General features: G+C 64.2%; 205 protein-coding genes, 3 tRNA genes, 1 other RNA gene, 4 pseudogenes and 1 riboswitch (2 of these 214 running past the window's edge). Of the genes and pseudogenes, 123 read left to right on the forward strand and 90 right to left on the reverse strand.

Annotated elements, in window-relative coordinates:
- From AC3ANQ_RS19705 to AC3ANQ_RS19715, 3 genes are all read right to left on the reverse strand, one after another.
- A protein-coding gene (locus AC3ANQ_RS19705) for a PEP/pyruvate-binding domain-containing protein (protein ID WP_488302591.1) crosses the window boundary here: on the reverse strand, positions 1-516 show its start. The gene continues 2,046 nt to the left of window position 1, outside the view; the window shows 516 of its 2,562 coding nt (coding positions 1-516); it begins with the start codon at positions 514-516; its stop codon lies off the left edge, out of view.
- Entirely contained in the window at positions 509-2,071 is a 1,563-nt protein-coding gene (locus AC3ANQ_RS19710) for an MFS transporter (protein WP_488302592.1), read from the reverse strand. Before AC3ANQ_RS19710 ends, AC3ANQ_RS19705 begins: the two co-directional genes overlap by 8 nt.
- 150 nt (positions 2,072-2,221) lie before the next feature.
- Positions 2,222-4,057 (reverse strand): phosphoenolpyruvate carboxykinase (GTP), encoded by a 1,836-nt coding sequence (locus AC3ANQ_RS19715; protein WP_488302593.1) that lies wholly within the window; start codon positions 4,055-4,057, stop codon positions 2,222-2,224.
- 283 nt (positions 4,058-4,340) lie between these two features.
- Between AC3ANQ_RS19715 and AC3ANQ_RS19720 the strand changes: the two genes are divergently transcribed.
- Positions 4,341-4,414, forward strand: a tRNA-Arg gene (locus tag AC3ANQ_RS19720).
- 289 nt (positions 4,415-4,703) lie between these two features.
- Here the strand turns inward: AC3ANQ_RS19720 and AC3ANQ_RS19725 are convergent.
- Positions 4,704-5,432 carry a FadR/GntR family transcriptional regulator gene (locus tag AC3ANQ_RS19725; protein ID WP_488302594.1) on the reverse strand — a complete coding sequence of 243 codons (729 nt, stop codon included), beginning with the start codon at positions 5,430-5,432 and terminating at the stop codon, positions 4,704-4,706.
- A 380-nt stretch (positions 5,433-5,812) separates the two neighbouring features.
- Here AC3ANQ_RS19725 and AC3ANQ_RS19730 point away from each other — a divergent pair, with 380 nt between their 5' ends.
- The 5 genes from AC3ANQ_RS19730 (at position 5,813) to AC3ANQ_RS19750 (ending at position 11,400) form a co-directional block, all read left to right on the forward strand.
- Positions 5,813-7,273 carry a dihydrolipoyl dehydrogenase family protein gene (locus AC3ANQ_RS19730; protein WP_488302595.1) on the forward strand — a complete coding sequence of 487 codons (1,461 nt, stop codon included), beginning with the start codon at positions 5,813-5,815 and terminating at the stop codon, positions 7,271-7,273.
- A 75-nt stretch (positions 7,274-7,348) separates the two neighbouring features.
- Positions 7,349-8,065, forward strand: coding sequence for an ABC transporter ATP-binding protein (locus AC3ANQ_RS19735; protein WP_488302596.1), 717 nt, complete (start codon positions 7,349-7,351; stop codon positions 8,063-8,065).
- Positions 8,062-10,098 carry a YhgE/Pip family protein gene (locus tag AC3ANQ_RS19740; RefSeq protein ID WP_488302597.1) on the forward strand — a complete coding sequence of 679 codons (2,037 nt, stop codon included), beginning with the start codon at positions 8,062-8,064 and terminating at the stop codon, positions 10,096-10,098. Before AC3ANQ_RS19735 ends, AC3ANQ_RS19740 begins: the two co-directional genes overlap by 4 nt.
- A complete protein-coding gene (locus AC3ANQ_RS19745) occupies positions 10,095-10,727 on the forward strand; it encodes a TetR/AcrR family transcriptional regulator (RefSeq protein WP_488302598.1) in 633 nt (210 codons plus the stop codon). Before AC3ANQ_RS19740 ends, AC3ANQ_RS19745 begins: the two co-directional genes overlap by 4 nt.
- A gap of 73 nt (positions 10,728-10,800) precedes the next feature.
- On the forward strand, positions 10,801-11,400 hold the full coding sequence (locus AC3ANQ_RS19750; RefSeq protein ID WP_488302599.1) for a hypothetical protein: 600 nt from the start codon (positions 10,801-10,803) through the stop codon (positions 11,398-11,400).
- On the opposite strand, the gene AC3ANQ_RS19755 is transcribed toward AC3ANQ_RS19750, so the two are convergent.
- Entirely contained in the window at positions 11,373-12,311 is a 939-nt protein-coding gene (locus AC3ANQ_RS19755) for an EamA family transporter (RefSeq protein WP_488302600.1), read from the reverse strand. The two genes, AC3ANQ_RS19750 and AC3ANQ_RS19755, sit on opposite strands and share 28 nt — an antisense overlap.
- A gap of 72 nt (positions 12,312-12,383) precedes the next feature.
- On the opposite strand from AC3ANQ_RS19755, the gene AC3ANQ_RS19760 reads away from it, so the two are divergent.
- Positions 12,384-13,352 carry a LysR family transcriptional regulator gene (locus AC3ANQ_RS19760; protein WP_488302601.1) on the forward strand — a complete coding sequence of 323 codons (969 nt, stop codon included), beginning with the start codon at positions 12,384-12,386 and terminating at the stop codon, positions 13,350-13,352.
- Positions 13,353-13,358: 6 nt separating this feature from the next.
- On the opposite strand, the gene AC3ANQ_RS19765 is transcribed toward AC3ANQ_RS19760, so the two are convergent.
- The 3 genes from AC3ANQ_RS19765 to AC3ANQ_RS19775 all read right to left on the reverse strand — a co-directional run bounded on the left by AC3ANQ_RS19765 (position 13,359) and on the right by AC3ANQ_RS19775 (position 16,440).
- Positions 13,359-13,889, reverse strand: coding sequence for a SixA phosphatase family protein (locus tag AC3ANQ_RS19765; RefSeq protein WP_488302602.1), 531 nt, complete (start codon positions 13,887-13,889; stop codon positions 13,359-13,361).
- A 146-nt stretch (positions 13,890-14,035) separates the two neighbouring features.
- On the reverse strand, positions 14,036-14,905 hold the full coding sequence (locus tag AC3ANQ_RS19770) for a winged helix-turn-helix domain-containing protein (RefSeq protein WP_488302603.1): 870 nt from the start codon (positions 14,903-14,905) through the stop codon (positions 14,036-14,038).
- 707 nt (positions 14,906-15,612) lie between these two features.
- Positions 15,613-16,440 (reverse strand): hypothetical protein, encoded by an 828-nt coding sequence (locus AC3ANQ_RS19775; RefSeq protein ID WP_488302604.1) that lies wholly within the window; start codon positions 16,438-16,440, stop codon positions 15,613-15,615.
- A 260-nt stretch (positions 16,441-16,700) separates the two neighbouring features.
- Between AC3ANQ_RS19775 and AC3ANQ_RS19780 the strand changes: the two genes are divergently transcribed.
- The 6 genes from AC3ANQ_RS19780 to AC3ANQ_RS19805 all read left to right on the forward strand — a co-directional run bounded on the left by AC3ANQ_RS19780 (position 16,701) and on the right by AC3ANQ_RS19805 (position 25,860).
- Complete coding sequence (locus tag AC3ANQ_RS19780) at positions 16,701-17,441, forward strand: response regulator transcription factor (RefSeq protein ID WP_184740899.1); 741 nt, start codon at positions 16,701-16,703, stop codon at positions 17,439-17,441.
- Between the two features lie 13 nt (positions 17,442-17,454).
- Positions 17,455-18,930 (forward strand): sensor histidine kinase, encoded by a 1,476-nt coding sequence (locus AC3ANQ_RS19785; protein ID WP_488302605.1) that lies wholly within the window; start codon positions 17,455-17,457, stop codon positions 18,928-18,930.
- Between the two features lie 163 nt (positions 18,931-19,093).
- Positions 19,094-19,266: riboswitch (cyclic di-AMP (ydaO/yuaA leader) on the forward strand.
- 2 nt (positions 19,267-19,268) lie between these two features.
- Complete coding sequence (locus AC3ANQ_RS19790) at positions 19,269-19,997, forward strand: aggregation-promoting factor C-terminal-like domain-containing protein (protein WP_488302606.1); 729 nt, start codon at positions 19,269-19,271, stop codon at positions 19,995-19,997.
- A gap of 134 nt (positions 19,998-20,131) precedes the next feature.
- Positions 20,132-21,571, forward strand: a complete 1,440-nt coding sequence (locus AC3ANQ_RS19795; protein ID WP_488302607.1) for a bifunctional glycosyltransferase family 2/GtrA family protein — start codon at positions 20,132-20,134, stop codon at positions 21,569-21,571.
- Positions 21,568-23,736: a glycosyltransferase family 39 protein gene (locus AC3ANQ_RS19800; RefSeq protein WP_488302608.1), complete on the forward strand. Its 2,169-nt coding sequence runs from the start codon at positions 21,568-21,570 to the stop codon at positions 23,734-23,736. The genes AC3ANQ_RS19795 and AC3ANQ_RS19800 overlap by 4 nt, the downstream gene beginning before the upstream one ends.
- A gap of 6 nt (positions 23,737-23,742) precedes the next feature.
- Positions 23,743-25,860 (forward strand): ArnT family glycosyltransferase, encoded by a 2,118-nt coding sequence (locus AC3ANQ_RS19805; protein ID WP_488302609.1) that lies wholly within the window; start codon positions 23,743-23,745, stop codon positions 25,858-25,860.
- Between the two features lie 19 nt (positions 25,861-25,879).
- Here the strand turns inward: AC3ANQ_RS19805 and AC3ANQ_RS19810 are convergent, their stop codons facing one another.
- Entirely contained in the window at positions 25,880-26,557 is a 678-nt protein-coding gene (locus AC3ANQ_RS19810; RefSeq protein WP_488302610.1) for an HAD-IA family hydrolase, read from the reverse strand.
- Positions 26,558-26,611: 54 nt separating this feature from the next.
- A complete protein-coding gene (locus tag AC3ANQ_RS19815; RefSeq protein WP_488302611.1) occupies positions 26,612-26,989 on the reverse strand; it encodes a VOC family protein in 378 nt (125 codons plus the stop codon).
- A gap of 74 nt (positions 26,990-27,063) precedes the next feature.
- Between AC3ANQ_RS19815 and AC3ANQ_RS19820 the strand changes: the two genes are divergently transcribed.
- Complete coding sequence (locus tag AC3ANQ_RS19820) at positions 27,064-27,342, forward strand: hypothetical protein (RefSeq protein ID WP_488302612.1); 279 nt, start codon at positions 27,064-27,066, stop codon at positions 27,340-27,342.
- Positions 27,343-27,497: 155 nt separating this feature from the next.
- Here the strand turns inward: AC3ANQ_RS19820 and upp are convergent, their stop codons facing one another.
- Complete coding sequence (gene upp / locus AC3ANQ_RS19825; RefSeq protein WP_488302613.1) at positions 27,498-28,133, reverse strand: uracil phosphoribosyltransferase; 636 nt, start codon at positions 28,131-28,133, stop codon at positions 27,498-27,500.
- A gap of 23 nt (positions 28,134-28,156) precedes the next feature.
- Here upp and tadA point away from each other — a divergent pair, with 23 nt between their 5' ends.
- The 3 genes from tadA to AC3ANQ_RS19840 all read left to right on the forward strand — a co-directional run bounded on the left by tadA (position 28,157) and on the right by AC3ANQ_RS19840 (position 29,415).
- Complete coding sequence (gene tadA, locus AC3ANQ_RS19830; protein ID WP_268025327.1) at positions 28,157-28,666, forward strand: tRNA adenosine(34) deaminase TadA; 510 nt, start codon at positions 28,157-28,159, stop codon at positions 28,664-28,666.
- A 90-nt stretch (positions 28,667-28,756) separates the two neighbouring features.
- On the forward strand, positions 28,757-29,143 hold the full coding sequence (locus AC3ANQ_RS19835; RefSeq protein WP_488302614.1) for a VOC family protein: 387 nt from the start codon (positions 28,757-28,759) through the stop codon (positions 29,141-29,143).
- A complete protein-coding gene (locus AC3ANQ_RS19840) occupies positions 29,140-29,415 on the forward strand; it encodes an acylphosphatase (protein WP_488302615.1) in 276 nt (91 codons plus the stop codon). The genes AC3ANQ_RS19835 and AC3ANQ_RS19840 overlap by 4 nt, the downstream gene beginning before the upstream one ends.
- A gap of 41 nt (positions 29,416-29,456) precedes the next feature.
- Here the strand turns inward: AC3ANQ_RS19840 and AC3ANQ_RS19845 are convergent, their stop codons facing one another.
- The 3 genes from AC3ANQ_RS19845 to AC3ANQ_RS19855 are packed head-to-tail and all read right to left on the reverse strand — an operon-like array spanning position 29,457 to position 32,158.
- Entirely contained in the window at positions 29,457-30,677 is a 1,221-nt protein-coding gene (locus tag AC3ANQ_RS19845; protein ID WP_488302616.1) for a DNA glycosylase AlkZ-like family protein, read from the reverse strand.
- A 48-nt stretch (positions 30,678-30,725) separates the two neighbouring features.
- Positions 30,726-31,121, reverse strand: a complete 396-nt coding sequence (locus AC3ANQ_RS19850) for a 6-pyruvoyl trahydropterin synthase family protein (protein WP_488302617.1) — start codon at positions 31,119-31,121, stop codon at positions 30,726-30,728.
- A gap of 2 nt (positions 31,122-31,123) precedes the next feature.
- The gene (locus AC3ANQ_RS19855; protein ID WP_488302618.1) at positions 31,124-32,158 is read right to left on the reverse strand and encodes a zinc-dependent alcohol dehydrogenase; all 1,035 of its coding nucleotides are present in this window, start codon (positions 32,156-32,158) and stop codon (positions 31,124-31,126) included.
- 153 nt (positions 32,159-32,311) lie between these two features.
- Between AC3ANQ_RS19855 and AC3ANQ_RS19860 the strand changes: the two genes are divergently transcribed.
- Positions 32,312-32,398: transfer RNA gene (locus tag AC3ANQ_RS19860), tRNA-Ser, on the forward strand.
- A 64-nt stretch (positions 32,399-32,462) separates the two neighbouring features.
- On the opposite strand, the gene AC3ANQ_RS19865 is transcribed toward AC3ANQ_RS19860, so the two are convergent.
- From AC3ANQ_RS19865 to AC3ANQ_RS19875, 3 genes and pseudogenes are all read right to left on the reverse strand, one after another.
- Entirely contained in the window at positions 32,463-33,125 is a 663-nt protein-coding gene (locus AC3ANQ_RS19865; protein WP_488305378.1) for a tyrosine-type recombinase/integrase, read from the reverse strand.
- Positions 33,126-33,254: 129 nt separating this feature from the next.
- Positions 33,255-33,596 (reverse strand): annotated as a pseudogene (locus AC3ANQ_RS19870) (Arm DNA-binding domain-containing protein); the annotation flags it as partial.
- Positions 33,574-34,113, reverse strand: coding sequence for a helix-turn-helix domain-containing protein (locus AC3ANQ_RS19875; RefSeq protein ID WP_488302619.1), 540 nt, complete (start codon positions 34,111-34,113; stop codon positions 33,574-33,576). The gene AC3ANQ_RS19875 and the pseudogene AC3ANQ_RS19870, both read right to left, overlap by 23 nt.
- 92 nt (positions 34,114-34,205) lie before the next feature.
- Here AC3ANQ_RS19875 and AC3ANQ_RS19880 point away from each other — a divergent pair, with 92 nt between their 5' ends.
- Together AC3ANQ_RS19880 and AC3ANQ_RS19885 are read left to right on the forward strand one after the other, a co-directional pair.
- A complete protein-coding gene (locus AC3ANQ_RS19880) occupies positions 34,206-34,409 on the forward strand; it encodes a helix-turn-helix transcriptional regulator (RefSeq protein ID WP_488302620.1) in 204 nt (67 codons plus the stop codon).
- A 366-nt stretch (positions 34,410-34,775) separates the two neighbouring features.
- Positions 34,776-35,189: a recombinase family protein gene (locus AC3ANQ_RS19885; RefSeq protein ID WP_488302621.1), complete on the forward strand. Its 414-nt coding sequence runs from the start codon at positions 34,776-34,778 to the stop codon at positions 35,187-35,189.
- 460 nt (positions 35,190-35,649) lie between these two features.
- Here AC3ANQ_RS19885 and tcuA read toward each other — a convergent pair whose 3' ends face one another.
- Together tcuA and AC3ANQ_RS19895 are read right to left on the reverse strand one after the other, a co-directional pair.
- Positions 35,650-37,143: an FAD-dependent tricarballylate dehydrogenase TcuA gene (gene tcuA, locus AC3ANQ_RS19890; protein WP_488302622.1), complete on the reverse strand. Its 1,494-nt coding sequence runs from the start codon at positions 37,141-37,143 to the stop codon at positions 35,650-35,652.
- A 409-nt stretch (positions 37,144-37,552) separates the two neighbouring features.
- On the reverse strand, positions 37,553-38,194 hold the full coding sequence (locus AC3ANQ_RS19895; RefSeq protein ID WP_488305379.1) for a GntR family transcriptional regulator: 642 nt from the start codon (positions 38,192-38,194) through the stop codon (positions 37,553-37,555).
- Between the two features lie 720 nt (positions 38,195-38,914).
- On the opposite strand from AC3ANQ_RS19895, the gene AC3ANQ_RS19900 reads away from it, so the two are divergent.
- A complete protein-coding gene (locus tag AC3ANQ_RS19900) occupies positions 38,915-39,664 on the forward strand; it encodes a hypothetical protein (protein ID WP_488302623.1) in 750 nt (249 codons plus the stop codon).
- 487 nt (positions 39,665-40,151) lie between these two features.
- On the opposite strand, the gene AC3ANQ_RS19905 is transcribed toward AC3ANQ_RS19900, so the two are convergent.
- Entirely contained in the window at positions 40,152-40,826 is a 675-nt protein-coding gene (locus AC3ANQ_RS19905; protein ID WP_488302624.1) for an SDR family oxidoreductase, read from the reverse strand.
- On the opposite strand from AC3ANQ_RS19905, the pseudogene AC3ANQ_RS19910 reads away from it, so the two are divergent.
- Positions 40,815-40,868: pseudogene (locus AC3ANQ_RS19910) on the forward strand (hypothetical protein); the annotation flags it as partial. The gene AC3ANQ_RS19905 and the pseudogene AC3ANQ_RS19910 overlap by 12 nt on opposite strands.
- Positions 40,869-40,973: 105 nt before the next feature.
- Here AC3ANQ_RS19910 and AC3ANQ_RS19915 read toward each other — a convergent pair.
- The 4 genes from AC3ANQ_RS19915 to AC3ANQ_RS19930 all read right to left on the reverse strand — a co-directional run bounded on the left by AC3ANQ_RS19915 (position 40,974) and on the right by AC3ANQ_RS19930 (position 44,532).
- A complete protein-coding gene (locus AC3ANQ_RS19915; protein WP_488302625.1) occupies positions 40,974-41,717 on the reverse strand; it encodes an SDR family oxidoreductase in 744 nt (247 codons plus the stop codon).
- Complete coding sequence (locus AC3ANQ_RS19920; protein WP_488302626.1) at positions 41,714-42,529, reverse strand: SDR family NAD(P)-dependent oxidoreductase; 816 nt, start codon at positions 42,527-42,529, stop codon at positions 41,714-41,716. The genes AC3ANQ_RS19915 and AC3ANQ_RS19920 overlap by 4 nt, the downstream gene beginning before the upstream one ends.
- A 171-nt stretch (positions 42,530-42,700) precedes the next feature.
- A complete protein-coding gene (locus tag AC3ANQ_RS19925; RefSeq protein WP_488302627.1) occupies positions 42,701-43,678 on the reverse strand; it encodes an alpha/beta hydrolase in 978 nt (325 codons plus the stop codon).
- Positions 43,675-44,532: an SDR family NAD(P)-dependent oxidoreductase gene (locus tag AC3ANQ_RS19930; RefSeq protein ID WP_488302628.1), complete on the reverse strand. Its 858-nt coding sequence runs from the start codon at positions 44,530-44,532 to the stop codon at positions 43,675-43,677. The genes AC3ANQ_RS19925 and AC3ANQ_RS19930 overlap by 4 nt, the downstream gene beginning before the upstream one ends.
- Before the next feature lie 209 nt (positions 44,533-44,741).
- Here AC3ANQ_RS19930 and AC3ANQ_RS19935 point away from each other — a divergent pair, with 209 nt between their 5' ends.
- The gene (locus AC3ANQ_RS19935; RefSeq protein ID WP_488302629.1) at positions 44,742-45,590 is read left to right on the forward strand and encodes a helix-turn-helix transcriptional regulator; all 849 of its coding nucleotides are present in this window, start codon (positions 44,742-44,744) and stop codon (positions 45,588-45,590) included.
- A gap of 68 nt (positions 45,591-45,658) precedes the next feature.
- On the opposite strand, the gene AC3ANQ_RS19940 is transcribed toward AC3ANQ_RS19935, so the two are convergent.
- The gene (locus tag AC3ANQ_RS19940) at positions 45,659-45,904 is read right to left on the reverse strand and encodes a recombinase family protein (RefSeq protein ID WP_488302630.1); all 246 of its coding nucleotides are present in this window, start codon (positions 45,902-45,904) and stop codon (positions 45,659-45,661) included.
- 258 nt (positions 45,905-46,162) lie between these two features.
- Between AC3ANQ_RS19940 and AC3ANQ_RS19945 the strand changes: the two genes are divergently transcribed.
- Positions 46,163-46,540: a hypothetical protein gene (locus AC3ANQ_RS19945; RefSeq protein ID WP_488302631.1), complete on the forward strand. Its 378-nt coding sequence runs from the start codon at positions 46,163-46,165 to the stop codon at positions 46,538-46,540.
- Between the two features lie 249 nt (positions 46,541-46,789).
- On the opposite strand, the gene AC3ANQ_RS19950 is transcribed toward AC3ANQ_RS19945, so the two are convergent.
- Positions 46,790-47,383, reverse strand: coding sequence for an NADPH-dependent FMN reductase (locus AC3ANQ_RS19950; RefSeq protein ID WP_488302632.1), 594 nt, complete (start codon positions 47,381-47,383; stop codon positions 46,790-46,792).
- 1,204 nt (positions 47,384-48,587) lie between these two features.
- Here AC3ANQ_RS19950 and AC3ANQ_RS19955 point away from each other — a divergent pair.
- Positions 48,588-49,025 carry a DUF1801 domain-containing protein gene (locus tag AC3ANQ_RS19955; protein WP_488302633.1) on the forward strand — a complete coding sequence of 146 codons (438 nt, stop codon included), beginning with the start codon at positions 48,588-48,590 and terminating at the stop codon, positions 49,023-49,025.
- A 326-nt stretch (positions 49,026-49,351) separates the two neighbouring features.
- Positions 49,352-50,674: an alpha/beta hydrolase family protein gene (locus tag AC3ANQ_RS19960; protein WP_488302634.1), complete on the forward strand. Its 1,323-nt coding sequence runs from the start codon at positions 49,352-49,354 to the stop codon at positions 50,672-50,674.
- Positions 50,675-50,771: 97 nt separating this feature from the next.
- On the opposite strand, the gene AC3ANQ_RS19965 is transcribed toward AC3ANQ_RS19960, so the two are convergent.
- A complete protein-coding gene (locus tag AC3ANQ_RS19965; protein ID WP_488302635.1) occupies positions 50,772-51,398 on the reverse strand; it encodes a hypothetical protein in 627 nt (208 codons plus the stop codon).
- Between the two features lie 204 nt (positions 51,399-51,602).
- Here AC3ANQ_RS19965 and AC3ANQ_RS19970 point away from each other — a divergent pair, with 204 nt between their 5' ends.
- From AC3ANQ_RS19970 to AC3ANQ_RS19980, 3 genes are all read left to right on the forward strand, one after another.
- On the forward strand, positions 51,603-51,989 hold the full coding sequence (locus AC3ANQ_RS19970; protein WP_488302636.1) for a VOC family protein: 387 nt from the start codon (positions 51,603-51,605) through the stop codon (positions 51,987-51,989).
- 226 nt (positions 51,990-52,215) lie between these two features.
- On the forward strand, positions 52,216-52,551 hold the full coding sequence (locus tag AC3ANQ_RS19975; protein WP_488302637.1) for a DUF309 domain-containing protein: 336 nt from the start codon (positions 52,216-52,218) through the stop codon (positions 52,549-52,551).
- A 155-nt stretch (positions 52,552-52,706) separates the two neighbouring features.
- Complete coding sequence (locus AC3ANQ_RS19980) at positions 52,707-52,904, forward strand: hypothetical protein (protein WP_488302638.1); 198 nt, start codon at positions 52,707-52,709, stop codon at positions 52,902-52,904.
- Positions 52,905-53,002: 98 nt separating this feature from the next.
- Here the strand turns inward: AC3ANQ_RS19980 and AC3ANQ_RS19985 are convergent, their stop codons facing one another.
- On the reverse strand, positions 53,003-53,473 hold the full coding sequence (locus AC3ANQ_RS19985) for a hypothetical protein (RefSeq protein WP_488302639.1): 471 nt from the start codon (positions 53,471-53,473) through the stop codon (positions 53,003-53,005).
- 235 nt (positions 53,474-53,708) lie between these two features.
- Between AC3ANQ_RS19985 and AC3ANQ_RS19990 the strand changes: the two genes are divergently transcribed.
- On the forward strand, positions 53,709-54,902 hold the full coding sequence (locus tag AC3ANQ_RS19990; RefSeq protein WP_488302640.1) for an IS30 family transposase: 1,194 nt from the start codon (positions 53,709-53,711) through the stop codon (positions 54,900-54,902).
- A 350-nt stretch (positions 54,903-55,252) separates the two neighbouring features.
- Here AC3ANQ_RS19990 and AC3ANQ_RS19995 read toward each other — a convergent pair whose 3' ends face one another.
- Entirely contained in the window at positions 55,253-56,461 is a 1,209-nt protein-coding gene (locus AC3ANQ_RS19995) for an MFS transporter (RefSeq protein WP_488302641.1), read from the reverse strand.
- A 156-nt stretch (positions 56,462-56,617) separates the two neighbouring features.
- Here AC3ANQ_RS19995 and AC3ANQ_RS20000 point away from each other — a divergent pair, with 156 nt between their 5' ends.
- Both AC3ANQ_RS20000 and AC3ANQ_RS20005 read left to right on the forward strand, forming a co-directional pair.
- Entirely contained in the window at positions 56,618-57,583 is a 966-nt protein-coding gene (locus AC3ANQ_RS20000) for a LysR family transcriptional regulator (RefSeq protein WP_488302642.1), read from the forward strand.
- Between the two features lie 102 nt (positions 57,584-57,685).
- Entirely contained in the window at positions 57,686-58,426 is a 741-nt protein-coding gene (locus AC3ANQ_RS20005) for an SDR family NAD(P)-dependent oxidoreductase (RefSeq protein ID WP_488305380.1), read from the forward strand.
- Positions 58,427-58,484: 58 nt separating this feature from the next.
- On the opposite strand, the gene AC3ANQ_RS20010 is transcribed toward AC3ANQ_RS20005, so the two are convergent.
- From AC3ANQ_RS20010 to AC3ANQ_RS20030, 5 genes are read right to left on the reverse strand one after another with little or no spacing between them, the layout of a single operon-like run.
- Positions 58,485-59,282, reverse strand: a complete 798-nt coding sequence (locus tag AC3ANQ_RS20010) for an SDR family NAD(P)-dependent oxidoreductase (protein WP_488302643.1) — start codon at positions 59,280-59,282, stop codon at positions 58,485-58,487.
- Positions 59,275-60,267 carry a fumarylacetoacetate hydrolase family protein gene (locus AC3ANQ_RS20015; RefSeq protein ID WP_488302644.1) on the reverse strand — a complete coding sequence of 331 codons (993 nt, stop codon included), beginning with the start codon at positions 60,265-60,267 and terminating at the stop codon, positions 59,275-59,277. The genes AC3ANQ_RS20010 and AC3ANQ_RS20015 overlap by 8 nt, the downstream gene beginning before the upstream one ends.
- On the reverse strand, positions 60,264-61,388 hold the full coding sequence (locus AC3ANQ_RS20020; RefSeq protein ID WP_488302645.1) for an FAD-dependent monooxygenase: 1,125 nt from the start codon (positions 61,386-61,388) through the stop codon (positions 60,264-60,266). Before AC3ANQ_RS20020 ends, AC3ANQ_RS20015 begins: the two co-directional genes overlap by 4 nt.
- Before the next feature lie 41 nt (positions 61,389-61,429).
- Entirely contained in the window at positions 61,430-62,449 is a 1,020-nt protein-coding gene (locus tag AC3ANQ_RS20025) for a cyclase family protein (RefSeq protein WP_488302646.1), read from the reverse strand.
- A 3-nt stretch (positions 62,450-62,452) separates the two neighbouring features.
- Entirely contained in the window at positions 62,453-63,472 is a 1,020-nt protein-coding gene (locus AC3ANQ_RS20030) for a VOC family protein (RefSeq protein ID WP_488302647.1), read from the reverse strand.
- Between the two features lie 226 nt (positions 63,473-63,698).
- Here AC3ANQ_RS20030 and AC3ANQ_RS20035 point away from each other — a divergent pair, with 226 nt between their 5' ends.
- Positions 63,699-64,844, forward strand: coding sequence for an alpha/beta hydrolase family protein (locus AC3ANQ_RS20035; RefSeq protein WP_488302648.1), 1,146 nt, complete (start codon positions 63,699-63,701; stop codon positions 64,842-64,844).
- Positions 64,845-65,179: 335 nt separating this feature from the next.
- On the opposite strand, the pseudogene AC3ANQ_RS20040 reads toward AC3ANQ_RS20035, so the two are convergent.
- Positions 65,180-65,494 (reverse strand): annotated as a pseudogene (locus AC3ANQ_RS20040) (IS110 family transposase); the annotation flags it as partial.
- Positions 65,495-65,848: 354 nt separating this feature from the next.
- On the opposite strand from AC3ANQ_RS20040, the gene AC3ANQ_RS20045 reads away from it, so the two are divergent.
- The 12 genes from AC3ANQ_RS20045 (at position 65,849) to AC3ANQ_RS20100 (ending at position 78,433) form a co-directional block, all read left to right on the forward strand.
- Entirely contained in the window at positions 65,849-66,835 is a 987-nt protein-coding gene (locus AC3ANQ_RS20045) for a peptidoglycan-binding protein (protein WP_488302649.1), read from the forward strand.
- Between the two features lie 96 nt (positions 66,836-66,931).
- A complete protein-coding gene (locus AC3ANQ_RS20050) occupies positions 66,932-67,972 on the forward strand; it encodes an amidase domain-containing protein (RefSeq protein WP_488302650.1) in 1,041 nt (346 codons plus the stop codon).
- 249 nt (positions 67,973-68,221) lie between these two features.
- Entirely contained in the window at positions 68,222-68,629 is a 408-nt protein-coding gene (locus AC3ANQ_RS20055) for a hypothetical protein (protein ID WP_488302651.1), read from the forward strand.
- Positions 68,630-68,946: 317 nt separating this feature from the next.
- A complete protein-coding gene (locus AC3ANQ_RS20060; RefSeq protein WP_488302652.1) occupies positions 68,947-69,501 on the forward strand; it encodes a DUF2087 domain-containing protein in 555 nt (184 codons plus the stop codon).
- Between the two features lie 109 nt (positions 69,502-69,610).
- Positions 69,611-70,672 (forward strand): GTP 3',8-cyclase MoaA, encoded by a 1,062-nt coding sequence (moaA, locus tag AC3ANQ_RS20065; RefSeq protein ID WP_488302653.1) that lies wholly within the window; start codon positions 69,611-69,613, stop codon positions 70,670-70,672.
- Positions 70,673-70,715: 43 nt separating this feature from the next.
- The gene (locus tag AC3ANQ_RS20070; RefSeq protein ID WP_488302654.1) at positions 70,716-71,600 is read left to right on the forward strand and encodes an AAA family ATPase; all 885 of its coding nucleotides are present in this window, start codon (positions 70,716-70,718) and stop codon (positions 71,598-71,600) included.
- A gap of 4 nt (positions 71,601-71,604) precedes the next feature.
- Positions 71,605-72,720: a vWA domain-containing protein gene (locus AC3ANQ_RS20075; RefSeq protein ID WP_488302655.1), complete on the forward strand. Its 1,116-nt coding sequence runs from the start codon at positions 71,605-71,607 to the stop codon at positions 72,718-72,720.
- A complete protein-coding gene (locus AC3ANQ_RS20080; protein WP_488302656.1) occupies positions 72,713-73,879 on the forward strand; it encodes an XdhC family protein in 1,167 nt (388 codons plus the stop codon). The genes AC3ANQ_RS20075 and AC3ANQ_RS20080 overlap by 8 nt, the downstream gene beginning before the upstream one ends.
- Positions 73,880-73,970: 91 nt before the next feature.
- Positions 73,971-74,501 (forward strand): (2Fe-2S)-binding protein, encoded by a 531-nt coding sequence (locus tag AC3ANQ_RS20085; protein ID WP_488302657.1) that lies wholly within the window; start codon positions 73,971-73,973, stop codon positions 74,499-74,501.
- Entirely contained in the window at positions 74,498-76,867 is a 2,370-nt protein-coding gene (locus AC3ANQ_RS20090) for a xanthine dehydrogenase family protein molybdopterin-binding subunit (RefSeq protein WP_488302658.1), read from the forward strand. Before AC3ANQ_RS20085 ends, AC3ANQ_RS20090 begins: the two co-directional genes overlap by 4 nt.
- Entirely contained in the window at positions 76,864-77,718 is an 855-nt protein-coding gene (locus AC3ANQ_RS20095; RefSeq protein WP_488302659.1) for an FAD binding domain-containing protein, read from the forward strand. The genes AC3ANQ_RS20090 and AC3ANQ_RS20095 overlap by 4 nt, the downstream gene beginning before the upstream one ends.
- 22 nt (positions 77,719-77,740) lie before the next feature.
- On the forward strand, positions 77,741-78,433 hold the full coding sequence (locus AC3ANQ_RS20100) for an SRPBCC family protein (protein ID WP_488302660.1): 693 nt from the start codon (positions 77,741-77,743) through the stop codon (positions 78,431-78,433).
- Here the strand turns inward: AC3ANQ_RS20100 and AC3ANQ_RS20105 are convergent.
- From AC3ANQ_RS20105 to AC3ANQ_RS20125, 5 genes are all read right to left on the reverse strand, one after another.
- Positions 78,430-79,446 (reverse strand): LacI family DNA-binding transcriptional regulator, encoded by a 1,017-nt coding sequence (locus AC3ANQ_RS20105; protein ID WP_488302661.1) that lies wholly within the window; start codon positions 79,444-79,446, stop codon positions 78,430-78,432. The two genes, AC3ANQ_RS20100 and AC3ANQ_RS20105, sit on opposite strands and share 4 nt — an antisense overlap.
- Positions 79,447-79,494: 48 nt before the next feature.
- Positions 79,495-80,952 carry a rhamnulokinase gene (locus AC3ANQ_RS20110; RefSeq protein WP_488302662.1) on the reverse strand — a complete coding sequence of 486 codons (1,458 nt, stop codon included), beginning with the start codon at positions 80,950-80,952 and terminating at the stop codon, positions 79,495-79,497.
- Positions 80,949-83,000, reverse strand: coding sequence for a bifunctional aldolase/short-chain dehydrogenase (locus AC3ANQ_RS20115; RefSeq protein WP_488302663.1), 2,052 nt, complete (start codon positions 82,998-83,000; stop codon positions 80,949-80,951). Before AC3ANQ_RS20115 ends, AC3ANQ_RS20110 begins: the two co-directional genes overlap by 4 nt.
- A 1-nt stretch (position 83,001) precedes the next feature.
- On the reverse strand, positions 83,002-84,168 hold the full coding sequence (gene rhaI / locus AC3ANQ_RS20120; RefSeq protein WP_488302664.1) for an L-rhamnose isomerase: 1,167 nt from the start codon (positions 84,166-84,168) through the stop codon (positions 83,002-83,004).
- Positions 84,169-84,409: 241 nt separating this feature from the next.
- The gene (locus AC3ANQ_RS20125) at positions 84,410-84,883 is read right to left on the reverse strand and encodes a MarR family winged helix-turn-helix transcriptional regulator (protein ID WP_488302665.1); all 474 of its coding nucleotides are present in this window, start codon (positions 84,881-84,883) and stop codon (positions 84,410-84,412) included.
- Between the two features lie 179 nt (positions 84,884-85,062).
- On the opposite strand from AC3ANQ_RS20125, the gene AC3ANQ_RS20130 reads away from it, so the two are divergent.
- Positions 85,063-86,061 (forward strand): methyltransferase, encoded by a 999-nt coding sequence (locus AC3ANQ_RS20130; protein WP_488305381.1) that lies wholly within the window; start codon positions 85,063-85,065, stop codon positions 86,059-86,061.
- Positions 86,062-86,250: 189 nt separating this feature from the next.
- On the forward strand, positions 86,251-87,084 hold the full coding sequence (locus AC3ANQ_RS20135; RefSeq protein WP_488302666.1) for a hypothetical protein: 834 nt from the start codon (positions 86,251-86,253) through the stop codon (positions 87,082-87,084).
- Between the two features lie 290 nt (positions 87,085-87,374).
- Here the strand turns inward: AC3ANQ_RS20135 and AC3ANQ_RS20140 are convergent, their stop codons facing one another.
- Both AC3ANQ_RS20140 and AC3ANQ_RS20145 read right to left on the reverse strand, forming a co-directional pair.
- Positions 87,375-88,817, reverse strand: coding sequence for an aldehyde dehydrogenase family protein (locus AC3ANQ_RS20140; protein WP_488302667.1), 1,443 nt, complete (start codon positions 88,815-88,817; stop codon positions 87,375-87,377).
- 156 nt (positions 88,818-88,973) lie between these two features.
- The gene (locus AC3ANQ_RS20145; RefSeq protein ID WP_488302668.1) at positions 88,974-89,933 is read right to left on the reverse strand and encodes an AraC-like ligand-binding domain-containing protein; all 960 of its coding nucleotides are present in this window, start codon (positions 89,931-89,933) and stop codon (positions 88,974-88,976) included.
- A 218-nt stretch (positions 89,934-90,151) separates the two neighbouring features.
- Here AC3ANQ_RS20145 and AC3ANQ_RS20150 point away from each other — a divergent pair, with 218 nt between their 5' ends.
- Positions 90,152-91,669, forward strand: a complete 1,518-nt coding sequence (locus AC3ANQ_RS20150) for a GMC family oxidoreductase (RefSeq protein ID WP_488302669.1) — start codon at positions 90,152-90,154, stop codon at positions 91,667-91,669.
- Positions 91,670-91,747: 78 nt separating this feature from the next.
- Here AC3ANQ_RS20150 and AC3ANQ_RS20155 read toward each other — a convergent pair whose 3' ends face one another.
- Positions 91,748-92,569: a molybdenum cofactor biosynthesis F family protein gene (locus tag AC3ANQ_RS20155; RefSeq protein WP_488302670.1), complete on the reverse strand. Its 822-nt coding sequence runs from the start codon at positions 92,567-92,569 to the stop codon at positions 91,748-91,750.
- A 299-nt stretch (positions 92,570-92,868) separates the two neighbouring features.
- Here AC3ANQ_RS20155 and AC3ANQ_RS20160 point away from each other — a divergent pair, with 299 nt between their 5' ends.
- The 16 genes from AC3ANQ_RS20160 (at position 92,869) to AC3ANQ_RS20235 (ending at position 112,757) form a co-directional block, all read left to right on the forward strand.
- Positions 92,869-94,062, forward strand: coding sequence for an ABC transporter substrate-binding protein (locus tag AC3ANQ_RS20160; RefSeq protein ID WP_488302671.1), 1,194 nt, complete (start codon positions 92,869-92,871; stop codon positions 94,060-94,062).
- Positions 94,063-94,144: 82 nt separating this feature from the next.
- Positions 94,145-95,002 carry a branched-chain amino acid ABC transporter permease gene (locus AC3ANQ_RS20165; protein ID WP_488302672.1) on the forward strand — a complete coding sequence of 286 codons (858 nt, stop codon included), beginning with the start codon at positions 94,145-94,147 and terminating at the stop codon, positions 95,000-95,002.
- Positions 94,989-96,791 (forward strand): branched-chain amino acid ABC transporter ATP-binding protein/permease, encoded by a 1,803-nt coding sequence (locus tag AC3ANQ_RS20170; RefSeq protein ID WP_488302673.1) that lies wholly within the window; start codon positions 94,989-94,991, stop codon positions 96,789-96,791. The genes AC3ANQ_RS20165 and AC3ANQ_RS20170 overlap by 14 nt, the downstream gene beginning before the upstream one ends.
- Complete coding sequence (locus AC3ANQ_RS20175; protein WP_488302674.1) at positions 96,788-97,489, forward strand: ABC transporter ATP-binding protein; 702 nt, start codon at positions 96,788-96,790, stop codon at positions 97,487-97,489. Before AC3ANQ_RS20170 ends, AC3ANQ_RS20175 begins: the two co-directional genes overlap by 4 nt.
- 82 nt (positions 97,490-97,571) lie before the next feature.
- Positions 97,572-99,212 carry an amidohydrolase gene (locus tag AC3ANQ_RS20180; RefSeq protein ID WP_488302675.1) on the forward strand — a complete coding sequence of 547 codons (1,641 nt, stop codon included), beginning with the start codon at positions 97,572-97,574 and terminating at the stop codon, positions 99,210-99,212.
- 21 nt (positions 99,213-99,233) lie between these two features.
- Entirely contained in the window at positions 99,234-100,010 is a 777-nt protein-coding gene (locus AC3ANQ_RS20185; protein ID WP_488302676.1) for an SDR family NAD(P)-dependent oxidoreductase, read from the forward strand.
- A 49-nt stretch (positions 100,011-100,059) separates the two neighbouring features.
- Complete coding sequence (locus AC3ANQ_RS20190; RefSeq protein ID WP_488305382.1) at positions 100,060-100,863, forward strand: SDR family NAD(P)-dependent oxidoreductase; 804 nt, start codon at positions 100,060-100,062, stop codon at positions 100,861-100,863.
- Between the two features lie 68 nt (positions 100,864-100,931).
- Entirely contained in the window at positions 100,932-102,083 is a 1,152-nt protein-coding gene (locus AC3ANQ_RS20195) for a sulfite oxidase (protein ID WP_488302677.1), read from the forward strand.
- Between the two features lie 92 nt (positions 102,084-102,175).
- On the forward strand, positions 102,176-102,748 hold the full coding sequence (locus AC3ANQ_RS20200; protein WP_488302678.1) for an SRPBCC family protein: 573 nt from the start codon (positions 102,176-102,178) through the stop codon (positions 102,746-102,748).
- Positions 102,741-103,136, forward strand: a complete 396-nt coding sequence (locus AC3ANQ_RS20205; protein ID WP_488302679.1) for a hypothetical protein — start codon at positions 102,741-102,743, stop codon at positions 103,134-103,136. The genes AC3ANQ_RS20200 and AC3ANQ_RS20205 overlap by 8 nt, the downstream gene beginning before the upstream one ends.
- 41 nt (positions 103,137-103,177) lie before the next feature.
- Entirely contained in the window at positions 103,178-104,398 is a 1,221-nt protein-coding gene (locus AC3ANQ_RS20210; protein WP_488302680.1) for a cation:proton antiporter, read from the forward strand.
- Between the two features lie 68 nt (positions 104,399-104,466).
- Positions 104,467-105,090, forward strand: coding sequence for a hypothetical protein (locus AC3ANQ_RS20215; protein WP_488302681.1), 624 nt, complete (start codon positions 104,467-104,469; stop codon positions 105,088-105,090).
- A gap of 82 nt (positions 105,091-105,172) precedes the next feature.
- On the forward strand, positions 105,173-105,901 hold the full coding sequence (locus AC3ANQ_RS20220; RefSeq protein WP_488302682.1) for a YcnI family copper-binding membrane protein: 729 nt from the start codon (positions 105,173-105,175) through the stop codon (positions 105,899-105,901).
- A 104-nt stretch (positions 105,902-106,005) separates the two neighbouring features.
- The gene (locus tag AC3ANQ_RS20225) at positions 106,006-106,635 is read left to right on the forward strand and encodes a DUF4232 domain-containing protein (RefSeq protein WP_488302683.1); all 630 of its coding nucleotides are present in this window, start codon (positions 106,006-106,008) and stop codon (positions 106,633-106,635) included.
- 90 nt (positions 106,636-106,725) lie between these two features.
- Entirely contained in the window at positions 106,726-111,822 is a 5,097-nt protein-coding gene (locus AC3ANQ_RS20230; protein ID WP_488302684.1) for a DNA glycosylase AlkZ-like family protein, read from the forward strand.
- Positions 111,823-111,833: 11 nt separating this feature from the next.
- Positions 111,834-112,757 carry an Fpg/Nei family DNA glycosylase gene (locus AC3ANQ_RS20235; protein WP_488302685.1) on the forward strand — a complete coding sequence of 308 codons (924 nt, stop codon included), beginning with the start codon at positions 111,834-111,836 and terminating at the stop codon, positions 112,755-112,757.
- 95 nt (positions 112,758-112,852) lie between these two features.
- Here AC3ANQ_RS20235 and yczE read toward each other — a convergent pair whose 3' ends face one another.
- Positions 112,853-113,473 (reverse strand): membrane protein YczE, encoded by a 621-nt coding sequence (yczE, locus tag AC3ANQ_RS20240; RefSeq protein ID WP_488302686.1) that lies wholly within the window; start codon positions 113,471-113,473, stop codon positions 112,853-112,855.
- A gap of 59 nt (positions 113,474-113,532) precedes the next feature.
- Here yczE and yczR point away from each other — a divergent pair, with 59 nt between their 5' ends.
- Positions 113,533-115,008: a MocR-like transcription factor YczR gene (yczR, locus tag AC3ANQ_RS20245; protein WP_488302687.1), complete on the forward strand. Its 1,476-nt coding sequence runs from the start codon at positions 113,533-113,535 to the stop codon at positions 115,006-115,008.
- Positions 115,009-115,089: 81 nt separating this feature from the next.
- Here yczR and AC3ANQ_RS20250 read toward each other — a convergent pair whose 3' ends face one another.
- Positions 115,090-115,578, reverse strand: coding sequence for a DUF4188 domain-containing protein (locus tag AC3ANQ_RS20250; protein ID WP_488302688.1), 489 nt, complete (start codon positions 115,576-115,578; stop codon positions 115,090-115,092).
- Positions 115,579-115,671: 93 nt separating this feature from the next.
- Here AC3ANQ_RS20250 and AC3ANQ_RS20255 point away from each other — a divergent pair, with 93 nt between their 5' ends.
- On the forward strand, positions 115,672-116,247 hold the full coding sequence (locus tag AC3ANQ_RS20255; protein ID WP_488302689.1) for a TetR-like C-terminal domain-containing protein: 576 nt from the start codon (positions 115,672-115,674) through the stop codon (positions 116,245-116,247).
- 120 nt (positions 116,248-116,367) lie between these two features.
- Here the strand turns inward: AC3ANQ_RS20255 and AC3ANQ_RS20260 are convergent, their stop codons facing one another.
- Both AC3ANQ_RS20260 and AC3ANQ_RS20265 read right to left on the reverse strand, forming a co-directional pair.
- Positions 116,368-117,060 carry an SRPBCC family protein gene (locus AC3ANQ_RS20260; protein ID WP_488302690.1) on the reverse strand — a complete coding sequence of 231 codons (693 nt, stop codon included), beginning with the start codon at positions 117,058-117,060 and terminating at the stop codon, positions 116,368-116,370.
- On the reverse strand, positions 117,053-117,685 hold the full coding sequence (locus tag AC3ANQ_RS20265; protein WP_488302691.1) for an ArsR/SmtB family transcription factor: 633 nt from the start codon (positions 117,683-117,685) through the stop codon (positions 117,053-117,055). Before AC3ANQ_RS20265 ends, AC3ANQ_RS20260 begins: the two co-directional genes overlap by 8 nt.
- Before the next feature lie 100 nt (positions 117,686-117,785).
- On the opposite strand from AC3ANQ_RS20265, the gene AC3ANQ_RS20270 reads away from it, so the two are divergent.
- Positions 117,786-118,733, forward strand: coding sequence for an RluA family pseudouridine synthase (locus tag AC3ANQ_RS20270; RefSeq protein WP_488305383.1), 948 nt, complete (start codon positions 117,786-117,788; stop codon positions 118,731-118,733).
- Positions 118,734-119,095: 362 nt separating this feature from the next.
- Entirely contained in the window at positions 119,096-119,536 is a 441-nt protein-coding gene (locus AC3ANQ_RS20275) for an SRPBCC family protein (protein ID WP_488302692.1), read from the forward strand.
- Between the two features lie 47 nt (positions 119,537-119,583).
- On the opposite strand, the gene AC3ANQ_RS20280 is transcribed toward AC3ANQ_RS20275, so the two are convergent.
- Both AC3ANQ_RS20280 and AC3ANQ_RS20285 read right to left on the reverse strand, forming a co-directional pair.
- Positions 119,584-120,015, reverse strand: a complete 432-nt coding sequence (locus AC3ANQ_RS20280) for an ester cyclase (RefSeq protein WP_488302693.1) — start codon at positions 120,013-120,015, stop codon at positions 119,584-119,586.
- Between the two features lie 116 nt (positions 120,016-120,131).
- Entirely contained in the window at positions 120,132-120,650 is a 519-nt protein-coding gene (locus AC3ANQ_RS20285) for an O-acetyl-ADP-ribose deacetylase (RefSeq protein ID WP_488302694.1), read from the reverse strand.
- Positions 120,651-120,707: 57 nt separating this feature from the next.
- Here AC3ANQ_RS20285 and AC3ANQ_RS20290 point away from each other — a divergent pair, with 57 nt between their 5' ends.
- Positions 120,708-121,331 carry a DedA family protein gene (locus AC3ANQ_RS20290; RefSeq protein ID WP_488302695.1) on the forward strand — a complete coding sequence of 208 codons (624 nt, stop codon included), beginning with the start codon at positions 120,708-120,710 and terminating at the stop codon, positions 121,329-121,331.
- 18 nt (positions 121,332-121,349) lie between these two features.
- On the opposite strand, the gene AC3ANQ_RS20295 is transcribed toward AC3ANQ_RS20290, so the two are convergent.
- The 7 genes from AC3ANQ_RS20295 to AC3ANQ_RS20325 form a co-directional block, all read right to left on the reverse strand.
- A complete protein-coding gene (locus AC3ANQ_RS20295) occupies positions 121,350-121,655 on the reverse strand; it encodes a hypothetical protein (RefSeq protein WP_268025417.1) in 306 nt (101 codons plus the stop codon).
- A gap of 192 nt (positions 121,656-121,847) precedes the next feature.
- The gene (ppc, locus tag AC3ANQ_RS20300) at positions 121,848-124,646 is read right to left on the reverse strand and encodes a phosphoenolpyruvate carboxylase (protein WP_488302696.1); all 2,799 of its coding nucleotides are present in this window, start codon (positions 124,644-124,646) and stop codon (positions 121,848-121,850) included.
- A 165-nt stretch (positions 124,647-124,811) separates the two neighbouring features.
- Positions 124,812-125,981 (reverse strand): hypothetical protein, encoded by a 1,170-nt coding sequence (locus tag AC3ANQ_RS20305; protein ID WP_488302697.1) that lies wholly within the window; start codon positions 125,979-125,981, stop codon positions 124,812-124,814.
- Positions 125,978-127,255: a glycosyltransferase family 2 protein gene (locus tag AC3ANQ_RS20310; RefSeq protein WP_488302698.1), complete on the reverse strand. Its 1,278-nt coding sequence runs from the start codon at positions 127,253-127,255 to the stop codon at positions 125,978-125,980. The genes AC3ANQ_RS20305 and AC3ANQ_RS20310 overlap by 4 nt, the downstream gene beginning before the upstream one ends.
- Positions 127,256-128,161, reverse strand: coding sequence for an ATP-grasp domain-containing protein (locus AC3ANQ_RS20315; RefSeq protein ID WP_488302699.1), 906 nt, complete (start codon positions 128,159-128,161; stop codon positions 127,256-127,258).
- The gene (locus tag AC3ANQ_RS20320) at positions 128,161-129,075 is read right to left on the reverse strand and encodes a PIG-L deacetylase family protein (protein WP_488302700.1); all 915 of its coding nucleotides are present in this window, start codon (positions 129,073-129,075) and stop codon (positions 128,161-128,163) included. Before AC3ANQ_RS20320 ends, AC3ANQ_RS20315 begins: the two co-directional genes overlap by 1 nt.
- Before the next feature lie 121 nt (positions 129,076-129,196).
- Entirely contained in the window at positions 129,197-130,816 is a 1,620-nt protein-coding gene (locus AC3ANQ_RS20325; RefSeq protein ID WP_488302701.1) for a zf-HC2 domain-containing protein, read from the reverse strand.
- A 223-nt stretch (positions 130,817-131,039) separates the two neighbouring features.
- Between AC3ANQ_RS20325 and AC3ANQ_RS20330 the strand changes: the two genes are divergently transcribed.
- From AC3ANQ_RS20330 to AC3ANQ_RS20340, 3 genes are all read left to right on the forward strand, one after another.
- Positions 131,040-132,362 (forward strand): Ig-like domain-containing protein, encoded by a 1,323-nt coding sequence (locus tag AC3ANQ_RS20330; RefSeq protein WP_488302702.1) that lies wholly within the window; start codon positions 131,040-131,042, stop codon positions 132,360-132,362.
- Positions 132,363-132,640: 278 nt separating this feature from the next.
- Complete coding sequence (locus tag AC3ANQ_RS20335; RefSeq protein WP_488302703.1) at positions 132,641-133,477, forward strand: DUF1684 domain-containing protein; 837 nt, start codon at positions 132,641-132,643, stop codon at positions 133,475-133,477.
- A gap of 163 nt (positions 133,478-133,640) precedes the next feature.
- Entirely contained in the window at positions 133,641-135,740 is a 2,100-nt protein-coding gene (locus AC3ANQ_RS20340; RefSeq protein ID WP_488302704.1) for a DUF6807 family protein, read from the forward strand.
- A 52-nt stretch (positions 135,741-135,792) separates the two neighbouring features.
- On the opposite strand, the gene AC3ANQ_RS20345 is transcribed toward AC3ANQ_RS20340, so the two are convergent.
- From AC3ANQ_RS20345 to AC3ANQ_RS20355, 3 genes are read right to left on the reverse strand one after another with little or no spacing between them, the layout of a single operon-like run.
- Positions 135,793-136,632, reverse strand: a complete 840-nt coding sequence (locus AC3ANQ_RS20345; RefSeq protein ID WP_488302705.1) for a sugar phosphate isomerase/epimerase family protein — start codon at positions 136,630-136,632, stop codon at positions 135,793-135,795.
- Entirely contained in the window at positions 136,629-137,843 is a 1,215-nt protein-coding gene (locus AC3ANQ_RS20350; RefSeq protein WP_488302706.1) for a dihydrodipicolinate synthase family protein, read from the reverse strand. The genes AC3ANQ_RS20345 and AC3ANQ_RS20350 overlap by 4 nt, the downstream gene beginning before the upstream one ends.
- A complete protein-coding gene (locus tag AC3ANQ_RS20355; protein WP_488302707.1) occupies positions 137,843-139,012 on the reverse strand; it encodes a Gfo/Idh/MocA family protein in 1,170 nt (389 codons plus the stop codon). Before AC3ANQ_RS20355 ends, AC3ANQ_RS20350 begins: the two co-directional genes overlap by 1 nt.
- 170 nt (positions 139,013-139,182) lie before the next feature.
- Here AC3ANQ_RS20355 and AC3ANQ_RS20360 point away from each other — a divergent pair, with 170 nt between their 5' ends.
- The 3 genes from AC3ANQ_RS20360 (at position 139,183) to AC3ANQ_RS20370 (ending at position 142,279) form a co-directional block, all read left to right on the forward strand.
- Positions 139,183-140,268 (forward strand): LacI family DNA-binding transcriptional regulator, encoded by a 1,086-nt coding sequence (locus AC3ANQ_RS20360; protein ID WP_488302708.1) that lies wholly within the window; start codon positions 139,183-139,185, stop codon positions 140,266-140,268.
- Between the two features lie 216 nt (positions 140,269-140,484).
- Positions 140,485-141,879, forward strand: coding sequence for an MFS transporter (locus tag AC3ANQ_RS20365; protein ID WP_488302709.1), 1,395 nt, complete (start codon positions 140,485-140,487; stop codon positions 141,877-141,879).
- A 67-nt stretch (positions 141,880-141,946) separates the two neighbouring features.
- Positions 141,947-142,279 carry an L-rhamnose mutarotase gene (locus AC3ANQ_RS20370; RefSeq protein ID WP_488302710.1) on the forward strand — a complete coding sequence of 111 codons (333 nt, stop codon included), beginning with the start codon at positions 141,947-141,949 and terminating at the stop codon, positions 142,277-142,279.
- A gap of 133 nt (positions 142,280-142,412) precedes the next feature.
- Here AC3ANQ_RS20370 and AC3ANQ_RS20375 read toward each other — a convergent pair whose 3' ends face one another.
- The gene (locus AC3ANQ_RS20375) at positions 142,413-143,675 is read right to left on the reverse strand and encodes an acyl-CoA dehydrogenase family protein (protein WP_488302711.1); all 1,263 of its coding nucleotides are present in this window, start codon (positions 143,673-143,675) and stop codon (positions 142,413-142,415) included.
- Positions 143,672-144,463, reverse strand: coding sequence for an SDR family NAD(P)-dependent oxidoreductase (locus AC3ANQ_RS20380; RefSeq protein WP_488302712.1), 792 nt, complete (start codon positions 144,461-144,463; stop codon positions 143,672-143,674). The genes AC3ANQ_RS20375 and AC3ANQ_RS20380 overlap by 4 nt, the downstream gene beginning before the upstream one ends.
- A gap of 111 nt (positions 144,464-144,574) precedes the next feature.
- Between AC3ANQ_RS20380 and AC3ANQ_RS20385 the strand changes: the two genes are divergently transcribed.
- Entirely contained in the window at positions 144,575-145,744 is a 1,170-nt protein-coding gene (locus tag AC3ANQ_RS20385) for a glycoside hydrolase family 76 protein (RefSeq protein ID WP_488302713.1), read from the forward strand.
- 37 nt (positions 145,745-145,781) lie between these two features.
- Entirely contained in the window at positions 145,782-146,291 is a 510-nt protein-coding gene (locus AC3ANQ_RS20390; protein WP_488302714.1) for a hypothetical protein, read from the forward strand.
- A gap of 8 nt (positions 146,292-146,299) precedes the next feature.
- Here the strand turns inward: AC3ANQ_RS20390 and AC3ANQ_RS20395 are convergent, their stop codons facing one another.
- Complete coding sequence (locus AC3ANQ_RS20395; RefSeq protein ID WP_488302715.1) at positions 146,300-146,902, reverse strand: YdeI/OmpD-associated family protein; 603 nt, start codon at positions 146,900-146,902, stop codon at positions 146,300-146,302.
- A gap of 86 nt (positions 146,903-146,988) precedes the next feature.
- Between AC3ANQ_RS20395 and AC3ANQ_RS20400 the strand changes: the two genes are divergently transcribed.
- The 6 genes from AC3ANQ_RS20400 to AC3ANQ_RS20425 all read left to right on the forward strand — a co-directional run bounded on the left by AC3ANQ_RS20400 (position 146,989) and on the right by AC3ANQ_RS20425 (position 152,878).
- Positions 146,989-147,648: a VOC family protein gene (locus AC3ANQ_RS20400; protein WP_488302716.1), complete on the forward strand. Its 660-nt coding sequence runs from the start codon at positions 146,989-146,991 to the stop codon at positions 147,646-147,648.
- Positions 147,649-147,998: 350 nt separating this feature from the next.
- The gene (locus AC3ANQ_RS20405; protein WP_059388553.1) at positions 147,999-148,538 is read left to right on the forward strand and encodes an NUDIX hydrolase family protein; all 540 of its coding nucleotides are present in this window, start codon (positions 147,999-148,001) and stop codon (positions 148,536-148,538) included.
- 90 nt (positions 148,539-148,628) lie between these two features.
- Positions 148,629-149,654: a DUF6707 family protein gene (locus AC3ANQ_RS20410; RefSeq protein ID WP_488302717.1), complete on the forward strand. Its 1,026-nt coding sequence runs from the start codon at positions 148,629-148,631 to the stop codon at positions 149,652-149,654.
- 61 nt (positions 149,655-149,715) lie between these two features.
- Positions 149,716-150,441, forward strand: coding sequence for an SRPBCC family protein (locus AC3ANQ_RS20415; protein ID WP_488302718.1), 726 nt, complete (start codon positions 149,716-149,718; stop codon positions 150,439-150,441).
- A 129-nt stretch (positions 150,442-150,570) separates the two neighbouring features.
- Positions 150,571-151,800, forward strand: coding sequence for a tRNA guanosine(34) transglycosylase Tgt (gene tgt / locus AC3ANQ_RS20420; RefSeq protein WP_488305384.1), 1,230 nt, complete (start codon positions 150,571-150,573; stop codon positions 151,798-151,800).
- Positions 151,801-151,948: 148 nt separating this feature from the next.
- On the forward strand, positions 151,949-152,878 hold the full coding sequence (locus AC3ANQ_RS20425; protein WP_488302719.1) for a type IV toxin-antitoxin system AbiEi family antitoxin domain-containing protein: 930 nt from the start codon (positions 151,949-151,951) through the stop codon (positions 152,876-152,878).
- Positions 152,879-153,011: 133 nt separating this feature from the next.
- Here the strand turns inward: AC3ANQ_RS20425 and AC3ANQ_RS20430 are convergent, their stop codons facing one another.
- Positions 153,012-153,386, reverse strand: a complete 375-nt coding sequence (locus AC3ANQ_RS20430; protein ID WP_488302720.1) for an ABC transporter ATP-binding protein — start codon at positions 153,384-153,386, stop codon at positions 153,012-153,014.
- Between the two features lie 296 nt (positions 153,387-153,682).
- Here AC3ANQ_RS20430 and AC3ANQ_RS20435 point away from each other — a divergent pair, with 296 nt between their 5' ends.
- A complete protein-coding gene (locus tag AC3ANQ_RS20435) occupies positions 153,683-154,384 on the forward strand; it encodes a queuosine precursor transporter (protein ID WP_488302721.1) in 702 nt (233 codons plus the stop codon).
- A gap of 190 nt (positions 154,385-154,574) precedes the next feature.
- Here the strand turns inward: AC3ANQ_RS20435 and AC3ANQ_RS20440 are convergent.
- Positions 154,575-155,970: pseudogene (locus tag AC3ANQ_RS20440) on the reverse strand (MFS transporter).
- A 255-nt stretch (positions 155,971-156,225) separates the two neighbouring features.
- On the opposite strand from AC3ANQ_RS20440, the gene AC3ANQ_RS20445 reads away from it, so the two are divergent.
- On the forward strand, positions 156,226-156,585 hold the full coding sequence (locus tag AC3ANQ_RS20445) for an iron chaperone (protein WP_488302722.1): 360 nt from the start codon (positions 156,226-156,228) through the stop codon (positions 156,583-156,585).
- 59 nt (positions 156,586-156,644) lie between these two features.
- Positions 156,645-157,178, forward strand: coding sequence for a DUF6036 family nucleotidyltransferase (locus tag AC3ANQ_RS20450; RefSeq protein WP_488302723.1), 534 nt, complete (start codon positions 156,645-156,647; stop codon positions 157,176-157,178).
- 171 nt (positions 157,179-157,349) lie between these two features.
- Here the strand turns inward: AC3ANQ_RS20450 and AC3ANQ_RS20455 are convergent, their stop codons facing one another.
- The gene (locus AC3ANQ_RS20455; protein ID WP_488302724.1) at positions 157,350-158,861 is read right to left on the reverse strand and encodes a helix-turn-helix domain-containing protein; all 1,512 of its coding nucleotides are present in this window, start codon (positions 158,859-158,861) and stop codon (positions 157,350-157,352) included.
- Positions 158,862-159,017: 156 nt separating this feature from the next.
- Here AC3ANQ_RS20455 and aceA point away from each other — a divergent pair, with 156 nt between their 5' ends.
- Together aceA and aceB are read left to right on the forward strand one after the other, a co-directional pair.
- Positions 159,018-160,337, forward strand: a complete 1,320-nt coding sequence (gene aceA / locus AC3ANQ_RS20460) for an isocitrate lyase (protein WP_488302725.1) — start codon at positions 159,018-159,020, stop codon at positions 160,335-160,337.
- A gap of 414 nt (positions 160,338-160,751) precedes the next feature.
- Positions 160,752-162,404, forward strand: coding sequence for a malate synthase A (gene aceB, locus AC3ANQ_RS20465; protein WP_488302726.1), 1,653 nt, complete (start codon positions 160,752-160,754; stop codon positions 162,402-162,404).
- 345 nt (positions 162,405-162,749) lie between these two features.
- Here aceB and AC3ANQ_RS20470 read toward each other — a convergent pair whose 3' ends face one another.
- Positions 162,750-163,946: an MFS transporter gene (locus AC3ANQ_RS20470; protein WP_488302727.1), complete on the reverse strand. Its 1,197-nt coding sequence runs from the start codon at positions 163,944-163,946 to the stop codon at positions 162,750-162,752.
- Positions 163,947-164,028: 82 nt separating this feature from the next.
- Positions 164,029-165,249: an ROK family transcriptional regulator gene (locus AC3ANQ_RS20475; RefSeq protein ID WP_488302728.1), complete on the reverse strand. Its 1,221-nt coding sequence runs from the start codon at positions 165,247-165,249 to the stop codon at positions 164,029-164,031.
- 176 nt (positions 165,250-165,425) lie between these two features.
- Between AC3ANQ_RS20475 and AC3ANQ_RS20480 the strand changes: the two genes are divergently transcribed.
- The 16 genes from AC3ANQ_RS20480 to AC3ANQ_RS20555 all read left to right on the forward strand — a co-directional run bounded on the left by AC3ANQ_RS20480 (position 165,426) and on the right by AC3ANQ_RS20555 (position 180,821).
- Positions 165,426-166,526 carry a Gfo/Idh/MocA family protein gene (locus AC3ANQ_RS20480; RefSeq protein ID WP_488302729.1) on the forward strand — a complete coding sequence of 367 codons (1,101 nt, stop codon included), beginning with the start codon at positions 165,426-165,428 and terminating at the stop codon, positions 166,524-166,526.
- On the forward strand, positions 166,523-167,332 hold the full coding sequence (locus AC3ANQ_RS20485) for a hypothetical protein (RefSeq protein ID WP_488302730.1): 810 nt from the start codon (positions 166,523-166,525) through the stop codon (positions 167,330-167,332). The genes AC3ANQ_RS20480 and AC3ANQ_RS20485 overlap by 4 nt, the downstream gene beginning before the upstream one ends.
- Positions 167,333-167,458: 126 nt before the next feature.
- Positions 167,459-168,778: an ABC transporter substrate-binding protein gene (locus tag AC3ANQ_RS20490; RefSeq protein ID WP_488302731.1), complete on the forward strand. Its 1,320-nt coding sequence runs from the start codon at positions 167,459-167,461 to the stop codon at positions 168,776-168,778.
- 13 nt (positions 168,779-168,791) lie between these two features.
- Positions 168,792-169,772, forward strand: a complete 981-nt coding sequence (locus AC3ANQ_RS20495) for a carbohydrate ABC transporter permease (protein WP_488302732.1) — start codon at positions 168,792-168,794, stop codon at positions 169,770-169,772.
- Positions 169,772-170,665, forward strand: coding sequence for a carbohydrate ABC transporter permease (locus AC3ANQ_RS20500; RefSeq protein WP_488302733.1), 894 nt, complete (start codon positions 169,772-169,774; stop codon positions 170,663-170,665). Before AC3ANQ_RS20495 ends, AC3ANQ_RS20500 begins: the two co-directional genes overlap by 1 nt.
- Before the next feature lie 40 nt (positions 170,666-170,705).
- Positions 170,706-171,455: a sugar phosphate isomerase/epimerase family protein gene (locus tag AC3ANQ_RS20505; RefSeq protein WP_488302734.1), complete on the forward strand. Its 750-nt coding sequence runs from the start codon at positions 170,706-170,708 to the stop codon at positions 171,453-171,455.
- The gene (locus AC3ANQ_RS20510) at positions 171,452-172,597 is read left to right on the forward strand and encodes a Gfo/Idh/MocA family protein (RefSeq protein ID WP_488302735.1); all 1,146 of its coding nucleotides are present in this window, start codon (positions 171,452-171,454) and stop codon (positions 172,595-172,597) included. The genes AC3ANQ_RS20505 and AC3ANQ_RS20510 overlap by 4 nt, the downstream gene beginning before the upstream one ends.
- A 9-nt stretch (positions 172,598-172,606) precedes the next feature.
- On the forward strand, positions 172,607-173,791 hold the full coding sequence (locus AC3ANQ_RS20515; protein ID WP_488302736.1) for a Gfo/Idh/MocA family protein: 1,185 nt from the start codon (positions 172,607-172,609) through the stop codon (positions 173,789-173,791).
- Between the two features lie 49 nt (positions 173,792-173,840).
- The gene (locus AC3ANQ_RS20520) at positions 173,841-174,839 is read left to right on the forward strand and encodes a sugar phosphate isomerase/epimerase family protein (RefSeq protein ID WP_488302737.1); all 999 of its coding nucleotides are present in this window, start codon (positions 173,841-173,843) and stop codon (positions 174,837-174,839) included.
- 3 nt (positions 174,840-174,842) lie between these two features.
- Entirely contained in the window at positions 174,843-175,718 is an 876-nt protein-coding gene (locus tag AC3ANQ_RS20525) for a 3-keto-disaccharide hydrolase (RefSeq protein ID WP_488302738.1), read from the forward strand.
- On the forward strand, positions 175,715-176,581 hold the full coding sequence (locus AC3ANQ_RS20530; protein WP_488302739.1) for a TolB family protein: 867 nt from the start codon (positions 175,715-175,717) through the stop codon (positions 176,579-176,581). The genes AC3ANQ_RS20525 and AC3ANQ_RS20530 overlap by 4 nt, the downstream gene beginning before the upstream one ends.
- 32 nt (positions 176,582-176,613) lie before the next feature.
- Positions 176,614-177,078 (forward strand): heme-degrading domain-containing protein, encoded by a 465-nt coding sequence (locus AC3ANQ_RS20535; RefSeq protein WP_488302740.1) that lies wholly within the window; start codon positions 176,614-176,616, stop codon positions 177,076-177,078.
- Positions 177,079-177,194: 116 nt separating this feature from the next.
- Positions 177,195-178,529: an MFS transporter gene (locus tag AC3ANQ_RS20540; RefSeq protein ID WP_488302741.1), complete on the forward strand. Its 1,335-nt coding sequence runs from the start codon at positions 177,195-177,197 to the stop codon at positions 178,527-178,529.
- Between the two features lie 122 nt (positions 178,530-178,651).
- Positions 178,652-179,182: a GNAT family N-acetyltransferase gene (locus AC3ANQ_RS20545; protein ID WP_488302742.1), complete on the forward strand. Its 531-nt coding sequence runs from the start codon at positions 178,652-178,654 to the stop codon at positions 179,180-179,182.
- Between the two features lie 182 nt (positions 179,183-179,364).
- Positions 179,365-180,063 (forward strand): DsbA family oxidoreductase, encoded by a 699-nt coding sequence (locus AC3ANQ_RS20550; protein ID WP_488302743.1) that lies wholly within the window; start codon positions 179,365-179,367, stop codon positions 180,061-180,063.
- A 116-nt stretch (positions 180,064-180,179) separates the two neighbouring features.
- A complete protein-coding gene (locus AC3ANQ_RS20555) occupies positions 180,180-180,821 on the forward strand; it encodes a TetR/AcrR family transcriptional regulator (protein ID WP_488302744.1) in 642 nt (213 codons plus the stop codon).
- A gap of 22 nt (positions 180,822-180,843) precedes the next feature.
- On the opposite strand, the gene AC3ANQ_RS20560 is transcribed toward AC3ANQ_RS20555, so the two are convergent.
- On the reverse strand, positions 180,844-181,485 hold the full coding sequence (locus AC3ANQ_RS20560; protein ID WP_488305385.1) for a LytR C-terminal domain-containing protein: 642 nt from the start codon (positions 181,483-181,485) through the stop codon (positions 180,844-180,846).
- Between the two features lie 76 nt (positions 181,486-181,561).
- Positions 181,562-181,861, reverse strand: coding sequence for a type II toxin-antitoxin system VapB family antitoxin (locus AC3ANQ_RS20565; protein ID WP_184741705.1), 300 nt, complete (start codon positions 181,859-181,861; stop codon positions 181,562-181,564).
- 169 nt (positions 181,862-182,030) lie between these two features.
- Between AC3ANQ_RS20565 and AC3ANQ_RS20570 the strand changes: the two genes are divergently transcribed.
- The 3 genes from AC3ANQ_RS20570 (at position 182,031) to AC3ANQ_RS20580 (ending at position 186,198) form a co-directional block, all read left to right on the forward strand.
- Positions 182,031-182,942 (forward strand): Cof-type HAD-IIB family hydrolase, encoded by a 912-nt coding sequence (locus tag AC3ANQ_RS20570; RefSeq protein WP_488302745.1) that lies wholly within the window; start codon positions 182,031-182,033, stop codon positions 182,940-182,942.
- Between the two features lie 53 nt (positions 182,943-182,995).
- A complete protein-coding gene (locus AC3ANQ_RS20575; protein ID WP_488302746.1) occupies positions 182,996-184,579 on the forward strand; it encodes a stealth family protein in 1,584 nt (527 codons plus the stop codon).
- A gap of 125 nt (positions 184,580-184,704) precedes the next feature.
- Positions 184,705-186,198 carry a DUF2142 domain-containing protein gene (locus AC3ANQ_RS20580; protein ID WP_488305386.1) on the forward strand — a complete coding sequence of 498 codons (1,494 nt, stop codon included), beginning with the start codon at positions 184,705-184,707 and terminating at the stop codon, positions 186,196-186,198.
- A 59-nt stretch (positions 186,199-186,257) separates the two neighbouring features.
- Here AC3ANQ_RS20580 and AC3ANQ_RS20585 read toward each other — a convergent pair whose 3' ends face one another.
- The 7 genes from AC3ANQ_RS20585 to AC3ANQ_RS20615 all read right to left on the reverse strand — a co-directional run bounded on the left by AC3ANQ_RS20585 (position 186,258) and on the right by AC3ANQ_RS20615 (position 193,992).
- Entirely contained in the window at positions 186,258-187,199 is a 942-nt protein-coding gene (locus AC3ANQ_RS20585) for a phosphodiesterase (protein ID WP_488302747.1), read from the reverse strand.
- Positions 187,200-187,502: 303 nt separating this feature from the next.
- Positions 187,503-188,270, reverse strand: a complete 768-nt coding sequence (locus AC3ANQ_RS20590) for an amino acid ABC transporter ATP-binding protein (protein ID WP_488302748.1) — start codon at positions 188,268-188,270, stop codon at positions 187,503-187,505.
- The gene (locus AC3ANQ_RS20595) at positions 188,267-189,247 is read right to left on the reverse strand and encodes an amino acid ABC transporter permease (RefSeq protein WP_488302749.1); all 981 of its coding nucleotides are present in this window, start codon (positions 189,245-189,247) and stop codon (positions 188,267-188,269) included. Before AC3ANQ_RS20595 ends, AC3ANQ_RS20590 begins: the two co-directional genes overlap by 4 nt.
- Complete coding sequence (locus tag AC3ANQ_RS20600; protein ID WP_488302750.1) at positions 189,244-190,152, reverse strand: ABC transporter substrate-binding protein; 909 nt, start codon at positions 190,150-190,152, stop codon at positions 189,244-189,246. The genes AC3ANQ_RS20595 and AC3ANQ_RS20600 overlap by 4 nt, the downstream gene beginning before the upstream one ends.
- 322 nt (positions 190,153-190,474) lie before the next feature.
- On the reverse strand, positions 190,475-191,542 hold the full coding sequence (locus AC3ANQ_RS20605) for a PDR/VanB family oxidoreductase (RefSeq protein ID WP_488302751.1): 1,068 nt from the start codon (positions 191,540-191,542) through the stop codon (positions 190,475-190,477).
- Positions 191,523-193,223, reverse strand: coding sequence for an HAL/PAL/TAL family ammonia-lyase (locus AC3ANQ_RS20610; protein WP_488302752.1), 1,701 nt, complete (start codon positions 193,221-193,223; stop codon positions 191,523-191,525). Before AC3ANQ_RS20610 ends, AC3ANQ_RS20605 begins: the two co-directional genes overlap by 20 nt.
- Positions 193,201-193,992: an IclR family transcriptional regulator gene (locus tag AC3ANQ_RS20615; RefSeq protein WP_488302753.1), complete on the reverse strand. Its 792-nt coding sequence runs from the start codon at positions 193,990-193,992 to the stop codon at positions 193,201-193,203. Before AC3ANQ_RS20615 ends, AC3ANQ_RS20610 begins: the two co-directional genes overlap by 23 nt.
- Before the next feature lie 226 nt (positions 193,993-194,218).
- Between AC3ANQ_RS20615 and AC3ANQ_RS20620 the strand changes: the two genes are divergently transcribed.
- Positions 194,219-195,436 carry a cytochrome P450 gene (locus tag AC3ANQ_RS20620; protein ID WP_488302754.1) on the forward strand — a complete coding sequence of 406 codons (1,218 nt, stop codon included), beginning with the start codon at positions 194,219-194,221 and terminating at the stop codon, positions 195,434-195,436.
- A gap of 276 nt (positions 195,437-195,712) precedes the next feature.
- Here AC3ANQ_RS20620 and AC3ANQ_RS20625 read toward each other — a convergent pair whose 3' ends face one another.
- The 3 genes from AC3ANQ_RS20625 to AC3ANQ_RS20635 all read right to left on the reverse strand — a co-directional run bounded on the left by AC3ANQ_RS20625 (position 195,713) and on the right by AC3ANQ_RS20635 (position 198,156).
- Positions 195,713-196,198, reverse strand: a complete 486-nt coding sequence (locus AC3ANQ_RS20625; RefSeq protein WP_488302755.1) for a glutathione peroxidase — start codon at positions 196,196-196,198, stop codon at positions 195,713-195,715.
- A gap of 98 nt (positions 196,199-196,296) precedes the next feature.
- Complete coding sequence (locus AC3ANQ_RS20630; protein WP_488302756.1) at positions 196,297-197,643, reverse strand: M23 family metallopeptidase; 1,347 nt, start codon at positions 197,641-197,643, stop codon at positions 196,297-196,299.
- A 132-nt stretch (positions 197,644-197,775) separates the two neighbouring features.
- The gene (locus AC3ANQ_RS20635; protein WP_265980997.1) at positions 197,776-198,156 is read right to left on the reverse strand and encodes a MarR family winged helix-turn-helix transcriptional regulator; all 381 of its coding nucleotides are present in this window, start codon (positions 198,154-198,156) and stop codon (positions 197,776-197,778) included.
- Between the two features lie 96 nt (positions 198,157-198,252).
- Here AC3ANQ_RS20635 and AC3ANQ_RS20640 point away from each other — a divergent pair, with 96 nt between their 5' ends.
- Both AC3ANQ_RS20640 and AC3ANQ_RS20645 read left to right on the forward strand, forming a co-directional pair.
- Positions 198,253-199,728, forward strand: a complete 1,476-nt coding sequence (locus AC3ANQ_RS20640) for an MFS transporter (RefSeq protein ID WP_488302757.1) — start codon at positions 198,253-198,255, stop codon at positions 199,726-199,728.
- Positions 199,729-199,835: 107 nt separating this feature from the next.
- Positions 199,836-200,747: an oxygenase MpaB family protein gene (locus AC3ANQ_RS20645; RefSeq protein WP_488302758.1), complete on the forward strand. Its 912-nt coding sequence runs from the start codon at positions 199,836-199,838 to the stop codon at positions 200,745-200,747.
- Between the two features lie 60 nt (positions 200,748-200,807).
- Here AC3ANQ_RS20645 and AC3ANQ_RS20650 read toward each other — a convergent pair whose 3' ends face one another.
- Positions 200,808-204,266, reverse strand: coding sequence for a bifunctional proline dehydrogenase/L-glutamate gamma-semialdehyde dehydrogenase (locus AC3ANQ_RS20650; protein WP_488302759.1), 3,459 nt, complete (start codon positions 204,264-204,266; stop codon positions 200,808-200,810).
- A gap of 124 nt (positions 204,267-204,390) precedes the next feature.
- Here AC3ANQ_RS20650 and AC3ANQ_RS20655 point away from each other — a divergent pair, with 124 nt between their 5' ends.
- Positions 204,391-205,290 (forward strand): LysR substrate-binding domain-containing protein, encoded by a 900-nt coding sequence (locus AC3ANQ_RS20655; RefSeq protein ID WP_488302760.1) that lies wholly within the window; start codon positions 204,391-204,393, stop codon positions 205,288-205,290.
- A 40-nt stretch (positions 205,291-205,330) separates the two neighbouring features.
- Here the strand turns inward: AC3ANQ_RS20655 and AC3ANQ_RS20660 are convergent.
- Positions 205,331-205,415: transfer RNA gene (locus AC3ANQ_RS20660), tRNA-Ser, on the reverse strand.
- A gap of 309 nt (positions 205,416-205,724) precedes the next feature.
- Here AC3ANQ_RS20660 and AC3ANQ_RS20665 point away from each other — a divergent pair.
- From AC3ANQ_RS20665 to recR, 4 genes are all read left to right on the forward strand, one after another.
- Complete coding sequence (locus AC3ANQ_RS20665; RefSeq protein WP_488302761.1) at positions 205,725-206,048, forward strand: hypothetical protein; 324 nt, start codon at positions 205,725-205,727, stop codon at positions 206,046-206,048.
- A 273-nt stretch (positions 206,049-206,321) separates the two neighbouring features.
- An RNA gene (gene ffs, locus AC3ANQ_RS20670) (signal recognition particle sRNA small type) lies at positions 206,322-206,418 on the forward strand.
- A 34-nt stretch (positions 206,419-206,452) separates the two neighbouring features.
- A complete protein-coding gene (locus AC3ANQ_RS20675; RefSeq protein ID WP_488302762.1) occupies positions 206,453-209,902 on the forward strand; it encodes a DNA polymerase III subunit gamma and tau in 3,450 nt (1,149 codons plus the stop codon).
- A gap of 154 nt (positions 209,903-210,056) precedes the next feature.
- On the forward strand, positions 210,057-210,656 hold the full coding sequence (recR, locus tag AC3ANQ_RS20680; protein ID WP_323054781.1) for a recombination mediator RecR: 600 nt from the start codon (positions 210,057-210,059) through the stop codon (positions 210,654-210,656).
- A gap of 90 nt (positions 210,657-210,746) precedes the next feature.
- On the opposite strand, the gene AC3ANQ_RS20685 is transcribed toward recR, so the two are convergent.
- A complete protein-coding gene (locus AC3ANQ_RS20685; protein ID WP_488302763.1) occupies positions 210,747-211,928 on the reverse strand; it encodes an ABC transporter permease in 1,182 nt (393 codons plus the stop codon).
- Complete coding sequence (locus tag AC3ANQ_RS20690; protein ID WP_488302764.1) at positions 211,925-212,881, reverse strand: ABC transporter ATP-binding protein; 957 nt, start codon at positions 212,879-212,881, stop codon at positions 211,925-211,927. The genes AC3ANQ_RS20685 and AC3ANQ_RS20690 overlap by 4 nt, the downstream gene beginning before the upstream one ends.
- Before the next feature lie 252 nt (positions 212,882-213,133).
- Between AC3ANQ_RS20690 and AC3ANQ_RS20695 the strand changes: the two genes are divergently transcribed.
- Positions 213,134-214,480 (forward strand): aspartate kinase, encoded by a 1,347-nt coding sequence (locus AC3ANQ_RS20695; RefSeq protein ID WP_488302765.1) that lies wholly within the window; start codon positions 213,134-213,136, stop codon positions 214,478-214,480.
- Between the two features lie 102 nt (positions 214,481-214,582).
- Here AC3ANQ_RS20695 and AC3ANQ_RS20700 read toward each other — a convergent pair whose 3' ends face one another.
- On the reverse strand, positions 214,583-214,762 hold the full coding sequence (locus tag AC3ANQ_RS20700) for a hypothetical protein (RefSeq protein ID WP_488302766.1): 180 nt from the start codon (positions 214,760-214,762) through the stop codon (positions 214,583-214,585).
- A gap of 222 nt (positions 214,763-214,984) precedes the next feature.
- Positions 214,985-215,194, reverse strand: coding sequence for a hypothetical protein (locus AC3ANQ_RS20705; RefSeq protein WP_488302767.1), 210 nt, complete (start codon positions 215,192-215,194; stop codon positions 214,985-214,987).
- Positions 215,195-215,320: 126 nt separating this feature from the next.
- Between AC3ANQ_RS20705 and AC3ANQ_RS20710 the strand changes: the two genes are divergently transcribed.
- From AC3ANQ_RS20710 to AC3ANQ_RS20725, 4 genes are read left to right on the forward strand one after another with little or no spacing between them, the layout of a single operon-like run.
- Positions 215,321-215,815, forward strand: coding sequence for a MarR family winged helix-turn-helix transcriptional regulator (locus AC3ANQ_RS20710; RefSeq protein ID WP_488302768.1), 495 nt, complete (start codon positions 215,321-215,323; stop codon positions 215,813-215,815).
- Positions 215,816-215,840: 25 nt separating this feature from the next.
- Positions 215,841-216,398, forward strand: coding sequence for an SSI family serine proteinase inhibitor (locus AC3ANQ_RS20715; protein ID WP_488302769.1), 558 nt, complete (start codon positions 215,841-215,843; stop codon positions 216,396-216,398).
- Positions 216,295-217,338, forward strand: coding sequence for a 3-methyladenine DNA glycosylase (locus AC3ANQ_RS20720; RefSeq protein ID WP_488302770.1), 1,044 nt, complete (start codon positions 216,295-216,297; stop codon positions 217,336-217,338). Before AC3ANQ_RS20715 ends, AC3ANQ_RS20720 begins: the two co-directional genes overlap by 104 nt.
- Positions 217,335-217,706: a serine protease inhibitor gene (locus AC3ANQ_RS20725; RefSeq protein WP_488302771.1), complete on the forward strand. Its 372-nt coding sequence runs from the start codon at positions 217,335-217,337 to the stop codon at positions 217,704-217,706. Before AC3ANQ_RS20720 ends, AC3ANQ_RS20725 begins: the two co-directional genes overlap by 4 nt.
- Before the next feature lie 297 nt (positions 217,707-218,003).
- On the opposite strand, the gene AC3ANQ_RS20730 is transcribed toward AC3ANQ_RS20725, so the two are convergent.
- Together AC3ANQ_RS20730 and AC3ANQ_RS20735 are read right to left on the reverse strand one after the other, a co-directional pair.
- Positions 218,004-221,177: a S8 family serine peptidase gene (locus AC3ANQ_RS20730; RefSeq protein WP_488302772.1), complete on the reverse strand. Its 3,174-nt coding sequence runs from the start codon at positions 221,175-221,177 to the stop codon at positions 218,004-218,006.
- 516 nt (positions 221,178-221,693) lie between these two features.
- The gene (locus AC3ANQ_RS20735) at positions 221,694-221,879 is read right to left on the reverse strand and encodes a hypothetical protein (RefSeq protein WP_488302773.1); all 186 of its coding nucleotides are present in this window, start codon (positions 221,877-221,879) and stop codon (positions 221,694-221,696) included.
- 318 nt (positions 221,880-222,197) lie between these two features.
- Here AC3ANQ_RS20735 and purS point away from each other — a divergent pair, with 318 nt between their 5' ends.
- The 3 genes from purS to purL are packed head-to-tail and all read left to right on the forward strand — an operon-like array spanning position 222,198 to position 225,521.
- A complete protein-coding gene (gene purS / locus AC3ANQ_RS20740; RefSeq protein ID WP_028265707.1) occupies positions 222,198-222,449 on the forward strand; it encodes a phosphoribosylformylglycinamidine synthase subunit PurS in 252 nt (83 codons plus the stop codon).
- 1 nt (position 222,450) lies between these two features.
- A complete protein-coding gene (purQ, locus tag AC3ANQ_RS20745) occupies positions 222,451-223,206 on the forward strand; it encodes a phosphoribosylformylglycinamidine synthase subunit PurQ (protein WP_488302774.1) in 756 nt (251 codons plus the stop codon).
- Positions 223,203-225,521 carry a phosphoribosylformylglycinamidine synthase subunit PurL gene (gene purL, locus AC3ANQ_RS20750; RefSeq protein WP_488302775.1) on the forward strand — a complete coding sequence of 773 codons (2,319 nt, stop codon included), beginning with the start codon at positions 223,203-223,205 and terminating at the stop codon, positions 225,519-225,521. Before purQ ends, purL begins: the two co-directional genes overlap by 4 nt.
- 256 nt (positions 225,522-225,777) lie before the next feature.
- On the opposite strand, the gene AC3ANQ_RS20755 is transcribed toward purL, so the two are convergent.
- The 3 genes from AC3ANQ_RS20755 to AC3ANQ_RS20765 form a co-directional block, all read right to left on the reverse strand.
- Complete coding sequence (locus AC3ANQ_RS20755) at positions 225,778-226,071, reverse strand: DUF503 domain-containing protein (protein ID WP_488302776.1); 294 nt, start codon at positions 226,069-226,071, stop codon at positions 225,778-225,780.
- Between the two features lie 477 nt (positions 226,072-226,548).
- Entirely contained in the window at positions 226,549-227,442 is an 894-nt protein-coding gene (locus tag AC3ANQ_RS20760; RefSeq protein ID WP_488302777.1) for a carbohydrate ABC transporter permease, read from the reverse strand.
- Positions 227,442-227,926, reverse strand: partial view of a carbohydrate ABC transporter permease gene (locus AC3ANQ_RS20765; protein WP_488302778.1) — the 3' portion only. 541 nt of this gene lie beyond the right edge of the window; only the last 485 of its 1,026 coding nucleotides appear in the window; its start codon lies off the right edge, out of view; its stop codon occupies positions 227,442-227,444. Before AC3ANQ_RS20765 ends, AC3ANQ_RS20760 begins: the two co-directional genes overlap by 1 nt.

Consider the following 227,926-nt stretch of genomic DNA (forward strand, 5'->3'; position numbering starts at 1 on the left):
CCGCCGGCGGTAGGCCATGGCCCGGTCGGTCCACAACGACGCCCAACAAGCGACGACCGCCTGGACCACGTCGTCCTCGCCAAGCACGTTGAGGTAGGTATCCTGCTGGCCGGCAAACGCGGCACCCGGCAGGTCCTCTGCCGTGGCACTGGACCGGACTCCGACCGCTCCGCCGCCCAGCTTCGCGTAGGAATCGAGGATCTCCTGCCGCAGCGAACCGGGCATTTCCGCCCCGGCAAAGAGGGCCCGGATGGCGGCGCCGCCGGTTCCGTCACCGCCGTCGGGCGCTTCGCCGTCGGGCGCTCCGCCTGGCTCCCTGGACAGCAGGTTATTCAGCTCCACCCCCACTTTCGTTTCCGCCAGGAAGGACAGGTACGCGCCCGTGGTGATGACGAAGCCGGGCGGCACCGGAAACCCCTGGCGCACAAGCTCCCCCAAAGCGGCGCCCTTACCGCCCGCGGCGGCGATGTCCCTAGCGCCGAAATCGGCCAGCGTGGCTGCGGTTTGCTCAGCCATTTTGGGCTCCTGGTGCGGTGCTGTCGGCGGGCTCGGAAGCTTCCGGGATTGCGGTGTCTGCGTGCGCGGTGGTCCGCAGTTCCCGCTCGGGGAGGAAGAGTGTCAAGACGAATGCCACGGCCAACACCACCGCAGCAAAACCGAAAACCGGCGGAACCGCATGGCCGAACGCCTGGGCAACCGCGATGCGGTCCGCGGCTGGCAGCGCTTCCAAGGCCTTGGGCGTCAAGGATTTGATGCGGCCGCCCAAAGCGGCGGCCAGCGGGGCCGGGACCGCCGCGGCAAATCGCGCCGTGATCAGGGAACCCAAAACAGCCACGCCGACGGCGGCACCCACTTGGCGGAGAAAGGTCACCGTTGACGTCGCAGCGCCAAGGTCTCGGCGCGGCACGGAATTCTGCACCACAAGCACCATGACCTGCATCACGAGCCCAATTCCCAGCCCGAGAAGCAGCATCGAGAGCAGGACGAGCCACGGGCTGCTACCCGAGTCCATAGTGCTGAAAAGCCAGATTCCGGGAACCGCAAGCAGCGTCCCGGCCACCGGATACAGCTTGTAGCGCCCGGTGAGGGTGATCAGCGCGCCGGAACCCGACGTCGTGAGCAGAAAGCCAACCATCAACGCAATCAGCATTCCGCCGGACGCCGTGGCGGACATGCCCATCCCCACCTGCAAAAACGCCGGAAGGTAATTCAGCGTGGCGAACATCGCAAAGCCGACCAGGAAACTCACTGCGGTCGGTATGGCAAAGGCAGGGTCCCGGAACAGGGACAAGGGGATGATCGGATCAACCGTGCGGCGCGCCCTGAACAGCCAAACGGCCAAAGCCATGAGAGCCACCGCGCCGAGGACGGGAGCCGCCCAAACCGGCCCGGCGTAGCTGCCACCGCTGGAGAGGAAAATCACCGCGACGATGGCTAGGCCCAGTAAGGCCGCGCCTCCGTAGTCCACGCGTCGTCCGCGCGGCGTGACCGGGAGCCGCAAGGTAAACGTCACTACGGCAAGGGCGGCCAAGCCGAGCGGAACGTAGAAGTAGAAGATCCAGCGCCAGGAAAAATGGTCCACCACCGCACCGCCTGCCAAAGGTCCGGTCACCGCGGCCATGACGAAGGCTACGCCGATGATGCCCAGAAGCCTGCCTCGCTCGCGGGGACTGACAAGTTCGCCGATGACCGCCTGCGCCCCGATCATGAGCCCTCCGCCACCGATGCCCTGAATCGCGCGGAAGGCGATGAGTTGCGGCACGGACTGCGCCAGCGAGCACAGTCCCGCGCCGATGATGAAGAAAATGAGAGAGGCCTGCAGGATCCGTTTGCGCCCGAAAGCGTCGCCCAGTTTGCCCGTGAGCGGCATGGCGGCCGTGGCGGCGACAAGGTAACCGGTAATGATGGTGGACATCTGATCCAGGCCGCCCAGGTCCCCGGCGACAGTAGGCAGCGCCGAGGCCATGACAGTTTGGTCCAGGGCTCCGAGGAACATCACCAACAGGATGCCGGGCAGCGCCGTCCTGATGGCAGAGTGGACTCGCTTTGCGCGTTGCTGGGCATCGTCCATGGCCCGGTCCCGAAATTAGAGAACTGCTGGTTCTCTAAAAGCTACTCTCGCCGCTTGCGCGGCACAATGGCTGGAATCAAGGAAACGACGGCGGTCCCGCACCTCGAGCTTGCAAGGTGCGGGACCGCCGTCGTACAGGGGCCTGGTGGTCTAGGCCAGGCGGGACTTCAGGCCTTCGAGTTCGGACAACAGCGCAGCCGGCAGGGAATCGCCGAACTTCGCGTACCATTCCTCGATCGATGCCAGTTCGGTTTTCCACTCGGCGGAGTCGACGCGAACTGCGGCTTCCACCTCGGCGGGGGTCATGTCCAGGCCTTCGAGATCAATGGACTCGCCGGTCGGCACGAAGCCGATAGGAGTCTCGACGGCGTCGGCCTTGCCTTCAAGGCGCTCGATGGCCCACTTGAGGACACGGGCGTTGTCACCGAAGCCGGGCCACGCGAAGCCACCCTCGGCAGTGCGGCGGAACCAGTTGACCAGGAAGATCTTGGGCAGTCGGTTTTGTCCAAGCGAGTTGGCCTTGGCGGACAGGTTCACCCAGTGGTTCAGGTAGTCACCTGCGTCGTAGCCGATGAACGGCAGCATGGCCATGGGGTCGCGACGCACGACGCCGACGGCACCGGCCGCAGCAGCGGTGGTCTCCGAGGACAGCGTGGAACCCATGAAGATGCCGTTGGACCAGTCGCGGGCCTCGGTGACCAGCGGGATGGTGGTCTTTCGGCGCCCGCCGAACAGAATCGCGGAGAGTTCCACACCTTCAGGGCTGAAGTATTCCTCGGCCAGCATGTCGATCTGGTCGATCGGCGTGCAGAAGCGGGAGTTCGGGTGTGCCGCGGGCTTGTCGGAGCCCGGGGTCCACGAGTTGCCCTGCCAGTCAGTCAGGTGCGCCGGAGTTTCCTCCGTCATGCCCTCCCACCAAACGCCGCCGTCGTCGGTCAAAGCAACATTGGTGAAGATGCTGTTGCCCTTGGCGATGGCGCGCATGGCGTTGGGGTTGGTGCCCCAACCGGTGCCGGGAGCGACGCCGAACAAGCCGGCCTCGGGGTTGACGGCACGGAGTTCACCTTCCTTGCCGAAGCGCATCCAGGTGATGTCGTCGCCGAGGGTCTCCACCTTCCAGCCCTTGATGGTGGGGTCGAGCAGCGCGAGGTTTGTCTTGCCGCAGGCGGAGGGGAACGCCGCAGAGATGTAGTAAGTCTTCTGCTCAGGCGAAGTCAGCTTCAAGATGAGCATGTGCTCGGCCAGCCAGCCTTCGTCGCGGGCCATGACGGACGCGATGCGCAGGGCGTAGCACTTCTTGCCAAGGAGGGCGTTGCCGCCGTAGCCCGAGCCGAAGGACCAGATGGAGCGTTCTTCCGGGAAGTGCACGATCCACTTGTCCGGGTTGCAAGGCCACGCAACGTCTGCCTGGCCGGCTTCCAGCGGAGCGCCCAGGGAGTGCAGTGCAGGGACAAAGAACGCGTCGGTCTGGGTGATACGTTCCAGGACGTCGGTGCCGATGCGGGCCATGATGCGCATCGAGGCGACAACATAGGCGGAGTCGGTGATCTCGACGCCGAACTTGGGGTCTTCAGCGTCCAGGTGGCCCATGACGAACGGAATGACGTACATGGTGCGGCCACGCATGGAGCCGGCGAACAGTCCGCGCAGCTTCTGCTTCATCTCGGCCGGAGCCATCCAGTTGTTGGTGAAGCCGGCGTCGTGCTCCTTCTCGGAGCAGATGAAGGTCTGCTCTTCCACGCGGGCTACGTCCGCGGGGTCAGAGAATGCGGCGAAAGAGTTGGGGAAGAGCTCCTGGTTCAGCCTCTTCAGGGTGCCGGCCGCGACGAGTTCGTCGGTCAGCTTCTTGTTTTCAGCTTCGCTGCCGTCAACCCAGTGGATGCGGTCCGGCTGTGTCAGCTCGGCTACTTCCTCCACCCAGGTCAACAGGCGTGCATGCGTAGTAGGTGCCTTCTCAAGGAGCGGCAGTCGCGCCAGATCGCCCATCGTGGTTCCCTTCCTCGGGTTCAGTGGTGTGTCCTAAATGCTAGGGGTCGCGGAGTAGACCAATCTGGGTTCGGACGTGGGATCTCTTGACCAATTCGGAGCAAAACCCCTAAAAATCAAGGATCTGCGTCAAGGATTCCTCACTTTTAGTGACTAAGGTCACATAGACCGGTCTAGTTAGGCAGATTACACCACGTCGATTTGGCACCAACAGGGATCTCGCGTAAAGTTTATTGAGGTTCGAGGGGGGAACGAGTTTGAAAGTCCCGAGAATCACCAAAATGCGCCCATAGCTCAGCTGGATAGAGCGTCTGTCTACGGAACAGAAGGCCGGGGGTTCGAATCCCTCTGGGCGCACAAAATGAAGGCCCGCACCGGAAACGGTGCGGGCCTTTTTTGTTAATTTCCGGGGTCGAGTTGGGGTTGCCGTACCGTCCTCCCCTAGTTTGCTCCACGAATGACGCGACTCGCCGTGTCGCAAGCGCTTTCCCAAACCAAAGATGGGGGCGACGGTGCGATCGCCTACGGCCCCGGCTACTGCTCACCCAAGCGGAAGCCTCCGGTGAGACGGCCGCGCAAAGCCAAGGGCCGCCGTCGTACTTCATGAAAAAGTACGACGGCGGCCCTTGCACTTGGGTGCCAGGCGTTAGGGTGCCACGGCCTCGCTGATGCGGCGACGGATCCCGTCGAAGTGGCGGTTGAGGAGTTCGGCGGCAGCGGTCTTGTCTCCCGTTGCGACGGCGGCATAGATGCTTCGGTGCATCGCCGCGGTGGCCACAAGGTCTTCGTTGGCGGAGCCGATTTCCACGTGGATCTTTCGGTAGACCTTCCAGAAGACGCCCATGAGGTTGATGAGGAGCTCGTTGTTCAGGGGTTCGAACAGCCGGCGGTGGAACTCAGCGTCGGCGGCTACGAAGTTCTCGCCGGCATGTGCGAGCTCCTCCATTTGCTTGACGGATTCCTCGATCAAGGCGAGCTGTTCGGTAGTCATCACGTCCATCGACGAGCCGATCAGCCCTGATTCGAGGGCCTGGCGCACGTCGACGAGCTGCAGCGCCTCGAGGCCCTGGTGGCGCAACGACAAGCGTCCCCGGAACGTCAGGCCGTCAGCGAGTGCCTCGAAGGTGCTGGGCGCGACGAACATGCCAAAGCCATGGCGAATCTCGATGACGCCCAGGGCCTGCAGCACTTTCAGGGATTCGCGCAGGGTGTTCCGGCCTACCCCCAGGGCCATGGAGAGCTCGTTTTCCGTGGGCAAAGGATCGCCCGCCTCAAGCTCGCGTTCGAGGATCAATTCCATAATGTCCGCCTGCAGCGCCCTGAGCCGGGCCTGTGCGCTGAACCGCGCCTGCGGAACGACACCGGAAGTGGTCATGGCTCTCCTTGCAAAAGTACTCATCCCTGCCGGTCCCGTTTGAGGAACCGGGACAAGGAATCAGTGCGGTGTTAATGTTGAAGTGAGCCTAGCGCCCACCGAGAATACAGTGCTTCGCAACATACAATATCGGATGTCCCATCTCTCCGGTAGAAGTTCGAAAGAGCTCATGGCGCCTCTCGCCGACATCCAGTGCCGGGCCGGGCCGGGGAATTCCGGATCGCGTAGACGCCGAATGTCCAACTTTGCTGGATCATTCGGATCCCCCCAAAGAAGATCCGCGCAAATACGGGACCTGCGGGTTCCGCTCCGAGGAATGATCCAGCAAAATCCGTCGCCACGCTCCTGATCCAGTCTGCGTCCGGGCGTAGGCTTCTCCCATGGCTGAGGAGAATATCCGGGAGTTCGATGTCATTGTGATCGGCGCTGGAGCGGTGGGGGAAAACGTCGCAGACCGAGTGGTCCGGGGCGGCCTTACTGCGGCAATTGTGGAGGCTGAGCTCGTTGGCGGGGAATGCTCCTACTGGGCCTGCATACCGTCCAAGGCGCTCCTTCGGCCCGGAACTGCCTTGCACACAGCCCAATCCGTGCCCGGAGCATCGGACTCCATCACGAAGGTCCTGGATGCCGCGCCTGTCCTGAAGTACCGCGACTACTTCACCAACAAGTGGCAGGATGACGGCGCAGTGCAGTGGCTCGTTGACACGGGAATCGAGCTCATCCGGGGGCGCGCGCGCATCACGGGCCCCCGCGAAGTCCAGGTGGACGGCAAGGATGGCAACAGTTATTCGCTCAAGGCCCACCACGCCGTAGTGGTGGCCACCGGATCCACACCGCTCATACCGAAAATCGAGGGTTTACGCAGCGTCCCCTACTGGACAACCCGCGGCGCAACGTCCGTCAAGCACATTCCCGGACGGTTCGTGGTACTGGGCGGCGGCGTTGCCAGCGTCGAACTTGCCCAGGCGTTCGCCCGTTTAGGCTCGTCGGTTTCGATCGTTGCCAGAGGCCGGTTGCTGAGCGCGTTCCCCGAGGAAGCCGCCGACTTGGTTGCGGCAGGGCTGCGTGCCGATGGGATCGATCTCCGTCTCGGGACTGACACCACGCGGGTGGAGCACAACGCGGACCATTCCTTCGCCGTCACCCTGGGTGACGGGACGGTCCTGGCCTGTGATCAATTGCTGGTAGCAACGGGGCGGCGGCCGGCCCTGGACAATTTAGGCCTCGAGAACGTAGGGCTCGACGCCGAAGAAGGCAAAGCTTTGCGCCTCACCACGGACTCGAGCGGTTTGGTTGAGGGCGCCGCCAGCGACGGCACCAGCGGGCTGTGGCTCTACGCAGCCGGCGATGCCGCGGGCTCGGCCTTCCTCACACACCAGGGCAAGTACGGGGCCCGGGCCACCGGCGACGCAATCGTGGCCCGCGCCAAGGGAACATTGCACGGCACCCCGAAACCATGGAGCGCCTTGGCAAAAACGGCCGACGAATACGCGATCCCCAGCGTAGTTTTCACCGATCCCGAGGTGGCGTCCGTGGGTCCGAACCTCAAGCAGGCGCTGCAGAAGGGTATCAACGCCAGTTCGGTGGAACTCCCCATCAATGTGTCCGGCTCCCAACTGCATTCGGAGAAGTACCAAGGATGGGCGCAACTCGTGGTGGACGAGGACCGGAAGGTAGTGGTTGGGGCAACGTTTGCCGGACCCGGGGTGGCTGAGCTGTTGCACGGTGCCACCATCGCGATTGTTGGTGAAGTCCCGCTGGACAGGCTATGGCACGCAGTGCCGTCGTTCCCCACCATCAGCGAGGTGTGGCTGCGGCTGCTGGAGAAATACGGGCTGTGATTAAGGTCTATTTGGACTGACCGGTCAGTTCAGTTACGATTGGAGCAGATAACAGGTTCTGCGAAAGGTCCAATTGTGCTGTCCGTACAGCAACTCCAGATCGACGGCCGCCGGGACGATCTCCTGCCTCCCACGTCCCTCGAAGCCCGGCGCGGGGAACTCCTCCTCGTCAGTGGCGACGGCCAGGACCAGCGCACGGCTTTGGCGCTCTCGCTGAGCGGCCGGATGAAACCCAGCAATGGCGTCCTGAGCTGGGATAACTCAGCCAAGACCAAGAGAGTCCGGGCTGCGAGCGCCCTGGTTGACTCCCCCGGCGTCAACGAACCCGAGCAGCACCTGAGCGTCCGCGACCTCGTCACCGAAGACCTCTCCCTCATCCCCCGCCGCTACCGTGGCGCGCTCCTCAGCAAACCGTGGCTCAAGATCAACAGCTTCGAGGACATCGCCGGGCTATGGATTGAGCAGCTCCCCGCGGACCGGCGCCTCGAGCTGCTAACAGCCTTGGCTCTCGCGGACCCCGCCCTCGATCTCCTGGTGCTCGACTCCCCGGACCGGCACAGCGCGAACGCTGCGGACTGGCTCCCGCGGCTTGAGCAGTTGGCGTACGACGCCGGGCGGCCGCTCGCCGTCGTCGCGGTCGTTTCTACCCTCCCGGACACCTGGGACGGCCCGGCCGCAGTGATCGGCAATTCGGTCACGCATACGGCGCCCGCACAACCCGCAGAGCCCCTCGGCAACGCGCCCGAAGACCCCGAGGACATATTCGAAACCCTGCAAAGGACCGCAAAGTGACTGTTCTGCGGCTGGCCCGCTCCGAACTCAAGCGCATGACCGGCGGGCTCCTGCCTAAGCTGACCATCCTTGCCCTGACCATGGTGCCCTTGCTCTACGGAGCCGTGTACCTGTATGCGAACTGGGATCCTTACGGCAACCTCAACCAGATCGACGCCGCGCTGGTGGTCGAGGACGCGGGAGCCAAGCCGGCCGACGGCCCCGAACTGCAGGCGGGCAAGAAGGTTGCCGACAGCCTCGTGCAGAGCCACGTCTTCAATTGGCAACGCGTGGCCACAACGGCGGAAGCCGACGCCGGGGTTGAATCAGGCAAGTACGCCTTCGCCCTGAAGATCCCGAAGGACTTCTCAGCCAACCTGATCTCGCCGGGCAGCTTCGACGCCGCCAACCAGGCGATGCTCAACGTCACCACCAACGACGCCAACAACTACCTCCTCAGCACCATCGTGGACAAGCTCACCACCGCGGTGCACTCCACCGTGGCCAAGGAAGTGGGCGAGGAAACCGCCAACCAGCTCCTGACAGGCTTCGGCACCATCCACGCCTCCATCGTCAAAGCATCCGACGGAGCCTCACAGCTCGCTGACGGCGTCGGCAAGCTCAGCGACGGCGCGGCCACCCTGCATGACGGCACCAGCAAGCTCAGTAGCGGCGCGTCCGGGCTCCTTGCGGGCCAGAACAAGCTGCGCGACGGCGCCAATCAGCTGAACGACGGCGCCGGGCTGCTCAGCGCGGGACTCGCCGAGCTGAAGAACAAGACGGCGTCCCTCCCGGCCGATTCCCAAAAGCTCGCCGACGGCGCGGCGCAAGTAGCCGCCGGAAACGCGCAGCTGAACGCGAAGGTCCAGGACGTCGTCGGGCAGCTTTCAGCGTTCGACGCCGGAGCGCGCGACCGCGTGGTAGGCAGCACCCAGAGACTCGTGGCGAGTGGTGTCATCACCCAGGACCAGGCCAACAAGATCCTGGCGGACTTCGACACCGCCGCCGCATCCACCCCGGCGACGGACGCGAAAGCCAAGATCTCGGCGGATGCCGCCCAGATCCAGCAACTCTCCAATGGCTCGGCCGCGGTCAGTGCGGGTGCCGCCAAACTTGCGGGCGCCACACCTGCCTTGACGGGCGCCATCGGCCAGGCTTCGGCGGGCGCGGACCGGCTCAGCTCGGGCGCTGCCACGTTGGCGGCAGGCGAACAGTCTGCTGTGGACGGCACTGCGGCTCTCGCTGACGGTGCGGCAAAGCTCGACGACGGCGCGGCGCAACTGGCGAGCGGCGCCGCGACAGCAGCGGACGGATCCCGCACCCTGGCGAGCGAGTTGGCCAAGGGCGCAGGGAAGGTTCCGAACCCGAACGATGCCCAAAAGAGCGAAGTATCCAAGGTGATCGCGGACCCGGTCGCGGTCAACAATGTTTCCCAAGCCAAGGCAGGGTCCTACGGCGCAGGCCTGGCCCCCTTCTTCCTGACGTTGTCCCTCTGGATCGGCGTGTTCATGTTGGTCCAGGCGATGCGTCCCATCACGCAGCGGGCCTTGGCGTCGAACGCTCCGTCGTGGAAAATCGCCGTCGGAGGCTGGCTCCCGTTCTTCGTAGTGTCCGTGCTGCAGGCCAGCATCCTCACCCTCGTGGTGGACCTGGGGCTTGGCCTCAACGCGGTGCACCCGGTGATGATGTGGTTGTTCATGCTTGCTGCGGTCATGGCGTTCACGGCCCTCGTCCAGGGCATCGTGGCTTTGCTGGGGACTCCTGGAAAGTTCGTGGTGCTGATCTTGCTGGTCCTGCAGCTGGTCTCGTCCGGCGGAACCTTCCCGTGGCAGACCACGCCCATGCCGTTGCACGTGGTGCACGAGATCATGCCGATGGGCTACGTGGTGACCGGCATGCGGCACTTGATCTACGGTGGCGACCTCTCCCTGATCTGGCCGATTGTTCTGGGGCTGCTTGGCTACACTGTGCTGGGGGCGGCGCTTTCCACGCTGGCCGTCCGTAAGCACAAAACCTGGACCCTCAAGACCCTGAAGCCGGAGATCGCGGTATGAGCATGCAAGACCCGGACGTCCCTGAACCCCCAGAAAAGAAGCTCCGCCCGGCCCGCACCAACGCCACTAAACAACGCCTCTTCGACGCCTCCATGGAATTGATCGGCGAGCGCGGCGCAGCAGGCGTGACGGTGGACGAGATCGCTGCCGCAGCCGGGGTGTCCAAGGGAACGGTCTACTACAACTTCGGCAGCAAGTCCGATCTGATCGCCCAGTTGCTGCGCCACGGAGTGGACATCATGCTCGGCAGGCTCCAGAACATCGAAGGCCTGCACGCCGATCCGCTCGAGGCCATGGAAGCCATGCTCGGCCAAGCCATGGACTTCATGGACGACTACCCGTCCTTCGCGCGCCTCTGGATCAGCGAGAACTGGCGGACGCCCAGCGAATGGGGCAAGCTCTTTGTCGAGCTCCGCAGCGAGTTGTTGGCTGTGATCGGCGCGGCGATCGAGAAGGTCGCCACCACGTGCACGGTGGATACCGGCATTGCCCGGGGCAGCCTCGAAGCGGCCATGTTTGGAGCGATCTTCGTGGTGGGCTTGGACCGGCAGACGTACAACCCGGAGCGCACCCGCGAGCAGAGCATAGCGGCTATCATGACGATCATGCGCGGCTACGTGCTGCGGTAACGGTATGGCAACTGCTGCGCCAAGCGAGCGTGGCGATGCCGGACGGTCAGGGATGATTAGTCCCATGCGTCACATGGGGAACAGTGGAAAGCTCGCGATCATCTCTGCCGTGGTGTCCGCTGGTTTGCTGGTGCTCCTTGCCATCACCCTTGAGGAAACCGTGATGTACACCTTCCTGGGGGTCTTGGCGCTCGGCTACCTGGCATGCGTCGCCGAGGTTTTCACCCGCCGCCGGTACTTGATACTGGTTCTCGGAACCATCTCATCGATCCTGTTCATCGCGTTCGGGATCGCGTTCCTGCGCATGTGGGGCCTCGCCTTCAACCAGGACGAGAATGCCCTGGGGAGCGCGGTGAGCACCAAGGACTCGGACATCTACTTCTACCTCGCGGCGGCTGCGGGCTGCGGTTCCCTGCTGGTCCTGTTCGTGGGGGCTGTGTGGCCATCCCGAAGTTCCCGCAAGGGACGCCCGATTCCCGCGTCCCGACCGGTTGCTCGCCAGGCACCCCGCGCAGCACAACGCCCCGCCCCGGCGGCCCGGCCGGCCCAACGGCCTGCCGCTCGTCCGGCGTCGAGTGCCGTGAAGCGCCCCGCTTCCCGGACGCCGCCAACCCCTGCTAAGCGCCCGACGTCGGGATCGCCAGCTCAGCGCAAGCCCGCCCCCAAGCGCTGACGATCTTCGGCCGCCGGAACCTTGGGCTTGGAGCGCTGCTGCAACACCGCCGTCGCCACACCGCCCAGCAGGAGCAGGCCGCCGGCCAGTTCCGCCGTCGTCGGGACCTCTGCGATGAGCAACCATGCCGTGGTCATTCCGACCACCGGGACCAACAGCGTGAATGGCACCACGGCCGAGCTCGGGTAAAGGCTGAGCAGCCGGTTCCAGATGCCGTAGCCCACCAGCGAGGCGAACGCCGCCGTGTAGAGAGCGCTGAGAATGGTTGCCGGTTGCAGGTTGGTGAGGGTCCCGACGACGGCTGCCGGACCGTCCACGATCAGCGATAAGGCCGCGAGCGGCAACGGGACGACGGCCCCGGACCAGACCACGAGCCCCAGCCCCGAGGCCGCCTTGGCCTTGCGCGCGATGATGTTGCCGGCAGCCCAGGACAACGCGGCGGCGAGCACGATCATGAGCGGCACTACCGGGGCCACCAAACTGCGGCCCACCGCCACCAGGGCAAGCCCGGCGACACCCAACACCACGCCTGTCAGTTGCCGTTTGCTAGGCCGTTCCCCGAGGAACCGTGCCGCCAACAGCACCGTCAGGAGCACTTGCGCTTGCAGCACCAGGGAAGCGAGTCCGGCCGGCATGCCGAGGGCCATGCCCAGGTAGAGCAGTCCAAACTGCCCGGCGCTCATGAACAGCCCGACGCCGATGATCGCCTTCCAGCTGACATCTGGTTTGCGAATGAAGAAGATGCAGGGGAACACCACCAGTACGAAGCGGATGGCAACGAACAGCAGGGGCGGCACGTCAGCCGCGCCTCCGCTCCCGTTTCCGGGGTGGAGTCCAAAATCGATCGCAACGAAATTCAGGCCCCAAAGGACGGCGACAAGGACGGCGAGTGCTGAGTGGCGGAGATTCACGATTCAACTCTGACAGCCAAGTGGATGAAGCACCAGCGTTGAATTCTGCATTAAATCATGTACGTTTGCTTCATGATCGAGATTGCAGCGTTGCGGGCCCTGGTAGCAGTGGAGCAGAAAGGCTCGGTGGTGGCCGCCTCGGAAGCCATGGGGTTCAGTCCCTCGGCGGTCTCCCAACAGATCAAGAAGCTGGAGAAGCAGAGCGGCGTAACCGTCCTGGAGCGCCACGGCCGCGGCGTGCTGCTGACGGACCGGGGCATGGCGTTGGCCGAGTACGGACGGCGCATCCTGGGCGAGCTGGAAGAACTGCAGGCCACCCTGCTTGCCGACCCCGCGAAGCCAAGCGGCGTGTTGCGGCTCGTGGCATTCTCCACGGCGTGCCGCGGGTTAGTGGGCCCCTTGCTCGGGAAACTGGGCGCGGCTCAGGCCGCTGCCGCCGGCGCTTCGGCCGGGGCGGGTTCCGGGGATACGGCCGCGGCGGGTTCCGGGCTTGAGATCCGGGTTGTGGCCGAGGATCCGCGGGAGGCCGTCCAGAGGGTCGCCACCGGGGAAGCCGATCTCGGCGTCGTGCACAACTGGAACTCGGTACCCTTGGTCATTCCGGAGAACATGGTCCACGAGGACCTCTGCCTGGACACCGCCGACGTCCTGCTGAACTCAGCGCACCCCCTGGCCCGCCGGACCGCCGTCGAGCCTTCCGACCTGGTGGGCGAACGCTGGATCAGCACACCGGCTGGCGCCATCTGCAATGAGGCGTTGCTGGCAATCCTCGCGGGACTGGGGCGGGTACCGGACATCCGCATCTACGACCCCGACTTTTCCACGCATATCGCCATGGTCCAGCAGGGCGTCGCGGTGGCGCTGGTCCCCCGGCTTGGCCGGCCCGAGCTCCCCGCGGGGGTGGTGGCGGTGCCCGTAGTCAACCCGATGCAGCAGCGCCAGGTGGGAATCGTGTACCGGAAGACCATGACGGCAAGCCCCAGCATCCGCCATGTTGTGCGATTGCTGCAGGATGTGGCCGCGGAACTCGAGGTGGGTTAGCCAGAGCTACTTCTTTGGGCGAGGAACAGTGAAATAGGTCAGGCGCGCGTCCTGCCCATCAAGTTCGGCCCAAGGCTTCTCCAGTTCCATCACTGTCACGGCACTGGTCGGATAGCGGGTAGCGGCGTCCATGTAGGCGTCGTGGTCCGAGTCGCGGGACGCCAAGTGCATGGCGAGGTCCTGCACTCCCGGCATGTGGGAGAAGATCATGAGCGTGGTGACGGTCTCCGGCACATGGTTGATGACGGTCAGCATGCGCTGCGCGGAGGCGGCGTACAGGCCGTCCTCGAGTTTCGGCGTCGGCGCCTTGTCCCCCAGTTCGCTACATACCCAAGTACAGGTCTGGCGGGTGCGGAGCGCGGACGAACACAGGATAAAGTCCGGAACCACATGGTGTTTCACGAGCCACTTCCCGGCAAGAGGCGCTTCGCGGTGGCCACGCTCCGCAAGGGGCCGTTCATGATCCGGCACCCCGACAGGCCAGTCCGACTTCGAATGCCGCATGATCACCAACCGCTTGATGTGATGCTCGCTCATCCCCCCACCCTACTATCCCAACTGACTGGCAGTAGGTGTCGTTTTAGGGCGCGTAAACGACAACAAATGCGAGCTACTTGGGTGGGGCGGAAACGCGAAAGCGCCCGCCACCTTTGCAGGAAGCGGGCGCCTTGAGCGGGTGGAGACTAGATCGAGTATTCCGGAGCGGCCCAGACGATGACCTCGGGGTGCTCGTAGAAGCGGTAGCCCTGGCCGCGCACGGTGCGGACGGTGTTCGCGAGGCGGCCGAGCTTGGAGCGGAGGCGCCGGATGTGCACGTCGATGGTGCGCTCGTTGGGGACCTCTTCGGCGTTACGCCACAGGCCCTCGAGGAGTTCATCGCGGCCCACGGTGCGGGTGCCGTTTTCGACGAGGTAGTTGAGGAGCTCGAACTCCTTGAACGTGAGGTTCAGGGATTCGCCGTCGAGGTGCACTTCACGGCGGGCGAGGTCGATCAAGACGCCGGACGGGCGAGCCTCCTGTGCCGGCTGCGGGCGGAGCGCCTCGGAACGCTGGCGGTTGCCAACGGTCGGGTCACCGAAAGTCGAGCGGACGACGTCGAGCGCGGAACCCGGCGCGCCGGCCGGGGCTACCGCGACCGCGGCGTAGCTTTCGGCGCCGGAAACGAGGGATTGTGCATAGGCGCGGATTTCCTGGGCAAGCTTGGCGATGGATGTTCCGGCCGCCGCCGCGGTGTCTTCATCGATGCCCATGTAGAGCACGAACCCACGGGCCACATTGTCATTGGCAACGGGGCGGATGGAGCGGTCGGCTGGAGCCAAGACAGGTGTGGGTGCAGTCATCGGCGAGGCCTCGTTGGCGGGAACAGCGCGGAGCTGGCCGTAGGAGTTGGGGTTGTAGCCCTGGGGCACGTACCCGGGGGCCTGGCTTGCGCCCTGCGGTGCGGGCTGGGCATATGCCGGGCGGTTGCCGAAGCCGGGACGAAGGCCGGCGTTCGACGCGGCCTTGTTGGCGTTACGGACGGAGATGTGGACGTATCCGGATGCAACTGACATGGATTGCTTACCTCAAAGTGAATAGCCGTCATCGCGGCTTCGAATGCTGGTCTGGTCCCCGCAATGAGATGGGGAGGGGCGCCCGACGCTGGGCAGGGGGCGAATGCCTGAAACCTTTTGGGGTAGAAAGTTAGGCATGCATTCGACAACAGCTCATCGAAATACCAGCGGGTGTGCTGGGTTCGATCGCTGCGGCTGCAGATGCTGTTGAGTTCTTGTTCACATTTGAAGTGTGCAACGTAACAAAGGGAACTTGCAAGTAACAAAGGGTCAAACCGTCCACATTTTGAGACGAATCACACTATTGTGCTGCATGTCACAATTCAAGCATGTCCAAATGTGACCCATTCTCGTTCGTCACAATGGCCGTTTGGAACGCAATATTCGAAGATAATTTGATCGATTTGGCAATTTTTGAATCTTAAGTCACGTCACGCGCTTGCCTTTGAATCTCGAGATATGAAACAACCCTTGTCCAATCCCGAATCTGCGTCTCATGAAAATTTTCCGGCAAATCGTCTGCTAGGGGCCTTGTAGAAGGCCGGTTGAGCATGGTTTGAAGCTCGCGCCGGCACAGTTTGAACGCCGGTTGGGACGCCGTCGTGACCCTCGTTGCCTTCGGAGGGCGCTTGCGACCCGGGGAGTCGCGTTGTTCTGAGGACAAAGCGCGGCAAAGAGGGGCACGACGGACACCATATGCACCATCACTAGTTGGTGGTGCCGGAGCCTTGAGTACTTGAGGTGGCAGTGGCAGTCACGATCTGGATGGACTGGGCCGTGTACTTATCGGAATCCTTGAGCGCGGTGACCCTCACGCTGGATCCAGATTTCACATCGGCAAGGGTCAGGGCCGTGCCGCCGGCCGTGCCGCCGGTCGTGCTTCCGCGTTGCCGCACGCCCTCCGCCACCACAACGTCCGTTCCCAGGACATAGGTACGGGTGAATCCATCCTCGCTCTTGACCGTCATGGAGCTCGCCGAGATGTCCGTGACGGAGCCCAGCTGCCCCACCATGGTGACGTAGGTGCCGTTTTGCAGAACCACGTACTCAGAGTGGATGGCCCCATTCAGGCCGCCCATGCCCACACCCAGGCCGCCCGGGCCGGCGTTCGTGCCACCCGGGCCACCGAATCCGCCCGGGCCGTTCTGCCCGGCCTGTCCCGCGGCACCTGGCCCAAGGGCATTGCCGGTATCCGCAGCAGTTCCATTTCCAGCAGCGTATGCACCTGCTCCAGCCGCCGCCGCGACGACGACGGCGACCCCTCCGACGATGAGCCCCTTCTTCAGTGTCCAGTTCTTGAAGAATGAGGGACGGGGCTGCCCGGGGGTGTATTGCTGCGGCGCACCCCACCCGGCGGCGGGTTGCCCGGGTTGCTGGTTAAGCGGCTGCTGGTTCACCGGCTGCGGCGCACCCCACCCGGCGGCGGGTTCCCCGGCTAAAGGTTGTCCGGAATCATCAACGGGCCGGATCACCGGCCGCGGCTGCTCATTCCCCTGTACGGACCCAGGTACGGAGGGGTTGTTTTGCTGATCCATGGTGTTCTCCATCGAAGTCGAGACTGTTTGGGTCGTAGTTGTCCTTGTCCCAAACAGCGTCAGCCGCTTTCCTGTGTGCGGGCTGTGCCGAACTGCAGGCCTTCCTGTGACCTGCGGCGTGTTGTGCCGGACAGTGGCGGAAAGCCCGCCACTGCGCGCTTGGCGTACCGTGCCTTTGGACAGGTGGCTAGGCTGAGACTCACAGGGTGCTCACAGCATTGGCAAAGCACCGGCAAACCGGCAGATTGGAGAGTTGTCCCATGGCATCCTCGCACTCCATGACAAACAACCTTCCCCAGCTCAGCCACCCGGACGGTTCCCCCATCCGCGCCCTTGTGGTGGACGACGAACCCAGCCTCGCCGAGCTCATGAGCATGGGCCTCCGCATGGCGGGTTGGTCGGTGGCCGTGGCCGGCGACGGACCCGCGGCGGTCAAGCTCGCCAAGGACTTCCGGCCCGATGTCCTGGTGCTGGATGTGATGCTTCCAGGGTTCGACGGCGTTGAGCTGCTTGGCAGGATCCGCGCCTTTGCGCCTGAGGTGCCTGCGCTCTTCCTCACCGCGAAGGACGACGTTCAGGACCGCATCGTCGGGTTGGCCGCCGGCGGGGACGACTATGTCACCAAGCCGTTCAGCATGGAGGAAGTCCTGTTGCGGCTGCATCGCTTGGTCCAGCGTTCGGGCGTTGCCGCGATGGACACGGCCGAGCTGGTTGTGGGTGACCTGACCCTGAACGTGGACACCCGCGAAGTCACTCGCGGGGGCGAAGACATCCAGCTGACGGCAACCCAGTTCGAGCTCCTGCGCTACCTCATGGAAAATCCCAAGCGCGTGGTCAGCAAGGCCCAGATCCTGGACCGCGTGTGGGACTACGACTTCGGCGGGCAAGCCAACATCGTGGAGCTCTACATCTCATACCTGCGCAAGAAGATCGAGGCCAACCACCCGCCCATGATCCACACTGTGCGCGGAGCCGGCTACGTCATCAAGCCCGCCGAATAGCCCGGGACGCCGAATGTCCGCGCTCTCGGGTATCCCCCGCCAGGCCGACCATCGCTGGTTCGATCCTTCAACCTGGCACCTGCGCACACGCTTGATCCTGGTCTCCATGGCACTCCTGGTGGCCATCTGCGGAGCCGTGGGCGTGGTCAGCTACGCGTCTATGGACGTTTTCCTCACCAAGCAGCTCGACCAGCAATTGATGCAGGCTTCCCATGGCCGCCCGCCCATAGGTGATCCGAATGGACGCCCAGATCCTTTGGACGCCCGGGGCCAGAGCATCGGCACGCTGAATGCACGCATTCTTGGCAGCCAGGTGAGCAGCGCCGGGTTCTTGTCCTCCGACGCCACCCGTACGTCCTTGTCGCCCAACGATGCCGGAATCCTGTTGGCTCTTCCCCACGATGGCCATCCGGTTGATCGGACCCTTTCCAATGGCGGTTACCGGCTGGTTGCCACTGAAACTCCTTACGGCGATGTTGTCATCACAGGCCTGCCGCTCGCCTCGAAAGAGGATACCGAGGCCTCGCTCGTGTGGACCATGGTGCTGGTGTCCTTGGGCGGGCTGGTGCTCATTGGACTCGCGGGAACCGTGCTGATCCGCCGCACCATGCGTCCCCTGGAGCAGCTCTCAGACGTCGCTACCAAAGTGTCGAAGCTTCCGCTCGACGCCGGCGAGGTGGCTCTCGCGGTGCGCGTTCCGGCGTCGGCGGCCCACCCCGGCACCGAGGTGGGCAGCGTCGGTCATGCTTTGAACCTCATGCTGGACAACGTCTCCAGCGCGTTGGAGGCACGCCAGCAAAGCGAAACCAAGGTGCGCCAGTTCGTGGCCGATGCCTCGCACGAGCTGCGGACGCCGCTGACGGCGATCCGCGGCTACACCGAGCTGTTGCGCATGACGGAGACGTTCACCGAGGACGGCCGCAAGTCGCTGGGTCGCGTGCAAAGCCAGTCCGAACGGATGACCACCCTCGTAGAGGACCTCCTTCTCTTGGCACGGCTGGACGAAGGAAAGGCACCCGAGTTCACCGATGTGGACCTCACGCAGTTGGTGATCGAGACCGTGAGCGACGAGAAAGTCATGGCCCCCGAGCACATCTGGCAGCTCAAGCTCCCCGATGAGCCCCTTACGGTCCGCGGCGACACTACGCAGCTCCACCAGGTCTTGGCCAATCTGCTCTCCAATGCCCGCAAGCACACGGAGGCTGGAACCACCGTGGTCACTGGAGTCATGCGCTCGGCCGATGGAAGCGCCGTGGTCACCGTGACCGATAACGGGCCTGGCATTCCGCCTGAATTCCAAGGCAGGATCTTCTCGCGTTTTGCCCGTGCCGACGCCGCCCGTTCCGGTTCCGAGGGCACGTCCGGGCTCGGCCTGTCAATCGTGGAATCGATCGTTCAGGCCCATGGAGGCACCGTCGAGGTGGCCTCGCGTCCCGGCCGGACGGAGTTTGCCGTGAGGCTTCCAGCGCTCAGAACCGCGGCGGCCTGAAGTCCGCCGAGAAGATCACGACGCCGGAGCGCGGCTAGCGCAAGTCGGCGCACCGGCGTCGTGATCTCCGTTACCTAAATGTGACTTAACCGGAGCCCTCCTGTACCGTCGAATGGGTGCGCGGGATCATTCCGGCCACCGCCGGGTAGGCGCCGAGCTCTGCCACTCCCCGGTGCCCAAACTCCAGGCAGAGACGGGGGACCCAGGTCTCCGGGCAAACGCTCATGTTGAGCCAGCCCTAGGGGTGAAGCCGTACCGCCACGATTCTCAGTGGCCACGGCCGGATGACCTCATCCGAATCCGACAGCTAACTCCGCAGGCGTCGAGAGGCAATCACCATGTCTGGTTCCAAGAATCAGTCGCGCCCTGTTGCGCGCCACCGCGGCGAAACTGCCCGGAGAAACAAGTCACGTTCCACCCTGAGGCGAGCCGCCGCAAACCTCGGCACCAGCCAGCGCATGGCAGTTGTTGCCGGCGTCGTTGCTGTGTTCCTCGGGGCAGGCGCCGCCACCCAGGCCGCCGGACAAGCCATCAACGCCCAGGACATGAGCCAGACGTCCGAATCGCGCGCCGTCGTAGAGCAAAGCGCGACGCCGTCCGCCACCGCCACGCCGTCGGCGAGCGAAAGTGCTAAGCCAAGCACCGCTCCGACGCAGGCACCCGCTCCCGCTCCTGCCGCCGTCGCACCCCAGGCTGCGGCACCGGCCGCTCCCGTGGCACCTCCCGCTCCGGCAGCCCCGGCTGCGCCAGTTGCCGTCGATGACCCCGCCGGCGCCCAGGCCTACGCCGCGAGCATGCTTTCCTCCTACGGGTGGGGCCAGGGCGAAATGTCCTCCTTGATGACCCTGTGGAACAAGGAATCCGATTGGCGGACCACTGCTACCAACTCCTCGAGCGGCGCTTTCGGCATTGCGCAGTCCCTGCCGGGCGAAAAGATGTCCTCCGAGGGCGCGGATTGGCGGACCAACTACCAGACCCAGATCCGCTGGGGCCTGAACTACATCAAGGAACGCTACGGATCCCCGTCTGCGGCCTGGGCGTTCCATTTGGCCCACAACTGGTACTAAACGCACAACGTACGCAGAGGTCCGTCCCTTCAGGGAACGGACCTCTACTGCGTTAATCAGGTCTCCCCCACATCCACAGCCGCGTCACAGGTTCCGCCTAAAGCACTCATATTCGGCGGCGGCACTCTGGATACATGACGCTCATCGAATCCACCACAGGAACCCTGAAGGACCCCGCGGTGGTGCCGCCGGGCCTCCCGATCCAACCCAGGACCCCTATTCAAGGCAGCACTGCCCTTCAATACAGCTCAGTGCGGCGCACCCCCGTGGACATCCACACCACCGTCCCCGTCCTCGATGTCACAATCCCCGTCTTCAACGAGGAGTGCGACCTCGAAGAGTGCCTGCGCCGGCTTCACGGCCATTTGCGCGAATCTTTCCCGCACGGCTTCCGCATCACCGTGGCCGACAACGCCAGCACGGACAGCACCCTGAAAATCGCTGAACGGCTGGCCAGGGAATTGCCGGAGCTCGTGGTGGTCCATCTTGAGGAGAAGGGACGCGGCAACGCGTTGCGCAAGGTGTGGCTCGCATCGCCGTCGCCCGTTCTGGCCTACATGGACGTGGATCTGTCCACGGATCTCGCCGCGCTTGCGCCCCTTTTGGCGCCACTGATCTCCGGCCATTCGGATCTCGCCATCGGCACAAGGCTGACCCGCAACTCCCGGGTTGTCCGCGGCCCCAAGCGCGAATTCATCTCGCGCAGCTACAACCTGATGCTGCACTCGTTCATGGGTGCCCGCTTCAGTGATGCCCAGTGCGGCTTCAAAGCGATCCGGGCCGACGTTGCCCAGCAGATCCTCCCCCACACCATGGACAACTCGTGGTTCTTCGACACCGAACTTTTGGTCCTCGCGGAACGCTGCGGCCTTAGGGTCCACGAAGTGCCCGTGGACTGGATCGACGATCCCAATTCCAGCGTCGACGTGATGCGCACCGCCCTGGCCGACATCCGCGGCATGGCCCGGCTCACGCGGGACCTCGTCTCCGGACGTATCCCCATCCCGGAACTGCGCGCAGCCCTTGCCCGCGGCCCGCTCCCGGCATCGTCCCGTACCGCAGAACAGAACCCGCGCAGCAGCCTGTTCGGGCAACTGGTCCGGTTCGCCGCGATCGGTGCTGCATCAACCCTCGCCTATGTGCTCATCTTCTTGTTCTGCCGCGGTTTCATGGACCCCCAGCTGGCCAACTTCCTGGCACTCCTCATCACGGCCATCGCCAACACCGGCGCCAACCGGCGCTTCACCTTCGGCATCCAGGGCGGCAACCCCATACGGCACCACTTCGAGGGATTGATCGTCTTCGGCATCGGCCTTGCGCTCACTTCCGGTGCGCTCGCCTTGGTGCACAGTACGACGACGCCGGACCGCTGGGGCGAGCTCCTCACCTTGGTCGGGGCAAACCTCGCCGCCACTGCAGCCCGCTTCCTGTTGTTCCGGCTGTGGGTCTTCCGGCAGCCCGGAACACGGCTGGCACCGCCTCCGCCGCCGGTCGCGGCGGCGGAGGGGCGGCCGGAGCCCGCGATCGAATCCACCTCACCAGACAGCCCGCTCACAGAAACGGCAGCATCATGACCTCCACGATCTCTCACGCAGGCACAGAGCCCGCCGCCGGAACCGACACGGCAGGTCCCGCCGTCGGAACTGTAATTTCTGGCAATGGGGACACAGCCCACGGTGGTCGCTCCACTGGCCCATCAACTCCCGGGGCCCCGGGAACCACGCCCCGCTGGGCCCGATATGCCTTTGGCCGCCAGCCCCGCTGGGTGCGGCCGTCCGCCGCCGGGCTCCTCGTGGCCACCGCGTTCCTGTATCTCTGGAATCTCGCGGCCATCGGCTATGGAAACTCCTTCTACGCTGCAGCCATCCAGGCCGGAACCAAGGACTGGACGGCATTGCTGTTCGGTTCGCTCGACGCCGGCAATGCCATCACCGTGGACAAGCCACCCGCATCGCTATGGATCCCGGCCTTAGTGGGCCGGATCTTCGGCTTCTCGTCCCTAAGCATGCTGGTTCCCGAGGCGCTGATGGGCGTGGCCGCCGTCGGGTTCCTCTATCTGACGGTCAAGCGCGTGTCCGGGCCCGGAGCGGGTTTGCTGGCTGGCGGCGCTCTGGCGCTGACTCCGGTGGCCGCGCTCATGTTCCGCTTCAATAACCCTGACGCCATGCTGACCCTGTGCCTGGTGTTGGCGGCGTACTTCACCACTCGCGCTATTGAACGCGCGGGCTGGAAGTGGCTCGCCGCAGCCGGAGCCGTGGTGGGCCTCGCGTTCCTAAGCAAAATGCTGCAAGGCTTCCTGATTGTTCCAGGCCTGGGACTCGCGTACCTCTGGGCCGCCCCCGCCCCGTTGCGGCGGAGGCTGCTGCACCTGCTCGGCGCACTGGCCGGTATCGCTGTAGTGGCCGGCAGCTACATCGCTCTCTTCCAACTGACTCCGGCTTCGGCACGGCCTTACATGGCAGGGTCGACAACCAACAGCTTCCTTGAGCTGACCTTCGGCTACAACGGGCTGTCCCGCATTACAGGCTCGGGCGAAGGCATGCCCGGCGGCGGAGGCGGCGCAGCCAGTGCTCCAGCAGGTGGTCTGGGCGGCTTCGGGGGCGTCGGCGGTGGCGGGAACGCCGGCTTCGGTGGAGCTGCGGGGATCGCCCGCATGTTCGGCACGAGCTTCGGCGCCGAGGTCTCCTGGCTTCTGCCTGCGGCCTTGATCCTGCTGGCTGCGGGCCTGTGGTTCACCCGCCGGGAAGCACGGGCCTCGCGTACCCGGGCCTCGCTGATCCTGTGGGGTGGCTGGCTCCTGGTCACCGCGGGCGTCTTCAGCTTCATGAGCGGCATTGTCCACCCCTACTACGCAGTAGCGCTCGCACCGGCAATCGCCGCCTTGGTGGGCATCGGCAGCGTGGAACTGTGGAGAGGCCGCGGGTACTGGCCCGCCAGGATCATCTTGGCCGTGGTGGTCCTCGGCAGTTCGGTCTGGTCCGCGGTTCTTCTGGGCCGCGATACCTCATGGCTTCCCTGGCTGCGCATCGTGATAGTCGTCCTGGGCGTGGTGGCCGCCGCCGCAATCCTGTTTCGCCTCGACTCACTACGGCCCGCGGGCCGGTTCCGCAGTGCGGCGGCCGCTGCCGTCGTCGTCGTTTCCCTCCTGGCGGGCGGCCTCGGCACCGCGGCGTGGACGCTCGCGACGGCGGCTACCGCGCACTCCGGTTCCATCCCGACGTCGGGTCCCAGCGGCTCCGCCATGGGCGGTTTCGGAAACCGCGCCGGGTTCGGCACAGGTGGATTCGGGGCAAGGGATTCGGCGACGAGCGGTTCAGCAGGTCAGGCTGGTGCCGCAGGTCAGGCGGGTGCCGCAGGTCAGGCGGGTGCCGCAGGTCAGGCCGCAGGCGGCCCGGGTGGCGAGGGGACGGCCGACGCCGGACTGACCGCGCTGCTGACATCCACCACTACCAAGTGGTCCGCGATCGTTTCCGGCGCCACCCAGGCTGCCAGCCTTGAGCTCGCCACGAACACCAACGTGATCGCCCTCGGTGGCTGGAACGGCGGCGATCCCTACCCCACGCTGGCACAGTTCCAGGACATGGTGGCCAAGGGACAGATCGGCTACTTCATCGCTGGCGGCGGCATGGGCGGCGGCATGGGCGGCCAGGGCGGAAACTCCGAGGTGGCTGCTTGGGTCCAGGCGAACTTCCAAGCCCAGACTGTGGGTAACTCCACCGTCTACAAGCTGACGAAGTAGTCTCCGATGACCACTTCCTACTCGACAGACACCGGGTCCAAGCCAGATACCGATTCCACGTCAGAGCATGCGGCGCTTCCAGTGCCGTTGGTCTCGCGATCCCGCTTGGTGCTTCTGCCACGGCAACAAGCACCGCAGGTCCGGAACGGCCGGTCCCGCACTGTCCGAAGCCGCCAAACCCTGCGCCACCGCGTGGAACTGGCTGGCGTGCTCCTTGCGACGGCGGTCCTGTACCTCTGGAACCTCGGCGCTTCCGGTTGGGCCAACCCGTTCTATTCCGCGGCAGCCCAGGCCGGCTCGCAGGATTGGGCCGCATGGTTCTTCGGATCCTCCGACGCCGCCAACTCCATCACCGTGGACAAACCACCGGCATCGCTGTGGATCATGGGGCTCTCGGTGCGGATCTTCGGACTGAGCTCGTGGAGCATCCTGGTTCCCGAGGCGCTCATGGGGGTCGCGACGGCGTGGCTGCTGTACTTGGCAGTACGGCGAACCGCGGCCCCGGCCACGGGCGATCCCCGGCTCGCCCACCGGGCGGGGCTGTTGGCCGCCGTCGTCATGGCCATCACCCCGGTGGCCACCCTGATGTTCCGATTCAACAATCCGGACGCTCTGTTGGTGCTCCTCATGACGGCTGCCGGCTACGCCACGGTGCGGTCCATCCAGGACAACAAATTGCGTTGGCTCCTGCTGGCCGGGGTGTTCCTGGGCTTCGGCTTCCTGACCAAACAACTTCAGGTCCTGCTGGTGGTTCCGGGATTTGCCGTTGCGTATGTGGTCGCCGCGCAGGGTGGAGTGGGCCGTCGCTTGCTTCGGTTGCGCAGTCTCCTTCATCTGCTTGCGGCGGGGGCAGCCATGGTGGTCTCGGCCGGCTGGTGGCTAGCCGTCGTCGAACTCATACCGGCGAACATGCGTCCCTACATCGGCGGTTCCCAGAACAACTCGATCCTGGAACTGACGCTCGGCTACAACGGCCTGGGCAGGCTCAGCGGCCAGGAGACCGGCAGCGTTGGCGGCGGCAGCGGTTGGGGCGTTCCCGGCCTGTTCCGGATGTTCAACAGCGAGTTCGGCGGCCAGATCGCGTGGTTGCTGCCTTCCGTACTGATGCTCGGGGCGGGGCTGCTGTGGTTGGGTCGACGCGCCCCGCGCACGGATGCCGTCCGTGCCTCTGTGATCGTGTGGGGCGGGTGGGTGCTTGTCACCGGGCTGGTCTTCAGCTTCATGGCCGGCATCATCCATCCCTACTACGCGGTGGCCCTGGCTCCCGGCATCGCCGGGCTCGCCGGCCTGGGCGGGGTGCTTTTGTGGCAACGTCGCGGTCAGCTCGGCGCCGCGGCACTGCTTGCCGCAGCCGTGGCCGCGGCAGGATTCATGGCCTTCGATCTCCTGGGCAGAACCACCGCGTACGGTCCGCTGCTGCGCTGGCTGGTGCTCTTGGGCGCCTTGGCAGCCGCGGCCGGACTGCTGCTCGCGGGGCGCTTCACTTCCCGCATCTTCCAGCGCACGACGGCGGCGCTCGCCCTCGCGGCATCGCTCGCCGGGCCGTTGGCCTACTCGATATCAACCGCATCCGTGACGCACAGCGGTGCAATCGTGAGTGCGGGTCCCACCACTGGATTCGGTGGCTTCGGCGCGGGTGGCCCCGGAAGCAGGGGCGGTTTCGGACAAAACGGCGCTGGTCAAAACACCGCCCAGAACGCTCCGCCGCAAGCACTTCAGCAGGGCACGCAGGCCGGCTTTGGCGGGAACCGGCAAGGTGGCGGCATGGGCGGCCTGCTCGGCGCCACCACGCCGTCGTCGGAGTTGGTGGCCGCACTGAAAACCGGCGCGTCGAGCTACACCTGGGCGGCCGCCGTCGTGGGTTCCAACAACGCGGCCGGCTACCAGCTTGCCACTGAACTGCCCGTCATGGCGGTGGGCGGATTCAACGGAACGGATCCGTCTCCCACGCTCGAGCAGTTCCAGCAACTCGTGGCACAGGGCAAGATCCACTACTTCATCGCCGGCGGCACCATGCAGGCTGATAGTGGATCGGCCGCTCCGGCCCAGATTGCGCAATGGGTGGCTGCGAACTTCCAGGCGCAGACTATCGGCGGGACCACGGTGTACGCACTGGCCGGCTGAGCTGCGTGGCTTCGACCAGCTAGAACCGCAGTTCGATGACCCGGCGGCCCGAAGCGTCCAGAGCGGCTGTGGCAGAGACGGCGGAGTAATCCGCGATCTGCCACAGCCCATCTGCCGCTTGGCCGCCGGCGTCGCCCACCACTACTGTCCTCATTCCGGCGGCAAGGGCGGCATTGATGCCTGCCGGAGCATCTTCGAAAACGACGACGTCGGCCGGCTCGGCACCGAGCAGCGCGGCCGCCGTCAGGTAGCCTTCCGGGTCCGGCTTGCCGCGGGTCACGGCCTCGGAGGTCACGGTTGTAGCCGGCATGCCGAGGCCGGCAGCTTGCATCCGCACTCCGGCAAGGATCCGATCGGCCGAGGTGACCATGGCGACGGCGTCGGACGGCAAGGACTCCAGCAGCTCCGCGGCTCCGGGCAATGCCACAATCCCGTCAGTCCGCGTCCGCTCCATCTCACCGAGTTCCTCGGCGAGCGCGTCGATGTCAGCTCCCGCCGGGGCGAAGCGGCGCACGGTGTCCTTGGCCTGGACGCCATGGGAGGTCCGCAAAATCTCCTCGATGTCCAGTCCATAGCGGCCGGCGAATTCGCTCCACACCTGTTCCACGATCGCGGTGGAGTCCACCAAGGTACCGTCCATATCGAAGAGGACGGCCCGGACAGTCAGGGTTTTCACGGTTTCAGCAGGCAGGTTCATGCATTCATCCTGCACGCGCGGCCCGGCCGAAGACTAACTTTTACGGTGTGAGTCCTAGCCGTTCGGCCTGTTGGGGATGTACTGAACGGCCCATTTGTTGCCGTCCGGATCGGCGAAGTACACAAAGTGCCCCCAATCCTGGACGTCGATGTCGCTGACTTCCACGCCGTTGGCCTTCAGTTGGTCGTGCGCCTCCTTGATGTCGCCCACCACCATCTGCAAGCTAGGGGCGGTGCCGGGAGGAGCATCGTTGAGGCCCTCGCCGATGCAGATGGAGCAGGCCGAGCCCGGCGGAGTCAGCTGGACAAAGCGGATGCCGTCCATGGGCCGCTCGTCAAAGTCGGCGTTGAAGCCCACTTTGTTGACGTAGAAATCCTTGGCGCGGTCCACATCGGACACAGGGACAAATACAAGTTCAAGTTTCCAGTCCATGCGCCAAAGGCTATCGGCGGAGCCGGAAAACCGGTAGAGGGCAATCGATCCGGCTCCGCAGCAACGCCGAGACCGTGGGCCGCGTTCCGGAACGCAGCCCACGGCCCACACCCACACGGGCCAGGGAAGGATTCCTGGATATTTACCGCCTGGTGCGGGATGAAGCCGGCCTGCTCCCCGAAACCGCCCGCGATTTCCTTGCGCAGGGCATGCTCATGAACACCCTGATCGGCATCCGCCTGCCGGAGATCTATGAGCAGGATCCGACAGCCGAGGAACTGCTCGAATGCACCCTGCGGTCCAAGCTGCCCATGGTACTCAAGGCAAGTAAGGCGCAGCGCCGGGCTGGCTAGTTTCTCATGCCGGGACTTGTCCCACCGGCCCTGTAGCTTTCTCCCCTTCTTTGCCGGGCGGAAGCCCCGAAATAGCGCGACTCGCCGTGTCGCAAGCGCTTTCCAGTACCAAAAGAGGGGAAAACGGTCCGGGGCAACCGGAGCGCGAAGTCGCGCTAGCCGGCCACGCCGTACAAGCGGTCTCCTGCGTCGCCGAGGCCCGGAACGATGTAGGCCTTCTCATTGAGCTTCTCGTCAATCGAGGCGAGAACGATCTTCACGTTGGCCTCGGAAAGCTCTTCCTCGAGCTTGGCCAGGCCTTCCGGGGCGGCCAACAGGCAGATGCACGTGACGTCCGAGGCGCCGCGCTTGAAGAGGAACTTGATGGCTTCGCTCAAGGTGCCGCCGGTGGCAAGCATGGGGTCCAAAACGAAGATCTGGCGGCCGGTGAGGTCCTCGGGGAGGCGCTCGGCGTAGGTGATGATGTCTAGGGTTTCTTCGTCGCGGGCCATGCCAAGGAAGCCCACTTCGGCAGTGGGGACCAGCTTGGTCATGCCTTCGAGCATGCCGAGGCCTGCGCGCAGGATAGGGACTACCAGGGGCGTCGGCTTGGTGAAGGCGGTACCGATCGCCTTCGTGACGGGAGTTTCGATCTCCACCGGTTCGGTCCTGACCTCGCGGGTGGCCTCGTAGGCCAGGAGGGTGACAAGTTCTTCGGTGAGTTGCCGGAAGACCGGTGAAGGAGTGTTCTTATCCCGCAGAATGGTGAGCTTGTGAGCGACCAGCGGGTGGTCCACGACGAGTGTGCGCATGAGTCCAAAACTATCATTGAGGCATGAGCACCAACGAGCCCTATCACGCAGAGCACGCGGCCTGGATGGGCCTTGCCTTGGACGAGGCCCGCTTGGCACTCGATACGGACGATGTGCCGATCGGCGCGGTGGTTCTTGGGCCCGACGGCGGTGTGCTGGGTGCCGGAAGGAACGAACGGGAAGCGCACGGCGACCCGACGGCGCACGCTGAGATCGTCGCGATCCGCGAGGCGGCCGCCACCCTGCAGCGCCATGCCCTTGAACTCGGCGAAGGTGGCGATGGTTGGCGGCTCGAGGACTGCACACTCGTGGTGACGCTGGAACCGTGCGCGATGTGTGCCGGCGCCATTGTGTTGGCCCGGATTCCGCGGGTGGTCTTCGGCGCATGGGATGAGAAGGCCGGTGCCGCCGGGTCGGTGTTCGATATCTTGCGCGAACGCAGGCTCAACCACTGGGTGGAGGTCTACGCAGGCGTGCGCGAGGATGAATGCTCGGCCTTGCTGCGCGATTTCTTCGCGGCCCACCGGAAATAGCAGCACCCCAGGCGCATTGGCCTTGAGCTCTTGAAATCTCCGGGTGTTGGACGTCAGATGGTCTCAGACAGCACGCCTGAGGAGGACCTCATGACCGTCTCTTTCAACCACACCATCGTCTACGCAACGGACAAACGCCGTTCCGCGGAGTTCCTCGCCAAGGTATTTGGGCTCCCGGAGCCGCAGCCCGTGTGGTCCTTCATGACAGTCTCCCTTGACCACGGTGTGGCCCTCGATTTCGCCGCCACGGACCGGCCCATCTCCCCGCAGCACTATGCCTTTCTGGTCGGCGAGGACGATTTCGACGGGATCTTCGCGAGGATCCAGGCTGAGGGGATCCCCTACTGGGCGGACCCAGCGCGGTCCCGCCCGCAGCAGATCAACCACAACGACGGCGGACGTGGCGTCTACTTCGCGGATCCGGACGGGCATTTCCTCGAGGCGATCACGCGACCGTATGGATCAGGTGCCGCATGAGCCAAGTACGCGTCACTGCCATGGTGACCGGCCGCGTCCAGGGCGTCGGTTTCCGCTACTCGACAATGCATCAAGCCCGACTGTTGGGACTGTCCGGAGAGGCGGCCAACCAGATGGACGGCTCGGTGCAGGTGATCGCAGAGGGTGATCGCGAATCGGTCGAGTCCCTCTTGGAATGGCTGCAATCCCGGGACGCGCCGGGCCGCGTAAAACACGTGGATGCCACCTTCACGCAAGCCACCGGCGAGTTCTCCGGCTTCTGGGTGGACTGAACCCACCCTTGGACTGAACCCACGCCTGAACTGAACGCGACCTAAGCGTTTGCGGTGTTCGCCTCATCCAGGGCATCGATGCGTCTCTGCCGCGAGGCCGGCGAATCCAGGCTGAACGAGCGGAAATCACCGAGATCCTCGCGGATCCAGCTCTCCACCTCACTGATGCGCTGGGTGACGGCCGCGGTGGGCTTGTCGAACGTCCAGGCTGCGATCCTCTCCTTGCCCGGATCGTACTGCCACAGCCCAATGATCCGTCCCCGGTCCAGGATCGGGTGGTCGGACAGGTCCGCCTGCAACGCCAGCGTGGTGTCGAGAACCTTCCGGCCCCGATCCCCTTCAGCCAGCATGTCCGCAGAGTTCCTGCGCAACAGCACCAAAGAGTCCGTCCCGGCCAGAAGCTGGATCTGTTCCTCCTGAGGTGCCTTGAACGCGGAAAGGAGTTCGACGTCGTCGGGCAGCATCCACAGCGGCTCGCCCGCCGCGGTGGTCACCTCGGTGGCGGCGACCGCGGCCATGGCCGCCTTGCTCTGGGCGACGGTGAAGCCCGTGAACCATTGGCTCTGCTTGGACGTCGCACCACCGGTCCACCGCAGGTACCGTTCGATCAAGCGTGCGCGGGCGGCGTCGTCGTGGATGGGGCTAGGCGGCAACACCCACGACGTGTAGGCGTAGCGCTGCTGGTCGAGGCGGCCATTGACAGGGACGCGGCGGATGCGGCCGTCGGCTTGCAGGAGGCCCAACGCCGTGGGAAGGGTGGTGGCCGCGCCCTTCTTCTTGCCTTCTTCGCCGAGGCTGCGGACGGATTCGCCGAGCTCGTCCTTGAGTTGCTTCGGATCCATGGGGTCGCTGGACTCCATGAGGGTGTGCAGGACCTGCTCTTCGAGCAGGGTGATCTCACCGCGTTCGACGCCGAGCCGGGCCAAGACCTTGAACGGCGCCACTGCGGCGTCCCGGCCCACCTGGAGGCCCCAGGCGAAGTCGTTCCGGCCCAGGACATAGGTGCAACCGCGGGCTGTGGGGAGCTCGTGGATTCTCAGCTCCGCGACGTCACGGTCCACCTGTTCGCGCCTGATCCCGGCCCGGGCGAAGAGCGTCAGGTAGGGGTTTGCGCCACCCACGGAACGGGCCCAGCCGGCGTGGTCCAGGACCTCCTCGGAGGTCCTGCCGGCTAGCGAGCCGTCGAGGCCCTGCCGATGCCACGCCCAGGCGCGGAGCAGTTCCGGAGTGAGCGTTTGGGTGGAAAGCACGGCGGACGTCATGGCCCCATTCTGCACCGTTTGCTCGGCATCCGGGCAGTCCCGCGCGAGCTAGCGATCGAAATCCAACGAGAAGCCTGCCCAGGCGTCGGGATGCTCGCGCAACAGGACGTCGACGCCGGCGAGCGCACCGCCGTCGTCGCTCTCGCGGACCTTGGTGGCAACCGCCTCGGCGATGAAGCGGGCCAGGACCTCCGTGGTCGTGAGCTGCCCGGCGAAGTCGGGGTGCTCGTCGAGGTTCCTGTAGTTCAGGGGATCGAGCACCTCGTCCAAGATGGTTTCGGCAGCACCGATGTCCAGCACGATCGCGTCGTCGTTCAGCTGGGCGCGGCGGAACGTCACCTCGGCCACGAAAGTGGCTCCATGGAGTCCCTGGGCCGGCCCGAACGATTCCCGCGGAAGGCTGTGGGCGATCATGAAATGGCGGCGGACGGTGAGGCTGAACATCGTTAGGCCTGGTTTCCTTTGGAGTAGGTAATGACATGGCAGAGATCGTCCAGCTCGCCGTTTTCCAAGCCTTCGAAGACCTCGGGTAGCTCCTCGAACGGCGACTCTCCGGTGAGGAACGCGTCGAACACCGGGTCCGTCAGCAAAGACACCGCCAGCTGCAGCCGCTCGCTCGACGTCCGCCGATGCCGACGCGAACGCGCCACCACCCCGACCTGGCTGGCGCGGATGGATAGGCGCCGGGCGTGGAAGTCCTCCCCCAGCGGCAAGGAAACAGCCCGGTTCCCGTACCAGGAGAGTTCGATAATCTCGCCCTCGTCACCCGCTAGCTGCAGGCTGCGGGCCAATCCTTCGTCCGTGGCCGAGCAATGGAACACGATGTCACAGTCCTGCTGTGCGTCGTCCGGAAGCGCGAATTCCACGCCGAGGGATTCCGCGAACCCGCGCTTGCCCGGGTCCGTCTCCACGAGTTGCAGGCGCCCCAGCGGGAAGCCGCGCAGGAGCGCTGCGGTCATGCCGCCCACCAGTCCGGCCCCGACGACGGCGATCCTGTCACCGAGGCGGGGCCCGGCCTCCCAGAGGGCGTTGATGGCAATCTCCGCGATACCGGTCAGCACGGCGCGGCGTGGCGGCACGCCGTCGGGTATCCGGGTGAGTGAGGTGACGGGCACGACGTATCGATCCTGATGCGGATGCAGGCAAAAGACGTTCTGGCCGATCCAGTCTTCGGGGCCTTCTTCAACGACGCCAACCGACAGATATCCGAACTTGACCGGCCCCGGAAAGTCTCCCGTTTGATGGGGTGCACGCATGGCCTTCGCAATCCGTGCCGGCACGTGCGCTTCGTGGACCACGAGTTCGGTGCCCCTGCTGATACCCGAATACAACGCTCGAACCAAAGCCTGGCCCTGCGACGGAGCCGGAAGCTCCTCACGCCGAAGTTCACCTTGGCAGGGGCCCACGGTCCAGTAGGCCAATGCCGTTTGCGTGTGGCTGTTCTGCGGTGCGTGTTGTGGCGCGGGCTGCGGGAGACTCATCGTGTCTGTGAATCTAGCCCTGCGGCTGCGATTGCGGAAGGGATGGGCCTTTGGACGGGCGGCACTTGGGAAGGGCCGGGGCCGGCCATTTACGGCGGGACCGGCGGGACCGTTTTGGGGAACAGGCCTTCACTCCGGTACCCTATTTCAGTTGGTGACGTGTCCGAGCGGCCGAAGGTGCAACACTCGAAATGTTGTTTGGTGTCAAAGCCAACGTGGGTTCAAATCCCACCGTCACCGCCGATTGAAAGGCCCCTGCTTCCCTTTGTTTACAAGGGAACGGGGGCCTTTTGCTTTGCCGGAATCAGGGTTTTGGGCACATTTTGGGCACATTCGCCAGGGACACTGCATGGTCCAGGGCGTCCGAAACGCTGTCCAAGTCCCCGTCAAACAGGTCCGCATAGATGTCAAGGGTCATGGCCGCCGAGCTGTGACCGAGCATTCTTTGTACCGCTTTGACGTTCGCGCCGGCTGATACAGCAAAGCTGGCGGCTGAATGCCGGAGGTCGTGAGGGGTGATTCGTGGCACCCCTGCTCTCTTCACGGCCCCTGCGAACCAGCTCATGTTGTCATCGTGCACGCGTGCGAGGCGGAGGTGATGGCCATTCTCGCCGGGAAACACGAGATCATTCCTGTCCTTGTTTTCACACTGCTGTGCCAGGGGCTCAGCGAGGAATCGCGGGAACGGCACGGTTCGTTTCTTGTGGTTCTTTGGCGTACCTACTTCGATCACCGAACCGACCTGAACCGCGTTTTCCTCAATCACGAATCGACGCCGCAACATGTCCAGATGCTTGACTCGCAGTCCAGTCGCCTCTCCCCACCGCAACCCGCAGTAGGCAAGCACGAGAACCAGTGTCGGATATTTACTGGCTGCGGCGAGTGCATGCACTTGCTCGTGACTCAGGTAGACGTGCGGCTTCTTGATCTTGCGCGGCAAGGTTACGCCCCGTGCTGGATTACTCAATGTTCGACGGTCGCTCACGGCGTCATTCGGAATGGCCGCCAAGACTCCGTAAGCGCGGATTACAAGCGTTGCCCCCTTCGGTTTCCGGGGCGGGACAGCGCTCTGATCTCCCTTCGTCAAACCTGAGACCCACTGCTGCACATCTGTCTTTCGGATGTCAGAGACTGCCGCACCGCCCCACACCGGCAGCACATGATTACGCCAAGCCGACTCCACCGGCCGCAATGAAGATGGCTTCAAATGGGTCTGCCGTGACAACCACGCCTCTCCAAGCGGACCTATAAGGGCCTTGGCGGCTGCCGCATCTATGAACTCCCCGCGGGCCTTGGAAACCTCAACACCGGCGAGGAATAGTTCGGCATCCCTCTTTGTCCTGAATCCGCGCTTCTTAGTCTGTACCCGGTCAGGCTTCCGGTAGCGGACCTGATACCGGCGCCCGGCCCGCGTCTCATAGGGTTCGATCGTTGCCATCGCCGAATTGTTCTTTCGCTGCGTTCTGATCAACCAGAGTCCTGATAATCGCGCTGAGCTCGTCCACTCGTGAACTGAGGTCCTTGAATGACAGCGCACCAATTTTGGCATTCCCTGCCGGGACGAAGTCCGGGCGAAGCCCCAGCGCGTAGTCATCGCTGCCGACCTCGCTGTCGATCGGGGTTACGCCGTCCGCCCACTCCCAAACCCGTACTATGTCAGCCGGATCAGCTCCGGTGACGGCCACCGGCTCGTCGAGCGACTTGGGAAACAACAGTGCATTTGGGTTCACGCCCAGGACTACCGCCAGGGCCACGAGATCATCAACATCAACCCGCCTAACGCCGGCCTCGATCTTCTGTATTCCGCTCGCGGAAATTTCGTGACCGACGCCCCTAAGCCTTTGCTGAAGCTCCCGCAGGGTTACATTCCCCCGCAAACGCTTCAGGTTCCGAGCGACGGTCTTGCCGGTTGGACCAATGTCATGTCCTCGCAGCCGCTCTCCGCTATGTACCATATAAGAAACAATACACGCTATATAGACAACAAGCGTAATTAGCAACTTTGCATCTAATATGACGAGTCGTTCACGGGAGGGAATGAGGCTTCATGGAATCGGAACTGCTGACCGCGGCGGAGCTGGCAGCCAAGCTTCACAAGACGGCGCCCGCATTGGCGCAATGGCGCTACAGAGGGATGGGCCCTAAGTTCGTGAAAGTAGGCAGCGGTGTCCGCTATCGGGCCAGCGATGTAGAGGCATGGCTCGATGCACAGACACGCTCTCAGACAGGCCAGGTAATTCCTAGCGTCTAGAAGCCGGGATTCTTGATCAGACGTTCACGAACGGCGTCATCGCGTACGCACGTCATCGACGTTTAGCTGGATGAACAGGCCTCTGTGGGTTGACATCGCATCCCGGCCTCCCATGCTCGCCGTCCCCGCCGCTCAGTCAAGGGCGCGTCCGCGTCACTGCGTGATGGGCCTACGGCCCACCCTTGACGGCGCGCCGAGGACGGACATAACCGGCCTCTATCGGGATGCGGGCAAGACTGAAATGGTCTAACGGGGCGTACAACTGGATCCAAGCGGAGCGGGAGGAGGCGGCAGGTGTCGTGTCTTGCGGTCAATCGCCGGGATCTGCGGGGTTGAGCCCGAAAAGGCGGCGGGCTGACAACTCAATTGAAAATCCTCCAAAATCCGTTAGCCGCCGACAAGCTAAATGCGAAAACTGACATCTGGAACGAGAATCGGCTCATCACCAACGCAACGGCAACAGCCGCCGAGCGCAGACATCCGCATCGGCTACGCCCGCTGCTCCCCACCCAGGAACTCCAGTCCGAGCTCGATGCCCTGACCGCGGCCGGCATCCCGCGGGAGAAGATGTTCGCCGAGAAGGTCTCCACTCGCGTGCACGTCCTCCCGAAGTTCGAGACCGCCCTGCAGGCCTGCCGTCAGATCAAGGCCCACGGCCCGCACTGCCGGGTCATCCTCACCGTGTACGAGATGAAGCGGCTCGGCCGCGCCTACCGCCTGCTTCCTGATCATTCACGCCGGGTTGTCTGGCTGGTATCGATAGAGTTTCACGGGGTCTGATTTGAGGAATAGTGTGCGCTGGTTGTCAGCGGCCTGACGGAGCCATAGCAGGCTGCCATCGATTGACATCATGTCGATGTGGCCGGCCGCGAGGATTTGTCCGTTTTGCCGTATCTGCACGTTGGTTCCGGGTGCAAGGGTGGACCAGTTGCTGACCGGTTCCGGTCGCGCGGGCCGTTTCATGGTCGTCCTTTGAGTCAAATTCGGTTTGTGGCGTCGGAGGGTGCCGGATGGTTGTTGGCCATCCGGCACCCTCCCGCGCAAGGTGCTGTTTCCACGCCCGACTTTCGGGCTGCCTGTTGCGATGGGATGTGGAGCAAGCCCCCCGGCGTGCCGACAGGTGCCGGCAGACGTTTTGCAGCGGTGCGGAGAACAGTTCTCAGAACCCTGATGACAGCTTTGGGTCCTTCAGGAGTAAAGCTTGGGTTGGTACCGTTTTCGCAGTTTGGGTCTGGGTTTTCTAGGCGAGGTTTCCCGCGCGCCGGCCGAAGACGCACCCGGCGGCAAGTCCGGACCCTCCGGGGTAGTTCGCGCTGAAGAGGCCGCCGAGCATCTCACCGGCCACGTAAAGGCCCTCGATGTGCTGCCCTTGCTGGTTCAGTACCCGGCCGTGAGTGTCTGATTTGAGACCACCGAATGTGAACGTGATTCCGCAGGTGACGCCGTAGGCGTAGAAGGGGCCTGTTTCAAGCGGCGCGGCCCAGTTGCTCTTTACCGGTTCTGTTGCGGCGACCCGGCCATCCTTGATGTTGGGGTCGAAGGGGACGGTGCGGTCGATGGAGTTGTTGAAATCGGTGACCGTTTTCGAAAGGCTTTCGGGGTCGATCCCGATCTTGGAAGCGAGTTCTTCAAGGGTGGCTGCTACTTCCACCGAGATGCCGGGCATATCGTATTCTTCGTTGCGGAGCATCGGGCGGAGGGTTGCGTCGAAGAGCTGGTACGCGGCGGATCCGGGCTGCTTGAGGATTTCCTTGCCGTACTTCGCATAGGTGTAGTTCCGGAAGTCTGCCCCTTCGTCCAGGAAGCGTTTGCCTTCGGTGTTGACGATGATGCCCAGCGGGTAGCTCTGGCGCGTCAGCCGGTTGGTGAGTTCGCGGTTGCTTTCATTGGTAGGGGTGAACGCGTCCCACTGAACACTGTGGCAGGTGCCCCAGTCACCGCCCTTTGCTGCGCCGATTTCCAATGCCGCGGCGATCATGTCGCCGGTGTTGTACGGGGTGCCCCGGACCTTGGCATTCTCCCAGCCTTCGCCCAGATACTCCCTGCGCAGCTCAGGATCAGCTTCGAAACCACCGGCGGTGAGGATCACCGATTCGGCTGTCAGCTGCACCTCTCCATCGACCGTGGACGCCACAACGCCGGTAACGCGCCCGGTGTCAGCGACAAGGCGCCGAGCCGCATGATCGTACCTGACGTCAATGCCAAGCTCAGCGGCGACCCGGGTGTGGTCCTCGATCAGGCCCTCACCGCCGCCAACGTTCCCGACATGCAGTCCGCCCCAGAACAGGTACGAACCATCGGCCCGCTCATATGACTGCCGCTCATACATCAGCCGGTATTTCAGGCCCAGCTGGTTCAGCCAGCGGAGGGTCGGCTGAGCCTCCTCCACCAGAACTTTGGTCAGTTCGGGGTCGTTGCGGCCCTCGGTGACCTTCGCCAGGTCTGCGGCGTACTCTTCAGCCGAATATGGCGGAACAGTGGTTTTACCGTGGCGGTCATCGGGCTCGACCCATTCCTGCAGGTCTTCGAGGCCGTTGTGGGCGATTCGCGTGGCTCCGGCAGTGTAGAAGCTGTTGCCCCCGGCCATGTCCTTGCTGCCCTTTTCGAGCAGGATGACTTTCCGTCCACGGACCGCCGCGGCGTGGGCCGCTGTGAAACCCGCATTGCCTCCGCCGACGACGATTACGTCGGCGCGGGCGGTCTTTGCAGGTGCTTGGTCTCGTTGTTCGACCATCGTTAGTTCTCCTTTGTGTGCATATGTATACATCGCTGGGTGGAATGGAACCCCCACGAGTGGGGGCATCTTCAGGGCCCGCATCGCGCCAAAATGCTTGCCGACTCCTCGGAACTCAACGACGGTGTCCGTCTCCGTGATCGCTGTCATGATCTATCTCCTTTGATGGAATACGACTGTATACAGTGAAGTACAGTGTTGCACCGTGATACTGATCACGGCAAGTACCAGTGACTTTTCATCGGTCCATAGGGGCCCATGCCTGGAGCTATCCCGGTGCGGCAGATCAGCCGCGGCGGCGAGGGGACGGACCTGGAAACGGCAACGCAAAGAGCACGCTCCAAGGAGCGTGCTCTTGGCGTTTAGTCAGCTGTCTCGAAGACTTAGGTAAGTTGGCGGTCTGGGGGGCTTAATAAGAGGCTGATTTCCGCAACAAGTCGAGCCGTATCCTGCGAGCTGTCTCCATGTGTTCGCGAGCTGTGCTCCGCGCGGCACTTTCGTCACCGTCGGAAATAGCCGCGACCAACTTTGCATGCTCGGCGAGGGCCTCTTCCCAACGCTCACCTACGGACAGGGTGGAGTGCGGTGTGCGGATGAGGTGGGTCGACAACCGCTGCAGGAGATCCTGAAGGACCGGATTATGTGCAGCCGCCCAAACCGCCGCATGAAACTCCATGTTTGTTGATGCCATCGTCCGGTCATCAGGGTTCGAAAGGGCCCGGTCCCGTTCGACCAGACCTTCCAGTTGCATAATGTCCGTGATCCCCCGGGAACGGGCGGCTTGACCGGCCGCCTCCTGTTCCAAAAGAATGCGCATGTCATAAACCTGGATGACTTCCTGCGGCGTCGCCTGATGAACCTGCAGTCCTCGGGCGCCGCGAACCAGAAGGCGCTCATGCTGCAGTCGACGCAGAGCTTCACGCACCGGGGTGCGGGAAACGCCGAAGCGCTCCCCCAAAGTAACTTCCCGCAAAGGTGTCGCCGGAGGGATCACACCCGCCAAGATTTCCGAACGCAGCTGAGCGTAGATCGAGTCCCCGTCGTGCCTCATCGTTGCAGAATCAGTTGACACAACTTTCCTTCCCCCGTGCCAGCCGGAAGCGAGAGACACCCCCTAATTACGGCCCGCCGGTTCACAGACCGGACCAAGCCCGGAAACTCATAATATTTGATTGGATACGGTTGTGTCCAAGGTCTACCGCGCGTTTGGCTGAGAAGATGATCTAGGAGTCAGCTTCTGAGTCAAAGCCTCCGCCCTAAAGCCCAGCGTTCTGCTGGGGATCGCAGTCGTCGTGGTCACCTTCGCAATTCACATGCCAGAAGCATCTTGATCGTAGCCCCGGACCCACGCCGGCGGGGCCGCGGCTACAGGGCTCATGATCGCATTCCGGGCCCTGGGAACCCCCCGCCATTCCGGCGCCCTAAGCTCAACAACGACACGACCGTCCAAGGTCCCCCGGCCCGGAGACGTTGCCCTGCAATGAGGCATCAAGGCAGCACACCGCGGCCATTTAGCGCTGGGGAAAGACGGCCATAAACCGCTGCGATTCATACTGACGGGGCTCAAACCACCCCGGCAGGATGTCTCGAAAAACTGTCGTTTCCCAAGACAGCAGCGGATACGATCCCTGCAGTGCGTTTCTCTTTCTGCGTGACCATTGATGGTCTATTTCTTTGGATGGCGCTGGTGTGGGTTTCGTGCAGGGCCGGACATTGGTGTTTCCCAACGCCTGACCGGCACGGGGGAACAATTTAACGATTGGGGAATTTGATGAAGAAGATGCGTGGAACCCAGTGGCTGGCCGCTTTTGCCGGTCTTGCCGTCCTACTAGGCGGCGCTACGGGCTGCACGGCCGGTCGGGCCATCACTGCGACGAGTACTGCGGCGGCTCAGGCTTCGGAGAGTGCGCCCTCGACGACGGCCCCAGCTTCGCAGAGTGCTTCAGGGGCGGCTGCAATTTCGCAGAGTGCGCCTGCGCCGGCGGTGGCTCCATCCGTCCAGGCGGATGCATACGCGGGATGGAAGGCGTTTACGTCGCCCCAGGCAGGGTACACGCTGAAATACCCCTCGACTTGGCTACTGCAGACAAACGGGAGCGCGGATGGAACCGAGAACGTCCATCTGAGGAGCCCCGGCGGCCTTGAAATCACGGCATGGAGTTTCACCAAGCAAAGCGCTTACGGGACGGACGCCTTCAAAATGAACCCCAGGGGTTCGTGCGGCGCCCAGTGCCTCACCACCAACAGCAAGACCGGGCTGTCTATCCCCAACTACGGGCCCGCCAGCGTCCTCTACACGACCGCCGGCGCAGGCGGAGGAACGATCAACGAAATACTTATGGCCACAGCCGAGGGCGCCCTGTACATAGGTTCCCCCACCCACGCGGGCTTCTACTCCACGTTCACCGGCGTCTTCCAAGGCCGAAGCCAGGAGCAGAACACCATGCAACCTGCCGCAGATTTCGCCGCGGAAAATGACGTCAAGGACGCCGAAATGATCTACCGGTCCCTGTCCTACTGACCCCAGAGCACCTGGACCCGCCGAGGTACCGGCCGGCCACGACGCCGAGCTCCCTCGGAAATCCTGACGGTGTCGCGAATGCATGGCCGAACCAGACGCGCGCCGCTTACATTTGCCGTCCGTTGAGCATCCTCCAGCGACGTGAGGCGGAGCCCGGCAAACGGGATGCAATTCCCTTTCAGGCCGGATTCAGTGACCCGAGAACCGCAGTAGCATCGTCGGCAAGACTGACCCGCCTCAAACCTTCACTTTTCCATCCGGTTAAGGTTCCTTGAACGGACACGACACCGCCATTTACCGATGACAGAACAACGCCAGATACCGCTGCGATTCACACCGCAACTGGAAGCAAGGCTCATGTTTGTCTCACGAACGGTCGTTCGCAAGAAATGCGTCTCGCCACACCCTCGCCGTGCATTTCGGCACTCGGCTGAGGGAGAGATCGTCAACCAGCTCGCTCTCGTGTTCGAGCCGGTTGACGGTGACCTCATCCCTGCGCGGTGGGGCGCACGACGATCTCTCCGACGTCGACCCCGTCGGGTTGTTCGATCGCGAACGCGATGGCCCGCGCGATCGCCGAGGCCGGCATGGCAATGCTGTCGATGGACTTCTGGAGGTTGGCGCGGATCTCCGGATTCGTCACTCCGCTCGCTCCCTCGGTAGAGGTCATGCCTGGCGTGATGAGGGTAACGCGCAGGTTGGCTCCGGCCTCCTGACGGAGGCCTTCGGTGATGGCGCGGACGGCCAGTTTGGACCCGGCGTACACAGCCATCGTGGGCACGATTTTGAGGGTTGCGGTGGAACCGGTGTTGATGATGTGGCCGAAATTCTGGGCGCGGAACACCGGCAGCGCTGCGGCGATGCCATAGAGCACGCCCTTGACGTTGATATCGATCATCGCCTCCCAGTCGTCCACTCGCAGTTCGTCGAGCGGGGATATGGGCATGACGCCGGCGTTGTTGATGAGCACGTCGAGGCGCCCGAATGTCTCGGTGGCGAGTTTCACGAATGCAGTGACGTCGTCTCCTCGACTGACGTCGACGGCGGCGTACACGGCCTCGCCGCCTGCTGCCGCCAAGCGCCAGCGGCGGCTGACCGGGTCGATGAGATGGTCCTCTCGCTCGACACCAAAGGCCTGACGACCGGCGAGATCAGCGCCCATTTCGCTGAGATCTACGGCGCATCGGTGTCCAAGGAGACGGTCTCGCGGATTACCGACCGGGTGCTTGAGGAGATGGCGGCGTGGCAGAACCGGCCGTTGGTGAGGAGCTGCCGAGGGTTGAGGCGACTCCTCACCGTCTGCACAATGTCAGTGCGACGACATCATGGCGAGGATTTCGTCGTATTTGCCGTCCGCAGTGGCGTGGCGAAGAAACTTGACGTTCTCGACCAAAATCTCTTTCGCATCGGGTTGCTGCTCGAGGAGACCGACCACCTCGTCGAGAAAGAGGTCCAGAGGCATCGCGGTCACGCTGTCCTCTTGGTTCATGAGAGCCGTCCGCACAGCCGGCGGGACAAGTTCGATCACCTGGACCGTGGTGTCGGCAAGCTGTACGCGAAGAATCTCGGTGAACGCGTGAATGGCGGCCTTCGTGGCGTTGTACGTCGGAGTGTATGGCAATGGCACGAAAGCCAGGCCAGACGAAACCGTCATGATCGTCGACGATTCCTGCACGGTGAGGTGCGGTGTGAAAGCGGCGATGAGACGAACAGGGCCCAGCAGGTTCGTATCCACGGTGCGCTCGGAGATCTCCAGGAAGTCCGGGGTGTGCAGATCCTCCGGAAGCATGATCCCGGCCATCGGGATCAGCACGTTCAGATCCGGGTATGTCGCCAAGAGCTGTTGCTTCGCTGCAGCGATGGATTCACCGTTTGTGGTGTCGATTTCGATCGTGTGCATGCCGGGGTGGTCATTCTCGATGTGTTCAAGCAATTCTGTGCGACGACCGCCGATGATAACGGTGTTTCCGAGTTCGTGGAAGCGCAGTGCGAGGCCGAGGCCGATTCCCGACGTTGCGCCGGCGATGAAAATGGTGTTTCCCGCGATGTTCATGATGACCTTTCTGTTCGTTGGAGCTGGGGGCTGGGGGTAAGCAGGCCTGCGAAGCCCATGCGGCGGACGAAATCGTCGCGAAGAGCGGTGATGTGGTCGTTTGCTTCGCTCACACCTTCGCCGGTGAAGTCGACGACGCTGCGCAGGGGCTTCTGCCCAAACGGGAGAGCGAGGATCCGCTTTATCTCGGCGGCGACGGCAATGGGGTTCGGGTCGACGCCGGGAGCGAAGAGACCATTGGTTGCCTCTTCCGTGCGGGCCACGAGCGGGTCGAGCGCCGAATACGCGGAATTCACGGCGGTGTCGCTTGCCCTGCTGGCGTTGGGGAAATGGGATGTGCCCTGGGTGAAGGCGCCGGGCATCACGATCGATGTTTCGATGCCCAACGGGTTGAGCTCCATGGATGTGCACAGTGCGAGGAAATCGAACGCGGCTTTCGAGGCAACGTATGGCCCCATAAATGGCGGAGTGGTGATCACGGTGGTCGAACTGACATACAACAGCGTTCCCGCACCTCTGCTTCGCAGGTGCGGAAGGACCGCGCGATTCACGCGTTGAATACCGAAAACGTTGATATCGAACAGATGCGCGATGTCTTCGGCGGTGAAGGCCTCGACGTAGCCAATCGTGAGGTGGCCCGCGTTGTGTACAACGGTATCGAGATGCCCGACCTCGGACAGTATCGACGATGCTGCAGCATCAGCGGACTCCTGCGACTGCACGTCGAGCTCGACAACACCCAAGTCTTTCCCTGGCGCGGACGCGACCAGACACGCAGCCTTCGATGCGTTTCGTCCTTCGGGACTGCGCATGCTGGCATAAAAGTGTGGCCCGCGTTAGCGAGGGCCCGAGCCGTGAGAGCACCGATCCCCGTTGGCGCTCCGGTGATGAGAACGACAGACACTTCTTCCTTTCAACACTGACAATCAATTGGCCGGATAGGCCGGGGCAATCCTTGAGCCATAGGCCGCCTTATGTTTCGCTCAGTCGTTGAGATGGAGGCCGTCGACCCACTCGATGACTGTGCTGGCGTATTCGTCTGGGGCGTGACCGTGCATAGAGTGAGGCATGGTCGGGAAGGACTTGTAGGTGAAGCTGTTACCCGCCTGCGTCACCAGTTCCTCGACACGGCGCACTTGAAGGTCTGAGATGGCGCCCATTACCGTGCCGGTCGACTCGTCAACGACGTGGAAGTGGTGGGTGAACAACACGGGCACTTTCACCTGAGCAAGCAGGACCGCGTGGTCGCTCGACGCGGTTGCGATCCCGGATACGAATGCGGCTCCCCACTCGGGGTCGTATTCCTTCAGGTCCTGCGGGGGTCCGATCGGCGCATCCCCGGTACCGGCCGGTGCCATCGCTTCCAGTCCGACAAGGATCGACCCGGGCAGCTCGCGTGGCATCGCCGCCAGCATCCCGTCCCAATCGCCAATGGACCACTGGGGTCCGAGCCACTTGTGCCACAACGAAAACATCGGCCCGATCCCCTGTCGGATCGATTGTCCGAACGACGGGTTCGCTTCGGAGGCGAAGAGGGGTGCGTCTTCGTAGACGGCTGCCCGGATCTGGCCAGGCTTGGCATATGAGGAGAGCCATGCCGAGATGGTCCCACCAGACGACAGGCCGGCCACGATCGTCGGGCGGCCGATGACAAGGTCGATGAAGCGGACTAAGTCGTTCCCGAATATGTCAAGGGTGTAGCGACCCGGTGTCCAGGTGGATCGACCCTGCCCTCGAAGGTCAACAGCAAATACTTGGAACCGCTCGGAGAGGATGCGCATGGCCGCCTCGTATCCCCACCACGACTCCGTCTGCGCCGGGATCAGAAGAAGCGCCGGCAAGCTCACATCGCCAAGCGTGGCGTAGTTCATCCGGATCTCACCGAGGTCGACAGAGTGCTCGGCCACCCTGTGGGAAATGAAGATGTGCTCATGCTCGGCAGCCTCAATGCGCAGGCTCATGCGGAGATCCCGACCGTCTTGCTCGCAGCAGCCCAGAGAGTCGAGGCAGCGGTGCTGTCGAGACCGGCCTTTCCTGGCTTGCGCACCTTGGGGTAGCCCTTGATGCTGCCCAAACCGTTGGGACCGACGTACGCGTTTCCTGCCACGTCCTGCGTGGCGGCAAAGAGTGTTGGGAGAGCGCCGTGCTCGGGGTCATTCAAGAGGAACGAGAACCGGTTGATTGCGTTCGATGACGAATGGGCGGCGAGGGTGGTGGTGGCAATGCCGGGGTGGGCGACGACCGACCGAACTTTCGATCCGGCCGCGTCAAGACGACGTTGGAGTTCGAGGGAGTAGAGCGCCACCTGCAGTTTGGAGTCGTTATACGCGTCCATGGGTTTGTACGGACGAGCCTCCCAATTCAGGTCGCCCGTGTTCACGTGCCCCATTCGGTGAAGCTGGCTTGTGACCCAGACGATTCGGTCGGTGATGTTCGGAAGCAGAAGGCTGGTGAGCAGGAACGGACCGAAGGAGTTTGTCGCGGTCTGGGTGTCAAGACCGTCAATGGTCCGCGTCAGCGGGATATCCATGACGCCTGCGTTGTTGACCAGTATGTCGAGTGGCTCTGTCCAGTTCGCAGCGAAAGCCCGGACGCTGGCCAGGTCGGATACGTCGAGTTCGCGGACTTCGACGTCGCCCACCATGCCCTGTCGAACCGCGGTTCCCTTGGCAAGGTCTCGCACGGCCATCACAACATGAGCTCCGACCCGAGCCATCTCTCGGGCGGTGATCAAACCGATACCGCTCGACGCTCCGGTCACGACTACTGTCTTGCCTGACATGTTCGGCAAGTCAGCCGCGGTCCACTTCGCCATCGTGCATCTCCATTCCCTGTCGCCGCTCGTGCGGCTGCATAGCTAGTTGACCCCTTCTGCTCGCTGGTAGCCAGTGCTCGTCTATCCACTGCACGAAATGCACTGGCTAAGGGATGCACGAACGGGCGCCAGTTATCGAACAGGAACCTGCCGATCCACTGCACGACAGACCGTGGATAGCTTCTGGCCGACGGGCGATACTTAGGAACATGGACCTCCGAGCCTTGGCTGATTTCTTGCGCGCACGTCGCGATGCCCTTCAGCCCGAAGATGTCGGTCTTAGTCGCGGACCGCGACGGAGGGCCAACGGCTTGCGGCGTGAAGAGGTCGCCGAGCTTTCCGGGATGTCCGCCGACTACTACGCGCGCCTCGAGCGCAGCGGCGGACCTCAGCCGTCGGAGCAGATGGTTGCCGCGATCTCCCGCGGTCTGCGATTGTCGCTCGCCGAGCGTGATCATCTCTTTCAGCTCGCCGGTCACAGCGTCCCGAAATCGATTCAGCGCAGCGACCACATCAACCCGGGCCTGATGCGAGTACTCGGTCGGCTCACCGACACTCCCGCGCAAATCATGAACAATCTCGGCGAAACGTTGGTGCAGACGCCGCTCGCCGTGACTCTCCTCGGCGAACAGACTCGTTTCGAAGGGGCGCGTCGGTCGAATATCTATCGGTGGTTCACAGAGCCAGAGTCGCGATCGATCTACGCCCAGCCCGACCTCGAGCACCTTAGCCGGGTATTCGTCGCGCAGCACCGGCACGCCTTCACGCAATACGGGCCGGATTCAAAGGCCGGCTGGATCACGAAGCTGTTGCTCGACGAGAGCAGTGAGTTTGTTCAGCTATGGGCGGACCACCAGATCGGGCTCTTGCACTCGGAGGAAAAGCACTTCGTGCATGCCGAGGTTGGCGATGTTTACCTGACTTGCCAAACTCTTCTGGATCCAGACCAGGAGCAGTCCCTCCTGGTCTTCACAGCCACGCCCGGGTCGCCAAGTGCCGAACGGATGCAACTTCTCGCAGTGATAGGCAACCAGAAACTCTCCGACGCACTCGGGTAGAAGGATCGCGGATGGGACCTCATTGCCCCCAAGGCGGTGCAACCCCACAGCGCAAGCCGACTCTGCGACTAGATGGTTCCCACAAGGTGGCGGGTATTGCGCCCGAGCCTGTCCAGCTTCCACACCACCACCTCATCTCCGCGGCCGAGACGGTCCAGCATCCTACCCAACTCCGGACGGCTTACCCGGGTCCCGCTGATCCGGAGCGCCGCCGGCTCATCAAAGGTGACAAGACAACTCTGGCCGTAGCGTATGAGGCATCCCGCCCGGGCAGTTTTCCGGGCAGGCCAAATGGGAATCCGAAACAGCCGCAATCGCGAGCTCCCGAGGGTCGCGCCGGCTAATTAGCGAGGCGTCCGGTGGAGGACCGTCTAACGGGCGGTTCGCAACCTGGGGCCGGCCCACCGATGTCATTTTCCGAAGTCGTCTGCACGGAACGTCAGGAGTCCTCTGCACTACAGGAACAGCTCATCGGGGGCGGGGCGGGTCGAGCAAGGATCCAGCGGGCCCGCCTGATTGGTGGTGCGGTTTGACTAATTCGTTGGTGAGGCGTGCATGCCACAATGAGGCCCATGACTCGAATCCTCATGATCGGCATCCACGCGCGAGCCCTCGACTATAGCAAGCTGCCTCCTGGCCTCGACGAGGCCACAATGACCGAACGGATCGAAGCGGGGTTCGGGGCCACTACGGCCGCCGGCTTCGACGCCGTCAACTGCCTGATAGGCACCTCCCTGGACGAGGCCGAAGCAGAGATTCGCTCGGCGTTCGGTCGTGATCGTTTCGGCCTCGTGATGATCGGGGGCGGCATCAGGATGATCCCGGAGTACACCGAGCTCTTCGAACGGATCATCAACGTGTGCAATGCGGAATCGCCCGGAATCACCTTCTGCTTCAACACATCGCCCGAGACGACTCTGGACGCGTTGGAGCGTCACGCCCAGCCGTGAACGTCTGCGACGCGATCCGGTGCGTCGACTAGCCTCGGCGTTTCGTGTCGGCGGTCATGAGATGCGCCTCTGGTCGACACGGGAACACTGACGATTCACTCGCGCCGCTTCCTCATCATCGCGACCAAATGACCGGCAGACGGCTGGAGGCACGGCTTCCCGGTCCGCGATCCCTAAGAACGCTTCACCGCCGCCATGCCCGCCCCATCGATGATCGGAAACCCACGAACGTTACCAATGCGTGCAGAATTAGATCTCCCAGTCGGACGAGTACGTGCGACTACGTAGGCGGTTGTTCAGCTCGGAGTGCACCGCTACGGTCTTCTGCAGGCGCGCCCGAAGCAAAGGCCTTAGCTGTCCGTGTTCATCCCAGTCACGATCCGTTGAGTAAACGACGTAAGGATTTACCACACACTTGAAATCGAGCATCATCGACGTCGCCAACGTGCTGTAGGCCATGTAAGAGTGCGGTAGCCCGCCAGCGCAGACGAAGGTTACGAACTTATCGAACCACGCGGCTTTCCGGCCGTCTTCGCCCGTTGCTCCGGTCGCCTCAATCAAGTTCTTAGCGGAGCTACCGACGCTCCAGTTGTAGATAGGAACGGCCAGAACGACGCTCTCCGCTTCGCGGATGAGCAAGTGCGTCCGTGCGAACGACTCGGAGTCGAATACGGTTCCGTTGTCGAACGCTGGCAGGTCGATTTTGTTCAGATCAAGCAGTTGGGTAGTCTCCCCCAAACGTTCCAACTCAGTCTGCGCTTCGACTGCGAGGCCGCGGCTCTTTGAGGCAACGTCCAGGCTCGTCGAGATAACAAGCGTGTACGGCGTCGGAACGGGATCCATGCATTGCATCCTGTCAGGTAGTCGATCGACAACGCCCGATTAAGGGCTTCGCGGCGCCGCGTCGCCACCCCACCGACACCGCGATGAGCCGCCAATCGATTGGGTCGGCGCGGTCATGCACCCGCTCTCCGACGCGATCGGCACGTCAGTTTCGGAAGTCGGCTTCACGTGGCCCCGGCCCGCAAGCCGATCCCCCTGCGGGCTCTAGGGTGACAAATAGCTCTGCGAAAAGACCGCCATTTATCGCTGCGAGTCACAGTGGGCGCCAAGTCATGCCTGACGTCTGGTTGGGGTATACCTCAGACTGACAGTTGAGATCCAGTCACCGAGGAGGTCGCTGATTAGACTTTCCACCCTGATGGCCCCGCTGAAGAGCGTCCTCAGCTTTGCGCCAATCGGCGAAATAGGCAATCTGTAATGGCCTGCGCCGCTCTTGAAGCTGCCACGCGCCCAGGCGCTTCTGGGCATGTTCGACGTAAGTGCAGGCAAGATCCCACCAGTACCGATCAAAGGTTTGCATGGGCCTGCGGTCAGCTGCGGGATCTACTGCGATTGCCGCCGGAGAACCGAAACAATTCGCTAGCGCCTGACGGATGCTTACCCGCAGGTGTCTTGCTCCAGTTGGCAACGTGGGTTCCCTGTGTTGGCATTCCCATTCGAAATCCCGCATGACTTTGCCGATCTCAGCAGCCGACGGGACTCGCACGTCAGCGTGTTCGATCAGAATGTGAACGGGCCGCAGGGCCTCGGCGACCTTGTCAACGGGGCGTCATGCGAGGCTCGACGGCGCTGATGGAGCTCGCCACGGACCAAAGCCACAGCCGATATGAAAACAGCTGCAACAGCCACCCAAAAATCAGCGTTCATGAACGAGACTGTACTTGCTCCCAGCGCCGATAGTTTGATCCCGTCTCTGCTAGTCAAAAACCACTACGACCATCAGGTGACTCTGCTTGATTGCGGAGATGAGTTGTGACGAGCCGACGGCGGGGTTGTTCTTGCTATCCAAAAGTGTGATTCGCAGCGATAAATGGCGGTCTTTTCGCAGCGCTATTTGTCACCCTGCAGACCGTAGGGGGATCGCCGACTGCACCGATCAGTCGCACGATGAAGCATCTCCCTCACGGGAGCTCAGCGCGACACGCAGCTTTGGGAAACACCGCTACGGAGCACAGCGGCTCTCCACCCTTGCAAGAATGGGCGCATGGCTGAGTCGAAAAGTTTTGGGTCCAAGTTCACTGCTGAGGAGCGGGCCGCGATGAAACAGCGCGCCAAGGAGCTGAAGGAGCAGCAGAGCTCGGCCGAGGCCTTACAGTCGGTTCTCGACAAGATCGCCTCGCTTGACGAGCCGGACAGGACGAACGCGGAGCGCATCCATGCGATTGTCACAGAGGCCGCGCCGTCGCTGAGCCCCAAGCTTTTCTACGGCAGCCCTGGTTACGCGGATGCGCAGGGCAAGATCATCCTCTTCTACCAGGAGCGAGCCAAGTTCAAGGCGCGCTACGGCAATCTCGCCTTCTTCGGGGCCGCACAACTGGACGACGGAACCATGTGGCCCACCGGATTTGCGATCACAGAAATTTCACCGTCCGACGAGAAGGTGATCGCTGCGCTGGTACGGAAGGCCACCGGCCAGTTCTGACGGCACTGACCTGATACCCGTTCGGTGTCCGCCTCATGTCGGTGTCCCCGGCAACCGAGGATGGAAGAGGGCTCGCGAGCCGATCCCTGACCGGACACACGCCGATTCGCCCCGCGCAGCCCGGCATCTTGCCCCCTGAGGCTCCCGGGTGGAGCATTGGGGCAGCTAAACGCGTTGATGGAGCTGGGATGGACGCCAGGTGAACCTTGTCGACATGGTGTGGTCGGGGTTTCGCGTCGAATGCTCGTCTTCCTCGATACCGCCGGCCACGAACACTGGGCCCGCTGCTGTCAGCGGACAATGAACTATCGGAAGGGGTGTCCTCGATGAGAGTCGACTTCGCAGATAAGACCATCGGGGGGTTCAACTACGAGTTCGCCCGGGGAATCTCCACTCAACATGTCGGGGCCGCCGAGTTCGGCGAGTGCACGGAGACCTTGCATCGCATCAAGAACGGCGACTTCGAGAGCTGGACAGTCGAGTGGACGGCAACGGCCGACGCCGTCGCAGGATACGCCGCCAGCATAGCCGCGGCCGGGGAACGACAGGCTGCCGCGCGCGCCCATCTGCGGGCCAGCAACTACTACCGCATGGCGGCGTTCTACCTCGCCCATACCGATCCCAGGCACCGAAAGCTGTGGCAGAGCAGCCGAGACCACTTCCGTCAGATGACGAAACTGGGCACCAAGGCCATCGACTACGTCGAGATCGACTTCGAAGGCAGCAAACTTCCCGCCTACTACGTCCCCGCACCACAGGAACACAGCCCCACCCTGATCGCACTTGGCGGGTTCGATTCGACGATGGAGGAGGTCTACTGCTGGATCGGGGCCATGGCGGCTGAGCACGGATACAACTGTCTGGTGTTCGAAGGACCGGGCCAATGGGGCGCCATGATGGAGAACCCGGGGCTCGTGTTCCGGCCCGACTACGAGAAGCCGGTGGGCGCTGTGGTCGATTACCTGTACTCCCGCGACGACATCGACCGCGACAGGATTGCACTGATCGGCTACTCCGCCGGCGGCTACTTCGCACCCAGAGCTGCCGCCGGCGAGCCAAGGATCAAGGCCTGCATCGCCAACACCTTGGTCGTTGACTGCGGCGAATCCGCCCGGGCGGGTCTCAAAGGCCTCAGCAACCCGAGAGTGATCGACGCCCTGTTCGGGCTGCTTCAGCGATTCAGCCCGCCAGCACGGTGGGCATTCCAGCACGCGCAATGGTCCCTGGGCATCGCCGAGCCGCATGACTGGATCGACTTCTACCAGCCCTTCACCCTCCGGGGCCTGGAGCAGAACTTGAAGAACCCCATGCTGTTCCTGTTCGGAGAGGACGACATCAAAGACGCCGCTGCCTCGTCAGCCGCGATCGTCGCCGGCATCCCCGAATTCATCGCGTCGCTGCCGTGCGAGAAATACATCCACGTCTTCCCGCGAACCCAGGGCGCATCCAGCCATTGCCAGATGGGTGGCCTGACCTACGCCCACGTCGTGATCTTCCAGTGGCTCGATCACGTGTTCAACGCCAGTCCCCGCCCTGCCCAGGATCTCGGCGCGTCGGCGCAAACGGTGATCGATCTCTTCGGGAAATACGGTGGCAAACGCGCCTCAACCCGCACTGAGCAACTCCTACGCTCTGCAACGCTGGTCTAGCCAGGTTTCGCCGGCGCACACGCTCCCTGGAGCAGAGTTGCCTCACTTGCGGCTACCGCCCGAAAGCCTATCCCTCACCGGACGCTTGTCTGACGTCTCATCTTCGGGCGGCGGCTCGGACGCTCTCGAGCCGGCCTTTCGCTTCATCGAATTCAGCGCCAGCCAGGATTGAGACGTCGTCTGCGCAAAGGTACAGCTCAAGGCGATCCGAAAGGTAGCTTTCCCGGGCGTCCAACTCGAGAGTGAGCACCTTCGCTCCAGGCTTGTCGCCCGATGCCCTGTTGGCGGGGATGTCACCGATGGACCGCACAAGGTCCCACGGCAACTGTCCGGCGACGACGTACCCCTTCCGGAATTGCGTGCGGTAAACAGCTAGGTGCTGTTCATCTGCCACGAGAAGGAAGCCGATGTAACCTGCGTTTTTGATGGGCTTGTACGGCCATGAGCGCAGCGGGGGCACCATGAACCAGGCCCAGCCTGCTGGCAGGACAAGCAGGCCAGGAAAGGCTGCGCGCGTCCGCGCCATGTGCGACCTGTTGAAGCGCTTTGTCCCGACTGCCAGCGCCCAGCAAAGGACAGGGAGGAAGACGAACACTGCAATTCCGAAGATGTTCGGCCCCGTCAGACCCTCGTGCAAGATGTCGTGTACGAGCCCGTAGAGCATGAACCCTGCATAGACCAAGAAGATGGTCCCGAACGTGACAATCTTTCCCCAGCTCTTCATCGTCCTCCCTTGCGGCCGGCGAGAGCATCTCGTTGTACACGAGTCAGCCTATGAGAAACCAAGAAGGCGCCGTTCGTTTGCGGTGCAGGCATGCGGTGGCGAGCTTCTGCCTGATTTGTCGCGGTGAAGGATCCTTGAACGCACACCGAGAATTCAAAGCATGGACCCGAGCGAAGTGCATGGCTCGAGGGCAGGATGGAGAACATGGAAGTCATTGGGAGCCGCATCCTGCTTCATCCGTCCGAACCTGAGCGGAGCCACCGGTTTTATCGGGACACGTTGGGCCTGGCGATCTACCGGGAGTTCGGGAGCCGTGAAGCGCCGGGCCTCGTATTCTTCCTGGGCAACGGTTTTCTCGAGGTCAGTGGACGGTCGACTGATCCGCAGGGCAGCGCCTTGGCGATCTGGAGGCAGGTCCGCGACGTGCAGCTCGAGCACGATCGGCTCCTGGCGGCCGGGGTACCTGTGATCCGCAAGCCGCAGCAGGAGCCATGGGGGCTGGTGGAGATGTGGATCGCGGACCCCGACGGAGTCCGCATCGTGCTCGTTGAAGTTCCGAAGGACCACCCTCTGCGGCGCGACCAGCGGTGATCATTTCTTCTCCCGCGGCCGCCTTCCTGACGGCACCCTCTGCAGCGGAACGCATGTTCGAAGGGCGGAGCCGTAGCATTGGGCGGATGAAGGTTGGTAAGGTCCACGGACGCTCAGAGCGGAAACTGCAATGACCGGCGACCGGGATCGGGATGCTTCAAGGCGCCCGAGGCAGGCGCGGCCACGAGACGCTCTTGGACGGCCGCTGCCATACGGAAGCGCTGGCGTGGAGCCTGTCTCCGAGGAACCGCTGCCGCCGGCGGAGACGTTGGTCTCGGCCCGGAGCCTGGTCGAAGCGGGCCGGCCCTTCGCCGCGCATGAGGTACTTGAGGCCCGATGGAAAGCTGGGCCGGCCCAAGAACGCAACCTCTGGCAAGGTCTCGCCCAGATCTGCGTCGGGCTCACCCACGCCGCCCGAGGGAACAGCGTTGGCGCGCTCCGGCTCTTCGAGCGCGGTGCGGCCCGACTCGAGGAGTACGGTTCAGGCGAAGGGCCAACCTACGGGCTCGATTTGTCCGCCGTTGTGAGTTGCGCGCGTGATCGGATGGGCACCGGCGGCTGAGCTCGCGACCAGCATCCTCGGGGCAGGCGGCCGGAGGCACTTTCTCCGGAGACGCCGGCATCGCTGACAATCGATGCCTCGACAAGTCCGGCATCCACCCCGTCTCAAGTGTCCCTTTCGCCCTCTTCACTCATTGCGGCATCCATGAGGCACGGGTGCAGGACACCTTCTTCCTCGCAGACCAACCGCTGAACGACGGCCATGGAAATCCCCCAGCGGGCTGGGGCAACCCCTTCCAATCGGGCACCATCACAGTGGCAGGCTCTCAAGCCATCTTCCACGACGACAGCGGCCACACCGTGACTTTCCACGAACGCCCTGGTGCCACCAGCTTCCTTCAAACTTGCTCCTGAGGCGTAGCGCCGCCCGGGCGTGTCATACGGCCGTCCTAGAGTTTCCTCGATTGGGACACAACTAGACAACGGCAGGTTTGCGTCCGCTCAGGGGTCCGCTACGGGAGCGGGAGGTCCATGATCTGCGTGAAAACCATCTCCTTGTTCGGATCGCGGGCAGGCAACATCGCGCCGCCCGGGTTCTGGACAATGCGAGGCGTGGGGGGTCTCCGCCGGTCCCGTCCGAGCCCGAGCGTCGCAGTCTGGGCGACGAGCGGGCGGGCGAACGCGCTTGCCATGACGCTGAAGCGGTCGCTCCCGCCGCCATTCCCGTGAACCATCTTCGCGAACGTGCCGTCGGAGAGCCGTAGAACGAGCGCGTCGTCGTGCCCGCTCCGCAGCGGCCGATCAATGAAAGTCACATTCACCCGCACAAACGAATCCCAGACCTCGTAGCTGGTCACATAGCCTCGGACCACCGAGCCGTCCGGGACCGTCACCTCGAACTCATGCCGCACGGGCAGTAGCACCCGCTCGAGCCGAGGCGGCTCGCCCCCCACAGAGTGCACAGCGCCGATCATCGTCCCCATTGTTTAGCTCCTATATCTGTCATCAGCGCGGCCCCTATTCCGTACAGCGACACACCACCGATGATGCCTGATGGCCCGCGGCTGTCAAGACTCACAGACCGGGGCAAGAGGCCTCCAACAGAAGCAGTGGGCTTCTGCCGCCCGAAACAGTTCCTTTCGGCCGCAGCTATCCCGGTGAGGGATCGGCGAGTTCAAACGGTCGTTGCAACACCCCTTTTATTGTGAGGTGTTGTGCATGTTGTCGAAGAAGGAACGGATCGATAAGGAGGCCCGGTTCTGGGTGCTGATGGCCCAGGGCTCGACCCTGATCGCGGCGTGCGAGGCTGTAGGAGTGGATCGACGAACTGGGCGGCGTTGGCGCCAGGCGACCGGCGGGCGGATCCCGCGCAAGAAACCCGAACCTTCGGGCCGATACCTGTGCCTGGAGGACCGGCTGCAGATCGCGGACCTGCACATGTCCGGGACCAGTGTGCGGGCGATCGCGGGACAGCTCAAGCGGTCGGCCTCGACAGTCAGCCGTGAGCTGCGCCGTAACGGCCCCGGGACGGGCGCGCGGGGACGGGGGAAGTATGCGCCGTACGCGGCGCAGAAACGAGCCGAGCTGCGCGGACGCCGGCCCAAGGCCAGCAAGTTCGATGACCCGGAACTGGCATCCTTGGTACAGGCCAGGTTGTGCGTGAAGTGGAGCCCTGAGCAGATCAGTGACGACCTCGCCATGACGTTCCCGGACCGGTCGGAGATGCGGGTGTGTCCCGAGACGATCTACCAGGCGTTGTATGTGCAGGGCCGCGGTCACCTGCGCGCTGACCTGCACCAACACTTGCGCACGGGCCGCGCCGTGAGGCGGCCAAGACGCTCCACCGGCAAGCGGGCGGGGAAGATCCCGGACATGATCTTGATCAGCGAACGACCCGCCGAGGTCGCCGACCGCGCCGTGCCCGGGCACTGGGAAGGGGATTTGGTGCTGGGGTCGAACTGCCGCTCGGCCATCGCCACCTTGGTGGAGCGCCAGACCCGGTTTACGATGCTGGTCCACCTGCCCGATGACCACGGCGCCATCGCTGTCCGTGACGGCCTGCTGGCGGCGATCAAGTCCCTGCCGCAGCACCTGCGTAAGTCGCTGACCTGGGATCAGGGCACCGAGCTGGCCCAGCATCGCCAGATCACCGTGGCGACCAGGATGGACATCTACTTCTGCGACCCGCACTCACCCTGGCAGCGTGGAACCAACGAGAACACCAATGGGCTCTTGCGCCAGTACTTCCCCAAGGGCACCGACCTGTCCGCGCACTCACCCGAGCGGCTGCTCGAAGTCGCCGCCGAACTAAACGCCAGGCCCCGCAAGACCCTGGGCGGCATCACCCCCGCCCAGGCCATGGAACGGCTACTATTTGAACCAGAAAAACCCGCCGTTGCAACGACCGCCTGAATTCGCCATCGGTTAGCGGGCACCAGGGGTGACATTTAGCTCCGCGAAAACCCCGCCATTTATCGCTGCGAATCACAGACGGGGCTCAAACTACCCCGGCAGGATGTCTTGAAAAGCTGTTGTTTTCCAAGACGGCAGCGGACACGGTCGCTACCGTGTTTTTCACTATCGCTCGTTCGTGCATGCCCAATGACTGTGTCAGGGAGGGAACTGGTGCGGGCTCGTCTCATGGACGGGGAGGTCTCCCAAGTCGGGGCTTCGGTGCACAATGCGAACGCAAAAGTGTCCCCGTCACCGGCGGTGACGGGGACACTGAGTCCTAAGACATGGACGGTGTCCGGCACCGCCGATCAGGCAACTGCTGCCCTTCGGGGTCGTACGATAGCTGTTGCAAGGGCCGCCGCTGCAGCCAGCGCACCCAGGATGCCCAGGGCCAGCGGTAGTCCGCCGAGTATTCCGCCTATCACGCCCAGCACGATGGGTGAGATGAACTGGCCGATATAGAGGGACCCGGTCCAGATTCCGGTGCCGCGGCCGCGCTGTTCCAGGGACAGGCCGGAAATGGCCCAGGTCAGCAGCGACGGCAGCAGGAGTCCGGTGCCGCCGCTCGTGACCACGGCCCCGGCAATTGCCAGAGGCGCGGAGCCTGCGAGCCAGACCATCACCAGGCCCACGGAGGCTAGGCCGAAGGCCACCGGCAGAAGCCGGACCGGGCCGGCGCTGGAAACGAAGCGGAACGAGAGGGCTCCGAGGGCGGTAGCCAGGGACGCCAGGGACGCCGCCGCCCCGATCACGCCCACTTCCGTCACACTCAGGGCGTTCAGGACGTACGGCAGCTGGACGATCAGGGCGTAGAACACGATCCCTCCGAAGAGCGTCACAGCAGAGGGGACGGCAATCTGTCGCCAAGGCACCGGCGTGGACGTCACAGTCCCGGTTCGGTGGATTGGCTCCCGGAGGACGAATGCCATGGGGACGGCGATGACAGCGGCGGCAAGGTACAACCAGAAGGGAGCCCGCCAGCCCTGGCTGCCCAGCACGCCGCCGAGTGCGAAGAACGCCGTGGCGGCCAGAGTGGCAACGAGCACCTGCATGCCCAAGTATTTGTCCCTTTGCTTGCCGGAGTAGTAGTCGCCAATCAGCGTGGTGCAAACGGTCATGATGGCGGCTTCGGCGATACCGACTCCCACCCGGGATGCGAGGATTGCCGCCAGAGAGTCCAGCCACAACGGGGCCGTGCCGAAGATCGAGTAGACGACCATTGCGCCCAGCAGCAGCGCCTTGCGGCCTACCTTGTCGGCCACGAAGCCTGCAACGGGGGCAAGCAGTGCAATCACGAGCGCCGGAATGGTTAGCATGACCGGCACCAGGAACTGCACGCCCGGAGTGTCGGCGAATGCTATGGTCATGGCCGGAAGGACTGGTGCCAGGAGCACGGCCCCAAGCACGGGCATGCAGCTGCCTGCCAGCAGGAGGACGGCCGGCGCACGCCCGTCCGGGGGCGTCGCCGTAGCATCGGGTGAGGGAAGCGCTGTGGCGACGCTCGGTACGGGTTCCATCTGATTTTCCCCTTTGAAGATCAGGACTGCGGCAATCGGATGAAGTGCCGTAGCTCACAATCTCCCAGAGGGCCGCCGTTCGGGGAATTAGGTCCTCGGTATGGCAGGTATCCACGCCGTGTATGGTTCGGGAGCAGCCGGCGATAGGGTGTTGATGTGAAGTCCCTGGACCTGAATTTGCTGCGGCCGCTGCTGGCGCTGCTCGAGGAGCGCAACGTCACGAGAGCCGCCGAACAGCTGCAATTAAGCCAACCTGCCACGAGTGCCGCTCTGGCGCGGCTGCGGCGGCACTTTGACGACGAACTGCTCACCCGTTCGGGCCGCTCCTACGAACTCACTCCGTTCGCCCATACCCTCCTGCCCATGATCGAGGAGGCCGTGCAGCGTGTGGACTCCGCATTGGAAATCCGCAGCGCATTCGACCCCGCCATCAGTGAACGCAGCTTCGAGATCGCCGCCTCGGACTACTCGGCCGTGATGCTCATCGAGCCGCTGCGGCGCATCCTCTCCCTCGAGGGTCCGAAGGTGTCGGTGGACTTCGTGCCGATCGGGCCCGAACACAACGACATATCCGCCCTGAACAAGGTGGACCTGATGGTCGGACCGATGGGATACTCGCTACCGGGACGGAGCCGGCAGCTGTTCCGGGACGGTTTCGTGGCCGTCGTCGACGCGGCGAATCCTGTCCTGAACGAAGCAGACCTGACGGGGACCCGCTTGGCTGAGCTGCCGCATGCGATTGGCTATTTCGGCGAGACGATCACGACGCCCGCGGACCGGCTCCTGGAAAGCTTGGGTTTCTCGCACCGGGCCACAGCGAAGGTGCGCGGCCTGCTGGCCTTGCCCATGCTGGTCGAGGGAACCGATCTGGTGGCGCTGGTGCCCAGAATGCTGGCGATCCGGGCGAGTCGGAGCGCACGGCTGGCCATCCTCGATTTCCCTGTGGAGGTCGAGGCCGTGCTCGTGGAAGCCATGTACTGGCATCCGGCACGGACGGAGGACTCGGCGACGCTGTGGCTGCGCGACGTCCTCAAGCGCGCGTCCCAAGCGCTGCACCAGGCCCACGCTGAAACAGCTGCTCCGCGCAGGACGGTAACTATCGACGCGGCGAATAGCATGTAGCTGATTTCCAACAAGTGGCCTCCGTGGGGCCGGGGCACGCTGGTGGGATGAGCAGAGCATTCACCCCGGCGCCGGGGGCGCCTTCACGGCAAGATCGCCGTCATCACAGGGACTGGCGGAGGGCAGGGCGCCGCAGCTGCCCTGCGCTTCGCCAGGGAGGGCGCGACGGTCATAGGCTGTGATGTTAATGGTGACAGGGCGGACGAGACCGCGGAGAAGATCCGGGCCGAGGGCGGGTCGGCTGTGTCGACGCAGGTGGATCTGACGGATGAGGCCGCAGTCTCGGCCTGGGCGGCGGGAGTCTGTCAGGCGTACGGCCGTGTCCACATCCTTTATGCCAATGCCGCTGCGACGAAGTTCGCCGGGTTGGAGGACTTGAGCTTCGAGGACTGGAAATGGAACTTCGCGCACGAGGTGGACGTCGTCTTCCTCCCCGTGAAGTCCTTCTGGCCGGCGCTCTCGGCGGCTGGGGGAGCCGCGATCGTCTTGGTCGGCTCGACTGCGGGAGTCACCGGATCGGTGACGAACGGGCGGCTGGCGCACACCGCCACCAAGGGAGCGGTGGTGGCGATGACCCGGCAGTTGGCCGCGGAGGGGGCACCGCTGGGCATCCGGGTCAACTCGGTGAGCCCCGGCATGATCCGCACGCGGGCCACGGAGGGCGATCTGCTCGCCGAGGACCACCCGATGAACCAGATTGCGCGGCACATACCGCTCAAGCGCATCGGCACGGCGGAGGAAGTTGCTTCCTGTGCCTTGTTCCTGGCCTCCGACGAGGCCTCCTACGTCACCGGTGCGAACTTGATGGTCGACGGCGGGTGGTCGGCTGTCCTGCCCGGCTGAAGGCAGAACCAGCGAAAAAGGGAGGCAGGCGACGTTGTCGTCTGCCTCCCTTTGGACTTCAGCGCAGGGCGTCTGAGATGGATTTGGCCCCTCCATGGCTGGACTGGCCGCCGTCGACCGGAATCTGGGCCCCGGTGACGTAGCTGGACAGCGGGCTCAGGAGGAAGGCGACGACGGCGGCGACCTCATGCGGGGAACCGGTCCGCCCCAAAGGGGTCTCCGCCGCCGTTGCGCTGCGGAAGGCCGGGCTGGCAGAGGCCGTCATCGGTGTCTCGATGAATCCCGGGTGCACGGCATTGACGCGGATGCCCGATGGCCCGAGCTCGAGCGCCGCGACGGCGGTGAGTCCCCGCAGCGCCCATTTGCTGGAGGTGTACGCCACGGGGTAGTGGGCGGTCAGTGCGGCGACGGAACCGACGTTGATGATCGAGGAGCCGGGTTCCATCAGGGGCACCAGTGCCTGGATGCCTAGAAGCGCCCCGGCCACGTTCACATCATGGACGGCGCGCAGGTCCTCCGGCGTGGCCTCGAGCAGACGGGCACGGCGGGTGATGCCGGCGTTGTTGACGAGCCCATGCACCTGCCCACCGAGGTCGGCGGCGGCCCCGGCAACGCGCGCCCAATCCTCCCCGGAGGAGACGTCCGCCTGCACGTATCGGACGCTGCTGCTCGAGTGGCTGGCCATTACGGCGGCCAGCTGCGGGGAAGGTTCCGGGGGCAGGTCTGCGGCCACGACCCGGGCTCCCGCCGAGGCAAGGAAGTCTGTCTCGGCAAGTCCCTGCCCGGCGGCTGCGCCCGTGACGACGACGATTCTCCCCTCAAGGCCGAAGCCCGCCAGCGGTGCTTGCTCACCCACGGACAGGTTCCCAACGACCCGTGCCGGGCCGCACCCGGGCAGACTGGGTTGGCGGGCCAGTGGTCGCTTTCCCGACGGTGTTGACGATGCTGCCGATACCCTCCACGATGAGGCGGACGACGTCGCCCGTTCCCAGCGGCGAAGGGATCTGGGTGCCGTTCCGGCCCCACAGCTCGGCGAGGCAGCCGCTGCCGCAGGTCCCCGACCCCAGGACGTCGCCGGGAACCACCCGGGAATCCCGCGAGGCGTAGGCGACAAGCTCGGCGAACGGCCAGCCCATGTTAGACAGCCGATCCTCGCCAATCACTGCCCCGTTCACCTCGGCCGTCATGGTCAGCGGCAGGAAGCCTTCCTCGTCGTGTAGGTCCGCGAACTCGTCCGCGGTGACGATCCAGGGTCCCAGCGTGTTCGCAAAGTCCTTGCCCTTGCAGGGTCCGAGGCCGATCTTCATCTCCCGCCGCTGCAGGTCCCGGGCAGACCAGTCATTGAGGATGGTGTAGCCGAAAATGTGGCTGCGAGCGGCATCGGCGTCCAGGTTGCTGCCGTCGCTTCCCGGAACCGAGCCGATGACCGCAGCGACTTCGAGCTCGAAGTCCAGCTGCGTGGAGCCTGCCGGAATCGGCACCTCATCCCCGGTGGCCCGGATGGTGTGCGGGTTGGTGAAATAGAAGGTCGGCGCCTGGTACCACTCCTGGACAACCTCTCCCGTGCCGTTGATGCTGCGCACCACGCCTTCCACATGCTCTTCGAAGGCGACGAAGTCCCGCAACGTGGCCGGCACCAGCGGTGGCAGCAGGGTCAGCTCGTCCATGTCCAGGGACTCAGCGTCCGCGCGGAGCATCTCCGCGCCCAGCTCCAAGGTAGCCTCAAGGCCCCGGGACAGCAGGTCCGCGACGTCCATACCGGAGGGCAGGGGGAAGGCCCGGCCGTCCGCAACAAACCCCGCCCCTGACTCGCCTCGATGGTTCCATCGTGCGATCTTCATGCCGGTACCGCCACCAGCTGGCCGACGGAAGCGATCAGTCCGCCGGCGTCGGCCTCCCGGTTGTGGTCCAGCTGCCATTGAGCCAGCTGTAGTGAGGCCTCGACGACGGAGCGGGCGCGCGGGAGACGGCGTGCACTGAAGCGCTCCCAAAGCTCCTCGTTCAGCGTGTCGGAGGCCAGGAGCAGTTCGGTGAGGACCGCAGCATCTTCCAGGGCCATCGCCGCGCCTTGGGCGATAGTGGGAGGGCAGCTATGGGCTGCATCCCCGATCACTACGACCCTGCCGCGGTTCCAGGGACCGTCCACGAGGTGCTGGGTGAACTGGGTGTAGTTGATCCGGGCGTCCCCGCCGAGGTGCTCGCGGATCTCGTTCCAGGGCCCTCCATAGGCGGCCGACAGCTCGCGCATGATTGCCGGGCCCTGGCTCTGGTTGCGCTGCTGGGCATCCTCGACGAGGTAGCAGTACATTGTGTCCGGGCCCGTGGGGCAGTAGCCGGCTATGTAGCAAGGGCCGCCGTAGTAGAGGTCCGTCCGCTCGACGTCGGCCGGGCGTGGCACGAAGGCGCGCCAGATGCCCATGCCCACGGGTGCGGGTGCCGCGTCAATGCCGATAAGTTGGCGGACGGTGGAATTCAGCCCGTCGGCGCCGATGAGCAGATCGAAGTCTTCGGCCACGCCGTCATCGGTGACCACCCGCACGCCGCCGGGGAACTGTTCCCTGCCCACCACTTTGCGGCCCCAGCGGAACTTCACGCCGGCGTCGAGTGCCCTGCGGTCCATGAACTCGGCCAGTTCCGGCCTGTACATGCCGACCGTTGCGGGGAGGTCCGGCCCGCCAGTCCGCAGGTCCTCGATCACGGCCAGGACGGCGGCATCGGGGCCGGGGGCGCGGATGCCCAGGGTCCCGAAGGCGAAGCCCCGCCGTTGGACCTCGTCCCAGACGCCGAGCTGGCGCAGGATGCGCAGGGCATTGCCTTGAAGCGTGATGCCCGAGCCCAGCGTCGCGGGTCCTTCGCGCCGCTCGATGACCTCGACCTCAATACCCCCTTGGGCAAGAAGGATGGCCGCGGCCACGCCGGCGGCCCCCGCGCCTACGATCCCGACTTTCTGGACGGCTGCCATGTGAAACTCCTTCGTTTGTGGCATGACGAGTTGGCTTATTGTTACTTGATGGCCAGGGGGGTGACGGGAGAGCCGACCGCCCCGGTGATGGCGAGCGGCGCGGCGCTGAGCAGGAAGTCGTAGCGGCCGTCGGCGGCGCAGTGCTCCGCGAGCTGGTCCGGGTCCCACATTTCCCCGAGGAACAGGCCCATGTTGGGGATCGCCACCTGGTGCAGGGGCTGGAACGCCGCCCCTGCGAACTCGTTCGGGCGGACTTCGAAGCCCCAGGTGTCCGTGGCTATGCCCGCGATCTCCCGCTCGTGCAGCCAGGGGGCGGACCAGAACGACAGTCCCGGCGCAGCTCCGCCGGCGTAGTCGCCCCAGCCCTCGCGCCGCGCTCTCGAATACTGGCCCGTGCGCACGACGATGATGTCCCCCCGGCCGACGGCGGCGCTGGGGCCCTGGCGCTCGATTGTCAGCTCCAGGTGCCCGGGTGTGATGGCGAAGCCGTCGGGAAGTTCGCCCCGCTCATCCCCCGTCTCCGGGGAGAGGGCGCGGCCGACGTCGAGGAGCACCCCGCGGGTGAGGATGCGGTCCACCGCCGTCTGGATGCCGGTGACCTGGTCGCCTGCCGAGGTGACGACCTCGCCTGCCCGCCGCCCGTTCCAGGCTTTGCCGCGGTCAAAGATGTGCCCGAGGCCGTCCCATTGCGTTGAACACTGCAGCGGCATGGCGATCACATCATCGGCCCCGCCGAAGCCGTGCGGGAAACCCTGGTTTCCGTGCTCGGCCTCCAGGCCCGTGTCCGTCATCGTGTGGACCGGGTTGGTGCGCCGCCGCCATCCTTTTTGGGGCCCGTTGGTGTCGAAGGGCTGGGAGAGGGAAAAGACGGTTCCCAGGGTGACGAGGCGGGCTGCCTCGACGCGCTTGGGGGCGTTGATGAAGTTCAGCGTTCCAAGCACGTCGTTCTCTCCCCAGCGGCCCCAGTTCCGGACCCGCTCGGCCATGCCGGTGATGGCAGCCGCCGCCGGCGCGGGGCCTGACTCCGGGGCGGCGGCTGCGGCTGTCTCCTGAATGGACATCGCTCAGCCGCGGCCCTGGACGGCGTAAGGGTTCAGCAGGGCGGCCTTCATCTCATCGGAAGCCCCCTCCTCGGTGGCAGTAAAGCCCTCGGCGTGCGGGAAGGATTCGGTCATGGAGTGCGGCATGGCGCCGTTGCGGTAGAAGTTGTTCGAACCCTCGGACGGCTTCCAGGTGTTCGGCTCCCAGTCGGGGACGTAGTTGCGGTAACCGGCGGAGTTCAGTTCCACGCGCAGCCCGGACGGTTCGCGGAAGTACAGGAAGTTCTGCTCGCCCACGCCGTGGATGGAGGGGCCATATTCCATTGGTGTGCCGTTTTCCATCAGGACGTCGGCGGTGCGCAGCAGGTCCTCGTGCGTGTCCACCCAGAACGCGATGTGGTTCACCCGGCCGGGACGGCTCGAGGTGTCCAGGACGACGCCAAGATCGTGGGACTTCTCGTTGGTGGTCAGCACGGAGAAGACGGTGATGGGCGCTTCATCCAGTTCAACGAAGGCCATGGTCCGGAAGCCGAGCGTGTCGCTGTACCACTTGGCGAAGCCGCGCACGTCGGACGTGGCGACAGTGACGTGGTCCAGGAAGCGCGGGGCTGCTGCGTGGCTGCTGCGCTTCTCCGGCCGGTCCGGGTAGATCGAGGCGAAGCCCGGTTCGGCCACGAAACGGTCGACCTCCCAGAACAGCTTCATCGTGTGCCCGTACGGCCCGGTGAAGGTGTAGGCCTTTCCATGGCGATGCCCGGCTTCGGACCAGGCCCCGGCGACCCCGTGTTCCTCGATCCTGCGCACTGCGGCGTCAAGAGCCTCGGGGCCGGAGACGCGCCAGGCCATCGCAGCCAGGGCCGGCTCCGCGCCGGGAACAACGACAAGGCTGTAGTGGTAATAGTCGCCCCAGCAGCGCAGGTACACGCGGTCGCCGACGCGGTCGACGACGCGCATGCCGAACTTCTCCTCATAGAAACGCGCGGACGCCTCAACATCGGGGCTGGCGATCTCCAGGTGGGCCAGGTGGGACAGGAGCTTCTCCATCGGAGTCCTCTCGGTTGGTAGTGGTTGGGATTGCCTTGGCGGCTTCATTCCACTCTCGCCCGGATCACAGTTCGGTGGAAGGCGACTTCTGCTATGCCAGCTATCCGTCCCGCGGATGCACACACGCATCAACCGGACGGATAGCTGGCATAGCCAATTACGGTATCCGCTCCCGCCGTCGCACGGCACAGTGGAAGTCAGACGCGAACGAACAAAGGAGTAGAACGTGTTCCAGTACTTCCCCACCAACTACGTGTGGAGCATGGCGGCCGTGGCCGCCCTGAACAACGGCGGCTTCATCGACGAGGTCGACCGGGCCTGCAGGCCCGTGCTCGAAGCCTCCAGGAACGGCGACGACGCAGGCACCGAACTGCTGTACGTTTCCTGGTCCGAGGTGGCAGACAGGCTCGAAGCCTCGGCCGCGGAGGACGCCGCCGCGGGGCGTCTGATTTCCGCCGGCGACAAGTTCTACCGCGCCAGCCTCTACGTCTCCCAGGCCGAGCGCCTGCAGTCCCCGCTCTGGGAAGGCCGCACCGCCGCGTACCAGCGCTCAATCGACCTGCTGATGAAGAGCGTCCAACTCGGGGATCCGGGAATCACCGCGGTCGAGGTGCCGTACCAGGACTCCTCCCTCCCGGCCTTCTTCTACCGGGCAGAGACCGCGGACGGCAGCCCGGCGCCCGTGGTGATCCAATGGAACGGCCTCGACAGCACCAAAGAGATGATGTACTACTCCGGGTTTTGCAAGGAACTCGCCCGGCGAGGCATTTCCACCCTCATGGTGGACACCCCCGGCTCCGGCGAGGCCCTCCGCCTCCGCGGCCTGACCTCCCGCTATGACACTGAGGTCTGGGCAGCGGCCTGCGTGGACTACCTGGAGACGCGCGGGGACGTCGACCCGGAGCGGGTCGGCATCGTCGGCTGGTCCCTCGGCGGCTACTACGCACCCCGGGCCGCTGCGTTCGAGAAGCGGCTCAAGCTGGTCGTTGCGTGGGGCGCCAACCACAACTGGGGCGAAGTCCAGCACGCCCGCCTGCAGCGCGAGGGCGAGAACCCCGTCCCCCACTACTGGGACCACGTCAAGTGGGTCTGGGGCCAAAACAACATGGATGACTTCCTCGCCACCGCCGACAGGGTCAACCTCAACGGCGTGGTCGAGAAAATCGAGGTGCCCTTCCTGATCACCCACGGCATCAACGACCGCCAGATCCCCGTCCGCTACGCCCACCAAAGCTACGAGCAAGCAGTGAACAGTCCCAAGCGCGAGCTGCGCATCTTCACTGAGGACGAGGGCGGCACCGAACACATCAGCATCGACAATCTCGCCTATGTAGCCGGCTACATTGCGGACTGGATTGCCGAGACGATCTAAGAGGGCTGCTCTAAACCCGTCAGCTTGTTCGGCCCTCTCGGATGAAGCCCGCGCGTTGCGCCAGATGACAAAGAACGCTTCCTGCGGCTCGCTGAAAGGCTACGCATTCAACGAAGCTCATCAGACATGAGTCTTCACCTGTCAAAACAAAGCGCATACCTTCGACCTCACCGCATGCGGGTCGGAAGAGAAGAGGGTTCCGTGGACGGCCTTTCCGGCACCAGTGGAACGCCGCGGGCGCGCCCTCGTCAGGCGGCCATGGATGGCACGGCTGCGGGAACTCGGATGTAGGTGGTGCCGTCGCGGAGCATGGCCCAGAGGACGTTCAGGCGGCGCCGGGCCCAGCGCAGCACGTTGGAGCGCCCGGCGGCCCGCAGACCGGTGGGCCCGGAGTACTTGATGAACAGTTCCAGCACGAGGGACCTGGTCGGTACTGTTCCGGGGAAAACACGCTCCAGGGCGGGGAAAATCTGCAGCAACAGGGACCGCAGGCGGTTGATTGCCCTGGTGCATTCGTGGGTCAGATCGGCGTCGAATCCGGAGAGCACTTTCAACGCAGCGAGCACCTCGCTGTCCCGGTCAACGGCCCGCAGCGTGTGCGGCATCGCCCGTGCCGTCTCGGCGATGATGAACGCGTCTCTGGCGTCTTCTCCGGCCGGGGACGGCCTTCATGTGGGCGGCGTTGAGCAGCCAGCACTCCATCTGCTCTTCCAACGCATAAAACAGACGGCTTCCAGTAGTTGGTGGTCGACTCCATCGCCGCCAGCGTCACGCCCTGCTCGACCAGCCAGTCCCTCATCAGCTCAAGCGAGCGCGTCATGGTCCGGAACGTGCGCGTCTCGCCGTGACGGCCACCGCCCGGCCGGGGAGTCCGTACGCACACCGTCACCGACTTCTTGCCGATGTCCAGCCCGGCAACGCGCTCGAACATCACGTCCATCAAAAATCACCCATCCTTTGAAGCGAGTATCGATATCGACGCCGCTTGGAGGACGCCTCAAGGCATGATCCAGGCACTGCAGAGCCTGCTTGGCATCGGCGAGTATCCCCCTGGATCGAACCACAACCTGATCACTGAATGGTACGGATTCGACGGCCCTTGGTGCGACGTGGCAATCTCTTACGCCGCCGCACACTCGGACAACCTGGCCGCCATTGGCGGACGTTTCGCCTACACGGTTGCGCACGCACAAAATTTCGCGTCCATGGGGCGGTGGCACTACGGTCTCGGCGGAATCGGTGCCGGTGACGTGATCTTCTTTGACTGGAGCGGCAGCAGCTCGATTGGGGCAATCGATCACGTCGGTCTCGTCGAAGCCGTGCACAGCGACGGAACCGTCACGACCATCGAAGGCAACACCTCGGACATGTGCATGCGCCGCTTACGCAATTCGACCGACGTCGTTGGCAATGGTCGTCCGAACTACGGCTCGGGCAGTTCTCCCATGCCGCCAAACGACGGCACTCTCCGCCTCGGATCCTCCGGAGCGCGTGTAAGCACGCTCCAGTCGAATCTCAACAAGGTGATGGGCTCAGGCCTCACGGTCGATGGGGTATTCGGGCAGAGAACCGACGCTGCGCTGCGGGCTTTCCAGACCCGGTACGGTCTCACAGTTGACCGTGTCTACGGACCGGCTTCCGCCGCCAGGATGCGTGCGGCCTTTGCCGGAGGTACCACGGTGATCCGCCCGGTGCCGAGGCCGCCTGTCGCCGGCCTCCTCGTTGTAGATGGCAAGTTCGGACCAGCCACCAGTGCGGCGCTGCAACGTGCACTCAACGCACGGCACGGCGCTTCACTCGTCGTTGACGGATCAATGGGAATACTCACCCGCACGGCTCTTCAGCGTGCGCTTGGCGTCACGGCAGACGGGATCGTGGGCTCCGCCACCGTCAGTGCACTCCAACGCAAGGTCGGTGCGGCCGTCGACGGTATTTGGGGTTCAGGAACAACGGCTGCACTCCAACGCAAACTCAACGCCGGCACGTTCTGACTACACGCCAGGCTGTCTGCATTATGCACGATCGGAGGAAATCAATTGAATTCCAAACGCTGGTCTGCGGTTGGAACCGGGGTGTTGTTGTTGGCCGTGACGGTCAACGCAACAGTAGCGGCTCCAGCATTGCCAACCCCTAGAGACTCAAACGTCGCGGTCACGCTCAACATGGATGCTCGAATCATGACCGCCTCCAACACGGGCGCACGGGCCGCAGCCTTGCCGGACACGGAAGCGCGGTTCGCCGCCGAAGGGCTCATCAAGGATGCAATCCAACTTCGAAACAGCCAGATGATCACTTCTCCCGACGTGGCCAAGCCCGGCCGCTCGTCGGAGCAGATATTCGGACGCGCCCATGCAAAAGCCGATGAAGAGTACGGGCGGTTGCAGGAGAAGAAACGCCTCCTGGCCACACACAAACTAGTTTTCAACGGGGTTAACACGAAGGTGGATTTGGTTTCATTCACCCAAAACGGCGACCTGGCGACGGCGGAAGTCTCCGAGGTCACCCAGCTAACGTACGCAAACTATGAGGACGGGACAACGCCCCCGCCCTCGAAATATTCGTACCCTCAGATCGTGCAACTAACCAAGGGAGCGTCTGGCTGGGAAATCACGTCCATGGAGTCAAAGACACAGGGCGGAATTCCCCCGGAAACAGTTCAGAGGACACCCGTCCGGTCACCGTCTACTGAGCCGTCTTCGGCTCCGAACGCGGCCAAGCCCTCCCCGAACGGGGAGGGCTTGTTCACGAACAAGGTGCTCGGGGACCCTGGTCCTGGAAAATCTCTCAACGGGTCGGCCAAGAGCGGTAGTGAACCCGGCCTCATGACTACCGCTTCGTTCAACACGAACCTTGCAATCAACGAGTATAACTACCAGGCCATGATGAACTACGCCTATGCCTGGGCGAACGACAGGAATCCGAACTATCCGAACTACGGCAACGACTGCACTAACTTCGTGTCGCAAGCTGTGGAATACGGAGGATGGGCAGAAACCGGGGGTTTAGATGGGAAGACACTGCATGGTGGCACCAGTGGAACTCGTATGCTTCTTATCCATGGGCTGTTGCCCAGAATTTCCAGAACTTCGCCAACGGCTCCGGTAGGACTTACTTCCTCCCATACCTGAGTTGGATGGGCGGAGCGGACATTATGCAGATCGCCGAATATGCCCCGGGTGACCAGGCCGTATCACACACAACAATCGTGACGTACGCGAACGGGAGCGACATCAGGGTCTCCTACCACACGATTGATCACCAAGACATGTCAATCTGGACTATCTACTATGGGAACTCCAGTAACTGGGTGTACTACGCTCTTCGCACATAAGGTAAATCAGATGAGTGGGCGCCTGCTGTTTCGCATAACCGCTTCGATGGTTGCAGCCATCGCTATTGTCTTGCCGGTGAGTGGCTGCAGCAGTGGCGACCAAAGCCCGGATCTCAACAAACGTGGAGATTCGGTCAATGCCGTCATGCATGCCATCCATTCCTCCGACGCGCAGAAACTCGCAGCCTTCGCTGGTCCGGGACCAGCCGACCCAGCAGACGCCGCCCCGCTATTGGACAAATGGGGCGGCGCCAGCGACCAAGGGTTCACGGTCCACTACATGGAAGTCGTAAGCCTCGGCGCCGTACCAACCAAGGTCGATACTGTGGACAAAGCAGGCAATCCGGTGGAGGTCGAGTTTCAACTGAACTGGCACGACGGACGATGGCTCCTTGGGATAGGACACGCGCCCACCCCAGCGGGGACGTCCCACCCTGCAAAACCCGGCGGCTAAGCGTCTTCGAAGTCAGGACGGATAATTCCGGCACACTTTCCAGGTAGGCCTAAGGAATGACCCGTCACTGCAATACCTCGAGCAGCTTCTGGTGGTCGAAGAATATCTGCGTTCAAAGGCGAACCTTCACGGATACGCATGGACCGCACGAGAGGACAACGGGGCGTTCCACGGTTTCCAGGCGCTGGCGCCCGTCTTCGTCTTTGACGAGCTCGAAAGCCCAGCGACCGACGCACAGGCTGGGCCGATGGGGAGGTCACACATAATCTCTCCGCCGACCGCGACGATTCATTGCCTACTGTGCCTATGCTGGGCCCATGGGGAGTGACCCATTGACGACGCCGGATGCGCGGCGCCTCCTCGCGGCATTGGCGAACGCCGAGGCTCGGCGGGTCTTTGCTGAGATCAGCATTGGCGGGATCCCGGGCGGCTCGCTCACGCCAGGTAAACTCTCGCCAGCGAAACTCGCGCGGGCGCTCGCGCTCTTGAACGAAGCGGGACTTGTCGAGACGGTGGAGGCCGAAGGCAATGTCCGCTACCGCATTCGCGAGCATGTCTTCCGAGACGCGCTGGCGAGCCTTTCGCCCGCGCCCCGCCGGTCCGGCGTCGAGCGCTTCTTGACGGCGGACGGCCGCATCGATCGCTATCCCGCCCGGGAGACAGAGCTACTCAAGCTTCTCGCATGGGTAGCCCCGCGCATCCTGAGCTCCAGAGAGCGCGTGGCGGAGCGAGAGCTGAACGAACGCCTGGCCCGGCTCACTGACGACGTGCCGATGCTGAGGCGACGCCTCGTGGACTATGGCGTCGTAATCCGCAAGCCAGATGGCTCGGCCTACTGGCTGGCCCACGAAGGCAACGAGGACGCCAACTAGAAACGGGGGCAGCCGCGATTCAGCCAAACGTCCATTGTGGGGGCCGTGGACCGGGCATACCCTGAGAGAGGTACAAGCGCTTGCACTCCTACGGCTTGAGAGGCGCTGCATGGACGCCAATTCCATCACCGACGCTTTCCACCGGCCCCTGCGGGACCTGCGGATTTCCGTCACGGACCGCTGCAATTTCCGTTGCGTCTACTGCATGCCAAAGGAAATTTTCGGCAGGGATTTCGTTTTCATGCCCCGGGACCAGTTGCTCACGTTCGAGGAAATCACCCGGTTGGCCTCGATCGCCGTCGGGCATGGAGTGCGGAAGATCCGGCTGACCGGCGGGGAACCCCTGCTACGCAAGGACATCGAGGAACTGGTCCGGATGCTGGCCTCGTTGCGCACTTCCGACGGGCTCGCGCCGGATCTGGCAATGACTACGAACGGCTCGGTCCTGGCCCAGAAGGCCCAAGCCCTCAAGGATGCCGGGCTGAACCGGGTGACGGTCTCGCTGGACTCCCTCCGGGAGGAAACCTTCCAGGCCATGAACGACGTCGGCTATCCCGTGGCCAAGGTCCTGCATGCCGCGGACGTCGCCCAAGCGGTCGGCCTGGGACCGGTGAAGATCAACATGGTGGTCAAGCGCGGCACGAACGAGCAGGACATTCTTCCCATGGCAAGCCACTTCAAGGGATCCGGGTTTATTCTGCGCTTCATCGAATACATGGACGTCGGTGCCTCCAACGGCTGGAAAATGGATGAAGTGGTGCCCTCTGCTGAGATTCTGGCCCGCATCAATGCGGTGTTCCCACTGGAGGCAGTGGCACCCAACTACCCCGGCGAGACCTCAGATCGCTGGCGCTACGCGGACGGCAGCGGTGAAATCGGCGTCATTTCCAGCGTGACCCAGGCCTTCTGCCGCGGCTGCACGCGGGCCCGGCTCTCCGCCGACGGGAAACTGTTCACCTGCCTCTTTGCGACGGCCGGCACCGACCTGAGGGCGCTCCTGAGGGGCGGCGCGTCCGACGTCGAGCTTTCGACGGCGTTGTCCGCCCTCTGGGGTGCCCGCACGGACCGCTACTCCGAACTGCGCGGCGCCCGCACACCGCGGGACGGCGCCCACACGCCCAAGGACCCCGCGGCGGCACACAAGATCGAGATGTCATATATCGGCGGATAGCCCGGCAGGACCGCGCCCCAGCAAGTGACCCTATGCTGGTGCCATGACGCAGACGTCGATCAGCTCCGCCACAGCGCTGGCCGAAATGCTGGCCGCCACCGGCTACCTTGCCGATGAGGGCCTGGCCACCATCGGCTACCTCGCCCTGAGCATGGAACGGCCGCTGCTTCTGGAAGGCGAACCCGGCACCGGAAAGACCTCCTTGGCCGAGGCCTTGGCAGAGGCATTCGGACTGCCCCTGATCCGTTTGCAGTGCTATGAGGGAATCGATGCCGCGCAGGCACTGTATGACTGGGACTTCACCGCCCAAATCCTGCATCTGCGCAGCGTGGAGGCCAGCGGCGGCGCGGGACTGAGCGTGGCCGAGCTGGAAAGCTCGCTCTACGACAAACGGTTCCTGCTGGCCCGGCCCATCCTCAAGGCGCTGCAGCAAAGCCCGGCCGTGCTGCTGATCGACGAAATCGACCGGGCCGATGACGAGTTCGAGGCGTTCCTGCTGGAAGTGCTTTCCACCTACCAGGTCTCCATCCCCGAGTTCGGCACGGTAAGAGCTGACACCCCGCCGATTGTGGTGCTCACCTCCAACCGGACCCGGGACCTGCACGATGCGCTCAAACGCCGGTGCCTCTACCACTGGATCGACCACCCGGGGCTGGCCCGCGAAGTGGAAATTGTGCGTACCCGGCTCCCCCAGGTGCCCGCGCTCCTTGCCGAGCAGGTGGTGCGCGTGGTCCAGCAGATCCGGGTCACCGACGACGTGCTGAAGCCTCCCGGCGTGGCCGAAACCCTGGACTGGGCACGCGCGCTGCATCAGCTCGGCCGGGCCGAGCTTGACCTCGAATCGGCCGCGGCCAGCATCGGCGCACTGTGCAAGTACCGCGAAGACACCGAACGGGTCTCGGCGGCCCTGTCCCGGATGCTCGGCTGAGCCCATGCCACCGGCAAGACAGAGCCCAGAAAACAGCGCCGAAGAGATTCTGCTGGCCTTCGCTGCCGCGGTGCGCGCGGCGGGCGTGAAAGTGACGGCCGACCGCTCGCGCAGTTTCGTCGAAGCCGTTGGCAGGCTCGCCTTGGACCGCCGTTCGGACGTATTCTGGGCCGGGCGGGCCACGCTGTGCGCCTCACCGGAGGATTTGCCCGCTTACCAACGGACCTTTGAGGCCTGGTTCGCCGTGGAACATTCCGCCGCCCAACGCCTGGAGACCTCCGCAACCACCGTCAGCGCTGCCGCTTTGGACAACGACGACGGCGGCCCGGACGGCGCGCGGGAACAGTTGCGGGCGCTCGCCAGCCGCCGGGAACTCCTGCGGCACCGCGATGTAGCCGTCTTGGACGACGCGGAACGTGCGCTTCTGCACCGAATGTTCGAGGATCTGCCGGTACGCTTGCCCACCCGGCAGACCAGGCGAAAACACCTCGACCGGCACGGCGACGTGGACCGCGTACGGACCCTGCGCGACCAACTGCGCCGCGGCGGGGAACCGGGGCCGCTGCGCCGTGCCCGGGCGCCGCGAAAACCCCGCCGCATGGTCTGGCTGATCGACATTTCGGGCTCGATGGCGCCCTATGCGGACAGCCTGCTGCGCTTGGCCCACCGGGTAGTGGAAGCCGCCCCGCGCCAAGTAGAGGTGTTCACGTTGGGCACTCGCCTGACCAGGGTCACAGGCGCACTAAGGATGCCGGACCCCGACAATGCCCTGGCCCTCGCCGGCCGCACCGTCCCCGACTGGTCCGGCGGAACCCGGCTTGGCGAGGTGCTGCGCGCGTTCAACGACCGCTGGGGCCAGCGCGTGATGGTGCGCGGCGCCGTCGTCGTGATTGCCAGCGACGGCTGGGAGCGCGGCGACCCGGCACTGCTGGGACGCCAGGCCGAACGGCTGCACCATCTGGCCAGGCGGATCATTTGGGCCAACCCGCACCGGGGCAAAGCTGGGTACCAGCCGCTGCAGCGGGGAATCAGGGCGGTGCTGCCGCACGTTGACTTCTTTATAGGGGGGCACTCAATGCAGAGCTTCGAGGAGTTGTTGGACGTGGTTGCCAATGCGTGAGGTCTTGGACGATCTGGTCGCCGCCATCGTGGCCGGACACACAGTAGGACTCGGAACAGTGGTGCGCACCTTCCGTTCCGCACCGCGGCCGGCCGGGGCCGCAATGATGGTCGACGCCGACGGCAGCGCAGTCGGCTCGGTGTCCGGCGGGTGCGTCGAAGGCGCGCTCTACGAACTAGCCACCAAGGTGGTCCAGTCAGGCCGGCCAGTGCTCCAGCGCTACGGAATCAGTGACGACGCCGCGTTCGAGGTCGGCCTGACCTGCGGCGGGATCCTGGACATTTTTGTTGAGCCGGTCTCTACCGAGATCTTCCCGGAGTTGCAGCAAGTAGCGGACGACGTCGGTGCCGGCCGGCCGGTGGCCGTGGTCACCGTGATCGAACACCCCGATCCGGCCTGGCTGGGCCGCCACTTGGTGGTCCGCCCGGAGGGGTTCGTCGGGTCCCTGGGCAGCGACCGTGCCGACCACGCGGTCTGTGACGACGTCCAAGGCCTGCTGGCCGCGGGCCGCAATGCCACCCTCATGTACGGACCGGACGGCCAGCGGCGCGGGGAAGGCATGCGCGTATTCGCCCTCAGTTTCGCCCCGCAACCGCGGATGCTGGTGTTCGGCGCGATTGACTTTGCTGCGGCAGTCGCCAAGCAGGGCAGTTTCCTGGGCTACCGGGTGACTGTCTGTGACGCACGCGCGGTTTTCGCAACGGCTGCACGGTTCCCGCAGGCGGACGAGGTAGTGGTGGAATGGCCGCACCGCTACCTTCAGGCGCAGATCGCGGCCGGCCAGGTGGATCAGCGCACGGTGATCTGTGTACTCACCCATGATCCGAAATTCGACGTACCGCTGCTGGAGTTGGCGCTGCGCCAGGACGTGGCCTATGTGGGGGCGATGGGATCCCGGCGCACGCACCACGACCGCTTGGAACGGCTGCGCGAAGCCGGCCTAACCGATGCCGAGTTGGCCCGCCTCTCCAGCCCGATCGGCCTGGACCTGGGGTCCCGTACGCCGGAGGAAACAGCCGTCTCCATCGCCGCAGAAATCATTGCCTTGCACTGGGGTGGCGGCGGCGGAAGATTGAGCACCATGGAAGCCCGGATCCACCACGAGCCAACGGCTGACGCGGACCACGAGGATGCGGGGTACGAACTCAAGTCGACCTAAGGCGCTCGCCCTCTCCGAGGAGTAACCTGTGTCACATCAGGACTGGATGCCGGGCAGTCGTGCTCGTCCTCCAACGCGACAGGAGATCCCAATGGCGAGTTCCAAGACGATCACCGTCGAAGTCGATGATGTGAGCTACACCGATAATGTCGAGCCACGATTGCTGCTGGTCCAATACCTGCGCGAACGGCTTGGCAAGACCGGCACATTGATCGGCTGCGACACCACCAACTGCGGCGCCTGCACCGTCCATCTGGACGGAGTCAGCGTCAAATCCTGCACCATGTTCGCGGTTCAGGCAGACGGCCACAGCGTCACCACCATCGAAGGCCTGGCCCGGGACGGCAAGCTCGCACCGCTGCAGCAAGCCTTCCACGAATGCCATGCGCTGCAATGTGGCTTCTGCACGCCCGGCATGATTATGCAGTCAGCGTCCTTGCTGGCCGAAAACCCGCACCCCACCGAGCAGGAAATCCGGGACGGCCTGGAGGGGAACCTTTGCCGATGCACCGGGTACCAGAACATTGTTGCGGCGGTCCAGGCCGCCGCGGACGGAACGGTTTCCTCGGACAGCACGGTGTCCGCGGACAGCGACGAAACGGAAACGGCAGGTGTGGCATGACCATCACCGAAGTCGGCAGGGCCCGCCTCCGCAAGGAAGATGCCCATCTCATCACGGGGCGCTCGCGATATACGGACAACCTCACGCTGCCCGGCATGCTGCATCTGGCCATGGTGCGCAGTCCATTCGCCCACGCGAAGATCACCTCGATCAACACCTCCGCCGCGAAGTCTTCACCCGGTGTCGTTGCCGTGCTCACCGGAGCCGATGTGGCCGCCCAACAAGGAAGCCTGCCCAACGCCTGGCCAATAACGCCTGACCAAAAAGCCCCAGCCCACCCGGCAATCGCCGTCGATACCGTGGCTTTTGCCGGAGAAGTTGTTGCGTGCATCATTGCCCGCAGTGCCGCCGCCGCCCGCGACGCCGTCGAACTGGTCGATGTCAGCTATGAGGAGCTGCCGGTCGTCCTGGACCTGGAGGAGGCGTTGAAAGATGAGGTGCTGGCCCACCCGGACCTGGGCACCAACAAATCGGCCACCTGGGTCTTTGACTCGGGCGAGGCCGGCACGGGTAAAGCGATCAGCGAGGCGCTCGAGGGCGCCGAAGTCCTCATTGAGCGTACGTTCTACCAACAGCGGCTCATCCCGGCCTTCATGGAGCCCCGATCGACGGTAGTGGACCCTACGGGTGAGCAGATCACCGTGTGGTCGGCCACCCAGATACCGCATATTCTCCGGCTCATGCTGGCGCTGACCCTGAGCATTCCCGAAAGCAAAGTCCGCGTGATCGCTCCGGACGTGGGCGGCGGCTTTGGCGGAAAACTGCAGGTGACCCCCGAGGAAGCCATCACCGTCCTGGCGGCCCGGCACACTGGCAAACCATGCAAATACACCGAGACTCGAAGCGAATCCCTGATGGCGGCCCACCACGGCCGCGCCCAGGTGCAGAAGGTGAAGCTCTCGGCCACTAAGGACGGGATCGTCACCGGGCTGGACGTGCATCTGCTGGCGGACATGGGCGCCTATCTGGGCCTGGTCACCTCCGGTGTCCCGATCCTGGGCGCCTTCATGTACAACTCGATCTACAAGTTCCCGGCCTACCGGTTCGAATGCACCAACCTCTTCACCAACAAGGCGTGGACCGATGCCTATCGCGGAGCCGGCCGACCGGAAGCCACTTTTGCGATCGAGCGCTTGATGGACGAACTCGCCGTAGAACTGGGCATGGATCCCCTGGAGGTACGGAAGAAGAACTGGATCAAACACGAGGAATTCCCCTTCACCACTGTTGCCGGGCTCGAATACGACAGCGGCAATTATGAGGTGGCTACGGCGAAGGCCGTGGAACTCTTTGGCTACGACGAGCTACGGGCCGAGCAGGCGCGGCGTCGCGAAAGCAACGATCCCGTCCAGCTCGGCATCGGCATCTCCACTTTCACCGAAATGTGCGGCCTGGCTCCGTCCCGGGTGCTCGGTGCGCTCAGTTACGCCGCTGGCGGCTGGGAGCACGCCCAAGTACGGGTGCTGCCCACCGGCAACATCGAGGTGGTCACTGGGTCCTCCGCCCACGGCCAGGGCCACGAAACCGCGTGGAGCCAGCTCGTCGCGGACAGGCTGGGTGTTCCGTTCGAAAATGTCGAAGTGCTGCATGGGGACACCCAGACCTCCCAACGAGGCCTGGACACCTACGGCTCCCGGTCACTGACGGTCGGAGGCATGGCGGTGCTGGCCGCTGCGGACAAGGTGATCGAGAAGGCCAAGGTTGTGGCCGCACACATGATGGAGGCCAGCGAAGAGGACATCGAGTTCGCGGAGGGCAAGTTCAGCGTCAAGGGTACGGATCAGTCCACGGCTCTAGGTGAAATCGCCTTCGCTGCGTTCTCAGGGCACAACCTGCCAGACGGGTTTGAGCCCAATCTGGACTCGGACGCCACCTACGACCCGCAGAACTTCTCCTTCCCTCACGGCACCCATTTGGCCGCGATGGAAGTGGACACCGAGACCGGGCAAGTCACCATCCGCAAGTACGTCTGCGTAGACGACGTCGGAGTGGTGGTCAATCCGCTGATTGTGGAAGGCCAGGTCCACGGCGGCCTGGCGCAGGGAATCGCGCAGGCCCTCTATGAAGAGGCCGTGCACGACGACGCCGGCACCCTGGTCACGGGCTCGTTTGTGGACTACCTGGTGCCCAGTGCGCCGGATCTGCCGCACTTCACGACCGCGCGCACCGAGACCCCTTCGACCACCAACCAGCTGGGGGCCAAGGGAGTCGGAGAGGCTGGAACCATCGCCTCGACGCCCGCCATTGTCAACGGCGTGCTGGACGCGGTGCGTCATCTGGGCGTGAAGGACATCAAGATGCCCTGTTCACCGTCGCGCGTGTGGGCCGCCCTTGAAGAAGCCAAGATGACCGGAGGTGTGCAATGATTCCGAGCGCATTCGATTACGCGGCGCCCGCTACGGTGGCGGAGGCACTGGGCGTGCTGGCCGACGCTGGCGACGACGTCAAGCTGCTGGCCGGGGGGCAAAGCCTGATCCCGGTGATGAAACTACGCCTTGCCGACCCGGCGATGGTGGTTGATCTGGGCCGGATCGGTGAGCTGTCCGGGGTGCGCGACGACGGCGATGCCTTGCTGATCGGAGCGATGACGACGCACCACCAGATCGCCAACGATCCGCTGATTGCCCAGCACGTCCCGTTACTGGCCAAGGCCGCGGCAACAGTTGCGGATCCGCAAGTCCGCCACCGCGGCACGTTCGGTGGCGCGTTAGTGCACGCCGACCCGGCGGGCGACCTGCCCGCTCCGGTGCTGGCCGCGGAGGCGACGTTCATCCTGGCCGGTCCGAACGGGGAACGCCGGGTGGCAGCGGCGGACTTCTTCCAGGGCTACTTCACCACCGCCGTCGACGACGGCGAAATCCTCACCCACATTCGGGTGCCGAAGTACACCGGGTGGGGTGCGCACTATGAGAAATTCACCCGGGTGGCCCAGCAATGGTCCATCGTCGCAGTGGCCGCGATGGTCCGGGTGGAGGGCGGCACCATCGCCGAGGCCCGGATCGGCCTGACCAACATGGCCAGCACGCCCCTGCGAGCCGCCGCCGTCGAACAGGCTCTAGCAGGCGCCCCGGCGACCCGGGAAGCGATCGCGACCGCCAGCGCACACGCCGCCGAAGGGACCGATCCTGCAAGCGACCTCAATGGGGACGCGGCGTACCGCCGCCATTTGGCCGAGGTCTTGACTAAGCGGGCCGTCATCGCGGCCGCCGGGCTCTAGCGGAACGCAGCGAGAGGGAGACGTGGAACTCAAACATCATTTCGTGGTTCCCAGTTCACTGGAGGACACCTGGCATTCCTTTAACCAATTGGAAGATATCGCGCCCTGTTTCCCGGGGGCGACCCTCACGTCCGTGAGCGGCGACGAGTTCACCGGAACGGTCAAGGTCAAGCTCGGGCCTATCGCCATGATTTACACCGGCACCGGTGAATTCCTGGAACGCAACGAGGACACGCACACGGTGGTCATTTCGGCCTCAGGAAAGGACAAACGCGGCAACGGCACAGCCGGCGCCACCGTGACTGCAATGCTGACGCCCGACGGTGACGGCACCGCCGTGGACGTGACCACCGACATGAACGTCACCGGCAAACCAGCACAGTTCGGCCGTGGCGTCATCCAGGATATCTCGGACAAATTGCTGGAGCAGTTTGTCCAGTGCGTCATTGGGAAGGCGGGCGGCGGGGCTGCGAGGGAGGTTGAGCCCGACGCCGGCGGGCCTACGGAACCCGAACCGGCGGCTGCATCCCAACCTCCGGCGGAGCCTGTGGCGGCTCCTGCGCCCGTCGCACCATCCGCGCCAGCGTCCGAGTTGAATCTGGGCTCGGCCGTGTGGCCCGTCCTCGCGCGCCGCTTCGGCCCCGCTGTGCTCTGCGGCGTCGCCGTCCTGGCCCTGGTGGTCTGGCTGTCCCGGCGGCGCGGTAAGGAGATCTAGGAGCGCTGGCTGCTCCTCCGAACAACAAGCTCCGGCATGAACACCACCTGCTGGTGTTCATGTTCGAGTTCGTTGTCGATTTCGTCGAAAAGGAGCTCGGCCGCGCGTTCGCCGATGAGTTGCCGCGGCTGCCTGATGGACGTGAGCGGGATGCTTGATTGGGAGGCGAAGTCAATATCGTCGAAGCCAACAATCGCGATGTCCTCGGGTACCCGCAGCCCGTTCTCGGTAAAGGATTGCAGGAGCCCGAGGGCGAGCTGGTCGTTGGCAGCAAAAACGCCGTCAGGGCGTGGGCCCGGCTCGAGATCGCTGATCACGTCTCCAATGTGGCGGCCGCGCTCGAACTTCAGGTTCGGCGTTTCGAACAACTGAAGCCGGACGCCTGCCGCCTCGGTTGCGGCAAGGGCACCATGGTAGCGATCATCAACCTGTTGAAGGGTAAACGGCCCCCCGACAAAGGCTGGACGCGTTGAACCGACGCTCAAGAGGTGCTCCATCGCGGCCCTCCCGCCTGCTACGTCATCGACTGAAACTGAGCAGAAGTGGCCGGTGCTCGCGAGCCGATCCACGAGGACTGAAGGTATGCCCCGGGAGCGCATGACCTCAAGGCGCTTGATGACATCCCCCAAGGGAGTAATCAGGATGCCTTGGACACGCTGTTGTTCAAAGAGGTCAAGGTAGGACTGCTCCCGGACGCTGTTTTCCGCGCTATTGGCGAGGATGAAGGAGTGTTTGTGGGCGTCGGCTACGTCCTCGGCCCCGAGCGCCACATCGGTGAAGAAGGGGTTCCGGACATCGAGAACCAGCATGCCCAAGCTCCTGCTGGAACCGGACCGCAGGCTTCTGGCCGATTCGTTTCGCACGAAGCCAAGCTGATCGATTGCGGCCAGAACACGGTTCTTCTTGTCGGTTGAGACCTGCTCAGGTTTGTTCAAGACATTTGACACCGTGCCGACGGAAACCTGGGCCAGGACGGCGACATCCTTCAGCTTGGCGCCCAAGTTGTTCGGCACGTCGACCTCCCGCTATATGAATCGAATCAATAAGTGATCCAATACTACTCACTGACTCAATTCCTGGAGTGCCGCCGTCCCCGTGCGTGCGGGCTCGTAACGTTGCAGCGCTGAGCTGGAGGCTACTAGCCGGCGCAATTCCCCAAGACTGCGGTGCTCCTGGGTGGCCGCGCGTGCCTGTACCAGGACGTTCCCGAGTGCGGTGGCTTCCACGGGACCAGCGACGACCGTTTTGCCGGTGGCATCCGCGGTGAGCTGGCACAGCAGCCGGTTTTGCGACCCGCCGCCAACGATGTGGACAACGGACGTCTGCTTGCCGGACAGCTCCTCGGCGCGTGCCAGGGTCCTGGCGTAGCCGGCGGCCAGGCTGTCCAGAATGCAACGCACGACGGCGGCCGGACGGTCTGGGAGGACGGCGCCGGTGGCGCGCACGGCGGATCGGATCCGCTCGGGCATGTTGTCCGGCGCGATGAACGCGGGATCGTCGGCGTTGATTTGCGGGCCTCCGGCGCGCAGTGCGTCCGCGGATTCGAGGAGGCTGGCCAGCGACGGCGCGTGCCCTTCGGTAGCCCAGGTGCGCAGGCATTCACTGAGCAGCCATAGCCCGCCCACGTTCCGCAGGTACCTGATGGTGCCGTCTACCCCGCGCTCGTTGGTGAAGTTGGCCAGCCGGCTTGCTTCGCCAAGGACCGGGCTGTCCAATTCCACGCCCACCAAGGACCATGTTCCGGAGGAAATGTAGGCGAAATCGTCGCGCGACGCCGGCACCGCGGCTACGGCCGAGGCGGTGTCGTGCGATCCGACGGCAACCACCGCGGTCTCCGCTGGCAGCCCTGTCCGGGCCGTGATGTCCGGCAGCAGCGTGCCCACGGTTTCGCCGGGCTGAATGATGGCGGGGAACACGTTTTTGGGCAGGCCGAGCGGCTTGAACAGTTCGGTGGCCCACTCCCCTGCGACGGCGTCGAAGAGCCCGGTGGTGGACGCATTGGTGGCCTCTGTCCGGCGCCGCCCCGTGAGTTTGAACGCGATCAGGTCCGGGATCAGCAACGCCTGAACGCCGCGCAGTTCCCGCTCGGTGGCGAGCTGGTAGATCGTGTTGAACTGCAGGAATTGGAGCCCGGTGGTGGCGTAGAGCCGTGCCGGGTCCAGCACCTTGTGGACGTTCGCGACGGCGGTGCGGCCCCGCTCGTCGCGGTAGCTGAACGGCTGCGCGAGGAGTTCGCCGGAGGCATCCACCAGCCCGTAGTCGACTGCCCACGTGTCGATGCCGATGCTGACGATCCGCTCACCGCTCGCGGCGGCCGTTTCGGCGGCCGCCGCAAGTCCCTTGAGCACCTCCTCGAACAGAGCGTCGAAGTCCCAGCGGAGTCCGCCGTCGAGCTCTACGACGCCGTTTGGGAAGCGGTGCACCGTTTCCAGCGAGACGCTACCCTCGCCCACGCGGCCGAGCATGACGCGGCCGGACGACGCTCCGATGTCGACGGCGGCGAACAACCGGGCGTTCATCGCAGGAAGGCCGCGGCGACGCCCGCGTCCACCGGGATGTGCAGGCCGGTGGTGTGCGAGAGTTCGTTGCTGGTCAGGACGGCGGCCGCGTTCGCGACGTGCTCGGGCAGGACTTCGCGCTTGAGCAGGGTGCGCTGGGCGTAGTACTTGCCCAGTTCCTGCTCGTCGACACCGTAGACGGCGGCGCGCTTGGCGCCCCAACCGCCGGCGAAGATGCCGGAACCGCGGACCACGCCGTCGGGGTTGATGCCGTTGACGCGGATGCCGTACTCGCCCAGCTCCGCGGCCAACAGACGCACCTGGTGGGCCTGGTCAGCTTTGGTGGCCGAGTAGGCGATGTTGTTCGGGCCGGCGAACACCGAGTTCTTGGAGGAGATGTAGACGATGTCTCCTCCCATGCCTTGGTCGATCATGACCTTCGCCGCGGCCTTGGAGACCAGGAACGAGCCCTTGGCCATGACGTTATGCTGCAGGTCCCAGTCCTTCTCCGTGGTTTCCAGCAGCGGCTTGGAGATGGACAGGCCCGCGTTGTTCACGATCAGGTCCAATCCGCCGAAAGCCAGGACCGCTTCCTGGACCGCCGCGGCCACCTGGGCTTCGTCGGTGACGTCAGCCTGGATCCCGACGGCGACGTCCGCGCCGCCGAGTTCGGCCGCGACGGCCTGCGCGTTGTCCAGGTTGAGGTCCGCGATGACCACGCAGGCGCCTTCCGCGGCGAGGCGGGTGGCGATCGCCTTCCCGATGCCCGACGCCGCTCCGGTCACCAGCGCGATGCGCGTGGCATGGGACTTCGGCTTTGGCATCCGGGCGAGCTTGGCTTCCTCGAGGGCCCAGTATTCGATCCGGAATTTCTCGGATTCCTCGATCGGGGCGTAGGAGGAGATGGCTTCGGCACCGCGCATCACGTTGATCGCGTTGAGGTAGAACTCCCCCGCGACCCGTGCGGTCTGCTTGTCCTTGCCGTAGGAGAACATTCCGACGCCGGGGACCAGTACGATGGCCGGGTCCGCGCCGCGCAGGGCCGGGGAATCGGCGTCGGCGTGGCGATCGTAGTAGGCCTGGTAATCCTCGCGGTATGCGGCGTGGAGTTCCTTGAGGCGATCGATACTCTCCTCAATGCCGGCGTCGGCGGGCAGGTCCAGGACGAGCGGCTTGACCTTGGTGCGCAGGAAGTGGTCCGGGCAGGAGGTGCCCAGCGCTCCAAGGCGCGGGTGCTCGGCGCCTTTGAGGAACTCCAGGACACGCGGATCGTCGCTGAAGTGGCCCACCTGCGGCTTGTCGGCCGAAGCGATGCCACGGATGGCGGGAGCCAAGGCGGCTGCCTTCGCGCGGCGCTCGGCTTCCGAAAGTGCGGCGTAACCGGGGAGTTTGGCGCCGAAGGGTTCGGCCTTGCCGTTCTGGGCGATGTAGTGTTCGGCCTGCTCGATTATCCACAGGGAGTTGGCTTCGGCTTCCTCGCTCGTGGCTCCCCAGGCGGTGATGCCGTGGCCGCCCAGGATGGTGCCGATGGCCTGCGGGTTGGCTTCCTTGATCGCTGCAATGTCCAGTCCCAGCTGGAAGCCGGGGCGGCGCCAGGGAACCCACACGACCTTCTCGCCGAAGATCTTGGAGGTCAGCGCTTCCCCGTCTACCGCCGTCGCAATCGCGATGCCCGAGTCCGGGTGCAGGTGGTCCACGTGCGCGGCGTTGACGAGTCCGTGCATCGCGGTGTCGATTGACGGCGCGGCGCCGCCCTTGCCGAACAGGCAGTAATCGAACGCGGCCACCATTTCGTCTTCACGCTCGACGCCGGGGTAAACAGCCTTGAGTGCCTGCAGCCGGTCCAGGCGCAAAACAGCCAGGTTTTCGGCCTTCAGGGTTCCCAGGTCGCCGCCTGAGCCTTTGACCCACAGGAGCTCGACGTCCTCGCCGGTGACCGGGTCCTTTTCCGTGCCCTTCGCGGAGGTGTTCCCTCCGGCGAAGTTGGTGTTCCGCTTGTCCGCGCCCAGGCGGTTGGAGCGGGTGATCAGTTCTTCAACAGTCTTGTTGTCTGTGTTCTGCATGTTCATGCTAAGCGCCCCATCCGGCTTGCTGGCCGCCCACGCGGTCCTCGTTGATCTTCTTCTGGTAGCCACTGGCCTTGAACGCGGTCAGCGGGTCCGCGGGCAGGCCGCGGGATTCACGCCACTCCGCCAGGACAGGCCGGACATCGGTATAGAAGGCATCGTTGAAGATGCCGTTGGCGGCCAGGACATCACCCTCGCGCTGCGCTTCGGTGAGCGCAGCGCCGTCGATGAGCAGTGCGCGGGCTGTCATTTCCTGGACGTTGAGCACGGAGCGGATCTGGCCCGGGATCTTCTCCTCCATGTTGTGGCACTGGTCCAGCATCAGGGCGACGCCGGACTCTTTACCGAAGCCGCCGCCGCGGATGACCTCGTGCATGATGCGGAACAACTGGAACGGATCCGCGGCACCGACGATCAGGTCGTCGTCGGCATAGAAACGCGAATTGAAGTCGAAGGAGCCCAGCTTGCCCAGGCGCAACAACTGCATGACGATGAACTCGATGTTGGTGCCCGGGGCATGGTGGCCGGTGTCCAGGCAGACAAAGGCCTTCTCCCCCAGGGCAAGGGTCTGCGCGTAAGAGGTACCCCAGTCCGGAACGTCGGTGTGGTAGAAAGCCGGCTCGAAGAACTTGTACTCCAGCACCAGACGCTGGTTCTCGCCAAGTCCCGCGTAGATCTCCTGCAGGGATTCGGCCAGGCGGTCCTGGCGGCCGCGCATGTCATCCTGGCCCGGATAGTTGGTGCCGTCTGCCAGCCAGATCTTCAGGTCCCGGGAGCCCGTGGCGTGCATGATGTCGATGCATTCCAGGTGGTGGTCGATCGCCCGGCGGCGCACCGATGCGTCCGAGGACGTCAGGGAGCCGTACTTGTATTCGTCGTCCTGGAACGTATTGGAGTTGATGGTCCCCAGTCCGACGCCGAGGCTGGCAGCGTAATCACGGAGGGCAGCGTAGTCATCCACTTTGTCCCAAGGGATGTGCAGGGCCACCGTCGGTGAGAGGCCCGTCAGTTCGTGGACCTTCGCGGCGTCCGCGAGCTTCTCCTGGATGGTCCGCGGCGTGCCGGGCGTGCCGAACACCTTGAAGCGTGTGCCGGAGTTGCCGTAGGCCCACGAGGGAACTTCGATGGCCAGCTCTTCCAACCGGCCCAGCGCCGTTGCTACGTCTTTCATGATGGTTGGTTCTCGCATTCCGTGTTGTCCAGCGTGAAGCCCGGGAGTCTCGGGCCTCAGATCAATGTATTTTTGATTGTTTGAATCGTTTCATTGATACGATTCAAGCTACGCGGTCCTTGAGAAGGTTGTCAAGAGTCAAGTCCTGGTACGACGCGGTCTTGGACGAATTGGCCGCTCGCGGTGAGGGGACAGCGCGCGGTGGGCGGGCCGCCGTCGACGTTTCCCATTCACTGCGCGATTAGTCTTCGCCCCGCGCGGGGGCGTAGGGGACGCCGGCAGTGACGCCCGCGGGTGCTTGGCGGACTGCCAGCTCGCGCACGAGTACTTTCAACTCTTGCCTGAACATCGAGGTATCGATGGACACTTGGGCGAGGACTTGCTGCTCCGATTCGGCAGCCCGCTCCAGCGCATCCATGCCGGTGTCGGTCAGTGACACGACGTGCATCCTTCGGTCCTCGGAACTGCGTTGGCGCGTGATGTAGCCGTGGGCTTCGAGTCTATTGAGGGTCTGGCCCATGGTCTGGGCCTGCACCCGCACAATCTGAGCCAGCCTGGTCTGGGTGATGGGACCTGTGGCTGCAAGGACTTCCATCGCTATGACGCCAGCATGGGTAAGGCCGATCGACCTGAGGTTTTCATCCCAGGCGTGCTCCACCAGCCGGGCCGCAGTAGACAACAGGCGCCCGGTGGGCCACCGCTCAATGTCCGGCATGTCTCCATTGTAGGTCCGGGGATTTTTTGGGGTGGGGGCGGTGCGTGGCATTCCGCTCGTTGACAGACGTCGCGGTCGAATTCGGTAGGCTGAGGCCAAAATTGACTTCGACAGGGACTACTAATGTTTAGGGTGGGTCAGTGACGCGCTTGGTTCGGTGGGGTCGGGCTTATTTCGCCATGCAGGCGGCTGCCGGTTTCTCCTGGTGGGCCGCGGTTTTCGTGTCGCCCGTGGTGCGGGAGGCGACCCTCGGTAACCTCGACCCGGTCGCGGTCGCTGTCTTTGACATTCCGTTGTTCGTCGCGGCCTCGGTCGTGGCGGCATTTGGCGTTAAGGCCGCCGCGGCAGTGACTACTGGCTGGACGGGCGTCGTCGCCGTCGCGCTGACGGCATACGCCACAATCACAACCGAAGCGGGCTGGGGCGTGCTAAGCATGGGTGCTGCCACCGCGGGTTCACTGATCGCGCTCTGTCTCGTCTTGCTGGGGCGCGTACCGACTATGTGGATCCTCCGCGGTCCGTTCGCATTCCGTCCCGCCGTCGTCCGGCCGACCACTGCAGCCCACGTGGCTTCAACCTTCGGGCAAATCGTCCTCTTCTGGGGTTTCTTCCTGGCGGTGATTCCGTTTGCCATAACGATTCTCGAACAGCGCTGGGCAGTGGCGCTCCCGTTTCCATCGTTTGCAGGTCCTGTCGGCGTCGCGGTTCTCGTACTGGCCAGCGCCCTTGGCATCTCGTCGGCAGTAGTGATGTCGACGCTGGGAGATGGCACGCCGCTGCCATCGGCGATGCCCAACCGTCTGGTCATCGCAGGCCCGTATCGCTGGATTCGTAATCCAATGGCGGCCGCGGGCATACTTCAGGGCGCCGCAATCGGTGTCATCCTGCAGTCATGGCTCGTGGTCGCCTACGCCGTCATTGGCTCGTTGCTGTGGAACTACGCCATCAGGCCGCTCGAGGAATCAGACCTCGAGGAACGGTTCGGCGAAGAATTCCAGCAATACCGCGACACGGTGCGCTGCTGGATCCCTCACCGCAAGTGGGTCGAGATCATGAGCTGCACAGTCGGCAGCCATGCGCCGCCAGAGCCGGCAGGGAATTACCCGGGCGAATGGATCGCGCCGACAAGGCCGGCGGCCAAGACGGAGATACCCACGGATCTACTGGAGTGGGGCTAGATCTCGGGACGACAGCTCAACAACGCCGTAGCTGAAGCTCAGACATCCGTACTGATGTGCTTTGACAGTTGCGTCGTGGCCTCGACTTCAGGAGCCCGCGGCGCACCGCCCGTCCGGTATCGCGGTACGTTGTACAGACCGATCAGATCAGCTTTTTGGGGAGAGTACGTGTCAGCAGGGTCATCACAGATGCCTTCCCATTCCGTCAGCCTGCCGGAAGGTTTACGACTGCGCTCGACAAACGTTTCACCGGACATCGTGTTCCCGGGTTGGCAACGCAGCTGGCCTCGCTCCAGGCTTCTGCTGTGGAGGACGGCGGCGCTGCTTATTTTCGCCGCGATGGTGATGGGTTCTGTCTACGGCGTCGGAACCTTGATCAGGGTCTCCTACACGAGCGTCCACGTGCCCGGGGTCGTCGCAGCCCAGAATGAGTTCCGCAACAGGTCCGACCATTGTGTTGTGGACGTTGATTTCGCACTGAACGGTCAGGGACAGCACGGCACGGTCGATACAAACACGAAGTGTGTGGGCATTCCCGGCCCGGGGTCGTCCGTGACCCTGAACGTCTATCCCGACAGCCCGAATGATTTCCTCACGATCGTCGGACACGACGCCGGCAGCTGGAGCCAGCCATGGCCAATGTCCGTGGCGGCGGCCTTGGGAATTATCGCGGCCGGCCTCTACTTGCGCTGGTCTGTTGTAACCTACCGCCGGGTTCGCTCACTAGCCGTCGGAGACGTCCCGTGGCAGCAAGTGACAGCCATCGTCAGGAAGCGCGAAACGACTCGATACGGATCCCGGCTGAGGCTCGAGGCCACAGACGTAGCCGGACAGCCGCGGAACTTTTGCCTCACGCCGGGACTCGACCTCGCCCCTTGGCCCAACACTCCCGGAGCTCGGGACAAGGTCACCTTCTGCCTAAAGACCAACGGAAGACAAGAAGCACTCTTCTACAAGCCAGGCGATAGCCGCCTCAGGCTGGTGTTCCTCTCAACGGTCAAGGACATTCACGCCATCGAATGAAGACAACGCGCGGGACTGAGTTGCCGGATTACTTCCGCCCCCGCGCAGAACGACGCCGGTACCAACCAACAATGCCCCATAGAGCAACGATCAAACATACGGCAGCGAAAATCCCCCGCCACCATACAAAAGGTTGCCAAAGCCCGAATATCAGGGCCCAGACAAGGACAACGCCACTCACATCCAGTCGTGGGGCCCGGATCTTCATGGACGCTCTCCTTCTTTCATCAACCGGAGCGAAACCCCAAGAATAACGTCAGGGAGGCGGGCGCCTTGGATTGTCATTGCCCTCAGGCTCCGTAGTGCATCCAGACGCCTTTGACTTCGGTGTAGGCGTCGATCGAGTATGGACCCATTTCACGGCCCCATCCACTCGACTTGAAGCCACCCCAGGGTGCTGCCATGTCCGGGATGGGAGGCATGTTGACAAAGATGGCTCCGGCCCGGATACCACTGGCGAGTCGATGGGCGGCGCCGAGGTCCTTCGTCCAAACCGTGGCGGCAAGACCATAGTCGGTGTCGTTCGCGCGATTGATGAGTTCCTGCAGCTCGTCGTCGTCATCGTAGGCCATGATGGACAGGACCGGTCCGAAAATCTCATCCGTGGCGATGGTCATAGTGTCCTTGACGCCGGCGAAGACCGTGGGCTGGAAGAAGTAACCGGTTTCCGCGGCCCTCCTGCCGCCCGTGATGAGTTCGGCACCTTGCGGAACGCCTGTGGCCACGAGCCGTTCCACGTGTGCCAGGTGTTCGGCGGAGACCAGCGGTCCGAGCTGGGTGCTGGCGTCGAGGCCCGAGCCCAGAGTCAGCCCGTCCATTCCTGCAGCGATCTTTTCAACAAACTCGGCTTCGCGCGTTTTATTGACGTAGAAGCGGCTGTAGGCGGCGCAGACCTGCCCCGTGTTGAGTGTTCCGCCAGCGATGTTACCTGCCACGGCAGCATCGATGTTGGCGTCGGCGGCGATGATGGAGGGGTTCTTCCCGCCGAGTTCGAGGGTGACGCGCTTGAGGTTGTTGGCGGAGCCCCGGACGATGGACTTGCCGACGGCGGTGGAGCCGGTGAAAGAGACCTTGTCGACTCCCGGGTGGTCCACGAGGGCGGCACCAGTAGAACCGTCGCCGGTGGTCAAGTTGATAACTCCTGACGGGAATCCGGCCTTGGCAGCCAGTTCCACCAGCCGGATAGCGGTCAGCGGGGTCTGCTCGGCTGGCTTGATGACAACAGTGTTACCGGTGGCAAGCGCCGGAGCCAGTTTCCAGGCGAGGATCATGAGAGGGAAGTTCCAAGGCGTGATCAACGCACAAACACCGATGGGTTCGCGCCTGGTGTAGTGCAGGGTGTCCGGGAAGGAGATAGGCGAGGTGGTCCCCTCGATTTTGGTGACCCAGCCGGCGTAATAGCGGAAGTGCTCCGCCGCGCCGTTGACCGATACAGCCCTGGAGACACCGATCGGCTGTCCCTGGTCCCTCGTCTCCAACTCGGCAAGTTCCTCTGCGTGCTGGCTGATCAGGTCCGCAAGGCGGAATAGCAATGCTGCGCGTTGGACCGGAAGGAGATCCCGCCAGCCGGGGTTGTTGAAGGCCGCGCGTGCCGCATTGACGGCGTTGTCCACATCGCTGCTACTGGCGAATGCGACCTCCTCCAGCACCTCTTCGGTGGCTGGGTTGATCGTCGCGATCGAACCGCCATTTGCTGCGACCCATTCGCCATCGATGAACAGCTTCGTTGCCATGCCGGAACTCCCTCTTCAAGTGCGACGTTTGCGGGCGTTCATTGCCTGCGCCCTTGCTTTGACTATGACGCAGGGCACAGGGGCAGGTCTTGTCTGTGGCGGCATGCCACTTGATCATGGACGAAGGCTGGGGAGCTTTGGGGCGTGGATCTTGGTTCAGGGCTCGTTGCGGTAGCCCGTGGGCGAATTGCCGAAGGCCGCCCGGAAGATGCGGCTGAAGTGCGCGGCATCCGTAAAACCCCAGCGGGCCGCGACGGCCGACACGGGACGGCCTGCCAGTACGGGGTCCCGCAGGTCGCGCCGGCAGCGTTCAAGCCTGCGTTGCCGGATGGAAGCAGCCACGGTGGTGTCAATCTCCTGGAAGAGGTCGTGCAAATGTCGGGTCGAGATGTAGTGCGCCGCCGCGATCAAACCCGGGCCCAACTCCGGATCGCCGAGATTGCTTTCGATGTAGTCATGGATCCTGCTCAGCAACAACAAGTGAGGGTCGCGACCGGCCTCGACCAGTTGGTCGAGCTCCCCGTTGAACAAGGTAGTCACCAGGTCCAGGGCGTTGTGGGCCAGGCGAAGGCCGTTGGCGCCGGACAACGCTTCCAGATTGTCTGCCAGACGCACCAGGAAGGGGCTGATGAGCTCACCCAAGCCCTGGTCGCCGGGGATGCGCATCGCGGTGACTTGCACCATCGCTTCAACCGGGAGATCCAATAGCCCGTAGGGAAACATGAGCACGAGGGTCCGGAATTCGCTGTCAAAGGAAAGTTCGTACGGCCTGGAGGTGTCATAGATAGCGAGGTCGCCGGGGCTTAGCACGGCTTCGCGATCATCCTGCACGAGGCGGCCGGTGCCCGATAGCTGGATGCTCAGTTTGAAATAGCGTTCCGTGGACTTTGCAATGAGGGCAGGAGTCCTGACCACAGTGTGCCGGCCGGCCCTGACCTCAATAACGGAGATATCACCGAGTACCCGGGAGCGCATGGTCCCGTGGAAAGTGGCAGCATCGTTCGAACGGACCATCAGCGGCACGAACGATTCCGAGATGGCGCGGCTCCAGTCCTGGAAACTGTCGGCCACCATTGTCTGAACGGTGGCAGAACCGGCATCGGCCACGGCGATCATCAAACTCCTTCTTAGGTGCCCCTCGCCCCGCAGGCCCTGGGCCTGCCGGGTGTGAGCTTGGCCGCAATTCTACACTCATGTGATTCGAAGCATGGCGCGTGCATGGTTCGACAACGGCCTTGCTTTGTGAGACAAGTCACGTGCGGCGGTCCCGGTGCAGGATTGCTCATGATGGCCAGCGGCCAGTTGGCCATGGCAGCTGAAGACAGGAGTTCAGGATGAGCGTTGAAGCCCTCATAAAAGGCCGGGCATCCGCCATTGTCGTCGGAGCGGGATCTGCTGGATGCGTCGTAGCCCGCCGGCTCGCCGATGCGGGAGTGCACGTTCGCGTGCTCGAAGCCGGAAGCGAGGACAGCAATCCGGCAATCCACGATCCCAGCCGGATGGGTGAGCTATGGCACAGCGCCGACGACTGGGACTACTACACGGTTCCGCAGGAGCATGCATCCAGCAGGCGTCTCCATTTGCCGCGAGGCAAGGTGCTGGGCGGATCCCACTCACTGAACGCAATGATCTGGGTCCGTTGCGCCCCGGCCGACTTCGACCATTGGGCAGCCGAAGGCAACGACGGCTGGTCCTGGGCGGATGTACTGCCTATCTACCAGCAGATCGAGGCACGTCCCGGCGACGACGGCATGCTCGACGTGAGCGACGACTATCCGCTGGATCCCATCCAGGGCGCCGTGGTCGATGCCGCCGTCGAGATCGGCCTTGAGCGCAACCCGAACTACAACAGCGGCCGGCTTGATGGTGTGTCGCAGCAACAGCTCACCGTCCGCGATGGCAAGAGATTGAATACTTACATCGCGTATCTCAAGCCCGTGCTAGGTGCACCCAACGTGGAACTTGAAACCGGCTGCCATGTACACCGACTCCTGCTCGAGAACGGACGCGTGAGCGGGGTCGAATACGAGCGCGACGGGGAGGTGCTGAGTGCCTACGCCGATGAAGTCATCCTGTGCGCCGGGGCGATCGACTCGCCCAGAATCCTACTGCGGAGTGGGATCGGGCCGGCCGAAGAGCTCGCGGATCTTGGCATCGCCCCCGTTCACGATCTCCCCGGCGTCGGAAAGAACTTGCACGATCACTTGCTCGCCCCGGTCATTTTCACCACAACGCGGGATATTGACGCGCCGCGTCCGGGCGTTTCGATCACCCAAAGCCACCTGTTCTGGAAGAGCCATCCGGACCTTGACGTGCCGGACACGCAACCTATCCATTTCAGCATTCCGATGTACCAGGACGACATGACGGGGCCGGACGGCAACGCGTTCACCCTCATGGCCGGGATCGTCAGCCCGTTGAGCCGCGGAAGCATCCGGCTGTCGGGGAGCGATCCACACGATCCATTGTTGATCGACCTTGCGGCCCTGAACGAGGAGGAAGACGTGCGTTCGCTCGTCGCCTCCCTCCGCCAGTGCCGCGCAATCGGCGCTGCCCCTGCCCTCGCCGGGGCCTGGGGCGCTCAGGAACTGTACCCAGGTCCCGCCGTCGTCGACGAAGAAGGATTGCGCGACTATGTGCGCCGCCGTGCCGTGACCTACCACCACCAGGTGGGCAGCTGCAAAATGGGAGTCGACGCCCTCGCCGTGGTGGACCCACGCCTTCGCGTGCACGGACTGGCGGGCTTGTATGTAGCGGACGCCTCGATCATGCCACGCATCACCACCGGCAACACGAACGCGCCGTCAATCATGATCGGGGAAAAGGCCGCGAAGTACATTCTGGAGGGCTGAGAACACACCAGCGGCCTGAACTGCACGCGACTTCCGGCGCGGTCTCCTTCTTGAGGGGCCGCGCCGGCGGCGTGCCAATCAGCGGGCCGGGTCGAACTCCTCAGGGTGCACTGTGGTCGAAATCAAGCGGCCGAACGCACCAAATGTGAAGTGCGTTGGCACCTCGCCCGACTCGTCGAGTCCGAACAATGCGCCGTGGGACCGGATGCTCCGGACGTTGCGGTGGTCCGCAATGGTTACCGAAGCACAGGGGATGACTTTCTCGCGCCAAGCAAACACAAAAATGCCCGGACGGATCTCATAGACCGTGTTCTCGTCGGTGTCGGCGAGGCCCTTCTCCGGGCCTGCGAGGCACTGCCAGGTGTACCATTCGGGGCTCAAGTAGATGTGTTCGTAGGCGTGCTCGGGGCTATAGACCCACAGGACACGGCGGCCAATCAGGGCACGGCTCGGGGCAGGTGCTGCGCCATTCGTCGGAACCTCGACGATCGTGCCGGCGTCGAACAGCTGTTTTACGCGGGTGCCCTGCGAGTCCTCGTCGTCAATGATCGTGACAACCGTCAGTGACCGGCCGGACTTCAGGTCCAGCACCAGGCTGACGGCGTCGAGCGGACGCACCTGGGTGTGGAACTGGACGAAGTAGAGGTCTTCGTCAACCAGGAAGGCCTCGTAGGAATCGTCCCCACGCTCGTCGCCGTGCGGATCGCCGTCGGCGGCATCGTAAGCCCAGATCACGCGGTCTTCGGTGAAGGTGTGCGTGATCACGGATCCGTTGGAGGCGTTGATGGTGATGGTCCGCCCGCCCAAGTCCGGTGAGTGGGGGGCCCTGTTGGCGTCGAAGCCAGGGGCCAAGCCGTCCAAGGGCAGCCAATTGGCGGTGTCGAGAAGATTCACGCTCATGTGGTTCCTTCCAGTTCTCAGCCGGCGGGCGCCGGCACTGCTTTGAGTATTGGGCGGATGGAATCGCAAAGTCTTGTCTACAAGGGAAGGACACTTGACCTCAGCGGAACGGATTGCGCAGCGGCGGCAGCATCAATTTCGCACCTCAGCTGTGCCGATTTGGACAAGTGAAGTTCACTCACAGACAAGTCCGCGGCGCGGGGCCAATTTACGCTGGACCATACCGTCGAGCCGAAGTGATCCATCCCACAGTGCCGATGTTCACCTGAATTGCCGCTCCGAGAGAATTGAGAGCTTTCATGATTTCCAAGCTGACGAAAATCGGTGCAATCGCCGTGGCCAGCGCCCTGCTGATGACCGCGTGCGGCGAAGACACCAACAGCACCAAGGCAGCCCCGGCCGGAGCGGGCGCGGACGATATCGTCGTTGGCTCTGTCAACGCTCTGAGCGGCGGAGCCACTTTCCCCGAAGCCTCGGCGGCATCCAAAGCCGTTTTCGATGCCTTCAACGCTTCCGGCGGAATCAATGGCAAAAAGATCAACTACGTCATCACGGACGACAAGGGAGATCCTTCCACCGCATCGCAATCTGCCCGGGACGTGGTTGAGTCCAAGAAGGCCGTGGCCATGGTGGGTTCGGCCAGCCTGCTGGATTGCGATGTCAACGCCAAGTACTACCAGCAGAACAAGATCCTCTCCCTGCAGGGAACCGGCGTGGACCCCGCATGCTTCTCCAGCCCGGCGGTCTCGCCTGTCAACGTTGGCCCGTTCCTCGATACCGAAATGACCTTGACGTACGGCTCTGAGAAGCTGGGCCTCACGGACATCTGCGGGTTCCTGGAAATTGCGGGCAGCACGGGCCCCGCCTACAAGGCGGCCATCGATAATTGGTCCAAGAAGACCGGCAAGAGCCTGAAATTCCTGGACGACAGCGTTCCCTTGGGCAGCCCCGATTTCACGCCCCAGGTGATCAAGGCAAAGAACTCGGGCTGCAAAGCTGTCTTCATCAATGCCATTGAGCCGGACGCCATTGGCCTGCTCAAAGCCGCCGAAGCCCAGGGCCTTACAGATGTGACGTGGCTGTTCCTGACGTCCACTTACACCAGTGAATTCGCCAAGGCCGCGGGCAGCGCAGGCAAGGGCGTCTACGTTCCGGCGGAGTTCGCGCCGTTCACCGACCCGAACGAAGCTGCCAACAAGGACTGGCGGGCCCTGATGGAAAAGAACAACATTCCTCTGACCTCCTTCGCCCAAGGTGGATACCTGGCCGCAACTTACTTCATCGAGGTCCTCAAGGGCATCAAAGGTGACATCACACGCCAGTCCGTTACGGATGCCCTACTCGCGATGAAACCGATCGAAAACCCCATGGTCGGCACGCCGTATGTCTTCGGTCCCGGGGACAAGCACGGCGCCAACACGGCCGCATGGCCTGTCCAGCTCAAGGACGGGACGTGGGTCAAGGCCTCCGGTACCTGGATGCGCCAGAACTAGTGGTCTCTGGCAGGGTGCCGGTGATCGGTCCGCCAAGGCCGGAACCAGCACCCTGCCAAATGTTTGAGAAAGAAAGGACACCATGCTCCAAGGCGCATTGGCCGGCCTGGCTGCCGGAGGACTCTACGCGGTAATCGCCGTGTGTTTGACCCTCATGGCGAGACTTGTGCGGGTCGTCAACTTTTCCCAAGTGGCCATCGGCATGTTCGCCGCCTACTTGGCGGTGATCTTCGCCGAGCAACACCTCCCCCAGTGGGCGGCAACGGCGGCCGGCGTCTGCGTCGGCGCGGTGGTCTCCGGCCTGGTCGGCTGGATCATTGCGCAGTGGCTTCCCGAAGCCGGGATCGGAACCCGCTCGGCAGTCTCAGTCGCCTCCCTGCTGCTTCTGGTCTCCTTGTCCTTTATTCTCTTCGGCAGCAAGCCCAAGACTTTCAAATCCCTGCTCCCGGGGCCGGCCTTCAGCATGGGCAACGTTGTGGTGACCCAGGTGACGGTGGTCATGGTGGCGTTGGCCTTGGCAGTCGCGGTCGGATGCCATGTGCTGCTCACCAAGAGCAAGATCGGCACCAAACTGCGCGCCTTGTCAGAACGCCCGACGACGGCGGAACTTCTGGGAGTGCCTGCCAAAGGCCTGAGTATCGCCGTATGGGTAGGCACCGGCCTCATCAGCGCCGCCGCGGTGTCCATCGTTGCGCCGACCCAGACCAATGACCCCATTTCCCTTTCCTTCATCATTGTTCCGGCCTCGGCCGCGGCATTGCTCGGCGGTTTCCGCAGGCTTGACCTGGCCGTCGTCGGCGGATTGGCCCTGGGCATGTTGCAAGGTGCCTTGGCCCAGTTCGAGCAAATGTCCGTCCTCCGCTACTGGGTCCCGTTCCTGATCATTGTCGTTTTCCTCCTGTGGGCAGAGAGAAAGGAAGTCTGGGATGTTGCGCGCTAACTCCTTTCTGGCCCGCGGGCGCATGAAACCCCTTGCGATCGGCGTTGCCTGTGTCCTGGTCGGCTGGCTCCTCAGCGCGGTCCTGCCCGCCTACTTCGTCTTCCTCGGCACCACCGCGATCGTCGCCATGATCTCCCTGCTGGGCCTCGGCATTGTGACGGGGAGTGCCGGAATGATGGCCCTGTGCCAGCTCAGCTTTGCCGCAGTGGGAGCCTGGGTTGTGTCCTGGCTTAACTCCGTGGATGCCCCGGGCGGCCTGATTGTGTGGCTCCCGCTAGGCGGGCTGGCCGCGGCGGCCGCGGGCGTCGTCGTCGGCCTTCCAGCACTCCGCCTCCGGGGCGTGAACCTGGCGGTAGTCACCCTCGGCTTTGCGGCTGCCGCAGACCTGACCCTGGGCAAGATCCAATTCCCCGGAACCCAGACGGGGATCCAAGTGGCTCGTCCAGATCTCTTTCCCGGCGACCGCCGCTACTTCCTCTTCGCCGTGATTGTCCTGGCGTTGTGCAGCCTCCTGGTCCACTATCTCCAGGCGAGCCGCTGGGGAAGCGGTTGGAAATTCGTCGCCTTCTCGGAGCGCGGAACTGCTTCGGCCGGGACGAGCGTGACCGTGACTAAACTGACCGCGTTCGGGGCGGGTGCGTTCCTGGCAGGAATCGGCGGCGGCCTGCTCTCGGGCCAAGTGGGGCTCGTTTACCCCAGCAGTTTCACCACCATCCAGTCACTGGCCCTCTACGTCCTGGCTATCGTCTCCGGTTCCTACTTGATCGATATGGCAGTGCTCGGCGGGATCCTCTGGGTGTTGGTCCCGGAATTGCTCAAGCGCCTCGGAATCTCGCAGGACTGGGGATTTGTCATCTTCGGCGCCCTGGGTATCCAGTCCCTGACAACCGGTTCCAACCTCGGCGCCGATCTTCGCGCCATGTGGTGGCGCAGGACCCAGAGGCGCCGCAAGTCCGCGGAGGCACCGGCACCCGCTGACGCTCCTCCGGCACCGGCGGTGCCTAACGCCGGAACCAAAGGCCCGACGGCGGCGGTCCCGACGGCGGCGAGGCGCCCGACGTCGTCGGCTGTGTCGGAGGCTAGCCCACTGCTATCGGTGCGGGGGCTGTCCGTGACGTTCGGCTACGTGACGGCGCTCAGCGAGGTGGATCTGGACCTCACCGAGGGCTCCGTCACTGGGTTGATGGGTCCCAATGGCGCGGGAAAGTCGACCATGGTGGACGCCCTCGCCGGGTTCCTGCCGCAACACCAGGGAACCATTCAGTTGGCCGGCCAGTCCCTTAACGGGCTCTCGCCTATGGAGCGCGCCAGGTTGGGAATCCGAAGGACCTTCCAACAGGACCGGGTACCGCCCACCCTCAGCGTCGGCGCCTATGTCCGCTTCATCGCACGCGGACAGGCATCGGAAGAGCGCGTCGAGGAACTCTTGAGGTTCTTCAACTGCCCGCCGGCGTCGACGCAATTAGCGAGGGTCGACGTCGGGACCCGCAGGCTGATCGAGGTCGCAGCCAACATGGCGGCGTCGCCGCGCCTCCTGCTGCTCGACGAGCCAGCCGCAGGGTTGTCCCACGAGGAACACGTTTCCTTCGCCGAGCAGTTGGTCCAGTTGCCCCATCGCTTTGGAACCACGCTGTTGCTGATCGAACACGATCTGGACATGGTCCGCTCGGTGTGCAACGACTTGGTGGTCTTGAATTTCGGCGAGGTCATCGCATCCGGTCACCGCGACGACGTGCTCGCAAATCCGCAGGTCATGACTGCCTACTTGGGCGAATTGGAGGTCTCATGAGCGAGTTGAACCTCGACGGCGTGAGCGTCAGCAGGGGCTCCGGTCCCGTGGTGTCCGGCGTCTCGTTGGTGGTGAAACCGGGGTCCTTGTTGACCTTGGTCGGCCCGAACGGTGCAGGGAAGACCAGTCTGCTGGAGTCGATTTCGGGCATCATTTCCACCAGCAAGGGGAACATGTCCCTTGATGGTGTCCCCTTGGGCAAATTGTCCAGGATCAAGCGTTCGCGGTTGGGGCTTGTCCATGTGGAGCAAGGCCGCACCGTCTTCCCCTCCTTGACCGTCCAAGAGAACCTGGAACTGACGGCCAAGTCTCCTGCCGGGGTTGATGAAGCCCTTGAGCTCTTCCCTGAGCTGCAAAAACGACGCAGTTCGGCGAGCGGCTTGCTCTCTGGCGGCGAGCAGCAAATGGTTGTCCTTGCCCGGGCCTTCGCTGCCCGGCCCAAGTACCTTCTGATCGACGAAATGTCCCTCGGGCTGGCTCCCGTGGTTTTCCTGCGGCTCTTGCCTATCATCCGGCACATCGCGGATTCGGGCGTCGGCATCCTGATGGTGGAACAATTCGCGCAACTGGCGCTGAAGATTGCGGACGAAGCCATCGTGGTGACAGGCGGACGGGTGACCTATGGGGGCCCGGCCGAACCGTTGATGAACGACCCCGCGTTGCTGCACCGCGCTTACCTCGGAATGGCGGAAGTCTAGTTTCGCACCCTGCCGAGGCCCGACGTCGGGCCCTCACCTCAGCGAGCGCCTGCAGGCGGGCGCGCTCCAAGAAAGGACACACATGACACTGCAGATCTTTGTCAACGCGGTCATCCGGACCCAGGACCCGAAGCGTCCGTGGGCCCACTCCATGGCTGTTTCGGATGGTCGGGTTGTGGCATTCGATGCTGACGCCGAGGCACTTATTGGTGCCGACACGGAAGCTGTGGACCTGGATGGCGCCTTCCTCATGCCCGGCCTGATCGACGTCCACAACCACCATTCCCTTGCAGGGGCCGCCGATCTTTTCGAATGCAATTTCCTTCCCACCGACGGTGTGGACACCATTCTGGAGACGGTTGCCCGCTGGAGCGCGACCCTCGAGCCCGGAGCCTGGGTCATCGGAGGCAGCTGGGGCAGCGGGCTGTTCGAACAACTTTCCCGCTTGGACACGCTCGCACGGCTCGACGAAGCCAGCGGAGGACGGCCGGTCCTCCTCAAGGACGACAGCAAACACAACCGCTGGGTCAATTCCGCCGCCATGGCATTGGCCGGGATCGACGAAACCACTAGCGACCCTGAAGGCGGCGAGATCCTCCGCGACCCCATCACCGGGCTCCCCACGGGCGTCCTGATCGAGGCAGGCGGCGTGTTAGTTGAGCGGGTCATAGCAGCATCGCAGGGCTATAGCCTGGAACAGATGGCCCGCGCGTGCGCCCGGGGCATCGAGATTCTCCACTCCTACGGCGTCACAGGCTTCCAAGACGCAGCAACCTCGCTGCAAATCATGGAAGCGCTGCGGCATCTGGACCAGTCCGACGCTTTGGAGGCCTGGGTGGTCAGTTCCATGCAGGTCAACGACTTCATCTTCGGTACAACCCCGTTGGGCGAGGAACTGATCTCCAGGGGTGAGGAATTCCGAACCACCCACCACCGTCCCGACTTCATCAAGATCTTCCTCGACGGCGTGCCGCCGTCCCGCACGGCAGCTTTCCTGGAGCCCTATCTGCCGGACGAGCACCACGCGCAGGACTTCGCCGGCCACACCACCATGCCTACCGAAGATCTGCTGGGATGGCTCCGGCGGACCGCAAAATCCGGCATCTCGGCCAAGATCCACTGCACCGGCGACGCTTCGGTCCGCATGGTGCTCGACGCCGTCCAAACCATCCGGGACGAAGGCTTCCATGAGGCGAAATACCAGATTGCCCACGGCCAATTCATCCACGAAGACGATCTCCCCCGATTCGCAGCACTGAACGTCAGCGCGGACATTTCGCCGTCGCTCTGGTTCCCTGGCGTCATTTACGAAGCCATCAAAACGGTCCTCCCGCTGGAACGCGCCACGAAGATGCAGCCCAACCGGGACCTCCTGGACAGTGGCGCGACCATCGGCGGCGGCTCGGACTGGCCGGTCAGCGTCTCCCCCAACGCCTGGGAGGCCATCCAAGGGCTCATCACCCGCGCCGACCCCACGGGACAATTCCCCGGAACCCTCTGGCCCGAACAAGGCATCACTCTCGAAGAAGCGCTGGCCTGCTACACGACCGCGCCCGCGCAAATGCTCGGACTGTCGGATCAGCTTGGCTCCTTGGAACCGGGCAAAGCCGCAGACTTCATCCTGCTCGACCAGAATCCCTTCGAGGTGGACCCTTACGCGCTCGGCAAGACCCAGACCATCCAAACCTGGTTCGCTGGCAAGCAAGTCTTCCAGCGTGCCTGATCCCACAGACAGGAGGAAATAGTGGAGCTGGGACTTGAGGGCAGGACGGTGATCATCACAGGCGCGGCATCCGGCATCGGACGGGCATGCGCCCGGGCGTTTGCCGCGGAAGGTGCCAGTGTCGCCATAATTGATGTTGACCACGATGCCGGCAGTTCCCTACAGCGCGAACTGGCGGGGGGCGAACGGTCGGCCGCAGTGCCATGTAGGTTTGTGATCGCAGATATCACCGACGCGAGCCAATTGGAAGCCGCCGTGCAGTCCGTTGCCCAAGCGTTTGGCGGGATCGATATTGCCGTCGGATGCGCTGGTGTTTCGGGACCGGTCGGCGTGCCGCTGCATCAAGTGAGTGTGTCCGACTTCGAACGTGTCATGAGCGTCAACGTGACCGGGCAGTTCTTGCTCGCCCAGCAATGCTCGCCATTCCTAAAGCTGTCCGACGTCGGTGCCATGGTTCTCTTGGCCTCTGATTCCAGCTTTGTCGCAGCCCCGGGGATGGTTCCCTACAACGCATCCAAGGGCGCCGTCCTGCAACTCACGAGGGCGCTGTCCGTTGAATTGGCGCCGGACGGGATCCGCGTGAATTGTGTGTGCCCGTCAGTGGTGGACACGCCTATGGCACGTGCCGACCTGGCGCAGACTTCGGAGACTTTCGCGGCCCAGGAGTACCCCGTCCAAACCGCGACACAGGTGGCCAATCACGTGCTGTACTTGGCATCCCCGGTCTCCGCGCCAATGAACGGGACAAGCCTCGTTTCCGACTACGGCTACCTGGCGCGGTCGTCATTTCCGGCATGAAGATCCCCTTGCAGCCGGAACCGTCCCTTATGAAAGGACCAGCGTGACCATGTACAACAACACCCTCGCGGGCCAGTCGGCACTCGTGACCGGTGGCGGCACGGGAATCGGCGAAGCAATAGCTGCCCGGCTCATCCGGGAAGGCGCGCGGGTCGCCGTCGTTGGAAGGCGGCGGGAGCCGCTTGACGCCGTCGCGGAGAAGCACGGCGCGTTGCCCGTCATCGCGGACATGAGCGATTCCGCCCAAGCCCGGGCCGCCGTCGACGCCGTCGTCACCGAATTTGGCCGGCTGGACATGGTGATCGCCAACGCTGGCGGGCACGGCTTTGCCTCTGTCACCGATACCAACGACGGCGCATGGCAGGCAAGCCTCAACGCCAACCTGACAACAGCCTTCACGACCGTCCGGGAAGCGATGCCGCATCTTCGAGCCTCTGCCGGCCGGGTGGTGATCGTTTCTTCGCTTGCGGGGCTTTTCGCTGGGCCCAATGTGGCGGGTTACACGGTGGGAAAGCATGCTCTCATCGGCCTGACCAAGTCCTTGGCCAGGGACTATGGAGCATATGGAATCCGAGTGAACGCGCTGTGTCCCGGGTGGGTTCGGACTCCCATGGCCGACGCCGAAATGGACCAGTTTGCCAAAGCGGCCGGCCTGGCAGGGAGGGACGAAGGCTACAGTACCGTCACGGCTAATGTTCCGTTGCGACGGGCCGCGGATCCTGCCGAAATGGCCGGTGTGGTGAACTTTCTGGTGTCGCCGGACTCGTCCTACATCACGGGTGCCACCATTGTCGCCGACGGCGGAGCCCACGTCGTCGACCTGCCCACCATCGCGTTCGACGGCGTCCTGTAGCCCCTCCCTCGTTGCCCTGGGGCAACTCGAGTAATGACACCCCGGCGGCCGACGCCCATACTGGGAGCATGAGCGTCAAGACCCGCCGCACAGCGGAGGGGGCCGCTGTTGCCACCTCGGCCACCACCGCCCCACCTGCTCCGACAGAGCCAGCCGCACCGGTTGCTCCTACCACCGGTCCCATCACCCGCGAAGAACTGCAACTCGCTTCGCGCAACCACGCCATGCCCTTGGAGATGCTCCGATGGCCCATCACACCGTTGGGCATGCACTATCTCCTGGTCCATTTCGACATCCCCCGGATAGACCCCGTCTCCTGGCGGTTGAACATCAGCGGACTCGTGGACCACCCGCACGAGTACACCCTGCCTGACCTCCAGCACCGCGAGCGCCGCACCCAGGCAGTCACAATGGAGTGCGCCGGCAACGGCCGCTCGCGGCTGGAACCGCGGCCTGTGAGCCAGCCTTGGGACCAGGGCGGAATAGGGACAGCGGAGTGGACCGGCACCCCGCTCGCCCCGTTGCTGCTCGACGCCGGCGTCTCGTCCGACGCCGTCGAGCTCGTTTTCACGGGCGCGGACCGCGGGATCCAGGGCGGCGTGGAGCATCAGTACGCGCGCAGCCTGACGCTTGCGGAGGCAATGTCCGACGACGTCCTGCTCGCCTATGAGGTCAACGGCCAAGCCCTGCCACCGCAGCATGGCTACCCTGTCCGGTTGCTCGTCCCAGGCTGGTACGGGATGACGAGCGTCAAATGGCTGCAATCCATCGAGGCAATTGACCACAGCTTCGACGGTTACCAACAACTCGGCTCCTACCGCTACACCCAGAACGCGGACGATCCCGGCGAACCCGTCCAGCGGATCAGAGTCCGCTCCCTCATGGTTCCCCCGGGCGTTCCCGATTTCTTCACGCGGCAACGCACCGTCGACGCGGGGCCGGTCCAGCTCAGCGGCCGGGCTTGGTCCGGCAACGGAACCGTGGACAGCGTGGAAGTCTGCGTGGACGGCGTATGGGAGAAGGCTCAACTCGAGGCGCCTGCCGGCCGGTATGCGTGGCGAGGATGGACGTTCACGTGGATCGCAACAGCCGGTTCCCACCAACTGGCATGCCGCGCAACCGACTCCACCGGACAGACTCAGCCCGAGACGCCGGAGTGGAACTATCAAGGCATGGGAAACAACGACGTCCAGCTGCTGACCGTGACTGTCAGGGAGTAAGGGTCCCCGAGCAAGCCCGGGCTGGGCCGTTGACCGCGTGCAACGGCGTGAGTACTGTGAGTCCACTATCCATCCGCGCCGTGGAGGCACCAATGGGCGGCACTTCCAAGAGCAACGCTGACTACGAGTTCCTCACCGTCTGGCGCGTCGCGGGGACCCCCCATGAGGTCATGGATATTTTGGGCGACGCCGGAACGCTGCCCCGCTGGTGGCCATCGGTGTACTTGAATGTTGTCCCGCTCGATCCAGGAAATGCGGACGGCACGGGAAAAGCCTTCACCCTACACACGAAGGGTTGGCTGCCGTACACCCTGCGCTGGAGGTTCAAGGTCACCGAACCCATCACGGAGAAAGGTTTCGCGATCTCAGCGAGCGGCGACTTGAACGGTACCGGGCGCTGGACTTTCGAACAAGATGGGCCAGAAACGGTGGTCACGTATGACTGGCGAGTCAGCACATCAAAACCGCTGCTCCGGCGGCTAAGCTGGCTGCTCAAGCCCGCCTTTGCCGCGAACCACCGTTGGGCTATGGCGCGCGGCCAAGAAAGCCTCGCCCTGGAATTACGACGACGGCGTCCCGGCACGGACCTCTCCAAGGTCCCGCGTCCGGCGCCGCCCACGTTTGCAAACAAATACCGCTGGCCAAGGAGTACAACCCATGCCTGACGATAACAAAAGCGAAGTCCGCTGGTTGTTGGAGCCCGAGGACCAAGATTATCCAGGCGCGGCGAACTATCTATCCCTGCTTGAATCCGACGACGTGGTGGCCTCGGTGGTCGCCGCCCTTAGAGAGGCGCCCATCAAGCACCGTAAGGCCAAAGACATTCTCCGGGCCGCCCGGCTGGTGCTGCTGCCCGAAGACAACGCCCACGTGGCCTCCGACCTGAAGAAGATCAAGGAGGGCAAGAAGCTCTCGCCTATCCTCATGGTCAGGGGCGACCTGGCCCGGGGCATTCCCGCGCAGGTGGCCGATGGCTACCACCGGGTGTGCGCAAGCTACTACACGGACGAGAACACCGACATTCCGCTCAAACTGGCTGACGCTCCCCGGTAACCACCGCATACCAACCGCAAAGGCGGTAGAAGGAGGAACGTGTGTCGTTCTTTCAGCTTTCGCTGATCGCCGCGGTCGCGCTCCTCGGGCCGTTGCTGGCGCTGCCCCGGAAATGGCACATTCCCGTTGTACTCGGACAGTTGCTGGCAGGCATCGTCATCGGACGCACGGGTCTCGAGCTGGTGGACTCCTCGGATCCCACATTCACCTTTGTGGCCGACGTCGGGTTCGCCCTCATCATGTTCGTTGCCGGAACGCATGTCCCCGTGCGGGATAAAGCCATCCGTCCCGCACTGGGTGGCGGCGCCCTGCGCGCCGGCATCGCCGCGGTGCTGGCCGCCGTCGTCGGAGTCGTCATCGCTTTTGCCTTCGGCACCGGACATGCCCCCCTTTATATCGTTCTGCTCGCTTCCTCCTCCGCAGCGCTGGTACTGCCGATCGTCGATTCGCTTCGTCTGACAGGGCCGAAGGTCCTCACGACGACGGCGCAGGTTGCGGTGGCGGACATCGCTTGCATTGTGGCGCTTCCGCTCGCCGTTGACCCGCCCAATGCGCCGAGGGCGGCCGTCGGGGCTGCCGTCGTCGCCGCGTGCGCGGCGGTTTTGTTCTTCGTGCTTCGCTGGCTGGAGAACAGCGGTAACCGCGGACGGCTGCATGACGTGTCCGAAGACCGGAAGTTCGCCCTGGAGCTGCGGATCCAATTGGCGCTGCTCTTCGCCCTTTCCGGGCTGGCGGTCCTGGGCCACGTGTCCATCATGCTGGCCGGGTTCTCGTTCGGCCTTGTGGTCTCGGCTGTGGGCGAGCCTCGGCGCCTTGCGCACCAACTCTTCGCTGTTAGCGACGGTTTCTTGGGGCCGGTGTTCTTCGTCTGGCTGGGTGCGTCGCTTGACCTGCGTACCCTCGCGGGGAGCCCGCGGATGATTCTCCTCGGGATCTGCCTCGGCTTGGGAACCCTGCTGGTGCATGGAAGCCTGCGGGTCTTCGGCCAGCCGTTGCCGCTCGCGGTGCTGGCAGCCTCCCAGCTGGGTGTGCCGGTTGCCGCCGCCACCATCGGCTCCCAACTGCATCTGCTTGAACCGGGAGAAGCCGCGGCCATGATCCTGGGGGCGCTCATCAGCATTGCGGCAAGCACAATCGCGGGCTCACGGGCGGCCCGCAGCTTCTCGGAGGCGGCCTGGGAGCAAGGCGCGGGCGCGGGTCCGGCCGGCAAAGGGCCGGCAGGCAAGCCGTCCGAGGGCGGTCCGGCCACGAACCACCGGTAGAATTGCGGGGTTGACTGGCCGGATCTGACCGGTCCACCATCCGCTGGAACGCTACCGAGGGAGGACCCGTGCGCGGATCGCATGCCCGGACGCCCTTCCACGCCATCCGTTCGGGCGCTCTTGCTGTCGCCATTGTGGCCCTTGCGGCAGGGGCCCACGTCCTCGCCGGTGGTGAGCTTCCCGTGGCCCCGGTCTTGCTCGCCGTCCTTGCCTTGACTGGTCTCATCACCACGTTGGCCACCCGGTTCAAGCTCGGCTTCCTTTCCGTCGCCGCGCTCCTGGGGGCCGGGCAGCTGGCCCTGCACGAGGCGTTCACCGCATTCGGCCCGCTCGCCGTCGCGGCTCCGGGCTCACCGGCGCACCACATGGGGGTGGAGCACCTTGCACCGGCTCTTGGCGCCGGAACAATGCATCTGCACGAACTCGACACTCCCCTGAGCTGGTTGATGCTGGGTGGCCACGCCCTCGCTACTGCCGCCTCGGCATTCCTTTTGGCGAGGGGCGAGCAAGCGCTGTGGCAGCTCGCGGCGTGGCTCCGGCCCCTTCTCCAACTCATCCGCCTGGTCTTCAGGCCCGACGCCGGCAGCGCAGCTGTTGCGTTCAGCGCACCCGCCGTATTCATCCCCCGCCCATGGCGGAACCTCAGGCAAGACAGCAGACGCGGCCCGCCCGCCGTCGTCGTACTCTCCTGACTCCGCCCGGCGCCGCCTTCAACTGGTGACGGGCACATCCCCGTACTTTGGCGCTTTCGCGCGCCCATTGAAAGGCACCACCATGAAAAAGTCCTCACTCCGCCGTACCCTCTCTGGCACGGCAATCGCCGGCGGCACCGCCGCATTGATGATGGCCGGCCTCGCAGGCGCCTCGGCACATGTCTCGATCAACCCGGACAAGACCACGGCCAACTCCTACGCCCTACTGACCTTCGGCGTCCCGCACGGCTGCGACACTTCTGGCACCGCCAAGGTGACCATCAACCTGCCGGAAGAACTGACGGACGCGACGCCCACGGTGAACCCGAACTGGACCATCGAGAAGGTCACGCAGACGCTGCCCGAGCCAAAGAAGCTGGCCGACGGCACCTCCATCACCAAGCGGACCAGCCAGATCGTCTACACGGCCAAAACCCCGTTGGACCCGCACCAGCGCGATGCCCTGGTCTTATCCGTGAAGCTGCCCGACACCGCTGGCAAGACCCTCTACTTCCCTACTCTCCAAAACTGCGAGCAGGGGCAGACAAACTGGGCTGAAATCCCCAAGGACGGCCAGGACCCGCACTCGCTGAAGGCTCCGGCGCCATCGGTGGCCGTCACAGCAGCGGATGCCGCTGCGGGTGACGGTCATATGGCTGCTTCAATCTCCACAGTGCAAGCAGCTTCCGTGTCCGACGACGGTTCGCAGGCGCGCAGCTGGGCCGGCCTGATCGCCGGCGCGGCGGGGCTGGGGCTTGGTGGCGCAGCATTCTTCCGCAGCCGTTCCACCAAGGCTTCGGCGTCCAAGTAACGACTCCGCTGGTTGGCGTCCGGAACATTACGATCCGGGCGCCAATCCGCCGCCGTTGCCGCGCCGTAGTTGACTCGGGCATATGACGACGAAATGCTGTGCGCATGACGAATATGCGAGTCAAGAACGGTCTCCTGCTCACGATGGCAGCAGCCTCGGTATTCCTGCTCTCCGGCTGTTTCCAAGTCCAGGCCCAGGGTCAAAGCACCGGCACGCCGAGCGGTTCGGCTTCTTCTCCTTCGATGTCCGCGTCGAGTGCTCCCAGCGCTAGTGGCAGTTCCACGCCATCAAGCACCGGGACGATGGCATCCGGGGTCCCTCTCTGCAAGGCCGCCTTGCTGACACCTTCTGTCGATTCCACCGGCGGCGGCGCGGCAGGCAGCCTCTACATGAAGCTCATCCTCACTAATTCGGGCACCGAATCCTGTGTGCTGAAGGGGTTCCCGGGCGTCTCCCTCACGGCCGGACCCACCGGCGATCCGATCGGCTCAGCCGCCGCGCGCGACGACACCCAGCCGGTTGCGGAAGTGGTCCTCGCCCCCGGGAAGGCCGGCTTCGCCCAACTCCGCTACACCCAGGCAGGCAACTACCCGGACTGCACCCAGGTTGCGGCCGCAGGTTTCCGCGTCTACCCACCCGAGGACACCGCCTCGGTGTTCATCCCGCAGCAACACCAGGCCTGCAGCAACGCCGCGATCAACCTCTTGAGCGTTCAGGCTTTCCAGGCGGGGTAGCGGGGGTCTAGTGCGGCCCGGCGGTTTAGCTCCTGAACCTTATCCTGCGCTGTTCCTTATTGCTTCGGTGCCGTGAGGCATGATGGAGGAATGCAGGAGCGGGAGCTACAGGGCGGTTCAGGCCACACAGCCATGGACCGCTTCAGCCGCGCCACACGGGAGTGGTTCCTGGGTGCTTTCGCCGCGCCCACACCTGCCCAGGACGGCGCGTGGAAGGCCATCTCGTCCGGCTCGCATGCCCTTGTGGTGGCACCCACCGGTTCCGGTAAGACGCTCGCAGCCTTCCTGTGGGCCCTTGACCGGCTCTTGTCAGTCTCGCCGGAAGCCCCGTCCCCGGACGCACCTGCTGATGCGCTTCCGGGACTTGCGGACGCACCCGGCCGGGCTCGGGCCAAAGCCCCCAAACGCAAGACCCGCGTCCTGTACATCTCCCCGCTCAAGGCTCTCGGCGTCGACGTCGAACGCAACCTCCGCTCGCCGCTGATCGGCATCACGCAAACCGCGAAACGGCTCGGGTTGCCGGCTCCACTGGTCAGCGTCGGCGTCCGCTCCGGGGATACGACGACGGCGGACCGACGCGCGCTGCTCAGCCACCCGCCGGACATCCTCATCACCACGCCCGAATCCCTGTTCCTGATGCTGACATCGAAGGCCCGGGAGACGCTCAGCGAGGTGGACACCGTGATTGTGGACGAAGTTCACGCAGTTGCCGGCACCAAGCGCGGCGCGCACCTCGCGGTGTCATTGGAGCGGCTCGATGCATTGCTGCCCAAACCTGCCCAGCGGATCGGGCTCTCGGCCACCGTGGAGCCGCGCGAACTCGTGGCGCAGTTCCTCGCGGGCTCGGCTCCCGTGGAAATCGTCGCACCGCCGTCGCGCAAGAACTGGAACCTCAGCGTCAACGTCCCTGTGGAGGACATGTCGGATCTGGCGGGAGCGGCCGGCGCCTTCGACTCGGGACCCGCCTCCGGGCTGCAACCTCAAGCGTCCATTTGGCCGCATGTTGAGGAGAAGATCGTTGATCTTGTCCTGTCCAAGCAGTCAACCATTGTCTTCGCGAACTCCCGGCGCCTCGCGGAGCGCCTCACCGCCCGGCTCAACGAGATCTACGCGGAGCGCCAACTCATGGCAGTGGATGTGTTTTCCGCTGCGGCGGATTTCGTGGCGGACTCGGTCCCGCCTGATTTTGGGGCGCCATCCCCCGGTCTTCCGTCTTCGGGGCTGCCGTCCTCGGGGCTGCCGGCCTCGGGGCTGCCGGCCTCGACGGCGACTCCCGCGCACATGATGGCCCAAGCCGGAAGCACCAGTGGCGCCGATCCGGTCCTGGCCCGGGCACACCACGGCTCAGTGTCCAAGGACCAGCGGGCACTCATCGAGGACGACCTCAAATCCGGCCGGCTGCGTTGTGTTGTGGCGACGTCATCCTTGGAGCTCGGCATCGACATGGGTGCGGTGGACTTGGTAGTCCAGGTCGAGTCGCCGCCGTCGGTGGCCAGCGGGCTGCAGCGGGTAGGCCGCGCCGGCCACCAGGTCGGTGAGATCTCCGAAGGCGTGCTCTTCCCCAAACACAGGGCAGACCTCGTCCACACCGCCATCACCGTGGAACGCATGCTGAGCGGCCAGATCGAACGCCTGCATGTTCCCGCCAACCCCTTGGATATCCTGGCCCAACAAACCGTCGCCGCCACAGCGCTGGGTAGCATCGAGGTTGAGGACTGGTTCGCCACCGTGCGCCGCTCCGCCCCCTTCGCCACCCTGCCCCGCTCCGCTTTCGAAGCCACCTTGGACCTTCTGGCCGGCCGTTATCCCTCGGACGAATTCGCCGAGCTCCGGCCGCGCATCGTATGGGACCGCAACGCCGGCACCATCGAAGGCCGGCCAGGAGCACAGCGCCTTGCCGTGACCTCCGGCGGAACCATCCCGGACCGGGGACTCTTCGGCGTCTACATCATCGGCACGGAAGGCTCTGGTCCTGGCGCTGGCGGCACTCCTTCTGCTGGCGGCGCTCCTTCAGCTAGCGGCGCTCCGGAACCGTCCGCGCAGGAGCCCAGTCCGGCGTCGCGCGCTGCCAAAGGCGGCCGGCGCGTCGGCGAGCTCGACGAAGAAATGGTTTACGAATCACGCGTCGGGGACATCTTCGCCTTGGGTGCCACCAGCTGGAAGATCGAGGACATCACGCACGACCGCGTCCTCGTCTCGCCCGCCTTCGGCCAGCCCGGAAAACTTCCCTTCTGGAAGGGCGATTCCCTGGGCCGTCCGGTGGACCTCGGGCGCGCGCTGGGTGCATTCGTGCGCGAGCTCTCCGCTTCGGACCAAGGGCCCGCCCTGGAACGCTGCAAGGCAAGCGGCCTGGACGACTTCGCCGCCGGCAACCTGCTGCAGTATCTGAATGAGCAAAAGCAGGCCACGGAAGTAGTCCCCAATGACCGGACGCTCGTGGTCGAACGGTTCCATGACGAACTCGGCGACTGGCGGGTGGTGCTGCACAGCCCCTTCGGCATGCCTGTCCATGCACCGTGGGCCCTCGCCGTCGGGCAGCGGCTCCAGCAGCGCTACGGGCTTGACGGCTCCGCGATGGCCGCCGACGACGGCATCGTACTGCGCGTGCCGATGATGGAAGACGAACCTCCCGGAGCGGAGCTGTTCCTCTTTGACCCGGAGGAACTCGAGCAGATCGTGACGGCGGAGGTTGGCGGCAGCGCCCTGTTCGCCTCGCGCTTCCGTGAATGCGCTGCCCGCGCATTGTTGCTGCCGAGGCAGAATCCGGCGAAAAGGCAACCGCTCTGGCAGCAACGGCAACGCTCAGCGCAATTGCTGGACGTCGCCAAAAAATACCCTTCCTTTCCCATCGTTCTCGAAACCGTGCGCGAGTGCTTGCAGGACGTCTACGACCTCCCCGCTTTGAAAGACATTGCTGCTTCGATCGAGCGCCGCGAACTGCGCTTAGTACAGACCACTACCCAGCAGCCCTCCCCCTTCGCCAAATCACTGCTCTTTGGCTACGTGGCGCAGTATCTCTACGAGGGCGATTCACCGCTCGCCGAACGCCGGGCCGCAGCTTTGGCCCTCGACTCCACACTCCTGAATGAGCTCCTGGGCAGGGTCGAACTGCGCGAACTCCTGGACGCCAAAGTCATTGAGGCCACCGAACTCGAGCTCCAGCGGCTGGCAGCGGACCGGCAAGTCCGTGGCATGGAAGGCGTCGCGGACTTGCTGCGCCTGCTGGGCCCACTGAGCGTCGAAGAAGTGGCTGCCCGTTTGCAGCCCGAAGGAGTGGAAGCCTACCCGGATGGTTCCCCGGATCTGCCCGCGCTGCATCTAGCCGCCGGATCGCATCTGGCTGCGTTGCGGAAGGCCAACCGCGCCCTCACCGTGACCCTCAGCGGCGTTGAACGATTCGCGGCCATCGAGGATGCGGCCCGGCTCCGGGATGCCATCGGCGTTCCGCTGCCCATGGGAGTGCCGCTCGCCTTCATCGAACCCGTCCATGACCCGCTCGGCGATCTCGTCTCCCGTTACGCACGGACCCATGGCCCCTTCACGGCCGAGGAAGCTGCGACGAGGCTGGGACTCGGTGTCGCCGTCGTAAGCACTGCCCTGAAACGCTTGGCAGCGGATGGCAGGGTGGTGGAAGGGGAGTTCCGCCCGCACCCCAGCATGCCGGACGCGGTTCCCGGTGAGGCACCTGCGTCGCCCGAGGCGGCGGTGGCGCCGGAGGTGCCCACTGTTCTCCCGGGCAGCGAGTGGTGCGACTCGGAGGTGCTACGCAAGCTCCGGCGTCGTTCCTTGGCCGCGCTGCGCGCCGAAGTGGAACCGGTGGACGCTGCTGCGTACGGCCGTTTCCTCCCCGCCTGGCAAAACGTGTCCGTGCCCTCTGTCGGCCGCTCCCGTGGCGGCCCGGCGCTGCGTGGGCTGGACGGCATCATGACGGCCATCGACCAGCTCTCCGGCGTGCCCGTTCCGGCGTCGGCGTGGGAGCCCCTGGTGCTGGCCAGCCGGATCTCCGACTACCAGCCAGCCATGTTGGATGAACTCATGGCCGCAGGTGAAGTCTTGTGGTCCGGTGCCGGATCGTTGCCTGGGAACGACGGTTGGATCAGCCTCCACGTGGCCGAAGCTGCGGAGCTGACCCTCAACCCGGACCCTGAATTCGAGCCCGGCGACGCCCAGCTCCGCCTCTTGGAGCATCTTCAGACTGGTGGGGGTGCCTACTTCTTCAGGCAGCTCACCGAAGTTGCCGGCGGCATGGATGCAGTGCTCAGCGACGACGCAGTGGTGTCTGCCCTGTGGGATCTCGTCTGGGCCGGCCGCATCACAGGTGACACGTTCGCCCCCGTCCGCGCGATGATTGCCGGGGGCCGTACCGCGCACAAGCAGCCCGCCCGGCCGCCGCGTGCCAGGTCCCTGCGGATGAGCAGGCTCGGCCGTTCGCACGGCACGGGTCTGATGGGATCGCCCGGGCTCACGGGAGGACGCTATGGCTCAGTCACCGGAGCGGCACCCACTCCCCCGCTGGCTGTTGGCCGCTGGTCCGCGTTGCCAGCTCCCGAGCTCGACCCCACCATCCATGCACGCGGTACCGCCGAACTGCTCCTCGATAGATATGGCGTTGTGACCCGCGGATCTGTGATGGTGGAGAACATCGTGGGCGGATTCGGCCTGATGTACAAGGTCTTGGCCCGCCTGGAGGAAGCCGGCCGGTGCCGCCGTGGCTACTTCATCGAGCACCTCGGAGCCGCCCAGTTTGCCGTTCCCGCCACGGTGGACCGCCTCCGGTCCTTCACGGAAGATGCCCAACTCGCCAAAGCCGAGCCTGTCGCCTTGGCCCTTGCCGCTACGGATCCCGCCAACCCGTACGGCGCGGCCCTCCCGTGGCCCGCATTGGCCGTTGACGCCGGGTCGGGTCACCGTCCGGGACGGAAAGCCGGAGCCCTGGTGGTAATGGTCGACGGCGCCCTGATTCTGTACGTTGAGCGCGGTGGGAAGACCCTACTTGCCTTCAGCAGTGACGACGCCGTCCTGGCGGCTGCCGCTGCTGCCCTGGTTGGCGTAGTGCGTCGGGGCGCCGTGGACAAATTGATCATGGAGAAAGTCAACGGCCACGACCTCCTGGACACTCCCGTGGCCTATGCGCTTGCGGTTGCCGGGGCGTACTCCACGCCCAAGGGATTGAGGATCCGTGCCTGAGGTGGGGATCCGTGCCTGAGGGCGACTCGATCTGGCGGGCCGCCGCGGAGCTGCACAAGGCCCTTGGGGGCCAGACCCTCGTTTCCTCGGACTTCCGGGTACCCAGATTCGCCACGCTGAACCTGGCCGGATGGACCGTGTCCGAGGTAGTGCCGCGGGGAAAACATTTGCTCATGCGCTTGCTGGGGCCTGCGGAGGCTTCGCCGGACGGGGCCGGGACGGCGGACGCCGGAGCCGCCCAAGAGGCCGCGCCGGCCATGCCGGGATCGGTACGGGCCGGGAGCACCGAGGCTGGTTCGGCAGCGGCCGGACGGCCCCGGGCCCTGACCATCCATTCGCACTTGAAAATGGAGGGAAGCTGGCAGGTCTATGCTCCCGGCGGCCGCTGGAGGAAACCCGGCCACATGGCCAGGTGCGTCCTCCGCACGGCGACTGCCGACGTCGTCGGCTTCTCGTTGGGAATCCTGGAAGTGATCGCGACGCCGGACGAGTCCCGCGCGGTGGGGCATCTTGGGCCGGATCTACTGGGGCCGGATTGGGATGCTGAAGAGGCTGTCCGTCGGCTGCGGGCCGCGCCGGACACACCGATCGGTATCGCGCTGTTGGACCAGAGGAACCTCGCCGGCATCGGCAATATCTACCGCTGCGAAGCGTGTTTCCTGGCCGGGGTGCATCCTGCCGCGCCCGTATCGGCTGTCCTGGATCTTGCGAGGATGCTCCGGGAAGCCAAAGTCCTGCTCGAGGCCAACCTGGGACCTGGACCTCGGACGACGCGTGGCCCGCGAGCCCTGCGTCCCGGGTATTGGGTATACCGCCGCGAGCACAAGCCGTGTCTTCGCTGCGATACGCCCATTCGCCGCGACATGCTGGGACCGGCGTCGGGGTTGGAAGACCGGGACATCTACTTCTGTTCGAAGTGCCAGCCCGCTCCTTGACGCTGCCCGACTCGTCTGGCGACGCAGGAATTCCCTGGCGCTGCAGGAATTCCGGAGGCGTCAGGTATTTTGTGTGTCGCCAGGAAGAATCCGCGTCACGGCTCGGCGAGCGCCTCCTCCCGGGCAAGCTGGGAAGCCTTCTCCGGGACCGTGAAGAGGGGCAAAAGCAGCTGCACTAGAGGACCAATCGCCAAGGCGTAGACAACAGTTCCCACGCCGACGGATCCGCCAAGCAGCCAGCCCACACCGAGCACAACAACCTCGATCAAGGTCCGGGACAAGCGCACCGACCAGCCCGTGCGGCGGGCAAGCCCCGTCATGAGTCCGTCGCGGGCACCCGGGCCGAGCCGAGCACCGATGTAGCAAGCAGAGGCGATGGCGTTGAGGACCACGGCACCGGCGAGCATGGCGATCTGCCCACCAAAATGCGAGAAGGCCGGGATCAGGGCCAGGCCGACGTCCGCGAAGACACCCACCAGCACGGCGTTGGCGAGGGTTCCGAAACCGGGCATCTGCCGCAGCGGGATCCAAAGGAGCAGCACGAGGAAGCTGACAACCACCACCACGGTGCCGATGCTCCACCCGATCTTTCCCGCGACGCCTTGGTGGAACACATCCCAAGGGTCCAGGCCAAGGCCTGCCCGGATGAACATGGCCAGGGAAACCCCGTACATTGCGAGGCCGATCAGGAGTTGGGTGATTCTGTGGGTCATCATGAACCCATGCTCCCGAAAACTGGCATTGCTTTCCATAGCCAGTTTGCAATACTGGTCTTATGCCCGGATCCCTGAACCCCACAGCCATGGTGCGTCTCCTAGGCCAGTGGAACACTGGCGCCGCTCCTGCCTATCGCGAGCTTGCCGACGTCGTACGCCTTTTGGTGATGGACGGGCGCATCCCACTGGACGTCGCGCTGCCGAGCGAGCGCGCACTTGCGGTCACTCTGGGTGTCAGCCGGACCACCGTCACTGCGGCCTACGCGAGCCTGCGCGAGCAAGGGTTCCTCAGCGGTGGGCAGGGCAGCAGGGGCCGGACGGGCATTCCGCACCGGACGGTTCCCGTCAGCGGACCGGGGCTGGCCGTCCCGGATGGGATTCTTGACCTTGCCTACGCCTCGCTTCCGGCAACAGGCGAGGTGGTGCACCGGGCTTTTGCCGATGCGTTGGTTGATCTCCCTGCGCTGTTGCCGAGTTTCGGTTACGACGCCGTCGGCCTTCCGCCCCTCCGGGACGCCATCGCAGAGCGCTACACGGCGGCCGGTATCCCCACCACGGCCGCGCAGATTCTGGTGACCTCCGGCGCTCAGCACGCGCTGAACATCATCCTGAAAACCCTGGCCGGGCGGCAGCAGAAAGTACTCGTCGAGCATCCCAGTTACCCCAACGCGCTCGATGCCATCCGCGCTTCGGGCTCGCGCACGGTGCCGGTCCCGATGCCGCCCGCGGAGCCGACGTCGGGCGGTGATCCGGCCTCGGGCGGCTGGGATATCGAGGGCATGGTGGCAGCGATGCGCCACCAACGCCCGGCCATGGCCTACCTTGTGCCGGACTTCCACAACCCCACAGGACGGATCATGTCCAACCTCCAGCGCCGCCGCCTGGTCCGCGAGGCGGCAGGTACGGGCACTGTACTGGTGGTGGACGAGACGCTACGGGAGCTGAACCTCGACGCCGTCACCACCTCCCCGCTCGCCGCCTTCAGTTCAGCGGTGGTGACCATCGGTTCGCTCAGCAAGTCGCATTGGGCCGGGCTCAGGACCGGGTGGATCCGCGCCCAGGAAGACCTGATCAGCCGCTTTGTGCAAACCCGAACCACGATGGATTTGGGCGGACCCGTCGTCGAACAATTGGCCGCGGCGCGGCTGGTCCGCGACTTCACCGAGCCGCTGGACGCCAGGCTTGAGGAATTGCGACGGAACCGGGAAACGCTCCTTGGGCTTCTCGCCGAACACCTGCCCGATTGGCACGTCGAACGGCCGCGAGGCGGGCTGACGGCATGGTGCAGGCTGCCGACTGCGTCAAGTACTGCGCTCACCGTCGTCGCCCCGGATTTCGGGTTGCGACTGGCGGCCGGGCCGCGTTTCGGTGTGGGCGGGGCCTTCGAGCACTTCATGCGCGTCCCATACACCCTGGCGCCGCCCCAGCTCGAGACGGCCGTGCTGGCACTGCGGGACGCCCAGGCCAGGCTCGATGCCTCGCCGCAGCTCCGGAGGACCTTGAAGGCGCCCAAGGAAGCAGCCGCGGTCGCTTAGCGCGCTACCCGCCCCCCAACTGACTCGCATTTGTTGTCGTTATGAGGGCTCAAAACGACTCAAAACGACATTAAGTGCGAGTCAGTTGGGTTGCCCGGCGCCCATGCGCTGCTTGGCGGTGTTGCTGCCCGGACCGACCGGAACATGCGAGGTGGCCTTGGCAAGGCCAAACTGCGGCATGCCGTTGTAGACCACCTCGATTCCCGACGCCGGCACTTGATAGGTTTCGTGCCACACGCCTATGTCACCACTGCCCGAGACTTCCTTCATGAAACGCCGCCACGGCCCCAAGTGCGGCGAATCCTTGTCCGCCGCGAAGCGCCTCAGGTGCTCCGGGCTCTCCCAGTAGCTGAGCAGCATGGTCGTGCGCCCGAACCACTGTTCGCAGCCGAGCATTCCGGACTCGGGATGTGTTGCCAGATGGCGCAGCATGATGGGCATGGCCGACGCCACGCGAGCCAGTTTGCCGATCTTCCACCAACGGTTGGCCCGCATTCCGATGAGGAAAACGGTCACTGATTCGCGCCCAGCGTCCGCCGTGAAGCGGCCCGGGAAGACTTCCTGTGCCATGTGAATCCTTCGGTCTGGGAACCGTGCCTCAAGTTCCGCTTTTTTGAGTTTCATAACGTTGTTACGAAACAATGTTATGAAACACTTGAAGACATGGCAAGACCCATCGTTCATGACCACTTCGTCCGGGAGCGGCTTCTTCAAGTAACAGCCGAACTCGTGGACCGGGATGGCCCCGCGCGGGTAACACTGCGAGACGTTGCGGCAACTGCCCAGACCTCGACCACCGCGATCTACTCACTTTTCGGCGGGAAAGCCCAGTTGCTGTCGGCCGCCGTCGACGACGGATTCCGCTCCTTCGGCGACTCGCAACGGTCCGCCGAAAGCGGTGGGCTCCGAGGCCTAGGCCTCGCCTACCGCACCTGGGCACTGGACCACCCAGCCCTGTATCGGCTCATGTTTGGCGGGGCCCTTGCTGCCTACGTGGACTGCAGCCCGACGCCGGCCGTCGCCTCGGAATCCATGCTTCCGCTCCTGGAAGCAGTGAACGCCGCACAGGAAGCAGGAACTCTTCGCCGCGATGATGCCGCAACGATCGCCATGTCCATCTGGGGACAGGTCCACGGACTCGTGAGCCTGGAATTGGCAAACATGAATGACTCCGGAACCGATTGGGAAGGGATCTACGCCGCTGCGTTGGATGCGGTGGCGCGCGGCTGGGCAGCCTGAGCCGGGTTCATTCGCCGACGCCCGAATTGCCATGCGATGCGCAGGTGGCCCTGGCGACACCGGAGTTCCCGGGTCGCCAGACCACCTGCGCGTCGGCCAGCGTTTTCCGCGTCGCAGGCTTTACGCGTACAGCTTCTCCAAGAACCCACCCCAGGCCTTGCCGGTCAGTTCGGAGTCGCCGTTGCCGCTGAAATCGTGCACGGTCATGCCCACGGGGGCGCCGAAGGAGTTGCGTCCGAAGAAGCGGTACAGCGTGTCGGCCGTGCGCAGGCCCAGGAAGTGCTGGTTCGAGAAGTCAACTTCCACGCTCAGCCGCCCCACGCCGTCGACGTCCACCTCAACAGCGGAACCCTGCGCAACGCCGTCCACGCCGAGTGCCTTCTTCAGCTGCACGAACCCGTCGGAGGTCTGCGAGGCCGCCGGGCCCTGGATGTCCGTGAAGACCACGGGCTTGCCGTCGAAGAACTGCAGGTACTGGCCTAGGGTGTGCAGGTAGAACTCGGTGTGCTTGCTGGCGCCGTCGTACTGTTCTTCCCAGCTGTCCGCGAAGATGCCGCTGTGGACATAGTGCAGTTTGGCCCGGCCGCCGTCGAGCGGTTCCAAGACGTGCTCCAGCTGGTTGAACCAGCCGTCCGGCCCGTCCATCCGGGTCACAAGGTGGCTGGGGTATTCGTCCACGGTTTTCACGGCCGGCCATTCATCGGTGGGGAACATCCACGCCGGGGTGTCCTGGGTGACAGCCTGCCAGACCCTTTCAGGAGTGCCGGGCAGTTCGGTGTCGGCCACGATTTCGAATTCACGGTTGTCAGTCATTGTCCTGTTCCTTTTCTGGAGAGTGCTGCGTGTTTGTCTTGAGTGCGGGATGAAGTACGACGACGAGGCGGTGCTTGCGTGCGCCGCCCGCCGCTGCGGAAGCTCCGCCGTCGTGGTATTTGTCCACGAGCCGGGTCACCGCGACGCCGAGCTCCTCGGCAAAAGCGGCGCGGTCCGACGCCGAACGGAAGGTGATTTCGCCGTCGATCGCGAAGCTCGCAAGCTTCTTCTTGGCCGCGGCGGCACCCGCTATCAGCTTGCCCATCTCCTGGACCGTCCGGGCCGCGAGTGCCAGGAGCCAGAAGGCGGAAAAGCGGTCCGAGAAGCGTCCAGGATCCGGCGCCACAGACGCGAGTGCCGCTGGCGAGATCAGGTACGACGCCGCCGTCGCGCGCAAAACGCGTTCGGTGACGTTGCCCTTCTTCCGTTCCTCCACAAGCTCGACGAGCCCATGACGTTCCAGGGCCTTGAGGTGGTAGTTGACCTTCTGCCGGGGCAGGCCCACCTTGACCGACAGCTGCGTAGCGGAACCGGGCTCGGCCAGCTCCTGAAGAATGCGGGTGCGGATCGGGTCCAGCGACGCTTCCGCCGCGGCGGGATCCTCGATCACTTCGATGTCCAACATGCTTCCATTTTGCCAACCGACAACTTTTCTTGTCAAGAACTTTTTTGTCGTCGGCGGTCGCAAGTGTCCGCACCTAGCGCCCCGGTAGAATGGACCGGTGATGCAATCCCCCCTTCCAGTGCGCGACGGCGTCAACGCCACCCGTCTGCGCCTCCCGGACGGGGGGCCTTGGGACACCGCGATGGACTACATGATGCACCGCTGGGGTCACATCGATCCTCAAGGCATCGAGGACAGGTTCGACGCCGGTGAAATCGTCGGCGAGGGTGGCGCACCCCTTGACCGCCAGACTCCCCTCGAAGAACACACCTTCATTTGGTACTACCGCACGCTCCCGCCGGAGACGCGCATGCCCGTGGAGATCGACATCCTGCACCAGGACGAGCATCTCTTGGTGGTGGACAAGCCCCACTTCCTGCCGACCACCCCGGGCGGGACCTACATCCAGGAATCCGCGCTCGTCCGGCTCCGGAACCAACTGGACCTGCCAGACCTCATCCCGATGCACCGCCTCGACCGCATGACCGCCGGCGTCCTACTGCTCTCCACTAACCCGGAGACCCGCGGCAAGTACCAGGTGCTCTTCGAAAAACGGCAGGTGCAAAAGGAGTACGAGTGCGTCTCGGCCGCGGCACCCGCCGCAGGCTTTCCCGCGGTCGTGTTCCCCGCCGTCGTGCGCAACCGCATGACCAAATCCCGCAGCTACCTTCTCGCCGAAGTCATCGACGGCGAACCTAACGCGGATACCCGCATTGAGCTGCTGAGGACGTTCGACGGCGGCACTCACGACGGCGGCACAGCTCGCCGTGCGCTGTACAGGCTCGAGCCCCACACCGGAAAGACCCACCAGCTTCGGGTGCACATGGCTTCGCTCGGACTGGGAATCGTGAACGACGCGTTCTACCCCGAGCTCCTGGACAAGGCCCCGGACGACTACTCCAAGCCCCTGCAATTGCTGGCCCGCGGCATCCGCTTCGTGGATCCCATCAGCAAGCAAGCCATGGAATACCGAAGCGGCCTCGAGTTAAGCGAAGCCCGCCCGGCCTGACGGCGCCCATTCCCCCAACGCTCGCTCAGGTATGAGGGCCCAATCCCCAACGCTCGCTCACCTCCGGCGCCCTTCCCCCAACGCTCGCTCACCTCCGGCGCCCTTCCCCCCAACGCTCGCTCACCTGAAATTAGGGACATGTCCATCTTGGGGTCATATCTGCAGGAGGGCCGACCGCATGGGCGGCATATCTGCAGGAGCGTCCGGCCAAGCACCCGCATATGTGATCGAGGGTCGGGGTGGACACCCGGTGCGGCGCCGAAACCAAGGTATGTTCCGCACCCAGAGCGCGCCGGGCGTATAAGCTCAATCTTGCCGGCCCGGCAACCGCGGGCGGTGTTCGATCTCGCGAAAGGAACCCCGTGGCCCACGCTGAAAACGAAGTCTCGATCAACCGCCCCGCAAACGACGTCTACGCCTTCTTGGCGGACGGGCTGAACAACAAGCTCTGGCGTCCGGCCGTCAAGACTGTTGCCCTGGCGAGCGGCGAACCAGGCGCACTGGGTGCCGTGTACTCCCAGACCATGGCAGGCCCCGGCGGCCGTTCGATCGACGGCGATTACGAAATCGTCACAGCCCAGCCGGGCAAGCGCCTCGATTTCCAGGTGATTGCCGGCCCTGCCCGTCCGGCTGGTTCCTTCACCCTGGACGAAACCGACGGCCGCACCACAGTGCGATTTGCCTTGGATCTCCATCCCAAGGGCTTCATGAAACTCATGGGATCCATGATCACCAAGACCATGGAATCGGAAGTCGGACAGCTTGGACAGCTGAAGACTGTTCTTGAAGAGGGCCCCGCCTGACGCTTCCCTGGCAGCGCGGCAACGGGGCCCAAAGTGAATACGAGTGACTATGCCCCCGGCATCATGCCGAGTTGAACCATCATTCCGGCGACATCGGGGTGCGCGCTGAACGAGGTAATCTTGCCGTCCCGGACTGATACAAAGTAGGTACCGGTGCCCTTGACGCTCTTTCCAGTTGCAGGCACTTCCATGCCTCCAACCACGAGGGGGCCGGTATTCGTTCCGGTGAATTCGACTTCGGCGGCTACGGCGTCCTCAGTTACCACGCGGTTGATGCTGCGGACGTGCATATCAGGAAATGCGGTGAACCATGTCTCCATGTACTGCCGCACCTGGTCCGTCGAGTGCAGGGCCTCGCGCAGCGATACGTCGGACAGCGTGAAATCATCCGCGAACATGCCAGCAAAGTCGTCGGCATTGTGCTGGTCCCAGGCCGCCATGCCCCGTTCATCCAGCTGCCGAACTTCTTCGATCAACATCACGTACCTCCCTAAACTCGGCCCCGACAGGGAGAGCCGGGACCCTGTTTTTTGATCTTAGGACGGGCGTCTGGCAGCGACAATGACCTACGGAAACCATCGGTTCCCGGACCCAGTCAGGGCCCGAACACGCTCCGAAACACGCCTGCCGTCTCGGCGCTGAACAGCACAAATTCCACGAGTTCCAGCCCACTGGAGCTTTCGACGCCGAACCGGCCGACGACGTCGAGCGCTACAGTGGCGACCTCGCGCGCGTCCCAGCCGTAGACTCCCGCGCTGATCGCAGGGAAGGCAACGGAACGCGCTCCTAGGGACACTGCCACCTTCAGGCTCTCGCGGAAACACGACGCCAAAAGCTCCGGATCGTCCTGGCCGGCGTGCCGGTTGGGACCAACGGTGTGGATCACCCATCGGGCAGGCAATTTGAAGCCGGGAGTGGCCACGGCCTGGCCCACCGGCAGGCCATGCGGGTACCTCTCGCGCACTTCCATGCATGCCGCGAGGAGCTCCCGGCCGGCGGCGCGGTGGATAGCGCCGTCGACTCCGCCGCCGCCCATCAAAGATGAGTTGGCCGCGTTGACGATCGCGTCGACGTCGCGCGTGGTGATGTCACCTTGCAGGATCTCGAGCCGCATGGCGCCAGTCTTCCACGGCACTCCGGCGAATGCACCAAAGTGGGGTAATTTGAGGCCATGGACATCACCACCGCTGAAGGCTGGGGAGCCGCGATCTATTTCTGGATCATCCCCATGGTGGTGGGCAATGCGATCTTGCCACCCATACCCTCCGGGATGCTCGTGATCACCGGCGGCGCGCTCGCGGCTGAGGGACGGGTCAACCCGTGGCTGTTGGGCTTGTTGGCCGCCGGCGCGTCCTGGCTGGGCGACATCCTCGTTTTCCAGCTCTTCAAGCGCCGGCTGGGACATGTCTTGGACCGCTGGGCTTGGGGCCGCAAAATCCACCGCGGCATCCATCAGGCCATCGCCAAGGCCGGCCGCTCCTCCACGTACGGCGCGATCATCGGCGGCCGGTTCATCCTGGGAGGGCGGCTCGCGGCGTCGGCAGCTGCGGGAATCGCCGATGTTTCCTCGCGCGGGTTCAGCCTCTGCGCCGGCTTGGGCGGGCTGTTGTGGGCGGCGTGGCAAACCGGACTGGGTTACTTTGCGGGCTCGACGACGAAGCTTCCGTTCTGGGCAAGCTCCCTGATCGGCGTCGGCGTGGGACTGCTGATCGGCATCGTCGTGGGCGTGATCGTCACGCGCAAACGGGGCGACCGCTCACCGGTGGACGAGCCGGGCGAGCCGCCGCATCTTTAGGCGCTACCGCCGTCGGACTCAGATCGGCGACCATTTCCCCCGCTTGCGGCGCAGCACGTAAAGGTTCCCTGTGAGCGCTACGCGTTCGACGGCGTCGCGCATCATGGCTGCCGACGCGCGGGCCTCGCTGTTCTCACCTGGATAGTCGCGCGGCTCCACGAGGAAGCGAAGGCTGATCTGTGCGACGCCACCAACAATGTCCAGCTGATTGGATTCGACATGGTGCCGCGTTTCCAAGGCCTCAAGCGCAGCGGCCATCACCGACTCCGGCGGATTGCCTGGTTTGAGGCCGGTGATCTTCAGCTTGGTCTGGAACGAAGGCATCCCTCAACCCTAAACGCACGCACTTGATCTGAGCGAGCGTCCCGAAAAGCGCCCACATAAGTGAGCGAGCGTCCCGGGAACCCAACGCTCGCTCACGTATGAGCCCAAACGGCGGCACCCTCCTGCAGATGATCTGCAGGAGGGTGCCCGAAAGCGCCCACATAAGCGAGCGAGCGTCGGGGAAGGGACCGGCTAGCCGGTGTTGCGGAGGCCGGCGGCGACACCGTTGACGGTGATGAGCATGGCCCGCTGGAGGCGTTCGTCGATCTCGGCGCCGGAAATGGAGGCTTCGCGGACGCGGCGCAACAACTCCACCTGCAGGTAGCTGATGGGGTCGAGGTACTGGTCGCGGATTTCGAGGGAGCGCCTAAGTGTCGGCTGGGCTTCCAGGAGCTCGGTCTCGCCGCTCAGGAGCTCCACCTCGGCAACCGTGAGATCGTACTCAGCGCGGATCGCCTTGAAGAGGTGGTGCAGCTCTTCCGGAACCAAGGAGGACACATAGTGCCCCGCGATGTCCATATCCGTCTTGGCCAGCGTCATCTCCACGTTGGAGATCACGGACTGGAAGAAGTGCCAACGCTCCATCATCTCCGCGAGCTCGGCCGTGTTGCCTGCCTCGCGGGCGGCCTTGAGGCCGGATCCCACGCCGAACCAGCCTGGCACGATCTGCCGCGACTGCGTCCAACCGAAGACCCACGGGATGGCCCGAAGACCACCCAGTCCTGCCCCGGAATCGGGGCGCTTGGAGGGCCGCGAGCCTATGTTCAGGGATCCGAGCTGCTCCACCGGCGTCGAGGCCAGGAAGTACGCGGGCAGGTCCGGATCGTCAATCAGTGTCCGGTACTGGGCAAACGCGGCATCGGAAATGATTTCCATGACCTGGCCGTAGCGTTCGCGCTCGTCGTCGGAGGTGCGCGGGGTGCGGTGCAGCGCGGAACCCTGCATCACGGCGGCCAGGGAGAGTTCCAGGTTTTCGCGGGCTAGCTCCGGCAGGGAGTACTTGTCCGAGATGACTTCGCCTTGCTCGGTGAACTTGATGGCCCCTTCGAGCACGCCGTTCGGCTGGGCCATGATGGCGTCGTAAGTGGGTCCGCCGCCACGGCCCACAGAACCGCCGCGGCCATGGAACAACCGGACGTTCACGCCGTGTTTGGCGGCGACGTCGCGCAACTTGCGCTGGGTTTTGTGGATCTCCCACTGGCTGGTCATCACGCCGGACTCCTTGTTGGAGTCCGAGTAGCCGAGCATGATCTCCTGGACATCCCCACGCAGCCGGACGAGCTCGCGATAAGAGGGATCCGAGAGCAGCAGGTCCACGATTTCGGCCGAGGCACGCAGCTCTTCCACGGTTTCCAGGAGCGGGGCGAAGCCGATCTTGGCGTAGGGAGCCGCGCCGAAGAGGTCGATCAGCCCGGCTTCGCGGGCCAGCACCGCGGCGGCCAGGACGTCGTCCGCGCCGCGCGTCATGGAGATGATGTAGGTTTCGACGACGTCCGGCCCGTAAGTCTGGAGGGCGTGGCGGATGCTGCGGAAGACGTCGTAGGTGCGGTCGCCGTCGCCGTCGAGCTTGATGGGGTGGCCGGAGAGCGGGCGGCGCGAAGCCAGCTCCGCGCTCAGCCGCTCGAAGCGTTCTGCGCGGCTCAACTCCCCGTAGGGAGTGCCGACGCCGAGCCTATCCACCAGCTGCCCGACGGCGTCGTGGTGGTAGTCGGCATGCTCACGGATGTCGAGGGTCGCCAGGTGCAGCCCGAAGGAGGCGATCGCGCGGCGGACACGGGCCAGGGCGCCGTCGGCTACGAGCGCAGCCGAGTGCTTGCGCAGCGAGGCTTCCAACAGCTCGAGTTCGGCCAACAGCTCCGAGGTTGAGGCGTAGTCGCGGCCGGCTTCGTGGTAATTGGACGCAGTGACGCGGCGGCCGGTATTGATGAGCTTGGCCTTGATGCACGTCAGTTTGAGGCGGTACGGCTCCTGCGCGTTCAGCTCAAGGATGCGCTTGTCCAAGCCAGGCAGGTTCTTGAGGTCGACGGCGATCGAGTCCAGGAGGTCTTCTTCGGCACCCACCAATGCGGTGGAGTTGGAGAGGACTGAAATAAGTTCGTCGATCATCGAGATGCAGATCCGCACGGCATGCTGGTTCTGAAGCTGCAGGATTTCGCGGGTGACGGAGGCGGTGACGTTCGGGTTGCCGTCGCGGTCTCCGCCGATCCAGGAACCGAAGCGGATGGGGGCGTTCTGCGCGGGCAGGATCACGCCGTGCTCGCCCAGCAGTTCGGTAAGGTCCGTGAGCATTTCCGGCATGGCGTCGGTCAGGATGCTGCTCAGGTAGTAGATGGCGTTACGGGCCTCGTCCACCGGGGTGGGACGGACTTGGCGCAGTTCGTCCGTCTGCCACATCTGGTCGATGATCTCGGCGAGCTGGCGGTCCTGGCGACGGCGGGCAGCCGTGCCCTCAAGGGTGGACTCGGCCAGCACGTCCGAGAGCTTGCGGATCTTGTCCAGCACCGAACGGCGGGAAGCCTCGGTGGGGTGCGCAGTGAAAATGGGGCGAACGTCCAGCTCATTGACAACGTCCTGCAGGGCCTGGGTTCCCGCCTCATCTGCGATCTCGGCCACGGCTTTGGCCAACCAGCCGTCCTTTTCCTGGCGTGTGCGCAGTCCGCGGACGCGGTGCACTTGCTCGGCGGCGTTGGCGAGGTGGAAATAGAAGGCGAAGGCGCGGACCAGCTCAGTGGCTTCCTCAAGCGGCAATGAGGCGAGCAGCTCCCGGACCTGGGCGACGACGTCATGCGCGCTCCACGGGCCGGTGGCGTCAGCCCCGCCCCGGGCGGCTTCCTTGGATTCCTTGGTGAGCAGACGCACCTGCTCCACAAGCTGCAGCAGCTCCGGGCCGTGCTGGCGGACCAGCGATTCTCCGAGAAGTGTGGAGACGCGGCGGACATCGGCCCGGAGTTCCGCGGCAAGGTCGGTGCTGAGGTGTGCAGTGTCAACCATGAAAAATACCTTCTGGCGTTGGGTGTGGCCCGTACACTGCGCTGGATACTGTGAGCCGGATTACTAATATTCCTAGGGAATCTTACCCGCAGCCGCTCCGGCGTTGGCAATCGGTCTCAAATGTTGTCGCCCCTCAACTCGGCGAGCGCAACTGGCGACTCAACCTCACCGTGCCCACGCCCGGCGGAGCGCGTCCCAATGCCCGTCACGCAAGAGGCTGGCGGGTGTGACCGAAACCGATGCCGCACCGCCGTCGGCCGCGAGACGCAGGGTCCGCTCCAGCTGGTCCGGAGAGATGGAGCCATCCCCGGACCACAGTCCGATAGACAAGGAATACCGTGTCCCGGCGCGCTGCCGCAGCGCTTTGACGAGCTCTTCCGTCCCTGGTGACCGCTCGTTGTTGAGGCCTACGTACTCCCACACATGGATCCGGTCCAGTTGCTCCAACAGCAGGTCATAGTTCTGGCCACTGTCCGCGCGGTCCGCACTGGCAGACGCGCTCGGAGAACGGACGTCCATGTCCAGGTCCACTCCAAAAGGTTCGACGGCGGAGCGGACTTTGCGCACGATGTCCGCCATCGCGTGCGTGCGCCAAGTGGTCACGTCCGCGGCGGCAGTGTCTATGGCTCCGTCCGCGCCGCGGGGCCAATCGCTCCGGTGCATGGCTGATGTGAAGTCCTGCAGATCGTCCGCGCCGAAGGTGTATTCGTCGAACATGAGCTCGGTCAGGTTGACGGCGGTGGGCCGGTAACTCTTGGCAACAGCCGCCGCCAACTCCGCCAGCCGGGTACCTGCAACGCCGGTCCGAAGCGAAGAAAGACTGGCGAAGCTGCCCGAAGCCTTGCCCGCGGGGTTGCGGCCAGCCAAGGAAGGATCGGCAGTGATGGCTTTGTCCAGCAGGACGTCGATGGTGAGGATGACGTCCCTCTTCTGCCGTGTGCCGGATTGCTGGAGGTAGCGGGATTGTTGGGCGGTGCCGGAATGCTGGAGCGGTCCCGGCTGCTGCAGCGCCGCGATCGATTCGGCCACAAAATCGCGGCCGGTCCGTTTGACCTCGGCGGACGCGGATTCCGGATGTGCTTCCCAAGGAAAGGCGGTCCAATCGGTCCGCCCGACGGCAATGGACACGGCCGTGGCCTGCACCTGGTCGAGCCGCCCACCTAACTGCTTCAGGTGGGCCGGGTCCTCTGCCGCCACGTCTTCGAAGCCGAGGTTGACCATCCGTTCGGCGGGTCGGGGCTGCCCTTCCGTGGCGCAAGCGCCCAGGAGGACGGTTGTGGCGACGAGGCCGGCGAGCGCTGCAGGCCGTGCGAGTTCCACCGAAAAGCCGCTCAAGCGCGGGACATTTCGGGAGAGTCGATGCAGGAGGCACGCACCGACACCACGCCGGTGCGTTGAAGCTTGTTCCACCGTGCAGGGCTTCCCCTGAGTTCCTTGCCCACGGCACTGGCTAACGCCAGCCCTACAAAGACCGAGTAGAGCGGCCACAACGGCAAGGTCCACACATATCGCAGATCGCGCCAGGAACGGTTCAGGCCAAGGGAGATGACAATCAGCGCCAAGGAAACGAAGAGTCCCAGCCAACCTAGGATGGCGAGCACCTCGCCCGGCACCGGACCATGGCCAACCAGATACAAATAGGGCAGCACCGCCAGTACCAGGAGCTGCAGGATCGGGATGATCACCATGGTGACGGTGTTGAACACCAGGAACGCTCCGAAGGACCCGTAGCGGAGGTTTCCCACCATGCGGAAGTGAATCCGGAGGGTCTGCAGGAGTCCCCGGGACCATCGGACCCTTTGCCTCCACAGCCCGCGGACGGTGGATGGAGACTCGGCATAGACCAAGGCCTTGGGCTGGAAACAAACCCGGTAGCCGGCCTTATAGACACGCCACGTCAGCTCGAGGTCTTCGCCGAGCGAGTCTTCGTGGAATCCACCCACGCTCTGGACCAAGTCACGACGGAAGGCCCCCATGTTGCCGGACACGATGGGCAGGCAATGCAGGAGGGACAATGCCCTGCGCACAAGTCCTGTCCCCACGTGGCTCAGGACGGCAAGCATGCGGGTCTGTACACGGTCCAGGTTCACCGGCCTGTCGTCGCCGCACACTGCACCGACATCCGGGTGGTCGAAAGCCTTGAGCATGTGCAGAAGGGTGTCCGGTGCGAAGATCCCGTCGGCATCGACAAACATCAGGATGTCGCCGTGGGACAAGGCGATCCCGCGGTTTAACGCCGCGCCCTTCCCGGCGTTGGCCTGCGTGACCGAGCGGACCCTGTCATGCTTGGCAGCGAGAGCGGCCATGATGGCAGCCGTCTCGTCGGTGGAACCGTCATCCACCAGAATCACTTCAAACCTGCGGTACTGGCCGGCCAGGATGGACTCCACGCACTTGGTGATCACAACGGCCTCGTTATAGCCCGGGACGATCACAGACACGAGCGGTTTCTGGTCGAGCATGATCAGCGAGTCCGTGGAAGGCCGATCGCTGTAGCGCCAATTGAAAAACATTGCCAGTGGAACATAGGCGATCTTGACTGCTCCGAAGCCTAGGATGATGAGGCCGCTGATCCGGACGAACTCCAGCAGAAACTCAAGAAAGGTCACTCAGACCATCCCGGCAATCGCGCTGTCGCGCAACTTGCGCAGGACTCCATCAACCAGTTCCGGAGCCTGCGCGCTGTTGGCTCCGAATCTGGCGTTCACCTCAAGGATCACCGGGGTACTGTTCGGCATCCGCCGGATGTCGACGTCGGCGGGTCCGGTCAGTCCCAGGACCCCGACGGCGGCAACAGCGAGGGCTGCAACATCGCCGTCTGCCTGGGGTTCCACCCTTTTGACCGAGACGGCGTTGCCGACGCGTCCCTCCTTGAGCTCGGTCTTTTCAAGAACCACCACGACGTCGTCCGGGTCCCTGTCCGGCCCGTGCCGCAAAACGACCGGCGCGTACTCGGTACCGGGTGCGAAACGCTGAACGATCAGTGAGCGGTCCAGCTCGTCCCAAGGTCCGGCGTCGGGAGCGTGTTCAATAAGCTGCACTCCCCTGCCACCGCGCGAAATGCGCGGCTTGATCACTATTGAACCGCCCAAGCGGTCCATGGCGTCCTGTGCCGAGACGAAATCCACAGGGAGCCCGAATTCCGGAACGCTGATTCCGGCAGCCTTGAGCGCGGTCATGGTCAGGTATTTGTCATTCGCCGTGTGGACCGCCAAGCGCGGAGCGATCAACACCTCGACCCCGGCGCCGAACAGGGCCCGGGCTTCGGACACCTGGGGAAGTTCGTCGCTTACCGTAGGCACCACGAGGTCGACACCCCGTTTCGCCGCCAAATGGCACAGGGTTTGCACGTAGTCCGGGGAGCTGGCCGCGGGCACTACAAGCGTGTCGCTCGCCAAACCCGGGCGGACCGCTTCCATGTCCACACCCAGGACATAGTGTCCGCGTTCCATCAATTGCTTTGCCAGCGAGGACCCGGCCGGCCCGCCGACGCCGGTCACCAGAATCCTGGCCATCAGAATTCCCCCACCGCTGAGCCGAGCAGGCGCACAGGCTCAAAACCCTCGGCATAGGAGGTCTTGACCTGGGAGCCGCGGAAGGCCGCGAGACTGCGGACCCGTTCTGCGCTCATATATGGTTTGCCCTTCTGGTTCCGGTGCATGGCCACCGCATGGATCTTGACGTCCACGTAACCTTCGATATCCACGAACACGCTCGGGTTGAAATGCCGGGTGGACGACGGACTTTCAAAACACAGGATGGAGGAATGCTGGCGGGCCGCCCGCATGGTGGCGGCATGGACGGCTTGGTGGTCCTGGTGGTAGTCGTTCCCCGAATGGGTAATGACAACATCCGGCCGGAACGTGCTCATCAGGTTTTCGATGACCTGGACCATTTCCTGCCCGTGATCGGACAGGCTCGTGTCCCGGAAGTCATGGACCTGAACCTCGGAAGCCCCCATAAAATCCGAGCCCGTGGCCGCCTCCGCCACCCGGACCGCACTGTCGCCGCCCCTGCCCCCGGTGCTCATCACCACGGTCCGTACCTCATGGCCTGCGTCCACAAGTTTCGCCAGGGTCGCTCCGCACGCCAATTCCAGGTCATCCGGGTGCGCACCGATCGCCAGGACCTTCCTGCGCTGCGCCGCCAGGGAGTGGTCGATCCGCAGGGTCGGGGCCACCAGCGCACCAATCACCACCCCGGTTCCCGCCAGGAGAACCACCACCTGCAACCACGCCTGCTGGTCCGGGAAGAGGCAGCACAACACCAAAGCCGCGATCATCCCGACGCCGAGAGCCGCCGTCGTTCTCCTCAAACGGTGAGGTGTCCTGAACTTGCGGATGAACCACTGCTGGCCCGCCGGAACCATCGCCCAATACACCGCGGCCGCGCCGACAAACACAGCAACGGCGAACAACGTTGCCTTCATTTCTCCCCTAAAACATGCTTAGTGCCTACTACCCGCCTTCGGGCACTGCCGATGAATGAGTGAGCCGGATGGGCACTTCATGACGCCGCGGGCGTGGGGAATTTCCCGACGAGTGCGTCCATCAGAAGTCGTAGTGGAAGGTGTTCGCTTCAATCCCTGTTCCACTCAAGCCATACGTCAAGGTGTGGCTATGCCAGTAGTGCGGGATGGCGACGTTGAAGGTGAACTTCAATTCGCCAGGCTGCACCGAATTCGTGGCGCAACTGATGCTGGAAGGATCCAACGGCTTCGGCGAGCAAGTCCAACCCGCGGGCGCGGTAACGGAACTGCTCGAAATTGAGCCACGCCTGTTGACCGAAAAGTCGGCGGTGGCCTTCCCGAGTCCACTCCCGGGCGACAGGGTGAAGATTGGTTCCAGTGTTGCGGTGGTGGGGTCTGCACCCGAATCTGTCCGGCTCGCGGTGCCGCTGACTTTAGCTCGATTCGGCGTGAGCGTCGGCGAGGGGGTCGGCGTCGGCGCCGGGGTTGAGGTTCGCGACGGCGTCGGGGTTGAGGTTCGCGACGGCGCCGGGGTCGACGTCGGCACAGAAGTGGGCGCGGGCGTGGCGGACCGCGCGGGCACTGGCGCTGGAGCCGGTAACGCAAAGGTGGGCTCAGCGATCACCGGCGGCTCTGGAACGCTCGGCCACGCCGGAAGCAGCGGCGGCTCTGGCGACGCAGAGACGACGGGAGCGGGCGCCTGGGGCTGTGCCGGCGTCGACGTCGGCCGAGGCGGCTGGGTGGTTCGTACCTCGGCATCCTGATACGCCCTCGGTGCCGGCTGGCCGGTCAGGACCTCTACGATGCCGAGCGCGCCCACCACCAGCCCCACCGCGAGCGCGGCCAAAATCGACATCACCACGGGCTGCGAGATCCCGGCGACCCCGGAAGCCGCGGGGACCGCTGGCAGGTGGCCCACAACTCCCAGCCCTGAGGCTTTCCCTCCCCAGGCGGCCAATGGGACACCTGTGGCCAAGGGCAGGAGCACGGCCCGCATGGTTCCCTGGACGTCCTTGAGGTCCAGCAGCACCGCCGTGCATTTGGCGCAGCCATCAAGATGGTCCCGTACTTTCGCCTCGGCCGATTTGGACAGACCACCGCGCACATAGGAGCCCAACTGGGAGACGAATTCCGTGCAGGCGCCCTGCGGGGTCTCGCTGACATGCATCTGGAGATACTGGCGCCGCAGCCCTTCCCGCGCCCGCACGCCAAGCGCGGAGACGGCGTTGGGCGAGAGCCCCAGGATGGGAGCGACGGCGGCGGGTTTCATCCGTTCCACGTCCAAGTACCACAATGCCGCCTGCCACCGTTCCGGTAACGAGCGGAAGGCGCGGGCCACCGTTTGTGATTCGAAGGCCTGGATGGCGGGATCGTCCGGTGTCATTTTGTGGTCAAGGACTGTCTCATCGCTGGTTGGCAGCGTGCGGCCGGCTTTCCGGTTCTTGTGGTGGGAAAGCCGGGTCACCGCCGACAACAAGTACGCACGGAAGAAGTTTTCGGGCCCTTTGCCCGCCACCAGGCTCTGCAGAACGGACTGGAATGCTTCAGCAACAACGTCGTCGGCGTCGCTGAGGTTGTCAACGTTCCTGCGAGCCACAGTGGAGGCGATGGAGACGTGCCGAGCGTACAGCCCGTCATAGGCATCCAGGTCCCCGCTACGGACCATGGCGATGAGTTGACCGTCGCTAGCAGCGTCGGCCATTGAAGAGGTAGTACTAGGAGCCATTAACGGCTTCCCCAAAAGCGTAGAAATTCCTGACCATATACACACAGTGGCCGGAGCCCGCCAGTCATGACGCGGTTTTGGGATCTATTTTTCGGGGGATTTCCGGTCCACGGGGATCCATCCGCCCGCCGTCACGAATGGGTAGCCCGTTCCACTGAACCTTCAGCGACCCAATCCAGGGGGAATCGAAAGGACTCGCATGAGGAACCACATCCATCACAAGAACGCGGCCAAGAATACGGAGCTTCCCAGGGCTTTGCCCGCAGCTTCGCCAGCGGCGCTGCTGGCGGCTTTGCTCGGAGCCTTGCTCGGCGCCGTCGGGCTCTTTTGGCCTGTCCAGGCGGCCCAAGCCGGCGTGGTTCCGAACGCGATAACCTCCGTCAGCACCACGTCGACCGTTGGCGACCAATGGTCGCAGGTGGATTTCACGTGCCGGTGGGCGGTCCCGGATGGGTCCCAGCCGGGCGACACCTTCACCCTGCAGCTTCCACCGCAATTGCGTTGGTTCGGTTCAACCGACTTCGACCTGAAGAACCCTGCAGGGGAGACCGTAGCCACAGCCCATGCATCCGACTCCGGGCTGGTTGTCTTCACACTGGGCAGCTTCGTCGCTTCGCACCAGGGAATCGGGGGCACCTGCAGTTTCAGCACCCTCTACACGGAGAAACCGACGTCGGGAGGGACAACCCAGCTTGATTTCCAGGTTGGCTCCACGGTTATCCGGGTTCCCGTGACTATCGGCCAGCCGTGCCAACAAGATTGCGCTCCCAAACCACCCGCCACCCCCGAAAAGGGCATGTGGTGGTCGGATACGGCCCAGACGGAATTGAAGTCCGTCTTCCACTTGCCGGCGACTACCTTGCCAACCAGCGACGTCACCATCACCGACACGCCTGGGCCGGGCACCCAGATCGATTGCAGCCAAATCGTTCCGCGCGTGGGCACGGCCTTGGACCAGGACGGCAACATTGCAACTCCGAGCGATGAGGCCGCCTATCCTGCCGTGATCGCGTGCACGCCCTCGCTGTTGACTGTCACGTGGACGGGCCTGCCGAAGGGTGAACTGGTGCAACTCTTTGTCGTCACAAAGGTCACCGACGGAACCCTTGATGCCTACACAAACTCGGGCCACGTCACCATCGCGGGGAAGGACACGCCCGTGATGGTTGAAGTCCGCCGAACCAGCGCCACTGGAACGGGGAATGGATCTGCGGTGCCCTCGCCGACGCCCACCGTTGCCAGCCCCACACCCACCAACGACGGGGCCACCGAGCAAGCGACTCCCCCGGCCACCGAAACTCCGGCCACCGAGACTCCGACCACCGGAACTCCTGCTCCGAGCACCGCTCCGGTGGCCAGCCCGCCCGAAACACCGGCCCAGCCCCAGTCAACAGCCGCGCCACTGGCATACACCGGCGCTGGGGGCATGGCCGTCATCCCGCTGGCGGTCCTGCTCCTGGCCGCCGGAACGGTGCTTGCCTTGCTTGGGATGAGGAGATCAGCGAAGCGACGGGCCCACTGAGCCTGCCCACGCTCGCGTCCTTGCCCGCACCCAACTGACCAGCAGTTGTTGTCGTTATCAGGGCTGTAAACGACAGCAACTGCGTGGGCCCACGCCGCCAGGGTTCCCTGGCCGTGGGGCCCCGCCGGCGAGGGTCCCTGCCTGAGCTTGCGAAGGCTGGGAGCCGGCGGGGACTTGCGAGGCGAGGGTGGCGGTGGGGACCAGTTGGGTTCCGGGAATGGCGGCGGCAGGTGCATGGTTAATCCAACGACCACACCGCCTGAGCCGCTGGAGGAACCATGAGCACAACAGCCCCCGCAACCGATGCCCAGCTGGAACGCTGGCAGCGTTTCCGCAACGGCCGCAACGCCGCCCTCGCGGCGGAACACGGCTGGCTGACGCTCACGTCCTTCCAGTGGCTCGAATCCGCGCCCGCCGCCGTCGAACTCGTCCCGGGGCTCTGGTCAAATGACGGTGCGACGGCGACCCTCACCGCGAGCGCGGCCGATGGACTCACGCTCGTGGAGACGGGAGCTCCCGTGGACGGCACGATTTCGGCTACCCTCCAGGATGAGGAATCACTCATGTGGGTGCAGTTCGGCGGCGCGGACGGAACCCAGGTGGTGGTTGAACTCGCCATGCGCGCAGACAAGTACGCCGTCCGGACCAGGGACGACTCCTCGCCCGTACTAACGGAATTCGAGGCCGTTCCCACCTACGAATACAACCCGGACTGGGTGCTTGAGGGTCGTTTCGAGGCCTACCCGGAGCCCGTTGATGTGCCGATCGGGACGGCCAACCCCTTGGTGGACGGCGTGCACCGCTCCGTGGGCGAGATCGTCTTCCGGGCGCCGGGCCTTCCCCACGAGATCCGCCTGCATGCTGAAGCTGAGAAGCTCGGCGCCCTCAACGTGACGTTCCACGACGAAACGAACGGCAACACCACGGACGAATGGCGCAAGCTGGCCGTCTCACGCCCCCGGCACGATGGTTCGGTGGTGCTCGACTTCAACCGCGCCATCAACTATCCCAGCGCCTTTACGCCGTATGGCACGTGCCCCATGCCGGTGGCAGGAAACTCAATCGACGTGGCGGTCGAGGCAGGCGAGAAATTGCCGACCGGGCGGATCGTCTAGACATAGTCACCTAAAAACAGTCGCCTGAATACAGTCGCCTGAAGCGATGGCGTTACATCTCCCATATGACAAGGTACACTCTTCTTGGAAAGCGCTTACCAAGCGCTTCTGAAACGACACCGCCGTCAGCAACCCCGCCCCCCGGGGACAGATGAGGAGAGCCATGGGCACCCTGTCCACGCCCGTCCCGGCAGTACACAAACAGCCCCGCCATGAGCCCAGCAGGGTGGCCCTCGTGGGGGTCCACGGCTTCGGCGCGCACCACCTGCAGAACCTCGAAAGACTCCAGGCCAACGGCGTCGTCCGCCTTGTTGCCGTAGCAGATCCGAATCCACCTACCCCCGGCGCGCTCCCGCCCGGAACTGCTGTGTTCAGCAACTTGGACGAACTGCTGGCGGGAACCCGAGCACTAGACCTGGTCATTGTGGCCACCCCCATCCAGACGCACGCGCAACTCGCACTCACAACGCTCCCCTACGCCGATTTGTACCTGGAGAAGCCTCCAGTCGCTTCACTCGCCGATTTCAATCGGCTGCAGGAAGCCGCCACCATGGCCGGCCGAAACGTCCAGGTCGGCTTCCAAAGTCTCGGATCCCGGGGCCTCCAGGCGATCGATGACCTGCTCGCGGCGGGAGAGATCGGCACCCTCCTGGGCATCGCGGCCACCGGGCTTTGGGTGCGTGACCGCGCCTATTACAAGCGCTCACGATGGGCAGGAAAACGCAGCCTGGACGGGATCGACGTCGTGGACGGGGTGGCAACCAACCCCCTGGCACACGCCATCGCCACCGCGCTGAGGATCGCCGGGGCGCGGACGGTAGACGATCTTGCCTCCGTGGAAACGGACCTGTACCGCGCCAATGACATCGAATCCGATGACACCTCCGTGATCCGCATCCGCACCGCCGCGGGCTTGCCCATCACGTGTGCGCTCACGCTGTGCGCCGCCGAATCCGTGGAGCCCTACATCACCCTGCAGGGCAGCGAAGGCACCGCAGTATTCCACTACACCGAGGACCGCCTCAGTGTCAGCTCCGCCGCCGGAGAACGCGAAACCGTATACAGCCGGATGGACCTCACGGAGGACCTGCTGGAGCATCGTCGCCAGCAGCGCTCCCCGCAGGGCCTGGCACCCGCGGCGCCGCTGATCAGCCCGCTCGCGGACAGCGGCGCCTTCATGCGGGTGCTGGAAGCCATCCGCACGGCAGAATCTCCGGCGCTGATCCCTGAGCGGCATGTCGTCTGGGAGGGCGAGGGCGAAGCCGCCCGCGCGGTGATCGCCGGAATCGAAGATGCGCTGGCACGAGCGACGGCGGCGCACGCCACCTTCAGCGAACTCGGCTTGCCGTGGGCGCGGCCTGCCGCCGTCGACGTCGAAAGGCCGCTACTGAGCCTGCCCGACGGCGAGGAGCCGGGCGCCTCTGTGATTGAAACCGGCCAGGGCGCCCCCGTCGTGTTGGCAACGGTACAGAGCGGCGCCGGCCTTGCCGTGCGGCTTTCGCCGCGGCCTTACCTACACCCGGTCCGCTCACTCGCTGGAGTCAAGGTCACCGACCATCTGCCGGCCGATCACCCTTGGCATCTTGGCGCGGGATTCGCCTTGCAGGATGTGAACGGCACCAATTTCTGGGGCGGCAAAACGTACACCCGCGCTGCGGGCCGCTACGAAGAGCGGCAGGACCATGGCCGCATCATCGAACTGTCTGCAACGTCCGGTCCGGGCCTCCTGGAGCAGGAATTGAGCTGGCAGGCACCGGACGGCACTCAGCTCCTCCGGGAACACCGAACCACGCGCTCCCGGCTGATTGACCCCCGCACGTGGCAACTGGACTTGGCAACAGAACTGACCGCCGTCGTCGACTCCTCGTTGGGCAGCCCTGGCTCAAACGGTGCCCTCGGGAGCGGCTACGGCGGCTTCTTCTGGCGCCTGCCTGCGTGCGCCGGGGCTGAAGTCTTCACGGCGGATAGGCACGGCGAACCGGATGTCCACGGCTCGTTGGCGCCGTGGCTGGCCTGGACAGCGGACTTCCCTGAGGGCCCCGCCAGCATGGTGTTCGCGGCTCCGGCCGATGCCCCGGATCCTTGGTTCGTCCGGATGGCGGATTACCCCGCAGTGGGTTCGGCCCTGGCCTGGGACCGGCCGGTGGAGCTTGCCGCGGGCGAATCCTTGGTCCGCTCCTTGACGGTGTGGATCGTCGACGCCAAGCTGGCGCCGGCCGAGGTTGCCGAGCTGATAGCCGCCTGGGGTTCCGCCGCACAATAGACGCGCAAGAAGGCGGGGGCACGCATGTGCCCCCGCCTGTTTGCGCCGGTGTTTACGCGCACGGGAGCACGAGCTCCGCGTAGCGCTGCTTCATGGTTTCCAGGACCGCGTCGCCGTCGGCGTCCCAGATGTCCTGGTTGAAGATTTCCACCTCGATGTCGCCCGTGTAGCCGGCGTCCCTCACCCAGGTGCCGATCGTCGCGAAGTCGATGACGCCGTCGCCCATCATGCCGCGGGAAAGCAGCGCGTCGGCGGCGATGGGGAGGTTGAAGTCGCACACTTGGTAGGACGCTATCCGCTGTTCCCGGCCGGCCCGCTGAATCTGCTGCTTCAGTTCCGGATCCCACCAGACGTGGAAGGTGTCGACGGCGACGCCGACGGCCCTTGCGTCATAGGGTGCGGCGAGGTCGAGTGCCTGGCCGAGCGTCGAGATGAGGGCCCGGTCCGCCGCGTACATCGGGTGCAGCGGCTCGAGCACCAGCCGGACCCCATGCTCGACGGCGAAGGGCACCAGGTCCTCGAGGCGATCGGCCACGCGCCGGCGGGCTGCGACGACGTCCTTCTCCCCCGGAGCCAGGCCGCCGACCACCAGGAACAGCTCCTGCGTATCCAGCGCCACGGCTTCAAGGATGGCGGCCCGGTTGTCCGCCAGCGCGGCCGCCTGCCCCGCGGCGTCGGCCGCCGTGAGGAAACCGCCCCGGCAGAGGGACGATACGCGCAGTCCGGCGTCTTTGATCAGCTTTGCGGCCTTGTCCAGGCCGGTATCGGCGACGATGTCGCGCCACGGACCGATCGCCGGAATGCCGGCACGAACGCAACCGTCCACGGCTTCGGCGAGCGTCCATTTTTTGGTGGTGGCGCTGTTCAGCGACAATCTCGAAAAGTCGCTCATGCGCCCACTCCGTTGATGCGGAGGTAGTCGGACATCCGGAAGGCGGCCAACGCGGGATCGCGCAGGAGTCCGGCCTGGTCGGCGAGTTCGAATGTGCGGGCCAGGTGGACCACGGAGCGGCCGGAATGCAGCCCGCCGACCATCTGGAATCCGGGCTGTTTGCCGTTGAGCCAGGACATGAAGGCGATCCCGGTCTTGTAGTAGAACGTCGGGGCGCTGAAGATGTGCTTGCCGAGATCGCGGGTGGAGTCCAGGATGGCGCGCGCACCCGCAGGGTCGCCGGCGTCGTACTTCTGCAACGCCACGGAAGCGGCAGGGTAGATCGCGGCGAAGATGCCCAGCAGCGCGTCCGAGTGGTGGGTGCCGTCGCCGTCGATCAGATCCGGGTAGTTGAAATCGTCTCCGGTGTAGAGGCGGACGCCCTCGGGAAGAGCTGCGCGCAGGGCAACTTCATGGCTGGCGTCGAGCAGCGAGACCTTGACCCCGTCCACTTTGTCCGCGTGACCGCGGATCAGGCTGAGGAACGTTTCCGTTGCCTCCGTGACGTCGTCCGAGCCCCAATAGCCGGCCAGTGCGGGGTCGAACATGGTCCCGAGCCAATGCAGGATGACCGGCTGGTCCACTTCGCTGAGGAGGGTGGAGTAGACGTGCAGGTAGTCATCCGGGCTCGTTGCCACTTCGGCCAGCGCCCGCGACGCCATGATGATGACCTTCGGCCCGGCTTCGCTCACGACGGCGATCTGCTCGCGGTACGCGTCCAGCACGGCCTTGATCCCGGCGGGACCCTCCGGAACAGAGTCGAGGTCCAACTGGTCCGTTCCGGCGCCGCAAGAGGCGAGGTCTTGGACGGTCTTCCCGGCGGTGGCTGCGTTGCCGGATGCCACCACGGAGGCCGCTTCGACCCCGGTGCGCTTGATGAGCTGCTGCGTGGCAACCCAGTCCAGGCCCATGCCGCGCTGGGCGGTGTCCATTGCATCGGCAACCCCCAGCCCATAGGACCACAGCTCATGGCGATACGCCATCGTGGCGTCCCAGTCCAAGTGCGCAGGGGCGCCCGGAGTGTTGTCGGCGGTTGCTTCGGGAATGACGTGCGCCGCTGCGTAGGCGCGCCGGGACGTCAACGGCGCCGCCGGCCTGGCCCACGAGGTGGCTGGCTGCAGCGCGTAGTGGCGGGTCCCGCCGTCGTGGTTTGGAAGAAGGAGGGAAGTCATCAGAGCACGATTTCCGGGATGTCGATGGTACGGCGCTCGGCCGAGGACTGCAGCCCGAGTTCGGCGAGCTGCACGCCGCGGGCGGCGGAGAGCAGGCCGAAACGGTGCTCGCGGCCGGCGACGACGTCGCGCAGGAATTCTTCCCATTGGAGCTTGAAGCCGTTATCCAGATCGGCATTCGCGGGGACTTCCAGCCACTGGCTGCGGAAAGATTCGGTGACCGGCAGGTCCGGGTTCCAGACCGGCTTGGGCGTGTGGGCGCGCTGCTGCGCAACGCACTTGTTCAAGCCCGCGACGGCGGAGCCATGCGTGCCGTCGATCTGGAACTCCACGAGTTCGTCGCGGTAGACGCGGACAGCCCAGGAAGAGTTGATCTGCCCGACGACGTCGTCCCCGCCCGGGGTCTCGAGCTCGAAGATGCCATAGGAGGCGTCGTCGGCCGTGGCGTTGTATTCCTTGCCGGCCTCGTCCCAGCGGGTCGGGATGTGGGTGGCGGTCTTGGCGTTGACGCTCTTGACCTTGCCGATGATTCCTTCCAGGACGTAGTTCCAGTGGCAGAACATGTCCGTTGTCATGCCGCCGCCGTCCTCCTTGCGGTAGTTCCAGGACGGGCGCTGCGCTGCCTGGACGTCACCTTCAAAGACCCAGTAACCGAATTCGCCGCGGATCGAGAGGATCCGGCCGAAGAAACCCTCATCCACGAGGCGGCGCAGCTTCACCAGCCCCGGCAGGTAGAGCTTGTCGTGCACCACGCCCGCTGTCACTCCGGATTCCTTGCCGATCCGGGCCAGCTCGATCGCTTCTTCCAGCGTCTCCGCCGTCGGCTTTTCAGTGAAAATGTGCTTCCCGGCGCGCATGGCCTTCTTCAGCGTCGCGGCGCGAAGGCTGGTCATCGACGCATCGAATACGACGTCGACAGTGGGGTCATTGATGACTGCGTCGAGGTCGGTGGACCACTCGGAGACTTTGTGGAGTTCGGCCAATTCGCGGATCTTCGCCTCGTTGCGGCCCACCAGGATCGGCTCAACCTGAACCTTGGTGCCGTCCGCCAGGGTGAAGCCCCCGGCGTCGCGGATGGGAAGGATGGAGCGCAGCAGGTGCTGGCGGTAGCCCATCCGGCCGGTGATGCCGTTCATGGCGATCCGGATCGTCTTTGTTTCGTAGCCCATGAGTCCTTCTTCAAGTGGAAAGTAATGAGATGGGAAAGCGCATTCCCACTGCATTCATGATGACACGCAACTCCGGGTCTGGCAATCGCTTTCCCAAGTCCAGTTAGGACTGCAATAATCGGATGTTGCCGAAGACGCCTGAGGCTCGGCCTTTTGACGAGGAGTTGTCCGTGACTGCTAGCACGCTGTCCGAAGTGGCCAAACTGGCCGGAGTCTCCCCCGCTACCGCGTCCCGGGTACTCAATGGTTCTGCCAGGACGCCCGCACCGGAGATCGCCGAGCGCGTCCGGCAGGCGGCAGACACCCTTGGCTACATTGCGAATGCGCAGGCCCAGGCGCTGGCGAAATCCAGCACGGGGCTCATTGGCCTGATCGTGCACGACATCGCGGACCCCTATTTTTCCGCCATAGCGCAAGGCGTCCAGGCCGCAGCACGGCAGGAGCGCCGCATGGTGCTGCTCGCCACCACCAACGGCACACCCGCTGAGGAGAAGGATGCCGTCGCCGCCTTCGCTGCACGGCGGGCCGAGTCGATCGTCATCGCAGGATCGCGTTCGACACGCTCCGAAGACGCCCATGCGAACACCGAACTAGCCGCCGAATTGGACCGCTACTGCCGCAACGGCGGGCGGGTGGGCGTCGTCGGGAAACCGATTCTGGGCGTGGCCGAAACGGACAGCTACCGCACCATCACCGTCCCTAACGAGCAACTTGCGCGGGATCTGGCCCACGAATTGGCGGGCACCCACAAAGGGCCGTTCGTCATTGTGGCCGGGCCAGAGGGACTGGCCACTTCGGATGAGCGCGTGGTGGGATTCCAACGCGGATTGTCCGACGCCGGCCAGCCCGCCGCGGATGTTATGCACGTCGCGTTCAACCGGAACGGTGGCTTCGACGCCGGCATTGAGCTTGCCTGGCGGATCAAGGCGTCCGTCCAGTCTGCGCCGGAGCAGCGCTTGTGCATTTTCGCGACGAACGATGTCATGGCCATCGGGGTGGCGGCCGCATTGAGGGACCAAGGGCTCAAAGTCCCCCACGACGCCGGCCTCGCAGGGTTCGACGACATCGAATGGCTCCGAGACTTCCGGCCGGCGCTTTCCACTGTCCACCTTCCCCTTGAGGAGATCGGCAGGCTCGCCACTCTCGGAAGCTCCAACGAGCGGAAGACAGACAAGGAGCCCGGCCCCCGCTCCTCCGTCACCGGCAAAGTGATGCTGCGACGTAGCACCGAAACACCCCACTTGCCCCGAGGGTAGTTCCCGAAGCCCCGGCCGTTGTGACCGGCACAACAATTCAGCCTTGACAGCGGGGCCGCGCGGGTGTCTCATGGAAAGCGCTTACCAAATGGGAAAGCGCATACCAAGCGACAGTTCAGGCCAATTCTTGCGATGGCGCCCCCTTCGGACCGGAAGCCAAACCCAAAGACGGGAAGGAATCCGGTGGCCCAAACGACTTGTCCAAAGGAGGACAATATGAAGATCGACGCGAGTACACAGCGAAGTTCAGCCGGACCCCGCCCGTCCAGCACCTCGAAGAAGGCCGCGGCCAGCGGCTGGATCGGGAGCGCCCTCGAGTACTACGACTGGTTCATCTATGCGCAGGCTGCTGCATTGGTGTTTCCTGGCGTTTTCTTCCCCGCGGGAAATCCGACCGTGGCCCTTATCGCCTCGCTGGGCACCTATGCCGTGGGCTACGTTGCCCGCCCGATCGGCGCATTCGCCCTCGGGCAGTGGGGCGACAAGCACGGCCGTAAGAACGTTTTGGTCCTCGCCATGTTGATGATGGGCGCGTCGACCTTCGCCGTTGCATTGCTACCCACCTACGGCCAGGTCGGCCTCCTTGCACCCGTCCTGCTGGTTGCCGTCCGGCTCATCCAGGGCTTTGCTGTGGCGGGCGAACTGAGCGGCGCCAGCGCCATGATCGTGGAGCACGCGCCCTTCGGCCGCAGGGGCTTCTACGCAAGCTTCGCGCTCCAGGGCACACAGGCCGGCCAGATTATGGCAGCGGCGGTCTTCCTTCCACTCTCTGCCATGCTCTCTGATGAATCGTTCAAATCCTGGGGCTGGCGCATTCCGTTCCTCCTCAGCGCGCTCGTGGTGTTCGCCGGGTACATGATCCGTCGCCGGGTCGAAGAAACCCCCGTCTTCGTCGAGGAAAAGGCTCACCAAGAAATCGCGAAGGCGCCAATCGTCCGCGTATTGCGGGAAAACGGACTCAACGTGGTGCGGGCAATCTGCATGACCCTGGTGAACGTGGTCGGCGTCACCGTGGCAGTCTTCGGGGCGGCGTACGCCACCCAACCGGGTTACGGCGTCGGCATGAGCACGAGCGTCTATCTCTGGATCCCGGTCCTGGCCAACGTCGTCGCGCTGGCCCTAATCCCCTTGTTTGGCGACCTGTCGGACCGCTTCGGCCGCCGGCCCCTGATGATCTTCGGCTCACTGAGCTCCGGCGTGCTGGCCTACGCTTACCTGTTCGCCGTCAGTCAGAACAACGTCATACTCACCATCGTTCTCTCGATCCTCATGTGGGGAACCCTCTACCAGGTCTGGAATGCTACATTCGCCAGCTTCTTCCAGGAGCTCTTCCCTTCCCGCACCCGCGTCACCGGATTCGCGATCTCACAGAACATCGGCCTCGTCATCACCGCATTCCTGCCGAGCATCTTCACAGCGATCGCCCCGCCGGGATCCTCGAATGTACCGCTCGTCATCGGCTCCATCTGCTTCGGAATCACGATCATTGGAGCTGTTGCCGCCTGGTCCGCCCGGGAAACGTACCGTATCCCCCTCAACCAGCTGGGCACGCCGAACGCGACGCCGGTTCCCCGCGAGGAATACAGCCGGCTCCGAAGCAGCACCCGGTAAGCTGCGCGATTATGACGGCGATTCGCGGTGTTTGAATGAAACGATTCATAGAAGGAGAAGAACCCACATGCGCGTATGCTTCCGTTCCTCGGTCAAACCCAGCCAAATTCCCGAATATCGACGCCGACACGCGGCCGTGTGGCCGGAGATGCTCCGTGAACTCAAGGCGGCCGGCTGGAACAATTACTCGTTGTTCTTGGCCTACGACGGGCTGCTGGTGGGATACGTGGAATGCGACGATTTCGGCGCGGCGCGTGCCCGCATGGCCTTGACTGATGTGAATGCCCGCTGGCAGGCCGAAATGGCAATGCTGTTCGAAGACGACGCACGGGCGCCGGACCAAGGCTTCGTCCAACTCAAGGAAATCTTCAATCTCGAGGACCAGTTGACCGGGGGCTGAGGCCTCAGCCACAGTCCGGGGGTCTGACGCCTCGGGGATCACCGACCGGGGCTTGTTTCCCGTCGCCGCGCTACAAGCTCCGGCCTGGAAAACAAGCCCCGGAATGGCGCCCTGAGCCGTGGGTTCCGCCCCGTCAAACGATCGCGGAAACCCCAGTGACGGCCCGGCCCACAATGAGCGAGTTGATCTCGAACGAACCCTCGTAGGTGTAGATCGCTTCGGCATCGGCAAAGATCTTGGCCATCCGGTAATCAGTCACGATGCCGTTTCCGCCCAGGATGGACCGGCCCATCGCCACGGTTTCGCGCATCCGGGCGCTGCAGTACGACTTGGCCAGGGCCACCTGGGACATCTGGGCGCCGCCGTGCCGCACCCCGTTGCTGTCCGTGTAGACATCCTCCTGCAGCTGGGCAATCCGCACCATCATGCCCATGCTGGCCACGGCATTACCGAGCATGTCCACCAGTTGCTGCTGGATGAGCTGGAACTTTGCCAGCGGCCGGCCGAACTGCTGGCGTTCAAGCGCGTACTGCCGGGCGACGTCGAACGCCGCCAACTGCTGCCCCACGGCCTGCCAGGCCACCATGAGCCTGGATCCGCGCAGCAGGTGGTTGGTGTCGGCGAAACTGTTGATCCCGGCGAAGCGGTCTGCCTCGGCAATCCGGACGTCCTTGAGGACGATGTCGGCGTTTTGCACGGTGCGCAGGGCAATCTTGTTCTCGATCTTGGTGCGCGTCACGCCGGGAAGGGTGGCGTCCACGATGAAACCCCGGACGGCGCCGTCGGCCTCGTCCCGGGCCCAGACCAGCATGTGATCACAAAACGTCCCGTTGCCGATCCAGCGTTTGGCGCCGTTCAGCACCCAGTAGTCGCCGCCGTCGTCGGCTCCCCCGGCGACCCTGCGCGCCACCGTCTGCATGCCGCCGGCCACATCGGAACCGTGGTCCGGTTCGGTGAGCGCGAAAGCTCCGGTGGTCCGGAGGTTAGAGGCGTCGTCGAGGTACCGGTCCTGCTGGTCCTTGGAACCGAACTCGTAGAGGGCCTCGATGAAGAGATCGTGGTGGACCATGAAGAACGTGGCAATCGAGGTGTCCACCCGCGTCATCTCCGCAATCACCAGCCCGGCGAACAGGTTGCTGTAGCCGCGGTGCGTTGGGGTGCTCAGGCGAAGGGCCGCGAGCTTGGGCAGGATTTGCGCCGGGAACTCGGCCTTGTCCCACCAGTCCTTCGCGTAGGGCGCGATTTCCGTGGCCAGGAATTCCCGGAGCTCGTTGAGTTTGCGCTGTTCCTGGACGCTGAGAAGCGATTCGAAGTCGAAAAAATCCGCCGAAGGCAGGGAGGGCGGCAAACCTGCCGGATGTTCGACGGCGGCCGCCAACTTGTGCGCCTGGCTCATTTCGGTGCCATCCGGATGGCGCCGTCGAGGCGGATGGTTTCGCCGTTGAGCATGGCATTTTCGACGATGTGGGCCACAAGGTTGGCGTATTCGGCCGGACGGCCAAGACGGGCGGGGTGCGGTACTTGCTGGCCCAGGGAGAGCTGTGCGTCTTGGGGCAGGCCGGCCAGCATGGGGGTTTCGAAGATGCCCGGCGCAATAGCCATGACCCGGACCAGCGAGCGCGCGAGTTCACGGGCCAGGGGCAAGGTCATGGCGGCCACGGCTCCCTTGGACGCGGCATACGCGGGCTGACCGATCTGGCCGTCGAATGCCGCCACGGAGGCCGTGTTGATGATGACGCCGCGTTCCTCGCCGCCGAGCTCGGTGGACGCAGGCTCGTTCTGGGCCATCGCGGCAGCGGCAAGGCGGATGACGTTGAAGGTGCCTACGAGGTTGATCTGGATGACCCTGTTGAAGTTCTCCAGCGGCAGCACGCCGTCCTTGCCGAGCACCTTGCCTGGGGTTGCTACGCCAGCGCAGTTGACCAGGATCCGGAGCGGGCCCAGGGCGACTGCGGCGTCAACGGCGGCCTGCACTTGCTCTTCGTTGGTGACGTCGGCGGCGACGAACACAGCCCTACCGGCGGCGCCTGAGTCGTTGAGTTCGGCCGCGAAAGCCTCGCCAGGAGAAGAGTGGAGGTCAAGCAGCACAACCGATGCTCCGGCGTCGAGCAATCGCCTGGCGGTGGCGGCCCCAAGTCCCGAAGCCCCGCCGGTAATCAACGCAACTGCGCCTTTGATGTCCATCCATCCTCCTCGATGCAGAACCAAAATCCGTTAATGAATGTTAACTGAATCACTTTGATTGTGCACTGCGGAAGGGCCTGCGGCCAAGCGGGCCCGCGTTAGGCTGTCACCATGCCTGCCCCCGATGACTCCCCCGGTGCCTCCCGAACACCGGACTGGGCCACACGAGCCGACGACGCCGCACGTTCGGTCACCCGGCATTTCGGACGGCGCCTCCTCTTCCTTCCCGGCACGCACCTCGCCGCGTCGCTCCGGCCCTCCAACGGTTTCCCGAAGCCGTTCCAGCCGTGGAACTACTGGTGGCAGGCGCATTACGTCGATTGCCTCGTGGACACCGGCTTGCGCGAACTGACCTCGGGATCAAGGTTCGACGGCGGTGACCGGCCCAGCGCTGGCCGGCTCGCTTCACGCCTGGTCACCAGCATCCGGCTTCGCAACTCCCTGCGCTACGTGAACAGCTACTACGACGACATGGCATGGCTGGCCCTCGCAACGCTGCGCCTGGACGGCCTGGCCGAGAGGGCGCACAAACCCGGCCGCGGCCGCAACGCCCGGTTGCAGAAAAGCCTTTCCCCGCAGTTCGAGTCGGCCTCCACGGACGATCTGGGCGGCGGCACCTTCTGGAGCACCAAACGCGATTTCAAGAACACCCCCGCCACGGCACCGGTGGCCGTGTATTTCGCCCGGACCGGCAAGCCGCAGCGGTCCCAAAGCCTGCTGGACTGGCTCGACGCCACGCTCTTCGAACCCACCCGGGGACTGTACCTTGACGGCGCCCGGATCCAGGAGGGCAAGTTGGTCCTGGCGGAGGAGATCTACACCTACAACCAGGGCCCGGTGATCGGCGCCGTCCTGGAGCTGGGTGGAGCAGCGAACCTTGCACGGGCCGCTGCGCTGGTGGGCTCGGTGGCCGAACACATGACCGTCCCCGGGCCGGACACTCAGGGGAGGCTCGTTCTTCGCGGCGAAGGAACCGGCGACGGCGGACTCTTCACCGGGATCCTCGTCCGCTATCTGGCGCTCGCCGCGGAGGACATGCGTTTGCCTGCCACCACCCGGACCACCGCTCGCCAGCTAGTGCTCGATACCGCGGAGGCGCTGTGGGCGGGGCGGACTGTGCGCCCCGTGCGCCCGGACGAAGCCGACGACGGCGGCTGGCTCATCTTCTCGACGGAACCCCAGCGTCCAGCCGCCGAGACGTACCCGGCGGGCACCGCCGTCGAGCTCTCCACACAACTACAGGCGTGGATGGTGCTGGAAGCCGCGGCGCGAGTCCAATAACAGCCTGCCTGTCGGTGCCGCGGCTTAGGCTGGAGCTGTGAATCCGACCCCGAGTCCGTTTCCTGTCACAGTGGTCGCCCCGCCGCCGGAATGGTGGCAGATCCTTGGCGCGCTCAGCCCCCTCGCTGTCCTTGCTGAAGCGATCGTTGCCGCGATCGTAGGCCTCCTTTCCCTGCGGCAGAAGGCGCGGGCGGACGATAGGTCCGAATGGTGGCGCCGCGCTCAATGGGCGTTGGACGCGTCCCGGTCCCGGAGTCGTTCCGAGGCTGAAATGGGCCAGAAAGCCATCGAGCTTCTGGGCCAAAGCGAGCTCGCGTCGCGGGAGGAACTCGCGCTCCTCAAAGTCGGCACTGAAGACGCTATCCTGGCAGCTGCCAAGGCATCTGAAACCCGCACCCTCACCCCTTCGCAACGTCCCGAATCGGTGAGCCCCGAGGACCGCAAGGTGCAGATCGCCGCCGCCAAGGCCAGGGTCATGTTGGACCGGCGGCTCGGCGAGGATACCCCAGGCTGGATTGTTGCGCTGTCCCAGGAGAAGCCCGGGTAAAGTCCCGGCTATTCTGCCACGGCAGGCTTTTTCTTCTGCGGATACGGGGTCTCCTGCCTCGCCAGCATCTCCACGAAACCAGCGATCTTCCTGGCCCGAGTCTCTGCCCTCTTCACCGAGTTGGTGCGGTAGATCAGGGCATAGCGGTTCACCGACGTCAGTACATCGAACATCGCTTGGGCTTCGGGAACGGCGGCGATGGCGGCAGCGAGGTCCTCCGGGACTTCCGCGTCCGCTTGCCCCACGTACGCAGCCTCCCAGCGCCCGTCCGCTTTGGCGCTCTCGACGGCGGCCCATCCGGCCGGGGTCATCTTGCCCTCAGCTTCCAAACGCGCAATGTGTCCCACGTTCCGTTTGGACCATGGGCTTTTGGGGCCGCGGCGGGTCATGCGCTGGAAGACGCTTTCGTCGTCGCGCCTTCTGCCTTGGCCGTCGATCCAACCGAAACAGAGGCACTCATCCAGGGCAGCGGCGTAGTCCAGCTCCGTCACGTTGCCGCCCTTTTTGTGAAGTACCAGCCAGACGCCAGGGCTATCGGCGCCATTCTTTTCGAGCCAGGCCCGCCATTCGGCAGCGTCTTTGACGATCAGTTCTTCAAGTTCAACAGCCATGGCCCCATTCTGGTGCCAGCTAGGCTAAGACGAAAGCCCACCCCTTGCTCTGACCACGCGGTCCAGGCCCATGCCCCGGAGGATCCATGCTGCGCGTCCGTCCCATCCAGTTCACGTCCGACGTCGCCGGCTGGAAGCATCTTCTTACGGCGCTGGGGCTCGTATGCGTCCTGGACCACGGCGATTGGTTGGAGTTCGACGCCGGCTCGGGCCGGGTTGCCTTGCACCGGACCTCCGCAGACGACGGCGCTACCGCGTTCGGCGTCGAGGTCGGAGATCTGGCCGAGTTCGCCCGACGCACCCTGGCCGACGGGACCCGTGCCGAACTGTTCGACGCCGATCACGGCCAGGCCGTCCGGATCACGGCCCACGACGGCTTCACGTTCCTCGCGGACAAGGCGACCAGCCGCACCACCAGCCCGAAGGCGGATCCGGGGCTCGCCGTCGTCGGGACCTGGCTCACGCCGGATGTGCCGGGCGCCGCGCAGGAGTTACGCAACATTGGCGCCCGGCCGCGGAACATGTCCACCGGCGCCGCGGATTTCAGCACGAAGAACGGCGGCATTCTGTCGGTCCGGAAGTCTCCCGAGACCGCCGCGGGAGGCCTCACGTTCGAGTACGACGGCGACCTCGCGGCGCTCGAGGCCCGGCTCGCTGCCGCCGGGGTCGCCGCGGCCCTGGCCGGCTCGCTCCTTTCGGTTGCCACCCCGCGCGGCGGGACGATCAGCGTGGCCGGGCCCGCCTAACCAAACCCCCGCTCACCTTTACGGGCCTATCCCCCGACGCTCACTCACTTATATGGGTCTTTCCCCCGACGCTCCTGCAGATCTGATGCCGTACAGCCAAACGCTCGCTCACCTTAATGGGTCTTTCCCCCGACGCTCCTGCACATCATCTGCAGGAGCGTTCCGCGGTTTGGGCTCATAAGTGAAGGAGCGCCGCCCGATTAGGCATCAAACGTGAGCGAGCGTTCCGCGGTTTGGGCCCATAAGTGAAGGAGCGTTCACGGAATCCGCCTCCGGAGAATCGCTCGACGAAATCCTGGCTGTCTGATTCGTACGGCGTGGAACGGCATGGGATGGGGTAGAACTTAACCATGAGTGTTCGTACCCCTGATCCCTACTCCGGCTGGCTTTCCGATGAAGACCTCTTCGAAGCCCGCGGCCGCCTCCCCATGGTTTACGTGGAGGCGGTTCCCGTGCGTCTGGATCCACTCGGATTCGTCAACGAGGTAGGTACCCTGCTGCAAGGCGACGCTGACGGCACCATGGTCCGTTCTTTCGTTTCCGGCCGCGTGCTCTACCGCGAAACCATCCGCGCCGCGCTGTTGCGGCACATGGAAAAGGACCTCGGGCCGCTGGCCTTTCCCCAGTTGCCTGTCAGCCCCGTGCCGTTCACGGTGGCCGAATACTTCCCGGCCCCGTCGCAGACCGGTTTCACGGACGATCGCCAGCACGCCGTGTCCCTCGTCTACGTCATCCCCGTGACGGGCGAATGCGAACCGCGCCAGGACGCCCTCGAGCTGACGTGGATGACCCCCCAGGAGATCCTCAGCGACGACGTGCAGCAGGAATTCAGCGGCGGCCGCGGCAATCTGGTGCGCCAGGCTTTGGCTTTTGCCGGCGTCGGACAGTAGCAGCAGCGGCGGGCAGTAGCCACCTCCCCGATTTGTTCGATGGGTTTTATAGACTGTTGGGCGGACCCGAAGAGAACCAAAGGACTTCCGATGACTCACAGCCCGGCCGACCAGCAGTACCGTGAAAAGCAGGCTGGGGCCCTGCAAATCGGGGACTACCTGTTCCTCCCCGGGGATGGTCCCGCGGAAGAAATCACGCATATAGAGCTCGAACACGATGATTTTGGCGTGCCCGCGCTCGTCCTGGTCACCACCCTCGACGGCGGAAACGTGCGGATCGCCATCGGATCCAGCGTCCCGGTGGGCGAGGCGGCTGTCACTATTGAAGACGACGATGCGCTGGCGGAGAAAGATCCTGCCACGCTCGCGGAGCCGGTTCCCGGCGACGCGCCCGACGGCGTTACCTCCGACGGCGGTGATGCACTCGCGGACGCGGTTCCCGCCGTCGTCGTACCTTCTTTGCCCGCGGTGGCACCGACCGTCAGCGGGCCAGGTCCCGCGCAACTCGCGCTGATCCCGGAACCGACGGATTCCCCCGAGGACGTGGTGGCCGCCGCTGCCGAGGCGCACCCGGGCAGGAACGGCGTCGCGGTCTTGAGCGAACGCCTCGTGAAGGGCATCAACACGAAGTCGGGAAGCTGCCTGCGGGACCTGAGCGACCTGGCCCACGATCTCTTCATCGAGTTGCGGGATCCGGACCATGCCCTGGCCGTGGCCGACATCCTCAACGTGCTTCCCTACGACGGAAACCGCGACAGGTGGATGTCTGTGGAGCGTTCCCTCGCACTTTCCAGCTTCATTTGCCGTGAGCTCGGCAAAACGGAACGCGCCGGGGTCTACGATCAACTCCTGCAGGCGCCGGACACCCTGGAGACAGACCCGTTCAAGGCCCGGATCAACGCCAAGGTCCGGCAACGTGGGCTCAACGAACCGAATCTGCACGACAAGGAAATCTTCCGCTCCATCGACAACGGCAACCGCGATGCCGAGCGCGAATGGCGGTTGCTCCGTCTCGAATCCCTGCTGTTCCTGCGCTCGCACGGCGGCTCGACCACCCTTGGCGTGGGCGAGCTCGATCACAGAATCGCGAACGAGCTCGAGGCCGTGCGCGCCTAGGCCCTATCGGAGGATTCCGCAAGACCTGTCGCGTTCGCTCCAACGGCGGTAGATTCGGGCCATGACGAACAATCTGAGCGTTGTGGTTAATGCCGACGCGCAGCAAGTTTGGACCTCGCTGCGTGAACCGTCGCTCGTGGCTCAATGGCACGGCTGGGAGGCCGATGAGCTTGGCGACGAAATCAACCAAATCTATTTCACCCCCAATGTGGTTGAAAATTCCGACCACACAAGCCTCACCGTGAATGGTGGGGACGTCTTCGAACTCACCCCGGTCAGCGGCGGCACCGAGGTCCGCGTAACGCGGGCCGCCTTGGACCACGATTCCGAATGGGCAGCCTGGGACGAGGACATCACCCAAGGTTGGTTGACCTTCCTGCACCAACTTCGGTTCGCCTTGGAACGCCATCCACACGGGCGCCGGCGCACGCACTTTGTCTCCCTGCCCGGCGGTAGCGGCTCAGGCATCCAGAAGCTGGGGCTGGCCGACGTTCCGGCTCCTGGGGAGGAATACTCGCTGACGTTGCCCACGGGCGGGGCCCTCTCCGGCAAGGTCTGGTTCCGGAGCAATCATCAGGTGGGCCTGACCGTGCACAGCTATGCGGAGCACGGGGACGGTCTGCTGATTGTGGCGGACCAGCCGGTGATTCCGGAGAAGAGGCCCGACGGCGGGACTGTCGTGATCGCTTCGACCTACGACTTGGGTGCCGCCAGCCTGGACTCGATCCGCTCCCGTTGGGACAGCTGGAAGGCTGAGAACTACCCCACAGAGGTGCATTCGCACTGACGATTCACGCTCCGGGGCTGGCAGACTGTAACGGTGCCAGCCGATTCCTCCCTGCCTCGTTCCGGGTCTAGCTCCGAGTCCGATCCTTCCGCGCTCAGGGTTGCCCAGCAGTCCGCGTTTTCCTTCGAGGTGGGCGCGCGGCTCAGCGAAACGCGTCCGCCGTCGTCGGCCCTTTCGGAAGGCAAGCGCGGAGACTTCCTGGGCCGGACCGGGACCATCACCACACCGCACGGCCAGATCCAGACGCCCGCGTTCATCGCCGTCGGGACCAAAGCCACGGTCAAGGCAGTGCTGCCCGAATCCATGAAGGAGCTCGGCGCGCAGGCGTTGCTGGCCAATGCCTACCACCTGTATCTGCAACCGGGCCCGGAAATCCTGGACGCTGCGGGCGGGCTCGGCGCGTTCATGAACTGGGATGGGCCCACGTTCACCGACTCGGGCGGCTTCCAGGTGATGAGCCTCGGCTCGGGGTTCAAGAAAGTCATCGACATGACGTCCGTGGACACGTCCGGGCCTGACGACGCCGTGGCCCCGGGCAAGGAGCGGCTTGCCCATGTGGACGAGGATGGCGTCTGGTTCAAGTCCCACCTGAACGGGGACAGGCACCGTTTCTCCCCGGAGATTTCCATGCGGGTGCAGCACCAGATCGGCGCCGACATCATGTTTGCCTTCGATGAGCTGACCACCCTGCAGAACTCCCGTGGCTACCAAGAGGAATCATTGGAGCGGACGCGTCGCTGGGCCGAGCGCTGCGTGGTGGAGCATCAGCGTTTGACTTCTTCTCGGGTAGGGAAGCCATACCAGGCCCTGTTCGGTGTCATTCAGGGGGCGCAGTACGAGGACCTCCGCCGGAAGGCATGCCGGGATCTTGGCGGGATGCCCTTTGACGGCTTCGGCATCGGCGGCGCCTTGGAGAAGGAGAACCTCGGCATCATTGTGCGTTGGTGCAATGAGGAACTTCCCGAGAACAAACCCCGGCACCTCCTGGGCATCTCCGAGCCGGACGACATCTTCACGGCCATCGAAAACGGTGCCGATACCTTCGATTGCGTCTCCCCCACCCGCGTGGCACGCAACTCAGCGTTCTACACTCCGTCCGGTCGGTTCAACCTGGTCGGGGCACGCTACAAGAAAGATTTCGGACCCCTGCAGGACGGCTGCGACTGCTACACCTGCGCCAACTATTCGCGGGCCTACATCCACCACCTGTACAAGGCCCACGAGATGGTCTCGGCCACACTCATTTCCATTCACAACGAACGCTTCGTGGTGAAGATGGTGGACGACGCCCGCCTGGCCATCGAATCCGGGGACTTCTTCGAGTTCAAGGCCGAGACCCTGGGGCGGTACTACCCCTAGCTTCCCGTTGCCTCGCGTCGAAATCGCTGGAACGGTGCCGGTTCGCCGGAGCGTTCGGGCGAACCGGCACCGTTCGGGCGACCCCACGTTTTCCACATAGCCCGCCAAGCGGCTTCCGCGGGCCACCGCCGCCAGCGAGGCTGGATCAATGACGCTTTCCCAGCCGCCTTCGCTCCCGGAAAAGGGAAACCTCTGGCGCACCGATCAACTCCACGCACATGGGCTTAATTCCCGTGCAATCCAGCTCTTGGTGCGTCGCGGCAAGCTCGTCCGGCTACGGTACGGCTGCTATATCCGGGCCGCGCTCTGGGAGAAGCAATCCGCTAGGATCCGTGGCACGCAACTGATTTACGCACATGCTCATGGAACGCTCACGACGTCGGCGGGAGACTTCGTATATAGCCACACCTCGGCGGCGCGGCTGCACCGCCTCCACCTGTGGAATGTTGACGACCTCATCCATATCCTCCTGCGGGTCCGGCCGTCCAGCGAGCGGCTCGGCAAGGACGTCCGTGGTCACACCAGGCCTTTCGACGAGACGGACATCGTGACAATCGGGAACTTGCGGGTCACGTCCTTGGAGCGGACAGTGGTGGATTGCGCCATGCTACTCAGCTACAAGCACGCCCTGGTGCTCATGGACCATGCACTCAGGCTTGGCGCTGATCGTGCGCAAATGCAGGCCATGGCCGACGCATTGGATGGCCGACGCGGCATCAGGAACCTTCGAAAGGCCCTGGTCACCGCTGATCCACGATCCGAGTCGCCCGGCGAAACCTTGTGTCGCGAACTCATCTCGCGGCTGAAGTTGCCGATGCCTGAACCGCAGGTTGAGGTGCAGAGCCGGGCAGGTCGGCATCGGCTCGACTTTGCCTGGCGGGAGGCAAAGGTCGCGTTGGAATTCGATGGCAGAGCCAAGTACTTCGATTTCAAGCCAACAGCCGAGGTGATTTTCCAGGAGCGGCGCCGGGAAAAGGCCCTGAGCGAGGACGGCTGGCGTTTCGTCCGCGTGGAGTGGAGGCACCTCTTTCGCGAGCAGGAATTCAAGAGCCGGATACTGAACGCCCTCCGTCGTTAGCCTGCCGCCGTCGAGATCGCCGGAACGCGCCCCGGTCGCCGAAACTCTTAGGCGAGCCGGCACCGTTCCGGCGAGCTCGCGCTCTGGAGACCCTTACGGAATACCGGTGGCGCTAAGGCAGCGGTGGACATGCTCACCGTCGGATCCTCGCCACGGCTTCGTCGGTACTCACCACGCGCGCACCGCCGTCGTCGACTATTACCGCCCGGGTGCACGCCGCTTGGGCGACGTCGGCATCGTGCGTGACCATGACGACGCCGGCATCCTGCTTCGCGGTCCGGGCAATCCGCTTCGCCAGGAGGCCGCGCATGCGGGTATCGAGCCGCTGCTCGGGTTCGTCCAAAACAAGCAACTCGAAGGGCCGGATGAAAGCCGAGGCAAGCAGGAGCTTGCGCCGTTGTCCCGAGGAAAGCTGATGGGGAAAGGCATCCGCCACGGTTTGGAGTTCAAAGAAGTCGATCTCATCCTCCACAGCCGCTGCCGTCAACGCGGCGTTCCCTGGCTTCATCCTCTGAACCTACCGCCCTGCGGCTCCCGCGAGCCTCCGACGCCCGCTCACATATGTCGGGTTTCGGCACGACGCCCACTCACAAGTTGTGAGCGCGCGTTTGCGGATTGGCGCGATTATCTGCAGGAGCGCCGTGGACTGCCGGGAGCCTGAAGGCGGCGCCGCAATTCCGTGTATCTCGATGCGAGAATGGGAAAGGCTCCGCGGTTTGCAGGCGGGTCCACCACCAGTGCTAATACAGCGGGGCGTCGTGCTCACTCCGGCCGCCTGCGCGAACCACTACGAACGGACAAACGATGACGTCAGCTTCAGAATCCCAAACCCTGAATAAACCCGCGCCGCGTTTCGCATCGATAGGCTCCCCATACTTTGGCATCATGCTGGCATGCATGGCCGTGGTGCTGATCCTGTCCAACATCGGCGCCGCCAAAGGCGTGGTCTTCGGTCCGATCATCACTGATGGCGGGTTCTTCCTCTTCCCACTCGCCTACATCCTTGGCGACGTGATGAGCGAGATCTACGGGTTTAGGGTAGCCCGCAAAGCAATCATCACCTCGTTCGCCCTGTCAGCGTTCGCGTCGCTCTGCTACTGGATCATCATCGGGCTGCCCGGTTTCAATGACGACTACGGTGTTGCCAAGCAGTCTGCCATCGAGGGCGCACTTGGGCCGGTCCCGCAGATCGTCCTGGCGTCGCTTCTCGCCTTCCTCGCGGGCCAGACCATCAACTCCCTGATCCTGGTCAAGATGAAGGCCCGTACCGGTGAGAGGACCCTTTGGGCTAGGCTCATGGGTTCATCCGGCGTGGGGGAATTCGTGGACACGCTGATCTTCTGCAGCATCGCGGCGTCGGTCATCGGCATCACGGATTTCGGAAGCTTCGTCAATTACGTGCTGGTTGGCTTCGTCTACAAGGTCGCTGTCCAGTACATCCTCGTGCCCGTGACTTCCTTGGTCATCGGCTGGATCAAGAAGCGCGAGCCTAGTTACTGGGCCTGAGCAGGAAACGCGATCGACATAAGTGAGCGAGCGTGGCGCCGGAAGGCGACATAAGTGAGCGAGCGTGGCGCCGGAAGGCGACATAAGTGAGCGAGCGTCGGAAACGGAAGGGGACGACGACGGCGGGCGGCCGGCTTTCGAAGGCCAGCCGCCCGCCGTCGGGCTCGTCGGGCTCGTCGGGTTCGTCGGGCTAGGCGTTGACAGAGTCCTGGTCGTCGGCCCGCGAATCGTCAGCGCGGGGCGAGCCGAAAGCGCTCCCCTGCTCCTTGTCCAGGTGGGTCGACTTCTTGTTCTTCAGGGCGAAGATGTAGACCAGCAGCGAAATGCCGATGGCCACAGTGACGTAGGTAAAGAAGATCTCCACTTGGCCGGCCTTCTGGAAAGCAGCGCCCACCAGCGGAACCGTCCCGCCGAACAATGAGTTGGCGATCGCATACCCAAGGCCCACACCGAGCGCTCGGATGGACGAGGGGAAGAGCTCGGCCTTCACCAAGGCAGGAGGTGTAGCCTCCCACAATCAACAGGCCGCCCATCATGAGCAAGAACGCCAGGAACGGGTCCTTGGTTCCGCTCAGCGCAGACAACAGCGGCCAAGTGCCCAGCACCCCGAGGATCCCGAACCACAAAAGAAGCGGCTTACGGCCCACCTTGTCCGAGATCATGCCATAGACCGGCTGCAGGAGCATGAAAATCAGAAGCGCCCAGAAGTTGATCTGGCTACTGGTTTCCTTGGCGATGCCGCTGGTGTTCTGCATGAAGGACAGGATGAAGTTGGTGTACGTGTAGAAGGCCACCGTGCCGCCGAGGGTCACTCCAATGCAGATCAGCAGTGCGCGCCAGTGCTTGGCGAGAAGCAACCTCAAGGTGCCCGGCTGGGCTTCGCCATCGGCCGGCTTGGCAGTTGCCGCGGCGGTCTGCTCCGCGGAGATGGTCTCTTCCATGGAGCGTCGGAGCCACAGGACAACCAGTGCGGCGACACCGCCGATAGCGAATGGAATGCGCCAACCCCATCCGGCCAAGGCTTCCTTGCCGAAAGCCTGTTCGAGGACCACGAGGACCAGCAGGGCCAGCATCTGGCCTCCGATCAGCGTCACGTACTGGAAGGAGGAGAAGAAGCCGCGACGCTTGGATGTCGCAGCCTCGGACATGTAGGTGGCGCTCGTGCCGTATTCGCCGCCCACGGAGAACCCTTGGATCAGCCGGATCAGGATCAGGAGAACCAGGGCCCACACTCCTATCACTTCCTTTGTGGGCAGGATGGCGATGGCGAACGACCCTGCGGACATCATGGTCACGCTCAGGGTCAGGGCGGCCTTGCGGCCTTTGCGGTCGGCATAGCGGCCGAAGAACCAACTGCCGATGGGGCGCATCAGGAACGTCACGGCGAAAACAGCCATCGCCTCAAGATTGCTCTGCAGCGGGTCTTTGGAACTGAAGAAATGGGATGCGAAATAGGCGGAGAACGCCGTGTAGATGTACACGTCGTACCACTCCACAAGGTTGCCTGCGGAGCCTTTGAGTATGTTGCCGACGGCCTTGCGCGTCCGGGCGGCCTCGCTCTGGGGCGCTGCTTGCTGGGTGCTCATCAATGAACCCTTCCTGGGAGGACGCAGCCACCGGCCACGCCGCCGCCACCTTACCGCCGGGTAACTTAAGGGCCTGCATTTTGGTCATATTGGTCATTCGTACAAGACGGCCCCACGACCCGCATTTCCTCCAACGCTCAGTTCGACGCCCTCTGGCAAGGCGGCGCCCGCTAGGGCAAGCTTGGTCGAAGACCGGCCGTGCGGCGGGAAACAGAACGGCGGGAAACAGAACGGCCCAAGGGCGAGGGAGAGCGCATGGCTGAGCGTTTCGAAACCGTGGACGAGTACATCGCGTCCCAGCCAGACGACGTGCAGACGATTCTTCGGGAGATCCGACGTCGGGCGCTGGCAGCCGTTCCCGGAGCCGGGGAAAGGATCAGCCACGGCATCCCCACCATCACCCTCGAGGGCCACTATGTGGTTTACTTCGCGGCCTGGAAGCACCACATTTCCGTCTATCCAGTGCCCGACGGCGACGCGGAATTCGAGCGGGAAATCGCCCCATACCGGGCGGCCAAGGGAACCTTGAAGTTCCCGCTGGGGAAGCCGATGCCGTACGAGCTCATTGAAAAGGTGGCGACGCTGCTGTCTGAGCGCGGGCGGGGCGGCTACTGACAATCGGCCTGCACGGGGGTAGCATGCGGCCATGCAGGTCATCAAGAAAGCTCCCGTCATTGCGCCGCGATGAGCTTGAGCACGCTATCAGGGCTGCTACCGATATCATTCACGGCGACCGGGTGATTGTGATCGGCAGCCAGTCAATTCTGGGGTCCTTCACGGAGGACGAACTGCCTGCGGCAATCACCATGTCAGACGCTGTCGACATCGCCCCGTTTTCCGACGACGACGCCGGCACGCTTGCAGACAGCATCGATTCCGCGCTTGGTGAATGGTCGCCTTTCCACAACGAATTCGGGTTCTATGTCCAGGCAGTCGAAAGGGAGACCGCAGTGCTCCCGGAAGACTGGGAGTACCGCCTTGTCGGTGTGCGCAATGAGGCGACCCGGAACAGCACCGGGCTTTGCCTGGATCCCTACGATCTCTGCGCAGCCAAGCTCATAGCAGCACGGCCCAAGGATCACGCGTTCGTTTTGGCCCTCATCGGGGCGTCCCTCGTCGACCAGGCCCGGCTCGTGGACAGAATCAGGCTGATCGACCCCTCCGAGCCTCGCCGCGATGCGGCTTTATCCTGGGCCATGTCGGTGTGACATCGACGTCCCCACCGTCAACCCGGAGTTCACCTCCACCTTTCTGGCGTCACGCCGGGCAAGTTTTTGGGTCCATATCATGGGCCAAGCCGCGGAATTCCGGGGTGGTTCAACCCCGGGGAATCCAAAAAGATGCGTGGCGTGACGCGTCCACCCAAGCCCCCCAAAAAACTACCCCGAGTGCGCCTCAAGGAACGCGTACACCTCGGTCTCGTCGACGCCGGGGAACGCGCCCGGCGGCATGGCGGCCAGCAGGTGCGAGTGAGCCCGAGCGGATGGCCAGGCGTTGCCTGCCCAGGAAGAAGCCAACGACGCCGGCGGGCGCTTGCAGCAGTTCGGGTCCGGGCATGTTGAGGTAGCCCGCGCCGTCGTCTCCCGCCCGCGGAACCACTTCACGTGCTGGTACGGCACGCCGATGCTGAGCGAGAACTCCCCCGCGGCCGATCGCTCGGTGCGCGCCGTGCACCAATAGGTGCCGGAGACGGTGTCCGTGTATTGGCTGTAAGCGCTGAACTTGTCCGGAACATCGAACACTGCCCGCGAAGTCCACGCTTTGCAGGCCGGTTGGCCCTCGATGGCGCCGGTATGGTCATGCGGGAAGGCCACGCCGTCGTTCTCGTAGGCCTTGTAGATGATGCCGCTTTGGTGGGTCTTCTGGAAATGCGTGGTGATGCCAAGGTGCTTCGTGGCTAGGTTGGTGAAGCGGTGTGCCGCGGTTTCGTAGGAGACAGCAAAGGCATCCCGGATGTCCTCGACTGCGATCTCCTTGGCAGCCTTCGCCTTCTGGAGGAACTCCAAGGTGGCGTGCTCGGGCAGGAGGAGCGCCGCGGCAAAATAGTTTGTGGCGACGCGCTGCGCCAGGAAGTCCCCGTAGTTCTTGGGAGTCTCGTGGCCCAGAACGTAGTGGCCCAGGGCCTGCAGGAGGACCGAACGGGGATCGTGGTCCTGCCTCTGGCTCTGCGTGAGATAAATTCGGTGATTCTTAAGATCGGTCACTGAACGGGTGGAATGGGGCAGGTCGCCCACGTGGTGAAGCGTGAATCCGAGGTGGTCCGCGATGTCCGCAATGACGTGCTGGCTCAGCGGGCCGGAGGTGTACCCGACGCCTTTGAGCACCTTCTGCGCTTCGGCCTCGTACTCCGGAAAATAGTTGCCGCGCTCACGCATCATGGCACGTAGTTCACCGTTCGCGCGGCGGGCCTCTTCCGGCGTCGCAATCTGCTCGTTGAGCCTGCGCTCAAGCTCCTGCAGGAGACCTATCTGTGACTCCAGCACATCGAGCGGAAGCCGCGCGCTGACACGGATTTTCGGCAGGTTCAGGGACTCATAGAGGGGCCCGCGCTGGTACCGTTCCAACTCGATTTCCAGTGCGGCCCGTCTGCTGGGCGGTTCCGCTCCGAGCAGCTGGTCGATGCCCACGTTCAATGCGGCCGCGAGCTGCTTCAGCAAGCCCAGTTTAGGTTCCCGCTTGCCGTTCTCAATAAGGCTCAACTGGCTAGGGGCGGTCCCGACGGCGGCGCTCACGTCGTCGAGGGTCAGCCCGGCCTGCTTGCGCAGATACCGCACGCGGCGGCCCAGGCTGATGACGTCCAGTTCGGCGTCAGCGGCGGATGACGACGGCGGCGGTACTTCGCGGTTCCAGCTCACAGGTGACATTTCTTGAGCATACGCGAAGAAGTGCATTTCTTTCCATAGTTTTTCTCTAGTAAGTCTCATCGAAGTACTGAAAAGTAAGAACTACGGAAACCCCGGTCGACCTGAACAGCAAAGGCGCAGCGAAGATCGGCCGGGGCTACATACACAGCAACACGCCAAAGTAGCGTTAAAGGAGACAGAACAATGACCGCAGCATTTGAACCAGAGCAGCCCACCTCCGCTCAGCAGCAGGCCGCAGCACTGGAGCTCGAATGGGCTGCCAACCCGCGTTGGGAAGGCGTCACCCGCGATTACTCGGCCACCGACGTCGTCCGCCTCCGCGGCCGCGTCTCCGAAGAACACACCTTGGCCAGGCGCGGCTCCGAGAAGCTGTGGAAGCAGCTCACGGAAGAGCACAAGGAAGGCAAGTACACCAACGCACTCGGTGCACTGACCGGCAACCAGGCCGTGCAGCAGGTCAAGGCCGGGCTGCGGGCCATCTACCTTTCCGGCTGGCAGGTAGCCGCCGACGCCAACAACTCCGGCCACACCTACCCGGACCAGTCGCTCTACCCGGCCAACTCGGTCCCCACCGTGGTCCGCCGCATCAACAACGCCCTGCTCCGGGCCGACCAGATCGAATACGCCGAGGGCATCCAGACGGTCGAGGACTGGCTGGTCCCGATCATTGCCGACGCCGAAGCCGGTTTCGGTGGCCCGCTGAACGCCTACGAACTCATGAAATCCATGATCCAGGCCGGCGCCTCGGGCGTGCACTGGGAAGACCAGCTCGCGTCCGAAAAGAAGTGCGGCCACCTCGGCGGCAAGGTGCTCATCCCCACCCAGCAGCACGTCCGGACCCTGAACGCCGCCCGACTCGCGGCCGACGTCGCCGGCACCCCTTCGGTGATCATCGCCCGTACCGACGCCGAGGCAGCAACCCTGATCACCTCCGACGTCGATCCCCGCGACCAGGAATTCGTCACCGGCGAACGTACGGCTGAGGGCTTCTACAAGGTCCGCAACGGCATCGAACCCTGCATCGCCCGCGCCAAGGCCTACGCCCCGTATTCGGACCTCATCTGGATGGAAACGGGCACCCCGGACCTGGAGCTGGCCCGCAAGTTCGCCGAGTCCGTCAAGGCCGACTTCCCGGACCAGATGCTCTCCTACAACTGCTCGCCGTCATTCAACTGGCGCAAGCACCTGGACGACGCCACCATCGCGAAGTTCCAGCGTGAACTCGGCGCCATGGGCTTCACGTTCCAGTTCATCACCCTGGCCGGCTTCCACGCCCTGAACTACTCGATGTTCGATCTCGCCCACGGTTACGCCCGTGAAGGCATGAGCGCCTACGTCGAACTCCAGGAAAAGGAATTCGCCTCCGAGTCCCGCGGCTACACCGCGACAAAGCACCAGCGCGAAGTCGGCACCGGCTACTTCGACGACATTGCTACTGCGCTCAACCCGAACGCATCCACGCTGGCCCTGGTGGGATCCACCGAAGAAGGCCAGTTCCACTAAAACTTTCCGTTCGACGGCAGACCAGTTCTCTGCGACCTACGGTTGGGCCGACAAAGGCAATCCTCCGCGTGCTATTCCCCATCCCCGTCCTATGGCCTCGCAAAGCTCGGCCGAGGACGGGGACAGGGCCCCTTTTACGCACGCTTCCGGATCACCTTCGCCGGCCTTGCGGCTCTTGGCGACTGGCGCACCAGGCCGAAGAGTCCGGTATTGCGGCAGCCTGCGTAAAAGGGGCCCCGTTTCCGGGTCCGTCCTCGCTCAGCGAGGACGGACCCGGAAACGGGGAATAGCAGGCAGAGCAATGCCGGTCCGAAGGCCGGACCCCGCCACGTACCGGCCCCAACCCGCACTGCAACCGTACCCAACCCAGCTGCACCCGCCGTCGGACATTTGCTTCTCTGAGGAGAGATTGAAATGAACAGTTTCACTGACAATTACACGATCAACGGCATCACGCTGACCGCCCAGCCTATCCACCGGCAGAACGAGGTTCTTACCCCGGATGCCCTGGAGTTCGTGGCAAAGCTGCACCGGGCTACGGCGGAGCGCCGCCAGGAGCTGATGCAAGCGCGTCACACCCGTCGCGGCCAGATTTCCGGGGGCCAGGACCCGCGGTTCCTCCCGGAGACGGCGGAAATCCGCAACGATCCTAACTGGCGCGTCGCTCCCCCGGCACCGGGACTGGAAGACCGCCGCGTGGAAATCACCGGACCGGTTGACCGCAAGATGACCATCAACGCGTTGAACTCGGGCGCGAAGGTGTGGCTGGCAGACATGGAAGACTCCTCCACCCCCACGTGGCGCAACGTCATCCAAGGCCAGCTGAACCTCACCGATGCCCTGGAACGCCGGATCGACTTCACCTCCCCGGAAGGCAAGGAATACAAGCTCCGTGCCGCCGAAGACCTGCCCACCATCGTGGTGCGGCCGCGCGGCTGGCACCTGCCGGAGAAGCACATGCTCATCGACGGGAAGCCCGTTGCCGGTGGCGTGGTCGATTTCGGCTTGTTCTTCTTCCACAACGCACGCCGCCTGCTGGCACAGGGCAAGGGCCCGTACTTCTACCTGCCCAAGATCGAGAACCGCCTGGAGGCCCGCCTCTGGAACGACATCTTCGTCCTGGCCCAGGACCTGCTCGGCATCCCGCAGGGCACCATCCGTGCCACCGTGCTGATCGAGACCATCACCGCGGCGTTCGAGATGGAGGAGATCCTGTTCGAGCTGCGCGATCACGCCTCGGGCCTTAACGCGGGCCGCTGGGACTACATCTTCTCCGTGATCAAGAACTTCCGCACCCGCGGCCCCCGGTTCGTGTTGCCGGACCGCGGCCAGGTGTCCATGACCCAGCCGTTCATGCGCTCCTACACCGAGCAACTGGTCCGGGCCTGCCACCGCCGCGGCGCCATGGCGATCGGCGGCATGGCCGCAGCCGTTCCCAACCGCAAGGACGAGGCCGCCAACACGGCAGCGTTCGAAAAGGTCCGCGCGGACAAGACCCGCGAGGCCGGCGACGGTTTCGACGGTTCCTGGGTAGCGCACCCGGACCTCGTTCCGGTGTGCCGCGAAGTGTTCGACGGCGTACTCGGCGACCGTCCGAACCAACTGGACCGCTCACGCGAGGACGTCACCCCCGACGACCGTGCCCTGATCGACATCGCCTCCACCGAAGGCACCATCACCGAGACCGGCATCCGGAACAACATCGAGGTGGGCATCCGCTACATCGAGTCCTGGCTGCGCGGCAACGGCGCCGTGGCCATCCACAACCTCATGGAAGACGCGGCCACGGCAGAGATCTCCCGCTCACAGCTCTGGCAATGGATCTACTCCCACGCCATCACCGAGACCGGAGAAGTCATCACCCGCGAATGGGTCAACGACCTCCTCGACGAGGAGTTCGCACGGCTGGAACGCTTCGACGACGACCGCTTCAACGATGCCCGCAGCATCTTCGAGGAAGTCGCCTTGGCCGAGGAATTCCCCACCTTCCTGACCATCCCGGCCTACGCCCGCTACCTCACGGAAGCCCGCGAAGAAGCCACCAAGGAAGAACTCGTAGCCGCCTGATCCCACCCACCGGCCCCAACCGCCGGCCCCACACCCCGCTGGGCTGCCTGCACTCTTCGCAACAAGTGACCCCGATGGCCGGGGAGGCAGCCCAGCGACGGAACCCCACCCAAGTCGCTCGCAGTTGTCGTCGTTTTGACCGCTCATAACGACAACAACTGCGGGGGCCCACGCCGCCAGGGTTCCCTCGCCGTGGGCCCCCACCGGCGAGGGCCCCTGCCTGAGCTTGCGAAGGCTGGGAGCCGGTGGGGACTTGCGAGGCGAGGGTGGCGGTGGGGACTACTTGGGTGTACGACGGCGGGACTCCCCTGCCGCAAGCGAACCCGCCTAGCGATGTGAACCCGCCTAGCGCTGCCTGGCCACCCAGCGCACTGAGAGGGTGGTGCAGACGCAGAACGCGGCTACCGAACCAAGGATCACCAGGAGTGGCACGGTCCAGCCTTCGGAGATGCTGTGCGCGTAACCGACGATGGTGGGAGCCAAGGCCGCGAAGCAGTAGCCGACCCCCTGCACGACGGCGGACATCTTCCCTGCCGAGGCTTGGTCGCGCGCAAACTTGATGATGGCGATGAAAATGACTGTGATGCCACCACCCTGCGCGACTCCGCCTAGGGACGACCATAGCCACCACCAGCCAGGGGCCAACAACAAGCCCAAAGGTACCGTGAGCCACAGGGCACTCAAGGTGACCGCCACCGCCGTCGTACTGGCGAAACGGGCGATGAGCGGCACGCCGAGCCCGCCCACAATCGCGAAGATCTGGAAGAGCGATGACCCAGCGCCGGCTTGTGCGGTGCCCATACCGAGTTCATCGGACAGGAAGCTCGGAAGCCACGCGGTCACGCCATAATACGAGAATGCCTGGCCGGCGAATCCCAGGGTCAGGCCAACGGTCAGCCAGCCAACGCCGGTGACGTTGCCGGCTCGCGACCCGTCGGCGGACGGAACGGGAGCCGGAACGAAAGCTTGCCGGGCACCGACCGTTGGGACCCAGAACAGAATGGCCGCCAGGGCAAGGAGGGCACTCGCCCCCAAGGCAAGCCGCCAGCCCACAAGTTCTGCGAGCGGGGCCGTGGCCACCGAGGTCAGGAAGGACCCGATGTTCAGCGTCGCCGTGTAGACGCCCATCGCGGTTGCCTGGCGTCGAGGCGCAAAATCGCGGCGAATGATGAGCGGCACTGCGATGTTGCCGATAGTGATGGCTAGGCCGATGAGGACAGTACCCACCATGACCGGAATCCCGCCGCCGCTGGAGCGGATCACGACGCCGGCCAGCACGCCCGTGAGCGTGAGCATCACCGCGAATTCGGCGCCGAACCTGCGCCCGGCCAGCGAAGCCAGCGGCGCGGCGAGCGAGAAGCAGAGGACGGGGATGCCAGTCAGCAGCCCAAGTTCCACGGGCGAGAATCCAAGGTCCCGTTTCAGGGAATCCACCACCGGCGCCACCGCGACGAAAGGTCCGCGCATGTTGAGGGCTATGAGGCCGATGCATGCGAGGATCAGCCAGCCTCGTGGCACCTTGGCGAGGAACTGGCCGGTCATGGGGTGCGCTGGAGGGCGGGGAAGGAAGGCATCACCTCATTGCTATCACGACCCGCCGTTGCTGAACGCTACGCGACGCACCTCAGCCCGTTGCTTGGAGCGTGGCTTCAATCACTGCCGGGGAGAGGACGTGCTGGGTGACCATCTGGCTCGCGCCGAGGATCGCGGCCTGGTCCCCTGCCATCGAAATGCCGATGCGCAGATGCGAAGTAGCCAGCGGGAGGGAGCGCCGGTAGACCACTTCACGGATGCCTGCAACAAGGTGCTCGCCGGCCTCCCCAACACTGCCGCCGATCACGATCATCGAGGGGTTGAGCAGATTCACCACGGTTGCCAGGACATCGCCGACATCGCGTCCGGCCTGCCGCAGTGCCTGAATGGCCTGGAGGTTTCCCTCGGCAACGAGCCGCAGCACGTCGCCGCCGTTGGTGGCCTCCAGTCCTTGGGCCTTCAGTTGGCGGGCGACGGCGGGGCCGGAGGCGAGTGCTTCAAGGCACCCGTAGTTCCCGCAACGGCAGAGGACGTCGTCGCCACGGGGAACCCTGACGTGACCGAGGTCCCCGGCGGTGCCGTTGGCGCCCCGCTGCAGCTCCCCGCTACTGATGATGCCCGCGCCGATGCCCGTGGCGATTTTGACGAAGAGCAAGTTGTCGTGGTCCGGCCAATACGCTGTGCGTTCGCCCAAGGCCATGATGTTGACGTCGTTGTCCACCAGTACGGGAACCGGCAGCGAGCGCTGCATGTAGCGGACTACGTCGAATCCGTCCCAGCCGGGCATGATGGGCGGCTTGACCGGCCGGCCGGTGTCGTGTTCCACCGGGCCGGGCAGTCCAATTCCGATTCCGGCCAGGTCTTCGAGGCCGCGGCCCGCTTCGGCGAGGAGCTCCCGCCCTTCGGCCACAATCCTGCCGAGAACCACATCGGGACCGTCGGCGACTTCCTGCGCCAACCGGCGCTCGGCCAGGACTGTTCCGCCAAGATCGGTGACGGCGACGATCACGTGCGTCGCTCCGACGTCGACGGCTAGGACAACGCGGGCCGCAGGGTTGAAGGCAAAGCGCGACGGCGGCCTGCCGCCGCTGGAACTCGCCTCACCGGCAGGGCCCACGAGTCCGGAGTTCATAAGGGCGTCGATGCGCGAGGCGACGGTGGAGCGGGCCAGTCCCGTGGTGATGGCGAGTTCGGCCCGGGTCCGTGCCTGGCCGTCGCGAAGAAGCTGAAACAGATCTCCTGCACGCGAGAGGCTTCCGGCGTCCTGTACGGAGCCGTCCTTGCCGGGCGCTTTTTCGGGTGCTGAGGTCATGCATCAGTGATAGCACGATTGCTTATGGGTGTCACGCAGCAAAAGATTGTCGATTGATTTTCAACTTTTGCTTGCTCATCGTCAAAAGTCGTCGTAGGTTGTTTGTGAGAAGGGTCACGTAGCCCACGAAGCCGCGTTGAAACTCAGAGACTCCGTTTACGAAGAGGTAACTGATCTTGTCCAGCCACTCACAGGCAGCACCGTTAGGATCACCACAGCCCCTTGGCGTCGGCATTCTTGGCGCCGGCCCAGTCACCCAAGCAATCCACTTGCCTTCCCTTGCCCGGCTCCGGAACATCCTGGAAATCCGCCACATCATGGACGTCGACGCCGCAGTCGCCGAATCGGTCGCAGCCCGCGTCGGCGCCAACCACAGCACCAGTATGGACGCGCTCCTGGGCGATCCCGACGTCGACATCGTGGCCATCTGCAGCCCCCACCAGTTCCACGCAGGCCAAGTCATCGCCGCATGCCGCGCCGGAAAGAAAGCTGTCCTCTGCGAGAAGCCCTTCGCGATGAGCGGCGAGGAAGCGGCACGGATTTCAGCGGTCAGCGAGGAAACCGGCGTTCCGATCATCGTGGGCGCCATGCACACTTTCGATCCCGGCTGGCTCGCAGCCGAGGCCAACTGGGGTGATCTCCCTGAAACGGCCCACACCATCCGTTCCTCCATCGTCCTTCCGCCCAATGCCCGCTTCGAAGACTTCGCCACCGAAATCCTCACCCGGCCCGCCGGCGGCGCCCCCGACTACAGCGATGTGGAAGTCATCAAGAACGCCCTTCGAGGCGGCATCATGGGACTCGCCATCCACGATCTTCCGCTCGTGCGCCGCTTCACCCCGGATTTCGAAGACCTCGAAGTCCTCCAGGCCCGGCATGTCCGCCCCTTCGGCTACGTGATTTCCCTGCGTGCCGGAAAACAGGGCGCAGGCAACCGGACTATCGAATTGCGTGCAGCCATGAACAAGACCTGGAAGCCGGAATGGGCCTTCGAGGCGATCTCGGATGAAGCAGCCCTTCGCGTGGACTTCACTCCTTCCTATGTACAGGCGGGCTCGGCGGTCGCAACCATCACCCGCGGCTCCACAAGCACCACATACGGGCCGTTCGAGCACAACGGATACGAGGGCGAGTGGCGCGAACTCGCCGAACTAGCCCTCGGAACCAAGCAGCCGCCGTCCGCCGAAAGCCTCATCAACGACCTCACCTTCGCGATCGCCATTGCCGATGCCACCGTGGATCTCGCCGCTGTTGAATATGCAGGAGCCCGCTCATGAGCACCCAGTACACGGTCACTGCCACCCCGCAGGCCGAAGAGAGGGGCGCAGTGGGACTCGCCGTCGCCTCGCTGCCGGCGAGCTTCGGTCCCGCCAGTGAGGCGACACCGACGTTCATTCCACAAATCTCCGCCATCGACGGCGCCCCGGGCTGGACCACCGAGGCCATCAAGGCGATCGACGGCGGAGCGCTGGGCATCGTCGTGGTCAATCCGGTCCCGGAAAACACCGCCGCCCTGCGCGATGCCGCTGAAACAGCCGGCGTCGCGGTTGTCCTGGACCAGCGCTGGGCATCCAACCCCGGACTCGCTGGAGCCGAAGACGCCGTCCGTTCGGTAGCCGGCCGCGCCGCCATGCTCGACACCGTCGCCACAGCCGCGGCAGGAACCAATCCGGACCGGCTCCTCACTGAGCACCTCGCCGCCGTCGTACGCGTCACCGGCCAACTGGACGCGCTTCGCGTCCTGCGCCGCGGCACGCACGGCTACACGGTTTCCGGCCGACTCCCCAACGGTGCCCCGGTTTCGCTCCAGGGCGTACTGAGCAACTCCCGGCCCGCCGGCGTCGACCTCCGCCTCTACACCGACGACGGCGGTGTCAGCATTGCGGTCCCCGAACCGCTTGCCGCCTGGCCGGCAGAAGTCCGGGCTACCGGACCCCAAGGGGAAATCCTCCTGCCCACACTTTACGAATCCGCCCACCGCACCACCTGGCGCCGGCTCAAGGAACACCTCGACGCCGGCACTTTCCCCTCCGATCTCGCCGGCTTTGCACGGCTGACGGAATCCATCGCGCACCTGTCCTGAACCCGCGCTCCTCCCCAACTGCAAACCCTCAATAACAGAGCACCAAAAGCAATCATTCACCTTCTCGACGACGAGCCGGACCGCCCCAAACGCGAAGATCACGCAGCGGTCCCGAAAGGAATCATCATGACTGTTCAGTCCGAAGCCAGCCGCAATTTCTCCCGCAGGGGCTTCCTCGGCCTCACGGCAGCAGCAGCGGCAGTCCCGCTACTCGCGGCGTGCGGCGGCGGCTCCAGCTCGAGCTCCAGCGCCGGTGGCGGGATCAAGTTCTGGGACATGCCCTGGGGCACCCCGGCTTATAACGATGCCGCGAAGAAGATCGTCGATAGCTACGCACCAACTGGAAGCAACGGCAAGGCCAGCTACCAGATCATCCAGTGGAACAACTTCTACCAGACCTTCTCCTCGGCCATCGCGTCCAAGACCGGCCCCGCGGTATCCACCGGTGGTGGCTTCCAGGCCTTCCAGTTCGAGCAGCAGGGCCAGATCGCCTACGCGGACAAGGTCATCGACGCACTGAAGAAGAACGGCCAGTTCGACGACTTCCTGCCGGGCGTGCTGGAGCCCTTCAAGACGGACAAAGGCTACGTCTCCGTGCCATGGCAACTGGACATGCGCCCGCTGTGGTACCGCAAGTCCCTCTTCGACCAGGCCGGCGTGGCGGTTCCGACCGACTGGCCCAGCCTGCTCGAGGCGGGCAAGAAGCTCAAGAGCATCGGTGCCGTAGGGTTCGCCACGGGCTCGGGCGCGGGCAACAACATCGGCAACCACTTGATGATCATGATGATGATCAACAACGGTGGTGGCGTCTTCACCAAGGACGGCCAGCTGGACGTCATGAATGACCGCAACGTCGAAGCCATTGAGTTCCTGCTCGAGCTGGTCTCCAACGGTGTCGTCGACCCCGCGGCGGTCAGCTACACCACGGACAACCTCGATGCGCAGTGGAAGAACAAGAAGGCGGCCTTCGGCATGTATGTGCTGGGCCTGCCGCAGCGCGTGGGCGACACCTCCGGAGACCTCCTGGTGGCGAGCCCGATGGCCGGTCCGCACGGCGACAAAGCCGCACTGGTGTTCCCGAACAACATCATGATGTACAAGAACACTCCTTCCCAGGAGTCTTCCGAGGCCTTCCTGACCTACTACATGGGCCAACTGAAGGAACTGTGGCGGCAGAAGCTGATGAACGGACTGCCGGTCTTCAAGTCCATCACTGAACTTCCCGAGTTTGCGGGCGATCCCAACAACGTCAAGATCGTCAAGGAATACCAGCCGATCGCGAAGACCTTCGCCGCACAGGGAACCTCCCTCAACGCCAACCTTGCTGTCCTGGACGGCGGCCAGGCACTGAACCAGCTCACCCAGACCATCCTCACTGGCAAGACCGACGCCAAGACGGCGCTGCAGGCCTTCAAGACCGGCCTCGAATCCGTGATCAAGAAGTAAAGCGGCCCCTGCCATGTCATCAACCACCGCACAGTCCGGCCTGGCCCGGGCCCGCCGGGGGCTCGCCCCTGGCGGGCCCGGGGGCGGGTCCCATCACCGCACCGGTGAATTGAACCGCAAGAGCAAACTGTCGGGCCAGACCCGCCGGACTTTTTTCTGGCTTCTGCTGCCCTCCATCGTCCTGCTCATCCTGATCAACGGCTACCCGCTGATCTACGCCGGCGTCCAGGCTACCCACGACGGCTCCCTCATCGACACCGGCAACTTCGTCGGCGTCGACAACTTCGCCACCGTGCTGTCCTCGCCCGCCTTCTGGAAGGCTGCCCAGTTCACGCTGTGGTTCACCATCGTCGGTGTCTTCGGTTCCTGGCTGGTGGGCCTGGGCCTGGCGCTGCTCCTGCGCACCAAGATCCCGGCGGGAGGCACCTTCAAGGTCCTGCTCCTGCTGCCCTGGGTGGTGCCGATCGTGGTGTCCTCCACTGCCTGGAACTGGCTCGTTGCCACCCCGGACAGCCTCATCCCCTCGCTTTTCCGTGGTCTTGGCCTGGGCACACCGCTGTTCCTGGCCGACCCGCACCTCGCCGCCGTCATGGTCATGGTCTTCAAGGTCTGGGTCAGCTTCCCCTTCATGATGATGATGATCTCCGCCGCACTGGCCTCCGTGGACACCACCGTCTATGAAGCCGCCAGCATGGACGGCGCCAGCAAGTGGCAGCAGTTCACCCAGATCACCCTGCCGATGATCGCCCGCTCCACCTACATCAGCTGGATCCTGATGACGATCTTCTGCGTCAACGACTTCCCCACCATCTACCTGCTCACCGGCGGCGGCCCCGTCGACGCCACCACTTCCCTCGTGGTCCTGGCCTACCGCAGCGTCTTCCAGGACTTCCAGACCGGTCCCGGCGTCGCCATCGCCTTCCTCATGACCCTCACCCTCGTCGTCGTGTCGGTCTTCCTGTACCGCCAGATCCGAAAGTCGAGCGTCGAATAATGAGCGCAGTTCTCCACGCCCACCCCGCATCCGGACCCGCGCTCGGCGTCGCGGGACCCGAGAAAACCCGCCGCGCCCTGTCCGAAGCCGGCCTGCGCGGACGCTGGTGGCGGTTCGTCCTGATCCTTGCCATCACCGCGATCGTCCTCGTCCCGATCATGGTCACCGTGGTCTTGGCCCTCACCCCAGGCCCGAACAGCACCGCCACCGGCCTGACCCTGGAAAACATCACAGGTGTCTTCTCCAAGACCCTCGCCGGCACCTGGCTGACCAACAGCCTCGTCACTACGCTTTCCACTGTGATCGTCTCGGTCGCCGTCGCAGCACCCGCCGGCTACGTCCTCTCGCGCGGCCGCTCCAAAGCCGTCTCCGGCTACTCCCTGCTGCTGTTCGTCATGCAGTCCCTGCCGATCATCACCTCCGTGGTGCCGCTGTTCATCCTGTTCGCGGGGATGGGACTTGTGGACAACCTGCTCGGCCTGATCATCATTTACGTCGGCTCCACCATGACGGTGGCTACCTGGATGATGGCCGCCTACTTCGACTCCATCCCGGTCAGCCTCGAGGAAGCCTCCTGGATCGACGGCTGCTCCGTGTTCGGATCGTTCACGAAGGTGGTGCTGCGCAATTCCCTGCCCGGCATCCTGTCCACCGCCATCTTCGCCTTCCTCCTGGCTTGGAACGACTACCTCGTCGCAATCGTGTTCCTGCGCTCCAACGAGATCTTCACCCTGCCTGTGGGCGTGCAGTCCTTCTTCCAGCAAAACATGACCGACTGGTCCGGCGTCATGGCCCTCGCCGTCGTCATGATGCTCCCGCCCATCATCGTCTTCGCCACGCTGAACAAGTACTTCAGCGTCGGCGGCATCGGCGGATCCCTCGCCGGCCGCTAATCGAACTCTTTTCACGCAACTGACAACGCAAAGGAAAACCATGTCTTACTCCATCCAGCTGTACACCTTGCGCAATGCCATGCAGGAAGACCTGCCGGGCACCATCAAGAATGTTGCAGAGATCGGCTTCACGCAGGTTGAACCCTACAATTTCGTGGCCACCGCGAAGGAACTGGGCGCTGCTTTGAAGGAGAACGGGCTGAGCGCCCCGTCCGGTCACGCGCCGTTGCTGAGCCAGGACCAGGACGAGATCTTCGCCGCCGCCAAGGCACTCGGCATCAGCACGGTCATCGACCCGTACCTGCCCGCCGAGCACTGGCAGAACGCCGAAGACATCCAGACCACCGCGGCCAAGCTCAACGCCGCAGCCAAGAAGGGCGCCGAATACGGCATCCGCGTCGGCTACCACAACCACGCCTGGGAGCTCGAGTCCAGCATCGAGGGCCAGACAGCCCTGGAGTACTTCGAAGGCCTCCTTGACCCGGAACTGGTCCTGGAAGTGGACACCTACTGGGCATCCGTCGGTGGCCAGAACCCCGTGGAACTGCTCGCCCGCCTGGGTGACCGCGTGAAGTTCATCCACATCAAGGACGGCCCCGGCACCACGGACACGAAAGCCCAGCTGCCGGCGGGCCAGGGCACCATTGCGGTGCTCGACGTCATTGCTGCCGCGACGTCCCTCGAGGTGGGCGTCGTGGAGTTCGACGACTATGCCGGAGACATCTTCGAAGGCATCGCCGAAAGCCTCGCCTTCCTTCAGAACAACGCAGCACAGGACGTGAACGCATGAGCGCCGCAACGCACCAGTCCACCCCCTCCACCCCGTCTTCCCGTCGGGGACCCGTGGGCGTCGCCGTCATCGGCGCCGGCAACATCAGCAAGCAGTACCTGGACAACCTCACGGTCTTCCCCGACCTGAAGGTCCACGTCATCGCCGACCTGTTCGAGGACGCCGCGGAAGCCCGCGCCAAGGAATACGGCATCCCCGAGTGGGGCGGCGTGGACGCGGCACTGAACCACCCCGACGTCGAGATCATCGTGAACCTGACCATCCCGGCAGCGCACGTCGAGGTGGCCACGGCAGCCGTCAACGCCGGCAAGCACGTCTGGACCGAGAAGCCGTTCTCCCTGGACCGCGAATCCGGTCTGGCGCTGCTGAAGACGGCCGACGCCGCAGGCATCCGCCTCGGCTGCGCACCGGACACCTTCCTGGGCGCCGGGCTGCAGACCGCCCGGCGGATCATCGAACGCGGCGACATCGGCACCCCGCTGACCGCCCTGACCATGTTCCAGACCCCCGGCCCGGAGTCCTGGCACCCGAACCCGGCCTTCCTGTTCCAGCACGGTGCGGGTCCGCTCTTCGACATGGGCCCGTACTACATCACCGCGCTGGTCCAGACCTTCGGCTCGGTAAGGCGCGTCGCCGCCGTCGGGTCCAAAGCCAAAGAAGTCCGCGTGGTCGGTTCCGGGCCCAAGGCCGGGGAGGAATTCCCCGTCGAGGTCCCCACGCACGTCAGTGCCATGCTCCAGTTCGACGGCGGGGCCTCCTCGCACAGCGTCTTCAGCTTCGAATCCCCCCGCCTGCGGATGGGCTTCGTGGAGATCACCGGCACCGAGGGCACCCTCGAACTCCCGGACCCGAACTACTTCGACGGCGACCTCAAGCTCTGGCGCGCCGGAGCCGAGGAAGCGGAAACCATTCCCGCCGCGGGACCGGCCAACGGCCGCGGCATGGGCGTGCTGGACATGGCCCGTTCGCTGCGCGCCGGTGTTCCGCACCGCGCCCAGGGAGCCCTCGCCTACCACGTGGTCGATACCCTGGTTTCCATTTCCGAGTCCGCCGAAACCGGCACCTTTGTAGGCGTCGACAGCTCCGCCGTGACCTCCCAGGCCCTCCCCGAGGACTGGGACCCGATGGCCGCCACCCTCTAGGAATCACTCATGACACGCTCCGCCCCTACCCCCACCACCCCTCACAACGGCCACGCTGGCAAGACAACCCTGGGTGTTGCCGCCATCGGCTACGCATTCATGGGCAAAGCCCACTCCAACGCGTGGCGGAACGTGGCCAGTTTCTTCAATGTTCCGGCCTTCGAGCAGAAAGTGCTCGTGGGCCGGGACCCGGAACAGGTTGCCGAGGCCGCGGCGAAGTACGGGTGGAGCGAGTCCGCCACAGACTGGCGCCAGGTCCTGGAACGCGATGACATCCACATCGTGGACATCTGCGCCCCGGGCTGGATGCACGCCGAAATCGCCATCGCCGCGCTGGAAGCGGGCAAGCACGTGCTCGTGGAAAAGCCCCTCGCCAACACCCTGGCCGAGGCCGAAGCCATGACGGAAGCCGCGCGTGCCGCCCGGGCGCGCGGTGTCCAGTCCATGATCGGCTTCAACTACCGCCGGGTACCGGCCCTGGCCCTCGCCAAGGAACTGATCGCCGAGGGCCGGCTGGGGACGGTCCGGCATGTCCGGGCCTCGTACCTTCAGGACTGGCTGGTGGACGAGGACTCGCCCATGACGTGGCGGCTCAACAAGGAAACCGCCGGGTCCGGCGCCCTGGGCGACATCGCCTCGCACGCCATCGACCAGGTCCTGTTCCTGCTCGGGGACACCGTCACCGAGGTCTCCGGCCGGCTGCACACTTTCGTGAACAGCCGTCCCGGGGCGGATGGTCCGGAGCAAGTAACGGTCGACGACGCCGCCTGGGCCACGCTGACCCTCGCCTCCGGGGCGGTCGCCTCCGTGGAAGTCTCCCGCATGGCCACGGGCCAGAAGAACTCGCTCAAACTCGAGATCTACGGCGACAAAGGGTCCATCCTGTTCGACTTGGAATCCATTAATGAGCTTGGTTTCCTGGACGCCACGGTCCCGGTCCGGGAGCAGGGATTCCGGCGGATCCTGGTCAACGAACCCGAACACCCCTACATGGACGCCTGGTGGCCCCAGGGCCACGTGATCGGCTGGGAGCACACTTTCACCCACGAAATCCGCGACTTCCTGACCGCCATCGACGCCGGGACACCGCCGTCGCCCTCGTTCGAGGACGGGCTCGCCGTCCAGCAGGTCCTGGCCGCGATCGAGGAATCCGCCGACGCCAAGAGTGCCATCATCCAGGTCGCCGGCCACTGACAGCCCCGGCCTGACGCACGCCCCCCGAAAATTTCTGCAAGGAGAACCCATGCCCCGCCCGTACACCCTGTTCACCGGCCAGTGGGCCGACCTGCCCTTCGAGGAAGTCGCCCGCCTCGCCTCCGGCTGGGGCTACGACGGCCTGGAAATCGCCGTCTCCGGCGACCACCTGGACGCCTGGCGCTGGGACGAACCCGGCTACGTCGAATCCAAACTCGCCGTCCTGGAAAAATACAACCTCAAGGTCTGGGCCATCTCCAACCACCTCAAGGGCCAGGCCGTCTGCGATGACCCCATCGACTTCCGCCACCAGGCCATCGTCGGGGCCAAGGTCTGGGGCGACGGGGACCCCGAAGGCGTCCGCCAACGTGCCGCCGAGGAAATGAAGCACACCGCCCGCCTCGCCAAAGCCCTCGGGGTGGACACCGTCGTCGGGTTCACCGGCTCCTCGATCTGGCAGTACGTCGCCATGTTCCCGCCCGTGCCCGAGAAAGTCATCGAGGCCGGCTACCAGGACTTCGCCGACCGCTGGAACCCCATCCTGGACGTCTTCGACGAATGCGGGGTCCGCTTCGCCCACGAAGTCCACCCCTCCGAAATCGCCTACGACTACTGGACCACCGTCCGGACCCTGGAAGCCATCGGGCACCGCGAAGCGTTCGGGCTGAACTGGGACCCCTCCCACTTCATGTGGCAAGGCATCGACCCCGTCTCCTTCATCTGGGACTTCAAGGACCGGATCTACCACGTGGACTGCAAGGACACCAAGCTGCGCCCCACCGGCCGCAACACCGTCCTGGGCTCCCACCTGCCCTGGGGCGACCCGCGCCGCGGCTGGGACTTCGTCTCCGCCGGACGCGGCGACGTCCCCTGGGAATCGAGTTTCCGGGCCCTCACCGCCATCGGCTACAACGGTCCGATCTCCGTGGAATGGGAAGATGCCGGCATGGACCGCCTCCACGGCGCCCCCGAAGCCCTGGCAGCCCTCAAGAAGTTCGACTTCCCGCCGTCGCAAACCAGCTTCGACGCCGCCTTCAGCCAGGACTAAGGGATGTCCGAGAGTAACGACGGGTTCCTCCCGCTGTTCGACGGCGTCAGCTTGGCCGGATGGCACGCCGCACCCCGGATCTACGGTTCGGTGTATCCCGGTGGGCCGAGCGTCCTTGAGCATTTCGATAGTCTCGGACTTCAGCGCCCCGTGGAGCCGGAGAAGCATCCTGCCCGCTGGAAGGTCGAAGATGGCTTCCTGATCGGCGAGCAGGATGCTCCCGGGAGCGGTTACGGCGGCTACCTTGTCAGCGACCAGGCGTTCGGGGACTTCGAATTGCTCCTTGAGATGCGCCCCGATTGGCCTGCGGACACCGGTGTGATGATCCGGCGTCAACGGGACAGCTGGGAAGGGTTCCAAGTCCTTGTGGACCACCGCCCCTCCGGCGGGATCGGCGGCTTCTTCGGCAACGGGCTCGCGAGTTTCTCGGCGGTTCCGTTCGCGATCGACGTCGTCCGTGACGCCGCCGGCCAGCCCACCGGCCTTGTGGCCGACAACCCGGCCACCTCTGTGGAACCAGTGACGGAAGAGAAGCGTTCCCGGCTCAGCTACGCGGCCGACGTCGACGATTTCCTCAAGGTGTGGCGCTGGGACGACTGGAACGAGTTGCGGATCCGCTGCGTTGGCGACATGCCTGTCATCACCACGTGGATCAACGGCCTCAAGATCGCAGAACTCGATACCGCCACCTTGCAATCCCCCAACTACGACGCCGACGCGGTCTACGAGGTACTTGGTGGCCGTGGACACATCGCGCTCGAAGTGCACGACAACGACGCCATGTTCGGTGAGGCCCGCTGGGGCGTCGGAGCACAATGCAGGTGGCGGAACATCCGGATCAAGGAACTCCCGGCCGGCTCCATCGAGGCCTCACAGTGATACGGGCGCTTCAAGACGGCCAGCGCTGCGAGGTCCGGATCGCGTCCGTCGCCGGCGCTTCCGAGCTCGTTTTTGCCACGGAAGATCTGTTGCTGGAGGCTCCGAACTGGACGCTCGATGGCCAGGCCCTGATCCTCAACGGGGACGGGGCACTGTGGCGGCTAGATCTTTCCGGCGGACTCGAAAAGGTATCCATCACGGGCATCCCGGAGCTCAACAACGACCACGTCCTCGCGCCCGATGGGGTCAACATCTACCTCTCGGCGAATGACGGCCACATCTACCGCGCAGCCCTCGACGGCGGAGAAGCCACCCGGATTACCTCGGACGACGGGTGGTTCCATTTCCTGCACGGAGTCAGCCCTGACGGCCAAACGCTCGCCTACGTGGGCATCGACGGCGGAGACTTTACTCAGCCCGGCAAGCTGATGACGATTCCCGCCTCCGGCGGGGAACCGACTGCAATCAACATCGATGGCCACTGCGATGGTCCGGAATATTCACCCGACGGCGAATTGCTCTACTTCAATACCGAGGCCTTCACGGACCGGCCCGGCCACGCGCAGATTGCCCGTACGCGGCCCGTCGACGGCGGCACGGCAGAACGCCTGCTTGAGAGCGAAACCGTCGACTGGTTCCCGCATCTCTCCCCCGACGGACGCTTCGCCAGCTACATTTGCTTCCCCAGCGGCACGGTGGGCCACCCCGCGGACCTGCCGGTCGACGTCGTTGTTGTTTCTACTAGCGACTGGGCCGCTCCGCTCCACACGTGGCCCCTCTTCGGCGGCCAGGGAACCCTCAATGTCAACAGTTGGTCACCCGACTCCAGCCGATTCGCTTTTGTCGCATATCCAAGCAACTGACACGATCCCGCACATCTCCCGGAAGAGGCTCCATGACTGACATCGCCGCACGAGAAGCACTTGAACGCCAGGAAGAGGAACTGCTTTTCGACTCGTTCGACCACGCAGACGCCTGGAGGCTCGGCTCCCGGCTCACCAGGATGGCACAAGCGGCTGGCCACCCAATCGGCATCGACATCCGGCGGCCCGGACTCATACTCTTCCGCGCTGCGCTGCCGGGCATCACGCCAGACCAGGAATCGTGGATCGCGCGGAAATCCGCACTTGTGCTGCGGATGGAAGCAAGCAGCGCATTAGTCGACGCGCGGCTCTCCTCCGCTGGTATCGACGCGACCGCCGTGGGGTGGCTGGGCGCAGACTATGCCGTGACCGGAGGCTCGTTTCCTGTGCGGGTCCGCGGCGTTGGCGTCGTCGCAGCCGTCACGGCGTCGGGCCTTTCATCACAGGAGGATCATGACTTCATTGTGGAGGGGATCCGCCAACACCTCGCCGACTAGCCAAGAAACTCTTGCCAAAAAATTGTTGAACAATTCCTCCATGTGATGCATCATTGGGTGTAGGCCCCGATTGAGATCGGGATCACAAAGCCCGCCCAACGTTCCATGGAGGAACCATGTCCGCGACCACTTCGCCAAGTTCAACACGGCGCAGCAAACCCTCGGCAGGCGCCATCAAAGCCTTCATCGCCAGCGTCACAGGCACCTCCCTGGAGTACTACGACTTCGCCATCTACTCCGTTGCCTCAGCGCTCGTCTTCCCCAAGATCTTCTTCCCCGGCAACGATGAATACACCGGCCTCCTGCTCTCCTTCTCGGCTTTCGCGGTGGGCTACCTTGCCCGGCCCATCGGCGGCGTCGTCTTTGGCCGGCTCGGGGACAAGATCGGACGCAAGAATGTCCTGGTCATCACCCTGGTACTCATCGGCGCGGCCACGGTCCTGATCGGCGCCTTGCCGGACTACCACACCATTGGCATCGGAGCCACGATCATCCTGGTTCTCCTCCGCTTGATCCAGGGCATTGGCGTAGGTGGCGAGTGGGGCGGCGCCGTGCTCCTGTCCAGCGAATACGCCAATCCCACCAAGCGCGGATTCTGGTCTTCCGCTGCCCAGATCGGCCCGCCCGCCGGGAACCTGCTCGCCAACGGCGCCCTGGCCGTCCTGGCTGCGGTCATGAGCAACGAAGCCTTCATCGCATGGGGCTGGCGCGTGGCATTCCTCAGCTCGGCCATCCTGGTTGCCTTCGGCCTGGTCATCCGGCTCAAGCTTGAGGAAACCCCCGTATTCAAGGCCATCGAAGCCACGGGCGAACGGCCCAAGGCACCCATCAAGGAAGTCCTCACCACCCAGGTCCGCCCCCTCCTTGCCGCGGCACTGTGCCGGATCTGCCCCGACGTCTTGTACTCCCTATTCACCGTCTTCGTCGCTGTCTATGCCACCAAGGAACTGGGGATGACCACCGGCAACGTGCTGGGCGCCGTCCTGGTGGGCTCGGCCTTCCAACTGATTCTGATTCCGGCCGCTGGAGCCGTCACGGACAGGTTCAATCGCCGGCTGGTCTACGGCATCACCGCTGCGGCCACCGCGGTGTACATCCCGCTGTTCTTCCTCATGATCCAGTCGCGCTCCGTACTGGTCTTGACCGTGGGCGTCGTGGTCGGCCTGGGACTGCACGCGTTCATGTACGGCCCGCAGGCAGCCTTCATCACCGAGCAGTTCCCGGCCAGGCTCCGCTACGCCGGCAGTTCCCTGGCCTACACCGTGGCGGGAGTGGTCGGCGGAGCTGTGGCACCGTTGATCTTCACGGCCCTCTACGCCGCTTCCGGCAGCTGGCTCCTGATCGCCGGGTACCTGCTGGCCACGGCAGCCGTGACCATTGTTGGCCTCGCCTTGGGCCGGGATCCGCAGCCGGAAGAGGACCTTCGCCTGCTCCAGGAAGCCCAGTCATAAGCACCCCGGCGCTCCCGGAAACGGAACTGTTCGGTAGGCCACCGCCGTCGTAATCCTTCCTGAAAGCCCCTTAAGATCAGTCTTGAGGGGCATTTCAGTGCCTGCATTCGTGGGAGGACCGCATGAGCCAGACAATCCGTGAAGCAACAGCGGACGACGCGGAACGGCTGGCAGAGCTTGCCGCCGTCACCTTTCCGCTCGCGTGCCCGCCGGGATCCTCGCCCGAGGACATCGCCGCGCACTTGCGCAAGACCCTCAGCGCGGAGAGGTTCACGGAGTACCTCGCCGATCCGGACATCACCATCCTGGCCATCGACTCCGCCGGCGAACTCCGCGGCTACAGCATGCTCGTCGCCCGCCCAGCGAGCGATACCGACGTCGCCTCGGCCCTGAAGCTGATGCCCTCCGCGGAACTGAGCAAATGCTACGTCCATCCTGAACACCACGGCCTGGGTGCTGCGGCGGAGCTCATGAAGGCCACCCTGGACCGCGCTGCAGGTACCGGCGCGGCGGGCGTGTGGCTTGGCGTCAACAGCCAGAATGCGAAGGCGATCCGTTTCTACGAGAAGAGCGGATTCAGGAAGGTCGGGACCAAGTCGTTCCGCTTGGGCGATGCCGTGGAACACGATTTCGTCATGGAGCGGGCGGTCTAAGACGCGCACTGCGACACGGGTCCTTCTCTTCGACACCGAGAATTCCCAGCGACGCGTGGATTCCCGTAGCGCCATCCCGTTTCCGAGTCGCACATCATTTTGCGCGTCGCGAATGCTGTGCTGTGACCAGTCCAACAGACCGATCCGGGAATGACAGGCCTCGCTGCCCGGTTGTCGCCATCATGAAGATTGAGATCTGGTCAGACGTCGCTTGCCCGTGGTGCTACATCGGAAAGCGCCGGTTCGAAACGGCCCTCTCCGAATTCCCGCACCGGGACTCGGTTGAGATCCAGTGGCGCAGCTACCAGCTGGACCCGAGCATCCCCGAGCACTACGACGGCACCGAGCTCGATTACCTGAGCAAGCGCAAGGGCATGGATCCCGCGCAGGTCAGCCAGATGTTCGATCACGTCGCCTTGCAAGGCAAAGGCGAGGGACTCAAATACCGCTTCGAGGACGTCGTGGTGGCCAATAGCTTCACCGCGCACCGCCTCATCCACCTTGCGGCAGCCCACGGCAAGCAGGACGAAGCCAAGGAACTGCTCCTGAGCGGGCACTTTGAACACGGCAAGGACATTGGAAGCCAGGAATACCTGACCCTGCTTGGCAGCGACTTGGGCCTGCCGGAAGCCGAGGTTGCCGAGTTGTTCAGCACGGACAAGTACGCAGAGGACGTCCGCGGCGACATTGCCGAAGCCCGGATGCTCGGTGTCACGGGTGTGCCTTTCTTCGTCATCGACCGGAAGTATGGCCTCTCCGGCGCACAGCCCGCCGAGGTCTTCACCCAGGCCCTCACCCAGGCATGGCACGAAGCCAATCCGTTGGTCGCCGTCGGCAGCTCCGACGCCGAAGCCTGCGGTCCGGACGGCTGCGCGATCTAAGCATCGCCGCTCGAGCCGGCAGCAGATGACCCCAACAGCACATTGAGAGGTCATCTGCCGCCAGCTCGCGCCGCAAGCACCCCAGCTTTGCTGACAGATCACTGTAAAGTGTCTGTATGCCCAGGATTACGGCCGCCAACAACGTGGCGCAACGCGCTGAAACCCGACGCCGGATCCTGGCTGCTTTCGGCGAGCTGCTCTTTACCCACGGCTTGCCCGGGTTGACCATGACCGACGTCGCGCGGCACGCCGGGGTCGGCCGGACCGCAGTGTACAACTACTACGCCGACATGGAACAGCTCCTGATCGCGTACGCCTTGGACGAGACCGAACGCTTCCTTGGCGACCTTCGCGAGGCCCTCGCTGCCCTGCCGAACCCGGTGGACCGCCTGACCCTGTACGTACGGTCCCAAGTGGAAGACCTGAGCCGTCGGCACCTCCCACCGGGCCCCGCGATGGCAGCTGTCCTCTCCCCCGCTTCCTTTGCGAAATTGGCGGATCATGTGGGCGAACTCAACCTACTGCTCCAGAACATCCTGCGCGACGGAATCACAGCAGGCTACCTTCCGCCCACCGACGTCTCTCAGCTCGCTAGGCTCATTCACGGAACCCTCTCCTCCAGCGCGGCGCGGGGCAATGCGGAAAACGGGGCACAGCCCGATGAGCTTGAGGAGCGACTGGTCCAGACCGTGCGGTTCATCCAGTTGGGCGCGGGAGCAAGGTTCGACGACGACGGCCGGCCTGCACGCCTGGCGTGACACGCCCGCTGGGCCGGCTACGTCAAGACTTCGGTATCACCGGCAGCTTCGAATTGTCGGCAATCCGTTGGTCTTCGCGGGGACAACTGAGTTTGCCCGGAGTATTGTCCACCAGTTCCGGCGGCACCAATGCCGAGAAACCGGGGGCAAGGATGAGATCCACGGAGGCATCCGTGCGTTGGTCCTGGAAGTAGTCGGTGCCCGCAATGTTCCGTTGGATGTTGAACGCTCCCGCTTGGCCACCGGATCCCGAGACAACTTCCGCCGATCCGGTGTAGCTAGTGGTGGTGTTGTCGACGCTCCCGACGACGTATCCCCGGGCCGTCAACTGGTCAGCCACGCTCTTCGCCAAACCAGCTTTGCCAGCGGCATTGTAGACATTGACTTTGACCTTGTTGTTGGGCATGTAGTCGAAGACGGTCGTCGGGCACAGGGCGGCCGGCGCCTTGCTGGCGACGGCCGAGGGGAAGCGGATCACGCCGTTCATGACTGCCCACGCGCCCACTACGCCGGCACCGATCACTCCGACAAGCAGCACGAGGACGATGCCGTGCAAGAGGCGGCGGCTGAACCACCCGGGATGGTCTTCAGGCCCGGGACTATCGGCAAAAGTTGCCCGTAGTTCGGGCCCGGTGACAATGCGATGCCCGTGCAGGCGGGTCACGTCTTTTGGACGTCGCCAGGACTTCTTCGGAGCACCATTCTGGGGCACGTCCACCTGCTCTTCCGGGAGTGTCTCGTTAACCATCTATCACCAGCACCCGGGCGTGAATGGCCGTGCGCTGGTGGAGGGCAGTACGGACGGCACGGTGAAGTCCGTCTTCCAGGTACAGCACACCTTGATACTGCACCACGTGCGGGAAAAGGTCCCCGAAAAAGGTTGAGTCCTCGGCCAACAATGCTTCCAGGTCGAGCGTGCGCTTGGTGGTGACAAGTTCATCGAGCCGGACCGGACGCGGCGGCAACGAGGCCCAGTCCTTGGGCGTGGAAAAACCATGGTCGGGGTACGGGCGTCCCTCGCCCACAGCTTTGAAGATCACTTTGCAAGCCTAAAGAAGTAAGACGTCCAAGGGAACTTACGGGAACACTCCCAGCAATGTTGTGGCCAAATGGTAACCGTAGGCCGCCGGTACCCCGCAAGCGGAGCCCCCTGCCGCCGTCGGCCGTCACACCGCTGCCGCCGTGACGCGGGACTGACAGAATGGGATCATGACTGCTCCAATGCCAGGCACCGCGCACCCGGCTGCTCCCGCCCTCGCACTCCTCCTCGACGTCGACGGCCCCATCGCGAGTCCCGTGACGCGCGACGTGAAGCCGGAGATCATCGCCGATCTTGTCAGTTTGGCGTCCGCAGGCATTCCGGTCATTTTCAACACCGGCCGTTCCGACGCTTTTATCCGCGAGCAGGTCATGGCGCCCATGATCGCCGCCGGGATGCCCGCAGGAACGGTTGTCCACGCTATCTGCGAGAAGGGCGCCGTGTGGTTCAGCTACACCTCGGGCGGCCCCGGCCCCATCCATGTGGACCACGAACTCGCTGTTCCGAAAGCGTATGGCGACGACGTCCGCCGCATGGTGGCCGAGGACTACGCAACGCACATGTTCTTCGATGAGACCAAGCGGGCCATGGTGTCCGTGGAGCAGCATCTGGATGTCTCAAGCGACGACTACCTGGCCGAGCAGAAGCTCTTCGACGCCGACGCATTGGAACTCATGGGCCGGCATGGGCTCTCCGCCGCGCTCCTCGACCACCACGCACCAGGGTCCGACGACGCCGCCGACTACCGCCTGGATCCCACCATCATCTCCACGGACATCGAGTCCATCCGGCTCGGCAAGGATCTCGGCGCCAGCCGCGCGGTGGAACTCCTCGCCGCCCAAGGAATCACCCCGCAGGCTTGGCGCACAGTGGGCGATTCGCGCACGGACTACGCGATGGCCGATTGGCTCCACCACAATGACCACAGCGTCAAGCACATCGACGTCCGTCCCGCGGACGGTGTGCCCAACAAGCCCTACGATGTTCTTACAGCCACAGACCTCGGCCTGGGCGAGGACGTCATTCACGACGACGCCGGCGGCGCGTTCCTGCGCAGCTGGCGTGAAGCCTTGGTGGGCTGAGTCCGCTAAAGCCACGCTTCCCACAACCCCTTCGGAGAAAAGCCATCACAGTCATGGACCAGCAAGCGATTTACTTCGGTAGTCCCCCCTCCGACGACGACGCGGTCGTTCCGGAACCGACGTCGCCCGCCGTCGAGGCGCGCCTGAAGCACCGCGCCGACGTCATCCGCCATCGTGGCCGATACAGCTTGCTGAACCAGAACCGCACTCCGCAGCAGGTAATGGTCGAAGATCTCCTCTTCATTCGCGCGGCGTTGGACGCGGCGGGACTGGATTTCATCCTGGTCCGCGGCAACGATCACCGGCCCGTGATCGCCGTAGATTGGAAGCTGCGGAAGAAGTTGCGCCAAGCATTGGTCACCGCTTTCCGGAACGAACCGTTCTACTCCATGACCGTTGATGCCCGGAAGAAATCCACGCTGCTGGTGGCGGACGGCGAGCTCTCCAGCAACCGGAAGGCCCGGATCTTCAGGCTCTTCCGTCCACGCGTGGAACCCGGCGGCGGGTTGACCTACGGTCCCTCCCTCGGCGTGCAGCTGGAATTGTGGGAATTCGACGGCGATCAACTCGTGTTGCCCGTGGAGAACTCTCTGACCCGGCGAACCATGCTGCGCCAGGACGCCGTCCGGGGCACAGTTAATCGCCACGGGCTGAGCTGGCCAACCATCGAGAACATGTTCGCGGACCACGCGAGCGACATCGACTTCGACGTCGACATCGTCTTTTCGTGGGTGGACGGCAACGACCCCGCCTACATCGCGGCCCGCCGAGAGCAGATGAAGGACGTCGTCCTAGGAGAGGGTGACGCCCACGAGGCCCGTTTCCGGCAAATCAACGAGCTCAAGTACGCCTTGCGCTCCGTGTACATGTATGCGCCCTGGATTCGCCGGATCTACATTGCCACGGACTCCCCCGCGCCGGAGTGGCTGGCCGAACACCCAGACGTCAGGATCATGCGCAGCGAGGAGTTCTTCAAGGACCCCTCAGTACTGCCAACGCATAACTCGCAGGCCGTGGAATCCCAACTGCACCACATTGAGGACTTGTCCGAGCACTTCCTGTATTCCAATGACGATATGTTCTTCGGCCGCCCCGTAGCGCCGGACATGTTCTTCACTCCCGGTGGAATCACCAAGTTCATCGAGGCCTCCACCCGGATTGGACTGGGAGAGAACGACGCCGAACGCAGCGGCTTCGAGAATGCCGCCCGCGTCAACAGGAAGCTCCTCTGGGAGCGGTTCGGCCGGATCACCACCCGCCATTTGGAGCACACCGCCGCTCCGTTGCGCCGTAGTGTGATCGCCGAGATGGAACGCGAGTTTCCGGCCGAGTTCGCCAAGACGGCAGCCAGCAGGTTCCGTGCGGCGGACAACATCTCCGTGACCAACTCGTTCTACCATTACTACTCGCTGCTCACCGGGCGGGCAGTGACGCAGACGGCCGCGAAAGTCCGGTACGTTGACACCACTCTGTGGTCCGGGCTGCACTACCTGCCGACGCTGCTGGCGAAACGCAACGTGGACTTCTTCTGCCTCAACGACGGCAGCTTCCCTGAGGTGGCTGCCGACGAACGGGCTGGACTCGTGACGGACTTCATGGAGAAGTACTTCCCGGTCAAGGCTCCGTGGGAGAAGTAGTCCGGGCACGGGCTTCGTCTCGCCACCCGGTAAAGTAATAGTCAATCCCGAAGCCGCACCAAAAGAACAGACACGTCGATTTGAAGCTCGTCACCGGTCCCAGTTGGTTCCTTCGCTTTCTCGCAGTGTTCACCCTGCTCGGTCTCCTCACGACGATTTGGTCACTGGCGAGCCCCCTGATGTCCGTACCGGACGAGCCAGCACACACGATCAAGGCGGCATCGGTCGTTCGGGGCCAGTTGCGGGGGGAATCTGGCACAAGTCAAGGCGATCGCGCCCTGGTACTTGTTCCCTCATTCGCTGCGGAAACCGAATCGCTGCACGCTTGCTTCGTCTGGAGGCCAGAAATCTCCGCAGCATGCAGCCCGAAATTGTCGACAGAGACGAATTTGGTCAAGGCATACACGAGCGCCGGAAACTACAACCCGATGTACTACGCAGTGGCTGGGCTGCCTAGCCTATTTCTGTCTGGCGCCGAAGCCATCTATGCCATGCGCATCTTGAGCGGCCTTTTGAGCGCCGCCTTTTTGGCTATTGCCCTGACGTGTTTGGCCGGACTCCAACAATGGAAGTTGCCGTTGTTTGTGGGGTCCTTCGCGGTGACTCCGATGGTGTTGTTCCTGTCCGGAGGTGTGAATCCCAACGCCCTCGAAATCGCTGCATCGATGGCTGTGTTCAGCGCGCTCTGCCTCTCGTGGGAAAGGATCAGCGCAAATGGTCATTGGCGATTTCCTCTGGCTTTGGCTGCGATTTCGGCCGCGGTTCTGGCGAACACGCGGGCTGCGTCACTCATTTGGCTCTCTTTGGCCGTTGCGGCGTCCCTCATAATGTTCGGGATTCTCCCGTTAATTTCGGCGGTGCGCCGAAGATTCATGCAATTGATGATGCTTGTTGTCGCCGTCGGCGCCGCACTCTCCCTCATTTGGCTCGAGAGCGCAGACAGCCTGCAGAGCCTCCTGGGTGCAGGGATCAATGCGTCGCCGCTCCAGATCGCGTCAATCATGCTGGACGGGACCTTCGATTTCGCAGCGGGATACGTGTCACACCTCGGCTGGCTGGACACCTTGGGCCCGAGCGGAGTGCTTGCAGTGTGGGCAACCCTCATCATCGGAGTAATCGTGGCAGCCCTGTCCGTGCCCAGCAGATCCGCACGGCTGACGGTTGCGTTCTTGGTTGCGGCGATCATCGTCCTGCCCCCGCTCCTGCAGGTCCCACTTGCCAAGGACGTCGGGATTATTTGGCAGGGTCGGTACATCCTGGCGCTTGTGGCCGTCATGATCACCGCTTGCGGAATTGCGGTGCGATCCTTCAACGTGGACTTTCGTGGCGCCGGGCGCCGGGCTGCAGCTGTTCTGCTCGCCCTCTTGGTATTCGGACACCTTTACAGCTTCATCTATGGAATGCGCCGGTATGTTATCGGCATCCAAGACAAGACCCACTGGAGCGATATGATCGTGGCGCCCGAGTGGCAGCCACCCTTGGGCTGGATTCCGCTTACCGTTGCCTACTTGGCGGTCCTGCTCGTGGCCGCCGCTCTTCTCTACCGCTCAATGACGGCGACAGCATCGGGGAAATCCGCCGTAGGCGGGACACAATTGGAAGAGGCCTCGCAGGCATAGTGCCAGCCTCACCCGCCGTTTCTCCACGGGTGATCGAGATCGCCGATGGGTGCCTGTGGCTAGCGCCGCGTCATCTCCGGGCGCTTCGCGTCCACCCTGACACCACGTTCGTGAGTAGGCCGCTGTGGAATCCGGATGCCGGCTTCGGCGAGCCGGCGCCTGGTGGCCTCCGGGCTGACGTACTCGCCCACAGTCGGTGACTTGCCCAACGGCACCACCGAATGCACAATCGTTTGCTCGTAGACGTGCACCAGGTTGAAGGCCTGGGCGCCATCCCGTCCCCGGGTACCGCCCTGAGGAACGTTGAGGTCCTGCGTGTAGCAGCTCGCAGAAGCCACTGACACGGGGACGCCGGCGAACGTGGCTGTGGTGGAGTAGTGCAGATGGCCGCCCAGGATGGAACGGACATCAGAATTGCGTACCACCTCGGCCAACGCCGCTTGGCCGCGCAACTCCACGAGGATGGCAAGGTCAAGGACGCTCGGAACCGGCGGGTGGTGAAGGGCAAGAATGGTGCCGTCCGGGGCCGGGGTTGCGAGCTCCGACGCCAACCAGTCGAGCTGGCTCTGGCTCAGTTCGCCGTGATGGAAGCCAGGCACGGAAGTGTCCAGCGTGATGATCCGCAGCCCGTTGACAAAGTAGCTGTGATCCACCGGGGCGTCGTTGCCGTTCTGGTCGAACAGGCCCGCACGGAAATTGGCACGGTCATCGTGATTTCCGATGGCCCAGATCACGCGAGCACCCATCTCGTGGCAGGCAGGCTCGACGATCGCCCGAAGTTTTGCGTAAGCGTCCGGCTCGCCTTGATCGGCCAAGTCACCCGTGAAGATCACGGCGTCGGGGCGGACCTTTGACGCATGGACTTCCGAAAAGAGTTGCCTGAGATGGGCTTCGCTATCAACCGCGCCGTACAGGGGTTCCGACCCTCCCACCAGATGGGAGTCGCTAAGGTGCAGAAGGATGTGTCCTGGCCGAGGATATTCGGCCTCGATGAGCTCCATTACTACCTTCGGGTCGGTAGGAGACGGCGCCTCCAGTGTCTGCCCCAATAAACCCAATCCAACCAGACAAAAGGCTAACGCAGGGTAACTTTCGGACGGAATGTCGGAAAATTACTCGCTCACCCAACGCTCTTGCACCTTTAAGCGCTTCCCACCCAACGCCCGCTCACCAAGATGAAGGAGGGTCGCCCAAATACGAGTCCACCGCTGCCAGCACGGCCCGGGATCCAGGAGCTCTTCTTCAGCCCAGGCTGCAACAGCTTTCAGTGCTCTCCTGCAACGCACCCTACTGTGCCGGATTGCTCATGCAAGCACCTTGGACAGGAATGCCTGGGTGCGCGGCTCGCGCGGGTCTTCGAGCACCTGGTGCGGATCACCGCTTTCCACGAGCTGCCCGTCGGCCATGAAGTGAACCACGTTGCCCACTTCCTTGGCGAAGCCCATCTCATGGGTGACCACAATCATCGTCATGCCTGAGTCCGCCAGCGAGCGCATCACGTCCAGCACTTCACCGACGAGTTCTGGATCTAGCGCCGAGGTGGGCTCGTCGAAAAGCATGACCGAAGGCTTGAGCGCCAAGGAACGCGCGATCGCCACCCGCTGTTGCTGGCCGCCCGAGAGCTGGCCCGGGTAGTGGTCCGCCTTGTCCGCCAGGCCCACGCGCGCCAACAACTGCCGGCCTTCCTCGACGGCCTGCTCCTTCGGGATGCGCTGGACCACCGTGGGACCCTCGATCACGTTTTCCAGCGCAGTGCGGTGTGGAAAGAGGTTGAACTGCTGGAAGACCATCCCGATCGAGGCGCGTTGCTTCGCGGTCTCATGCTCTTTGAGTTCGTGGAGCTTGTTCCCGGAGCGCCGGTACCCGATCCGTTCACCCTGGACCCAAAGCTGGCCACCGTCGATCTTCTCCAAGTGGTTCATGCAACGCAGGAACGTGCTCTTTCCCGAGCCCGACGGCCCCAGCAGGCACGCGACCTCGCCCGTATTGATATCCAAGCTGATGCCTTTGAGGACCTCCAAATGCCCGAAGGACTTGCGGATGTCCCGGGCCCGAACGATTGGTTCCTTCACTTGACCTTCTCCAGTTCTTCTGCGGGTCCGCTGGCCGTCGCCAAAGAGGCGCTCGACGCCGGCGGGAGGCCGGGCTTCGAGAGGGCGTTCGCTGCGGTTTTCGGGAGTGCTTTGGCGGCCTTCATTGGTGTGAAGCCGCGTTCGAAGTGCCGTTCCACGTAGTACTGGCCCACGGACAGGACTGCCGTGACAGCCAGGTACCAAAGTGCTGCCACGATCAGCAGCGGAATGGTCTGGAACGTGCGCGAGTAGATGATCGAAACCGACGTCAAGAGCTCGCTGTAGCCGATGACGATCACCAGCGAGGTGTACTTGAGCATGCCAATGGTCTCGTTGCCGGTAGGCGGGATGATGACTCGCATGGCCTGCGGGAGGATGACTCGGCGCATGGTCTGCAGCCTCGTCATTCCCATGGCCTTTGCTGCCTCGGTCTGGCCCACCGGGATGGCCCGGATGCCGGAGCGGACAATCTCACCCATGTACGCGCCTTCGTTGAGGCTCAGGCCCAGGATTGCCGCGGTGAACGGGGAGATCAGGGTATTCGTGGAGATCTCGAAGAAACTGGGGCCGAAGGGAACGCCCAGCACCAGCTTCGGGACCAGCGCCGCCATGAAGAACCAGAACAGGAGTTGGACCATGAGCGGGGTGCCGCGGAAGAACCAGGAGTAGGCCCACGCAGCGGTGGAAAGTATGGGGTTCGGGGACAGGCGACACACAGCCACAGCGATTCCCAGGACAATGCCGATGGCCATCGAAACGGCGGTCAGCATCAGCGTATTGCCCAAGCCGGCCAGCACCGGAGCGGCGAACAGGTATTCTCCCACCGTGCCCCACTGGAACCGCTGGTTGGTGACCATGCCATAGGCCATGAGCGCTGCGCCAAGGACCACCACTCCCGCCATGACCCAGCGCCCACGGTAGCGGGCAGGGACGATCGAAAGATTCTGCTCCTCTTCCGTAGCCGTGTACAGGGTCACTTGGTGGCTCCGTTCACGGTGAACTTCTCGATGACATGGTCATCCATCTTGTACTTGGTGAGGATGGACTTATAGGTACCGTCTGCCTTGATCTCCTCCATGGCCTTCTGCACCACGTTGATCAGGTCCGTGCTGTCCTTGGGGAACACGATGCCGAAGAATCCCTCCTGGTACGGTTTGCCCATCACCAAGTCGCCGTTGCTCTCGGCGGCAACCACGGAACCTGACGTCGTATCAAGCAGGAAGGCGTCCACCCGCCCGCTCTGCAATGCCAGTACTGCCTGGTTCTGCCCGGCATAGATGGTGATGGCGAGCTGCTCCTTCCCCGCGGCCTGGCATTTGCCGGATTGGGCCGCTGCGTCGGCATCCTCGGTAGTGCCCTTGACGACGCCGACCTTTGCGCCGCACAGATCGTCGAGCGACTTCACATTGTGCGGGTTGGCCTTGGTGGTCATGATGCCCGCACCCGCCGAGAAGTAGTCCAGGAAGCTGACCTGCTTCTGGCGCTCGGGAGTGTCCGACATCGCGGACATGCCCATGTCATAGCGGCCGGACGCCAAGCCAGGGATGATGGCGTCAAAAGCGATGTTGTCGAAGGCGAGGGTAACGCCGAGCTTCTTCTCGATGGCGTCCGCGAGCTCACGGTCGATCCCGACGATGGTCTTTCCGTCCTTGTCGATGGACTCGAACGGAGGATACTCGACGTTGCTGGCCACCTTGATGGTGCCTGCGCCCTGGATCTCTTTGGGCAACTGGCTGAAGAGCGGCGCCTTTGCCGCATTTGCCGCCGCGCTTGCGTCCCCACCTGCGCTGGCCGGGCCGCCACAAGCGGTCAGTCCGACGACGGCGGCGAGTGCAATGGCCGCGAGGGCCGGCTTACGGAGGGAGAATTCGAAAATGTTCAATGTTACTCCTTGGGTTATTACGGCTCCATGCGACTACGGGACATCTGCTACCGGAATGGAAATTCAGAAATAGTCTGCGCGATCTTGGATCAGCATAGAGATGAATTGCGCGCATCACAATAGCCATTCGACGTGAAATCAAGAGTAATCTTAAATGACAAATGCCGGGTCCGAAGAGTATCGGATCCGGCATTTGAAAACGGGCAGGATAAATCGAAAAACGTTGAATTCCCAGACCTTTGGAGGGCAGATGGCCTCGCACCGGAGAACCAGCATGGGCCCCACCCGTCCAGCAAACACGGGGAACTCACCGCTTCTTGGCTTAGAGTTCCAGCACCAACTTCTCCCCGCGGCAGCGTGAAACACAAATCATCATTGTTTCATTTACGGCGCGTTCTTCGTCACTGAGAATTTCATCGCGATGATCTGGAATTCCAGCCAGAACCACCGTTTCACACGTCCCACACGTCCCTTTTCGGCAGGAATTCAGCGCAGGAACTCCTGATCGCTGCAGAGCATCAAGAATTGTCTCGTTTTCCGCAACCTCAATTTCAATTCCGTCAGCGGTTTCCACCACGAAAGGCGAGTTATCGCGGGCGGCGCTCCCGAATTCCTGACCGGAACCGGCGGGGACGGAACCGCCTGGGCCGGACCCGGCGTCGGGCTCGTCATGACCGAAGTCCTCAAAGAGCAACTGCGGAACCACGCCGGTCCCGTGGGCCGAGCGGAGCTCCCTGAGCAACCGCGGCGGGCCGCAGGCGTAAACGGTCGAGTCCGCGTTGAGCCCTTCTTCCCGGAGGTAGCCGATCAGGTCCAGGGCGCCGGAAACGTCTTTGGCATGGATCCTGGTTTTGGTTCCAGCGGGGTCAAGACCGGTGATCTCGTCCAGGAAAGCCATGGAATGGAGGTTGGACCCCAAATACAGCAGCCGCCACGGATCACCGGTCAACTGCGCCGCGCGGATCATCGGCAGCAGCGGCGTAATTCCGATCCCGGCGGCGATGAAGACCTTCTCCCCCGAACCCGCTGTGCCACGGAAATTGTTCTTGGGGCCCCGGACATCGAGGACATCCCCGGCCTGCAACACCTCATGGACAAAGCTCGAGCCGCCCCGGCTGGGTTGCTCACGCAACACTGCGATACGCCACGCGGACCGATCCTCAGGCTCGGAGCATAGCGAGTATTGGCGCAGCATTCCGTTGGAAAGCAGCACATCGATGTGGGCGCCAGGCTCCCATACCGGCAGCGCACCGCCGTCGGGATCCTTGAGAATCACCGAAACGACGCCGTCCGCTTCCCTCCGGAGCTCGCTGACCGCTAGTTGAAAGAAGCCTTTTGCGGCGAGCACCGCACTGCCCGGCTTGGCGGCGTCAGTGGCCTGGAGCGTCATCGCGGCCTCCGCCGATCGCGGCGTTCACGGCGGCCACCACGGCCCCGGCGTGAACCAGTTCCCCGGCTTTGCGTAGCCGCGGATACAGGACAACGTCCTGCTTGATGTGGTCGATTGCCCGGCCGTCGGCTGCGGCGGTGGAACGCAGGAGGGCCAGTGCGGCCAGGCTCGCTGCGGCAGGTTTTGCACCGGCCGTGGCGGGCATGCCCATCCGTAGTTCCAAGGCCTGCGCAGCCATCAGCAACTCCACGGCCACTACAGACTCGATGTTGGCGACAATCTGGCGCGCGTGCCGCCCGGCGTTGTTGGCCATGGACACGTGATCTTCCTGGTTGGCACATGTGGGGATGGAGTCCACGCTGTCTGGGTGCGCCAGGGTCTTGCAGTCGGATACCAAGGCAGCGGCAAGGTACTGGGGCAGCATGTAACCGCAGTCCATACCGATCTGCTCGCTGGCAACGAGCATGTCCGGAAGGCCCCGGTTGAGGGTGCCGTCGTCGAGCCTGAAGAGCCGGCGCTCCGTGATGTTGCCGATTTCGGTGACCACAATCGAGATGAAGTCTGCCGCGAATGCCACATACTCGGCGTGGAAGTTGCCGCCCGAGACCGCCTTGAGCGTGCGGGTGGAAGGCAGCGACGGGAAGATCAGGGGGTTGTCCGTGGCGGCATTGATCTCGTTGTCGATGATGCCGGCTGCGAACTCCAAAGTGTCCTTGACCGGACCGAAAACCTGCGGAATGCACCGCAGCGAGTATGCGTCTTGGGGCGGCTGGCGCACAGGGTCCCGTCCGGCGTCGCCATCCACCAACCCGCTGCCGGAGAGGAGTTCGCGCAGCCGCGCAGCCACCTCGATCTGGCCGCGCTGGCCGCGGGCCTGGTGGAGCTCGTCAATGAAGGCATCTCCGAAGCCCAGGAGTGCCTCGATGGTCATGGTCGCGGTGATCTGGGCTGTTTCCAGGAGGTTCTGGGCATCGTACAGGGCCAGCGCAGCCTGGGCACAGGAGAAAGAGGTGCCATTCAAAAGGGCCAGGCCGTCCTTGGCCCCCAGCGGCAGCCGCTCGATTCCTGCGTGAGCCATGGCCGCGATGCCGGACACCACCGCACCGTCCACAAAGGCCTCGCCGGAGTCGAGTTCCTCGTCCTCGCCGGTGTGGGAACGCGACATGACAATCGCCACGTGGGCCAACGGGATGAGGTCACCGGAAGCGCCCAACGAACCGTATTCCGGGATAGCCGGGTACACGCCGCGGTTGAGCATCTCGGCGAGGGTCTTCACGATGTCTGCCCGTACGCCGGAGTAGCCCTGCGTCAGGCTGACGATGCGGATGAACATGGTCGCCCGCACCACCTCTTCGTCCACATAGCGGCCAACGCCGGCAGCGTTGGAAAGGACCAGGCGGCGGGAGAGCTCGGCGGCGTCGGACGGCTCGTCGAAGGCCTTGCGGCCGGCGAGGGAACCGAAGCCGGTATTGATGCTGTAGATCGGCGCCGTTTCCTTCCCTGCCCGCATGTCATCCATGACGCCGTCCAGCCAGTCCTGGCTGGGCTTCATCCGCGCCAAGGCTTGCTCATCCACCACGACGGGACGCCGGTGGCGCGCAACCTGGATCAGATCCTGCAGGGTTGCACGGTGCGTCCCCAGGACCACCGGTGCTGTATCAAGCAGAGTTTCGAGCGTCATCGCTTACCTCTCGGGTTGTTCTGCGGCTTGCGAGGGAACCTAGCGACGCCGCCAGGTTCTCCGCTGCCTCGTTCATTGTCTTCAAAGTCGAATTCAGCCAGGCCCGGGACCCGCAGCGGTTCTCCGGGCCGGCCACGTTGAGCGCGCATACCGCCTCACCGTCCAGCATCACCGGCACGGCCACCGAGACGGCGCCTGGGTCCAGCTCGCCCCGCGAGACTGCCCAGCCGGAAGATCGGATCTGCGCCAGGCTGAGCAGAATCTGCTCCGCGGACGGCGAGTTTTCAGTAAAGCGCGGAAGGTCGCCGTCGAGCACTTGGCGTACGACGTCGGACGGCGCCCACGCGAGCAGCGTCCGGGGGCCGGCGCCCGCCGTCAGCGGCAGGAGCTCGTTGACCGCGAAAGTGTATTTGAAGGCCTTGTCCGGTTCGGCGCGGCGCAGGCACAAGGCCTGCGTACCCACCCGGATCACCATCACGGCGGTTTCCCCCACGGCATCCACGATGCTTTTTAGCACAGCCGTGCCAACTTCGGCGAGATGGCTCTGCGTCAGGTGGCGTCCGGACAAGGCCAACAGCGCGTGCCCCGGCCTGTAGATGCCCGCGTCCTCCTGGACGAATCCACGCTCGCGAAGCTGGCGAAAATAGCGATAGGTGGTGCTCACGGGAATGCCCAGCTTGAGCGCCACGCCCTCCACGGTGGCATCTCCGCTGTCCGCGATTTCCGAGAGGATCATGAGGCCCCGCTCAAATGAAGTGTGGGTTGCCACGGTTTGCCTCCTTCCTGGATTGATCACCCTGTGTCGCGGGTCACGAACTGATCGTGCAGGGTGCCAAAGCATTGCGACAAACCAGATTCCCACAGAGAGAGAATGATGTTTAGCCGTTGCTCTTTGAGACCGATACTTTGATGCCACGAATCCGCTTGTCCAGCCCCTTGCAGGAGTTGGCCCGCAGATTGGATCTCAGCAAAAATCGACGGTAACGAGGCCCACGATGTCACTCAGCACTCCCCCGCAAACCATTCCCGCCCTCTCTGGTCTGCAGGACGATCCGTACACGGACGAGAACCTCGCCAACCCGTATCCCCTGTTCGAACGCATGCGGGCGGCCGGACCCGCGGTGTGGCTCGAGAAATACGGGGTCCTGGCCTTCTCCGGTTTCGAGGAATGCAAGGACATCCTGGAGGACTACCGCACGTTCATCTCAAGTGCTGGCGTTGGCCCCAAGAACCTGCACCACGAGCCCGCCTGGCGTCCGCAAGGCATCCTGGAGTCCGACCCCCCGGTCCACGGACCCATGCGCGCAGCAATGGCGGGTGTCATTTCTCCGCGCGGAGTGCGCTCCCTGAGGGCCCGGTTTGAAGAGTTCGCCGAGGAGCTGGTGGACAGCCTCATCGAGCGGGAAACGTTCGACGGCGTCACGGACCTCGCCGAGTTGTTTCCCATCCGCGTCTTTGGGGACGCCGTCGGAATCCCTCGCGAAGGCCGCGAAGCCAATCTGCTGCCGCACGGAGCCATGAACTTCAGTTCCTTCGGGCCCGACGACGAACGATCCCGCAAGTTCTTCGAAAAAGGCGAACCCACCCACCGCTGGGTCATGGACAACTGCGCCCGGGAAAACCTCTCCCCGGATGGCATGGGAGCCCAGATATGGGAATTCGCAGACCGCGGCGAGATCACCCCCGAACAGGCCGCCCTGCTAGTACGGGCCATGCTCTCCGCCGGATTGGACACCACTGTGTTTTCGATCGGGAACACAGTGCAGGCATTGGCCGCGCACCCGGAGCAATGGGCCAGCCTGCACGCCAATCCCCGGCTGGCCAAGTTCGCGATCGACGAAGCGCTCAGATACGAATCGCCGTTCCAGTCCTTCTTCCGGACCGTTGCGACGGACACTGTGTTCCGGGGCATCCCGCTGGCGGCAGGAACCAAGGTACTGCTCTTCATGGGCTCGGCCAACCGGGATGCCGCACATTGGGGAGCCACGGCCGACAAGTTCATGATCGACCGCAACGCCGGCGGCCATCTCGCCTTCGGCATGGGCATCCACCAATGCGTGGGTCAGCCGATTTCCCGGCTCGAAATGGATGTGCTCTTCACGGCCATGGCCAAGCGAATAAAGGGTATCGAGCTGGTTGGCGAGCCCTTGCCGTACCTACACAACACCCTCCGAGGATGGCGCTCCCTCCCGCTGCGCATCACGGCGGCCTAGCCTTGATGCTCGCTCACTTTTGGGGCATTTCTCACAGACGCTCCTGCACCTTTACGGCGCCTCTTCCCAACGCTCACTCACCTGTGGCCGCCAGGTGAGCGAGCGTCCGCCCAAAGGCGACAAAGGTGAGCGAGCGTCCGCCCAAAGGCGACAAAGGTGAGCGAGCGTCCGCCCAAAAGGCGACAAAGGTGAGCGAGCGTTTGGCCAAAAGGCGACAAAGGTGAGCGAGCGTTTGGGTTAGTGCTGCGGGCGTCACCAGGAATCCCTCCAGGGGGCTTAGGCGAGCGCCTCTTCGAGCGCCTCGATCAGCTCGCCGGAATCAGGCTCGACGGTGGAAGGGAAGCGGGCGAGCACCTCGCCTTCGCGGCTCACCAGGAACTTCTCGAAGTTCCATTTGACCTTCTGTGGCTTAGAACCGTCTGTGGTCTGGGTCAGTTCGGCATACAGGGGATGCTGCTGCTTGCCACGGACTTTGGACTTGCTGGAAAGCGGAAAGGAGACTCCAAAGTTGCGTTGGCAGAAGTCCGCGATCTCGGCGTCGGAGCCCCTTTCCTGACCACCGAACTGATTGCACGGCACGCCCAGGATCTCGAATCCGCGGTCACGGTATTTGCCATAGAGCTCCTCAAGTCCCGAGTACTGGCGCGTGAAACCACATTTGGAAGCCACGTTGACTATCAGCACGGCTTTGCCCTCGAAACGCCCAAAGTCGGTCTGGGAGCCGTCGTTGAACGTCAGGGGGATGCTGTAGAGCGGGGACATTGAATAGCTTCCTTACGACGTCGAACCTTGGCAAACTGCTGCATTCGAGTGTACTCGGGGCAAGGCGGTGGGACGTGGTTCAGAATAGGCAGCGAACCCTACGGTTTGGTGACCGGCGTGGCTGGCTCGGAGGTAGCCGGCGGCGTGGGGCTGGTGGGAGCTGGCGGGGTAGGTGCTGGCGCTGGCGGGGTTGATTGGGTGTGAGTCACCGTGGGCACCGGAGTGGGAAGGCTCGACGACGGCGCGACCGTGGGCGGGACGGTCACCGTGGGCGTATGCGTCACTATGGGAGCTTGCGACGGCGGTTGGCTCGGAGTGCTGCTCTGCGTCTTGCTTGGCGTGGGGGTAGTTCTCGGCGGATTCGTCGTGCTTTGCGCCCCTGAGGGCGTCGGCGTCACACTGGGCTTCGTCGTCGGCGTCCCGGTGGTGGTGGGCTTCGCCGTCGGCGTCACGGTGGTGGTGGGCTTCGCCGTCGGCGTCACGGTGGGTGACCCAGTCGGGCTCGCCGTGGCCGTAGCAGACGGGCCCGGCGGCACGACCTTCGCCTCCTGCACCCCGCCGGTCACTAACTCCTCGGGGGGCCTGCCCGGGATGGACCAGACAGACCCCGCCGAGGCCGCCGTGGCGGAACCCGGCTGGTAGCTGACCATGGGAATGTCCCCGAGCCGGTCAACCTGCCTGGTCGGCAGGAACGTCCAGTTCATCGGGTTCGAATAGACGCCGTTGAGAATCGTCTCGAAGTGCAGGTGGCAGCCTGTCGAGGACCCCGTGGTTCCCACCCGGGCAATAACCTCGCCCACCCGGACCGATTGCCCCTTGGCCACCGCGATCCCCTGCAGATGGTTGTACGTGGTGACCAGGCCGTTTCCATGGTCGATCTCCACCCGGTTCCCGCCGCCCCACGGGTGCCAGCCCACCGCGCGGACCACACCGGAATCGGCCGCGTAAACCAGGGCCCCGCAGCCCGCGGCGAAGTCCTGGCCCCAATGGAACTCCCCGGGCAGGCCCGTGAAGGGGTCCATCCTCAACCCGAAGGGCGAGCTCGGAACCAGCACCTCCAGCGGAGCGTAGAGTTTCCCGGCGGCGGGCCGGTCAAGGGAACTCGAAGCGACGTTGAGATTGCCGACCCCGTTCCCGTCCAGGGTCTGGACCGGGGAGCGCTCAAAAGACACCGTGGCCTTGTCACCAGCAGGAACAGGGGCCCAGGACAGGCTTTGAACCGCAGCCCCCGGCGCTCCGGAGCTGCCGCCCTCGGCAGGGAGCATGCCGGGTTCAACTTGGCCCATGGCCAATGATCCGCGGTCCGCCTGTCCGCCCAGGCGTGGGCCCTGGAAGCCGAAAGCAAACGTCACCAAGACAGCAAGGAAGCAAGCCGAAAGGACCCGGCCAAATCTTCTAGAGAGCACCAGATCGACGATCCGGCCAGACTCATGATGCTTTCCCACAGCGGCTCCTGAGACGGGCGCTCATCCCCAAGTGCGGGCGCGCTTGTCCCATTGTTGCCGCTATGAAATCGGATGGGAACACTCGACTTCATACTTGCCCGGCCGGCGGAACACTCGCCGGACCCTGCCGGGCTACTCGCCGAGGTTCTCCTTCAGCAACGCGCGGTGCTCGACGGCGGCATCCGAATGCAGTGCGCGGCCGGCGTCGGTCAGCTCGAGGTACAGCGAGCGGCGGTCGTCCGAGCAGGTTTGGCGGGACACGAGTCCGGCTTTCTCCAGCCGGTCAACAACTTTGGAGACGGCACTCTGGGTCATGGGAGTCCGCTCCCCCAATGCCTTCATGCGGCAGGCAGAGTCAACGCTTTCTGCAACGAGGTCGAGGATTTCGAATTCGTTCAAGCCAATGTCGAACTTGGCTTCGAGGGCGCGGTCAATGGCCGCCGCGGTGCGGAAGTACGAATTCTGGATGCTGCGCCATTGCTCAACCAGCTGGCGATCCTGCGTTGTTGCCATGGGCCGATTCTAGTCGAAACCGGAATTAAAGTCCACGTCATAAGATTCCCAGTCATATTCCTTGTCATTGAATGACGTGTCATATAGATTGATGCCATGACTTCACCAAGCACCCTCACTCGATCTGCCGAGCAGCTCCACACAGCCGTCCGTTGGACCAGGGCCCAGTGGCTGCTGCTGATGGTGGTGTGCACGGTCCTGGCCCTCGACGGCCTGGACGTGTCCATGGTGGGCGTAGCCCTTCCGTCCATCGGCCACGAACTCCATCTCGGAACCGATTCCCTGCAGTGGATCGTTTCCGCCTATGTCCTCGGCTACGGGAGCCTGTTGCTCCTGGGTGGCCGGCTCGCAGACCTGTTGGGGCGGCGTCGGATCTTCCTGATCGCCCTGACCGTGTTCGCCGCGGCGTCCCTCCTCGGCGGGCTGGTGGACGATCCCACCATCCTGATCGCCACGCGCTTCGTCAAGGGCCTGGCCGCAGCGTTCACGGCCCCTACCGGGTTCTCCATCATCACCACCAACTTCGCTGAAGGCCGCGAGCGCAACAAGGCGCTATCCATCTTCACGACATTCGGCGCCAGTGGATTCTCGCTCGGGCTGGTTGTTGGCGGGCTCATGACCAGCCTGAGCTGGCGCTGGACCTTCCTCGTGTCGGTGCCGATCGCCGTCGCAGTGGTGCTCCTCGGCATGCTGTTCATCCCGCGGGACAAGCCGTCCGCGGAAGAGAGCGGCCACGACGTCTGGGGTGCGGTCACACTCGCGCTCGGCATGCTTGGCCTGGTGTACACCTTGGTTTCGGCTCCGGAGAAGGGCTGGGGATCTGTGGCAACAATCGCCGGATTCGCTATCTCTGCCGCCGTACTGGCAGCCTTCGCCGTCATCGAAAACCGCGTCAAGCACCCTCTCATTCGCTTCGGCATTCTTCGTGAAGGCTGGGTTGCCCGGGCCAACCTGAGTGCGATTGGCCTGTTCGGTTCCTACTTGAGTTTCCAGTTCATCCTCACCATGTACCTTCAGTCGGTGTTGGGCTGGTCTCCCCTGGGCATGGCGCTTGCCTTGCTTCCCACCGGACTCCTTGTAGCAACGAGCGCCCCCTTTGCGGACAGGTTCATTGAGAAATTCGGGGCCCCGAAGCTCATCCTCACCGGCCTGACCGCCATGGGCCTGGGCTATGTCCTGTTCCTCCGGGTTGGAACCTCGCCCAACTACGTCCTGGACATCCTGCCCTCGGTCATCCTGCTGGGTATTGGCTTCGCCTTGGCCTTCCCGTCCATCAACGTCCAAGCCACCGCTGGAATCCGGGATTCGGAGCAAGGGTTGGCCGCTGGACTGATCCAAACCAGTACGCAAGTGGGCGCGGCCTTGGTTCTTGCCGTAACTACCGCCCTCGTCAGCGGCCACGGCGGGGCCGACGGCACAACCAGCACAAGCAGCACGGTCAGCGCCGCGGCCATGCTCGATCAGTACCGGCCCGGTTTGGTCCTAAGCGCTGCCGTGGCAATCGCTGCGCTGCTGGTGGCAGCGTCCCCGGTGCGCCGCCGTCGGGCACTGGTTGAGCAGCCCACAGCCTAAGCGGACTCGCGTGAAGGGTGCCGGCTCGCTGTTCCCGCAGCGGGCCGGCACCTCCACGTAAGCAAAGCGTCACCTTGCGCCACCAGAATGCTGCGCAACAATGGACCATGGTCAACTTCCTAAAGAAGTGGCAATCGGAACTGCGGATGACTTTCACGGGTCACCCGCAGTCCACGCCCGACTGGGTGCTGCGGTTGGCGGACGGGAACGACGCCGGATACCACCTTCCCGGATCGGCCGTTTGGGCCGTCCACGGGTCCATGTCCACGATTGTGGGTGGAATCCGGGTGTTGCTCATGCAGTCCCTACACCCCGGCGCCTTGGCAGGCGTGTACGACCATTCAGGTTTCAAAACGGATCCCCTGGGCCGGCTGGCAAATACCATCCGCTGGATCTTCACCGTGAGCTACGGCTCCATGGAGGCGGCCCACACGGCAACCCATTTCGTGCGGCGGGTCCATGACTCCGTCAAAGGCACTTACATTGACGCCCAGGGACAGACCCGCGAGTATTCAGCCAACGATCCCGAGCTTCTCCGCTGGGTCCACGTTGCCTACGCGGATTCCTTCGTGGCGTCGCACAGGATCTGGGGTGGAGCGGTCCCCGGCGGTGCCGATGCCTACATCCGTGAGTGGGCCCAGGCCGGCCGTTTGATGGGCGTGGAGGACCCTCCCCTGAGCCTCGCCGAGGTGACGTCGGAAATGGACCAGTGGTACGCCTCCGGCCATCTCTGCGCCGACGAGCGGCTTAGGGAAACAATCGATTTCATTAGGAATCCCCCACTGAAGGCGTCGCTGCAGCCCGGTTACCGGATCTTGTTCGCCGCGGCCGTGGCCAGCCTGGAGCCCAGGTATCGGGAACTGTTGGGGCTGGAAAAGGCCCGTTTTGGCCCCATCCCGCTGCCGTCGATCCTCGCCGCCCGGGTGGTCCTCGCCGTCGTGCGCCTGACTTTGGGCCGCAGCGGCCCAAGCGAGCAGGCTGCCCGGCAACGGTTGCGGCGCCTGGGTTACGAGGCCTAGGCGCGAAGAAGCCCGGCGGAGCGGCTTGCGGCCGTCCCACCGGGCTTCTTCGACGAATCGCTAGATCAGCGCGTCGGACAGGTGGTTCGGTGTGCCGAAGCGGTGCGCCGTGATGCTGATGGCCTGCTCGTGCAGGAACGGCAGCATCTCGATGCGGCCGGCCGGGGTCACCGTGCCGTGGTAGATCGCGACGTCGGGACGTCCCCCGGTCGCGGCGCTCAGCGCACTGCTGTCCCCGCCTATCAGGCGGATGCGGCCACCTTCGATGCCTGCCGCGAAAGCCAGCCATTCGGCGTCGTTCTGGATCCGCGTGCTGACGCCCAGTCCAGCGAAGGCTGCAACAACGGATTCAGGAAGCTCGACGGCGGAGGACACCGTGAGTGCCGAACCCGCCACTGCTCCGGCTGCTGCGACGCGAAGCAGGTCCACGAGCTTCGCGCCCTCGGACAGGCGGACGGTCACGGGGAAGGCCCTGTACCGGAAGACGTTGCGCTCGGCGCTCAGTCCGGAGACGTCCTTGCGGGTGCCGAACTCCGTGGCCCAGGCCGCGGCGTCGCTGAAGAGCGCCTTCTGCAGGGCCTCTGCTTCGCTCGCTTCAACAAGCGGTCCTGCGGACTTGGCCGCGGCCAGGATCGACGCTGCGGCGCCCTTGAGCGTGGCACCGCGCTTGGCACCAGGCTCGGCAGGGAGCCAATTGCCCAGGCCTATCAGGTAGTTGGGTCCGCCGGCTTTGGTGCCCGCGCCAACGGCCGACTTCTTCCAGCCGCCGAACGGCTGCCGCTGGACGATCGCGCCAGTGATGCCGCGGTTTACGTACAGGTTGCCGGCTTGGATGGTGTCCAGCCAGACACCCATTTCATCGGAATCGAGCGAGTGCAGCCCTGCGGTGAGGCCGTATTCGATCTCGTTCTGGATGGCGATGGCTTCTTCCAGGGTGGCCGCGGTCATGACGCCGAGGACCGGGCCGAAGAACTCGGTCAGGTGGAAGTACGAGCCGCGCTTGACGCCGAACCGGATGCCCGGGGACCACAGGCGGCCGGTCTCGTCCAGCTTCTCCGGCTTCACGGCCCAGGTTTCGCCGTCGCCGAGGGTAGTCAGGGCGTTGAGGAGCTTGCCGTTGGCCGGCTCGATGATCGGCCCCATCTGGGTGGTGGCCTGTTCCGGGTAGCCCACCTTGAGCGAGCGGGCAGCATCGACGAGCTGGTTGTGGAAGCGCTCGGACTTGGCAACGGAACCGACAAGGATCACTAGGGAAGCCGCAGAGCACTTCTGTCCGGCGTGCCCGAAGGCCGAGTAGACGACGTCTTTCGCAGCCAGGTCAAGGTCCGCGTGCGGAGTGACGATGATGGCGTTCTTGCCCGAGGTCTCCGCGAGCAGCGGGAGGTCCTGGCGGAAGGAGCGGAAGAGCTCGGCGGTCTCGTAACCGCCGGTGAGGATTATGCGGTCAACGCTGGGGTGCGAGACCAGCCGGGTGCCCAGCTCGCGTTCTTCGAGCTGCACGAGAGCCAGCACTTCGCGCGGAACGCCGGCCTCCCACAGCGCGTTCACCATGACGGAACCGGAGCGGCGCGCCTGTTTTGCGGGTTTGATCACGACGGCGGATCCCGCCGCGAGTGCCGCCAGCGTGGAGCCCGCGGGAATCGCCACCGGGAAGTTCCATGGCGGGGTCACGACGGTGAGGTTCGCTGGGACGAACGTGGCGCCGTCGACCGTTTCCAGGTCCTTGGCACGCTCGGCGTAGTAGTGCGCGAAGTCGATTGCTTCGCTGACTTCGGGGTCGCCCTGCTCGATCGTCTTGCCGGTTTCGGAAGCCATGACCTCAAGAAGCTCGGCGCGGCGGGATTCCAGGATGTCGCCGGCCCGGTGCAGGATGGCTGCACGGTCGACGGCCGGCATTGCGCCCCAAGCCTTGCCGCGCTCCACGGCAGTGGCAATGATGCGGTCCAGTTGCTGGGAGTCGTTGACCTTGCTGGCTTCGACAATCGCGTTGCCGGCGGTGGAGCCTGGGATGCGCTTCAGGATGTCTCGGCCCCACGCACGGTTGGCGGGCAATGCGGGATCCGTGTCCGGGGTATTGGCGAAGCCCTGGTTTGGAGCGGAGGCCGTGGGCTTGTTGCGGTCCTGTGTGCGGTTGGGGGCAGGAACGGCGTCGTCCAGCTCCGCGAGAGAGGCAAGGAAGCGCTGCTTCTCGCGTTCGAACAGCGCTTCGTTCTCGCTGAGCTCGAACACCGCGGACATGAAGTTGTCCTGGCTGGCGCCTTCTTCGAGGCGGCGGATCAGGTAGGCGATGGCGACGTCGAACTCGCCGGGGTGCACCACCGGCGTGTACAGCAGGAGGCTGCCGACATCCTTGCGCACGGCCGCGGCCTGGCCCGTGGCCATGCCGAGGAGCATCTCGAACTCAATGCCCTTCGTGACGCCGCGCTCTTTTGCCAGGAGCCAGGCGAACGCCACGTCGAAGAGGTTGTGGCCGGCGACGCCGATGCGCACCGCGTCGATGTGTTCGGGGGTGAGGGCGTAGTTGAGTACGCGCTTGTAGTTGGTGTCCGAATCCTGCTTGGTGCCCCACGTAGCGAGCGGCCAGCCCTGGATGGAAGCCTGGACATGTTCCATGGGCAGGTTGGCGCCCTTGACCACGCGCACCTTGATGGGAGCGCCACCGTTGGCTCGGCGGGCCGCTGCCCACTCCTGCAGTTCCTGCATGGCCGAGAGCGCATCAGGGAGGTAAGCCTGCAGCACGATGCCGGCCTCGAGGTTCTTAAATTCCGGCTTGTCCAGGATCCGGGTGAACACGGCCATGGTCAGGCTCAAGTCCTTGTATTCCTCCATGTCCAAGTTGATGAACTTGGTCTTGGGGAAGGACGCTGCCAGGCGGTAGAGCGGGGTGAGCTTCTCCACCACGTGGTCCACTGCTTCGTCGAAGGCCCAGAGCGAGTGCGGGGCCACCGTGGAGGATTCCTTGATGGAGACGTAGTCGACGTCGTCACGCGCCAGGAGCTTGAGGGTTCCCTCTAGCCTGCGGCTGGCTTCGCGTTCGCCCAAGACGGCCTCGCCCAGCAGGTTCACGTTCAGGTGGACGCCGTTCTGCTTGATCTTGGCGATGGCCGGACCGAGCTTGGCGTCCGTGGCGTCCACAATCAGGTGGCCCACCATGTCGCGCAGGACCTTGCGGGCGATCGGAATGACCACCTGCGGGAGGACCGGTGCCATGACACCGCCGGTGCGCACAGCGGCGCGCATGTACCAGGGCAGGAAGGCAGGGACCTTCGGGGCCAGCCTGGCCAGGTTGCGGCCGGCGACGGACAGATCCTCGGGGCGGATGACGCCGTCGACGAATCCCACGGTGAAGTCCAGGCCATTCGGGTCCTTCAGGACGCCTGCGAGGCGCTGTGCGGAAACGTCAACGGGCACCTTCGAGGCTTCGGTGAGCCAGTGTCGAACCAGTTGAATGGCCTCGTGGGCCAGCTCCTGGAGGTGTCCGGATTCCGCGGTCGGCTGCGTCCGGGTTGGTGTGCTCATGCGCTTCGTTCCTTTGGTGCGGAGAGGGCTTTGTTTCCATCAGTATGGATCTACAATCAGATTAGGAAAAGCGATCTTTTCTGAATAATATTCGTTAGATTTCTCGACCCATATGGAGAGCCGAATGCTGGATGTACGAAGGCTGCGATTGCTGCACGAATTGAAGATCCGCGGGACGCTCGCGGAGGTGGCTGACGCGATGAAGTACAGCCCGTCGTCGGTGTCCCAGCAGCTGACCTTGCTGGAGAAGGAAGCCGGCGTGAAGCTACTGAGAAAGTCGGGGCGACGCGTGCAGCTCACCCCGCAGGCCGAGATCCTCGTGGAGCATACGGCTGCCTTGCTGGCAACGCTGGAGCGGGCAGAAACGGACCTGGCGGCTTCACTTTCCACGGTCACGGGCACGGTCCGGCTGGCCGTATTTCAAACGGCGGCACTGGCCCTCATGCCGGACTTCCTCACCATCATGAAGGGCGAGTACCCGGAAGTGCGCGTGGAGATGATCCAGCGCGAACCCGAGACAGCGCTCTACGAAACCTGGGCCCGCGACTTCGACATTGTGGTGGCCGAGCAATATCCCGGACACGCCGCCCCGCACCACCCCGGACTGGACCGGGCCACCCTGACCAGCGACGCCATCAGGCTGGCCACTCCCCCGCTGGGACTGGGCGGCGAATCGATTTCCTCACTGGCGGACACGGCGGCATTGCCTTGGGTCATGGAACCGCGCGGCGCGGCATCGAGGCACTGGGCGGAGCAGGCATGCCGCTCCGCCGGATTCGAGCCCGACGTCCGCTACGAAACTGCCGACCTCCAAGCCCAGATTCGGCTCATCGAGTCCGGCAACGCGGTGGCCCTCATGCCGGACCTGGTGTGGGCGGGCCGGACCACGCCAGTGCAACTGCTGGATCTCCCAGGACTGCCCAAGCGGACAGTTTTCACGTCGACCCGCACCGCCGGCCGGATTCACCCTGCGATTCTGGCATGCCGCGAAGTGCTGGAGCGGGTGGCCGCGGAACGGCCGTAGGACGCAAAAAGGCCCCGGTCCAAAGACCGGGGCCAAAACGCGGAGAATGGGGGATTTGAACCCCCGAGGGCGTTAACCCAACACGCGTTCCAGGCGTGCGCCATAGGCCGCTAGGCGAATTCTCCATGCTTCTGAATCAAAAGCAGACTCCACTGTACCCGAGATTTTCGGCATCGCCCAATCGGCACTTCCGGGGCTCAGGCCGGGGCTTTCGCGCCCTTAAACGCAAAAATGGACGCCCCCAATGCGTCCATTCCTCCGGCACTCCGTTGAGCTGCTGGGTCCAGCCCCTGAAACCAGGCCCTGCGGCTCACAATCTTGAGATTGCCCCAATCGGTGTACATACCCATAGTCCGCTCCGTTCCGCAGTTTGGCAATGGAGTTGAAAAACCGTCCTCTGACCTGTTTTCGGCGACCACTGGGAAGATGGTGGAATGAGTCAACTGCACGCCCTTGTTGTCTACGTCCCGGAATCGCATAGTGAGGGCTTGATGGCCGCGATCGGCGATGCCGGGGCCGGCAGAATCGGCGACTATTCGCATTGTTCATTCACCACTCCGGGCACCGGACATTTCACTCCGTTGCCCGGGGCGCAGCCGTTCATCGGGGCCGTGGGGCAAAGTGAAACTGTGCCCGAAATCCGGGTGGAGTGCGTGGTTGAGGCGGACGTGCTCGACGCCGTGGTGCAGGCCCTGCGTTCAGCCCACCCCTATGAGGAGCCGGCCTTCATGACCTGGGCGGTGAACGGTTGGCGCTAGGAATTCCGCTGGACATGCCCTCCCTTGCGCTCCAACACTGGACATAATCCCACTATGTCCAGTCTTTGGCGCTCACGGGGGACATGTCCACCGGAACCAGGGGCACACGGGGGACATGTCCACTCCTTGGCTCTCACGGGGGACATGTCCACCGGAACCAGGGGCACACGGGGGACATGTCCACTCCTTGGCTCTCACGGGGGACATGTCCACCGGAACGAGGGCGGATGTCCGCGGAATTCGGAGGGCTCGATAACTTCGGGTAAGCTTGTCGACGGCCCCTCATGTGGCGTCATCCTGTTGAACTCCCCCAGGACCGGAAGGTAGCAAGGGTAGATGGGCTCTGGCGGGTGCATGAGGGGTCTCTTATTTAAAATGTCAGTCCCTATAGGTAGGTTTCCCCTGTGACTGTTACTACTGCTCTTTACCGCAGATATCGTCCGGATTCGTTCGCGGACGTTATCGGGCAGGAACACGTCACGGAGCCGCTCATGACGGCCCTGCGCAAAAACCGAGTCAACCACGCCTACCTCTTCTCCGGTCCCCGCGGCTGCGGAAAAACCACGTCAGCCCGCATCCTGGCCCGCTGCCTCAACTGCGCCGAAGGCCCCACGGACACGCCTTGCGGGAAGTGCAACAGCTGCGTCGAACTGGCGCGCGGCGGCTCCGGATCCCTTGATGTCATCGAGATCGACGCCGCCAGTCACGGTGGCGTCGATGATGCCCGTGATCTCCGCGAGCGCGCCACATTCGCCCCGGTCCGGGACCGTTACAAGATCTTCATTATTGACGAAGCCCACATGGTCACCTCCGCGGGTTTCAATGCGCTGCTGAAGATCGTTGAAGAGCCGCCGGAACACATCAAGTTCATCTTCGCCACCACTGAGCCGGACAAAGTCATTGGCACCATCCGCTCCCGCACGCACCACTACCCTTTCCGGCTGGTGCCGCCCGAGCCGCTCATGAAGTACCTTGAGGTCCTCTGCCAGCAGGAGAACGTCGCCGTTGCTCCTGGAGTGCTCTCCCTCGTCATCCGTGCCGGCGGCGGCTCGGTGCGCGACTCCCTCTCCGTGCTGGACCAACTCATGGCCGGCGCCGGACCCAACGGCCTGGACTATGAACTCGCCGTCGCGCTGCTCGGATACACGCACGCTTCGCTGCTTGACGACGTCGTGGAGGCAATCGCCGCGTCCGATTCCGCCACCGTCTTCCGCGCCGTGGACCGTGTCATCCAAACCGGGCACGATCCCCGCCGATTCGTCGAGGACTTGCTGGAGCGCTTCCGCGATCTCATCATCGTCCAGGCCATGCCGGAGAGCGCCCAAGCCATCCTCCGCGGCATGCCCGCGGACCAGATTGCCCGCATGCGCAGCCAAGCCAACAACCTCGGTGCCGCGGAACTCTCCCGCGCTGCCGACGTCACCAATACCGCGCTCACCGAAATGACCGGCGCAACGTCCCCCCGGCTACATCTCGAACTACTCTGTGCCAGGATCCTGCTGCCCAGTTCCGAACAGACCGAACGCGGCATCGCAGCCCGGATCGATCGCGTCGAACGCCGCCTCAATTACGGCGGAGCGCTTCCCCCAGCGGAAGCCCATGGTTCGCCTGCCGTTACCGAGCTTCCCCCCGCAGCCCCGCCCGCCCGCCCAGCGGAGCGGCCAATGGAACGCCCGACGGCGGCGGCCAGTACCTCTTCGACCCCACCAGTGTCCGGAGTACCCGCGGTCGCTGAGGCTCCGGCTTCCGGCACCCCGACCGTTCCCGGCGCCCTGCCAGTTGCTGAAACCCCGCCTGTTTCCGAAACCCCGGCTGCTTCTGAGTCCCCGTCCAGGGACCAGCTCACGCCGCCTCGCGTGTCCACGAATGACTGGCCCGTGGACGAGGCCAGGCAACCGGCCGGCCGTCCCGCGGCCGAATCCGCCACGCATTCGCCCGTACCTGCCGCGAGCCGTACCGAGCAGCCCACTGCCGAAGCACCCGCCCGAAGCCAAGCACCCACGGTTCCACCACCACTCGATCAGGAACGCCCCCAACCTGCAGCGGCACCCGCGCCGACCCAGGCACCCGCGCCAGCGCCCGCGCAGGCCCCTCGTCCCGCTACCGGTGGCGCCGATGTCGAGGTCATCCGTCGCGCTTGGCCCGAGATCCTCCAGACGCTGACCAAGATCAAGCGCAGCAGCTGGGCTTTGGTCGGAGCCAACGCGCAGGTGGCACAGTTCGACGGCCAACTTCTGACCCTGGCATTCAGCACTGACGGCCTTGCGAGCGCCTTCAGCCGGGCGGACCACGCCGAAAACCTTCGGCAAGCCATCCACAAAACGATCGGCATTGACTGCCAAATCACCTCCGTCGTTGGCGGCAACAGCTCAGGTAGCTCTGAGCCAGACCCAAAAGCACCGGCTGACCCGGCGTCCCCGGTAACCGGGGACGCCTCTCCGACGGCGCCGTCCGCCGTAGATAGCGCATGGGGGCTTACCCCTTCAACGCAAAGCGCCGCTGCCGCCCCTGAAGCGGGCAAGGTTGACGCGTCACGGGTCCCGGCACCCGCACCAGCGGTCCAGGCACCAACGGCACCCGCACCAGCGGTCCAGGCACCAACGGCACCCGCAACCTCCGGGCAGGCTCCTTCGACCATTGGCGAGGCGTCCGACCAGGTTCAGCGGTCCCTGCCGGCTCAGGCACCAGACGCAGTTCCGGCCAACCAACCCGTTTCCGCCGAACCGGGGCCGGCCGCAGCGGCAGCCATTGCGTCGCCCACAGCGGAACCCATTGTGTCCCGGGAGGTGCCCGCGCCGGTTCCGGCCGAAGCCGCACTCGCGACCCCAAGCGCCGACCCGGGCGCGGACTACTCGTATTCTGACGACGACTGGGGTCCCCCGCGCGACGAGGACGCTCCCCCGCTCGACGAAGAACCGCCGGTGGATTGGGTGCCGTCGGCCCCCCTGGGCCTCGCCGCTATGCCCGCGGCAGGGACGTCCGCGCCGCAAGCCGCTACTCCGCAGGTCGCCATGTCTCCAGCCTCGGCTTCAGTGCTGAACGGTTCGGCCACCGGCACCCCTGCGGCAACAAGCAAGCGCTCACCCAAAACCACTCCCGTAAAGAAGAAGCCCGAGGCCCCGGAAGATCCTTGGTCCAGGGCTGTCGAGCAAGCGCCCGGTTCTTGGGTGGTCAGCACCGAATCCAACGTTGGTGCCGCGGCTTCAGGCAACTCAGCTTCCGGGCAAACCCCTTCATCAGGGGCGGCAACCGCAAGTCCCGTCTATGAACCCGCGGCCGCACAGATTCCAAGCCAGCCGCAGGCTTCCGCGCCAGCACCAGCACCAGCACCAGCACCAGCACCAGCACCAGCACCAGCACCAGCACCAGCACCAGCACCAGCACCAGCACCAGCATGGTCAGCGAACACGGCCGAATGGTCAACATCGATTTGGTCAGCACCCTCGCCCACCGCCTCGAGCACGGGCGCACCACAATCAGGTTCGTCACCAACAGGTTCGTCACCGGCAGCCGCAACGCCCGGAGGCGAAGCCGGACGTTCGGCGGTAGGACTCGCGCTGTCCACGGCCCAGGCTCCAGAGACTGCCCAAACGCCAATATCGGCACCTTCAGGAACCGGGAAGCAAAGCCTCTACCAACGGCTTTCGAACAGTCCCGAAGCCATGGCCGGGCGCGAGAAGGCCCCGGCACGGGCTGCAGCCGCTTCCGGCGTCGTGGTGGAGGATATCCCGAGTGCCGACGACGAGACGATCGAGGAGTCGGGAGTCTTTGGACGTGCCGCCGTCGAGCGTATTCTGGGCGGGAAGCTACTGGAAGAAAGGTCGCTGGACGGCACTCCCATGATGCGCCGCTAACGGCCGGAAACAACATCTTGCATGGATTGCACGGTGTTCCCTGTGGAACCCCATGGAACCACCCTTGCGAACCCTCCGGCACCTCAGCAAGGTGCCACCAAACCGCGAAGCCCGCACAACAACAATGGGCGGGCATAGAACGAACGAGGACATTGTGTACGAAGGCGCAGTACAAGAGCTGATCGACGAGCTCGGCCGGCTCCCTGGCGTCGGGCCAAAATCGGCGCAGCGTCTTGCCTTCCACATCCTTGAGGCCGATCCCGAGGACATGAAGCGACTGGTCGCCGCAATCACCACGGTCAAGGAACGGGTGAAGTTCTGCACGGTCTGCGGCAACGTCACCGAGCAGGAGCTTTGCAACATCTGCCGCGATCCGCGCCGCGACCCGTCCGTGATCTGCGTGGTCGAAGAATCCAAGGATGTCCTGGCTGTGGAACGCACGCGTTCCTTCCGCGGCCGCTATCACGTGCTGGGCGGCGCTATCAATCCGATCGCCGGCATCGGGCCGGAGCAGCTCCGCATCCGGGAGCTCCTCACCCGGCTCAACGATGGCGCCATCCAGGAAATCATCATCGCGACCGACCCCAACCTTGAAGGCGAAGCGACAGCCACGTACCTGGCCCGCATGTTGAAGTCGATCGGCATCATCGTCACCAGGCTCGCTTCCGGTCTGCCGGTGGGCGGAGATCTAGAGTACGCGGACGAAGTCACCCTCGGAAGGGCCTTCGAGGGCCGCCGCAACGCGCTCATGTAACAACGCGCTTCAGCTAACCGACGCGCCCTCGCGCGGTTTGCGCACGCCCCTGCGCGCCCTTGCACGCAGCGGGACCAGTCCAAATCCGGCCTAAGCGATCCGAGTGCCTCGGGCCAACCGGTTTGCAGGCGTCCGTAGCGCTCGCCACCCAAGCCACATGAGCAACCCTGCCAGGGCAACCTGCATGCTCAGCCCGAGGGGCCACACTGGCGTGGTCTGTTTGAGGTACTGGTACTGGTTCTGCAGCTGCTGGTTCTGCGGCTGGTACACACCGTCGACACAAGGGGAATACGGCGGCCTGGGCCCGGCCAGTGCTTGCCGGGTGCCTTGGCTGATGCCCTCGAGCATTCCGGCGCCAAGCATGGAAGTCGTGTTGCCCCGCTCAGGGTAAGGAATGGCGTCCGCCACCACCACGAACGGGTTGATGGCCAGCACCAGCGCCACGCGTTCGCTATGGAACACTGTTTGCTGCACCGGCCTGCAAGGGATTGGCTGCGGAGCCCCGGAACCAGAGGGTGGGATGTACGCCATGGACGGACCGGGTTCATCCACCGTGACGGATTCCTGTGTCAACTGCATACCCAACCCAAAAGCGATCAGGGACAGGACCACCAAGCCGGCAACCGTCAGATAGCTCACGACGATCGAAAAGAGCGGCCGGGCCGTGAGCGCGGAAATCCCAACGCCTATGCCACAGACAATCGCAATCTCCACTCCCAACATAAGCAGCGAGACCAGGATATGACCGGGAGACAGCCCGCCCTGGACCACTCCGAAGACAAGGAACGGAGTGCTGGTCACCAAGAAGGCGAGCGCCGCAAGCCACGCCGCCAAGAACTTCCCCCAAAGTATCTGTCCGGGCGTAAGCAACGTCACCTGCAGGATGGCGAGTGTGCCGCCGGCGCGGTCCCCATTGACGGCGTTTGCGGACAATGCCGGGGCCACCAGCAAGGCAAAGAGCAGCACAAAAACCAAGACCGCTTCGAAGATCGCTGATCCCGGTCCGCTTTGCAGGGACGCCCCGGACCCCGGCATCGAACGTTGGACTGCGGCGCTGGCGTTCCAGGCGGCCCACGTCAGCCATGTCACTACGGCGATGACCACGAACCAGATGCCCAACATGATGTACCAGCCGCGCGAACGCAGCCGTTGTTTCATCTCAAGGACCACGACGTCGCGGATCCCGCCAAGATAGCCGACGACGGCGTTCCCGCCGCCCGTAGTTCCCTGGGGTCCCGCTGGACCCGGCACGGTTTCAGTCACGTTGCTCATCGTCGCTCCGTTTCCAGGTTCATGTAGGTCGCTTCGAGGGCGCCTGCGGCCGGGGCGAAAGAAACCACCCCGATGCCAGCCGCTACCAGGTCCCGGAGGAGGGCGGCAGCGCCGTCGTCGTGCGTCAACAGCAAGGTGACCGACGGACGGAGGCCTGCCTCCACGCGGTATTCCAGGCCAAGTTCGCTGAGCTTTGCCGCGAGGGCCTGGTTGTCGAGTGCGGTGATCGCGTAGCGGCGGCCTTGCCGCGCGGCCTCCTCGAGCGTTTGCTGTTTCACGGTGCGTCCTTGGTTGACGAACACCGCACCGTCTGCGATTTCGTCCAGCTCGCTGAGGACGTGGGAGGAAACCACCACGGCTTTCCCGGCCCCCGCCAGGCGGCGCAGCAGGTTCCGAAGCTCCACCCTGGATCCCGGATCAAGGCCGGAAGCTGGCTCGTCGAGCAGGAGCACAGAGGGAGCGTGGATGAGGGCTCGGGCCAAGCTAAGCCGCTGTTGTTGACCCCGGGAGAGCACGCGCGCGGGCTGACCGGCAAGCGCCTCCAAGCGGACGAGTTCGAGCATCTCGTCCACACGCTGGCCGATACCGGCTTGGGGCAGGCGGTAGAAGCGCGCCATCTGGACCAGGATTTCCCTCGCGGTCAAGGATTCCCACACCCCCAGGGAGTCCGGCATCCAGCCGATCCGAAGCCGCACGGCTGCGCTGTCCCGGAGTGGATCCAGGCCGTCGATCCGGATGGTCCCGGAGTCGGGGCGGAGAAGCGAGGCCAGCATGAGCAGGAGCGTCGTCTTGCCTGCCCCGTTGGGACCGATGAGAGCCGTGACTTTCCCTGCTGGCGCGTGGAAATCGATGTGCTCCACTGCATGGACCGTACCAAAGCGGCGTGAGACGCCTACTGCGGATACGCCGAGGGCAGCACTACCCGGGGCGTTTGAACTTTCAGCTATGGACATGCCCTACTCACCTGTTTCCCCCAGACAGAATAAGAACGCTTCAATTCCTGCGAGCCCACGTGCCCTCAGGCTGCGTATTTCTTGATCGTACGCCACGCTAAAACGCCGGACATCCACCCCAAGGCCGAGATTTGGTCACAATTCCCCTGCCCGCGGCGCCCGGCGATAAACTGGCCAAATAAAGCTACGTAGCCGTGCCGTTATCAGGCCAAGCAACGTATGATCCCCAATTGATGCAGTGAGGGTGCGCGCATGAGTTTGCCCACTACCGATGTGAAAACCGAAGACCTGTCCGCTCAGACTGCCATCACGAAGCAGCTGATAGTGCAGAAGTTCGGTGGCTCCTCGGTGTCCGACGCCGAAGGCATCAAGCGTGTTGCCCGCCGCGTGGTTGACGCACAAAAGGCCGGCAACGAGGTTGTTGTGGTGGTTTCGGCCATGGGAGACACCACGGACGAGCTCCTGGATCTCGCCGCCCAAGTCACCGATTCAGCTCCCGCCCGCGAAATGGACATGCTCCTCTCCGCAGGTGAGCGCATCTCCATGGCCCTGCTGGCCATGGCCATCAACAAGTTCGGCGCCTCCGCCCAGTCGTTCACCGGCTCACAGGCCGGCATGATCACGGACGGCATCCACGGCAAGGCCCGCATTATCGACGTCGACCCCCACCGCATCCGCACTGCCCTGGACAAGGGACATATCGCCATCGTGGCCGGCTTCCAGGGCATGAGCCACAGCACCAAGGAGATCACCACCCTTGGCCGCGGCGGATCCGATACCACTGCGGTGGCTCTCGCCGCTGCGCTGGAAGCCGACGTCTGCGAGATCTACACGGACGTCGACGGCATCTACACGGCGGACCCGCGTGTGGTCCCGACGGCACAGAAGATCGACCGTATCTCCAGCGAGGAAATGCTGGAATTGGCAGCTTCCGGTGCCAAGATCCTGCACTTGCGCTGCGTGGAGTATGCCCGCCGCTTTGGCGTGCCACTGCACGTCCGTTCCTCATTCAGCCACAACGAAGGCACCTGGGTCCTGCCCAGCGCCGATGACAAGATCACGATTCAAGAGGGAGTTGCCTTGGAGCAGCCAATCATCTCCGGCGTTGCGCACGACCGTTCAGAAGCCAAGGTCACCGTGGTCGGCGTCCCGGACATCCCCGGCAAGGCCGCCGCAATTTTCCAGGTCATCGCCAAGGCACACTCGAACATCGACATGATCGTTCAGAACGTGTCCACTCACGGCACCGGCCGCACGGACATTTCCTTCACGCTGCCCATCGTGGAAGGCGCCGACGCCCTCACGGCCCTCCGCGCCGCGCAGCCGGAAATCGGCTTCGAAAGCATCGAGTACAACGAAAACGTCGGCAAGCTTTCCCTGATAGGCGCCGGCATGCGTTCGCACCCGGGCGTCTCCGCCACGTTCTTCAAGGCGCTTTCGGACGCGGGCATCAACATCAACATGATCTCCACCTCGGAAATCCGCATCTCCGTGGTCACCCACGCCGATCTGCTGGATGACGCCGTGCGCGCCATCCACAAGGCGTTCGAGCTCGACGGCGAAGCCGAGGCAACCGTCTACGGCGGCACCGGCCGCTAGCCGAACTCCGCCGTCGGGATCTAGGGTACTTAAAAGTAAAAGAACCGGGGCTCACGCTCCGGTTCTTTTACTCTCCTGCGGATTTGTGGCCGCAACGCGGCCTCAGGCGTCTTCCTTGCGGATTCCGTAGTGGTGGCCTTGGTCGTCTGTTTCGACGACGAAATGCCCCAGTTCTTCTTCGGACGCCTGTTCGAAGTCGTCATGCTTGTGGACTACGGGTGTATCAATGTCGCCCCGGGTCGCCGGGCCGAACCAGAAACGCAGTCGATCTGTCACCTTCATAAAGCTATCGAGCGCATGTCCCACAATTCCCACCTCCTTCCCCGCTACGAGGTCCAGCCGTGAGGTTGGAGCTGAGTGGTTCCAGTGAGGCAATTTTACGCCCGGAACCCGCAAAAGGCGCGTGGGCGCCCACGCCGGCGAGGAACCCTGCCTGGGAGCCGGTGGGGACCCGCGAAGGCTGGGAGCCGGTGGGGACCTGCGTCCATCGAGGAGCGGTTGGCCTTAGCGGAGGGATTTGTCGTCAGGGTTCTTGGGGACCACGTAGGTGCTGCCGTCTGGTCTGCGGATGGTCTCCCATTGCTGTGCCTCGGCCTGGCGTCGCGCGAGGAGGATCCGGTTCTCCTCGGTCATTTCGTGATCCAGGGAACTGCTGTGCGCCGGCCCGAAAATGATCCGCAGCTTGCCAGTTGCACGCATGAATCTCTGGGTCATGGTCTCTTTGGCCACCTGGTCTACCCTCTCTCAAAAGGATCTTGTCCGTTAAGAGTACACTAACAGTTAGTGTACTAACTATTCCGGTCAGAACGGCCGGGCATCCGACACGGAACGGAGCAAACCATGGCTGCCGCAGGCACACCCGTTGCCCTCGAAACCACCACGCCGCCCGAAGACGACCTGCTGCTTGAGCGTCAATTGTGCTTCGCCCTGACGGTGGCATCGCGGAGCGTGGTGGGCGTCTACAAGCCGGTGCTTGAAAAGATGGGGCTGACACATCCGCAATATCTCGTGATGCTGGCCCTGTGGGAACGCAGTCCCCGCACACTCAAGGACATCAGCGAGGCACTCCTGCACGAGCCGGCCACTCTTTCGCCCATCCTGCGCCGGCTCGAAGAAGCGGGCTTCGTGACCCGCAACCGCATCCACGGAAACGAGCGGGCCCTCGCCATTACTCTTACCGAAGCCGGCGCCGCCCTCAGGCAGCAGGCAACGGCCGTGCCGGGAACCATCATGGAGCGGCTCCACCTCACGCGGACCGAAGTAGCGGAACTGCACCGGGCGATGACCGGGCTTATCGCGGCCACTCAACTCCCCGGAGCGGCCGCCGGGCGATAAACTGGCAGGAATCAAGGAGATCCCCATGCGTTTGCGATTAGTCCGGTACATTCTGGCTGTCCTCGCCGTCGCCGGGCTCGCCGCCTGCACGCCGGGCACCGGGGGCGGCTCGCCCAGCAGCTCGGCCCCTGGCAGCAGCGCGTCCTCCACGCCGTCGCCCAGCCCCACCGGACTCCTGCCGGACGAGACTGAATCTCCCAGCGCCAAACCGACCCCTTCCTTCACCACCACTCCCGGGCGCGGAGAAGCCGAACTTTCCATCATCGTCAAGCCGTCCGCCACTGCAGCCGCGGAAAGCTATACCCTCGTCTGCACCGACGGCGTCCCCGCCGCGGAGAGCCACCACCCCACTGCAGCCGCAGGGTGCGCAGCCCTGAAGAAGAACCCGGCCCTTCTCACACGCACGCCACGCCCCAGCGACCAGGTCTGCGACCAGCGCTACGGCGGTCCCCAGACTGCTACAGTCACCGGGGCCGTGGATGGCGTGGGCGTCGAATCCTCCTACAAACTCACTGACGGCTGCGAAATCGCCGCATGGGCCGCCGTCGCCGACATCCTGGGTGCCAGCGGTGCCGGAGCCTAGGCAGAAGCACCTTCCGCAAGAGAAATGGCTTGCGCTGGAGGCTGCCCACCACGCCCGCGTTGCGCGCTACGCCAAGCCGTACTTGGCCCGGCGCTCGGCCGGCCAGAAGCATCCCGTGGAAGACTTCCTCTTCACCTACTACACCCAGAAACCCGGCCAGCTGCTGCGCTGGCACCCCGGGGACGGCGTCGTCCTCTCCGGCCCGAGGGCGGCAGAGCGGGCGGGGTGGAAGTATTACCGAGTGCTCGACGACGGCGCGCTGGCGGCCGCGGGCCTGCCTGCCGGTACCGTCGCGGTCACCTTCGATCGCGGCCAGTTCGTGTCCGATCGCACCGAAGCTCTCCGCTTCGCGGGCATCATCCTCGCGGGGACCGTTGCGCGGCCCGCCCAGTTTGGCTGCTTCGGCCTGCACGAATGGGCCATGGTCTACAGGCAGGACAAGTTCGATCTTCGCCACGAATACCTCAAGCTGCGGCTCGGCTCCGAAGGCACGGACGCCGTGGTGCAAGACAACCGGATCCGCTGCTCGCACTTCGACGCCTTCCGTTTCTACACTCCAGACGCCACCTCCCTCAACGAACTCACCCCCACTCGGGAAAACCAGCGGACCATGGAGCAACCCGGTTGCCTGCACGCCAACATGGACCTCTACAAGTGGGCATACAAGCTGACCCCTGCACTGCCCAGCGAGCTGGTGATGGATTGCTTCGATCTGTCTTGGCGGATCAGGGCCATGGACATGCAGGCCTCCCCATACGACCTTGAAGAATGGGGCTATCCGGCTATCAGGATTGAGACACCGCAGGGCAAGGCCGAGTACGTTGAATATCAGCGGGCATTCGCCGCCGAAGCCCAAGAACTCCGCGCGCGGGTCCTGGACGAAATGAGGCCGCTTCTCGAGCTCCTGGTGCCGGCACAGTCTCACAAAGGACACTCATGACTTCAAGCAATGGAAAGTACGACGTCGAACTCACCATCACGCTGACCGAGGCGCCAGGCGCTGTGGATCACGAGTTCGTCCTGCTCGGCTCGGGCGGCGAAGTCTCCGAAGGCTCAACTCTTCCGGACGCTCGCGCCGCGCTTGCCGCCGTCGAGCAATTCGGCGAAGAGATCTTCTTTCCGATTCCGCGGCCGGACCGGATCTGCACGCAGCAATACGGCGGCCCACAGGTAGCCGTAGTGACGGGCCGGTTCCGCGGACGCGAGGTGAGCAGCCGCTTCAGCCGGACGGACGGCTGTGAGATCGCCCGTTGGGGCACCATGGCCGCACTCCTCGGCGGCATCTCCGGGTCCACGGGAAACATCTAGGCAGGGCACCCCCAACCCGACCCTCACTCACATATAGGGGACAAAACCGGAACGCTCCTGCAGATGTAACGCCCCTCAACCCGCCCCTCACTCACATATAACGCCCCCAACCCGACCCTCACTCACATATGACGCCACCCAACCCGACCCTCACTCACATCATCTGCAGGAGCGTTCCCCCATTTGGGCTCAAATATGAGCGAGCGTCCGGGATTCCGGCCGCACAGGTGGGAGAGCGGCCGGCGGTATATCCCGCCGGCCGCTCTCTCGTTCTTGTGTCAGAGCATAATCGCCTTATCAAAGGGCGTTGTCTGACTGGTCCTCTTCCTCATTCTGCAGCTTGCCCTTGCCGTGCTCGCCTTCTTGGTCATCCTTCGGCACCACGGACACGCTGCCGTTCGCCGAGATCAGGACTGAGACAAAGGTCGGTGCGCTGGTGCCGGCAAACGTGAGCCGACCGATGTAGGAACCCGGAGTCAGCTTGCTCCACGCGAAGGTGAGTTTTCCCGCTTTGCCGTTCTTCAGCTGGATCGGATTGGGAGTGACTGTGGCGTTGCCTTGGTTTGCTCCCAGGATAGCGGCATCAACACTGGCCTTGGTGGGCCGGTTATTGGGGCTTGCAAACAGGTTCGCGATGATGGTGTACGTCCCCGGCGCCGGGTTGTCGAGGGAGAGCGATTCGCTGGCACTGGGTGTGGCAGCGGTGAACAACTGGCCTGTCGGCGAAAGCACATACAGATCGAAATCCGCGGTGGGGTCGGAGGAGATCACCGAGAACTTCGCGAAGGGTGTTCCAGGGGGAACCGTGGCGGTCTTGACGAAGTTCGAGGCATTGGTGGCAATAGCCACGGGACCCGGAATAAGCTCGGCGGCCGAGGAATCAGCCTTGGAGAGACCGTCAATGGTCACGGCGGTGGGTGAGTCGGTACCGGAGACGATATTGATGTCAGCGGAACCACTGGCTTGCTGGGATGTGAAGGCGACGCTCTTGGAGGCCACCACCGACTGCGGACGGACGGCAATCGGAGAGACCACCGACTTGTCGGCGCTCTCCCATTTCAGGGATCCCATGGCGAACGTACCAAGTGCCGCGTTCTTGTTTTCGAAGGTCACCTTGAAGGTCTTCTTCTGGCCGGCCTCGTTGAAGTTCAGCACGGACGGAGTGACCTTGACGTCAACGCCAGGGACGTTGGCCGTGGCCCGGTACTGGCCCGGGGTCAGGGCCGTAACCGTACGTGTGACCTCGATCTTGCCAGCCAGGTTTCCGAGGGCGAACGACGGGAGGTTCATGTCGCGTGGCAAGGTGGAACCAAGGCCCGGCCTGCCGAGATCGACGCCGGTACCCTGGATGAACTTCAGGTAGTCCTCGGTTCCGGCGTCATAGACCAGGCCTGGCTCCAGCACACTGGCCGGGTTCATCTCTCCTGCACCGGTGGCGAAGACGTCCTGGTTCTTGGTTCCATCGGCCAGCTTGACGTCACTTGCCGTTGTCATCATGGCCGATTTGACCGCTGCCGGGGACCAATCGGGATTCTGCGCCATGATCAAGGCTCCGAAACCTGCAATGTGCGGCGACGCCATGGATGTACCGGACATGAATCCGTATTCATCACCTTTGCTGCCGATGGGCGAAACACCTGCCAGCACGGCAACACCAGGAGCGGAAACGTCCGGCTTGAGCAGATCCGAATCGGTGGCAAGGAGAGGGCCGCGGGAGGAGAATCCGGCGATTTGCGGCTGTGCCTCGAGCGGAAGCCCGGTGGTGTCGTGGTCAACCAGGGAAACAGTAATTCCGGGGTTGGCTGCCACTTTGTCCTTGATGGCCTTCGTGGCCGGCGGGTTCACGTGGACTGTGGGAACAGAATGCTTGTCAGTGTCCAGCGAAGAACTGGTGAGGTTCACGAGGATCATGCCGACGCCTCCGCCACGGAGCACCTCCGCGCTCTTGGCGACGCGGTCAACCACGCCTCGGTCACACACCACTACCTTGCCCGCGATCTTCACCGGGTCCAAGGACCCAGGCGCACAGAGCGCTGCGTTGCCGGCGCCTGAGGCAGCGTTTGCAGAGAGCACGACGCCGGCCCCGCTCACCTGGCGGTTCATGATGCTGGCTCCGCGGAACTTGCTGCCGTCAGAGAATTCGATGGTTCCCTGCAGCTCCTGCGAGAAGGAGCTAGCCGCAACCGTGGTCATCCAGGGTGCGCCGTGGTTCACGGTGCCGGCCTGCGGGCCTGAGTTTCCGGCGGACGCGGCGACGAAGATGCCCGCCGAAGCGGCAGAGAGGAATGCCAGCGAGACGGGATCGGTGGTGGTGTCCGTAGCGCCGGAGATGGAGTAGTTCAGGACGTCCACGCCGTCGGCGATAGCTTGGTCAATGGCCGAGATGGCCGCGGAGCTGTAGCAGCCGCCCGAGTTGGGGTTGGTGTCTTCCCAGCAGATCTTGTAAATCGAAAGCTTGGCAGCCGGCGCAATACCGCTCGTCTTGCCGAAACTGCGGCCATCCACGAACGTCTCCACCCCGGGGTTGCCCGCGGCGGTGCTGGCAGTGTGCGTACCATGGCTCGCGACGTCGATGGGCGAGATCTGTTCCTGGGGCGCCCGTTGGGCTGGCGGAACCGATTGCAAGAAGGCATCGGCGAAATAGTGGGCGCTGAGGACCTTGGAATTGCAGGCGCTGCCGTCAAACGCCGCCCCGTTGCCGGTGCCCTTCTGGCATTCGCCTACGAAGGTATCCCCGTTGGCCTTCAGCATGGCGATCTTGCCGTCACTGGTGCGGTAAGGGACGCCTACCTGCGGGTCCCCGACCAACGGCTGGACGGGATCGCCGGCGAAGAACTTACTGGTGGGTGTGTAGCCGGTGTCGATCACACCGACCACTGTGCCCTTGCCTGCCTGGTCCTGGCCGCCGAACTGGGTATTCCAAATCCCGTTCGGCCCACTGAGGTTGAAGAAATCGGTGGTGGAGTAGTCAGGAGCCGACTGGGTGTCCGGGGCCACGAGGAGAACATTTGGGTTCTTCGCGAGGTTGACGGCCTGGTTCGCGGAAAGAGTGGCGCTGAAGCCGTTGATGGCTGTGGTGTAGTCGCGATTGATGCTCACGCTCTGCTGATTGGCCACTTCCTGCTGCTTCTGCTGCAAGTGGGCCTGGTACTGCTTCACTTCGGCCTTGCCGACGTCGAGCTTCTTGCCCACTTGCGGTTTGGTGGGCACATAACCGGGCGTTCCGCCGTCGTAAGTGGCCGCTGGCTTCTCTGCCAGCACCACGACGTATCGGCCGTCTTGATAGGACTTGGGGTCGACATTCCGGGCAACCGCCGCAACCGTTGATCCAAAGACCGTTGAGCCGGAAGCGGGCGCAGCTTGAGCGGGTGTCAACGCCACGGAGGAGAGCAGAACCGGCAGTCCGACAGCTAGCGCCGCAGCTTTTCGAAGCCCCCCGCTGCCAATGAAGCTCTTTCCTTGTGAATTCACGAGTGATTGCACCTTTCCGGGCGATCGTGGCGGTCATGTCAAGATCAATCAACTAAGGATGGACACCGATTGACAGTTTTTGTAATCAGGTAAGGCCCAGCCGATTCATAGAGTACAGAGCGATAGTGGAATATGACATAGGACATATTCCACGTTTTTTGTCACGTCATTCGGCATCAGAATACATCCGCACGCAGCAGCGGGCACGCCCCCGTCGGGAGGGGACGTGCCCGCTGTGCGGAAGTTCAGCTATGGATGACTAAGACAGGCTGCCGGAACTCAGTCGTGTTCGTACGTCAGGCAATCAGCAGCCTCTGTACCAGGGCCGATCCGGACGTCGTGGGCCTCGCACATGAGGTTGTTGCTGTGGGTGCATTCGGAGCGCTGGCAGGCACGGGGAAATTCCTTGACAGCAATTCCAAAGCTACTCCCGGATACGCGCCTTTAGCCCGGAAGATTAGCGCATTTGTGCGTACCGTAATGCGACCCAAGCGTGGTGTCAGCGGACAGGCCGGGCTAAGAATGGATCCCTCGCAAGGCGTCGCTGATTTTGGCCCTTGTCGACGCATCCGGCGGCACCGAAATGCGGTTCTCCCGGGCCGCCCGGTCTGCTTTGATCCTCTGGAAAACCATCCTCCCCAGGCCAGCAAAAACCGCCGCAAGGATCACGGGCAAAACCATCGACTTAGCGTTCTCGGCCATGCCGCAATCCTAGTGACGCAAACCACTGCAAGCCAGAGCCGCCGTCGGGCATTGAAAAACCCCGACGGCGGCAGGCAGCCGCCGCGAATTGGTGCGGTCCGTGGGGCCTCTTCACCGATCTCCCGTAAATAGGGTATGTAGCGATTTGGCCGGTAGAATGGGCGTGCAAGCTCGCGGAGCGCCCCCCTTATTCCGTAAGACACTGCATCCAAACACTGTCGCTGAACGCTGTCGGATGCGGTTCCGGCGTGAGACGGCACCACTCCGCGGCAGCCTTTGACCAAGGTTTAACCAACGCTCACGCACAGGAGTTACCGGATGCCCCGGATCGTCGTCGACGTCATGCCCAAGCCCGAGATTCTGGACCCGCAGGGGAAGGCCATCGTGGGCGCGCTGCCCCGCCTCGGCTTCACCAGCTTTAGCGCAGTCCGCCAGGGCAAGCGCTTTGAACTGACCGTCGACGGCGAGGTGACCGACGCCATCCTCGCCCAGGCCCGCGAAGCTGCCGAGACCCTGCTGTCCAACCCGGTGATCGAAGACGTCGTCAACGTCGAGGTCGTCGAGGCCTGACATGACTGAACTTCCTTTGATCGGCGGAGCCCCTGTGGCCGTCGAGCCCCGCTTGGTCGGGGCCAAGATCGGCGTAGTCACCTTCCCCGGCACCCTCGACGACCGCGACGCCGCCCGTGCGGTACGCCTGGCAGGCGGCACCGCCGTCGCGCTCTGGCACGCAGACACTCACCTGGCAGATGTGGACGCGGTGGTCATCCCCGGCGGATTCTCCTACGGTGACTACCTGCGCGCCGGTGCCATATCGCGCTTCGCGCCCCTCATGTCGAAGATCATCGACGCAGCGAATTCCGATGCCAAGCTCCCTGTCCTGGGCATTTGCAACGGCTTCCAGATCTTGACCGAGTCGCACCTGCTGCCCGGCTCCATGATCAAGAACGACCACCTGAAGTTCTTGTGCCGCGACCAGGTCCTGCGCGTCGAGAACAACACCACCGTGTGGACCTCGGACTACGAGGCCGGCCAGGAAATCACCGTTCCGTTGAAGAACCAGGACGGCCAGTACATCGCGGACGAGAAGACCCTGGACGCCCTTGAGGCAGAGGGCCGCGTCGTGTTCCGCTATGTCGGATGGAACCCGAACGGTTCACGCCGCGACATCGCCGGCATCAGCAACGCCGCTGGCAACGTAGTGGGCCTCATGCCGCACCCGGAGCACGCGGTGGAGCCCGGATTCGGTCCGGAGTCCAACGCCGGCACCGATGGCTTGGGCTTCTTCACCTCCGTCCTGAACAAGATCGTGGGAGGCGCACAGTGACTACCTCAGCTGAAACCGTCGGCAAGAAGTTCAATATCGACACCGTCGAGAACGCAGCCAAGACCCCGGACACCGAGCTCCCCTGGGCCGAACTGGGCTTGAAGCAAAACGAGTTCGACGAGGTCGTGAAGGTCCTGGGTCGCCGCCCCACCGGTGCCGAGCTCGCCATGTACTCCGTGATGTGGAGCGAGCACTGCTCCTACAAGTCCTCGAAGAACCACCTACGCCAGTTCGGCGAAAAGGTGACCGAGGAGATGAAGAAGGACATGCTGGTGGGCATCGGCGAAAACGCCGGCGTCACCAACCTTGGCGACGGCTGGGCTGTGACGTTCAAGATCGAGTCCCACAACTCGCCGTCGTTCGTGGAGCCCTACCAGGGTGCCGCAACCGGCATTGGCGGCATTGTCCGCGACATCATCTCCATGGGCGCCCGCCCGGTTGCCGTGATGGATCCGCTGCGTTTCGGCGCCATCGACCACCCGGACACGGCCCGCGTCATGCATGGCGCAGTTGCCGGTATTGGTGGCTACGGCAACTCGCTTGGCCTGCCGAACATCGGCGGCGAAATGGTGTTCGATTCCGTGTACCAGGGCAACCCGCTGGTCAACGCGCTGGCCGTCGGCGTCATGCGCCACGAGGACATCCGCCTGGCCAATGCGTCCGGTAAGGGCAACAAGGTGGTCCTGTTCGGTGCACGCACCGGTGGCGACGGTATTGGCGGCGCCTCGGTGCTGGCCTCGGAGTCCTTCGACGACACCAAGCCGTCCAAGCGCCCCGCCGTCCAGGTGGGCGACCCCTTCGCCGAGAAGGTCCTGATCGAGTGCTGCCTGGAACTGTTCAAGGGTTCGCTGGTTGAGGGTATTCAGGACCTCGGTGCCGCGGGCATTTCCTGCGCCACGTCCGAGCTCGCCTCCAACGGCGACGGCGGCATGCAGGTTGAGCTGACCTCCGTCCTGCTGCGTGACCCCACTCTGACCCCAGGCGAAATCCTGATGTCCGAGTCCCAGGAACGCATGATGGCCGTTGTCACCCCCGAGAACATTGCCGCTTTCGAAGCGGTCATGGACAAGTGGGCCGTGGAGTACTCCTGGTTGGGCGAAGTGACCGATACCGGCCGCCTCATCATCACGTGGGAAGGCGAAGTCATTGTCGACGTCGACCCGCGCACCGTTGCCCACGACGGTCCGGTCTACGACCGCCCGTACTCGCGCCCTTCATGGCAGGATTCCGTCCAGGCTGATACCTTCACGGGCTCCGTGCAGGACGCCGGCCGTCCCTCCAGCTCCGGGGAACTGGCCGCCGCCGTCACCGAGCTGATTGCTTCGCCGAACATGTGCAGCAAGGCCTGGATCACCAAGCAGTACGATCGCTACGTCGGCGGCAACACCGCCATGGCGTTCCCGGACGACGCCGGAGTGGTCCGCGTGGACGAGGAAACCGGCCTTGGCGTGGCCCTGGCCACCGACGCCAACGGCCGCTACACCTACCTCGATCCGTACCACGGTGCACAACTGGCCCTGGCCGAGGCGTACCGCAACGTCGCCACCTCCGGCGCCGTGCCGATGGCCGTCAGCGACTGCCTGAACTTCGGTTCCCCCGAGGACCCTGACGTCATGTGGCAGCTAGCCGAGGCCATTCGTGGCCTGTCCGATGCTTGCATGGAGCTGGGTGTCCCGGTCACCGGCGGCAACGTCTCGCTGTACAACCAGACGGGTACCGTGCCGATCCATCCTTCCCCCGTAGTGGCTGTGTTGGGCAAGCTCGACGACGTCGCGCGCCGCACCCCGTCCGGCTGGAAGGAAGACGGCCAGGCCATCTACCTGCTGGGCACCACGGCCGCGGAGCTGGACGGTTCGGAGTGGTCCAACCTGCGCGGACACCTCGGCGGCTTGCCGCCGAAGGTTGACCTGTCCATCGAGCGTCAGTTGGGCGAAATCCTCATCAACGCTTCGCGCGACGGCATGATCGACGCCGCGCACGATCTCTCCGAGGGCGGCCTCGCCGCTGCACTGGTGGAGTCCTCGCTGCGCTACGGCGTCGGCGCCCGGATTGCGCTGGAGGAACTTGTGGAGCGCGACGGCGTGGACCTGTTCACGGCGCTGTTCTCCGAGTCCCAGGGCCGGGCCATCGTGTCTGTCCCGCGCTCCGAGGAAGTCCGCTTCAAGGACATGTGCACCGCCCGCGGCTTCGCCCACCTCCGGATCGGCGTAGTCGACGCTGCCAGCGGCAAGTTGGAGATCAACGGCGTGGATGAGCTGTCCTTGGACGCTCTCAGCGAAGCCCACGAGGCCACGCTGCCGAAGTACTTCGGCTAGCGCTCCCCACTATCGATTGCTCCCCACCGGCCCCGGTGGGGAGCAGCCGTTTTTAAAGCGCCCAACAGGTATCGGGGGTTGGAGGCAACGCTCGCTCACATATGCGCGCCTTCCGGCCAACGCTCGCTCACTTCTGGAGCCTTTTGACGTCACGCTCCTGCAGATGATCTGAGCGAGCGTCCCGCCAAAACCCCACAAACGTGAGCGAGCGTCCCGCCAGAACCCCACAAACGTGAGCGAGCGTCCAGGGTCCGGGTCAGTCCTCGCTGTGGAGGTCCCGGCGTCGGGCGCTCAGCAGCTCCAGTTCGGGGCGGGCGGCAACAAAGCGTTCGACGGCGTCGAGCACCTCCACAAGGTGCGCCCTGTCCGGCGCTACCGCGGCTGCGCCGATGAGGGCTCGGCGATGCTGGTCCAGGTGCCCGGTCTCGGCGGCGGAGACCTCGAAGCGTCGTTTCAACTCGGCGATCAGCGGACGCACGAGGGAGCGCTTCTCCTTCAGGCTGTGCACCTCTCCGAGGAGGATGTCGAACTCGATCCACGCGATCCACATGCGCCCATGGTATCGAGTAGCCGCATTTCATCCCTTCCGGTAGCCCACAGTGGCAGGACGAGGGCAGACCAAAAGGAGCTCCGTGGGCACAGACGATCATACGAACAACGCCGGCAATGCGGTGTCCCGGGGCGCCGATTCGGTGTCATCGCCTTGCGGATCGCGCTGGGGGAATCGGGGCAAGCCGACGAAAGCGGGGCCGTGGGCCAGATGGCTGCCGCGTCTGGCGGCACTGTCCTCCTGGTGATCATCGGGGCGGGTATAAAAGGAACCTGCGCGGAAAACCGTCCGGGCTCTTTGGAGATGCGTTCGCGGTGCTGGGCGTGGTGGGCTATTGCGCGAAGGGTGTGGCTCTCGGTGCCGTCGGGCTGCTCGTCCTGATCGCCACAGCTGCGCACGATCCCTCCCAGAAACGCACGACGGCGGTCCCCACCAAAGGTGAGAGCCGCCGTCGGGCGCCTATTTAGCTTGGTTGTGCTACTTGGACGTACCCTGCGATACGGAGCCTTGAAGCTGACGCTGGAAGATGACGTAGACGATCAGTACCGGAACCACAGTGACCGTGACGGCCGCGAACAAGGCGCCGAAGTCCACTGCATAACCCATCTGGCCGGCGAAGGCAGCCAGCCCTTGGGACAGCACGCGCGGCCCGGCTGCGTTGATCGCCACCGGAATCAGGAACTGGTTCCACAGGCCAAGGAAGTTGAAGATGGCCACGGAAGCGAGCCCGGGCTTGGCCATCGGCAACATGACTTGGAAGAACGTCCGCCACTCGCCCGCTCCATCCAAGGCAGCAGCCTCGGTGATTTCGTGGGGAAGGGACTTGAAGAAGGAGAACAGGAAGAACACCGTGAACGGCAGCGCAAAGCCGACATACACCAGGATGAGTCCCGGCAAAGTGTTCAGCAGGCCGATGTTCCGCATGATGAAGAACAGCGGGACCATGGCCAGGAAGATCGGGAAGGTCAGGCCAGCCAGCATCAGGTAGTAAATGGCCTTGCTGCCCGGGAAGGTGTAACGCGCAAGGATGTAAGCACACATAGCACCAAGGACCATGACGATCACGAGCGCCGAACCCACCACGACCACCGAATTCAGGAAGTAGCTTCCGATTCCGGCTTCGCTCCAGGCCCGGATGTAGTTATCGAACCGCCACTGCGAGGGCAAGGCGAACGGCGAGGCGAAGATCTCGCTGGACGTCTTGAAGGAGGACATGAAAGTCCAGAGCAAGGGCAGGATCACAATGAGGGACCAGATGGTCAGGGCCGTGTGCGAAACCGCGCCCACCACCTTGTCGCCGGTGGTCATGGCCGGCTTGCGAGGGGTGAAGTGCAGCGACTTCATTTCCTGGCTGGCTATTTTGGTAGTCATCAGAGGGACACATCCTTGTCGCCACCCGTGAGCCTGTTGACCAGGAACACGAGGCCGGAGAAGATCAGGGTGGCTACGGCCAGCACAACGCCCATGGCGCTGGCCAGGCCGAACTGGCCCTTGGTGAAAGCGGTAAAGAAGAGCTGCTGGGACATCACCAAGGTGGAGTTGTCCGGGCCACCGCCGGAGTTGAGGGCGGCCATGTAGACGAACGCATCGAGCGCCAGGATGCCCATGTAGATGTAGGCGGTCTGGATGTTGTCCCGGATCAACGGGATGGTGATGGACACGGCAGTGCGGAAACGCCCTGCCCCATCAATCCTGGCCGCCTCAAACAGCTCTGCCGGGATGCCCTTGATACCGGCGACGAACAGCACCATGTAGAAGCCGATGAAGCCCCATACGATCACGAACATCGTAGCGATCATGGCGGTGCTCTTGTCACCGAGCCAGGCGAAGGACTTGAACTGGTCCATGCCCATGG

The sequence above is a fragment of the Arthrobacter sp. DMZ02-1R genome (assembly GCF_057747935.1).

Bases quoted from the DNA above. Each gene is read 5' to 3' on its own strand.
- AC3ANQ_RS19710 (WP_488302592.1), bottom strand. From the start codon at position 2,071: ATGGACGATGCCCAGCAACGCGCAAAGCGAGTCCACTCTGCCATCAGG.
- AC3ANQ_RS19715 (WP_488302593.1), bottom strand. From the start codon at position 4,057: ATGGGCGATCTGGCGCGACTGCCGCTCCTTGAGAAGGCACCTACTACG.
- AC3ANQ_RS19725 (WP_488302594.1), bottom strand. From the start codon at position 5,432: ATGACCACTTCCGGTGTCGTTCCGCAGGCGCGGTTCAGCGCACAGGCC.
- AC3ANQ_RS19730 (WP_488302595.1), top strand. From the start codon at position 5,813: ATGGCTGAGGAGAATATCCGGGAGTTCGATGTCATTGTGATCGGCGCT.
- AC3ANQ_RS19745 (WP_488302598.1), top strand. From the start codon at position 10,095: ATGAGCATGCAAGACCCGGACGTCCCTGAACCCCCAGAAAAGAAGCTC.
- AC3ANQ_RS19750 (WP_488302599.1), top strand. From the start codon at position 10,801: ATGGGGAACAGTGGAAAGCTCGCGATCATCTCTGCCGTGGTGTCCGCT.
- AC3ANQ_RS19760 (WP_488302601.1), top strand. From the start codon at position 12,384: ATGATCGAGATTGCAGCGTTGCGGGCCCTGGTAGCAGTGGAGCAGAAA.
- AC3ANQ_RS19765 (WP_488302602.1), bottom strand. From the start codon at position 13,889: ATGAGCGAGCATCACATCAAGCGGTTGGTGATCATGCGGCATTCGAAG.
- AC3ANQ_RS19770 (WP_488302603.1), bottom strand. From the start codon at position 14,905: ATGTCAGTTGCATCCGGATACGTCCACATCTCCGTCCGTAACGCCAAC.
- AC3ANQ_RS19775 (WP_488302604.1), bottom strand. From the start codon at position 16,440: ATGGATCAGCAAAACAACCCCTCCGTACCTGGGTCCGTACAGGGGAAT.
- AC3ANQ_RS19780 (WP_184740899.1), top strand. From the start codon at position 16,701: ATGGCATCCTCGCACTCCATGACAAACAACCTTCCCCAGCTCAGCCAC.
- AC3ANQ_RS19785 (WP_488302605.1), top strand. From the start codon at position 17,455: ATGTCCGCGCTCTCGGGTATCCCCCGCCAGGCCGACCATCGCTGGTTC.
- AC3ANQ_RS19790 (WP_488302606.1), top strand. From the start codon at position 19,269: ATGTCTGGTTCCAAGAATCAGTCGCGCCCTGTTGCGCGCCACCGCGGC.
- AC3ANQ_RS19795 (WP_488302607.1), top strand. From the start codon at position 20,132: ATGACGCTCATCGAATCCACCACAGGAACCCTGAAGGACCCCGCGGTG.
- AC3ANQ_RS19800 (WP_488302608.1), top strand. From the start codon at position 21,568: ATGACCTCCACGATCTCTCACGCAGGCACAGAGCCCGCCGCCGGAACC.
- AC3ANQ_RS19805 (WP_488302609.1), top strand. From the start codon at position 23,743: ATGACCACTTCCTACTCGACAGACACCGGGTCCAAGCCAGATACCGAT.
- AC3ANQ_RS19810 (WP_488302610.1), bottom strand. From the start codon at position 26,557: ATGAACCTGCCTGCTGAAACCGTGAAAACCCTGACTGTCCGGGCCGTC.
- AC3ANQ_RS19815 (WP_488302611.1), bottom strand. From the start codon at position 26,989: ATGGACTGGAAACTTGAACTTGTATTTGTCCCTGTGTCCGATGTGGAC.
- upp (WP_488302613.1), bottom strand. From the start codon at position 28,133: ATGCGCACACTCGTCGTGGACCACCCGCTGGTCGCTCACAAGCTCACC.
- tadA (WP_268025327.1), top strand. From the start codon at position 28,157: ATGAGCACCAACGAGCCCTATCACGCAGAGCACGCGGCCTGGATGGGC.
- AC3ANQ_RS19835 (WP_488302614.1), top strand. From the start codon at position 28,757: ATGACCGTCTCTTTCAACCACACCATCGTCTACGCAACGGACAAACGC.
- AC3ANQ_RS19840 (WP_488302615.1), top strand. From the start codon at position 29,140: ATGAGCCAAGTACGCGTCACTGCCATGGTGACCGGCCGCGTCCAGGGC.
- AC3ANQ_RS19845 (WP_488302616.1), bottom strand. From the start codon at position 30,677: ATGACGTCCGCCGTGCTTTCCACCCAAACGCTCACTCCGGAACTGCTC.
- AC3ANQ_RS19850 (WP_488302617.1), bottom strand. From the start codon at position 31,121: ATGTTCAGCCTCACCGTCCGCCGCCATTTCATGATCGCCCACAGCCTT.
- AC3ANQ_RS19855 (WP_488302618.1), bottom strand. From the start codon at position 32,158: ATGAGTCTCCCGCAGCCCGCGCCACAACACGCACCGCAGAACAGCCAC.
- AC3ANQ_RS19875 (WP_488302619.1), bottom strand. From the start codon at position 34,113: ATGGTACATAGCGGAGAGCGGCTGCGAGGACATGACATTGGTCCAACC.
- AC3ANQ_RS19880 (WP_488302620.1), top strand. From the start codon at position 34,206: ATGGAATCGGAACTGCTGACCGCGGCGGAGCTGGCAGCCAAGCTTCAC.
- tcuA (WP_488302622.1), bottom strand. From the start codon at position 37,143: ATGGTCGAACAACGAGACCAAGCACCTGCAAAGACCGCCCGCGCCGAC.
- AC3ANQ_RS19895 (WP_488305379.1), bottom strand. From the start codon at position 38,194: ATGAGGCACGACGGGGACTCGATCTACGCTCAGCTGCGTTCGGAAATC.
- AC3ANQ_RS19900 (WP_488302623.1), top strand. From the start codon at position 38,915: ATGAAGAAGATGCGTGGAACCCAGTGGCTGGCCGCTTTTGCCGGTCTT.
- AC3ANQ_RS19905 (WP_488302624.1), bottom strand. From the start codon at position 40,826: ATGGGCGCTGATCTCGCCGGTCGTCAGGCCTTTGGTGTCGAGCGAGAG.
- AC3ANQ_RS19915 (WP_488302625.1), bottom strand. From the start codon at position 41,717: ATGAACATCGCGGGAAACACCATTTTCATCGCCGGCGCAACGTCGGGA.
- AC3ANQ_RS19920 (WP_488302626.1), bottom strand. From the start codon at position 42,529: ATGCGCAGTCCCGAAGGACGAAACGCATCGAAGGCTGCGTGTCTGGTC.
- AC3ANQ_RS19925 (WP_488302627.1), bottom strand. From the start codon at position 43,678: ATGAGCCTGCGCATTGAGGCTGCCGAGCATGAGCACATCTTCATTTCC.
- AC3ANQ_RS19930 (WP_488302628.1), bottom strand. From the start codon at position 44,532: ATGGCGAAGTGGACCGCGGCTGACTTGCCGAACATGTCAGGCAAGACA.
- AC3ANQ_RS19935 (WP_488302629.1), top strand. From the start codon at position 44,742: ATGGACCTCCGAGCCTTGGCTGATTTCTTGCGCGCACGTCGCGATGCC.
- AC3ANQ_RS19945 (WP_488302631.1), top strand. From the start codon at position 46,163: ATGACTCGAATCCTCATGATCGGCATCCACGCGCGAGCCCTCGACTAT.
- AC3ANQ_RS19950 (WP_488302632.1), bottom strand. From the start codon at position 47,383: ATGGATCCCGTTCCGACGCCGTACACGCTTGTTATCTCGACGAGCCTG.
- AC3ANQ_RS19955 (WP_488302633.1), top strand. From the start codon at position 48,588: ATGGCTGAGTCGAAAAGTTTTGGGTCCAAGTTCACTGCTGAGGAGCGG.
- AC3ANQ_RS19960 (WP_488302634.1), top strand. From the start codon at position 49,352: ATGAGAGTCGACTTCGCAGATAAGACCATCGGGGGGTTCAACTACGAG.
- AC3ANQ_RS19965 (WP_488302635.1), bottom strand. From the start codon at position 51,398: ATGAAGAGCTGGGGAAAGATTGTCACGTTCGGGACCATCTTCTTGGTC.
- AC3ANQ_RS19970 (WP_488302636.1), top strand. From the start codon at position 51,603: ATGGAAGTCATTGGGAGCCGCATCCTGCTTCATCCGTCCGAACCTGAG.
- AC3ANQ_RS19985 (WP_488302639.1), bottom strand. From the start codon at position 53,473: ATGGGGACGATGATCGGCGCTGTGCACTCTGTGGGGGGCGAGCCGCCT.
- AC3ANQ_RS19990 (WP_488302640.1), top strand. From the start codon at position 53,709: ATGTTGTCGAAGAAGGAACGGATCGATAAGGAGGCCCGGTTCTGGGTG.
- AC3ANQ_RS19995 (WP_488302641.1), bottom strand. From the start codon at position 56,461: ATGGAACCCGTACCGAGCGTCGCCACAGCGCTTCCCTCACCCGATGCT.
- AC3ANQ_RS20015 (WP_488302644.1), bottom strand. From the start codon at position 60,267: ATGAAGATCGCACGATGGAACCATCGAGGCGAGTCAGGGGCGGGGTTT.
- AC3ANQ_RS20020 (WP_488302645.1), bottom strand. From the start codon at position 61,388: ATGGCAGCCGTCCAGAAAGTCGGGATCGTAGGCGCGGGGGCCGCCGGC.
- AC3ANQ_RS20025 (WP_488302646.1), bottom strand. From the start codon at position 62,449: ATGTCCATTCAGGAGACAGCCGCAGCCGCCGCCCCGGAGTCAGGCCCC.
- AC3ANQ_RS20030 (WP_488302647.1), bottom strand. From the start codon at position 63,472: ATGGAGAAGCTCCTGTCCCACCTGGCCCACCTGGAGATCGCCAGCCCC.
- AC3ANQ_RS20045 (WP_488302649.1), top strand. From the start codon at position 65,849: ATGATCCAGGCACTGCAGAGCCTGCTTGGCATCGGCGAGTATCCCCCT.
- AC3ANQ_RS20055 (WP_488302651.1), top strand. From the start codon at position 68,222: ATGGTTGCAGCCATCGCTATTGTCTTGCCGGTGAGTGGCTGCAGCAGT.
- AC3ANQ_RS20060 (WP_488302652.1), top strand. From the start codon at position 68,947: ATGGGGAGTGACCCATTGACGACGCCGGATGCGCGGCGCCTCCTCGCG.
- moaA (WP_488302653.1), top strand. From the start codon at position 69,611: ATGGACGCCAATTCCATCACCGACGCTTTCCACCGGCCCCTGCGGGAC.
- AC3ANQ_RS20070 (WP_488302654.1), top strand. From the start codon at position 70,716: ATGACGCAGACGTCGATCAGCTCCGCCACAGCGCTGGCCGAAATGCTG.
- AC3ANQ_RS20075 (WP_488302655.1), top strand. From the start codon at position 71,605: ATGCCACCGGCAAGACAGAGCCCAGAAAACAGCGCCGAAGAGATTCTG.
- AC3ANQ_RS20080 (WP_488302656.1), top strand. From the start codon at position 72,713: ATGCGTGAGGTCTTGGACGATCTGGTCGCCGCCATCGTGGCCGGACAC.
- AC3ANQ_RS20085 (WP_488302657.1), top strand. From the start codon at position 73,971: ATGGCGAGTTCCAAGACGATCACCGTCGAAGTCGATGATGTGAGCTAC.
- AC3ANQ_RS20090 (WP_488302658.1), top strand. From the start codon at position 74,498: ATGACCATCACCGAAGTCGGCAGGGCCCGCCTCCGCAAGGAAGATGCC.
- AC3ANQ_RS20095 (WP_488302659.1), top strand. From the start codon at position 76,864: ATGATTCCGAGCGCATTCGATTACGCGGCGCCCGCTACGGTGGCGGAG.
- AC3ANQ_RS20110 (WP_488302662.1), bottom strand. From the start codon at position 80,952: ATGAACGCCCGGTTGTTCGCCGCCGTCGACATCGGAGCGTCGTCCGGC.
- AC3ANQ_RS20115 (WP_488302663.1), bottom strand. From the start codon at position 83,000: ATGAACATGCAGAACACAGACAACAAGACTGTTGAAGAACTGATCACC.
- rhaI (WP_488302664.1), bottom strand. From the start codon at position 84,168: ATGAAAGACGTAGCAACGGCGCTGGGCCGGTTGGAAGAGCTGGCCATC.
- AC3ANQ_RS20125 (WP_488302665.1), bottom strand. From the start codon at position 84,883: ATGCCGGACATTGAGCGGTGGCCCACCGGGCGCCTGTTGTCTACTGCG.
- AC3ANQ_RS20130 (WP_488305381.1), top strand. From the start codon at position 85,063: ATGCAGGCGGCTGCCGGTTTCTCCTGGTGGGCCGCGGTTTTCGTGTCG.
- AC3ANQ_RS20135 (WP_488302666.1), top strand. From the start codon at position 86,251: ATGCCTTCCCATTCCGTCAGCCTGCCGGAAGGTTTACGACTGCGCTCG.
- AC3ANQ_RS20140 (WP_488302667.1), bottom strand. From the start codon at position 88,817: ATGGCAACGAAGCTGTTCATCGATGGCGAATGGGTCGCAGCAAATGGC.
- AC3ANQ_RS20145 (WP_488302668.1), bottom strand. From the start codon at position 89,933: ATGATCGCCGTGGCCGATGCCGGTTCTGCCACCGTTCAGACAATGGTG.
- AC3ANQ_RS20150 (WP_488302669.1), top strand. From the start codon at position 90,152: ATGAGCGTTGAAGCCCTCATAAAAGGCCGGGCATCCGCCATTGTCGTC.
- AC3ANQ_RS20155 (WP_488302670.1), bottom strand. From the start codon at position 92,569: ATGAGCGTGAATCTTCTCGACACCGCCAATTGGCTGCCCTTGGACGGC.
- AC3ANQ_RS20160 (WP_488302671.1), top strand. From the start codon at position 92,869: ATGATTTCCAAGCTGACGAAAATCGGTGCAATCGCCGTGGCCAGCGCC.
- AC3ANQ_RS20165 (WP_488302672.1), top strand. From the start codon at position 94,145: ATGCTCCAAGGCGCATTGGCCGGCCTGGCTGCCGGAGGACTCTACGCG.
- AC3ANQ_RS20170 (WP_488302673.1), top strand. From the start codon at position 94,989: ATGTTGCGCGCTAACTCCTTTCTGGCCCGCGGGCGCATGAAACCCCTT.
- AC3ANQ_RS20175 (WP_488302674.1), top strand. From the start codon at position 96,788: ATGAGCGAGTTGAACCTCGACGGCGTGAGCGTCAGCAGGGGCTCCGGT.
- AC3ANQ_RS20180 (WP_488302675.1), top strand. From the start codon at position 97,572: ATGACACTGCAGATCTTTGTCAACGCGGTCATCCGGACCCAGGACCCG.
- AC3ANQ_RS20190 (WP_488305382.1), top strand. From the start codon at position 100,060: ATGTACAACAACACCCTCGCGGGCCAGTCGGCACTCGTGACCGGTGGC.
- AC3ANQ_RS20195 (WP_488302677.1), top strand. From the start codon at position 100,932: ATGAGCGTCAAGACCCGCCGCACAGCGGAGGGGGCCGCTGTTGCCACC.
- AC3ANQ_RS20200 (WP_488302678.1), top strand. From the start codon at position 102,176: ATGGGCGGCACTTCCAAGAGCAACGCTGACTACGAGTTCCTCACCGTC.
- AC3ANQ_RS20205 (WP_488302679.1), top strand. From the start codon at position 102,741: ATGCCTGACGATAACAAAAGCGAAGTCCGCTGGTTGTTGGAGCCCGAG.
- AC3ANQ_RS20220 (WP_488302682.1), top strand. From the start codon at position 105,173: ATGAAAAAGTCCTCACTCCGCCGTACCCTCTCTGGCACGGCAATCGCC.
- AC3ANQ_RS20225 (WP_488302683.1), top strand. From the start codon at position 106,006: ATGACGAATATGCGAGTCAAGAACGGTCTCCTGCTCACGATGGCAGCA.
- AC3ANQ_RS20230 (WP_488302684.1), top strand. From the start codon at position 106,726: ATGCAGGAGCGGGAGCTACAGGGCGGTTCAGGCCACACAGCCATGGAC.
- yczE (WP_488302686.1), bottom strand. From the start codon at position 113,473: ATGATGACCCACAGAATCACCCAACTCCTGATCGGCCTCGCAATGTAC.
- yczR (WP_488302687.1), top strand. From the start codon at position 113,533: ATGCCCGGATCCCTGAACCCCACAGCCATGGTGCGTCTCCTAGGCCAG.
- AC3ANQ_RS20250 (WP_488302688.1), bottom strand. From the start codon at position 115,578: ATGGCACAGGAAGTCTTCCCGGGCCGCTTCACGGCGGACGCTGGGCGC.
- AC3ANQ_RS20255 (WP_488302689.1), top strand. From the start codon at position 115,672: ATGGCAAGACCCATCGTTCATGACCACTTCGTCCGGGAGCGGCTTCTT.
- AC3ANQ_RS20260 (WP_488302690.1), bottom strand. From the start codon at position 117,060: ATGACTGACAACCGTGAATTCGAAATCGTGGCCGACACCGAACTGCCC.
- AC3ANQ_RS20265 (WP_488302691.1), bottom strand. From the start codon at position 117,685: ATGTTGGACATCGAAGTGATCGAGGATCCCGCCGCGGCGGAAGCGTCG.
- AC3ANQ_RS20270 (WP_488305383.1), top strand. From the start codon at position 117,786: ATGCAATCCCCCCTTCCAGTGCGCGACGGCGTCAACGCCACCCGTCTG.
- AC3ANQ_RS20280 (WP_488302693.1), bottom strand. From the start codon at position 120,015: ATGTTGATCGAAGAAGTTCGGCAGCTGGATGAACGGGGCATGGCGGCC.
- AC3ANQ_RS20285 (WP_488302694.1), bottom strand. From the start codon at position 120,650: ATGCGGCTCGAGATCCTGCAAGGTGACATCACCACGCGCGACGTCGAC.
- AC3ANQ_RS20290 (WP_488302695.1), top strand. From the start codon at position 120,708: ATGGACATCACCACCGCTGAAGGCTGGGGAGCCGCGATCTATTTCTGG.
- AC3ANQ_RS20295 (WP_268025417.1), bottom strand. From the start codon at position 121,655: ATGCCTTCGTTCCAGACCAAGCTGAAGATCACCGGCCTCAAACCAGGC.
- ppc (WP_488302696.1), bottom strand. From the start codon at position 124,646: ATGGTTGACACTGCACACCTCAGCACCGACCTTGCCGCGGAACTCCGG.
- AC3ANQ_RS20315 (WP_488302699.1), bottom strand. From the start codon at position 128,161: ATGGCCAGGATTCTGGTGACCGGCGTCGGCGGGCCGGCCGGGTCCTCG.
- AC3ANQ_RS20320 (WP_488302700.1), bottom strand. From the start codon at position 129,075: ATGAAGGCAACGTTGTTCGCCGTTGCTGTGTTTGTCGGCGCGGCCGCG.
- AC3ANQ_RS20325 (WP_488302701.1), bottom strand. From the start codon at position 130,816: ATGGCCGACGCTGCTAGCGACGGTCAACTCATCGCCATGGTCCGTAGC.
- AC3ANQ_RS20330 (WP_488302702.1), top strand. From the start codon at position 131,040: ATGAGGAACCACATCCATCACAAGAACGCGGCCAAGAATACGGAGCTT.
- AC3ANQ_RS20335 (WP_488302703.1), top strand. From the start codon at position 132,641: ATGAGCACAACAGCCCCCGCAACCGATGCCCAGCTGGAACGCTGGCAG.
- AC3ANQ_RS20340 (WP_488302704.1), top strand. From the start codon at position 133,641: ATGGGCACCCTGTCCACGCCCGTCCCGGCAGTACACAAACAGCCCCGC.
- AC3ANQ_RS20345 (WP_488302705.1), bottom strand. From the start codon at position 136,632: ATGAGCGACTTTTCGAGATTGTCGCTGAACAGCGCCACCACCAAAAAA.
- AC3ANQ_RS20350 (WP_488302706.1), bottom strand. From the start codon at position 137,843: ATGACTTCCCTCCTTCTTCCAAACCACGACGGCGGGACCCGCCACTAC.
- AC3ANQ_RS20355 (WP_488302707.1), bottom strand. From the start codon at position 139,012: ATGGGCTACGAAACAAAGACGATCCGGATCGCCATGAACGGCATCACC.
- AC3ANQ_RS20365 (WP_488302709.1), top strand. From the start codon at position 140,485: ATGAAGATCGACGCGAGTACACAGCGAAGTTCAGCCGGACCCCGCCCG.
- AC3ANQ_RS20370 (WP_488302710.1), top strand. From the start codon at position 141,947: ATGCGCGTATGCTTCCGTTCCTCGGTCAAACCCAGCCAAATTCCCGAA.
- AC3ANQ_RS20375 (WP_488302711.1), bottom strand. From the start codon at position 143,675: ATGAGCCAGGCGCACAAGTTGGCGGCCGCCGTCGAACATCCGGCAGGT.
- AC3ANQ_RS20380 (WP_488302712.1), bottom strand. From the start codon at position 144,463: ATGGACATCAAAGGCGCAGTTGCGTTGATTACCGGCGGGGCTTCGGGA.
- AC3ANQ_RS20385 (WP_488302713.1), top strand. From the start codon at position 144,575: ATGCCTGCCCCCGATGACTCCCCCGGTGCCTCCCGAACACCGGACTGG.
- AC3ANQ_RS20395 (WP_488302715.1), bottom strand. From the start codon at position 146,902: ATGGCTGTTGAACTTGAAGAACTGATCGTCAAAGACGCTGCCGAATGG.
- AC3ANQ_RS20400 (WP_488302716.1), top strand. From the start codon at position 146,989: ATGCTGCGCGTCCGTCCCATCCAGTTCACGTCCGACGTCGCCGGCTGG.
- AC3ANQ_RS20405 (WP_059388553.1), top strand. From the start codon at position 147,999: ATGAGTGTTCGTACCCCTGATCCCTACTCCGGCTGGCTTTCCGATGAA.
- AC3ANQ_RS20410 (WP_488302717.1), top strand. From the start codon at position 148,629: ATGACTCACAGCCCGGCCGACCAGCAGTACCGTGAAAAGCAGGCTGGG.
- AC3ANQ_RS20415 (WP_488302718.1), top strand. From the start codon at position 149,716: ATGACGAACAATCTGAGCGTTGTGGTTAATGCCGACGCGCAGCAAGTT.
- AC3ANQ_RS20425 (WP_488302719.1), top strand. From the start codon at position 151,949: ATGACGCTTTCCCAGCCGCCTTCGCTCCCGGAAAAGGGAAACCTCTGG.
- AC3ANQ_RS20430 (WP_488302720.1), bottom strand. From the start codon at position 153,386: ATGAAGCCAGGGAACGCCGCGTTGACGGCAGCGGCTGTGGAGGATGAG.
- AC3ANQ_RS20435 (WP_488302721.1), top strand. From the start codon at position 153,683: ATGACGTCAGCTTCAGAATCCCAAACCCTGAATAAACCCGCGCCGCGT.
- AC3ANQ_RS20445 (WP_488302722.1), top strand. From the start codon at position 156,226: ATGGCTGAGCGTTTCGAAACCGTGGACGAGTACATCGCGTCCCAGCCA.
- AC3ANQ_RS20455 (WP_488302724.1), bottom strand. From the start codon at position 158,861: ATGCACTTCTTCGCGTATGCTCAAGAAATGTCACCTGTGAGCTGGAAC.
- aceA (WP_488302725.1), top strand. From the start codon at position 159,018: ATGACCGCAGCATTTGAACCAGAGCAGCCCACCTCCGCTCAGCAGCAG.
- aceB (WP_488302726.1), top strand. From the start codon at position 160,752: ATGAACAGTTTCACTGACAATTACACGATCAACGGCATCACGCTGACC.
- AC3ANQ_RS20470 (WP_488302727.1), bottom strand. From the start codon at position 163,946: ATGACCGGCCAGTTCCTCGCCAAGGTGCCACGAGGCTGGCTGATCCTC.
- AC3ANQ_RS20475 (WP_488302728.1), bottom strand. From the start codon at position 165,249: ATGACCTCAGCACCCGAAAAAGCGCCCGGCAAGGACGGCTCCGTACAG.
- AC3ANQ_RS20485 (WP_488302730.1), top strand. From the start codon at position 166,523: ATGAGCACCCAGTACACGGTCACTGCCACCCCGCAGGCCGAAGAGAGG.
- AC3ANQ_RS20490 (WP_488302731.1), top strand. From the start codon at position 167,459: ATGACTGTTCAGTCCGAAGCCAGCCGCAATTTCTCCCGCAGGGGCTTC.
- AC3ANQ_RS20495 (WP_488302732.1), top strand. From the start codon at position 168,792: ATGTCATCAACCACCGCACAGTCCGGCCTGGCCCGGGCCCGCCGGGGG.
- AC3ANQ_RS20500 (WP_488302733.1), top strand. From the start codon at position 169,772: ATGAGCGCAGTTCTCCACGCCCACCCCGCATCCGGACCCGCGCTCGGC.
- AC3ANQ_RS20505 (WP_488302734.1), top strand. From the start codon at position 170,706: ATGTCTTACTCCATCCAGCTGTACACCTTGCGCAATGCCATGCAGGAA.
- AC3ANQ_RS20510 (WP_488302735.1), top strand. From the start codon at position 171,452: ATGAGCGCCGCAACGCACCAGTCCACCCCCTCCACCCCGTCTTCCCGT.
- AC3ANQ_RS20515 (WP_488302736.1), top strand. From the start codon at position 172,607: ATGACACGCTCCGCCCCTACCCCCACCACCCCTCACAACGGCCACGCT.
- AC3ANQ_RS20520 (WP_488302737.1), top strand. From the start codon at position 173,841: ATGCCCCGCCCGTACACCCTGTTCACCGGCCAGTGGGCCGACCTGCCC.
- AC3ANQ_RS20525 (WP_488302738.1), top strand. From the start codon at position 174,843: ATGTCCGAGAGTAACGACGGGTTCCTCCCGCTGTTCGACGGCGTCAGC.
- AC3ANQ_RS20535 (WP_488302740.1), top strand. From the start codon at position 176,614: ATGACTGACATCGCCGCACGAGAAGCACTTGAACGCCAGGAAGAGGAA.
- AC3ANQ_RS20540 (WP_488302741.1), top strand. From the start codon at position 177,195: ATGTCCGCGACCACTTCGCCAAGTTCAACACGGCGCAGCAAACCCTCG.
- AC3ANQ_RS20545 (WP_488302742.1), top strand. From the start codon at position 178,652: ATGAGCCAGACAATCCGTGAAGCAACAGCGGACGACGCGGAACGGCTG.
- AC3ANQ_RS20550 (WP_488302743.1), top strand. From the start codon at position 179,365: ATGAAGATTGAGATCTGGTCAGACGTCGCTTGCCCGTGGTGCTACATC.
- AC3ANQ_RS20555 (WP_488302744.1), top strand. From the start codon at position 180,180: ATGCCCAGGATTACGGCCGCCAACAACGTGGCGCAACGCGCTGAAACC.
- AC3ANQ_RS20570 (WP_488302745.1), top strand. From the start codon at position 182,031: ATGACTGCTCCAATGCCAGGCACCGCGCACCCGGCTGCTCCCGCCCTC.
- AC3ANQ_RS20575 (WP_488302746.1), top strand. From the start codon at position 182,996: ATGGACCAGCAAGCGATTTACTTCGGTAGTCCCCCCTCCGACGACGAC.
- AC3ANQ_RS20585 (WP_488302747.1), bottom strand. From the start codon at position 187,199: ATGGAGCTCATCGAGGCCGAATATCCTCGGCCAGGACACATCCTTCTG.
- AC3ANQ_RS20605 (WP_488302751.1), bottom strand. From the start codon at position 191,542: ATGACGCTCCAGGCCACTGACGCCGCCAAGCCGGGCAGTGCGGTGCTC.
- AC3ANQ_RS20610 (WP_488302752.1), bottom strand. From the start codon at position 193,223: ATGACGCTCGAAACTCTGCTTGATACAGCACCGGTGGTCCTGGGGACG.
- AC3ANQ_RS20620 (WP_488302754.1), top strand. From the start codon at position 194,219: ATGTCACTCAGCACTCCCCCGCAAACCATTCCCGCCCTCTCTGGTCTG.
- AC3ANQ_RS20625 (WP_488302755.1), bottom strand. From the start codon at position 196,198: ATGTCCCCGCTCTACAGCATCCCCCTGACGTTCAACGACGGCTCCCAG.
- AC3ANQ_RS20635 (WP_265980997.1), bottom strand. From the start codon at position 198,156: ATGGCAACAACGCAGGATCGCCAGCTGGTTGAGCAATGGCGCAGCATC.
- AC3ANQ_RS20640 (WP_488302757.1), top strand. From the start codon at position 198,253: ATGACTTCACCAAGCACCCTCACTCGATCTGCCGAGCAGCTCCACACA.
- AC3ANQ_RS20645 (WP_488302758.1), top strand. From the start codon at position 199,836: ATGGTCAACTTCCTAAAGAAGTGGCAATCGGAACTGCGGATGACTTTC.
- AC3ANQ_RS20650 (WP_488302759.1), bottom strand. From the start codon at position 204,266: ATGAGCACACCAACCCGGACGCAGCCGACCGCGGAATCCGGACACCTC.
- AC3ANQ_RS20655 (WP_488302760.1), top strand. From the start codon at position 204,391: ATGCTGGATGTACGAAGGCTGCGATTGCTGCACGAATTGAAGATCCGC.
- AC3ANQ_RS20665 (WP_488302761.1), top strand. From the start codon at position 205,725: ATGAGTCAACTGCACGCCCTTGTTGTCTACGTCCCGGAATCGCATAGT.
- AC3ANQ_RS20685 (WP_488302763.1), bottom strand. From the start codon at position 211,928: ATGAGCAACGTGACTGAAACCGTGCCGGGTCCAGCGGGACCCCAGGGA.
- AC3ANQ_RS20690 (WP_488302764.1), bottom strand. From the start codon at position 212,881: ATGTCCATAGCTGAAAGTTCAAACGCCCCGGGTAGTGCTGCCCTCGGC.
- AC3ANQ_RS20695 (WP_488302765.1), top strand. From the start codon at position 213,134: ATGAGTTTGCCCACTACCGATGTGAAAACCGAAGACCTGTCCGCTCAG.
- AC3ANQ_RS20700 (WP_488302766.1), bottom strand. From the start codon at position 214,762: ATGAAGGTGACAGATCGACTGCGTTTCTGGTTCGGCCCGGCGACCCGG.
- AC3ANQ_RS20705 (WP_488302767.1), bottom strand. From the start codon at position 215,194: ATGACCCAGAGATTCATGCGTGCAACTGGCAAGCTGCGGATCATTTTC.
- AC3ANQ_RS20710 (WP_488302768.1), top strand. From the start codon at position 215,321: ATGGCTGCCGCAGGCACACCCGTTGCCCTCGAAACCACCACGCCGCCC.
- AC3ANQ_RS20715 (WP_488302769.1), top strand. From the start codon at position 215,841: ATGCGTTTGCGATTAGTCCGGTACATTCTGGCTGTCCTCGCCGTCGCC.
- AC3ANQ_RS20720 (WP_488302770.1), top strand. From the start codon at position 216,295: ATGGCGTGGGCGTCGAATCCTCCTACAAACTCACTGACGGCTGCGAAA.
- AC3ANQ_RS20725 (WP_488302771.1), top strand. From the start codon at position 217,335: ATGACTTCAAGCAATGGAAAGTACGACGTCGAACTCACCATCACGCTG.
- AC3ANQ_RS20735 (WP_488302773.1), bottom strand. From the start codon at position 221,879: ATGGCCGAGAACGCTAAGTCGATGGTTTTGCCCGTGATCCTTGCGGCG.
- purS (WP_028265707.1), top strand. From the start codon at position 222,198: ATGCCCCGGATCGTCGTCGACGTCATGCCCAAGCCCGAGATTCTGGAC.
- purQ (WP_488302774.1), top strand. From the start codon at position 222,451: ATGACTGAACTTCCTTTGATCGGCGGAGCCCCTGTGGCCGTCGAGCCC.
- AC3ANQ_RS20755 (WP_488302776.1), bottom strand. From the start codon at position 226,071: ATGTGGATCGCGTGGATCGAGTTCGACATCCTCCTCGGAGAGGTGCAC.
- AC3ANQ_RS20760 (WP_488302777.1), bottom strand. From the start codon at position 227,442: ATGACTACCAAAATAGCCAGCCAGGAAATGAAGTCGCTGCACTTCACC.